Source organism: Nocardia sp. NPDC003979 (assembly GCF_053605015.1).
The window spans coordinates 113,639-311,119 of sequence record NZ_JBSGIJ010000007.1 but is presented as its reverse complement, the minus strand read 5'-3'; the positions used below and the strand labels follow the sequence as shown (position 1 = coordinate 311,119).

General features: G+C 67.5%; 200 protein-coding genes, 2 pseudogenes and 1 riboswitch (1 of these 203 running past the window's edge). Of the genes and pseudogenes, 92 read left to right on the top strand and 110 right to left on the bottom strand.

Features of this window, described 5'->3' with window-relative positions; translation table 11 throughout:
- The 4 genes and pseudogenes from ACWEVR_RS18215 to ACWEVR_RS18200 all read left to right on the top strand — a co-directional run.
- Positions 1-216, top strand: a pseudogene (locus ACWEVR_RS18215) (diiron oxygenase); the annotation flags it as partial.
- 182 nt (positions 217-398) lie between these two features.
- The gene (locus ACWEVR_RS18210) at positions 399-1,022 is read left to right on the top strand and encodes a hypothetical protein (RefSeq protein ID WP_452467885.1); all 624 of its coding nucleotides are present in this window, start codon (positions 399-401) and stop codon (positions 1,020-1,022) included.
- A gap of 83 nt (positions 1,023-1,105) precedes the next feature.
- A complete protein-coding gene (locus tag ACWEVR_RS18205; RefSeq protein WP_452467884.1) occupies positions 1,106-2,098 on the top strand; it encodes an MEDS domain-containing protein in 993 nt (330 codons plus the stop codon).
- 3 nt (positions 2,099-2,101) lie between these two features.
- On the top strand, positions 2,102-2,980 hold the full coding sequence (locus tag ACWEVR_RS18200; RefSeq protein ID WP_452467883.1) for an MEDS domain-containing protein: 879 nt from the start codon (positions 2,102-2,104) through the stop codon (positions 2,978-2,980).
- A 170-nt stretch (positions 2,981-3,150) separates the two neighbouring features.
- Here ACWEVR_RS18200 and ACWEVR_RS18195 read toward each other — a convergent pair whose 3' ends face one another.
- The 6 genes from ACWEVR_RS18195 to ACWEVR_RS18170 form a co-directional block, all read right to left on the bottom strand.
- The gene (locus tag ACWEVR_RS18195; RefSeq protein ID WP_452467882.1) at positions 3,151-3,438 is read right to left on the bottom strand and encodes a hypothetical protein; all 288 of its coding nucleotides are present in this window, start codon (positions 3,436-3,438) and stop codon (positions 3,151-3,153) included.
- 6 nt (positions 3,439-3,444) lie between these two features.
- Positions 3,445-3,681: a hypothetical protein gene (locus ACWEVR_RS18190; protein WP_452467881.1), complete on the bottom strand. Its 237-nt coding sequence runs from the start codon at positions 3,679-3,681 to the stop codon at positions 3,445-3,447.
- A 24-nt stretch (positions 3,682-3,705) separates the two neighbouring features.
- Positions 3,706-4,026, bottom strand: a complete 321-nt coding sequence (locus ACWEVR_RS18185; RefSeq protein ID WP_452467880.1) for an alpha/beta hydrolase — start codon at positions 4,024-4,026, stop codon at positions 3,706-3,708.
- A 167-nt stretch (positions 4,027-4,193) separates the two neighbouring features.
- Positions 4,194-4,574, bottom strand: a complete 381-nt coding sequence (locus ACWEVR_RS18180; RefSeq protein ID WP_452467879.1) for a VOC family protein — start codon at positions 4,572-4,574, stop codon at positions 4,194-4,196.
- A gap of 585 nt (positions 4,575-5,159) precedes the next feature.
- Positions 5,160-7,235, bottom strand: a complete 2,076-nt coding sequence (locus ACWEVR_RS18175) for an oxidoreductase (RefSeq protein WP_452467878.1) — start codon at positions 7,233-7,235, stop codon at positions 5,160-5,162.
- A 44-nt stretch (positions 7,236-7,279) separates the two neighbouring features.
- The gene (locus tag ACWEVR_RS18170; RefSeq protein WP_452467877.1) at positions 7,280-8,764 is read right to left on the bottom strand and encodes an aldehyde dehydrogenase family protein; all 1,485 of its coding nucleotides are present in this window, start codon (positions 8,762-8,764) and stop codon (positions 7,280-7,282) included.
- 101 nt (positions 8,765-8,865) lie between these two features.
- On the opposite strand from ACWEVR_RS18170, the gene ACWEVR_RS18165 reads away from it, so the two are divergent.
- Positions 8,866-9,504 carry a TetR/AcrR family transcriptional regulator gene (locus ACWEVR_RS18165; protein WP_452467876.1) on the top strand — a complete coding sequence of 213 codons (639 nt, stop codon included), beginning with the start codon at positions 8,866-8,868 and terminating at the stop codon, positions 9,502-9,504.
- Between the two features lie 232 nt (positions 9,505-9,736).
- On the top strand, positions 9,737-11,170 hold the full coding sequence (locus ACWEVR_RS18160; protein WP_452467875.1) for a purine-cytosine permease family protein: 1,434 nt from the start codon (positions 9,737-9,739) through the stop codon (positions 11,168-11,170).
- Between the two features lie 3 nt (positions 11,171-11,173).
- Here ACWEVR_RS18160 and ACWEVR_RS18155 read toward each other — a convergent pair whose 3' ends face one another.
- From ACWEVR_RS18155 to ACWEVR_RS18135, 5 genes are all read right to left on the bottom strand, one after another.
- Positions 11,174-12,091: a LysR family transcriptional regulator gene (locus ACWEVR_RS18155; RefSeq protein ID WP_452467874.1), complete on the bottom strand. Its 918-nt coding sequence runs from the start codon at positions 12,089-12,091 to the stop codon at positions 11,174-11,176.
- Positions 12,092-12,182: 91 nt separating this feature from the next.
- Positions 12,183-13,637, bottom strand: a complete 1,455-nt coding sequence (locus ACWEVR_RS18150; protein WP_452467873.1) for an aspartate ammonia-lyase — start codon at positions 13,635-13,637, stop codon at positions 12,183-12,185.
- Complete coding sequence (locus ACWEVR_RS18145; protein ID WP_452467872.1) at positions 13,634-14,806, bottom strand: M20 family metallopeptidase; 1,173 nt, start codon at positions 14,804-14,806, stop codon at positions 13,634-13,636. The genes ACWEVR_RS18150 and ACWEVR_RS18145 overlap by 4 nt, the downstream gene beginning before the upstream one ends.
- 4 nt (positions 14,807-14,810) lie before the next feature.
- The gene (locus tag ACWEVR_RS18140; protein WP_452467871.1) at positions 14,811-15,479 is read right to left on the bottom strand and encodes a DUF1028 domain-containing protein; all 669 of its coding nucleotides are present in this window, start codon (positions 15,477-15,479) and stop codon (positions 14,811-14,813) included.
- A complete protein-coding gene (locus tag ACWEVR_RS18135) occupies positions 15,476-15,910 on the bottom strand; it encodes a RidA family protein (protein ID WP_245655293.1) in 435 nt (144 codons plus the stop codon). The genes ACWEVR_RS18140 and ACWEVR_RS18135 overlap by 4 nt, the downstream gene beginning before the upstream one ends.
- Positions 15,911-16,153: 243 nt before the next feature.
- Between ACWEVR_RS18135 and ACWEVR_RS18130 the strand changes: the two genes are divergently transcribed.
- The 5 genes from ACWEVR_RS18130 to ACWEVR_RS18110 all read left to right on the top strand — a co-directional run bounded on the left by ACWEVR_RS18130 (position 16,154) and on the right by ACWEVR_RS18110 (position 20,964).
- Positions 16,154-17,404, top strand: a complete 1,251-nt coding sequence (locus tag ACWEVR_RS18130; protein WP_452467870.1) for a flavin-containing monooxygenase — start codon at positions 16,154-16,156, stop codon at positions 17,402-17,404.
- Between the two features lie 177 nt (positions 17,405-17,581).
- Positions 17,582-18,334 carry a nucleotidyltransferase domain-containing protein gene (locus ACWEVR_RS18125; RefSeq protein WP_452467869.1) on the top strand — a complete coding sequence of 251 codons (753 nt, stop codon included), beginning with the start codon at positions 17,582-17,584 and terminating at the stop codon, positions 18,332-18,334.
- A gap of 275 nt (positions 18,335-18,609) precedes the next feature.
- Positions 18,610-19,161 carry a hypothetical protein gene (locus ACWEVR_RS18120; RefSeq protein ID WP_452467868.1) on the top strand — a complete coding sequence of 184 codons (552 nt, stop codon included), beginning with the start codon at positions 18,610-18,612 and terminating at the stop codon, positions 19,159-19,161.
- Between the two features lie 98 nt (positions 19,162-19,259).
- The gene (locus ACWEVR_RS18115; RefSeq protein ID WP_452467867.1) at positions 19,260-19,778 is read left to right on the top strand and encodes a copper chaperone PCu(A)C; all 519 of its coding nucleotides are present in this window, start codon (positions 19,260-19,262) and stop codon (positions 19,776-19,778) included.
- Complete coding sequence (locus ACWEVR_RS18110) at positions 19,741-20,964, top strand: Dyp-type peroxidase (RefSeq protein WP_452467866.1); 1,224 nt, start codon at positions 19,741-19,743, stop codon at positions 20,962-20,964. Before ACWEVR_RS18115 ends, ACWEVR_RS18110 begins: the two co-directional genes overlap by 38 nt.
- A gap of 51 nt (positions 20,965-21,015) precedes the next feature.
- Here ACWEVR_RS18110 and ACWEVR_RS18105 read toward each other — a convergent pair whose 3' ends face one another.
- Positions 21,016-22,038 carry a tetratricopeptide repeat protein gene (locus ACWEVR_RS18105; protein ID WP_452467865.1) on the bottom strand — a complete coding sequence of 341 codons (1,023 nt, stop codon included), beginning with the start codon at positions 22,036-22,038 and terminating at the stop codon, positions 21,016-21,018.
- A 35-nt stretch (positions 22,039-22,073) separates the two neighbouring features.
- Positions 22,074-22,337 carry a hypothetical protein gene (locus ACWEVR_RS18100; protein ID WP_452467864.1) on the bottom strand — a complete coding sequence of 88 codons (264 nt, stop codon included), beginning with the start codon at positions 22,335-22,337 and terminating at the stop codon, positions 22,074-22,076.
- A gap of 72 nt (positions 22,338-22,409) precedes the next feature.
- Between ACWEVR_RS18100 and ACWEVR_RS18095 the strand changes: the two genes are divergently transcribed.
- A complete protein-coding gene (locus ACWEVR_RS18095) occupies positions 22,410-22,787 on the top strand; it encodes a hypothetical protein (RefSeq protein ID WP_452467863.1) in 378 nt (125 codons plus the stop codon).
- Positions 22,788-22,895: 108 nt separating this feature from the next.
- On the opposite strand, the pseudogene ACWEVR_RS18090 reads toward ACWEVR_RS18095, so the two are convergent.
- A pseudogene (locus ACWEVR_RS18090) lies at positions 22,896-23,632 on the bottom strand (AraC family transcriptional regulator).
- Between the two features lie 57 nt (positions 23,633-23,689).
- Here ACWEVR_RS18090 and ACWEVR_RS18085 point away from each other — a divergent pair.
- From ACWEVR_RS18085 to ACWEVR_RS18070, 4 genes are all read left to right on the top strand, one after another.
- Positions 23,690-24,847 carry an MFS transporter gene (locus ACWEVR_RS18085; protein WP_452467862.1) on the top strand — a complete coding sequence of 386 codons (1,158 nt, stop codon included), beginning with the start codon at positions 23,690-23,692 and terminating at the stop codon, positions 24,845-24,847.
- 137 nt (positions 24,848-24,984) lie between these two features.
- The gene (locus ACWEVR_RS18080; RefSeq protein ID WP_452467898.1) at positions 24,985-25,233 is read left to right on the top strand and encodes a DUF4189 domain-containing protein; all 249 of its coding nucleotides are present in this window, start codon (positions 24,985-24,987) and stop codon (positions 25,231-25,233) included.
- A 241-nt stretch (positions 25,234-25,474) separates the two neighbouring features.
- Positions 25,475-26,134 carry a hypothetical protein gene (locus ACWEVR_RS18075; protein ID WP_452467861.1) on the top strand — a complete coding sequence of 220 codons (660 nt, stop codon included), beginning with the start codon at positions 25,475-25,477 and terminating at the stop codon, positions 26,132-26,134.
- Between the two features lie 3 nt (positions 26,135-26,137).
- Positions 26,138-26,536, top strand: coding sequence for a hypothetical protein (locus tag ACWEVR_RS18070; RefSeq protein WP_452467860.1), 399 nt, complete (start codon positions 26,138-26,140; stop codon positions 26,534-26,536).
- A gap of 34 nt (positions 26,537-26,570) precedes the next feature.
- On the opposite strand, the gene ACWEVR_RS18065 is transcribed toward ACWEVR_RS18070, so the two are convergent.
- The 3 genes from ACWEVR_RS18065 to ACWEVR_RS18055 are packed head-to-tail and all read right to left on the bottom strand — an operon-like array spanning position 26,571 to position 31,412.
- Positions 26,571-28,811: an ABC transporter ATP-binding protein/permease gene (locus tag ACWEVR_RS18065; protein WP_452467859.1), complete on the bottom strand. Its 2,241-nt coding sequence runs from the start codon at positions 28,809-28,811 to the stop codon at positions 26,571-26,573.
- A 23-nt stretch (positions 28,812-28,834) separates the two neighbouring features.
- Complete coding sequence (locus tag ACWEVR_RS18060) at positions 28,835-29,809, bottom strand: ABC transporter permease (RefSeq protein WP_452467858.1); 975 nt, start codon at positions 29,807-29,809, stop codon at positions 28,835-28,837.
- Between the two features lie 10 nt (positions 29,810-29,819).
- A complete protein-coding gene (locus tag ACWEVR_RS18055) occupies positions 29,820-31,412 on the bottom strand; it encodes an ABC transporter substrate-binding protein (protein WP_452467857.1) in 1,593 nt (530 codons plus the stop codon).
- 17 nt (positions 31,413-31,429) lie between these two features.
- A riboswitch (cobalamin riboswitch) is annotated at positions 31,430-31,618 on the bottom strand.
- A 47-nt stretch (positions 31,619-31,665) separates the two neighbouring features.
- Here ACWEVR_RS18055 and ACWEVR_RS18050 point away from each other — a divergent pair.
- Positions 31,666-31,968, top strand: coding sequence for a hypothetical protein (locus ACWEVR_RS18050; protein WP_452467856.1), 303 nt, complete (start codon positions 31,666-31,668; stop codon positions 31,966-31,968).
- A 55-nt stretch (positions 31,969-32,023) separates the two neighbouring features.
- Here the strand turns inward: ACWEVR_RS18050 and ACWEVR_RS18045 are convergent, their stop codons facing one another.
- The gene (locus ACWEVR_RS18045; RefSeq protein WP_452467855.1) at positions 32,024-33,250 is read right to left on the bottom strand and encodes an MFS transporter; all 1,227 of its coding nucleotides are present in this window, start codon (positions 33,248-33,250) and stop codon (positions 32,024-32,026) included.
- A gap of 93 nt (positions 33,251-33,343) precedes the next feature.
- Between ACWEVR_RS18045 and ACWEVR_RS18040 the strand changes: the two genes are divergently transcribed.
- Positions 33,344-33,817, top strand: a complete 474-nt coding sequence (locus tag ACWEVR_RS18040; RefSeq protein ID WP_452467897.1) for an RrF2 family transcriptional regulator — start codon at positions 33,344-33,346, stop codon at positions 33,815-33,817.
- A 192-nt stretch (positions 33,818-34,009) separates the two neighbouring features.
- Positions 34,010-34,540, top strand: a complete 531-nt coding sequence (locus ACWEVR_RS18035) for a hypothetical protein (RefSeq protein WP_452467854.1) — start codon at positions 34,010-34,012, stop codon at positions 34,538-34,540.
- A 247-nt stretch (positions 34,541-34,787) separates the two neighbouring features.
- On the opposite strand, the gene ACWEVR_RS18030 is transcribed toward ACWEVR_RS18035, so the two are convergent.
- The 6 genes from ACWEVR_RS18030 to glpK (ACWEVR_RS18005) all read right to left on the bottom strand — a co-directional run bounded on the left by ACWEVR_RS18030 (position 34,788) and on the right by glpK (ACWEVR_RS18005) (position 40,948).
- Positions 34,788-35,441 (bottom strand): hypothetical protein, encoded by a 654-nt coding sequence (locus ACWEVR_RS18030; RefSeq protein WP_452467853.1) that lies wholly within the window; start codon positions 35,439-35,441, stop codon positions 34,788-34,790.
- A 68-nt stretch (positions 35,442-35,509) separates the two neighbouring features.
- Positions 35,510-36,007: an SRPBCC family protein gene (locus ACWEVR_RS18025; protein ID WP_452467852.1), complete on the bottom strand. Its 498-nt coding sequence runs from the start codon at positions 36,005-36,007 to the stop codon at positions 35,510-35,512.
- Positions 36,008-36,114: 107 nt separating this feature from the next.
- The gene (locus ACWEVR_RS18020; protein WP_452467851.1) at positions 36,115-37,332 is read right to left on the bottom strand and encodes an RNA polymerase sigma factor; all 1,218 of its coding nucleotides are present in this window, start codon (positions 37,330-37,332) and stop codon (positions 36,115-36,117) included.
- Positions 37,329-37,664 carry a YciI family protein gene (locus tag ACWEVR_RS18015; RefSeq protein WP_452467850.1) on the bottom strand — a complete coding sequence of 112 codons (336 nt, stop codon included), beginning with the start codon at positions 37,662-37,664 and terminating at the stop codon, positions 37,329-37,331. The genes ACWEVR_RS18020 and ACWEVR_RS18015 overlap by 4 nt, the downstream gene beginning before the upstream one ends.
- A 75-nt stretch (positions 37,665-37,739) precedes the next feature.
- Positions 37,740-39,419 (bottom strand): glycerol-3-phosphate dehydrogenase, encoded by a 1,680-nt coding sequence (gene glpD, locus ACWEVR_RS18010; protein ID WP_452467849.1) that lies wholly within the window; start codon positions 39,417-39,419, stop codon positions 37,740-37,742.
- Between the two features lie 26 nt (positions 39,420-39,445).
- The gene (gene glpK, locus ACWEVR_RS18005; RefSeq protein WP_452467848.1) at positions 39,446-40,948 is read right to left on the bottom strand and encodes a glycerol kinase GlpK; all 1,503 of its coding nucleotides are present in this window, start codon (positions 40,946-40,948) and stop codon (positions 39,446-39,448) included.
- A gap of 122 nt (positions 40,949-41,070) precedes the next feature.
- Here glpK (ACWEVR_RS18005) and ACWEVR_RS18000 point away from each other — a divergent pair, with 122 nt between their 5' ends.
- Together ACWEVR_RS18000 and glpK (ACWEVR_RS17995) are read left to right on the top strand one after the other, a co-directional pair.
- Positions 41,071-41,823, top strand: coding sequence for an IclR family transcriptional regulator (locus ACWEVR_RS18000; RefSeq protein ID WP_452467847.1), 753 nt, complete (start codon positions 41,071-41,073; stop codon positions 41,821-41,823).
- 28 nt (positions 41,824-41,851) lie between these two features.
- A complete protein-coding gene (glpK, locus tag ACWEVR_RS17995; RefSeq protein WP_452467846.1) occupies positions 41,852-43,393 on the top strand; it encodes a glycerol kinase GlpK in 1,542 nt (513 codons plus the stop codon).
- Here glpK (ACWEVR_RS17995) and ACWEVR_RS17990 read toward each other — a convergent pair.
- Together ACWEVR_RS17990 and ACWEVR_RS17985 are read right to left on the bottom strand one after the other, a co-directional pair.
- A complete protein-coding gene (locus ACWEVR_RS17990; RefSeq protein ID WP_452467845.1) occupies positions 43,314-43,814 on the bottom strand; it encodes a hypothetical protein in 501 nt (166 codons plus the stop codon). The genes glpK (ACWEVR_RS17995) and ACWEVR_RS17990 overlap by 80 nt on opposite strands.
- Positions 43,815-44,044: 230 nt before the next feature.
- On the bottom strand, positions 44,045-45,424 hold the full coding sequence (locus tag ACWEVR_RS17985) for a flavin monoamine oxidase family protein (protein ID WP_452467844.1): 1,380 nt from the start codon (positions 45,422-45,424) through the stop codon (positions 44,045-44,047).
- A 64-nt stretch (positions 45,425-45,488) separates the two neighbouring features.
- On the opposite strand from ACWEVR_RS17985, the gene ACWEVR_RS17980 reads away from it, so the two are divergent.
- Positions 45,489-46,091, top strand: a complete 603-nt coding sequence (locus ACWEVR_RS17980; RefSeq protein ID WP_452467843.1) for a TetR/AcrR family transcriptional regulator — start codon at positions 45,489-45,491, stop codon at positions 46,089-46,091.
- A 146-nt stretch (positions 46,092-46,237) separates the two neighbouring features.
- Here ACWEVR_RS17980 and ACWEVR_RS17975 read toward each other — a convergent pair whose 3' ends face one another.
- Positions 46,238-46,807, bottom strand: a complete 570-nt coding sequence (locus ACWEVR_RS17975; protein ID WP_452467842.1) for a hypothetical protein — start codon at positions 46,805-46,807, stop codon at positions 46,238-46,240.
- Positions 46,808-46,931: 124 nt separating this feature from the next.
- Between ACWEVR_RS17975 and ACWEVR_RS17970 the strand changes: the two genes are divergently transcribed.
- Positions 46,932-48,452: an MFS transporter gene (locus tag ACWEVR_RS17970; RefSeq protein WP_452467841.1), complete on the top strand. Its 1,521-nt coding sequence runs from the start codon at positions 46,932-46,934 to the stop codon at positions 48,450-48,452.
- A complete protein-coding gene (locus ACWEVR_RS17965; protein WP_067638105.1) occupies positions 48,439-49,020 on the top strand; it encodes a TetR family transcriptional regulator in 582 nt (193 codons plus the stop codon). The genes ACWEVR_RS17970 and ACWEVR_RS17965 overlap by 14 nt, the downstream gene beginning before the upstream one ends.
- A 51-nt stretch (positions 49,021-49,071) precedes the next feature.
- Here ACWEVR_RS17965 and ACWEVR_RS17960 read toward each other — a convergent pair whose 3' ends face one another.
- The 5 genes from ACWEVR_RS17960 to ACWEVR_RS17940 all read right to left on the bottom strand — a co-directional run bounded on the left by ACWEVR_RS17960 (position 49,072) and on the right by ACWEVR_RS17940 (position 53,931).
- A complete protein-coding gene (locus ACWEVR_RS17960; protein ID WP_452467840.1) occupies positions 49,072-49,923 on the bottom strand; it encodes a YybH family protein in 852 nt (283 codons plus the stop codon).
- 92 nt (positions 49,924-50,015) lie between these two features.
- Positions 50,016-50,960 carry a sigma-70 family RNA polymerase sigma factor gene (locus ACWEVR_RS17955; RefSeq protein WP_452467839.1) on the bottom strand — a complete coding sequence of 315 codons (945 nt, stop codon included), beginning with the start codon at positions 50,958-50,960 and terminating at the stop codon, positions 50,016-50,018.
- Between the two features lie 60 nt (positions 50,961-51,020).
- A complete protein-coding gene (locus ACWEVR_RS17950) occupies positions 51,021-51,644 on the bottom strand; it encodes a TetR/AcrR family transcriptional regulator (protein WP_452467838.1) in 624 nt (207 codons plus the stop codon).
- The gene (locus tag ACWEVR_RS17945; RefSeq protein ID WP_452467837.1) at positions 51,644-53,191 is read right to left on the bottom strand and encodes an MFS transporter; all 1,548 of its coding nucleotides are present in this window, start codon (positions 53,189-53,191) and stop codon (positions 51,644-51,646) included. The genes ACWEVR_RS17950 and ACWEVR_RS17945 overlap by 1 nt, the downstream gene beginning before the upstream one ends.
- 155 nt (positions 53,192-53,346) lie before the next feature.
- The gene (locus ACWEVR_RS17940; RefSeq protein WP_452467836.1) at positions 53,347-53,931 is read right to left on the bottom strand and encodes a TetR/AcrR family transcriptional regulator; all 585 of its coding nucleotides are present in this window, start codon (positions 53,929-53,931) and stop codon (positions 53,347-53,349) included.
- A 109-nt stretch (positions 53,932-54,040) separates the two neighbouring features.
- Between ACWEVR_RS17940 and ACWEVR_RS17935 the strand changes: the two genes are divergently transcribed.
- Complete coding sequence (locus tag ACWEVR_RS17935) at positions 54,041-54,967, top strand: NAD(P)-dependent oxidoreductase (RefSeq protein WP_452467835.1); 927 nt, start codon at positions 54,041-54,043, stop codon at positions 54,965-54,967.
- Here the strand turns inward: ACWEVR_RS17935 and ACWEVR_RS17930 are convergent.
- From ACWEVR_RS17930 to ACWEVR_RS17920, 3 genes are read right to left on the bottom strand one after another with little or no spacing between them, the layout of a single operon-like run.
- Positions 54,930-55,667, bottom strand: a complete 738-nt coding sequence (locus ACWEVR_RS17930; protein WP_452467834.1) for an SDR family NAD(P)-dependent oxidoreductase — start codon at positions 55,665-55,667, stop codon at positions 54,930-54,932. The genes ACWEVR_RS17935 and ACWEVR_RS17930 overlap by 38 nt on opposite strands.
- A complete protein-coding gene (locus ACWEVR_RS17925; RefSeq protein WP_452467896.1) occupies positions 55,664-56,671 on the bottom strand; it encodes a phosphotransferase family protein in 1,008 nt (335 codons plus the stop codon). Before ACWEVR_RS17925 ends, ACWEVR_RS17930 begins: the two co-directional genes overlap by 4 nt.
- A gap of 11 nt (positions 56,672-56,682) precedes the next feature.
- Entirely contained in the window at positions 56,683-57,891 is a 1,209-nt protein-coding gene (locus ACWEVR_RS17920; RefSeq protein ID WP_452467833.1) for an acyl-CoA dehydrogenase family protein, read from the bottom strand.
- Between the two features lie 129 nt (positions 57,892-58,020).
- Here ACWEVR_RS17920 and ACWEVR_RS17915 point away from each other — a divergent pair, with 129 nt between their 5' ends.
- Complete coding sequence (locus ACWEVR_RS17915; protein ID WP_452467832.1) at positions 58,021-58,893, top strand: TetR family transcriptional regulator; 873 nt, start codon at positions 58,021-58,023, stop codon at positions 58,891-58,893.
- A 69-nt stretch (positions 58,894-58,962) separates the two neighbouring features.
- Here the strand turns inward: ACWEVR_RS17915 and ACWEVR_RS17910 are convergent, their stop codons facing one another.
- The 4 genes from ACWEVR_RS17910 to ACWEVR_RS17895 all read right to left on the bottom strand — a co-directional run bounded on the left by ACWEVR_RS17910 (position 58,963) and on the right by ACWEVR_RS17895 (position 62,552).
- The gene (locus tag ACWEVR_RS17910; RefSeq protein WP_452467831.1) at positions 58,963-60,102 is read right to left on the bottom strand and encodes a serine hydrolase domain-containing protein; all 1,140 of its coding nucleotides are present in this window, start codon (positions 60,100-60,102) and stop codon (positions 58,963-58,965) included.
- A gap of 46 nt (positions 60,103-60,148) precedes the next feature.
- Entirely contained in the window at positions 60,149-60,946 is a 798-nt protein-coding gene (locus ACWEVR_RS17905; protein WP_452467830.1) for a helix-turn-helix domain-containing protein, read from the bottom strand.
- 126 nt (positions 60,947-61,072) lie between these two features.
- Positions 61,073-62,014, bottom strand: coding sequence for a phosphotransferase family protein (locus ACWEVR_RS17900; protein ID WP_452467829.1), 942 nt, complete (start codon positions 62,012-62,014; stop codon positions 61,073-61,075).
- Positions 62,015-62,102: 88 nt separating this feature from the next.
- Positions 62,103-62,552, bottom strand: a complete 450-nt coding sequence (locus tag ACWEVR_RS17895) for a MarR family winged helix-turn-helix transcriptional regulator (RefSeq protein WP_452467828.1) — start codon at positions 62,550-62,552, stop codon at positions 62,103-62,105.
- Between the two features lie 106 nt (positions 62,553-62,658).
- On the opposite strand from ACWEVR_RS17895, the gene ACWEVR_RS17890 reads away from it, so the two are divergent.
- The 5 genes from ACWEVR_RS17890 to ACWEVR_RS17870 all read left to right on the top strand — a co-directional run bounded on the left by ACWEVR_RS17890 (position 62,659) and on the right by ACWEVR_RS17870 (position 67,960).
- Positions 62,659-63,834 (top strand): MFS transporter, encoded by a 1,176-nt coding sequence (locus ACWEVR_RS17890; RefSeq protein WP_452467827.1) that lies wholly within the window; start codon positions 62,659-62,661, stop codon positions 63,832-63,834.
- 130 nt (positions 63,835-63,964) lie between these two features.
- Positions 63,965-64,846, top strand: a complete 882-nt coding sequence (locus ACWEVR_RS17885; RefSeq protein WP_452467826.1) for a DMT family transporter — start codon at positions 63,965-63,967, stop codon at positions 64,844-64,846.
- 131 nt (positions 64,847-64,977) lie between these two features.
- Entirely contained in the window at positions 64,978-66,198 is a 1,221-nt protein-coding gene (locus tag ACWEVR_RS17880; protein WP_452467825.1) for an ABC transporter substrate-binding protein, read from the top strand.
- A 160-nt stretch (positions 66,199-66,358) separates the two neighbouring features.
- Positions 66,359-66,664, top strand: coding sequence for a hypothetical protein (locus tag ACWEVR_RS17875; RefSeq protein WP_452467824.1), 306 nt, complete (start codon positions 66,359-66,361; stop codon positions 66,662-66,664).
- A gap of 633 nt (positions 66,665-67,297) precedes the next feature.
- Entirely contained in the window at positions 67,298-67,960 is a 663-nt protein-coding gene (locus ACWEVR_RS17870; RefSeq protein WP_452467823.1) for a cyclase family protein, read from the top strand.
- Here the strand turns inward: ACWEVR_RS17870 and ACWEVR_RS17865 are convergent.
- Positions 67,947-68,744, bottom strand: coding sequence for an SDR family NAD(P)-dependent oxidoreductase (locus tag ACWEVR_RS17865; protein ID WP_452467822.1), 798 nt, complete (start codon positions 68,742-68,744; stop codon positions 67,947-67,949). The two genes, ACWEVR_RS17870 and ACWEVR_RS17865, sit on opposite strands and share 14 nt — an antisense overlap.
- 38 nt (positions 68,745-68,782) lie before the next feature.
- Positions 68,783-69,352 (bottom strand): hypothetical protein, encoded by a 570-nt coding sequence (locus ACWEVR_RS17860; protein WP_452467821.1) that lies wholly within the window; start codon positions 69,350-69,352, stop codon positions 68,783-68,785.
- Positions 69,353-69,710: 358 nt separating this feature from the next.
- On the opposite strand from ACWEVR_RS17860, the gene ACWEVR_RS17855 reads away from it, so the two are divergent.
- Positions 69,711-70,064 (top strand): histone-like nucleoid-structuring protein Lsr2, encoded by a 354-nt coding sequence (locus ACWEVR_RS17855; protein WP_452467820.1) that lies wholly within the window; start codon positions 69,711-69,713, stop codon positions 70,062-70,064.
- Between the two features lie 160 nt (positions 70,065-70,224).
- On the opposite strand, the gene ACWEVR_RS17850 is transcribed toward ACWEVR_RS17855, so the two are convergent.
- Positions 70,225-70,605: a VOC family protein gene (locus ACWEVR_RS17850; RefSeq protein WP_452467819.1), complete on the bottom strand. Its 381-nt coding sequence runs from the start codon at positions 70,603-70,605 to the stop codon at positions 70,225-70,227.
- Between the two features lie 161 nt (positions 70,606-70,766).
- Here ACWEVR_RS17850 and ACWEVR_RS17845 point away from each other — a divergent pair, with 161 nt between their 5' ends.
- Positions 70,767-72,200 carry a cytochrome P450 gene (locus ACWEVR_RS17845; protein WP_452467818.1) on the top strand — a complete coding sequence of 478 codons (1,434 nt, stop codon included), beginning with the start codon at positions 70,767-70,769 and terminating at the stop codon, positions 72,198-72,200.
- A gap of 38 nt (positions 72,201-72,238) precedes the next feature.
- On the opposite strand, the gene ACWEVR_RS17840 is transcribed toward ACWEVR_RS17845, so the two are convergent.
- The 4 genes from ACWEVR_RS17840 to ACWEVR_RS17825 form a co-directional block, all read right to left on the bottom strand.
- Positions 72,239-73,552, bottom strand: coding sequence for a lipase family protein (locus ACWEVR_RS17840; RefSeq protein WP_452467817.1), 1,314 nt, complete (start codon positions 73,550-73,552; stop codon positions 72,239-72,241).
- Positions 73,553-73,784: 232 nt separating this feature from the next.
- Positions 73,785-75,437 (bottom strand): AMP-binding protein, encoded by a 1,653-nt coding sequence (locus ACWEVR_RS17835; RefSeq protein ID WP_452467816.1) that lies wholly within the window; start codon positions 75,435-75,437, stop codon positions 73,785-73,787.
- A complete protein-coding gene (locus ACWEVR_RS17830; RefSeq protein ID WP_452467815.1) occupies positions 75,427-76,431 on the bottom strand; it encodes an SDR family NAD(P)-dependent oxidoreductase in 1,005 nt (334 codons plus the stop codon). Before ACWEVR_RS17830 ends, ACWEVR_RS17835 begins: the two co-directional genes overlap by 11 nt.
- A gap of 6 nt (positions 76,432-76,437) precedes the next feature.
- Positions 76,438-77,109 carry a TetR/AcrR family transcriptional regulator gene (locus ACWEVR_RS17825; RefSeq protein ID WP_452467814.1) on the bottom strand — a complete coding sequence of 224 codons (672 nt, stop codon included), beginning with the start codon at positions 77,107-77,109 and terminating at the stop codon, positions 76,438-76,440.
- A 247-nt stretch (positions 77,110-77,356) separates the two neighbouring features.
- Between ACWEVR_RS17825 and ACWEVR_RS17820 the strand changes: the two genes are divergently transcribed.
- The 3 genes from ACWEVR_RS17820 to ACWEVR_RS17810 are packed head-to-tail and all read left to right on the top strand — an operon-like array spanning position 77,357 to position 79,776.
- Complete coding sequence (locus ACWEVR_RS17820) at positions 77,357-77,818, top strand: SRPBCC family protein (RefSeq protein ID WP_357144593.1); 462 nt, start codon at positions 77,357-77,359, stop codon at positions 77,816-77,818.
- 8 nt (positions 77,819-77,826) lie between these two features.
- Positions 77,827-78,294 (top strand): hypothetical protein, encoded by a 468-nt coding sequence (locus ACWEVR_RS17815; RefSeq protein WP_452467813.1) that lies wholly within the window; start codon positions 77,827-77,829, stop codon positions 78,292-78,294.
- A 6-nt stretch (positions 78,295-78,300) separates the two neighbouring features.
- The gene (locus tag ACWEVR_RS17810; protein ID WP_452467812.1) at positions 78,301-79,776 is read left to right on the top strand and encodes an SDR family oxidoreductase; all 1,476 of its coding nucleotides are present in this window, start codon (positions 78,301-78,303) and stop codon (positions 79,774-79,776) included.
- 36 nt (positions 79,777-79,812) lie between these two features.
- Here the strand turns inward: ACWEVR_RS17810 and ACWEVR_RS17805 are convergent, their stop codons facing one another.
- From ACWEVR_RS17805 to ACWEVR_RS17790, 4 genes are all read right to left on the bottom strand, one after another.
- Positions 79,813-80,772: a phytoene/squalene synthase family protein gene (locus tag ACWEVR_RS17805; RefSeq protein WP_452467811.1), complete on the bottom strand. Its 960-nt coding sequence runs from the start codon at positions 80,770-80,772 to the stop codon at positions 79,813-79,815.
- Positions 80,769-82,295: a phytoene desaturase family protein gene (crtI, locus tag ACWEVR_RS17800; RefSeq protein WP_452467810.1), complete on the bottom strand. Its 1,527-nt coding sequence runs from the start codon at positions 82,293-82,295 to the stop codon at positions 80,769-80,771. The genes ACWEVR_RS17805 and crtI overlap by 4 nt, the downstream gene beginning before the upstream one ends.
- Positions 82,296-82,336: 41 nt before the next feature.
- Entirely contained in the window at positions 82,337-83,272 is a 936-nt protein-coding gene (locus tag ACWEVR_RS17795) for a polyprenyl synthetase family protein (protein ID WP_452467809.1), read from the bottom strand.
- A gap of 380 nt (positions 83,273-83,652) precedes the next feature.
- Entirely contained in the window at positions 83,653-84,138 is a 486-nt protein-coding gene (locus tag ACWEVR_RS17790; protein ID WP_452467808.1) for a carboxymuconolactone decarboxylase family protein, read from the bottom strand.
- Positions 84,139-84,303: 165 nt separating this feature from the next.
- Here ACWEVR_RS17790 and ACWEVR_RS17785 point away from each other — a divergent pair, with 165 nt between their 5' ends.
- Entirely contained in the window at positions 84,304-85,212 is a 909-nt protein-coding gene (locus ACWEVR_RS17785; RefSeq protein ID WP_452467807.1) for an RNA polymerase sigma-70 factor, read from the top strand.
- A 39-nt stretch (positions 85,213-85,251) separates the two neighbouring features.
- Here the strand turns inward: ACWEVR_RS17785 and ACWEVR_RS17780 are convergent, their stop codons facing one another.
- The 4 genes from ACWEVR_RS17780 to ACWEVR_RS17765 all read right to left on the bottom strand — a co-directional run bounded on the left by ACWEVR_RS17780 (position 85,252) and on the right by ACWEVR_RS17765 (position 90,472).
- Positions 85,252-87,312, bottom strand: a complete 2,061-nt coding sequence (locus ACWEVR_RS17780) for an AMP-binding protein (protein WP_452467806.1) — start codon at positions 87,310-87,312, stop codon at positions 85,252-85,254.
- Between the two features lie 217 nt (positions 87,313-87,529).
- Positions 87,530-88,783, bottom strand: a complete 1,254-nt coding sequence (locus ACWEVR_RS17775; RefSeq protein WP_452467805.1) for a PucR family transcriptional regulator — start codon at positions 88,781-88,783, stop codon at positions 87,530-87,532.
- 93 nt (positions 88,784-88,876) lie between these two features.
- The gene (locus ACWEVR_RS17770; RefSeq protein WP_166655812.1) at positions 88,877-89,044 is read right to left on the bottom strand and encodes a hypothetical protein; all 168 of its coding nucleotides are present in this window, start codon (positions 89,042-89,044) and stop codon (positions 88,877-88,879) included.
- Between the two features lie 207 nt (positions 89,045-89,251).
- Entirely contained in the window at positions 89,252-90,472 is a 1,221-nt protein-coding gene (locus tag ACWEVR_RS17765) for a PucR family transcriptional regulator (RefSeq protein ID WP_452467804.1), read from the bottom strand.
- 160 nt (positions 90,473-90,632) lie between these two features.
- Between ACWEVR_RS17765 and ACWEVR_RS17760 the strand changes: the two genes are divergently transcribed.
- The 3 genes from ACWEVR_RS17760 to ACWEVR_RS17750 all read left to right on the top strand — a co-directional run bounded on the left by ACWEVR_RS17760 (position 90,633) and on the right by ACWEVR_RS17750 (position 95,433).
- Entirely contained in the window at positions 90,633-92,069 is a 1,437-nt protein-coding gene (locus ACWEVR_RS17760) for a class I adenylate-forming enzyme family protein (RefSeq protein ID WP_452467803.1), read from the top strand.
- A 90-nt stretch (positions 92,070-92,159) separates the two neighbouring features.
- Entirely contained in the window at positions 92,160-93,974 is a 1,815-nt protein-coding gene (locus tag ACWEVR_RS17755) for a DUF3556 domain-containing protein (RefSeq protein ID WP_452467802.1), read from the top strand.
- Positions 93,975-94,005: 31 nt separating this feature from the next.
- Entirely contained in the window at positions 94,006-95,433 is a 1,428-nt protein-coding gene (locus ACWEVR_RS17750; RefSeq protein WP_452467801.1) for a phytoene desaturase family protein, read from the top strand.
- Between the two features lie 24 nt (positions 95,434-95,457).
- On the opposite strand, the gene ACWEVR_RS17745 is transcribed toward ACWEVR_RS17750, so the two are convergent.
- Positions 95,458-96,693: a PucR family transcriptional regulator gene (locus tag ACWEVR_RS17745; protein WP_452467799.1), complete on the bottom strand. Its 1,236-nt coding sequence runs from the start codon at positions 96,691-96,693 to the stop codon at positions 95,458-95,460.
- A gap of 235 nt (positions 96,694-96,928) precedes the next feature.
- On the opposite strand from ACWEVR_RS17745, the gene ACWEVR_RS17740 reads away from it, so the two are divergent.
- Positions 96,929-98,077, top strand: a complete 1,149-nt coding sequence (locus tag ACWEVR_RS17740; RefSeq protein WP_452467798.1) for a PucR family transcriptional regulator — start codon at positions 96,929-96,931, stop codon at positions 98,075-98,077.
- A gap of 74 nt (positions 98,078-98,151) precedes the next feature.
- Here the strand turns inward: ACWEVR_RS17740 and ACWEVR_RS17735 are convergent, their stop codons facing one another.
- Complete coding sequence (locus ACWEVR_RS17735) at positions 98,152-99,003, bottom strand: helix-turn-helix transcriptional regulator (protein ID WP_452467797.1); 852 nt, start codon at positions 99,001-99,003, stop codon at positions 98,152-98,154.
- 142 nt (positions 99,004-99,145) lie between these two features.
- Here ACWEVR_RS17735 and ACWEVR_RS17730 point away from each other — a divergent pair, with 142 nt between their 5' ends.
- The gene (locus ACWEVR_RS17730; RefSeq protein ID WP_452467796.1) at positions 99,146-100,084 is read left to right on the top strand and encodes an SDR family oxidoreductase; all 939 of its coding nucleotides are present in this window, start codon (positions 99,146-99,148) and stop codon (positions 100,082-100,084) included.
- Between the two features lie 519 nt (positions 100,085-100,603).
- Here ACWEVR_RS17730 and ACWEVR_RS17725 read toward each other — a convergent pair.
- Entirely contained in the window at positions 100,604-101,398 is a 795-nt protein-coding gene (locus ACWEVR_RS17725; RefSeq protein ID WP_452467795.1) for a GTP-binding protein, read from the bottom strand.
- 74 nt (positions 101,399-101,472) lie between these two features.
- Here ACWEVR_RS17725 and ACWEVR_RS17720 point away from each other — a divergent pair, with 74 nt between their 5' ends.
- The 7 genes from ACWEVR_RS17720 (at position 101,473) to ACWEVR_RS17690 (ending at position 107,767) form a co-directional block, all read left to right on the top strand.
- On the top strand, positions 101,473-101,919 hold the full coding sequence (locus ACWEVR_RS17720; RefSeq protein ID WP_452467794.1) for a Zn-ribbon domain-containing OB-fold protein: 447 nt from the start codon (positions 101,473-101,475) through the stop codon (positions 101,917-101,919).
- Complete coding sequence (locus tag ACWEVR_RS17715) at positions 101,912-103,114, top strand: lipid-transfer protein (protein ID WP_452467793.1); 1,203 nt, start codon at positions 101,912-101,914, stop codon at positions 103,112-103,114. The genes ACWEVR_RS17720 and ACWEVR_RS17715 overlap by 8 nt, the downstream gene beginning before the upstream one ends.
- Positions 103,115-103,275: 161 nt before the next feature.
- The gene (locus ACWEVR_RS17710) at positions 103,276-105,105 is read left to right on the top strand and encodes a hypothetical protein (RefSeq protein WP_452467895.1); all 1,830 of its coding nucleotides are present in this window, start codon (positions 103,276-103,278) and stop codon (positions 105,103-105,105) included.
- 8 nt (positions 105,106-105,113) lie between these two features.
- A complete protein-coding gene (locus ACWEVR_RS17705) occupies positions 105,114-105,296 on the top strand; it encodes a hypothetical protein (protein WP_452467894.1) in 183 nt (60 codons plus the stop codon).
- A complete protein-coding gene (locus ACWEVR_RS17700; RefSeq protein ID WP_452467792.1) occupies positions 105,293-105,661 on the top strand; it encodes a hypothetical protein in 369 nt (122 codons plus the stop codon). The genes ACWEVR_RS17705 and ACWEVR_RS17700 overlap by 4 nt, the downstream gene beginning before the upstream one ends.
- The gene (locus ACWEVR_RS17695; protein WP_452467791.1) at positions 105,658-106,986 is read left to right on the top strand and encodes a hypothetical protein; all 1,329 of its coding nucleotides are present in this window, start codon (positions 105,658-105,660) and stop codon (positions 106,984-106,986) included. Before ACWEVR_RS17700 ends, ACWEVR_RS17695 begins: the two co-directional genes overlap by 4 nt.
- Positions 106,987-107,026: 40 nt before the next feature.
- Complete coding sequence (locus ACWEVR_RS17690) at positions 107,027-107,767, top strand: VWA domain-containing protein (protein ID WP_452467790.1); 741 nt, start codon at positions 107,027-107,029, stop codon at positions 107,765-107,767.
- A gap of 84 nt (positions 107,768-107,851) precedes the next feature.
- On the opposite strand, the gene ACWEVR_RS17685 is transcribed toward ACWEVR_RS17690, so the two are convergent.
- The gene (locus ACWEVR_RS17685) at positions 107,852-108,499 is read right to left on the bottom strand and encodes a TetR/AcrR family transcriptional regulator (protein WP_452467789.1); all 648 of its coding nucleotides are present in this window, start codon (positions 108,497-108,499) and stop codon (positions 107,852-107,854) included.
- Between the two features lie 202 nt (positions 108,500-108,701).
- Between ACWEVR_RS17685 and ACWEVR_RS17680 the strand changes: the two genes are divergently transcribed.
- From ACWEVR_RS17680 to ACWEVR_RS17670, 3 genes are all read left to right on the top strand, one after another.
- A complete protein-coding gene (locus ACWEVR_RS17680; RefSeq protein ID WP_452467788.1) occupies positions 108,702-110,111 on the top strand; it encodes an NAD(P)/FAD-dependent oxidoreductase in 1,410 nt (469 codons plus the stop codon).
- Positions 110,101-111,876 carry a hydroxysqualene dehydroxylase gene (locus ACWEVR_RS17675; RefSeq protein ID WP_452467787.1) on the top strand — a complete coding sequence of 592 codons (1,776 nt, stop codon included), beginning with the start codon at positions 110,101-110,103 and terminating at the stop codon, positions 111,874-111,876. Before ACWEVR_RS17680 ends, ACWEVR_RS17675 begins: the two co-directional genes overlap by 11 nt.
- Before the next feature lie 111 nt (positions 111,877-111,987).
- Positions 111,988-112,611: a TetR/AcrR family transcriptional regulator gene (locus ACWEVR_RS17670; RefSeq protein WP_452467786.1), complete on the top strand. Its 624-nt coding sequence runs from the start codon at positions 111,988-111,990 to the stop codon at positions 112,609-112,611.
- A gap of 22 nt (positions 112,612-112,633) precedes the next feature.
- Here the strand turns inward: ACWEVR_RS17670 and ACWEVR_RS17665 are convergent, their stop codons facing one another.
- The 6 genes from ACWEVR_RS17665 to ACWEVR_RS17640 form a co-directional block, all read right to left on the bottom strand.
- Positions 112,634-113,698, bottom strand: coding sequence for a lipocalin-like domain-containing protein (locus ACWEVR_RS17665; protein WP_452467785.1), 1,065 nt, complete (start codon positions 113,696-113,698; stop codon positions 112,634-112,636).
- A gap of 17 nt (positions 113,699-113,715) precedes the next feature.
- A complete protein-coding gene (locus tag ACWEVR_RS17660) occupies positions 113,716-115,005 on the bottom strand; it encodes an oxygenase MpaB family protein (RefSeq protein ID WP_452467784.1) in 1,290 nt (429 codons plus the stop codon).
- 139 nt (positions 115,006-115,144) lie between these two features.
- Positions 115,145-116,104: an ABC transporter substrate-binding protein gene (locus tag ACWEVR_RS17655; protein ID WP_452467783.1), complete on the bottom strand. Its 960-nt coding sequence runs from the start codon at positions 116,102-116,104 to the stop codon at positions 115,145-115,147.
- A gap of 26 nt (positions 116,105-116,130) precedes the next feature.
- Positions 116,131-116,889 (bottom strand): ABC transporter ATP-binding protein, encoded by a 759-nt coding sequence (locus ACWEVR_RS17650; protein WP_452467782.1) that lies wholly within the window; start codon positions 116,887-116,889, stop codon positions 116,131-116,133.
- Between the two features lies 1 nt (position 116,890).
- Positions 116,891-117,748 (bottom strand): ABC transporter permease, encoded by an 858-nt coding sequence (locus ACWEVR_RS17645; protein WP_452467781.1) that lies wholly within the window; start codon positions 117,746-117,748, stop codon positions 116,891-116,893.
- Positions 117,749-117,763: 15 nt separating this feature from the next.
- Entirely contained in the window at positions 117,764-119,053 is a 1,290-nt protein-coding gene (locus ACWEVR_RS17640) for an aryl-sulfate sulfotransferase (protein ID WP_452467780.1), read from the bottom strand.
- A gap of 157 nt (positions 119,054-119,210) precedes the next feature.
- Here ACWEVR_RS17640 and ACWEVR_RS17635 point away from each other — a divergent pair, with 157 nt between their 5' ends.
- Positions 119,211-120,266, top strand: a complete 1,056-nt coding sequence (locus ACWEVR_RS17635) for a LacI family DNA-binding transcriptional regulator (RefSeq protein WP_452467779.1) — start codon at positions 119,211-119,213, stop codon at positions 120,264-120,266.
- Here ACWEVR_RS17635 and ACWEVR_RS17630 read toward each other — a convergent pair.
- The gene (locus tag ACWEVR_RS17630) at positions 120,259-121,146 is read right to left on the bottom strand and encodes an alpha/beta fold hydrolase (RefSeq protein WP_452467778.1); all 888 of its coding nucleotides are present in this window, start codon (positions 121,144-121,146) and stop codon (positions 120,259-120,261) included. The genes ACWEVR_RS17635 and ACWEVR_RS17630 overlap by 8 nt on opposite strands.
- Positions 121,147-121,200: 54 nt before the next feature.
- On the opposite strand from ACWEVR_RS17630, the gene ACWEVR_RS17625 reads away from it, so the two are divergent.
- Positions 121,201-121,986 (top strand): helix-turn-helix domain-containing protein, encoded by a 786-nt coding sequence (locus tag ACWEVR_RS17625; protein ID WP_452467777.1) that lies wholly within the window; start codon positions 121,201-121,203, stop codon positions 121,984-121,986.
- 16 nt (positions 121,987-122,002) lie between these two features.
- Here ACWEVR_RS17625 and ACWEVR_RS17620 read toward each other — a convergent pair whose 3' ends face one another.
- The 5 genes from ACWEVR_RS17620 to ACWEVR_RS17600 all read right to left on the bottom strand — a co-directional run bounded on the left by ACWEVR_RS17620 (position 122,003) and on the right by ACWEVR_RS17600 (position 125,436).
- Positions 122,003-123,595, bottom strand: coding sequence for an MDR family MFS transporter (locus ACWEVR_RS17620; RefSeq protein ID WP_452467776.1), 1,593 nt, complete (start codon positions 123,593-123,595; stop codon positions 122,003-122,005).
- The gene (locus ACWEVR_RS17615) at positions 123,592-124,233 is read right to left on the bottom strand and encodes a TetR/AcrR family transcriptional regulator (RefSeq protein WP_452467775.1); all 642 of its coding nucleotides are present in this window, start codon (positions 124,231-124,233) and stop codon (positions 123,592-123,594) included. Before ACWEVR_RS17615 ends, ACWEVR_RS17620 begins: the two co-directional genes overlap by 4 nt.
- A 52-nt stretch (positions 124,234-124,285) precedes the next feature.
- Complete coding sequence (locus ACWEVR_RS17610; protein WP_452467774.1) at positions 124,286-124,786, bottom strand: pyridoxamine 5'-phosphate oxidase family protein; 501 nt, start codon at positions 124,784-124,786, stop codon at positions 124,286-124,288.
- Between the two features lie 74 nt (positions 124,787-124,860).
- Positions 124,861-125,043, bottom strand: coding sequence for a hypothetical protein (locus ACWEVR_RS17605; RefSeq protein WP_452467773.1), 183 nt, complete (start codon positions 125,041-125,043; stop codon positions 124,861-124,863).
- Between the two features lie 24 nt (positions 125,044-125,067).
- On the bottom strand, positions 125,068-125,436 hold the full coding sequence (locus tag ACWEVR_RS17600) for a DUF2637 domain-containing protein (RefSeq protein WP_452467772.1): 369 nt from the start codon (positions 125,434-125,436) through the stop codon (positions 125,068-125,070).
- A gap of 327 nt (positions 125,437-125,763) precedes the next feature.
- Here ACWEVR_RS17600 and ACWEVR_RS17595 point away from each other — a divergent pair, with 327 nt between their 5' ends.
- Positions 125,764-126,045 carry a hypothetical protein gene (locus ACWEVR_RS17595; RefSeq protein WP_452467771.1) on the top strand — a complete coding sequence of 94 codons (282 nt, stop codon included), beginning with the start codon at positions 125,764-125,766 and terminating at the stop codon, positions 126,043-126,045.
- A gap of 53 nt (positions 126,046-126,098) precedes the next feature.
- Here the strand turns inward: ACWEVR_RS17595 and ACWEVR_RS17590 are convergent, their stop codons facing one another.
- The 5 genes from ACWEVR_RS17590 to ACWEVR_RS17570 form a co-directional block, all read right to left on the bottom strand.
- The gene (locus ACWEVR_RS17590) at positions 126,099-127,361 is read right to left on the bottom strand and encodes an acyl-CoA dehydrogenase family protein (RefSeq protein ID WP_452467770.1); all 1,263 of its coding nucleotides are present in this window, start codon (positions 127,359-127,361) and stop codon (positions 126,099-126,101) included.
- 25 nt (positions 127,362-127,386) lie between these two features.
- On the bottom strand, positions 127,387-128,268 hold the full coding sequence (locus ACWEVR_RS17585) for an SDR family oxidoreductase (protein WP_452467769.1): 882 nt from the start codon (positions 128,266-128,268) through the stop codon (positions 127,387-127,389).
- Between the two features lie 104 nt (positions 128,269-128,372).
- Positions 128,373-129,236 carry a MaoC/PaaZ C-terminal domain-containing protein gene (locus tag ACWEVR_RS17580; protein ID WP_452467768.1) on the bottom strand — a complete coding sequence of 288 codons (864 nt, stop codon included), beginning with the start codon at positions 129,234-129,236 and terminating at the stop codon, positions 128,373-128,375.
- Between the two features lie 2 nt (positions 129,237-129,238).
- Positions 129,239-129,673 (bottom strand): type II toxin-antitoxin system Rv0910 family toxin, encoded by a 435-nt coding sequence (locus ACWEVR_RS17575; protein WP_452467767.1) that lies wholly within the window; start codon positions 129,671-129,673, stop codon positions 129,239-129,241.
- A 39-nt stretch (positions 129,674-129,712) separates the two neighbouring features.
- Entirely contained in the window at positions 129,713-130,918 is a 1,206-nt protein-coding gene (locus tag ACWEVR_RS17570; RefSeq protein ID WP_452467766.1) for a lipid-transfer protein, read from the bottom strand.
- Positions 130,919-131,079: 161 nt separating this feature from the next.
- Between ACWEVR_RS17570 and ACWEVR_RS17565 the strand changes: the two genes are divergently transcribed.
- From ACWEVR_RS17565 to ACWEVR_RS17555, 3 genes are read left to right on the top strand one after another with little or no spacing between them, the layout of a single operon-like run.
- Positions 131,080-132,084, top strand: a complete 1,005-nt coding sequence (locus ACWEVR_RS17565; RefSeq protein ID WP_452467765.1) for an AraC family transcriptional regulator — start codon at positions 131,080-131,082, stop codon at positions 132,082-132,084.
- A gap of 4 nt (positions 132,085-132,088) precedes the next feature.
- Positions 132,089-133,294: a hypothetical protein gene (locus ACWEVR_RS17560; RefSeq protein WP_452467764.1), complete on the top strand. Its 1,206-nt coding sequence runs from the start codon at positions 132,089-132,091 to the stop codon at positions 133,292-133,294.
- Positions 133,278-134,042 (top strand): hypothetical protein, encoded by a 765-nt coding sequence (locus ACWEVR_RS17555; protein ID WP_452467763.1) that lies wholly within the window; start codon positions 133,278-133,280, stop codon positions 134,040-134,042. Before ACWEVR_RS17560 ends, ACWEVR_RS17555 begins: the two co-directional genes overlap by 17 nt.
- Positions 134,043-134,072: 30 nt before the next feature.
- Here ACWEVR_RS17555 and ACWEVR_RS17550 read toward each other — a convergent pair whose 3' ends face one another.
- Positions 134,073-135,899, bottom strand: a complete 1,827-nt coding sequence (locus tag ACWEVR_RS17550) for an NAD(P)-binding domain-containing protein (protein ID WP_452467762.1) — start codon at positions 135,897-135,899, stop codon at positions 134,073-134,075.
- Between the two features lie 111 nt (positions 135,900-136,010).
- Here ACWEVR_RS17550 and ACWEVR_RS17545 point away from each other — a divergent pair, with 111 nt between their 5' ends.
- Positions 136,011-137,273, top strand: coding sequence for a transcriptional regulator (locus tag ACWEVR_RS17545; protein ID WP_452467893.1), 1,263 nt, complete (start codon positions 136,011-136,013; stop codon positions 137,271-137,273).
- Between the two features lie 106 nt (positions 137,274-137,379).
- Here the strand turns inward: ACWEVR_RS17545 and ACWEVR_RS17540 are convergent, their stop codons facing one another.
- Positions 137,380-138,030 (bottom strand): hypothetical protein, encoded by a 651-nt coding sequence (locus ACWEVR_RS17540; protein ID WP_452467761.1) that lies wholly within the window; start codon positions 138,028-138,030, stop codon positions 137,380-137,382.
- A 215-nt stretch (positions 138,031-138,245) separates the two neighbouring features.
- Positions 138,246-138,845 carry a TetR family transcriptional regulator gene (locus ACWEVR_RS17535; RefSeq protein ID WP_084456278.1) on the bottom strand — a complete coding sequence of 200 codons (600 nt, stop codon included), beginning with the start codon at positions 138,843-138,845 and terminating at the stop codon, positions 138,246-138,248.
- Positions 138,846-138,984: 139 nt separating this feature from the next.
- Between ACWEVR_RS17535 and ACWEVR_RS17530 the strand changes: the two genes are divergently transcribed.
- From ACWEVR_RS17530 to ACWEVR_RS17515, 4 genes are read left to right on the top strand one after another with little or no spacing between them, the layout of a single operon-like run.
- Positions 138,985-140,205: an alkane 1-monooxygenase gene (locus ACWEVR_RS17530; protein ID WP_452467760.1), complete on the top strand. Its 1,221-nt coding sequence runs from the start codon at positions 138,985-138,987 to the stop codon at positions 140,203-140,205.
- The gene (locus ACWEVR_RS17525) at positions 140,205-140,378 is read left to right on the top strand and encodes a rubredoxin (protein WP_067487554.1); all 174 of its coding nucleotides are present in this window, start codon (positions 140,205-140,207) and stop codon (positions 140,376-140,378) included. The genes ACWEVR_RS17530 and ACWEVR_RS17525 overlap by 1 nt, the downstream gene beginning before the upstream one ends.
- A complete protein-coding gene (locus tag ACWEVR_RS17520) occupies positions 140,375-140,557 on the top strand; it encodes a rubredoxin (RefSeq protein ID WP_357397148.1) in 183 nt (60 codons plus the stop codon). The genes ACWEVR_RS17525 and ACWEVR_RS17520 overlap by 4 nt, the downstream gene beginning before the upstream one ends.
- Positions 140,554-141,792, top strand: coding sequence for an NAD(P)/FAD-dependent oxidoreductase (locus ACWEVR_RS17515; protein ID WP_452467759.1), 1,239 nt, complete (start codon positions 140,554-140,556; stop codon positions 141,790-141,792). Before ACWEVR_RS17520 ends, ACWEVR_RS17515 begins: the two co-directional genes overlap by 4 nt.
- 95 nt (positions 141,793-141,887) lie before the next feature.
- Here the strand turns inward: ACWEVR_RS17515 and ACWEVR_RS17510 are convergent, their stop codons facing one another.
- Positions 141,888-142,220 carry a hypothetical protein gene (locus tag ACWEVR_RS17510; protein ID WP_452467758.1) on the bottom strand — a complete coding sequence of 111 codons (333 nt, stop codon included), beginning with the start codon at positions 142,218-142,220 and terminating at the stop codon, positions 141,888-141,890.
- Here ACWEVR_RS17510 and ACWEVR_RS17505 point away from each other — a divergent pair.
- Both ACWEVR_RS17505 and ACWEVR_RS17500 read left to right on the top strand, forming a co-directional pair.
- A complete protein-coding gene (locus ACWEVR_RS17505; RefSeq protein ID WP_357144775.1) occupies positions 142,213-142,539 on the top strand; it encodes a hypothetical protein in 327 nt (108 codons plus the stop codon). The two genes, ACWEVR_RS17510 and ACWEVR_RS17505, sit on opposite strands and share 8 nt — an antisense overlap.
- Before the next feature lie 364 nt (positions 142,540-142,903).
- Positions 142,904-143,413, top strand: a complete 510-nt coding sequence (locus tag ACWEVR_RS17500; RefSeq protein ID WP_452467757.1) for a MarR family winged helix-turn-helix transcriptional regulator — start codon at positions 142,904-142,906, stop codon at positions 143,411-143,413.
- A 311-nt stretch (positions 143,414-143,724) separates the two neighbouring features.
- On the opposite strand, the gene ACWEVR_RS17495 is transcribed toward ACWEVR_RS17500, so the two are convergent.
- Complete coding sequence (locus tag ACWEVR_RS17495) at positions 143,725-144,243, bottom strand: hypothetical protein (protein ID WP_452467756.1); 519 nt, start codon at positions 144,241-144,243, stop codon at positions 143,725-143,727.
- A gap of 377 nt (positions 144,244-144,620) precedes the next feature.
- Between ACWEVR_RS17495 and ACWEVR_RS17490 the strand changes: the two genes are divergently transcribed.
- Positions 144,621-145,469, top strand: a complete 849-nt coding sequence (locus tag ACWEVR_RS17490; RefSeq protein WP_452467755.1) for an LLM class flavin-dependent oxidoreductase — start codon at positions 144,621-144,623, stop codon at positions 145,467-145,469.
- Between the two features lie 490 nt (positions 145,470-145,959).
- On the opposite strand, the gene ACWEVR_RS17485 is transcribed toward ACWEVR_RS17490, so the two are convergent.
- Positions 145,960-146,172, bottom strand: coding sequence for a hypothetical protein (locus ACWEVR_RS17485; RefSeq protein WP_067487544.1), 213 nt, complete (start codon positions 146,170-146,172; stop codon positions 145,960-145,962).
- A 159-nt stretch (positions 146,173-146,331) separates the two neighbouring features.
- Here ACWEVR_RS17485 and ACWEVR_RS17480 point away from each other — a divergent pair, with 159 nt between their 5' ends.
- Positions 146,332-146,928: a nitroreductase family protein gene (locus tag ACWEVR_RS17480; RefSeq protein ID WP_452467754.1), complete on the top strand. Its 597-nt coding sequence runs from the start codon at positions 146,332-146,334 to the stop codon at positions 146,926-146,928.
- 86 nt (positions 146,929-147,014) lie between these two features.
- On the top strand, positions 147,015-147,512 hold the full coding sequence (locus ACWEVR_RS17475; protein ID WP_452467753.1) for a diadenosine tetraphosphate hydrolase: 498 nt from the start codon (positions 147,015-147,017) through the stop codon (positions 147,510-147,512).
- Positions 147,513-147,640: 128 nt separating this feature from the next.
- Here ACWEVR_RS17475 and ACWEVR_RS17470 read toward each other — a convergent pair whose 3' ends face one another.
- Together ACWEVR_RS17470 and ACWEVR_RS17465 are read right to left on the bottom strand one after the other, a co-directional pair.
- Entirely contained in the window at positions 147,641-149,176 is a 1,536-nt protein-coding gene (locus ACWEVR_RS17470; protein WP_452467752.1) for a flavin-containing monooxygenase, read from the bottom strand.
- Positions 149,173-151,026, bottom strand: a complete 1,854-nt coding sequence (locus ACWEVR_RS17465) for an acyl-CoA dehydrogenase family protein (RefSeq protein ID WP_452467751.1) — start codon at positions 151,024-151,026, stop codon at positions 149,173-149,175. The genes ACWEVR_RS17470 and ACWEVR_RS17465 overlap by 4 nt, the downstream gene beginning before the upstream one ends.
- 638 nt (positions 151,027-151,664) lie before the next feature.
- Between ACWEVR_RS17465 and ACWEVR_RS17460 the strand changes: the two genes are divergently transcribed.
- The gene (locus ACWEVR_RS17460) at positions 151,665-152,090 is read left to right on the top strand and encodes an NUDIX domain-containing protein (RefSeq protein WP_439263830.1); all 426 of its coding nucleotides are present in this window, start codon (positions 151,665-151,667) and stop codon (positions 152,088-152,090) included.
- Here ACWEVR_RS17460 and ACWEVR_RS17455 read toward each other — a convergent pair.
- Positions 152,062-152,898, bottom strand: a complete 837-nt coding sequence (locus tag ACWEVR_RS17455; RefSeq protein ID WP_452467892.1) for a class I SAM-dependent methyltransferase — start codon at positions 152,896-152,898, stop codon at positions 152,062-152,064. The two genes, ACWEVR_RS17460 and ACWEVR_RS17455, sit on opposite strands and share 29 nt — an antisense overlap.
- A 112-nt stretch (positions 152,899-153,010) precedes the next feature.
- On the opposite strand from ACWEVR_RS17455, the gene ACWEVR_RS17450 reads away from it, so the two are divergent.
- The gene (locus ACWEVR_RS17450) at positions 153,011-153,850 is read left to right on the top strand and encodes an NAD(P)H-binding protein (protein WP_452467750.1); all 840 of its coding nucleotides are present in this window, start codon (positions 153,011-153,013) and stop codon (positions 153,848-153,850) included.
- 42 nt (positions 153,851-153,892) lie between these two features.
- Here ACWEVR_RS17450 and ACWEVR_RS17445 read toward each other — a convergent pair whose 3' ends face one another.
- Together ACWEVR_RS17445 and ACWEVR_RS17440 are read right to left on the bottom strand one after the other, a co-directional pair.
- Positions 153,893-154,369 carry a MarR family winged helix-turn-helix transcriptional regulator gene (locus ACWEVR_RS17445; protein WP_452467749.1) on the bottom strand — a complete coding sequence of 159 codons (477 nt, stop codon included), beginning with the start codon at positions 154,367-154,369 and terminating at the stop codon, positions 153,893-153,895.
- Positions 154,370-154,415: 46 nt separating this feature from the next.
- On the bottom strand, positions 154,416-155,606 hold the full coding sequence (locus ACWEVR_RS17440; RefSeq protein ID WP_452467748.1) for an MFS transporter: 1,191 nt from the start codon (positions 155,604-155,606) through the stop codon (positions 154,416-154,418).
- Positions 155,607-155,864: 258 nt separating this feature from the next.
- Between ACWEVR_RS17440 and ACWEVR_RS17435 the strand changes: the two genes are divergently transcribed.
- Positions 155,865-156,662 (top strand): SAM-dependent methyltransferase, encoded by a 798-nt coding sequence (locus ACWEVR_RS17435; protein ID WP_067635394.1) that lies wholly within the window; start codon positions 155,865-155,867, stop codon positions 156,660-156,662.
- Between the two features lie 54 nt (positions 156,663-156,716).
- Here ACWEVR_RS17435 and ACWEVR_RS17430 read toward each other — a convergent pair whose 3' ends face one another.
- Positions 156,717-156,863, bottom strand: a complete 147-nt coding sequence (locus tag ACWEVR_RS17430) for a DUF1059 domain-containing protein (RefSeq protein ID WP_452467747.1) — start codon at positions 156,861-156,863, stop codon at positions 156,717-156,719.
- A gap of 101 nt (positions 156,864-156,964) precedes the next feature.
- On the opposite strand from ACWEVR_RS17430, the gene ACWEVR_RS17425 reads away from it, so the two are divergent.
- From ACWEVR_RS17425 to ACWEVR_RS17400, 6 genes are all read left to right on the top strand, one after another.
- Positions 156,965-158,440 (top strand): aldehyde dehydrogenase, encoded by a 1,476-nt coding sequence (locus ACWEVR_RS17425; RefSeq protein ID WP_452467746.1) that lies wholly within the window; start codon positions 156,965-156,967, stop codon positions 158,438-158,440.
- A 12-nt stretch (positions 158,441-158,452) separates the two neighbouring features.
- Positions 158,453-159,202 carry an SDR family oxidoreductase gene (locus ACWEVR_RS17420; protein WP_452467745.1) on the top strand — a complete coding sequence of 250 codons (750 nt, stop codon included), beginning with the start codon at positions 158,453-158,455 and terminating at the stop codon, positions 159,200-159,202.
- Positions 159,199-160,083: an NAD(P)-dependent oxidoreductase gene (locus tag ACWEVR_RS17415; RefSeq protein ID WP_452467744.1), complete on the top strand. Its 885-nt coding sequence runs from the start codon at positions 159,199-159,201 to the stop codon at positions 160,081-160,083. Before ACWEVR_RS17420 ends, ACWEVR_RS17415 begins: the two co-directional genes overlap by 4 nt.
- The gene (locus ACWEVR_RS17410; protein WP_452467743.1) at positions 160,080-160,466 is read left to right on the top strand and encodes a carboxymuconolactone decarboxylase family protein; all 387 of its coding nucleotides are present in this window, start codon (positions 160,080-160,082) and stop codon (positions 160,464-160,466) included. The genes ACWEVR_RS17415 and ACWEVR_RS17410 overlap by 4 nt, the downstream gene beginning before the upstream one ends.
- Before the next feature lie 32 nt (positions 160,467-160,498).
- Complete coding sequence (locus tag ACWEVR_RS17405) at positions 160,499-161,086, top strand: TetR/AcrR family transcriptional regulator (protein WP_067487504.1); 588 nt, start codon at positions 160,499-160,501, stop codon at positions 161,084-161,086.
- Between the two features lie 128 nt (positions 161,087-161,214).
- Positions 161,215-162,564: a cytochrome P450 gene (locus ACWEVR_RS17400; RefSeq protein ID WP_452467742.1), complete on the top strand. Its 1,350-nt coding sequence runs from the start codon at positions 161,215-161,217 to the stop codon at positions 162,562-162,564.
- Between the two features lie 56 nt (positions 162,565-162,620).
- Here the strand turns inward: ACWEVR_RS17400 and ACWEVR_RS17395 are convergent, their stop codons facing one another.
- The 3 genes from ACWEVR_RS17395 to ACWEVR_RS17385 all read right to left on the bottom strand — a co-directional run bounded on the left by ACWEVR_RS17395 (position 162,621) and on the right by ACWEVR_RS17385 (position 166,351).
- The gene (locus tag ACWEVR_RS17395; protein WP_452467741.1) at positions 162,621-163,394 is read right to left on the bottom strand and encodes an SDR family oxidoreductase; all 774 of its coding nucleotides are present in this window, start codon (positions 163,392-163,394) and stop codon (positions 162,621-162,623) included.
- 85 nt (positions 163,395-163,479) lie between these two features.
- The gene (locus ACWEVR_RS17390; RefSeq protein WP_452467740.1) at positions 163,480-164,706 is read right to left on the bottom strand and encodes a cytochrome P450; all 1,227 of its coding nucleotides are present in this window, start codon (positions 164,704-164,706) and stop codon (positions 163,480-163,482) included.
- Between the two features lie 10 nt (positions 164,707-164,716).
- A complete protein-coding gene (locus ACWEVR_RS17385) occupies positions 164,717-166,351 on the bottom strand; it encodes an acyl-CoA synthetase (RefSeq protein ID WP_452467739.1) in 1,635 nt (544 codons plus the stop codon).
- Positions 166,352-166,690: 339 nt separating this feature from the next.
- Between ACWEVR_RS17385 and ACWEVR_RS17380 the strand changes: the two genes are divergently transcribed.
- From ACWEVR_RS17380 to ACWEVR_RS17340, 9 genes are all read left to right on the top strand, one after another.
- Positions 166,691-167,425 carry an ABC transporter permease gene (locus ACWEVR_RS17380; RefSeq protein WP_312032647.1) on the top strand — a complete coding sequence of 245 codons (735 nt, stop codon included), beginning with the start codon at positions 166,691-166,693 and terminating at the stop codon, positions 167,423-167,425.
- Positions 167,425-168,288: an ABC transporter permease gene (locus ACWEVR_RS17375; protein WP_452467738.1), complete on the top strand. Its 864-nt coding sequence runs from the start codon at positions 167,425-167,427 to the stop codon at positions 168,286-168,288. The genes ACWEVR_RS17380 and ACWEVR_RS17375 overlap by 1 nt, the downstream gene beginning before the upstream one ends.
- 5 nt (positions 168,289-168,293) lie before the next feature.
- The gene (locus ACWEVR_RS17370; protein ID WP_452467891.1) at positions 168,294-169,331 is read left to right on the top strand and encodes an MlaD family protein; all 1,038 of its coding nucleotides are present in this window, start codon (positions 168,294-168,296) and stop codon (positions 169,329-169,331) included.
- Positions 169,331-170,332, top strand: a complete 1,002-nt coding sequence (locus ACWEVR_RS17365) for an MlaD family protein (protein ID WP_452467737.1) — start codon at positions 169,331-169,333, stop codon at positions 170,330-170,332. Before ACWEVR_RS17370 ends, ACWEVR_RS17365 begins: the two co-directional genes overlap by 1 nt.
- Before the next feature lie 89 nt (positions 170,333-170,421).
- Positions 170,422-171,432, top strand: coding sequence for an MlaD family protein (locus tag ACWEVR_RS17360; protein WP_452467736.1), 1,011 nt, complete (start codon positions 170,422-170,424; stop codon positions 171,430-171,432).
- On the top strand, positions 171,432-172,535 hold the full coding sequence (locus ACWEVR_RS17355) for an MlaD family protein (RefSeq protein WP_452467735.1): 1,104 nt from the start codon (positions 171,432-171,434) through the stop codon (positions 172,533-172,535). The genes ACWEVR_RS17360 and ACWEVR_RS17355 overlap by 1 nt, the downstream gene beginning before the upstream one ends.
- A 224-nt stretch (positions 172,536-172,759) precedes the next feature.
- Complete coding sequence (locus ACWEVR_RS17350) at positions 172,760-173,743, top strand: MlaD family protein (protein ID WP_452467734.1); 984 nt, start codon at positions 172,760-172,762, stop codon at positions 173,741-173,743.
- On the top strand, positions 173,740-174,693 hold the full coding sequence (locus ACWEVR_RS17345; RefSeq protein ID WP_452467733.1) for an MlaD family protein: 954 nt from the start codon (positions 173,740-173,742) through the stop codon (positions 174,691-174,693). Before ACWEVR_RS17350 ends, ACWEVR_RS17345 begins: the two co-directional genes overlap by 4 nt.
- Positions 174,694-174,714: 21 nt before the next feature.
- Positions 174,715-175,293 carry a hypothetical protein gene (locus ACWEVR_RS17340; protein WP_452467732.1) on the top strand — a complete coding sequence of 193 codons (579 nt, stop codon included), beginning with the start codon at positions 174,715-174,717 and terminating at the stop codon, positions 175,291-175,293.
- Position 175,294: 1 nt separating this feature from the next.
- Here the strand turns inward: ACWEVR_RS17340 and ACWEVR_RS17335 are convergent, their stop codons facing one another.
- The 8 genes from ACWEVR_RS17335 to ACWEVR_RS17300 all read right to left on the bottom strand — a co-directional run bounded on the left by ACWEVR_RS17335 (position 175,295) and on the right by ACWEVR_RS17300 (position 182,854).
- Complete coding sequence (locus ACWEVR_RS17335) at positions 175,295-176,503, bottom strand: cytochrome P450 (protein WP_452467890.1); 1,209 nt, start codon at positions 176,501-176,503, stop codon at positions 175,295-175,297.
- Position 176,504: 1 nt separating this feature from the next.
- Positions 176,505-177,788: a hypothetical protein gene (locus ACWEVR_RS17330; protein ID WP_452467731.1), complete on the bottom strand. Its 1,284-nt coding sequence runs from the start codon at positions 177,786-177,788 to the stop codon at positions 176,505-176,507.
- Entirely contained in the window at positions 177,782-178,333 is a 552-nt protein-coding gene (locus ACWEVR_RS17325) for a nuclear transport factor 2 family protein (protein WP_452467730.1), read from the bottom strand. The genes ACWEVR_RS17330 and ACWEVR_RS17325 overlap by 7 nt, the downstream gene beginning before the upstream one ends.
- 1 nt (position 178,334) lies before the next feature.
- Complete coding sequence (locus ACWEVR_RS17320) at positions 178,335-178,556, bottom strand: ferredoxin (RefSeq protein WP_452467729.1); 222 nt, start codon at positions 178,554-178,556, stop codon at positions 178,335-178,337.
- A gap of 135 nt (positions 178,557-178,691) precedes the next feature.
- The gene (locus ACWEVR_RS17315; RefSeq protein WP_452467728.1) at positions 178,692-179,360 is read right to left on the bottom strand and encodes a TetR family transcriptional regulator; all 669 of its coding nucleotides are present in this window, start codon (positions 179,358-179,360) and stop codon (positions 178,692-178,694) included.
- A 23-nt stretch (positions 179,361-179,383) separates the two neighbouring features.
- Positions 179,384-180,976 carry a GMC oxidoreductase gene (locus tag ACWEVR_RS17310; RefSeq protein ID WP_452467727.1) on the bottom strand — a complete coding sequence of 531 codons (1,593 nt, stop codon included), beginning with the start codon at positions 180,974-180,976 and terminating at the stop codon, positions 179,384-179,386.
- A 20-nt stretch (positions 180,977-180,996) separates the two neighbouring features.
- A complete protein-coding gene (locus ACWEVR_RS17305; RefSeq protein WP_452467726.1) occupies positions 180,997-182,325 on the bottom strand; it encodes a lipase family protein in 1,329 nt (442 codons plus the stop codon).
- 145 nt (positions 182,326-182,470) lie between these two features.
- Complete coding sequence (locus ACWEVR_RS17300; protein WP_452467725.1) at positions 182,471-182,854, bottom strand: DUF1304 domain-containing protein; 384 nt, start codon at positions 182,852-182,854, stop codon at positions 182,471-182,473.
- Positions 182,855-182,996: 142 nt separating this feature from the next.
- Between ACWEVR_RS17300 and ACWEVR_RS17295 the strand changes: the two genes are divergently transcribed.
- On the top strand, positions 182,997-183,482 hold the full coding sequence (locus ACWEVR_RS17295) for a nitroreductase family deazaflavin-dependent oxidoreductase (protein ID WP_452467724.1): 486 nt from the start codon (positions 182,997-182,999) through the stop codon (positions 183,480-183,482).
- 3 nt (positions 183,483-183,485) lie between these two features.
- Here ACWEVR_RS17295 and ACWEVR_RS17290 read toward each other — a convergent pair whose 3' ends face one another.
- On the bottom strand, positions 183,486-184,346 hold the full coding sequence (locus tag ACWEVR_RS17290; protein WP_452467723.1) for a helix-turn-helix domain-containing protein: 861 nt from the start codon (positions 184,344-184,346) through the stop codon (positions 183,486-183,488).
- A gap of 91 nt (positions 184,347-184,437) precedes the next feature.
- On the opposite strand from ACWEVR_RS17290, the gene ACWEVR_RS17285 reads away from it, so the two are divergent.
- Both ACWEVR_RS17285 and ACWEVR_RS17280 read left to right on the top strand, forming a co-directional pair.
- Positions 184,438-185,229 (top strand): SDR family oxidoreductase, encoded by a 792-nt coding sequence (locus ACWEVR_RS17285; RefSeq protein ID WP_452467722.1) that lies wholly within the window; start codon positions 184,438-184,440, stop codon positions 185,227-185,229.
- Positions 185,230-185,239: 10 nt separating this feature from the next.
- Positions 185,240-186,334 (top strand): NAD(P)H-dependent amine dehydrogenase family protein, encoded by a 1,095-nt coding sequence (locus ACWEVR_RS17280; RefSeq protein WP_452467721.1) that lies wholly within the window; start codon positions 185,240-185,242, stop codon positions 186,332-186,334.
- A gap of 19 nt (positions 186,335-186,353) precedes the next feature.
- Here the strand turns inward: ACWEVR_RS17280 and ACWEVR_RS17275 are convergent, their stop codons facing one another.
- The 3 genes from ACWEVR_RS17275 to ACWEVR_RS17265 all read right to left on the bottom strand — a co-directional run bounded on the left by ACWEVR_RS17275 (position 186,354) and on the right by ACWEVR_RS17265 (position 188,543).
- Complete coding sequence (locus tag ACWEVR_RS17275) at positions 186,354-186,671, bottom strand: DUF2795 domain-containing protein (RefSeq protein WP_452467720.1); 318 nt, start codon at positions 186,669-186,671, stop codon at positions 186,354-186,356.
- A 95-nt stretch (positions 186,672-186,766) separates the two neighbouring features.
- Positions 186,767-188,038: a glycosyltransferase 87 family protein gene (locus ACWEVR_RS17270; RefSeq protein WP_452467719.1), complete on the bottom strand. Its 1,272-nt coding sequence runs from the start codon at positions 188,036-188,038 to the stop codon at positions 186,767-186,769.
- Positions 188,039-188,114: 76 nt separating this feature from the next.
- A complete protein-coding gene (locus ACWEVR_RS17265; RefSeq protein WP_452467718.1) occupies positions 188,115-188,543 on the bottom strand; it encodes a MarR family winged helix-turn-helix transcriptional regulator in 429 nt (142 codons plus the stop codon).
- A 58-nt stretch (positions 188,544-188,601) separates the two neighbouring features.
- Between ACWEVR_RS17265 and ACWEVR_RS17260 the strand changes: the two genes are divergently transcribed.
- Together ACWEVR_RS17260 and ACWEVR_RS17255 are read left to right on the top strand one after the other, a co-directional pair.
- Complete coding sequence (locus ACWEVR_RS17260) at positions 188,602-189,621, top strand: hypothetical protein (RefSeq protein ID WP_452467717.1); 1,020 nt, start codon at positions 188,602-188,604, stop codon at positions 189,619-189,621.
- 112 nt (positions 189,622-189,733) lie between these two features.
- Positions 189,734-190,609: a tetratricopeptide repeat protein gene (locus ACWEVR_RS17255; protein WP_452467716.1), complete on the top strand. Its 876-nt coding sequence runs from the start codon at positions 189,734-189,736 to the stop codon at positions 190,607-190,609.
- Here the strand turns inward: ACWEVR_RS17255 and thpD are convergent.
- From thpD to ACWEVR_RS17230, 5 genes are all read right to left on the bottom strand, one after another.
- Positions 190,597-191,514: an ectoine hydroxylase gene (gene thpD, locus ACWEVR_RS17250; protein WP_452467715.1), complete on the bottom strand. Its 918-nt coding sequence runs from the start codon at positions 191,512-191,514 to the stop codon at positions 190,597-190,599. The two genes, ACWEVR_RS17255 and thpD, sit on opposite strands and share 13 nt — an antisense overlap.
- Positions 191,501-191,905 (bottom strand): ectoine synthase, encoded by a 405-nt coding sequence (locus ACWEVR_RS17245; RefSeq protein WP_452467714.1) that lies wholly within the window; start codon positions 191,903-191,905, stop codon positions 191,501-191,503. Before ACWEVR_RS17245 ends, thpD begins: the two co-directional genes overlap by 14 nt.
- Positions 191,902-193,170 carry a diaminobutyrate--2-oxoglutarate transaminase gene (ectB, locus tag ACWEVR_RS17240; RefSeq protein WP_452467889.1) on the bottom strand — a complete coding sequence of 423 codons (1,269 nt, stop codon included), beginning with the start codon at positions 193,168-193,170 and terminating at the stop codon, positions 191,902-191,904. Before ectB ends, ACWEVR_RS17245 begins: the two co-directional genes overlap by 4 nt.
- 5 nt (positions 193,171-193,175) lie before the next feature.
- Positions 193,176-193,700: a diaminobutyrate acetyltransferase gene (gene ectA, locus ACWEVR_RS17235; RefSeq protein ID WP_255494958.1), complete on the bottom strand. Its 525-nt coding sequence runs from the start codon at positions 193,698-193,700 to the stop codon at positions 193,176-193,178.
- 90 nt (positions 193,701-193,790) lie between these two features.
- Positions 193,791-194,504, bottom strand: coding sequence for a response regulator transcription factor (locus tag ACWEVR_RS17230; protein ID WP_452467713.1), 714 nt, complete (start codon positions 194,502-194,504; stop codon positions 193,791-193,793).
- Between the two features lie 287 nt (positions 194,505-194,791).
- Here ACWEVR_RS17230 and ACWEVR_RS17225 point away from each other — a divergent pair, with 287 nt between their 5' ends.
- A complete protein-coding gene (locus ACWEVR_RS17225; RefSeq protein WP_452467712.1) occupies positions 194,792-195,724 on the top strand; it encodes a threonine/serine dehydratase in 933 nt (310 codons plus the stop codon).
- Positions 195,725-195,730: 6 nt separating this feature from the next.
- Here ACWEVR_RS17225 and ACWEVR_RS17220 read toward each other — a convergent pair whose 3' ends face one another.
- The 3 genes in view from ACWEVR_RS17220 to ACWEVR_RS17210 are tightly spaced (at most 34 nt apart) and all read right to left on the bottom strand, a layout consistent with a single transcriptional unit that may run on beyond the window.
- On the bottom strand, positions 195,731-196,585 hold the full coding sequence (locus ACWEVR_RS17220; protein WP_452467711.1) for an SDR family oxidoreductase: 855 nt from the start codon (positions 196,583-196,585) through the stop codon (positions 195,731-195,733).
- 34 nt (positions 196,586-196,619) lie between these two features.
- Positions 196,620-197,270, bottom strand: coding sequence for an FHA domain-containing protein (locus ACWEVR_RS17215; RefSeq protein ID WP_452467710.1), 651 nt, complete (start codon positions 197,268-197,270; stop codon positions 196,620-196,622).
- 1 nt (position 197,271) lies between these two features.
- Positions 197,272-197,481, bottom strand: partial view of a VWA domain-containing protein gene (locus ACWEVR_RS17210; protein WP_452467709.1) — the final stretch only. 1,080 nt of this gene lie beyond the right edge of the window; 210 of the gene's 1,290 nt are visible here — the last part of the coding sequence; the start codon falls outside the window, past its right edge — the gene reads right to left on this strand; its stop codon occupies positions 197,272-197,274.

Sequence of the window (197,481 nt, the reverse complement as noted above, 5' to 3'; positions counted from 1 at the left end):
TTCGAGATGCCCACGGCGGTCCGCAAGGAACTGTTCTACGGCTCCAAGGAGGCCAAACAGACCTTCGCCGACTACTACGTCGACGTGCGCGCCCTCGCCGAGGAGATCGGTCTGATGAACCCGATCGCCAAGAAGGTCTGGAAGCTGCTCGGCATCGATGGTCCGTCGAGCCGCTACCGGTCCGAGCCCAAGCGCTCCGTCAAGCACACGATCTGACGCGGCCGGAAACACGGTGCGCGCGGCGTACCGACCCCCACAGTCCCCATCGCACCGCAATGAGCAGTGAAGTGAACTGGTAACTGAGCAATTCCGCATCGCACACTCGCCACCATCGCCGAAACTTCAGGAGGAGCGCGATGGTTCGCAAGGGTGAACATGCGGTGGTACTCGGTGCGAGCGTGGCGGGTCTGCTCGCCGCACGGGTGCTGTCCGACGCCTACGATCGGGTCACCGTCGTCGAACGAGATCGGCTCGACGCAACAGCCGGCGCGCGTCGGGGCGTACCGCAAGGCAAACACGTGCACGTTTTACTGCCGAGCGGATCGCGGGCATTGGAAACGCTGTTTCCCGGGTTGCTCGCCGAACTCGTCGCGCACAACACGAAAACGATCGAGGACTACACCGACTTCTACTTCTCGATCGCGGACAACCGGCTCTGCCCGCAGATGCAGCCGAACGTGACGACCTACCTGCCGACTCGGCCGCACCTGGAAGATCGGATCAGGCAGCGAGTGCTGACGATCCCGTCGGTGGGCGTCGCCGACGCGCGCGAAGCGGCACGATGCTTGTTCTGCTCGAGACGATGCGCGGAGGGGCACGGAATCATCAACTGGTTCAGTTCTGAAGCGATGGCCGGTCGCAGCGTCGATCGACAAGATCCGAAGTTTCACTGCTGGGCTCGGTGGTTGTTGGCGCAGCCACCGAGCCACCGTTTGTCCTACATGTTTGGCTGTGAAGCCGACCACGCCCGGCCAGTCGTTCCCACGCGCCGCTTCTGGTTCCTGCACGGGCGCGCGCAGTAGAGCAGCCTCGCCGGGCCCACGCAGTTCCACTCCGCTCGGAATCGCGGTCCCGGTGACCGGCCGGATACCGTAGCCTCGTCCTTATGAGTGTCCAGGCTGGAGTGGCTCCACCGCACGACCACGTCGTGAGCATTTATGACGGGCTGGAGGAACTGGCCCGCAACGTCAGCGACTTCCTCGGGCAGGGGTTGGACACCGACGGTGCGGCCGTGGTGATCGCCACACCCGCCCATCGGGAAGCCATCGCGACGCGGTTGAGCGAGCACGGCTTGGACTTGGCTGCCTTGGCCGCGGCCGGGCGCTATCGAGCCCTGGATGCCGCGCAGACCTTGGCGAGCTTCACCATCGACGGCGCACTCGATCAGGCTCGTTTCGCCGAAGTGATCGGCGAGGTCATCGCCGCTGCGAGTGCGGGTGGGCGTTCCGTGCGCGCGTTCGGTGAGATGGTGGCGCTGCTGTGGGCCGACGGCGATCCGGCCGCTGCGATCGAGCTCGAAGCGATGTGGAACGAGTTGGCTCAGAGCCATCGGTTCCTGCTCTACTGTGCCTATCCGCGTGACCTACTCGCCGGCGCCGACGATCTGATGCGCCTGCAGCAAGTGTGCGCCCATCATTCGGAGATCGTCGCTCCCGACAGTTACACCGCCGCCCAGCCCGAGCTCGGGCCGAGCGCCGACCCGGACAGCGATTCTCGAACCTATCTGCCGGTACCCAGCGCCGTCAGCGCCGCGCGCCGATTCGTCACCGGCAGGCTGGGGGAATGGCAGCACGGCCCCGCGGTCATCGACGATGCCGCCCTGGTCGTTTCCGAACTCGCCGCCAACGCGGTTGCCCACGCGCACACCGCGTTCCGGATCCGTCTGTCCCAGACCGAGGGGACGGTGAGGATCGAGGCCGAGGACCTCAGCCCGCGCCGACCGGTGATGGGTACCGACCGTGGAAGTGCGGTCGGTGGACGTGGCTTGATCCTGATCGCGGCACTGGGCAACCGATGGGGCATCGAACCGGACCCGGCAGGGCACGCCAAGAACGTGTGGTGCGAAATCCCCTCTCCTGACCCGAGGGAAGGAATCTGAGATATGTCGATCGATCTCTCCGCACCCGCGCGCGGTTCCTCGGTGGCCAGGGCGGCTGGTGCACTGATCGATAAGCGAAGCGGCGGCCGCCACGATCATGCCTGTGTGGCGTATACCACCCGTGCTGAACGCGACCGCGCCGCCGTGGAATGGCTGCTCGAGGGTGCCGCGCTCGGGCAGCGGCTGCTCGCGGTCACCGACGACGACGATGCCGGTGACCGCTTGCGAGCCGCTTTCGCCGCGGCCGATGCCGGCTACGAGCTGACCCACACCTCCCTCGGGGAGGTCTACGACTTGTCCGCGCCCATCGACGCCGAAGCCCAGCTTGCTCATTTCCGCGGCGAAGTCGCATCGGCCCTCGACGCGGGTTTCGCGGGCATTCGCGTCTTCACCGACATCACCGCCCTGAACCTCGATCCCGCACGCCGTCCCGGTCACGTCCGGTGGGAACACGTCGCGGACGCGTTCATGGCCGGCGGTAACCCGGTAGCCGCGATGTGTGCCTACGACCTCACCGCGACCGGGCAGGATCTGGGCGCGGTCATGGCCGTACACCCATTGCGCCACGGCCCCTCCCGGGTCCCCACGACGTTCGGAATGTACTGGCGAGACGGCCACCGCATCCTTGACGGGGAGATCGATCAATTCGGCATTCCCGCCCTGATCGGCGCGCTCGAGGTCTTACCGAGCGAGGGCGCCGACCTCGACGTCAGCGGTCTGGCGTTCCTGAGTGTGCGCGCCTCGGCGGTACTGGCGGGCATGGATCCGTCCCAGCGTGCACACCGGTCGATACGGCTGGTCAACGCCCATCCCGTCGTCGAGCGGGTATGGAGCGTGATGGATTTCGATCCCCGACGGTTGATCAAGCGCACCGATTCCTGAGCAGGCTTCCGCACGGATTTGTCTTCGTGGCCTAGCGGTTCGATCGCGACTTCACCACCGCCGCAACGAATCTGGTCAGGGTCGCCGACATCGCCCCGATCAGCCGACCGGCAGCTCCGTTCCCGGTGAATATCCCGCCCGATAACCTGCAGTCCCGCGCCGGCTCGGCGTCACAGCAGGTGGGTGGTGAGAAAGTCGATCTGATCGGCGAGGATCTTCTCCACCACCGGCGGGTGGTAGACGGTGAAGTGGTCGGCGTCGTAGTGGTTGAGGGTGGCGCGGGGCGCAGCGGCCGCGACTCTTCCGGCGATCGCCGAATCGATCAGATTCTCCCGGTCGCAAGCGAAGACCAGCAAAGGGCATTGCACCCGGTGCGCGTCTGAGGCGGCGTTGTAGAACAGCATGTCCAGCCCGGAGGCCGCGGTGATGCGGTTGTCGAAGTCGTATCCGGCGGGCATCACCGATCACCAGCCCTCCAGTGCGCCTGGCTGGTTGACGAAGGCCAGTTCGCCCGGACGGCCGACCAACGGCACATAATGCCTCGGGAGCCGCAAGGTGGCGCGTATCAGGTCGGAGACGACAGAAAAGGTGAGCCGCAGCAGATGGCGTAGGCCCGCACGGGAAACGACAGCGCGTCCGCTGAAGACCGGGCACTGGACGACCGCGGCACGCAGGTTCTGGTGGCGTGCGGCGGCCAGCACGTGGCTGGCGCCGAAGGAGTTGCCTCACAGTGCGATTCGGTCCGCATCGAGTTCGGGGCGGGAGCGGACGAACGCCAGTGCCGAATCGACGTCCTGGGCGTAACGGCGTTGATCGACCAGTTGCCTCGGCTCCTCACCGGATTCGCCGAGGTGGCGGAAGTCGAAGGCCAGCACGGCCGATCCCGCGTGCGCGAATGCCTGTTCGTACTGGGCGAGCATCATCGCGTGGGTGGCTCCGCCGCCGTGGACGAGCACCCCGACCGGATGTGGGCCCGCCGAGTCCGGCACGGTCAGCCAGGCCGCGCAATCGTCGCTGCCGGACGGAAAGGTGGTTCGGATTGTCATGGACGCGTACGCCGCAGTTCTACTGGTCAACGCCGCGACCGCTGTACTGGATGCCGTGTCCAGTCAATGGGTGCGATCAGGCGGCCAAGCGGACCGCTCCAGACTTCTCGACCAAGGATTCCTCCACGTCCACGTAGATCCCGACCCGCAATAGTTCCAGTCCTCTATCAGCCGACGACCAGACAGAACGGGTGACCGGCCGGATCCAGCAGCACCCGCCACCGGTCGACGCCCGGCTGGTGGTCCACCCTGACCGCGCCGAGACCCAACGCAAACTTCTCCGCCGCGTCGAGGTCCTCGACCCTGAAGTCCAGGTGTAACTGCTGCGGCACGTCCTGACCGGGCCACGAGGGGGCCCGGTATCCGGTGACCCGCTGGAAGCCCAGGTCACAACCCGAACCATCGGTCAGAGCGACGAATTCGTCGGCGTCGTAGCCGAGTTGCATGCCCGTCAGCTCTTGGTAAAACCGGGCAAGAGCCCGGGGATCAGCGCAGTCCAGAGTCACGCCTCGCAGTGTGGCTTTCGGCATCATGTACTCCTCGGTCATCGGTGTTCGCGGGCCGCGCTGCGGTCTCCGCAGGTAGTCATCCAACGCGCTGTCGTGGGTCGGCTCCACTCCTTTTCGGGCGGCGGACAACTCCAAACCAGGGATCACATACGTCTCGCCCGATCGAATCGCCGCCGAGGCGGGGATCAGTATCGGCACGCCTTCCTGATACTTCACACCCGCCCGTGGTGCTGTCACTCGGGAACGGCAACGACTCGAGACTCGATCAATAATGTCCGGCGTCGTGACAACCAGCGGACAGGTAGGTAGACAGCCGCTGCGCGCCAATAACACAGAGGGCGAACCGAATTCGGCCCGGTGGTACTACGCAGCCGTGCGATGGGCCAGAGCATCAGCAGGCCGAGGCCGCCCAGCACTCCGAAGCCGACGGTGAAGTCGCCCGTGGCATCTCGCAGCGCGCCCACCAGGAGCGGGGCCAGCGCCGCGCAGGCATAGCCGACGCAGAACGCCATCGCACTGATTCGCCCCGGCGGCGCAGATTGATCGACGACGGTGGATCCGGTTCCTCGAACGCGCGCGGGGTGGGGTCGACCGCCCTGTGGACAGCGCCGGTCGACCGACACCTCAGGCGAGTTGGGTCACCTCACGACGGAAGGGCACCTCGTCGTTGGACGGTAGCTCGGCGTCGAATTCCTCGGCGGCGCGGCGGCCCGACCAGACGGCCGCGGCGATCGTGGCGGGCGCCCAGGCGTCGCCGATGCCGCGCACCGACCGCAGCTCGCCCTGCGCGCGGAGCCCCTCGAGTTCGAGGTAGAGCTCCTCGCGTGGCAAGCGGGCGGTCACCATCACCACGGCGTCGCACTCGATTTCGCGGACTGCGCCGGCGTACACGTCCGTCACCTCGACCCCTCCGACACCGACGCGGGTCACGGCGTGGTCGGTGAGCCGGGTGACTCCGTTCTCGATGAGACGGCGCTGGATGCGGTTGACCTCGAAGGTGTTGTTCGTCCAGGCGGAAACCTGCGACTGGGTGGTGACGATCGAGACGTCGTAACCCTGCTGGGCGAGCAGTTCCGCGACGACTCCACCGAGGTAGTAGTGGTCGTCGTCGTACACGAGGACCGTCTTGCCTTCGGGGAGTCGACCCGCGAACAGGTCGTCCGGCCCGAGCACTTGCGCACCCTCGGCGATCGGCAGCGGTGTGGTGTGGAAGCGGGCGACACCGTCCGTGCGCCACGTCGCACCGGTGGCCACCAGCACGTGCTGGAAGCCGAACTCGATGATGTCGGCGGCCGTCATCGGGCTCTCGCGGAAGACCTCGACGTTCGGCAGTTCGGCGATCGCGGCCTCGCGGTACTCCTGGACGCGCCCCCACGCCGACAGGCCAGGCAGTCGCGACTCCTGGCGCACCCGACCGCCGAGCTCTCGACGTGCCTCGATGAGGGCGACGTCGTACCCGCGCACCCCGAGCGCACGGGCCGCTTCCAGACCGGAAGGCCCGGCACCGACCACCAGGACCTGGGAGTCGCTGCCCTTCGCCCGGATCCGCTCCGGGTGCCAGCCACGCCGCCACTCCTCCCCCATGCTCGGGTTCTGGGTGCAGCGAATCGGTGACATGGTGAGGTCTCCGGAGACGCAGATATTGCAGCCGATGCACTCGCGGATCAAGTTCAACCGGCCGTCACGGATCTTGTTGGGCAGGAAGGGATCGGCGATCGACGGGCGGGCCGCGCCGATCAAGTCGAGGATGCCTGCCTTGATCTGGCGCACCATCGCGTCCGGTGACGTGAAGCGCCCGACGCCGACAACCGGCTTGGTTGTCAGTTTCTTGAGACCGGCGACGAACTCCTCCTGCCTGCCCTCCGGACCGAACCGGGACGTGACCGAGTCGCCCTCCCAGCTGCCCATCGCGAAGTCCCACAGGTCGGGAAGCTCCCCGAGCTCCCGCAGTACGCCCTCGATATCCTCACGCGTGATGCCGCCGGCGATCTCCTCCTCCACGGTGATCCGGCACGCGACGGCTGCCCGGCCCGCGCACTCCTCGAGGGTGTCCTCGAGCAGCTCACGCAGCAGGCGCATCCGATTGAGCAGCGAGCCGCCGTACTCGTCGGTGCGCTGGTTGTAGCGCCGGGACAGGAAGTGGTGGACGCCGCTGTAGCCGTGAGCGCCGTACACGTAGACGATGTCGTAGCCGGCCTCGATCGAACGGCGGACCGCGTTGCGGTGCCAGCGTCGCAGGTCGGCGATGTCCGGCTTGGTCATCGCCCGCGCCTGGACCGGCGCGATCGTGTCGGGGGCCACCGGCAGATGACCGGGGCCGAGCGGGGTTTCGCGGCTGAGCTGGTTGGGCGCGTTCATACCGTTGTGCGCCAGCTCGATACCCGCCAGGCCGCCGCCCTCGTGAATCGCGTCGGCGATCCGCTTCAGCGCGGGGAGATCCTGATCGTCCCAGATCCGCAGCTCGATGAAGGGGGCGATGTCGGAGGTCGCGTGGATCTCCACCTGCTCGGTACACACCACCGACCAGCCGCCCTCGGCCTTGATCTTGCGCATCGCGGCCTGGGCACTGGGGTCGCGATAGCCCATGCCGTTGCAGTGGGGCACCTGGTAGAAGCGGTTCTTGGTGGTGAACGGCCCGATCTTGACGGGCTCGAACAGGATGTCGTACGGGGCGGCCACGGCGGGCGGCTGCTCGGTCATGGGAGATCTCCTAGGTCAGGCTGGGTGAGTGGTGCCGGCGCGGCTCAGTGGTTGATCCACACGGTCTTCAGACCGACGTACTTGTCGAGCGCATGCAGTGACAGGTCGCGGCCGAAGCCGGATCCCTTGAAGCCGCCGAACGGGGTCCACGCGCTGAAGGCGTCCACTCCGTTGACGGTGACCGTGCCTGCGTGGATCTGGTCGGTCAGGCGATGCGCGCGGGAGAGGTTGCTCGTGGCGACCGAGGCCGCCAGCCCGTAGGCCGAGTCGTTGGCCAGCGCGACGGCGTGCTCCTCGCTGTCGAAGGGCGTCACGGCGAGCACCGGGCCGAACACCTCCTCGCGAGCCAGCGCGGAAGCCGGGTCGACGTCGTCGAACACCGTGGGCTGCACGTAGCAGTCGCTGTCGCCTCGGGTGAGACGCTCGCCTCCGGTCACCAGGCGCGCGCCCGAGGCGCGGGCCCCGTCGACGAACGCCATCACCTGATCGGCCTGTTCGGTGGAGACGATCGCGCCCATACCGGCGGCCGGGTCGAGCGGATCCCCCGGCGCGTACGCCGCCGCCTCGGCCGCGACCAAGGAGACGAAGTCCTCGTGCACGGAGCGTTCGACGAGCACGCGTGAGTGGGCCGAGCACACCGCGCCCTGGTTGAACCAGATGCCGAGCGCGGTCTGCGCGGCGGTGGTGGCGAGGTCCTCGGCGTCGGCGAAGACCAGGTGCGGGCTCTTGCCCCCGCATTCGAGCCACACCTGCTTGAGGTTCGACTGGCCCGCGTACTGCAGGAACAACCGTCCCACCTGGGTGGAGCCGGTGAACGCGAGCACGTCGACGTCCGGGTGTAGACCCAATGCCCGCCCGGTGGTCTCGCCGAGGCCGGGGACCACATTGAGCACGCCTTCGGGGATTCCGGCCTCGACCGCGAGTTCGGCTATCCGCAGCGCCGAGGACGGTGACTGCTCGGCCGGTTTGAGGACCACACAGTTGCCCGCCGCCATCGCGGGCGCGGCCTTCCATGCCAGCATGTCGACCGGGTAGTTCCAGGGGATGACCGCGCCGACCACGCCCAGCGGCACCCGCCGGACGAGGCCGAGGGTCCCCGGTGGCGTCGGCGCGACCTCGTCGTTGATCTTGTCGATGGCCTCCGCGTAGTAGCGGAACAGGTTCACCGAGAAGGGCAGATCGAGATCGTGGGCATCGACGACCCGCTTGCCCATGTCGAGCGAGTCGAGGACCGCGAGTTCGGCCGAGTGCTCGGCCAGCAGATCGGCGAAGCGCAGCAGCCGCTCACGGCGGAAGGCCACACCGGCGCGGCTCCACACCCCTGTCTCGTAGGTGGAGCGGGCGGCGCGAACAGCGGCGTCGACCCCCTCCTGTCCGGCGTCGGCCACCTCGCTGAGAAGCGCGCCCGTCGCGGGGTTGCGGTTTTCGAATGCTGCCTCGCCGGTCTCCACGAAGCGGCCACCGATGAACGATCGGGTGTGGAGCGTGGCCGCGGCGGCCAGCTCGATCCAGTCCTGGTGAGTTCTCACGAGCGAACCTTTCTTTGCGCTGGACCGCAAATATGCCGTGGAACACACCCGCTGTCAATCTCGGTGTCCGGCACTGTGACGGGAGCGCTACGGTGACTCCCATGGCGCGACTCAAGGACCAGGCCGGTCGCCGCGAGCATCTGATCGCGGCGACTCTCACGACCATCGCCGGCCATGGCCTGGCCGGCGCGACGATGAAGAACATCGCCGAGGAGGCCGGCGTCTCGGCCCGTCTCATCGCGTACTACTACCCGGAGCTCGACGAGTTGATCGAGGCCGCGCACCGGGCGGCCACCGACCGCTACTACTGGTCGCGGCAACGCGACATCGAAGGCGACCACAGCCCGACCGTCAAGCTCGCACGCCTGATGTACTCGGGTCTTCCTCGCGGGAAGGACCTGCTGCTCAGTCAGGTGCTGGACGAGATCTCGGTGAGCGCGAGCCGCAGTCCGATCCACGCCACCTTGATGACGCTGCTCTTCGACCGTGAGGTCTCGCTCTACGCCTCGGTCCTCGAGGTCGGTCGGGCGCTCGGCGAGTTCGACCTGACCGACGGGTCCGACGTGATCGCGCGTAACTTCGTGGCCCTCGAGGATGCCCTCGGACTGCACTTGCTGGCGCACAATTCGTCGATGACCTTGGCGCGCGCGGAGCAGCAGCTGGCCAGCTACGCACACTCGGCGACGGGCGTCCGGATCACCCCCGTGGCTCCAGGGGAGACAAGCGTCGTCGGTTCCTGACTTTGCCCTGAACGGCAAGGAATCACCGACGGCCGAGGTTTCGTGCGGCGCCTTGCTACCCACCAACGGCGCGACGTTCTCACGGAACGAATGGCTCGAGGCGGGGGCTTCATCTGTTTTGCAGATGCCGAAGTTCAGTTTTGTGAAGTGTACAGATGGCCGATTCGTCGGGAAGATGGCGTGATCCGCACCACTTCGGAGCCGCGCGGTGATGCGCCGAGAGAGAGTGATCATGACCCACGAACCACAGGTCGCCACCACGACATTCGCGAAGTTCGAGCAGGAGCACATCCTGCCCATCCCGGAGAACAAACGCACCGGGACCCCGTGGTCACTGTTCGCCATCTGGGTGGGGCTGAACATGATGCCGTTGGCCGTGGTCACCGGCGCGGTCGCGAGCAGCGGTTACGGCCTCACCATCGGCTGGAGCATCCTCGCCATCCTGGTCGGCAATGTGATCGGGGCCGTCGGCGCCGCGCTCCACGCGTCGCAGGGACCGCACCTCGGTATTCCCCAGATGCTGCAAGCCCGCGCCCAGTTCGGGTTCCAGGGCGGCAGCCTCTTCGCGGTCATCGCGCTCATCATGTTCCTCGGCTTCTTCGCCAGCATCCTGATCGTCGCCAAAGATGCTCTCGCCGTGGTGTTTCCGGAGCTGAACGGCTCTTTGGTCATCGTCGTCTTCGCGGTCATCGGCGTCGTGCTGTGTGTGTTCGGTTATGACCTGCTGAGCAAAACGATGGTGTACATGTCCGTCCTGATCGGCGTGACGGTCGCGGTGACGATGGCGTTGCTCTGGATGAAGCCCGAAGTCACCGCAGAGCGCGCGGAGGCTGCCTTCAGCTTCGAGGGCCTGTTCGGAATGCTGGCCATCGGTATCGTCTGGCAGCTCGCCTACGCGCCGTACGTCTCGGACTACACGCGCTACCTGCCGAAGCAGACCGGGCCCAGATCGGCGTTCTGGAGCACCTATCTCGGACTCGTCGGGAGCTCCGTATTCGTCATGACCCTGGGCGTATTGCTCGGTGCGGCGAATGTCGCCAGCCCCCTCGCCGCGCTCTCCGACCATCTCGGCTGGATCGGGGTCGTCGCGCTCATCGTTTTCGCGGTCACCTCGGCTCTCATCAACAGCGTCGAGCTGTACTCCGCGGTCATGAACGCGCTGACCGTGCTGCAGTCGATGTTCAAGGTCACCGTGACGGCCGGTACCCGCGTGCTGACAACCCTGGTGTGCGGTGCGACCGCCACCCTGGTCGCACTACTGGGCCAGGGCGACTTCATGACCACGTTCGAGAGCTTCCTGTCGCTGCTGCTCTACGTCCTGATCCCGTGGTCGGCCATCAACCTGGCGGACTACTTCATCGTCCGCAAGGGCCACTACGCCGTCGCGGACCTCTACATGCGCGACGGCGGGCAGTACGGCCGATGGAATCGAGTCGGGCTGATCAGCTACGCGGTTGGCCTGGCGGCGCAGCTGCCCTTCATGGTGACACCGCTGTTCACCGGCCCGCTCGCGGCACCGCTGCACAACCTCGACCTCGCGTGGCTCGTCGGGTTCGCGGTGACCGCTGTGGTGTACCTGCTCCTGGTTCGCTTCTCGAACACCGAAGCGGCAGATGCCGCGGAGAAGTCGCAGGCGCCCCTCACCCCACCGGCCGGTACACACTGAGGTTCAGTGGTCCGCTCGGCTCCTTGCTGCGTGGATCGAGGATCGGATGAAGGCTTGGGCACGCGCCGTACGGCGCGTGCCCGCCATCGATGCCAGGACGACGTCTAGGGGCTCCACGTGATCGGTGATCTCGAGCGCGACCACCTCGGATCCGTCGTAGGTCGTATTGCTCGCCGGGCGCTGGTTGAGCACCGACCACCCCTGGCCGTTGGCGACCAGCGCCCGGACGGTCTCGAACCCCGACGTGCGATGTCGGATCACCGGCTGGAAACCAGCCGATTCCACGAGGCGCTCGAAATACCGGCCGCTGTGCGGCAGGTCCAGCAGCACCATCGGCTCATCGGCGAGATCGCGCAACCTGATCCGCTTGCGACGCCCGAGCGGATGCCCCTTCGCGACCAGGGCATACGGCGACGCGACACCGACGCGGACATGGTCGATGTCCTCCTCGAGGTCGTAGCCGTACATCAACGCCAACTCACACCGGCCACTGCGCAGGGCCTGCTTCAGTACAGCGTGCTCGTCCTCCACCACCGACACGCGAATACCGGGATGCTCCTGCTCGCAGGCCGCCAGCATTTGCGGCAACGCGAAAGGGGCGAGCGTCGAGAAGCAACCGATGGTGAGATCTCCGATCAGCGCCCGGCCCGCGGTACGTGCGACCTCGGCCAGCTCCGCGGTGTGCACAAGATAATTGCGCAGCTCCCGGTAGAACTCCTCGCCGGCCGCGGTGAGCGTGAGCCCTCGCGCGTGTTGGCGCAGCAGCAGTTGCACGCCGAGCTCCTTCTCGAGCTGGGCGACGGCGGTCGAGACAGCGGACTGGGAGACCATCAACTTCCGGGAGGCTGCCGTCATACTGCCCAGCTCGGCGGCGGCGGCGAAATAGCGCAACTGCACGAGGGTGAAACCGTAGTTCGTCACGCGGGCGTCCTTGTCCATTCCGCTACCAGGAGTCGAGGGCCGGATGGGCCCGATCAGTAGTGATGGTAGGCGAGCGCGTTCCACGGTCCGGTCAGTGCGGCGGACTGCTCTGCGAGGCGATCCGGGCGTTGTCGTCGGCCGACTCGGGAAGGAGATTGGCCAGGTGCTCGGGGCGCAGCAGTGCGTCGAGGGCCTCGGCCTCGACGCCATGGATGGCGAGCGCGAGCGTGCGTACATCCGCGACCCCGCTCAGCGCGTCCTTGGCGATCTCGGCGGAGCGCGCGTAACCCAGCAACGGCGTCAGCGCCGTGGCCAGACCGGCATTGCCTGCCGCGGCCGCGGCGAGCTTGACAGCGTCGACGCGGATGCCGTCGACGCAGTGCTCACGCAATGAGTCGAAGGCCGCGGCCGTCCACGCGAATCCCTGGAGCAGCCCGTGGCAGATGACGGGCTCGAAGGCATTGAGCTGCAACTGACCGCCCTCCGCGGCCATCGTCACCGTCAGGTCGTTCCCGATCACCCAGAAGGCGACCTGATTGACCATCTCCGGAATCACCGGGTTGACCTTGCCGGGCATGATGCTCGATCCGGCCTGGCGCGCGGGCAGTTGGAGTTCGCCGAGACCGGCCTGTGGCCCCGACGCGAGCAGACGCAGGTCGTTGCAGATCTTCGAGGCCTTGACCACGATCCGTTTGAGGACGCCGGAGACCTGGACGAACGCGCCGGTATCGCTGGTGGCCTCGACCAGGTCACCGGCCCCGGTGACCGGCCGGCCGACGATCTCGGCCAGATGCGCGACGGCTCGACGCGCGTAGTCCGGGTGCGCAGTGATGCCGGTGCCGATCGCGGTGGCTCCGAGATTGATCTCGCACAGCAGTGTGCGCGAGTCGGCCAGCCGGGCGAGTTCCTCGCGAAGAGTTACGGCGTATGCCCCGAGTTCCTGGCCCACTGTCATGGGGACGGCGTCCTGCAGCTGGGTGCGTCCGATCTTCGACACCGTGCGGAATTCTGTCGCCTTGGCCGCGAACGCATCGGCCAGGGCGGTGATGGACTCGCTCAGCCGCTCGATCATGGTCAGCAGCGCGAGTCGCACCGCGGTCGGGTAGACGTCGTTGGTCGACTGGCAGCGATTGACGTGGTCGAGTGGATGGATCTCGTGATAGCTACCGCGTGCGAGTCCGAGGATCTCCAGCGCGCGGTTGGCGATGACCTCGTTGGCGTTCATATTGGTCGAAGTACCGGCCCCGCCCTGGATCACATCGACCACGAACTGTCCGTCCATGGCCCCGATGCGTACCTCGTCCGCGGCGGCCGCGATGGCGTCGAATCGCCGATCGTCGAGCAGGCCGAGCTCGTGGTTGGCGCGGGCGGCAGCGAGTTTGACCGCCCCGAGGGCGGCGACGAGCTCGCGGTGCGCGCCGACCGGTGTGCCGCTGATCGCGAAGTTCGTCAGTGCGCGGGCGGTGTGAACACCCCAGTAGGCGGTGGCGGGCACGTCGTGCGGGCCGAGCGAATCGTGCTCGGTGCGGAAGGGGGCGGTGCTCATGGCGTGACGGTGTCCTCGGCGATGTCGAGCGCCGTCCAGGCCAGGGCCGTCGCGGCGTCGAGAATTGCCTTCTCGGCGTCACCGCCGACGCAGGCGGCAGCGAACTCGGGTTGATGGTTCAGGGCGGGAAGGGAATTGATGCCGATGTAGGGATGGATTGCGGGCACCACCTGGGAAACGTTGCCCATGTCGGTGGAGGCCCTGTTCATTCGGCGGGCAGGCGAGGCCGTGTCGAAGACGCGTCCGAGCCGTTGCGCGTTGCGGACGTAGGCGTCGAGCCCCGCCTGGTAGGTGCGGAACTCGGCGTACGGCTTGCTCTCGGCGGCGATGTCGAGAGTGGCGCCGGTGGCGATGGCCCCCGCCTCGAAGCAGCGCCATACCCGTTCCTCGGTCTCGGCGAGCTGTGCCAGGCTCTCCGCACGGACGTACCAGCGCCCCTCGGTGTGCGCGGGGATGGCGTTGGGTGCTTCGCCGCCATTGGTCATCACGCCGTGCACGCGGACTGTCGGCGGCAACTGCTGACGGAGCAGTCCGACCGCGACCTGGGCGATCGTGAACGCGTCCGCCGCGTTGACACCCTGCTCGGGGTAGGCCGCGGCGTGCGCCGCCTTGCCCCGGTAGGAGACGTGGGAGTGCGAGACCGCGAACGGTTGCGCCTCGGCGACGTCGACGGGCGCCGGGTGGGCCATCATGGCCAGGTCCAGCCCCGCGAAGGCGCCGCGCTCCAGCAATTCGATCTTGCCGCCGCCGCCCTCCTCTGCCGGGGTCCCGTAGACCTCGATGGTGAGGCCCGCCGCATCGGCGAGCGGCGCCAGCGCGCGTGCCGCGCCGACAGTGATCGCCGCGATCAGATTGTGGCCGCACGCGTGTCCGAGTCCGGGCAGCGCGTCGTACTCCGCGCACAGGCCGAGCCGGAACGGGCCGCTGCCGCAGCTGGCGAGGAAGGCGGTCTCCAGTCCCAGGTAGTTCGTGGTCACCGTGAAGCCCGCCTCGGCGAGCGCCTCGGCCACCCAGCGCGAGGAGCGGTGTTCCTCCCAGGCGGTTTCGGGGTTCGCGTGCAGCAGTTCGGAGAGTGCGATCAGACGGTCGGCGTCCGCGTCCACGGTGCCCGCGACGCTGCGACGGGCCGCACCGTCGGACCTGGACGCCGTGCTGAAGTCCTGGATCATCGGTCTACTCGTCTCCGCCGACGCCGAAGGACGGCGCCGCCGTCGGGTTCAGCCCGCGCGTCACGTAGTCGTCGCGCTGAGGAAGCCACACGTCGAGCAGGCGACCCAGGTCCTCGATCGGCTCGTCGCTCCAGTCCACCCGGAGGTCGGTGACCTGCCACGGCACTTCGCGGACGACGGCCAGTCCGGCCGAGCGGACAGGGTCGACCTCGCCGCCCGCCGCCTGACCGGCGACCAGCGCGGCGACCAGACGCTGCTCGAGCTCACCGGTCGCGGCGGCGAAACCGTCGACGACCGCGTCGACGACCTCCGGTCGGGCGAGCAGGTTACCCGCCGCGACCACACCCGGGCCGACTCGATCGGCGTGGATGCCGAGCGCACCGGCTCCGGAGAAGGCGGCGCCTGCGCCGTCGAGACCGAGAACGGTGAGCTGGCGGAAGTCGATGTGGTCGCGATCCGCCACGACACGTGCCATCGCGCCGGGCGCGTCCAGGCCCGTATCGAGCGCATCCAACAGGGCTGTGCCCAAACGGGGGTCGGTGACGTTCTGGGAGGCGGCGCCGCCGACACCGGCCCGCAGGTGGATGCAGCGCGCGGCCACCGCAGGGCTGGACGAGGTTACCGCCATGCCGATGGCGCCGTTGCCGTCGATGGCGAGCAGGGAGAAGGTCACTGTTCGGCTCCCGGGATCACGGCGATCGCGTCGACCTCGACCAGCCACTCCGGCCGGGCGAGCGCCGAGACAACCAGCCCTGTCGAGATCGGATGCACGCCTTTGGTCCAGCGCCCGATGGTGCGGTAGACGGTCTCGCGATACCGCGGGTCGACGATGTAGATCGTCAGTTTGACCAGGTGCTCCATGCGGGCGCCGGATTCGGTGAGCAGCATGTCGATATTGGCCATCGCCCGCTCGGTCTGGGCCTCGACGTCCCCGATGCCGACCGAGGCGCTGGTGTCGAGGTCCTGGCCGATCTGGCCGCGGACGTAGACGGTATTGCCCGCGACCACCGCCTGGCACAGGTCGTTGTCGAGGTTCTGCTCGGGATAGGTCTCCCGGGTGTTGAACGGACGGATGCGGGTGTGGCCGCCGGCGACGATGCTCACGTGATTCCTCACTCCTGGACAGGTGACTGGCCCCAGTCCACTGCACCCGAAGCGATATGTCCAACAGATGTTTATGAGCATCTGCATCAGCTGATCCGATAGCTAGGCCGGTCGTCCTTGCATCTACAAAACAGAACTAGAGCGACAACAACATCTGTTGGACACCGGTAAGTCCAGAGCTGAGGATTGCGGACAAGCACGGCACACCCGAACTGGTAGCCGTCGAGAGTGTGGAGGTTTGGAGTGGCGAGCGAGCAGATCGAGGTCCTCGTCGTCGGTGCCGGGCAGGCCGGCGTCGCGATGAGTGAGCACCTCAGCGACAGTGGCGTTCCGCACCTGGTGCTGGAGCGACACCGGATCGCGGAGAGGTGGCGCACCGAGCGGTGGGACTCACTCGTCGCGAACGGACCGGCCTGGCACGACCGCTTTCCCGGCCTCGAGTTCGACGACGTCAGCCCCTCGGCGTTCGCGTCCAAGGACCAGGTGGCGAAGTACTTCGAGGCCTACGCCGAGAAGATCGCGGCGCCGATCAGATGCGGCGTGGAGGTGACCTCGGTGCGGCGGCACGTCGGCAAGCGCGGATTCCGGGTCGAGACCTCCGAGGGCGTCATCGACGCACAGTTCGTTGTCGCCGCGACCGGACCGTTCCAGCGCCCGATCATCCCGCCCATCGTGCCCGAGGGAGCCGTTCCGGTGCAGATCCACTCCAGCGGCTACCGCAACCCCGCCCAGTTCTCCGAGGGCGCCGTGCTGGTCGTCGGCGCCGGGTCGTCCGGTGTGCAGATCGCCGACGAACTCCAGCGCTCCGGGCGCCAGGTATACCTCTCGGTCGGCCCACACGACCGGCCCCCACGCAGCTACCGGGGCCGCGACTTCTGCTGGTGGCTCGGGGTCCTCGGCCTCTGGGACATGGAGACGCCCGCTGCGGGCGCCGAGCACGTGACCATCGCGGTCAGCGGCGCTCGCGGCGGGCACACGGTCGACTTCCGCGAACTCGCCACGCAGGGAATCCATCTCGTCGGCAGGGCGGAGTCGTACGACGACGGCGTGTTGCGCTTCGCGCGGGACCTCGCCGACAACATCGCCGCAGGCGATGCCAACTACCTCGAGCTCCTCGACCAGGCCGATGCCTGGGCCGAACGCAACAACGCCGACCTCCCTGAGGAGCCCGAGGCACGCGTCCTCGGCCCCGACCCGGCCTCGGTCACCGATCCCATCCTGGAGCTCGACCTCGCCGCCGCCGGCATCACGTCGATCGTGTGGGCCACCGGCTTCGCCACCGACTACAGCTGGCTGAAGGTCGACGCGTTCGACGAGAACGGACGGCCCGAGCACCGCCGCGGAGTCGCCGCCGAGCCCGGCCTCTACTTCGTCGGCTTGCCCTGGCTGTCCCGTCGCGGATCCTCTTTCATCTGGGGGGTGTGGCACGACGCCCGATACGTCGCCGGGCATATCGCCACCCAGCGCAGCTACCTCGCGTACGACCGCGCCTGATATGTGTACGGGTCGGCGGTGAGCCGATCAGGACATTCGTGCGGTGGCGACCGGTGGTTGGTGATTTATAGTCGAGCCATGGCGTGATGACGACTCCGATCACATCCGATTACCTACGGCATCGTTCGAGCCTCGTGCTCCGGTGCTGTTTCGTCGACCATCCGCCATGGAGATTTCATGACCGACAAACAATTCTGCGATCTGGTCGCCGCACGCCTGGCTGCCCTGCGCACCGTGCACGCCGTCACACTCGGCGGTTCCCGCGCCACCGGCACCCACACCCCGGACAGCGACTGGGATTTCGCCGTCTACTACCGGGGGCCCTTCTCTCCCGATGACCTACGTGAGGTCGGTTGGCCCGGGACGGTCTCCGAGATCGGTGCGTGGGGTGGCGGGGTGTTCAACGGCGGCGCGTGGCTCACCATCGACGGCCGAGCCGCCGATATCCATTATCGCGATCTCGATGTCGTCGAACACCAACTCGCCGAGGCACGCCAGGGCCGGTTCCATTGGGAGCCGCTGATGTTCCACCTGGCCGGGATCCCCAGCTATCTGCTGGTCGCAGAACTGGCCCTCAACCAGGTTCTGCGCGGACAGCTCCAGCGACCGCAGTTCCCACAGGCCTTGCGCGACACCGCCCCACCGATCTGGCGCGAAAAGGCCGAACTGACATTGCGGTACGCCCGCAGCGCCTACGCCGCACGCGGCCAGGTCACCGAAGTCGCGGGTGCACTCGCCACCGCGGGCATGCAGGCCGCGCACGCCGTGCTGGCCGCACGCGGCGAGTGGGTCACCAACGAGAAGCGACTCCTGCATCGGGCGGGACTGCGTGAGCTCGACGAAATCATCGCCGGACTCCGCCCGGACGCGGAGACGCTGGACCGGATGCTGTCGCACGCACAAGAACTGCTGCTGCGTTCGGCTGAATAGCGCCGACCGCCTCACCCGACAGGTCGACCGTGCTATCGGCGGCGCTTCGCCACCGAAATCGCCGCCGATAGCGCGCGCTCGCGATGCGTCCGCACCGCCCCGCCACGCTGACGCTCCCGGCAACAACGATCACGCTGAGTGTCGACACTCAGCGTGATCGGTCTCGATCGCACCCAGTGGCGCAGACCATTACGCACGGTAAATGGCGACTGGCGTCAGAGCTGCTCACCTGCCCTCGCCACAAGAACCACTACACGTCGTCGTAGGATGGCAGGGTGCGCTCCCCCACCGATCAGACCGCGGGCATCCGGGGTGTGAGTGTGGGTGCGGCGTCCGGGGCGGTCGCGGTTCTCGCGCACGGACTCGGTGGTGCGAGCGGGGTGCCCGCGAGCTCTTCGCTTGTCCTGTTGTTCGCTGCTTGCGCCCTCGTCGGTGTCGTCGCGGGCACGTTCCCGCGCGGCGCCCACGCAGTGTCGACCATGGCGGTTCTGGCGGTGGGGCAATACGTCGGCCACACGGCGCTTTCCCTCGGCCCCGGCCACTCCCATCACGGCGTCACCGTGGCGATGGTGATCGCGCACCTGGTGGCGATCCCTTTGGGCGCGTTGGCGATCCGCGGTGCCGAAGTCGGGCTCGGGCGGGCGATCAGCAGCGTGTGTCGGCTTGTCATCGCGCTGGTCGGCGTCGTCGGTGTGCCTTCTCGCCCGACAGTTCCGGTGCCGGACGCCGAACGGGCGATCGTTCGACAACTTCTTCGTCGGCCCGTCATCAGCCTGCGCGGCCCGCCGCGGCACGGGTTACGCGCATCTCACCCCGCACCGGTATAGCGGTTCGAATCCACGCGCCGGTCCGGGTCCCCCTCTCCTGATGATCGGAGTTCGTCATGTCCTTCTCTCCGCGTACCCGCTTGCGCTCACCTCGTGTCGTGCGAGGTTTCGGCGCTGCCGTCGCCATGGCCACACTGGCCGCGCTCACCGGGGGCTGTTCCGGTGCCGAATCCGTTTCGGCGGGCACGGCGCCGAGCACCGCCCCGGTCAGCATGACCGATCAGTGGATCAAAGCCGCCGAGTCCGGCATGTCGGCGGCCTTCGGCAACCTGCGCAACACCGGTGACACTCCGGTGACGCTGGTGGCCGCGACCAGTCCCGCGTCGCAGCGGGTCGAGATCCACGAAGTCGTGCCCGACAGCACCGGCACCAAGACCATGCGACCCAAGCAAGGGGGCATCACCATCCCCGCGAACGGGGAGGTGACCTTGAAACCCGGCGCCGACCACCTGATGTTCATGGATCTGGTTCAGCCGTTGCGTACCGGCGCGCAGACCACGATCACCCTGACCTTCGCCGACGGGCAGACACTGGTCGTCACCGCACAGGTCCGTGACTTCGCGGGTGGCAAGGAAAACTATGCCCCCGGAACCGAGAGCCCGTCGCACAGTGGCTGATCCGCGACTCTCCCGGCGACGATTGCTCGGCGGAGGAGCAGCAGCGGCGGGCGTGGTCGGCGCGACGGCAGCAGGCTGGGGCGCAGCCGGCCTCACCGATCGCGAGCCAGCGCGCGACTGGGCGCTCGACACCGTGCCGTTCTACGGCAAGCACCAGGCCGGTATCGAGACCACCCCACAGCGGCACGTCGCTTTCGTCGGCTTCGACCTCGTCGCGGGCACCACTCGGGACGACATCATCGGCCTGCTCCGCATCTGGACCGACGACGCGGCTCGTCTGACGAGAGGTCTGCCCGCGCTGGCCGACACCGAACCGGAACTGGCCGCCCGGCCCGGCAAACTGACGATCACCGTCGGATTCGGGCCGGAGTTGTTCACGATCGCCGGGTTGCCACAGCGGCGACCCTCGTGGCTGCGACCGTTACCCGTCTTCCCCATCGACCGGCTCGACCCCGCCTATACCGGCGCCGATCTGCTGATACAGGTCTGCGCTGAGGAGTCGACCACCGTCGCGCACGCGGTTCGGGTGCTGTCCAAGCACGTCAAGTCGCTGGTTCGGGTGCGATGGGTGCAGCGGGGTTTCCGGGACCCACCGTCGGGTGCGACCATGCGCAACCTCATGGGACAGGTCGACGGAACGGTCACCATCGCCGCGCCCGATTTCGAGCGTTTGGTCTGGGACGACGGCACGTCGGTGCCGTGGCTGGCCGGTGGCACGTCACTGGTCCTGCGGCGCATCGCGATGGACCTCGATCGCTGGGACGAGCTCGACGTCGAGGCCAGGGAACTGACCGTCGGGCGACGACTGTCCAACGGTGCGCCGCTGACCGGTACCACCGAGTTCGACGAGCCGGACCTGACTGCCGTCGACCGCCATGGAATCCCGGTGATCCCGCCGTCCTCGCATGTGGCCCGAGCCAGACACACCAGCGACGGCGAACGGTTCCTGCGCCGCGGGTTCAACTACGACGAACCACCCGAACCCGGGCAGGTGTCGAACTCGGGGCTGTTGTTCGTCGCCTACCAGCGCGACGTCGACACCCAGTTCCTGCCGGTGCAACAACGGCTGGCCGAGGTCGACGCGCTGAACGAATGGACCACACCGATCGGCTCCGCCGTCTTCGTGATCCCACCGGGTGTCCCAGGGCCTGGGCACTACCTGGGTCAGCAGCTGTTCGACAGCTGAGCACGTCCGGCCGGACCTGCCTGGGTCCGGCCGGACCCGGACGCACATCGTTCAGCCTTGCCGACGTCGATCCTCGCGGAGACGCTCGATTGCCCGCCTGACCGATACCGCTCGATCAGCGGCCGGATCTTTTCGCTGCTCGAAGTCGATGAGCCGGTTGGCCGTGGAGTGGTTGCCCATCACCAGGCCGAGAAGTTCCAACTCGCTCGGTGAGTTGTGCGCGGAACGGCCCGAAGCTACCGACGCGGACTGCGTCGGTGCCGGCGGCGACGGAGTCCGGCCGCCGGATGCGGTGTCGACTGGCCGGTGTCGCAAACCCGCCTCGGTCGCTCTGCGGCACCATAATTCGGCTTCGTCGACATTTCCGTCCTTGCGTAGCATCGCCGCGAGACCGGCCATCGCGTCGGGATTGCCCCCGACAGCGGCCTTGCGAAACCAGAGACCGGCTTCGACGAGGTCACCGCCGTTTCGATACCTGTGCCGCCATCGCTGCAGCCAACTCTGCCGGGAAACCCGGTCCTGCAGTAGACGCGCGAGATTGTTCATCGCGGCCGCATCACCCGTGTCGGCGGCCATCTGATACCAGTACAGCGCAGTGTCGAGATCACCCTGGTCGAGCGCCGCCCTCGCTTGGGCGTCCAGCTCGGTCAATGACGGCCTGCGGCCCTGGGACTGGTCGTAGGACCGAGGGCCGAGCCTGTGAGGCCCCACGGCAGAGCCATCCGGCCGCGGCCGAGACGACATGGTCGGCGATGCCGCGGTCGTGGAACCGGTACCAGCCGCGGACCGAGTGCCCTCGCGAAAAACCGCGGCAGCACCGATACCGATGACAAGGACCACGAGGCCGACTGGCAGCATCTCGGTTGCAGACTCACGATTCGCACGCTGAGTCTCAGCTGCGTGCTCATAGCTGGTGACCCCGGCCGAGTCGTCTCCGAAACGCCAACACTGCGTGCCGGGAGTCATGACTTGCCCGTCACACGTCGGCCCGGCATCGGGGTCCTGAAGGGATGCGACACCGCCGACGGCAGTCAAGACCAGCCCGATCGGCACCGCCGCCAGCGCGATCAGCAAGCACACACCGGCTCTGAGCTGACGGAGATCGGTCGTCATCGGCTGCTCGTGCTCGGGCGGTTCGCCGTATTCACTGCCTCGTTCGGTACTGCAACAAAGGCATCCGACGACACGCTGAGGTGCTGGTGCATCGTCACTGTGCCGGGTCGTTGCTCGGTGTCCGGCAGTGCCGGAGTGACGATGGTCGCTTTGGTCTCCATGATCGCCCCCTCGCGTAGATCCTCTTCTGCCAGTTGACCATGTGCTGCGCTTCTGACCGGTTTCTTCACTGAATCCCCATATTTCTGTGCTGAAGTCATCTTGTGGGATCGGCACAGCTATGGGCGAGGGTACTTGCTGGATTCGGGAGTTCGGCCGGTGCTGGACTCGTCTTGGTCTACGGCTTTGCGTGGCTGGTGGGCGGGGCACCCGACGCGCAGGTCGCGCCGGGTGTGAACGAGCTCCTGGTCGTCAAAGCGATCACCGTCGGAATCGGGGCTGTCGTGCTGGTGGTCGGCGCGGTTATCGCGCGTCCGGCGGTGATCGTCGGTGGATGCTGGCTGTTCGTAACGGATTTCGTCCTGCTTCTCGTCTTGTATGGCGTTACCACCGATCGCCCACACACGCTCCCTGCCGAGAGCGGGTCGCCGTCGATTCCGTCCGAGATCGCATTGACCGCCCTGGTGGTCGGGGTTGTGTTCCCCTTCTTGACCATGTGGCTCGCAAACAGGACGCGACCAATGACGTGGGATCCGGTGTCGAGCAGTTGATTCGGCTTCACACCCGGGGCGCACCGGACAGCCGAGCCGCTGATGCCGGACTGAAGGTGCGCCTCAGCGCGGCGCGGTCTTGCCGGCCCGCCTGGGCTTTCGGGGGCGTCAGTGGTGCAGGTGCGTGCCAGGGGTGTGGCCGAAGGTGGTGCGGAAGACATCGATGAACGCGCTCGCGGTCGCCCACCCGCAACGATGGGCCACTGTGGTGACCGGGGTCTTGTGGGCGAGCAGGATCAGCGCGTGGTGCAGGCGGAGCTGGGTTCGCCATTGCGGGAAGGTCAGCCCAAGGTCGTTGCGGAACAGCCGGGACAAGGTGCGGTCGCCGGCGCCGACCTCGCGGCCGAGTTCGGCCAGGGTGCGGGGGTCGGCGGGGTCCGCGCGCAGGATGTCGCAGACCGCGCGCAGCACGGGGTTGGTCGGCGTAGGCAGGTGCAGGGGCTGCTGCGGGCCGGCGTGCAGCTGATCGAGCAGGACCGCACGCATCCGGGCACGTTGTGGGGTGTCGGCGCTGTCGCGGGTGTAGGCGATGATCAGTTCTCGCAGCAACGGCCCGACAGTCAGCACGGTGGGAGTGTTCAGGTGCAGCGGGTTGTCGGTGACGGGCAGGCCGACCAGGTGCAGTTCGAGTTCGCCGTAGGCGCGGTGAGCGTAACGGTGCAGGCGGGCACCCAGATCGCATGCGTACCGGGCGCGACCCAGGTTCCGGCGCTGGTGCTGATCGAGAGCACCCCGCGGCCTGCGTAAACGATCTGGTGATCGTCGTGGCGGTGGGCGTCGATCTCCTCGCCGGGGACCAGGAGCTGGGCGCGAGTCGGCGCGACGGATTGGTGGCGGATTTCCATTATTGTCTGTCAGTTTATCGGAAGCGCGTCAAAGGCCTACTCGCGCAGCATCGTTGGATGCGACGGAATACCTCAACCCTGCTGCTGTCGACCGGACACGCATGCGTCGACGTCTATCAGGGCGCGGTGGCCGCCCTCGTGCCGTTCTTCGTCGCCGAGCGCGACTACACCCACGCCGCGGCCTCGGGGATCGTGCTCGCGGCGTCGCTGCTGTCCTCGGTGGTACAGCCGTTGTTCGGTGCGTTGACCGACCGGTGGCCAATGCCGTGGCTGCTGCCGGTGGCCACCGTGGTCGGCGGTGCGGGGATCGCGGTGAGCGGGTTGAGCAGCTCCTACGCGCTGACATCGGTGTTCGTGGCGATCTCGGGGATCGGAGTGGCGGCCTACCATCCGGAGTCCGCGCGGATCGCGCGGGCGGTCGGCGGCGGCAGCCACACCCGGATGGCCTACTTCTCCACCGGCGGCAACATCGGTTTCGCGCTGGCGCCGCTACTGGTCGCTGCCACCGTATCGGTCGGCGGGCTGGACTGGACCCCGCTGCTGGTGCTGCCCGCCCTGGCCGGTGCCGCGCTGACGCTGCCGGTGCTGCGCGCCTTGGCGCAACGCCAGGCGGCCGGAGACAGGGGGTCCACCCCGCCCGGTCCCGACGACATGACCTCGTTCCTGCGACTGTCGGCAGCGGTGATCTTCCGTTCGATCGCCTTCGTCGGGCTGAGCACCTTCATCTCCCTCTATATCACCCAGCGCCTGGGCGGCAGCACCACCGCCGGCACGGTCGCGCTGTTCGTGTTCTACCTGGGCGGAGTCATCGGGTCGGTGCTGGGCGGATCGCTGGCCGAGCGCTGGGACCGGGTGCTGGTCTCACGTCGGTCCTACCTGGTGGCCGCGGCCGCGATCGCCGGTGTGGTGTGGATCCCCGGACCGGCCGTGTACGCGTTCGTCGCACTGACCTCGATCGGGCTCTACGTGCCGTTCTCCCTGCAGATCACCCTCGGCCAGGACTACCTGCCCACCCGGGTCGGCACCGCCGGCGGCGTCACCCTCGGGCTCACCGTCAGCATCGGCGGTCTGGCCGGCCCGCTGCTCGGCTCGCTCGCCGACGCCACCACCTTGCAGATCGCACTGATCCCGTTGGTGCTCATGCCGGTGCTCAGCTGGCTGCTGTTGGGCACCCTGCGCGATCCTGCCGGATTCGGCGGGCGGTGCCAGAGCTGATCCCGCTGTGACGGCCACCACCGCTACCTTTCCCAGTAGCTTTGCCACACACAAATTTTCGTCGCGGGTGATCAATCCGGTATGACGTTTCCTGTGGAGTTGGCTGTGACCGGTAGGGGCAGGGGCGCGCCCGCGCGATCGAGAACTGTGGCGGCGGGCAGGACTGCGAGGTGATGGTCACGTGGGCGAACGGCTGCGGAGCATTGGTCTGGAACGACCAAGGTTGGGTCGCCGCCGCGGCGGCAGCCAACCGCAGCGAGGCTGTGCGCAGGGCTATCGACAAGCTGGCCGAGGGCGTTCCGGTCGCACAGCTTGCCAACTTCGGGTCGTCCGATCTCAGCGGCACCAAGGTCATCGACGTGATCTGCACGGACAACGCGCGCTGATCATCGCTCAGCACTCGGGCTCGGATCCTCGCGTTGGATCCGGGCCCTGGTGTGTTGAGGGGCCAGTTCGGCTCCAGGTGGGGCAGCAGCCGAGGACCTGCGGCACCGGCGCCGATTTCTGACGTCGATCCTGGAGGATCAGGCGCATTCGTGACGGCAAATATCGACGTCGCAGTGCATCTAGTCTTGCCGCGTAGGGTGGTGATGAGCACGATCGCCGCGCGGCCCTTAGCATTCGGGCATGCGCCGCGGTGGATGGCTTCGAGTCATGGTGTGTTGTGCCGTGCTCGGCAGCAGTACGAGTGGATGCCTCGGTGCGGTGGATCGCCCGGATTTCGAGAGCCAGATGCGTTCGCGCGGCGGCGGGTTGGTGAGCGCACTGCCGCTGGAAGCGGTCGCCGCGCTCGGCCGGCGTATCGGCGCCACCGACGTCGAGGCGAATGTCATCGTCGTCTCCCCGCCGAACACCACACAGTTCCGGCTCACCTTGGTCGACCAACCCGACCAGGTCACCAGGATGATGACCACCGACCACGACTTGTCCGCGCGGACGCCCACCGTCCACTTGCGAGTCCGTCCACCGGACCGACCCCGTCAACTCGACGACTACTCGTTCACCCTCGGTGACCTCAGCGCACCCCGTCCGGTGCGCGTGTCGGCTCTCCACGATCTCGACGGCGAGAACTTCTTCGTCAGCGAGGTGCCCGGCCTGTCGCGCATCGAGGACATCGTCGACACGGCCCTCGCGCGCAGCGACCTTCCCGACGGGCAGGTCACCGTGCTGGTGGTGAGCCGTTTCGGCCCCGACATCCGAATGGTCGCCAACGTGCTGTCACCACGCGCGGAGACGGTCGTCGAATTCGACCGCACCGCCGCCTTCCTGCGGGTGCGGCGGGTCTAGACAATGCGCGCATTCATGATCGCCGCGGTGTCGACCGCCGTGGGCGCCGCCTTCCTCACCCTGGCCCTGACCGTCGGCGTGTGGCCCGGTGAAGCGAAACTTACCGCACCCCTGTTCTGTTCTGCCCCGGCCACCGATCCCCTGGTCGTCGCAGACAAGTTCTACGACGGCGAGGGAACTTCGATCAACTACACGCTCTACTGCGTAGGCGCGCGCGGTGAACTCACCGACGAGGGCTTCGCCCTGCCGCTCCTGACCCTGTTCGCCGGGCACCTGGCGATACTCGCGGTGATAGTGCTGTCGACCGCGATGATCGGCCGGTCACGCGACCGGCGCGCATCGGTCAGATCCTTACGCCCGCAGGACGGAGCGGTCGCACCAACGGGCACGAGCGCCAGCTGATTCGCATGGAAGTGATGGTCTATCGGCAGGCCCTTCACTGCGGATTCATGAGGCAATGACCCCCGGTTGCTTGCTCTTCCAGCTCATTTGCCGCATCCCTGCTCGAAAGTCCCAGCACCCGGTCGGCGAGACGGTCGATTACGGCGTCCTGATGGCTGATCACGATGAGCGCGATCCCATTTCGCAGCAGGTCTTCGAGCAGGTCGAGCACCATGTTCTGAGAATTCGGGTCGAGCGCGGTGGTGATTTCGTCGCAGATCAGGATGCGGGGTTCGGCGGCGAGGGCCCGGGCGATGGCGGCGCGCTGTTGCTGGCCGCCGGACAGCTGGTCGGGACGCCGTGTCGCCAGTTCGGAATCGAGGCCTACTCCGTCGAGCAGGCTTCGGGTCCGCGCCGAGGCGGCAGCGCTGTTCATGCCGTGTAGGTGGCGCAGCGGTCGGCTGATCTGGCCGCCGATGCGATAGGACGGGTTGAGTGAGGTCGCGGGATTCTGCGGTATCAGTTGAATGGCGCGGCGGTGCGCCGGCGGGCGCCGGTCCACGCGCGGATGCAGTGCTGTGCCGTCCAGTTCGATAATGCCGCCCACCGGCGCGTGCAGGCCGGAGAGGGCGCGTGCCAGCGTGGTCTTGCCCGCCCCGGATCTGCCTGTGATGGCGAGACATTCACCGGGGTGCAGGGTGAACGACAACCCGTCGACGACTCGCTCGGGGTTGCGGCCGCGCCGGTGTGTCATCGACAGGTTCTCGACCCTGAGTATCGGCGAGGTCGCGGTCTCGATGCGGGACACCCGCGCAACTGGTGTCGCCCTTGATGTTCCGGGGGCAGCCATCGATTCGACCCGGCCCCGGTTCAGGGTGAGCACGTGATCCACCAGCGGTTCCAGCGCCGCCGAGTCGTGGGTGATTACGAGCAGCGTGGTGGAGTTGTCGGACCGGATCCGGCGCAGTGTGCGCACCAGTCGGTCTCGGGCGTGCGCGTCGAGTCCGGTGGTCGGCTCGTCGAGAACCAGCAGCGCCGGATCACCGAGGAGCGCCATGGCCAGCAATACCCGTTGCTGCTGGCCGCCGGACAGCTCGTGCGGGAATCGGCGTCGGAATCGGCGATCATCGGGCAGGTCGACCCGCCGCAGTGCCTCCGCTACACCGTTGCCGGCCCCCAACGCGTCATACCGCCTGGCGATTTCACGCAGGGCGGTGCCGATGCGTAGCGCCGGGTTGAGCCCGGTCGCCGGGTCCTGCGGGACGTAACCGACCGTGCGGCGACCAGCGGATCGGCCGATGCCGACCGAGCCGACGGCGGTCAGTTCGGGCGGTAGCGCACCGAGCACCGCCAGCGCCAGCGTTGTCTTTCCGGCACCGGACGCTCCGACCACGGCCACGCCACTGCCGGGCGGCACATGGAGCGAAACATTCTCCAGCACAAGGGCTCCGCTCGGATTCCGGACGCAGAGACCATTCACCGCGAGCCCCGGTCCCGCTTCGGAATCCTGCGCCGGCTGATGCGCCGCGCTGGGCTGATCGGTGCCGAAGGCTCGGTCGGTGACCATATTGACCGAAACCACCAACACCATGATCAACAGCGCAGGCGCGAGCACCGACCACGGTTGCAGAGCGATCCCGGGTCGGTTCTCGGTGATCATCAACGCCCAGTCGGGCGCGGGCGGGCGTAGTCCCAACCCGAGGAATCCACTCACCGCAACCAGCGAAATGGTCGCCGACATCCGAACACCCGCGTCGGCGAGCACCACGGCCCGCAGGTTCGGCAGCACCTCGACCAGCCCCAGCCGCCACAGCGGTTCCCCGCGAGCTCGGGCGGATTCGACATAACCGGTCGACGCGAGTTCGAGCACACCAGTGCGGACGGTGCGGATGATCCAGGGCACCGATGCCAGTGCCGCGGTCACCATGATCGCCGGGGGCCCCGTCCCCATCGCGGTGGCGATCACCGCGAGCAGCAGAAACCACGGCACCACGGTGATGGCGTCGACCGGCCGCATGACCCAGTGGTCCCATTCGCGGCGCAACCCGGCGAGGAGGCCGAGGCTCAGCCCCAACGCATAGGCGACGATCAGCGCCGGCCCGGCGATCGACAGCGACGGCAGACCGCCGTGCAGCACTCGCGAGACCACATCCCGTCCGACCACATCGGTGCCGAGGAGGTGCCGCGCCGACGGCGGTTGGAACGGCGGTGCCGTCACCGCGGTCGGCGAGTAGGGCGCGAGGAGCGGACCCAGTGCCACCAGTAGCAGCACAGCGACGGTGACCACGAGCCACACGGATCGAATCCTGCCGCGGTTCCTCATCTCCGGTCTCCCATCGCTACCTGCCGCGCACGCGGGCTCACCAGCAGCGTGAGCAGATCGGCGAGCAGATAGATGCCGATCCCGACCGCCGCCAGCAGCACCGCGGCCGATTGGACGAACGGAAAATCACGGGATTCGATGGCCCGCAACAACTCCTGCGACAGACCCGGATAGGAGAACAGTGTCTCCACCACCGCGACACCGCCGATCAACCCGACCACCGAGCCCGCGAGCGGATGGATCGACGCCGATACCGCATTGGGCGCGACCTGGCGCAGCATCAGGCGCGCACCCGCGATCCCGTTGAGCCGCGCCGTCTTTATGTACGGGCCGGCCATGACCTCGGCGGTCTGCGCGCGCACCATCCGTACCGGATGCGGCGCCAACCCGATCAGCAGGCACGTCACCGGCAGGACCAGGATCTCCGGGCGGTCCCACACGCTCGCGCCGGTCGGCAGCAGCGAGACAGCGGGCAGCAGACGCAGCGACAACGACACCGTCGCCACCAGCAGGACGCCGAAGACGAACGAGGGCACCGATTCCGCCGCCAACGCACCGACGCTGATGACCCGGTCGGTCCGCGACCCCGCACGGGCACCGGCAAGGAGACCGAGCGCGAGCGACGTGGGTACGAGCAGCGTGGCGGTGATCAGCGCGAGCGCGACACTGTTGGTGGCGCGTCCGAGCAGCACATCGCCGACCGGCCGACCGGATATCAGCGAATTCCCGAAATCGCCCTGGACGAAGGCGACCAGCCAGTCCTCGAAGCGCACGAGCGCGGGCCGATCCAGCCCGAGTTGGGCACGCAGTGCCGCCAGCTGCTCGGGGGTGGGGTCGCCACCACCGGCACGTGACAGGATGACCGTGGCCGCATCGGAGTCCAGTGTCTCGAACAGCATGAAGACGACCAGCGCGACGGCGAGCAGCACTGCGAAGCCGCCGCCGATGCGCCGCGCGACGTAGACGATCACGAGCGGCGGATCACTGCTCGGCGAGCCAGGTGGTCGCGTAGTTGGCCCAGTCGTCGGTGCCGGGCACGCCGTTTCGCACTCCACCCACATAGTTCTTCGCCGCGTCGGGGCGTTTGGCGAAGCTGTGCAGGATGTAGCCGCCGTCGTTCCAGAGTTCTTCCTGCAGTTGGCGATACAGCTCGCTCCGTCGCTGCGAATCCATCGCGGCGCGGGCCTGGGCGAAGGCGGCATCCCAGCCGGGTCGTCGCCAGCCGGTGCCGTTACTGGGCGACGAACTGGTCATGGTCTGGCCGTAGAAGTAGTCGAGGCTGTAGTTCCACCAGCCGACGTGGGACAGCGGTGCCTTCCCGCTGACCTGGGAGAAGTAGGTGTCCGCGGGGACCGATTCCAGCTTGATCGTGATGCCCGCGGCTCTGGCGTGCTCAGCGAACAAGGTCGCGGCCTCGAGCATGCCGGGCATTCCGTCCGCCGTGGGCAGGGTGACCGTCAAGTTCTCTTTTCCGGCCTCGCGCAACAGTTCTCGCGCGCGCTGCGGATCGTAGGACCGCTGCGGCAGATCGCCGTGATAGAACGGTGCGCCCCTGCCGTAGATGTCGTTGCCCACCTCGGCGTAGCCGTAGTACACCGAATCGACCATGGCTTGGCGGTCCACCGCCAACCGCATGGCCTGCCGCACCCGCGGATCGTCGAAAGGCGCGGTGTCGACCCGCATCTGGAACGCACCCATCAACCCGGCGGGCGGCACCACAACCGTGGTGTTCAGATCACTGGACAGCGTCCGTGCCTGCAGGTACGAGATCTCGTGCGCCACATCGGCTTCCCCGGAAAGGAAGGCATTGATACGCGCTTCGGTCTCGGCGATCTGGATGATCTCCACTTCATCGAGCGGTACCGGTCCGTCCCAGTACCGCTCGTTACGACGCAACAGGGTTCGGTCACCCGGTGACCAGCGGGCCAACGCGAACGGACCGGTGCCCACCGGGAGCGCCGACCCGTCGATGACGCCGGTGCCCGCCTTGACGATGTAGCAGTACCAGCCCGCCAGCACCGAACCGAAGTCCGCCAGCGGAGATTTCATCGCCACCACGACACCGAGGTCACCGTCGGCACGGGTGCGCGACATATCGACCATCGAGAGATCACCGGAGGAGTTCCTCGTCGGATCGAGCATCCGCTCGAAGCTCCACAGCACATCGCGCGCGGTCAGCGGGGTTCCGTCACTGAACACCACCCCCGGGCGCAGGTCGATGCGCCACTGGCTGCCGTCCGCGTTCGGCTCCAGCGACCGCGCGAGCCGGTAGCGCAGGGTCAGATCATTGTTGTAGGCAACCAGTTTGTCCCAGACGTTCTTCGACACCGCGCCACCCGCCGAGCTACCGGCCTCGTGCGGGTCGAGGACATCCGCGCTCGCCGACCTTCCGGCGATCACCGAGCGCAAACGTCCGCCCGGCCGTGACGGTCCCAGCGACGAACCCGCCTGGCCGGCTTCCGAGCCGCAGCCCGTCATGGTCGCGCCCAGCGCAACAGCGCCGAACGCTCCCGCGCTGCCCAGCAGGAATTTCCGGCGGCCGAGCCCAGGCCGATCCGATGTGTAGTTGTTCATTGCCATCCTCGTGGGTGGATCCCGATACTTCGGGCGCAGGTATCCTGGCTCCCGGATCGACGCACCTCCGCCGGCCTTCCAACCTGGGTAGGTCGTGACCACTAATCGGCGGATTGCTCCCCGGTGACAGTTGCGGGACAGCCCCGGATTCACACCGGTGTTCCCTACGCCGGATACGACCCTACAACGCTCTCGTCTCGCACCGACACCGCTGGTCTCGGGCTTTACGCCGGATCCCGCGAGCGCCGGCCACGTGTCGCGACCATCCGGCTACTCGAGCGATGTGCGGCAATGCCCCGTCGACCCCCGATTCCGGCGGTTCCGTGCGGGAGGCCGGAACGATCACGGCACAGAGCCCGCCCAGCCCTACTGGTCGGACCTGATCACCACAGATCAGCTCACCGACTTCCCCACCGTCGCAAGACTGCTCCCCCAGTGGGCAGACATCCGCGCCGAATTCGACACCGAGACAGCGGTTGCCGACATCATCGACGGACTCGTCGCGAGCATCACCCGGAACAGTGGGAATGGCGACGACCCGAGACTCGGTCGATGATGTCCGGCGTCGTGACAACCAGCGGACAGGCAGGTGGACAGCCCTCACACCAATGTTAAAGGGGGCGAACCGAATTCGGCCCGATGGTACTGCGCAGCCGTGCGATGGGCCAGAGCATCAGCAGGCCGAGGCCGCCCAGCACTCCGAAGCCGACGGTGAAGTCGCCTGTGGCATCTCGCAGCGCGCCCACCAGGAGCGGGGCCAGCGCCGCGCAGGCATAGCCGACGAAGAACGCCATCGCACTGATTCGTCCCGCTTCTCCCGGATCCCGACCGGCCAGCACGGGAAGGGTCAGCACCAGCGTGAAGAGTCCGCCGTGCCCGATTCCGAGCACTGCGATCCAAACCCACGTCCCGACGCCCGGCGCGTACGCCAACCCGAGGAAACCGGCGGCGGTCAGCGTCATCATCAACGCCAGTCCCGCCCGGGGCCCCCGGCCTTCTCCCAGCAGCGCCGGTACAGCCAGCATCGCGACCACCTGGATCGAGATCATCACCGTCAGCATGACACCGGCGGTGGACGCGTCGAGACCGGCATCATCGTGCAGCAGGGGCGCCACCCAGGCCAGCTCGCAGTAGTAGAGCGCGGAGTTGACAGCCGAGAGGACGGTGAGTCTCCAGGCCACCCCGCTGCGCCAGGGCATGCCTTCGGTCGCGGGCCCGGCGGGGGCCGTGACATCGTCCAGGTGCAAAGCCTTCTCAGCGGCGGACCACAGTGCGATTCCTCCCAGCGCGAGCACCGCCCAGGACGCCAACGCACCCGGCCAGGAGTGCAGAGCCGCGGCCAACGGCGCGGTCGCCCCGGCCGCCACCGCGCCTCCCGAGCCGAGTCCGGCGGTGTAGATGCCGGTGACCAGTCCGGGTCGGGCGGCAAAGCGCGACTTGACCACGGCGGGCAGCAGCGTCTGTGCGATGGCGATTCCCGCGCCTACCATCGCCGCGCTGCTCAACTGCAGCCAAGTGGAAGCGCCGAACACTCGCGCACCGGTGGCCATAGCGATGATCATGAGCCCGACGAGCACACCGGCCTGCAGCCCGTAGCGCCGGCCCACGTAAGCACCGAGCGGGGCGCATACTCCCATCGCCAGCGTTGGAATGGTGGTCAACAGCGACACCCCGGTGGCCGACAGATCGAGGTCGGCGCGGATCTGGCCGACCAACGGGGAGACCGCCGCGATCGCAGGCCGCAGGTTAGCGGCCGCGACAAACAGTGCCAAGGCCGCCAGGCCCAAGGATGTGCGGTCGGAGGGCACCGGGTTGGACGGCATTTCTTTGAGCGTCATGGCTCCAGCAATCTTTCTCGGACAATAAGTATCCGAGTTGTATCACATCTCGGATAGTTAATGTCCGAGATGGGTTAGGATGGTGGCGTGAAGATGTCGAGCGGCGTGGAATGGGCCTTGCACAGCTGTGTCACGCTCGGTCAGAGCCATGAACCGGTGCCCGTTGCCCGGCTGGCGGAACTGCACGGCACCCCGCCGGCGTATACGGCCAAGCACCTCCAGGCTTTGTCGCGAGCCGGCATCGTGCGGTCCGCCATGGGCCAAGCGGGTGGCTACACCCTCACCAGACCCGCCTCGGAAATCAGCGCCCTACAGGTGGTGCAAGCTATCGATGGCGACGAACCCGCCTACCGATGCGCCGAGATCAGGCAGCGCGGACCATTGGGCATCCCCGCCGGGCAATGTGCACGACCCTGCGCGATCGCCCGTGCGATGGCTGCCGCCGAAACCGCGTGGGCACAGGCGCTCGCCCACATCTCGATCGCCGACCTGGCCGCCGACATCGACGCCGACAGCGGGGGCACAGCCCTAGCCGATGTCCGCGAATGGCTGACCACCAAGAGCTGAATCCACCAGCCCAGCGAAGCAACTCCCTCTTTTTTCCGGTGGCGCCAGCGAGTTCGCCTGCAGCACAAGGCCATGCATGTCACCGAAGCGGTCGGTACCCCAGCCTACGATCTGACAACCAGCCGGTTGCTCCGGCGCGGCTCAACGCACCCCGCTGCCCGAATCATGAAGGACACATCCAACGTGGCGATAATGGACGACGCCTTCGACAACGACGAGTCCCGGTTGCGCCGACTCCTCACCACCATCGCGCACCTGATGCTGTACGCACTCGCGGCAGTCGCTGCAGCGCGCATCGCGACCTACTTCGACTACACAGGCATCCTCGTCGAACTCACACTCCTCATAGGCAACGTCATCCTGATCATCGGACTGACGCACAACGACTTCCAACGACTGTGCGTGCAGTGCATGCAGGAAGTGCCCGCAGACGCCGGCCCTCGCGCCGAACGCCGGCAGCGACTGCTGTGGCTGCGGCACTGGGCAAGCACCACCCCTCGCCTACTCATCGTCCTGGCGATGATCAGTGTGCCGGCGTTCCTCGTCCACTCCGTCGGCCTACCGCGGGTGGTCTCACTGCCGGTCGATGCGCTCTGGGCGACCTTCATGTACTCGATCTGGTTGCATCACAGGCTGCGTCCGTGGTGCCCGTACTGCCGGGACTGGGACCAGGACGGTTCCCCCGAACCCGCGCCCGATCCGGTCAACAAGGCGACACTGTGACAGTGAAACAGCACTGCACGCCGAGACCCGGCTATCCAGATCTCCCTCTGCCGACCTGACTTCGGCGATGCCGATCGCGCTGCCCTGGGCGAGATCAAGCGCGGTGGCTACGCCCACACGCCCACGGGCCCGGTAGCGGGCAACACATTGTCGACCGGTGGCTGCCGCGCGCCGGCGTCCGCTCGTCCTCGGGACCCGGGCCCGACGTAGCCCTCAGGATCGTGGAGAGTTGCGATATCGCGTGCGGTCAGCGATCGAACATATCTTGCGGAACGAGCCTTGGCCTGAGCAATTCGTTGGCGCCAGCCATCTTGTCGGCGCGAGAATCTGTATGAGGCCAGGGGTCGGTGCCGCGCTGGTGCGATGCGACGAGTGTGGTGGTCACGAGTACGGTGGTGCACCTGATTGTCGTCGATGTCGGCTTCTCGTCGATCGCATCGTGGAGGAGAAGTGGCAGCACTTCTTCGATCAGTGGCGAGGCGAAAGTGAACTCGACGTTGCCCGGTTGATAGCTGCGGAACCCGACCAACACGACTGGCGAGTCGTCGACGCCGCGCTCGACCGGATCACCTGCGACGAATGTGGCGACCGTCTCAGCCGCGGCCCCCTGGGTTGCTCCGCTTGCAACCTCGCGCATGGGTTCCGTTATGCCGCCATCGAATCCGATCGACCAGGTGTTCCGCCGGGCAACGAACACGCGATCCGCGTCAACATTTCGGTAGTCCGCAGGCCCCAGGCGACCTCGAGACAAGAACTGTTGGCCCGCAGGCTCCTGCTCCCTGCCCTCTTGGTCGGCTTCTTGCCGACAACCGCACAAGCCCAGCGCATCAGCGCGATGATCAAGTCCGATCCCACCCCAGAACGAGCCTCCGTTCTCATAGACCAGTGGTTTCGCGCTCAACAGACCTCGGCCGGGTACCGCATCGCCGACGAAACAGTGCGGTAGCCGGCCAGTCGAGCCGCGATGGATCAGGCGTCGTACTTGGCGAACGGCAGGCCGGTGCCGGTGGTGATCAACTGCGGCAGGCTCTTGGTGATGTAGAAGTTCCAGCCGCGGGAGCATTCGTCGAAGCATTCGGAGTCCGCGGCGGTCAGGCCTTTGTGCGTGAAGTGCAGGGTCGTGCCTGTCTGGTCCGCCGTGATGTCGAAGACGACATCGGTGCCGGTCCACTCGTCGCGGTCGTCGACGAAGCTGAGGTCGGAGTCCACGACGTGCCAGACCATCCGCTTGCCCGGCACTACCTCGGTGATCCGGAACCGGCTGAACCGGATGCCGTCCTTGTTCGTCCTGGCCGTTTGGCCCGCATAGTCGACGTCGTCGGTGAAGACGAATTCGTCGCCGACGGCGGCCGTATCGCCGATGATGTTCTGGTTCCACCATCCGCGCACATCGGTGACGGCGGCGAAGACCTCTTCGGGTGTATGGCCGACCGACATCGTTGTGCTCAGGTACTCGGTGTTCGACATCTTCTTGCCTCTCTCTATCGGGTGGTTGTGTACCACCGACGAAACAGAGCACGCGGGATCGACATCGGCGCGAGAAAAAGTTCTCCGAGATTTCCGGAACGGATCTGTCAGCGTCCGCGAAGGCGTTCGGCCAGGTAGCGACGTTCGGCGTCGGTGGGGGCGAGTTCCAGCGCGGCCTCGTACGCTGCGGCGGCCTCGGTGAACCGGCCGTCGCGGCGGAGGAGATCGCCTCGGGTCGCGTGCAGCAGGTAGTAGCCGTCGAGGCGGCCGGACTCGGCGATCTCGTCGACGAGGGCCAGGCCGGCGGGGATGCCCTCGGCCATCGCCACCGCCACGGCACGGTTGAGATCGACGACCGGGGACGGCGCCAACTGCGCGAGTTCGCGGTAGAGGGCTGCGATCTGTGGCCAGTCCGTGGACGCCGCGTCGGGCGCGGTGGCGTGGCAGGCGGCGATCGCGGCCTGCACCTGATACGGGCCGGGACGACGCGCGGCCAGCGCGTCGTCGAGCGTCGCCACGCCTTCGGTGATCAGCGCGCGATCCCACCGGGACCGGTCCTGGTTCTCCAGCGTGACCAGCACGCCGTGGTCGGTGCGGTTCTCGCGGCGTGCCTCGAGCAGCAGCATCAAGGCGAGCAGGCCGCGCGCCTCGGGCTCGGTGGGCAGCAGCCGGACGAGGACCCGCGCGAGATAAATCCCCTCGGCCGCGAGCCCGCGGGTTTCGTCCTCGTCGTCGTAGCCCTGGCTGAAGATCAGATAGAGCACCGCCAGGACGGCGGGGAGTCGTTGCGGCAGCAGTTCCGGCGGTGGCACGCGGTACGGGATGCCTGCCTCGGTGATCTTGCGTTTCGCGCGGACCAAGCGTTGCGCCATCGTGGGCTCGGCCGTCAGGAACGCCTTCGCTATCTCGGCGGTGCTCAAGCCCGCCAGCGTGCGCAATGTGAGAGCGACCCTGGCCGGGAACGGCAGCGCCGGATGGCAGCAGGTGAAGATCAGCCGTAACCGCTCGTCGGGAATCCTGTCCGTCGGGGGCTCGATCGGGTCTCGTGCCAGCACGGCGAGCCGGCGCAGCTTCGCGGCCGCGGCCGTGTCCCGGCGGAGCCGGTCGGTCGCACGGTTGCGCGCCGTCGTGGTGAGCCAGGCGCCCGGACGGCTCGGCACACCATCGCGCGGCCACGTCGTCAGCGCTGCGGCGAACGCCTCCTGCGCGCAGTCCTCCGCGAGATCCCAATCTCCGGTCATCCCGATCAGGGTCGCGACAACTTGACCCCATTCGTCGCGAAACGCCGCGGCGACCGCCGCGCGAACCGCCTGTGGCGCAGTCATTCCCAGACGGGGCGGATCTCGATGCAACCCCGACTCGCGTACGGATGACGTGCTGCGATGGCGATCGCGTCATCCAGATCCGCGCAGTCGATGATGTCGATGCCGCCGATGAAGTCCTTGGTCTCCGCGAACGGCCCGTCGGACACCAGTGTTTCCCCATCGCGGTTGCGGACTGTCGTCGCATCGGCCACCGGGCGTAATCGCGCGCCACCGAGGCCGGCGCCGCGCCGCGCAACTTCGTCCTCGTACGCCCGGTACGCCGGATCGGCGGCGATCTCCTCCATGGTCGGCGAAGTCGTCTCGTCGTCGCAGATCAGCAACACGTACTTCATGCCGACATCATGCACGCAAGAAGCGCATGCCGCACCACCCCGGCGCGTTCGCCCCGGGTGCGGCGGCTTCGCCGATCAGCCGACGGCGACGAGGCGGGCGCTGTTGGCCGATTCGTCGTCGCTCGCCTGATTGGCCAGCAGTTCGGCGTGGACCCGGTCGCGGTAGCGGTCGATTTCGAGATCGGTGGTCGCGGCGTCCCAGCCGAGGAGCGGGGCGACGAGGCGGGCGACGACGGGGGCTGCGGCGAGCCCGCGGTCGGGGACCTCGATGGAGATGCGGGTGCGGCGGGTCAGCAGGTCGTCGAGATGCAGGGCGCCCTCGTGGGTGACCGCGTAGACGATCTCGGCGGCGAGGTAGCCCGGGGCGCCTGCGAGGGGTGCGCGCAGGGTGGGGTCGGCGCCGACGAGATCGAACAGGTCGGTGGCCAGGGAACCATAGCGGTCGAGCAGATGCCGCACCTGCTCGGGCGTCAGTCCTGTGCGGGTGGCCGATTCCTCTGTCGCGGCGAGCATTTCGCGATAGCCGTCCGCGCCGAGGATCGGCAGCCGCGCGGTCGGTGACGCGGGTACGTGCCGGGCGAGCCTGGTGGCGGCGGCGTCGACGACGTCTTCGGCCATCACCCGGTAGGTGGTGTATTTGCCGCCCGCGATGACGAACAGGCCGGGCACGGGTTCGGCGACGGCGTGTTCGCGGGAGAGCTTGGCGGTCTCCTTCGACGCCCCGGTCATCAACGGTCGCAGCCCGGCATAGGTGCCGACGATGTCTGCCCTGGTCAGTGGCTCGCGCAGCACCGCGTTGACGTGTTCGAGGATGTAGTCCACGTCGGCCGCGGTGGCGGTGGGGTGGTTCTTGTCCAGCGACCACGGGGTGTCGGTGGTGCCGATGATCCAGTGCTCGGCCCAGGGAATCACGAACAGCACCGACTTCTCGGTGCGCATGATCAGGCCGATGTGCAGGTCGAGGCGGTCGCGGGGCACGAGGATGTGCACGCCCTTCGACATCTGGACGTGGAACGGGAAGTCGACGCCGGTCATCGAGATCATGTCGTCGGTCCACACACCGGTTGCGCTGATCACGGTGCGCGCCCGGACCGTATGGGTGGCACCGGTTTCCAGATCGAGCACGCGTGCGCCGACGACCCGCTCACCGTCGCGTTCGAGCCCGATCACCTGGGTGCGGGTGAGGACCGTCGCGCCCTGTTCGGCGGCGGTGCGCGCGATCATCATCGTGTGCCGGGCATCGTCGACCTGGGCGTCGTAGTAGCGGATGGCGCCGGTCATGGCGTCGTCGCGCAGCGCGGGAGCCAGGTCGAGTGCGCCGGAACGGGTCAGGTGCTTGTGCATGGGCACCGTCCGGGCGCCGCCGAGGGTGTCGTAGAGGGCGATGCCCGCGCCGATGTAGGCGCGCTCCCACACCCGATGCCGTAGCGGAAACAGGAACGGCACCGGGCGCACCAGGTGCGGTGCGAGCGAATTCAGCAGCAGCCCACGCTCTTTGAGCGCCTCCCGGACCAGGGTGAAGTCCATCTGCTCGAGATAGCGCAACCCGCCGTGGATGAGTTTGGACGAGCGGCTGGAGGTGCCCGCGGCGAAATCGCGGGCCTCGACGAGGGTCACCGACAGGCCGCGCGCGGCGGCGTCGAGCGCGGCGCCCGCGCCGGTCACGCCGCCGCCGATCACCAGCACGTCGATCTCGGTGTCGCCTAGTGCCGCGATCGCCGCGGCGCGGTAGGTGGGGTCCAGGGAAACGGACACAGTGTGCTCCTTGGTGTGGTGGTGCATCAGTCGAGGTCGGCCCAGCCGAGGGTGCGTTCGACGGCTTTGAGCCAGCGGGTGTAGCCGCGTTCGCGGTCGGCGTCGGACCAGGTGGGCAACCAGCGCAGGTCTTCGTGCCAATTGGTGCGCAGTTCGTCGGTGCCCGCCCAGAAGCCGGCGGCCAGCCCGGCCGCGTAGGCGGCGCCGAGGGCCGTGGTCTCGGCGACGACAGGTCGGGAGACGGGGACACCGAGCAGGTCGGCCTGGATCTGCATGGCGAGGTTGTTCACGGTGACACCACCGTCGACCCGCAACGTGCTCAACCGTGTCCCGGCGTCACGCTGCATGGCCTCGACCACGTCACGGGTCTGGTAGGCGATGGATTCCAGTGTCGCCCGCGCCAAATGGGCGTTGTTGCTGTAGCGCGAGAGGCCGACGACGGCGCCGCGCGCGTCCGGCCGCCAGTAGGGGGCGAACAGGCCGGAGAACGCGGGCACGAAGTACACGCCGCCGGAATCGTCGACCTGGGCCGCCATGTCCTCGATCTGCGCGGCGCCCGCGATGATGCCGAGCTGGTCGCGCAACCACTGCACCGCCGAACCGGTGACCGCGATCGACCCTTCCAGCGCGTAGGCGGGCGCGTCGTCACCGAACTGGTAGGCGACGGTGGTGAGCAGCCCGTGGGTGGAATCCACGATGTCGGTGCCGGTGTTGAGCATCAGGAAATTGCCGGTGCCGTAGGTGTTCTTGGCCTCGCCGGGCCGAAAGCACACCTGGCCGACGGCCGCGGCCTGCTGGTCGCCGAGTGCGCCGGCGATCGTCACCGTCCCGCCGAAGGGGCCGTCCGGCATCGTGGTTCCGTATCCGGCCGGGTTCGACGAAGGCGCGATGGCGGGCAGCATGGCGGCCGGAATGTCGAAGACGCGCAACAGTTCCTCGTCCCAGCGCAAGGTCCGCAGATCCATCAGCATGGTGCGCGAGGCGTTGGTCGGGTCGGTGACGTGGGTGCCGCCGGTGAGGTTCCAGATCAACCAGCTGTCGATGGTGCCGAACAGGGCGTCGCCACGTTCGGCGTCGGCGCGAACCCCCTCGACATTGTCGAGGATCCAGCGCAGTTTGCCGCCGGAGAAATATGGCGCGGGACGCAAGCCCGTCCGCTTGCGGATCAGTTCGGTGTGATCGTCGTCCAGGTCGGCGATGAGGCGATCGGTGCGGGTGTCCTGCCAGACGATGGCGTTGTAGTACGGGCGGCCGGTGTGGCGGTTCCAGACCAGGGTGGTCTCGCGCTGATTCGTGACACCGACTGCGGCCAGGTCGGCGGCGGTCAGACCGGCCCGGGCGAGCGCGGTCCCGACGACGGTGCGGGTGCGCTCCCAGATCTCCGTCGGATCGTGTTCCACCCAACCGGGTTTCGGGAGGATCTGCTCGTGCTCGAGCTGATGCCGTGCGACCACGCTGCCCGCGTGATCGAAAACCATGAAGCGCGTCGAGGTCGTGCCCTGATCGATCGCGCCCACATACCGGTTCATCGTGGTCCTTCCGCGGGCTCGCCGTCGAGCCCGTTCACCGGGGTCCACGCTAGGAACGAGTCGAGCGGCGGGCCACGGTCACCGTTCGACAATGCTGAACGCCGGGCTGATAGGTTCAGACGATGCCGGGTCCGATCCAATCGATCGAACGTGCCGCGGCCGTGCTGCGGCTGCTCGCGCGTGGGTCGGGCCCGATGGGCGTCGGCGAGGTGGCGACCGCCCTCGACCTGGCCAAACCCACCGCCCACGGGATCCTGCGGACACTGCTGGGCACGGGTTTCGTCGACCAGGATCCGGTGACGGGTCGCTACCTGCTCGGACCCGCCGTGCACGAGCTCGGTTCCGACCACCTCGACGTCAACGAGTTGCGTTCACGCGCCATCCACCGCGCCGACGCACTCGCCGCGCGCACCGGCGAGTCGGTGCGCATGGCGGTTGCCCGGCCGGCCGGGGTGACGGTGGTGCACCACGTCTTCCGGCCGGACAACAGCGAGCAGGTCCTCGCCGTCGGTGAAGTGCTGCCCGCCTACGCCACCGCCCTGGGGAAAGTTCTGCTCGCCTACGAACCGGCCACCGAACGCGGTGCGCTCCAGGCGTTCACCCATCGCACCATCACCGATCCCGCCGCCTCGGCTCGTTCGATCGCCGAGGTCCGGCGTGCGGGCTGGGCGGGCGAGGTCGAGGAATACCGCACCGGCGAAGCGGGCATCGCCGCACCCATCCGCACCAGGGGCGGGCTGGTGGTCGCGGCCATCGGCATCTCCGGACCGGTCGACCGGTTGTGCGACAGCCACTCGCAGCCGCGTGCCGGACTGGTCGACCAGGTGCGTGCCGCCGCACAGGCAGTGCATCGCGACCTGACGGCGGCACGATGATCGAGCGAAACCTGCCGAAAGGCCTTCTATGACGCCACGTTTCGTCCTTGCGATCGATCAGGGCACCACCTCGAGCCGGTGCCTGGTCTTCGACCGCCACGCGCGCTTGGCCGGGCTGGCTCAGCGCGTGCACCGTCAGCACTATCCCCGCTCCGGCTGGGTGGAGCAGGACGCGCTCGAGATCTGGCGGACCGTCGAACGGATTCTGCCCGCCGCCCTGCGCGATGCCGGGATCGGGGTCGAGCAGGTGGCGGCCATCGGCATCGCCAACCAGCGCGAGACGACCGTGGTGTGGGACCGGGCGACGGGTGTACCGGTGCGTCCCGCCATCGTCTGGCAGGACATCCGCACCGAAGAGTTCGTCGAATCCCTCCGTAGTTCGCCTGCGGCACAACGCATCACCGAACTGAGCGGACTACCGTTGGCGACCTACTTCGCCGCGCCACGCCTGCGCTGGCTGCTCGACGAGGTCGAGGGGCTGCGGGCGCGCGCCGAACGCGGTGAGGTGCTGTTCGGCACCATGGAATCCTGGCTGATCTGGAACCTGACCGGCGGCGTGCACGTCACCGACGTCACCAACGCGGGCCGCACCCTGCTGATGAATCTCACCACCCGGAAATGGGACGACGAACTGTTGCGGCTGTTCGACATTCCGCGCGCCATGCTCCCCCGCATCGAACCCTCCACCGGCGACTTCGGCACCGCGGTCACCGCCGCACCGGGCGTGCGGATCGGCGCCGCACTCGGCGACCAGCACGCCGCCCTGTTCGGCCAGACCTGTTTCGCACCCGGCGAGACCGAATGCACCTACGGCACCGGCGGATTCCTCATGATGAACACCGGCTCCGAACTCATCCGCTCCGCACACGGCCTGCTCACCACCATCGGCTACCAGATCGGCGAGGAACCGGTCTACGCCTTGGAAGGCCCGATCGCGGTCACCGGCTCACTGGTCGGCTGGTTGCGCGACATCGTCGGCCTGATCACCACCGCACCCGAAATCGAAACCCTCGCAAGCACTGTCGACGACAACGGCGGCTGCTACCTGGTCCCCGCCTTCTCCGGCCTCTACGCCCCGCACTGGCGCAGCGACGCCCGCGGCCTGCTGATCGGCCTGACCTCCTACGTCACCAAGGGCCACCTGGCCCGCGCGGCACTCGAGGCCACCGCCTGGCAGACCCGCGATGTCCTCGACGCCATGAACGCCGACGCGGGCCTGCGCGCACGCTCGTTGCGGGTGGCCGGTGGGATGACCTCCAACAACCTGCTCATGCAGATCATCGCCGACGTCCTCGACATCCCCGTCACACGACCCTTGGTCACCGAAACGGTCTCCCTCGGCGCCGCCTACGCAGCGGGCCTGGCGGTCGGCTACTGGCCGGACCTGCAAGGACTACGCCGCAACTGGCGAGCAGCCGCCCAATGGGTGCCCGGTCACGACCGCTCCGCTCGCGAAGACGAATACCAGCACTGGCAACGGGCCGTCCAACTCAGCATCGGCTGGTCCCGGCCGACACGCCGCCCCCACAGAGCAGCGCAGCGGACTCAGGCCGCACCCCCGTATGAGTAACACGCATCGGGCCCGACCCGTCGGGCGTTCGCCCGTGTGGGCGAACGTGACGACGGTGGGCGCGAGGTAGCGCTCGGTGCGGTCGTGTTGTCCGCCGATGACGATGTCGGCATCGGCGCGCAGGGCGGTGTGACGGTCGAAGTGACGGTCGCTGACGATGCGGCCGTAGTTCTTGCCCGCCGATGGGTCCGCGCCCCAGAGGGCCGTGATCGCGGTCCGCAGGGCGGCGGTGAGTGCCGGGATCCGGTCGGGCGTGGTCATCACGTAGTCCGGGCCACGCAGGTCTGGCCGGCGTTCGGAAGTACTGCGGCACGAGGCGTGCGATCAGCGCCGAAGTGGCCGGGGACAGCTCGCTCGGTTCGAGCACGGCGGTGTTGCCCGCGGCGAGGGCACCGACGAGCGGATCGAGCAGCAATTGCATCGGGTGAAAACCACACCGATCTCGGTGAGTTGCGCCTCGGCGGCGGATTTGTGCAAGTCAGACCATAGCGCCGCCTCGAAGGCGGCCTCGTTATCGGTGATCATCGACCGAAGGCTGCGCAATCGACGCTCTCGTGCCTCCAGCGGGCGAGTTGCTCCGGCATCGAACAGGCGCCCGCGATCGCGCGACCACGGGCGCGACGGAGGCACCCTGGCCTGCTATGACACCGGTCATGCCGAACGGCCTGTCGATTCGGCGTCGACGGAGGCCGACCGAATCTCCTGTGCGACGCGATGGCCCGATTCGGCGGCGCCGTCGATGTATCCCGCCCAGCGGGTGGCGGTTTCGGTTCCGGCCCAGTGCAGCGGGCCGATGGCCGGTCGCAACGCGTGGCCGAATCGGGTGAGCGTGCCCGGTGTGGCGAACGCCCCGTAACAGCCGCGGCTGTATTCCTCTTCGGCCCAGTCCTTCTCGATGTAGTCGATCGGTGTGCGGGCGCGGGGGCCGAAGTAGCCGACGAGGTCGTCGAGGACCCGCGCGCGCCGGTCGGCCGGACTCAGCCGCGAGCCGGTGTCGGCGTGGCGACCTTCCAGGAAGCCGACGAGGACGCCGGGCGAGCCGTCGGGTGGAGTGTTGTCGAAGACGACGCCGAGTGGTCGTTGGTCGCTGACGGCCTGTCCGCTCCAGCCCTCGGACCGCCAGAACGGTTCGTCGTAGACCACGTTGATCTTGATCGCGCGGCCCATCGGCATGCGCTGGACGAGTTGGTCACGATCGCCCGGCAGGCCGGGGCTGAACCTGATCCGCGCGACCAGCGGTGGCGGCACCGCGACCACGGCTCGGCGGGCGCGGACGACAGTCGCACCGGTGCGGACGCGGACACCGGAGTCGTCCCAGTCGATCTCGGTCACGGGACAGCCGAGGACGACCCGGTCGCCGAGCTGTTCTGCCAGTGCCAGCGCGATGGCCTGCGTGCCACCGACCACCCGATCCTGCTGGGCCCCACCGACCACGCCGATCATGGAATCGACTCCCCCGCCCGCGCCGAGGTAGAAGCTCGCCCACAGCGCCGACATGTCCTCCGGCCCGGCGGAGAACACGGCCTCGGTGACGAGCTTGAAGAACGCTCGCCCGTCCGCTGTATGGGTGGTGTGGCGCAGCCAGGTCTCGAAGGTCTGCGCGTCCAGCGCCTCGGCGCCCTTGGCACGCCACGGTTCGGTCCGGGTCACCCGGCGCCCCAGACGGTCAAGCCGCAGTTGAGCTTGGGCGATGTCGAGCAGGGCCAGCGGGCTCAGCTTGGGGATCCGGCCGGTGAACTCCGAACGGCGGTCGCCGATTTCGGCGATGTGACGACCGGCGTTGTGGGTGGGATGAGTCCTCAGGCCCAGGTCGCGGATCAGCGCCATGGCCAGATGCTGGGTCGGGCCGACCCACTGTCCACCGACCTCGATGGGCGCACCGCCGGGGAGTTCGGCATTGAGCAAGCGCCCGCCGACCCGGTCGCGCGCTTCCAGAACCAGCACGTCATGACCGGTGCGCGACAGATCACGGGCGGCGACGAGACCGGCTATGCCCGCGCCGATGACGACGACGTCCACTGATGTGCCCATCTCGTTCCTCCAGCTTCATACTGCGCGAATCTCTCATACACGATGTATGTGGTAAACGTACCGCATGGAGTCACTACGTGACAAGCACATCGAGGACACTCGACGGACGCTCCTGAACACCGGCGCGCGACTGTTCGCCGCGCGGGACTACACCGAGCTGACCGCCGAGGAACTGGTTCGGACCGCCGGGCTGACCCGCGGCGCCCTCTACCACCACTTCGACGGCAAGAAGGGCCTGTTCGAGGCGGTCATGGACGAGCTGGAGGACCGGGCAGCGCACCATATCCGGTCGGCCATCGACGCCCACTCGAGCCCACTCGACCGAGTCGAGGCCGGCCTCGAAGCCTTTCTCGACGTGTGCACCGACCCCGAATACCGCCACATCGTGCTGCTCCAAGGCCCGATCGCACTCGGCTGGCGCCGCTGGCGCGAGATCGACCGGCGCCACCTCAACGGCCTCGTCTTCGAGGGAGCACGCAACCTGCTCGAATCCGGCGCTGTGCAGCCACATCCGCCCGAACTCCTCGCCAGCGCCTTCTACGGCGCATTGACCGAGATGTCACTGACCGTCGCCGAGGCCGAAGACACCGCGACCGGGCGTGCCGAGGCCGCCTCGCTGGCACGTGCCCTGCTCAGGGGTTTGACCATCGAGCGGCCCACCGCATAAGACGCACGGCATGTGGACTCCGTCCGAGACCGCATCGCCGGAGGCGCCGACTGCGACCGCAGCGATGGACCTACCGCCGGGTCGGCGCTGACGATCCACGCGTCGTTCCGGATCGCCGGTACAACGAGCACGCGACAATGGCTGCGCTACTGGGTGATTCGACTCAACAACCCGAGCTCCTCGGCGAGCGCACCGTCTTGGCCGAGCGCGATGAAGTCGGCCTCGATATCGGCCGGTGCCAGCCTGCCCGCCCGCACTGCCCGGTAGCGCACATACGACCAGAGGAAGACATCGAGGTTGTCGAAACGGGTGTCGCCCTCGAGCACTTCCTCCTCGTGGAACCACACCGCGACCTGCCCGTTGGTGAGCAGGACATACAGGTTGCCGCCGCCGTCGGCGCCGACGGAGAACACGTCGTCGTCAGCCAGTTCGGTGCTGTAGTCCGCATCGAGAATCCCGCAGCCGTTGGCCGCGAAGTCGAACGCGTAGGACCACTCGAAGATGTCGAGGAACTGCGGCATCCGACCGGAGCGGACCCGGCGGTCGAAGGCCTCGAGCGCAGCGGCGTCGGCCGGGGCGAGTCGTTCGAGAAACGTTTCTGCCGAACGGCTTTCGGCAGAAATCGTCACAGGTTCGGCGTCCGGAAACCAGCGGGAAAGATCAGCGTCGAGACCACGATCGGTGTAGCCGACAAGTTCGGCGAGAGTAAGCGTCACTCGGAGATTGTCCGCGACGACCCCCGCCTCATAAACCCTGCCTGTCGACCCGCCGAGCTATTATTTCGAATTTACAGTCCAGTCATACTGTACAACAATCCAGATGGTCGGTTAATCTTAAGCGGTGAGCCCAGACCTCGAAACGAAACGTGCGGGTAGGCGCGAATGGTGGGCGCTCGCCGCCCTGGTCCTGGTGGTGCTGCTGCTCACGATCGACGGCACGGTCCTGTACCTGGCTGTCCCGTCGCTGACCACCGACATCGCACCGACCGCGACGCAACTGTTGTGGATCGGCGACATCTATTCGTTCGTGCTGGCCGGCTTGCTGATCACGATGGGCAATCTGGCCGACAAGATCGGGCGCAAACGGCTGCTGCTCATCGGTGCGGCGGCATTCGGCTGTGCGTCGGTACTGGCCGCGTTCGCGCCGAACCCGGAAACGCTCATCGCCGCTCGCGCGCTACTCGGTGTCGCGGGCGCGACACTCATGCCCTCGACACTGTCGATCGTCCGTCACCTGTTCGGCGATCCACGGCAACGCACCACCGCGATCGCGATCTGGTCCGCGGGCGCCACTGCAGGTGCCGCGCTCGGGCCACTCGTCGGCGGTGCGCTGCTGGAACGGTTCTGGTGGGGCTCGGTGTTCCTGATCAACGTGCCGATCATGCTGGTCGTCCTCGTCGCGGGCGTCGTGCTGCTCCCGGAGTCGCGCGGCGACGCCGACCGGCCGGTGGACCTCGTCTCGGCGGCGCTGTCGATTGTCGCGATCGTGCCCCTGGTGTACGCGATAAAGCATTGGGTCGTAACGGGTTTCGACTGGACTGTGCTCGCGTTCGTGGCAGCGGGTGTGGTGGCAGGATGGTTGTTCGTGCGCAGGCAGTTGAATCTCGAGTACCCGCTACTCGATATCGCGCTGTTCCGCCGACCGGCATTCACGGGTGCGGTCACCTCGTCGGCATTGTCGATCTTCGCGTTCATGGGTCTGCTGTTCTTCCTCTCCCAGTATCTTCAGCTCGTGCGCGGTTACGGGCCGCTGCGGGCCGGGATGGCCGAACTTCCGGCCACGATCGCGTCGATCGTGGTGATCGCCTTCGTCGGTGTGCTCGTCACCCGATTCGGCCCGGGCCGCTCGATCGGCGCCGGTCTCGCCACTGCCGCGGTCGGCCTTCTCCTACTCGGGTTGTCCGCCACCCACTCCGGCTACTGGGGTCTGGGTGTCGCCTTGGCGGTACTCGGTCTCGGCGTGGGCGTGGCCATGACCCTGGCGGTCGACGCCGTGGTCACCGCCGTGCCCCGGGAACGCGCGGGCGCGGCGTCCTCGATCGCGGAGACCGCGTACGAACTCGGCGGGGCGCTGGGGATCGCGGTTCTCGGGTCCATCCAGTTGGCGAACTACCGGTCGCATGTGAACCTGCCTGCCGATACCGACCCGTCCCGCGCCGCTGTCGTGGAGGACTCGCTCGCCGCCACCGTCGCGACGGTCGACGACCCCGGCATCGTCGCGCTGGCCAAGGACTCCTTCGCCCACGCCATGCAGACCACATCGTTCATCGCGGCGGCGATCCTCGCCGTCGCGGCGATCCTCGCTTGGCGTGCCATCCCTTCCCACGGCACTGTGAAAGTAGCTCGACATGACGAAGTCTGACCGCACAACCACCGGCGACCGCACCGCTACCCGCGACAAGGAACGAACCCGCCGCGCCATCTTGGACGCGGCCGAGGCAGTATTCACCGAACGCGGCGCCAATGTGGCCCTGGCCGATATCGCGGTCGCGGCAGGTGTCACCAAAAGCGGTCTCATGCACCACTTTCCTCACCGCGAAGCACTCGTCAACGGAGTCACCGAGCACATCCTCACCCGCTTGCACGAAGAGGTGCGCGCCCAGATCGACCTGTCGGAGAACAGACCCGGAAAATTCACCCGGGCCTACATCCGCGCCTTCACCGGCGACAGCGAATATGTGAAACGAGTCCTCGCCCCCACCAGCCTCATCACCACCCTCGGCACCTCACCGGAGCGCGAAGCCCTCTACGAACGAGACGCCCGCATCCTTGCCGATGCCTTCGCCGCCGACGGTCTCCCCCACACCCGGCTCCTCCTGATCCGATACGCCACAGAAGGGCTCGCGGTCGCCGCCGCCAGCCCCTACCTGTCGGACGAAGACCTCGAGATCGCCCGCGCTGAACTCCTCGCGATGACCGAGGTCGAATAACTCCACCGATCGGTGGCCACCCTGCGACGCGGCAGTACCGACGCAGGGTGGTCACGCACTTCGCGGCGGCTCGTCCTCGGGTCCGAGATCCGTTGCCGCAACACCGGTTTCCGGGTCGTAGGGGTAGGACACGTGCTGGTGCACGAGCAACCACCGTCCACCACGCTTGCGGAATACCCGGGTGCCTCGCGACCACGAGTGATCGACCTGCCCATCGGCGTCCTCGGCGCTCATGTGGTTGAGGCCCCACACCACGGCGAGATCACCGCGGACCTCGACTGCCATTTCGGGGACGTCCCAGGTCACCCGCCCGGGGGCGGCGAGTCCCCGCCTGCAGACCTCGCGGACGTTGTCCGCGCCGGTGTAGTGCAGCGGTGCGTCGTGTTCGTAGGATTCGACGTCGTCCGCGATCTCCGCCATCAGGCTGTCGAGGTCCTTCTCGGCAGCCGCGGCGAACCACCGCTGATGCAGTGCGCGGATCTCGGCGATGTCGTCGGCCGGGTCGGCGGTGGTGTCGGGGAACGAATGGTGTTCGTGGGCCACCGTCCACCGGCCACCTTCCTTGCGCAGGCCGAGAGTGAGGCGCAGGCGGGTATCGGGTTCGGCCGCAAGCTCTTCCGGTGATCCACACCGAAGCAGAGCGTGTGCGTAGGCGATGTCGGAGCCGGCCGACACGTTCAGCTCGACGATGTCGAAGGCGGCGCCGCCGCCGAGCCAGGTGAAGAACGGTGGCCAGGTCTGCCGGTAGGCATCGATGCCACGGACGCCGTTCTGCGGTGGCGGTACGTCGTACATGACGATGTCGGCGGTGTGATCGGCCAGCACATGCTCGAGGTCACCGGCGCGGACGGCCGCGGCCCACTCGTTGATCAGGGTGCGGATCTGGTCTTCGTCGTGCGACATGACGGTCTCCCTTCGAGGTGCCGAGGGCGGGCCCCGGCCGTGGGAACGTCCCACTAACCGGTATGACCCAGCCGGTCGTGCCGAACTAATCGTCAGTCGGTCACGAATTCGGGGAGGGCGAAGCGGGCGAACAGTGCTGGGTCGAGGAACGACACCACATCGGTGATCGCACCGCCGCGCACTGTCAGCACATCGAGGGCCATGGCCGCGAAGACGGAACGCTCGGGGTCCCACCAGTAGGTGCCGAACGCAGTTTGGCCGTTGGCAACGGTCGGACGGAAGCGCCAGCGCCAGTGCAGCGGGCCGGTCACCAGGAATTCCCGGATCGCCGGTTGTCCGGCATACCACTCGGGCAGTGGCGGCATGGCGTAGCGGGCGTCGGTGGCGAGCAGCGCGACGATGCCGTCGACATCGGCGTTCTCCCAGGCGGTGGCGTATCGCTCGGCGAGGCGGCGCGCCTGCGGATCGTCGGGCGCCACAGACGGTTCGCGCTGATCGAGGCGGGCCCGCGCCCGTTGTAGGGCGCTGTTGGCCGATGCCACGGTCACGTCGAGCAATTCGGCGGTCTCGCTCGCGGTGAAGCCGAGGACATCGCGCAACAGCAACGCACCCCGCTGCACGCCCGGCAACTGCTGGATCACCGCGATGAACGCCAATTCGATCGACTCGCGAGCCGTATAGCGTGCCTCCGGCCCGGGCTCCCCCACCCCGATGCCGGGGTACGGTTCGAGCCATATCCGTTCGGCCGCAGGCACATCCGGCTCCGAATCCATCGGGAGTTCGCGGCGGCCGCGCTGTGCGAGCATGGTCAGGCACCGGTTGGTCGCGATCTTGTACAGCCACGGCCCGAATTTGCCGGGGTCGGTGAGGTTCGCGCGCGAGCGCCACGCGCGGAGCAGGGCCTCCTGCAGGGCGTCGTCGGCATCATGAACCGAACCGAGGAAGCGGTAGCAGTGCACGTGCAGTTCCGCGCGCAACGGGCCGACGAGGCGGTCGAACTCGGCGCGATCGGCGGCGGGACCATCGGCACTGTCCACCTCGCGATCATGGCACACCTCAGGGTTGGGTGCTTGTGCCCAGATTGTCGATGGCGCGATTCATACGGGTCTCGGAGGCGACACCCGATCGCTGTCGACCGAGCCGCTTCGCGACAGCGCCTTCCGGAGAACCGCTCGGATGTGTGCGGGGTCGGCGTCCCGATCATCGAGGAGGATGGCAGTACACAAACCGTCGGACAGCGCGACGAAAGCCTCGATCGCATCGGGGTCGTCGGTCTGTGTTCGGGCGAGCTCGGCGACTTTGTCGCGCCAGGCGCGCGCGGCTGGGCGCAGCGCCGGACGGCGCGCCGCGAGGGTCGACAGTTCCCGCTCGGCGAGAGCTCGTTCACGTCCCGGGCCGGCGGATTCCGCGATGAGTTCCGACAAGCCGTCGAGGGGATCGTCGTCGGTGTCGATGAGATCCTGGATGCGGTCTGTGTACTGCTGCGTGACGCTCGTCAAGGCGGCCACCAGCAGATCGTCCAGGGTGGCGAAGTAGTAGAGGGTCAGGCTGGTGGTGATCCCGGCTTCCTTGGCGACGGTGCGGTGGGTGACACCCGTCGCGCCGTCGCGGCGGACGATCTCCAGCGTTGCCTCGATGATCTGAGCTCGTCGCCGGTGGCCACGCGCCTTGCGTCCGTCGGCAACGTCCGGCTCGACTGCCATCGCCTTGTCGTCGTTCATCACTCGCTCCCGGATGGCGAGGCCGCCGCCTCGGTCGGCCGACCGGCGGTACCGAGGGGCTCGAGGTGCCGCAGCGTCACGAAACACACCAGGGAAGCGATCGCAATCGCGGCACCTGCTGCCATAGACGCGGTGTTGAGTCCAACGGTGAACACGGTTCGCGCATGCTCCAAAGCGTCGCCTGATATCCGGCTCGCCAACGATGACGCGCCGGCGAGGCTGTCACTGTAGGTCGCGGCCACCGCTGCCGACAACCCGGCGGGGATCTCGATGCTGCCGCGGTAGATCGCGGTGGTGAAGCTTCCCAAGAGTGCCACACCGGCTGCGATGCCGAGTTCCTGGACGGTCTCGGACAGTGCGGCCGCCGATCCTGCCTTGTCCGGCGGCGCCGCGCCGACAACGATGTCGGTGCCGAGCGCGGCGATAACTCCGAGGCCGAGATAGACAAGGGCGAAGCCCACGACGACGGTGCCGTTGCCGTCGGTGCCCGCCAGTGCCAACAACGCATACCCCGCCAGCGACAACGCCAGGGTCGCCGCCATGACCACACCGGGCGAGACACGCCGCGCCAGCAACGGTGCCCCGATGGCGCCGACGAGCATGGCAAGCGCGGGCGGACCCATCCACAAACCGGCCGTTGTCGGGGAGAAGCCGGCGACGAGCTGCAGGTATTGCGTCACCAGGAACATCGCGCCACCGAATCCGACGAGGCCGATCAAGAGCACCGACAGAGCCGCGGAGAAGGTCGAACTGGTGAACAGCTTCACGTCGAGCAGCGGTTCCGGCAGACGCAGTTGACGGCGGACGAACGCGACGGCGGCGACACCACCGACGACAGCGGCCGTCACCGCGGGGAGGTCGATACCGTGCGCGGCGGCATGCTTGATCGCGTAGACGACCGGCAGTATCGCCGCCAGTGACAGCCCGGCACTGGGCACGTCGAGCCGACCGGCAGGTGACCATCGCTCCGGAAGGAGCGTGGGCGCGGACGCCAGCACCAGCAGGGCGACCGGGACGGCGATGAGGAAGACCGCACCCCACCAGAGTGCCGCGGTCAGCACGCCACCCACGATCGGGCCCGCGGCCATCCCCAGGCCGAACGCCGTCGCCCAGACACCGATGGCCGATGCTCGCTGCCCGGGGTCGGTGAACATCGTGCTGATCAGGGAAAGGGTCGAAGGCATCAGCGTTGCCCCGGCCACTCCGAGCAGCGCACGCGCCGCGATCAACCACAAGGCCGTCGGAGCGAATGCCACCGCGACCGAGGCTGTCGCGAAAAGCGCCACTCCGATCATCAGGAGCCGGCGCCTACCGACCCGGTCCCCCAGCGTTCCCATCGTGATCAGGAGCCCGGCGATCAAGAAGCCGTAGGCATCCATGATCCACAACGTCTCGGTCGCGGAAGGATCCAGGTCAACGGCCAAACTCGGAACAACCAAGTACAGGGCCGTCACATCAAGGCCGAGCAGCATGGTCGGCAATGCCAACAGCGCGAGCCCACCCCATTCCCGCCATCCCGCGCGCCGATTTTCCTGATCACCGCTCATCGCCGAACCCCACCTAGTTGAACTAACGTACTATTTGTACGATAGTTCAAGTTACTCGCGACGACTCCGCTCGGCAACAGCTCCGTTCAAGGTCGACTACGGAACGATGGGGCGAGCACGAAAGCGACGAACCAAACCCCGTGAGCTCATGACCCTTACGGGCGGGATGCGGCGTAGGAACCGATCAAGCGGGCCAGTTGTCGACCCGTCGCCCATAGCGGTTCCTCGCTGCGGTTGACCTGCGCCGTCACTTCGGCGCCTTCCAGGGCACTGATGATGGTGGTCGCCAGTTCCCGGGCGTCGCCGACCCCGAAACCGGAACGCAGAAGCTTGTCGACGACCGCCTGCTCCCAGCCGCGCAACGCCTCGGCACACGCCTGCTGGATCTCGGAGTCGACGCCCAGGGTTTCCAGCGCCGCTGCCGTGACCGGGCAGCCGTCGGTCCAACCCGACGCGCGCAGACCTTCGGCGAGCTGCCGCGCGAAGGCTTGAACGCCCGCACCCGGCTCCTCCTCGCCGGCCAGCGCGTCGCGGAGGACCTCCGCGAACTCCCGACCGCTGTGCTCGATAGCAGCGACCGCGACCGCCTCTTTGCCACCGGGAAAGAAGTGATACACGGAACCCAGCGTCGCCTCCGCCTCCTTGGCGATCTGCTTGATGCCCGTGCCGACATAGCCCTGCCGCTGCAGCAGCCGCGCTGCGGCGATGACGATCCGGTCCCGAGTGCTGGCCTGTCCCATGCATCCACCCTACTGGATAGAGCGTTCGTTTTAGAGCCGTGGTAGGTTCAGTCTGGCTAGAACGTTCGTTTTAATCGCCTAGTGATGCGCACCGACGGAGGTCTTTTCGATGAAGAGCAAGCAGTCCGTAACCGTCATCGGACTCGGCCCCATGGGGCAGGCAATGGTCCAGGCCTTCCTCGACGAGGGACACCACGTCACCGTCTGGAACCGCACTCCGTCCCGTGCTGACGCCCTCGTCGCGCGTGGCGCCGTACTCGCGAACTCCGCCGAAGACGCCGTCACCGCCAACGAGCTGGTCGTCCTGAGCCTCACCGATTACGACGCGATGTACACCGTGCTCGAACCGGTCGCCCACGCACTGGCCGGCCGCGTCATCGTCAACCTCAGCTCCGACACCCCGGAGAAGACCCGCGCCGGAGCACGATGGGTGTCCGAACGCGGTGGGGTCCACCTCACCGGTGGCGTCAACGCCTCGCCCTCCGGTATCGGACAACCGGGGTCGTCCACCTTCTACAGCGGTTCGCACCGGGCCTTCCAGGCACACCGATCCACCCTCGAAGTCCTGACCGGCACCGACTACCGGGGTGAGGACCCCGGCCTGGCGGCACTTCTGTACCAGATCGGCATGATGATGTTCTGGACATCCGCGCTCAGTTACTGGCAGGTCGTAGCACTTGCGGACGCCAACGGGCTCACGGCAACCGACGTCCTCCCGTATGCCACCGAGACCATGACCGGACTGCCGGACTTTCTTTCCTTCTACGCCGAACGCATCGACGCCGGAGAACATCCTGGCGACGTGGACCGCCTCGCCATGGGCATGGCAAGCGTCGAGCACGTCCTGCACACCAACGCCGACGCGGGCGTCGACACCACACTCCCAGCGGCCGTAGCCGCTCTGTTCCGGCGCGGCATGAACGCGGGACACGCGGCGGACAGCTTCTCCAGCTTGGTGGAGCTGATGAAAGGGCCGAAGTCTAGTCGCGACAGCGCGGTCAGGCCCGGTAGCCGTCGGTGCCCGCGCGGGACATGACGATCGTCGGCACCACTGCGCGGGCGGACAATCGCAGCAGCGCGTCGACCATCTCGACGATGTCGTTCACGGCGAGCATCTGCTCAGGGGGAACCCGATCGTGGATCCAGGCGCTCATCTCGGTGTCGACGTAGGCGGGTGCGATGGCGGTGGCGGTGACTCCGTTCCCGGATTCTTCGGCGTTGAGCGTGGCCAGCAGTGAGATCAGCGCCGCTTTTGCCGCGCCGTAGACGGCGAGCCCGGCCTCGGCGTAGACACCGGTGATCGATGACAGCGCAATGACTTTCGCACCGCGACCGGGGTTTTCCCGGGCTCCGGCGCGCAACAGCGGCAGTGCGCCCTGGATCAGCTGGATGGGAGCGCGGACGTTGACTTCCATGGTCTTGTCGAAGCGCCGCATCGACGATTCGGCCAGCGGGCCCGCGGTACCGACACCCGCGTTCAGGATCAGTGCCGACATCGTCGCGAATCGATCCGTGTGCGTGCCGAGCACGCGCGCGACGCCCTCCTCGTCGGACATATCGGCAGCGGCAACGACCACTTCCGCCGCGCCGTCCGCACGCAGTTCCGCGGCGACTGCGTGCAGGCGGTCGACGTCGCGCGCGGTGATGGTCAGCGAATAGCCCTGCTGCGCCAGGTGTTTCGCGATGCCGAGGCCGATACCCCGGGAGGCGCCGCTGATGAGTGCGGACCTGGTCATTTCCGGTGTCCTTTCATCGCCCGCAGCCCGGCCGCCATGAATTCCGGCGTCGCCTCGGCCGCGCGTTCGGCGCCTGCTCCGGCGCCCGAGCCCTGGAGCGCGCGGTGAGTGATGCCCTCGCCGATCACGCCGAGTTTGAAGTTGGCGAGCGCGAGGTAGAACCCCCAGTCGCCCAGGTCTCGGCCGGAGGCCGTCGCGTAGGTCTGTGCGAGAGCGTCGGCGGTGGGCATCCGATCGCTGGCCCACGCGGCCGAGGAGCCGAGAACCAGGTCGAACACCGGTGAGCGGTACACACACATCAGCGCGACATCGGTGAGCGGATCCCCCAGTGTCGACATCTCCCAGTCCACGACGGCACGCACCCGGCCCGGATCGGCCGCGTCCAGAATCGTGTTGTCGATCCGGAAGTCGCCGTGCACGATCGAGGCCGCGGAGGCGTTCGGCACTGATTCCGCCAGCGCCGCGTGCAGCGCCGCGACATCGGCGAGCTCACGGGTCTTCACCCGATCCCATTGGGACGCCCACAGATTCACCTGCCGTTGGACGAAACCCGTGGGACGTCCGAACGTGCCGAGACCCACCGCGTCCGGGTCGATTTCGTGCAATCGGGCCAGCACGCGCACCAGCTCGGCCGCGCTCGCCGCCACCTGGGCGTCGGTGAGGGCGGCGAGGTCGTCCTGGTCGCGGATCACCGTTCCGTCGACGTATTCGACCACGGTCATAGGGGCGCCGAGCGCGGTGCCCTGCGCATCGAATGCGACGGTCTTCGCGACCGGCACCGCCGAGCCCTCGAGCGCCCGGGTCACGGTGAATTCGCGGGCCATGTCGTGGGCGGAGGGGGTGAGCCCGGCGACGGGCGGACGGCGCACCACCCAGGTCGACTCGTCGTCGGCGACCTCGAAGGTCAGGTTCGAGCGGCCACCGCCGATCAATGCCACCCGCAGCTCACCGCGCACCGCGACCCCACTGTCGCGCAGGAACTTCTCCAGTGCGACGACATCCATTCCGGGAAGGCTCATTTCATGTCCTGCTGTGCGCGACGGGCCGCGCTCACCGCGCGTTTGGCGATGGCCCAGCGGTGCACCTCGGACGGACCGTCGTAGATCCGGAACGGCCGGACCTCGCGGGAGAGCCGAGCCAGCGGCAGGTCGGCGGAGACGCCGAGGCCACCGCACATCTGCATGCTGCGATCGATGATCCGGAAGATCGCCTCGGCCGCATAGGTTTTCGCGATCGACGTCGCGTTCGCGGCGGGTTCGCCGAGGTCGAGTTCCCAGCATGCGCGGGTCAGCAGTGCCCGCGTAGCGGCGATGTCGATCTCGTTGTCGGCGATCATCTGCTGGATCATGCCGAGATCGCCGAGCCGCGAACCGAATCCGCGGCGCTCGGCCACCCGCGCCACGGCGACGTCGTGACCACGGCGGGCAGCTCCGAGCCAGCGCATCACGTGAGTCATGCGGGCAGGCCCCAGCCGCACCTGGGCGTATTCGAAGCCCCGGTCGACCGCCCCGAGCACAGCCGAGTCGGGGACGAGCACGTCGTCGAAGAACACCTCGCAATGGCCGCCGAGCATCGACCGGTCCAGGGTGTCGATATGGCGGCCCACTCGGATTCCCGGGGTCTCGGCCGGGGCGAGGAACATGGTCGCGCCACCGCGATCTCCGGGTTCACCCGAGGTGCGGGCCATGATGATGAGGAAGCCCGCGCCGTCGGCGCCGGTGATGAACCACTTGTGACCGTTGATCCGCCACCCGCCCTCGGCGCGCACGGCGCGGGTGGTCAGCGCGGAGGGGTCCGAGCCCGCACCGGGAGCGGGTTCGGTCATCGCGAAGGCAGAGCGGACCTCGCCGCGTGCCAGCGGAGCGAGGAACTGTTGCTTCTGCTCGGGATCGGCGATGTGGGCGAGCATGTGCACATTGCCCTCGTCGGGGGCCGCGATGTTCAGTGCCGTCGGGCCGAACAGCGAGTAGCCCGCTTCCTCGAAGATCGGTGCGCGGTTCACCATTCCCAGTCCGTGCCCGCCGTATTCGGTCGGTGCGTGCGGTGCGAACACACCGGCCTCGCGTGCGGCGTGTTGCAGATCCTTGCGCAGTGCGTCGCCGCCCGCGGCAGTGATGTCGCCGTCGTGCGCGTCCTCGAACGGCAGCACCCGATCGCGAACGAACCCGCGGGTGCGGTCGGCCAGCCGCTGCACCTCGGGCGGATAGGACAGATCGATCGCCACGAAACCACTCCTCGCTCCCAGACCGAACGATCGTTCGGCGTCGGACACTCAGCACACTGACATGTCCGTCAGTACCTGTCAACAACTGCGCTTTTCGGCCTCGTGTTATGTTCAGCTATTCTGAACACCATGTACACGCTCGACAACGGACCGACAAATCTGGGTGCGCGGCTGCGAGAAGCGAGAGTCGCGGCAGGGCTGTCGTTGCGGGAGACCGCGCGCCGCATCGGGGTCAGCCCGGCCACGCTCAGTGCCGTGGAGACCGGCAAGACGGGCGTCTCGGTACCCCGGCTCCGCCGACTGGCCACCGAACTCGGCACCACGACGCAGTGGCTGCTCGACGAGTCACGAAACCCGGTGACCACACAGCGTCCGCGCGGCGCCGTCACCGAGCCGATCACCGAGACGACCCGCGCATGGCGTGAGTTCCCGCCGCTCGACATCGATCCCGTGCTCACCGCCGCGATCGAATCCTTCGTGGAAACCGGCTACCACGGCGCGACCATGCGGTCGATCGCGCACCGGGCCGGCATGAGCGTGCCCGGCGTCTACCACCACTACCGCGACAAACAGGACCTGCTGGTGCGGGCCCTCGACCTCACCATGGACGAGCTGCACTGGCGCGTCGGCGCCGCCCGGAGCGAGGCAGCCACCGGTCGCGACCGGCTGATCCGCACAGTCGAGGCGCTCGCGCTGTTCCACACCCATCGCCGCGAACTCGCCTTCATCGGCGCCAGTGAGATGCGAAGCCTCGATCCTGCCAATCGACAGCGCATTACTCACTCCCGCAACATGATCCAATACCTGCTCGACGAAGACATCGACGCCGCCCTCGCCGAGGACAACCGCGCCACCGACCAGGCGAAAGCCGCCGGACGCGCGATCGCGACAATGTGCACCGCCCTCCCACAATGGTTCCGCCTCGACGGCCCGTCCACCCCTGAGCAGATCGCTACCGCCTACGCCGACTTCGCCCTCGGCCTACTCGGCATGAGCCGCTGAATTCCCGGTACACCTGAGCCGGATGATTCCCGGGTGTCGTGGGTCCGGTTCCGGGGAACCTGCGCACTGTCAGCGCGGTGACGGACCGGGGCGACCGCCGGTCAGTGTTCGCAGGAGAGCATCGAGAGCAGCATCGATCGCATGCGGTTGCGGGCGACCAGACGGCGCCAAAGTATTCCAGCGCTGGAGATTCAGCGCGAGGGAGGCTTGGCGGGTTCGGTCGGCGCTGGTCAGGGTGATGGCGCCGCCACCCCAGACCGAGCCGTCGTGACCCCAGAAAGTCCCACAGCCGGGAATTTCCATCCGGTGCAGTCCGAGCCCGTAGTCGACGGTCTTGCCTTCGAAGGAGATCACCGCGACGGTGCGCTGCATCCGTTCCAGCATCGCGCGGCTGATGATCTCACCGGCGAGGAGCAGATCGAAGAACCGGTTGAGGTCGGCGACGGTCGAGATCAGGGAAGCCGACGGGCCTACCCACGACATGTCGTAAACGCTGTAGTCGCGCGGCGGGTCGATCATGCCGAACCAAGATTCGTAATGCTGGGAATGCGGCCCGTCGATCTCGGGCCCCGCGGGCAGTTCGGTATGGCGCAGACCGGCACGTTCGATGACATTTCGGGTGATGAATTTCTCCGCCGAAGTCGCCGTGACCGCCTCCATCAGCCGACACAGCAGCAGGTAATTGGTGTTCGAGTACACCCCTGGCGGCTTGCCGGGGACACCGACCGCGGGTGCGGCGACGCCCAACCCGATCAGCTCGTCCCAGCTGAACTTGCTGAACCTGTTGTCGTCCAAGCTTTCCGGTGTCGTCCTCGCCAGATCGGGGAACGCGGCCAGCGACGGGTAGGCGTGTGGGAGGTATTCGGCGAGACCACTGGTGTGGTTGATCAGCATCTCGACCGTGATCGCGGCGCCGCGCTCACCCGGGACCAGATCCGGCAGATAGTGGCCGATCGGCGTATCGAGCCCGATCTCGCCGGCTTCGACCAGCTGCAGCACGGCCGCGGCGGTGAACGTCTTGGTGATGCTGCCGACACGATGTCGCATATCGGCCGTGACCGGCCGGCCGGTGGCGAGGTCGGCGACCCCGGCAGCGCCGCGCCAGATCCGCTCACCGGCACGCGCTTCGGCGAACACTCCCGGCACTCCGGCGCGATGCACGGTATCGAGTGCGGCCTGTAGTTCGTCGGGATCGAAGAAATCACTCACGGCATATGTCCTCTCGTGGTCGTCGCCTCGGCTGAGGCGAACACCACTATCGGCCGAGCGGAACCGTCGAGTATTGAGAAAATGTTCCCCACGCCCGGTGGCGGTAGCGCGCGATATCGGGCAGATACCGCGTGGCGAGCACGCCAGGTGTGCTGCCTGCGAAAATGGATACATCCCGGTGCAGATGCGCCTGATCCGCGTAGCCTCCTTCCGCTGCGACCTCGGCGGCGGACCGACGCGCCAGCAAACCGTCTACCGCACACCGGAATCGGACCAGCATCGCCGCACGTTTGGGCGTCAAGCCGATCTGCGACTCGAACCTCGACCAGAGACGTTTGCGGCTCCACCCGCACGACCGGGCGAGGTCGGCGACGCGTACCTGCCCCCGGGCGGCGAGTATGTCGTTCCAACAGGCGATCACCTCCGAGTCCGGTTCGCGGCGCAGATCACTCCGTGTCAGAAAGGATTTCGTCAGGGCAAAGCGCTCATCCCAGTCCGAGGCAGCGGACAGTTCAGCCCGCAGACGCCGAGCCGGTTCACCCCACAGTTCCTCCCACTCCTGCACGCCTCGACCCAGATCGCGCGGGCTGACACCCAAGAGCGAATAGGCGCGCACCGGCGACAAGCGAATCTCGATGCACTCGGCTCGCTCGCTACGAACACGCATCGCCTCGAGCGCAGGTCCGGCGACGAGTCCGGTCAACCTCTGCCGGCCCACGGCATCGTCGACGACGAACCCGGCATCTCCGAAACCGATCACCACGGTGACCGCCGGCGCCGCCGCGACGCGAAGGTCCAAGCCCTGTCCCTCCCCGGTACGAAACCCGAGGATCGCTGCCCCCACACCCCCACCCTCAGCCGGACCCGCGAAATCCGACCCGACACCACCGAACTCCATCGCTCCCACCCGACCAGGCTGATGAAGGCCACGACCATCAGGAATTCCGCTGGCGCGCAAGGTCATTCACTCTCATCCACGACCAGGGCACAGCCCGTTCGCGAACGGTTGCTTTCGCCAGACGTCGAGAGCGGGCGCGAGCGCGTCGGCGAGGATGGGCTGCTGGTCGACCAGGGTGAGGCAGGTGATGGCACGGACCATGCCTACCGCCTCGGCGAACTGTGCGACGCGCGGGTCGAGCGGACGTGTTCCGTTGGCCCTGGCGGCGGCGTCGTAGGCGGCGGCCCCCTCGGGGCCCATGGCGGCCAGATCCCATTCGATGGGGCCGAGGCAGGCGAGTTCGAAGTCGGCGTAGAGATGGCCGGTGCGGGTGGTGACGATATTGACCGCGGGCGCGTCGCCATGGATGGGCTGCGACGTGATGCCGGGGAACTCGGCGTCGAACGCGGTGCGCGAGGAGACCAGGGGTTCCAGCAGTGCCCATTCGCGGCGGACTCGGTCCAGGTCAGCCGGGGCGAGGAGGTCGGGGCGCTCGGCGAGCACGGTCAGGCTCGTGGTGATGGTGTGTGGTTCGGCGGCGGCGAGGAACGGCAGGTCGCCGGGATAGTCGCGCAGGGCGAGGTGCAGGTCGGCGACCCGGGCGGAGTTGTGCACGTAGTCGGGTTCGACGTCGGGGTCCTGGTCGACGTACTGCCAGAACGTCATCGAGAAGCCGTCGCGGCGTACGGGTTCGGCCGGGACCAGCGGGCTCGGCGGGATCACGGGGATTTGCCGGGTGGCCAGCCACGACACCACATCGAGTTCGATGCGCTGGCGCAGGTACTGCTCGTGGACGGGGAGGGTGACCACCGTCGGTACCCGCACCACGACCGGCGCGGGGGCGAGGTGCACCACCACGGAGAACACGTCGTGCAGGACAGCGGGGTCGGTCACGGTGAGCCCCTGTGCGCGGCCGGCGGCGACGGCGGCATCGACGGCCCGCGCGGTGCGGTCGGCCAGTTCAGCGGTACTCATGGAGGACGACATGGGCACCGATGGTGCCATGGTCGAAGGGTCCACGGCCACAAAGTAATGGCTACCAGGGACCAAAGCGTTCTCGTGCTCAGCGCGGTGCCGGAACACCGTGTAGAAAGCCCACCAGCGGCGCGAGTTCGGGGATCGCCTCGGCGTCGGCGAGTGCCTGTTCGAGGATGCGATCGTGTGTCGGGCGCGCCTTTTCGTAAGCGGCCCTTCCGGTTTCGGTGAGCTCGGTGTAGATGCCGCGGCGATCGTCGGCGCACAGCACCCGGACGAGGAAGCCCCGATCCTCGAGCCGGTTCACCAATCGCGTTGTCGCGCTCGCCGACAGCGCGGCGGCGCGAGCCAGCTGGGAGATCCGCATGTGCCAGCCGTCCTGGCGGGCCAGGGCGTCGAGCACGGTGTATTCGACGACCGAGAGTTCGTGCTCGCGCACCAGCTCGCGCTCGAGTGCGCTCTCGATGTGTCCGTGCAGCGCGGCGAGGGTGCGCCAGCCGGTCGCCCGCACCTCGACGGCGTCATCAGCAATACCCATGTGACGAGTATAGCTGGCGGTTGCAATAGAGCGCGTGTGCAACTATCGTCGCATGCAGTTAGTTGCACACGCTGGTTATCGGCTTTTGGTGAAAGGAAGCGTTCACATGCCACTTGGCCTCATCGCTCTCGCGCTCGGGGGCTTCGGCATCGGACTCACCGAGTTCGTCATCGCCGGGCTGCTCTCGCCGGTCGCCGCCGACCTCGGCGTCTCGGTGCCGACGGCCGGATATCTCATTTCCGGCTACGCGCTCGCCGTCGTCGTCGGCGCCCTCGCGCTCACGCCGGTGGTCAATCGCTGGCAACCGAAGCGGGCATTGCAGCTGCTCATGGTGCTGTTCACGGTCGGCAACGCGGCCTCGGCGCTCGCGCCCGGCTATACCGCCCTGCTCGGCGGCCGCGTCCTGGCCGCGCTCGCACACGGCGCCTTCTTCGGTATCGGCGCCGTGCTCGCCGCCTCGCTCGTGGCCCCGGAGAAGAAGGCCGGCGCCATCTCGATCATGTTCGGCGGCCTCACCATCGCCAATGTCCTCGGTGTTCCGCTGGGCACGTTCATCGGCCAGCAGTGGGGTTGGCGCGCGACCTTCGCCGTGATCACCGTCGTCGGTCTGCTAGCCCTCGCCGGGATCACCGCGCTCGTGCCCGACTCACCCGCGACTGCCGCGCGTCCGGACCTGCGGGCCGAGCTGTCGGTGTTCCGCAACACGCAGGTCTGGTATTCGCTGGTCATGACCGTGCTGGTGTTCGGTGGCATGTTCGGCGCCTTCATGTACATCGAGCCACTGCTCACCCGCGTCACCGGCTTCTCCGACGGACTGGTGCCGTGGCTGCTCGTGCTGTTCGGTGTCGGCCTGTTCCTCGGCAATCTGTTCGGCGGCCGCTGGGCCGACCGCGCGCTGACCCGCACGCTGCTCGGACTCACCCTCGCGCTCGCGACCTCACTCGCCGCCTTCGCGCTGCTGGCCGACAGCAAGATCGCGGCGCTGCTGTTGCTGCCCGCCATGGGCTTCTTCGGCTTCGGCGCGACGCCCGGCCTGCAGATGCGGGTGCTCGAGCACGCGGGCGCCGCACCGACGCTCGCATCCTCGGCGAATATCGCCGCCTTCAATGTCGGCAACTTCCTGGGCGTATGGCTGTCGGGCCTGGCGATCAGTGCCGGGTTCGGCTGGGTCTCACCGCTCTGGGTCGGTGTCGGCTTCGCGGTGACCGGGCTGGCGGTCTTGCTGGTGGCCACCAGGTCGCGGGCGGAGTCTCCGGCGGCCCCGGAACCTGTTGCGGCCTAGGCGAACTGGCGGAATATTGACGAAAGTTGTCATATCAGCCACTAGCGTAAGGCCCGGACCGCCGAAATCATAGGATGAAAATGGGTGAGCGCCGTGCTCCCCACGGGATCGGAAATGGTGGGTGAGCCGGGTGAGTAGGCGCGGGTGGGTCCTGTTCCTCGCCCTCGGAGTGATCTGGGGTGTGTCGTACGCGATGATCCGCATCGCGGTCGAGAGCATCGACCCGGTGGTCGTCGCGTTCGGCCGCACCGCGATCGGTGGCCTGCTTCTTTTACCGATCGCCCTGTACACCAACGCCTTTCGCGGCGTCCTCGCTCGCTGGCGGATGCTGCTCGCCTACACCGCCGTCGAGATCATCGGCCCGTGGGTTCTGCTCGGCTACGCCGAACAGACCCTGCACAGCTCCACCGTCGGCATCCTGCTCGCCGCGGTGCCGCTGATCGCCGTCGTTCTGGTGACGATGCTCGGCCACGACCACTTCGACGGCCGCCGCACGCTCGGCCTCGCCGTCGGCTTCGCCGGCGTCGCGGCGCTGGTCGGTCTCGACATCGACCTCACCGCACCGGCGGCGCTGGGCGCGGTGGCCGTGGTGACCATCGGCTACGCCATCGGCCCGATCATCTACGACCGCACGCTCGCCGATCTGCCCGCACTCGGCGTGGTCACGGCGTCGCTGCTGCTCGCGGCCCTGGTCTACACCCCGTTCACCGCGGTGTCCTGGCCCGAACACATCCCCGCCGATGCGGCCTGGTCGGTGCTCGGGCTCGCCGTGATCTGCACGGCCGCCGCGTTTCTCGTGTTCTTCGCGCTCATCGCCGAGGTCGGTCCAGCCCGGGCCACCGTGGTCACCTACATCAATCCGGCGGTGGCGATCGTCCTCGGCATCGCGGCACTCGGCGAGCCGTTGACGATCGGCATGGCGATCGGCTTCCCGCTCGTCATCATCGGCTCGATCATCGGCACCCGCAGCGCCACCGCGCGCGTGCGCGACGCGGTGCCCGTCCGGACCTGAACACACGAAACCACCCGATCGACACGTCGGGCTGCGCCGATTCTTCGACTCGGTATGCGATCCTTCGGCAGATACGAGCGCTCGTCTCGCACGGTTCATTCCACTCGCATCCGCCATCGACAGGAGATGTCATGGACGCAGGCCCCACCGCCCGCAGCGAGGCACCTCTCCCCCGCATCGAAGCAGGCCGACCGGTTCTGACCATCGGGGTGGTCGTCGCGCGCTCGGGCCGGCTTTCCAGCCTGGGCGACCCACTCGACTTCGCCCTCGCGGAGCTCGCCCCTCACCTGCACCGGCTGGCGCCCCGCGGCACCCGACTGCGGATCGTCGGCCGCGACAGCAAGTCGACCGCCGACGGTGCTCGCCAGGCGGTCACCGAACTCGTCCGGGACGAGCGGGCGCGCATCGTGCTCACCCTGGCCGGAACCCAGGTTCTGCCGGTGGTCGCCGACACGTGCGACAGCCTCGGCAGCGTCTGCGTTTCCAGCACCTTCCCCTGGCAGGTGTACTACTACGGCCGGGGCGATCGGCTGTTGAAGCGGGCGTTCCATTTCTGCTGGGGTCTCGACGACATCGCCGAGGTGTTCGCCGACCTCTGGGAGCGCGCGGCGCCCGACGGCCCGGCGGTCGGCTGCCTGTGGAACGACGGCCCCCAGGGCAACTGGTCGCGCCACCACGTCCACGGTTTCGCCCCCGTCGCACGAGGACGTGGTCACCGACTGGTCGACCCGACGGGCTATCACGAGCCCGCCACCGACTTCGACACCCACCTGCGCGCTTTCCGGGACAGCGGTGTCGAGCTGGTGACCAGCGCGGCCACCACCCGCGACCTCACCCTGTTCCGAAGCAGGGCAACCGACTTCGGTTGGCACCCGCGCCTGATCACCTGCTCCCGTTGGCTCGCCTACCCACCCTCCACCTGCTCCGGCGTCGAGGCAGGCCAGGACAACGTGGGCACCCTGGCCTACTGGACGCCTGTGCACCCCTACCGGTCCTCCCTCGACGGCACCATCGCCGCCGAACTCGCCGACGCCTACACCCAGCGCACCGGACGGCCGTGGTTGCAGCCCCTCGGCCTGGCCTACGCCCTGTTCGAGGTCGCCGTCCACGCGCTGCGCGCCGCCGACGATCCCACCGATCCCGACGCGATCGCAAAGGCATTGCACCGTACCGACATCCAGACCATCGCCGGCCGACTGGACTGGACCTCGGGACCGGTGCCCGGCGTCGCGGTCGTGCCGCTGGCCGGTGGACAGTGGCAGGTCACGGCCGGGCACGCATACGACCTCGCTGTGATCACCCCCGGCAGTGTCGAGGGCCTGCGGCCGACCGCGGATCTGATGGTCTGTTGAGCACGCGTGTCGCCCCTGAATGCCCAGCCCGCCGCGTTATCGTTCGATGGCATTTCGCATTTCTCCTGATGGCCCACCCGGATTCCCGGCGCGCCACGCTGTCAGCCGATCCGGGTGGACGACCGATTCGTCCTTCCACGGAACAGAACAAGGAGATCTCATGACAAGCCTTCGCATCGCCCGCACGCTCCTACCCGCGTTGGTCGTCGTGGCGGGCACGCTGCTGCTCGGCGCGCCGACAGCCGCCGCCGAATCGGTGTGGTCCTACACGTGCACCACGGTCGAGCCGAACTTCCCCGACATCGCCGGCACCGGCTGCACCGTGGGCGAGGACGCACCCACCGAAGGTCCGATCGACGGCGAATTCGTGGTGACACGCCCTGACGACGGCGCACGGTGGATCTGCAGCTCCGGCATGGTCTCCGGAGATGTCGTCGAAGGGGTTGAGTGCGACCGGAGGCGATGACCATTCCACCGGTTCGCGCCTGACGATCCGCGCGCACCAAACCAGCTGCGCTACTGATTGATTCGACTCGACAACCCAAATTCCTCGGTGCCGCCGAGCGAGCCACTCGTCGGCGGAGCCGATGACCTACACGGCCCCGACGGGCGAACGCGCCGGCTCGTTCACTGAACCGGCGCGTTCTCGATCTCCGCATATTCCCGGGAAGATGCCGAGATCTACCAGGCCGTTACCCGCAGCGGCCCGATCCAACCACGCGTCTCCCATCGATCAATGGATCGACGGTCTGCTCCGACCTAAGTGACCGAGGCCGTCCGGTCGGGCTGCGAGGCATTCCGCTGTGGGCCCCACCACCTCGGCCCGCTTGCGCACCACTCGACATGATCGGCGCGCGTGACCCGGCGGTGGGTCGACGACGGTCGGTGGCTTTTCCGGCGGTGGCCAGGTGGTCCACGCGGTGGCGGCCGCGTGCTCGGCGACAGATTTCCCCCAGTCCCACATAGTTTCGCTCCTCCCCTGAGCTACTCGGCGGGTCTCATCCAGGCTATCGGTCGAATAGCACACAACACCAACGGTTTTCGCGCGGGGACAGCACAGCGGCCGCAGCACGGTCGACGGCTCTCGTATGCTGACGTGGTGCGCCTGATCGATCTGACCCGGCCGATCCACACCGGCATGCCGGTGTTCCCGGGCGATCCGGAAGTTTTGCTGGAACCGGCGTTGCGTGCCGCCACCGACGGGGTGAACGTGCTGCGCGTGCATCTCGGGTCGCAATCCGGGACGCACGTCGACGCGCCCGCTCATCTGGACGACAGTCTGCCGACCTTGGACCAACTGCCCCTCGAGCGCTTCGTCGGACCAGCCTGGATCGTGGATGCGCGATCGGTTCCCGCCCACACCGCGATCGGACCGGCACTGTTCGACGTCGACCTGCCACCCGGCACGGTCGTGCTGATCGCCACCGGTTGGTCGTCGCGATGGGGCACCCCGGACTACTTCACCCACCCATACCTGCACCCGGAAGCCGCACAACTGCTGGTGGACAAGGGAATCCGGACCATCGGCATCGACGCGCCGAGCATCGACCCGTCCGGGACCGACGACCTGGACCTGCCCGCACACCGGATCCTGTGCGGTGCGCACGCCGTGATCGCCGAGAACCTCACCGCACTCGACGAGCTGTCGAACGCTCAGGCGGCAGGCGCATCGATCGAGGTTTCGTTGTTTCCGCTGCCGCTGCGCGGGGCCGACGGCGCACCGATCCGGGCGGTGGCCCGGGTCGGCTTCAGCTGTTCTTGAAGGGGTTCAAGGTCTTTCCGAGGAAGTAGCCCAGGCGGACGGGCAGGGGCTTCATGGCGGCGGCGGAGATCTTGTTGACGATGCCCGGGACACATACGGGCTTGCCTTTCATCACAGCGTCCCAGCCCTCGGCGACTACAGCGTCGGGCTGCTGCCAGAGGATGCGGGGCAGATGGTCGGCTTTGTCGCGCGTGCCCATGACATCGTGGAATTCGGTGCGGGTGAAGCCGGGGCACAGGGCGGTGACGTGGATGCCATGGCGTTTGAGTTCCATGTCGAGGGCCTGCGAGGTGTCGAGGACGTAGGACTTGATGCCGGTGTATAGCAAGCCGGCGCCAGGCGGGGCGAAGGCAGCGACCGACGACAGGTTGACGATGCGACCCCAGTGGCGCTTCTTCATGCCGGGGATGACCAGGTGGGCGAGTTCGGTCGGGGCGGTGACCATCAACTGGATCTCCCCGGCCAGCGCGTTCCACGGGGTGTCGGCGAACGCCGTCTTGCCCGAGAGACCGGCATTGTTGATCAGGACGTCGACGGGCAAGCCCTGCCGGTCGGCGTAGTCCACGATCGCGGCTGGTGCGGCGCTGTCGGTGAGGTCGGCGGCGAACACCTCGCAGCGCACATCATGGCGTGCGGTCAGCTGCGTGGCGAGTTCCTGGAGACGATCGGCGCGGCGGGCGACGAGCAGCAGTTGGTAACCGTTCGCGGCGAGGTGGTGGGCGAACGCCGCGCCGATGCCGGCGGACGCGCCGGTGATCAGCGCGGTGCGAGGAGTTGCGGTCATGGTTCCTTCGTTCGGAGAGGGCCGAGACGTGAGTGGTGTCAGGCGGGCGTGCCGGGCAGCTCGCGGGCGCCGGGGGTGAAGTCGTGGCGGGCTCTACCGATGTCTTTTCGATAGGAGCCGATCGGGCCGGTCAGCAGGAAGGGCTGGGGGACGCGGCGCTGGGCATCGGTGAACCCCCAGGTGCCGATACCCAGGTAGACGCCCGGCGCGGCACGCCGCACCTCGTCCACCATGTGGATCGAGCCGCAGAGCGAAGTGTAGGCGCGATAGACGAGCGTGTAGGACAGTGCGCCGTCGTAGCGGGACGGGGCCAACAGCGTGCGCATCGGGTAGCGCTGCCGGACTCGGCCGAACCTGCCGAAGGTGTTGTAACCACGCCCGCTGTTCTCGTCTACAGGCCGGAAAGCCTTGCACCGCCATGGCTCGAGTGGGTTGGCCACGGCCACCTTTCCGGTCACCACGGCGAACAGATTCGGCTGGGCCAGCAGAGCGGCGGCGTATTCGCCGTCGATTTCGGCGATCGTGGGGGCTTCCAAAGTGGTGAACAGGGCAAGCAGACCTCGGGTGTCGAGTCGGCGCAGCTCGTCGGCCATGTTGTCGGAGTCCATGTGAACCAGCCTCATCTCGCAATTTCTTGAATGCCGCTCAAGAAACGTACCGCCTTCTTGAGTGAGGTTCAAGATAGGGTGCCGAGGTGGTCGACCGACTCGAACAGTTGCACGGGCTGGTCAACACCGTGCACGCCCGGGTAGCCACCTCCCACTCCGTCGCCGCCTGGCACACCGGGTTCCATCAGCTCGCCGGCGCGCTGTTCGCCGGCAACCTCCGCGCGGCCGCCGCCCGCGAGGACGGGTCCGCCTCAACCAGACAAGTGGATCGTACGGTCCGCATGTACGACCCGCGCCGAGTGCTACTACCCTGGCCATCGCCGAACCGAACCCGAATACACAACTGACAGGAATCCATATGGCGCGCAAGGTCGTTGTCACCCTCGTCGACGACTTCGACGGCACATCCGCCGCCGAAGAAACCGTCACCTTCGGCATCGACGGACACACCTACGAGATCGACCTGTCCGAAACCAACGCCACCAAACTGCGCAACACCTTCGAACAGTGGGTTCCGTACGCCCGGCGAACCGGCCGCGCCAAAACCAGCAACACTCGCCGACACGCCACCGCGACCCCCGCCGCCCAGTCAGGTCGCCGCACCGACCTCGCGGCCATCAGGGCCTGGGCGATCGCGAACGGCCACACCGTCTCCACCCGCGGCCGCATCGCCGCCGAGATCATCGCCGCCTACGACGAAGCCTCGGCATAGGCAGGGGTGGAGAGCGCCCCCAGCCCGGATGCCCCGGCCAGTCTCGCCGAGATGCCCGGTGCCGTGTCATGACGCCGATTGCAAGTCAGCGAGCTTGTCGGCGCTGCAAACAACTCGCGCGGTGACCGAGCGCCCCTGATCGACCGCGGGTCGGCCGCAATCAGGACGTCGACTCAGCGACCCGCCATGGTGGGTCGAGCCGGTTGGCTCCGGCATAGAACAGGCAGAGCCGATGACCGTCCGGATCGTGCAGCCATGCCTCGCGCCACAGCCATGGTGTGTCGACGGGCGAACTGTCGAACACCACGCCCGCAGCACGTAGCCGAGCGCACTGGTTGTCGAGGTCGTCGGACTCGAAGTAGATGGAGATCGGCCCACCGCCGCGCAGGGATTCGACCAGCTCGATCGAAAACGTGCTGTCACCGTCAGGGCATCGGAAACGCAGGTAGTGGTCGGTTTTGACGATCAGGTGCAGCCCGAGCAGCCTATAAAACTGCTCGGACCGCCCAAGGTTCGTAGCACCGATAGTGATCTGATTCATCCGCATCCGGCCACTGTGCAACCTCAACCACAGTGCAGGTCAACCTCGGGCCGTCGGTCCGTTCGACCGGGCCCCGCCCGCGAAAACGCAACGCTCCGGGCGTCATCGACCGGAGCGTTGCGTTCGGCATTCGCCGACCCAGTTGCGCCTACACTCGCGATGTGGAACCCGACGTGTTCGCGAAATTCGTAGCGCGAGAAAGCATTCCCGGATCCGAGCTCTCCGAGAAGCTACCGCATCCCCGGTTTCGGCTGCCCCTGCTCGGTGACGTCCTGACCACCGATTTCGCGAAGCCGTGCCAGCGACTCGCCGAGCAGGCGCGGGAGTTGGGGCCGGTCTTCGAGCAGAAGTTGTTCGGTTACCCCGCGGTCATCGTCACCGGGGTCGAGGCCGTCGAGGAGGTCAACGACGAATCGCGGTGGGAGAAGCATGTCGGGCACGCGTTGATGAAACTGCGCCCACTGGCGGGTGACGGATTGTTCACCGCCTACAACTCGGAACCGAACTGGGCCAGAGCACACGCCGTTCTGGCTCCCGCCTTCACCAAATCGGCGATGGCCGACTATCACGCCGCGATCACCGGCACCGTCCGCGAATTGACCGACCTGTGGTCGACGACACCGGAGTGGATCGACGTGCCCGCGGCGACGAACAAGCTGACGTTCGAAATCATCGCGCGCGCGGGTTTCTCGCATTCCTTCGGTGCACTGGCCGATTCGAACAGCGGTTCGTTCGTCGAAGCGATGGTGCGTGAGCTCTCCTATGCCAACCGCCGCACGGATGTACTTCCGTTGTACGAGAAGGTCTTCCGTCGGGCCGACCATGCTCGGCACGAGGCCGATCTGGCGCACGCTCACGCAGTCGTCGACGACATCATCGAAGCCCGCAAACGCGATTCACACCGTCGGTATCGCGACATCCTCGATCTCATGCTCGACAGTGCCGACCCGGAAACCGGCGAGCGGTTGGACACGGTGAACATCCGGAATCAAATCCTCACCTTCCTCATCGCGGGCAGTGAGACCTCCGCCAACACCATCGCCTTCGCTCTCCATTACCTCTCGACCCGTCCCGACATCGCCGCCGGCGTCCGCGCCGAACTCGACGAGCGCTGGCCCACAGCGCAATTCCCCGATATCCGGTATGACGACGTGGCCAAGCTCCGCAGTCTGCGCCGCGTCATCGACGAGACCCTGCGACTGTGGCCGACCGGCCCCGGATACTTCCGCCGGGCCAAGCACGACACCACGCTCTGCGGCCGATACCGGTTCGCCGAGAAGGACTGGGTGCTGGTGCTGCTCCTCGGCGCCCACCGCGACCCGGCCTGGGGTCACGACGCAGATCAATTCAACCCCGACCGATTCCTGCCCGACAACATTCGCGGCCTGCCGCCCCGCGTCTACAAACCCTTCGGCACCGGCCCCCGTGCCTGCATCGGTCGCCAGTTCGCGCACCACGAAATCACCGTCACCCTCGCGGCACTTCTGCACCAGCTCGACCTGGAACCCGACCCGGAATATGACCTCGACGTGCGCGAAACCCTCACCCTCAAGCCCGCCGGTCTGCGCCTTCGAGCACGTCGTCGACGTCGTTAGGTGGCCGTCGGGCTCGCTGTCGAGTGGCTTTCGGCAGATCAGGGCAGTGCGGAGCAGTTGCTCGGGGCAGGTGCACCGGCGAGGCGCTGGGTGAGCCAGTCATGGGCGGCGAAGGTGGCGGGTAGGTATGCCAGCAGGTGTCCGATCGCGGTGCTGGGGAACAGTGGCGGTAGCCAGGCGGTGGTGTCGAGTTGCACGGTCGCGCCGTGTGCGCACCAGTCGACGGCGAGTCGGCGGACCTGAGGGTATGTCAGGACATCGTCGTTGGTGCCCGCGGCGATCAGGACCGGCGCGATGGGCTTGCGCCTGCCGATGCGCTGCTCGTCGACGATGGCCGACAGTTCCGGTGAGCTGTCGATGATCTGGGCGGGCGTGCGTCCGCCGGTGGTGTACCAGGTTGCCGGTCGCAGCATGGTGCGCAAGACGGCTTCGCCGATACAGGTGTTGGCCAGCTCGGCCATCATCTGCTTGCCGGCGGGGTTGGTCGCGGCGTCGATGATCGGGGCTGTTTCGGGATGGTCGGCGACGATTCCGTTGAGTACATAGCCAAGCAATCCCGTTCCGAAGCCGCCGATCACACCGGGGATGATCCCGTTGACGGCCGGGGCGCTGAGCATGAGATCGTGCAGGTCCGCAGGAGGAGCTCCGGCGTACGTACCGCGCAAGTCGAGTTCAGGAGCGTATTCGCCCTGCAGTTCGGCGGCGGCTGCTGCGGCACCACCACCTTGGGAGTAGCCGAAGATGCCGGTGGGGCGGGAGATTCCGGTCAGAGCTTCGGCTGCGCGGATGGAGTCGAGGACGGCGTGGGCTTCGGCGGCACGGTTGACGTAGTCGTGCACGGCGGGGGTGCCCAGGCCGTGGTAGTCGGTCATGATCACGGCCATGCCGCGCGCGAGCAGCGCGTAGGCGGTGATCATCTCGTAGCTGACCCAGATGTCGAGGGGAAAGGTGTAGTGGATGTGCTCGGCCAGTGTTTTCGATGGTGCGCACTGGTCGCCTTGGCCCTGGGTGCCCGGCGCGACCGCGATCAGCGGGCGTGGGCCCGGCCCGTGCCACGGCAGCGTGGGTTCCAAATAGGTACCGGTGACTGCGGCCGGTTCACCGTGGGTATCGGCGCTCAGGTACATGATGCGGGTGGCCTCGGCGGGTATCCGGCCTTGCTGCCCGGGGACGGCCCAGGCCAGCGTGTACGTCTCGCTGCGCAGGATCTGGCCTGGTTCGCCGTCCGGAAGGGGTGTGGGCGGGACGTAGAAGTCTCCACCCTGCGACGACCCCGAGGCCGAACCGGTGCCCGGCGCCGATGTGACAGGTCCGGCACCGATGGTCAGCGCCGTAGTGGCTGTGAGGACCACCGCAGCGAGTATCGCCGGCCATCGTCCGTCCCCGCCCATACCCAGTGTTCGCCGACCCGAGATCGTGGCTCTGGACATCGATTCCCCTTTTTTGAACTGAATTCAATTTGAATTCGATTCAGATTTCCATGTCATGGTGAGAGTGTCAACGGTCACATTGCTCGGGTGGCACACGATCGAGATGTGACCGCTCACCACGGGGATGGGGTTGTCGGTTCGAACCGGCAAGGGCTCAGGAGCCAGCCGCGGCGTGCAGTTCGGCCCGCAGGACCTTGCCGCTGGCGTTGCGGGGAATCTCGTCGAGCACGACGAACCGTTTGGGCACCTTGTAGCGCTCGAGACCCTGGCGCACATGCTGTTTGAGCGCGTCCTGCCCCGGCACGGCGGCGCCTGGCTCGAGCACGACGAACGCGTTGAGGACCTGTCCGAACTCGGCATCGGGCACACCGATCACGACCGCGTCGGTGATGTCGGGGTGGGCGGCGAGGCGGTCTTCGACCTCACCGGGGAAGACGTTCTCCCCACCGGAGACGATCATGTCGTCGGCGCGGCCATCGATGAACAGTCTCCGTTCGGGATCGAAATGCCCCATATCCCCGGTGGAGACGTGTCCGTCGATGACCTCTTTGGTCGAGATCTTCGCCGCGGGGTCAGGGGTGTAGCCGGTGTATTCCAGACCGCTGCGCACGAAGATCTCCCCGATCTCACCGATCGCCGCCTCGGTGCGGTCGGCCCGCAGGACACGCACGGACACCCCTAGCGCGGGCCGACCGATCGTGTCGGGCGCGGCGACCAGGTCGGCCGGGGTCGCGATGGTGACCATTCCCGCTTCCGTCGAGCCGTACCCGTTGGCCAGGATCGGGCCGAAGGCCTCGATCAGCTTCGAGATCGTGGTCGGCGAGATCGGTGCCGCACCGGTCACCATGATCCGCAGATGCCGTCGCACCGCGGCAGCCTCAGCCGCCCCAGCGGCGGCGAGCAACCGCTGCAACATCACCGGCACCGCGATCACCACAGTCACCTCGTGACGGGCTATGTCGGCCAGCGCGGTCGTGGCATCGAAACGCCGCCGACAGATCGCGGTCCCACCCAGTGCGAGGGGCCCCAGCAGCGACAACAGTCCGAAGCCGTGGAACATCGGCGGCGCCACCAAGACGCGGTCGGTCGAGCGCAGGCGCAAGATCGCCATCGCGGTCAGTGTCAGCGCCATGATCGCGTGCGGCTTGATCGCGCGCGGGACACCTTTCGCGAGACCGGTGGTCCCCGATGTCAGCAGGGTGAGCTTCACCGCGTGCCGGACCCGGGGCGGGCGCGGGTGGCTTCTAGCCGCGAAGTCGTCGAGTGTCGGCAACCCTGCGAGATCAGCATGGGGTTCGCGCCATGCCAGTACCCGCAAGCCCGTGAAGTTCGCCTTCTCCACAGTCACGGCGTATTCGTCGTCGTAGATCAGCACATCCGGATCGTGCCGGGCGAGGATCGCGTGCAACTGCGGAGCGGGCAGCTCGGTGTTGACGAAGATCAGCTCCGCGCCCAGCTGCGCCCCCGCGGCCATCGCCTCGGCGAACCCGCGATGGTTGCGGCAGATGATGCCCACCGATTTCGGCGGTGCCGGGCACGCTGCGAACAAAGCCGCGGCGATCGCTTCGGCACGCTGCTGCAGGCGGCGATAGGTCAGTCGACCGGTGTCGTCGATGATTGCGACCTTGTCCGGATGCCGGATCGCGGACGCCGCCAACAACATCGCCGGAGTCGGGCCGTACCGGTAGAAGCTGCGCGCCAACGCCACGGCCTTGCGCGGGCCGACCGGGGTGAGCATTCCCGATGACAGGACCGCCGGGATGGCCGAAACCCACTGACGCAGACTGTGATTCAGGTCAGCGGACATCCGTGCGCACCTGCCCGTTCCCGGAAGGGCCGGTGACCGGCGGTGCGGTGGCCTCGGTCGGCGTCGCCGGAACGTGCGGGCGCAGCCGTGACAGCGAGGCCTCGGTGTCACCGAGATTGCGGAAGATCCGCTCGACGATCACTTCCAGCGGCCATCGGAACACGGTCGCGTTGATCGCCGACGGGAATCCGTACAGCGGAGTCATCGTGCGCGGCTTCTCGACCACCGCCTTGGCCAGCACCTTCGCCGCGTCATCGGGAGTCTGACCGGGCAGCACCCGCATCCACCGGCTCGGCGCGCTCATCCGCGTGTGCAGCAACCCACCGTAGAACGTGGTCAAGGTGACCCCGTCGGCGCGCGCCTCCATCCCGACCGCACGCATCCACCAGTCGAAAGCCAGCTTCGACGACAGGTAGAACCCCCACTTGGGAGCGTTCGGGAACATGATCCCCACAGTGGAGACGTTCACGATGTGACCGCTACCGCGCGCCCGCATCCCCGGCAGCAGAGCCAGGGTGAGGCGCATCGGCCCGAGATAGTTCGCGCCGGTGGTGGCGGTGATGTCCTTGGGCCGGTCATAGGACAGGTGGATCGAACGACGCAAGGATTTGCCTGCGTTGTGGATCAGCACATCGACTTCGCCGAGGTCGTAACGCACCGATGCCGCGAACTCGGCGACCGACTGCTCGTCGGTCAGGTCCAGCCGGTACGGATAGGCCTCTCCCCCAGCAGCATTGATCTCCTCGGCCACTTCGAGCAACCGTTCCATCGAACGAGCGGCGAGCACCACCCGGGCACCAGCGGCGGCAAACCATCGCGCGGTCGCTTCGCCGACGCCGAACGACGCACCGGTGATCACGACCACCTTGCCCTCGACCTCACGACGCAACGCCGCCTGACTGCGCAACCCGCGCGGCCCGATGACCCAGGCGACCGCGCGAGCGAACGGCGTTTCGACGATCCGCGAGGGTCCGGTGGGCAGAACTTCAGACATCAGTGATCACTCCGTCGTCTTCGACATGGTGGACAGGGAACCGAGGAAGGCCACGGCTTGCGGATCGGCGAGCGCGGCATCGATCGCCCGCTGGGTCAGCTCGATATCCGGGTCGGTGCGCAGCGCGGCCAGGATCGTGCCGAACATGTTGCCGACGATCAGGTTTTTCACCTGATCGCGGCTGATCTCGCGGGTGCGCGACCAGTGCAGGACCAGACCTTCGATGAATGACACGAAACCGTTTATCGCCGCCCGCAACACCGGCGACGAGTCCGAGCCGGTCACCTCGATGAGCAGGGCTTCGGTCAACTGGGTGCGGTGCCGGTCGCGAATCTCGCGCACTTCGGCGTCGGCGACGTCGGCGAACAGCGCTTCGAACGCACGCGGCTGCTGCTCGGCCTCGTCGAGCAGCCGGTCGATGCCCCGGTTCAGGCGATCCAGCGCCGGCCCTCGCATGGCCAGCAGATCTCCCCAGAACTCCTCGGCGGCTTGCTCCAATACCGCCAGGTAGAACCCTCGCTTCCCGCCGAAGTGATAGCTGATCGATCCCGCCGCCACCCCCAGGGAGCGCGCAAGGTCGACGATGGAGACCTCTTCGTAGCGGTCGCTGCTGAACGCAGCCTTGCCTGCCGCGAGCAGCGCCGCACGCGAGGCCTCGCCCCGCCGATTGCCGACCATCACACCCCTAAGTTCTTGAATCAGATTCAGTAACTTGGAGCCTAGGCGGCCTCATCGACGTCGGTCAAGGATTTTCTGAATAGGATTCAAATCCGGCGGGTGAGAGGCGATACCGTCGCGCAACCGCCTCGCGAAAGTGGGAGCAGGCGCCCACTTTGAAGCGAATCTGCATCAATCGGTGTGAACTCGTGGTGAGCGGGCACTCGGCCGCTGACTGTACGAAATTCGATCCGAGGAGGACGAGGATATGAGCACTGTCATCGAAGCTGTCGACGTGCAGGTGCCGGTGGCGACCGCCTACAACCAGTGGACCCAGTTCGAATCGTTCCCGCAGTTCATGCACGGGGTGGACCGGATCGAACAACTCGATGACACCCATACCCGATGGACCGTCGACATCGCCGGTGCGACACGGACATTCGATGCCACCATCACCGAGCAGCATCCCGAGGAACGCATCGCCTGGAAGTCCGACGAGGGTCCTGAGCATGCCGGCGTGGTCACTTTTCACCGCATCGATGACTCGACGACCCGGGTCACCGTGCAGATGGACATCGACCCGGAGGGCTTCGTCGAGAACATCGCGGACAAAACAGGCGTGCTCGATCGCCGCATCAAGGGGGACATGCGCCGCTTCAAGGACTTCATCGAAGGCCGTGGATCGGAAACGGGAGCGTGGCGTGGCGACGTCGATCGCCCCAAGCCGTAGCTGTGGCGATGAGTACGAACGAGAGCCGGTCCGACAACGGCCGACCGGCCGACCGCCACCGGCGGCCCAGCGGTATCAGCGACGAAACTGTCGCTGCGGTCGGCAAGTTGTCGGAGGCGCTGGAGACAACGGAACGGGCGCGCGGACACCTCTACGAGTTCCACCAACTCACCGGCGGAGCCGATCTCGCGCTCGGAGAAGCGGCCGACATGCTTCGCGTGGCAGGCCACCATCGACTCGCTGATCGGCTGTCGACCGAACTGATCGGCCGCAATGTTCTGGTCGGCCGCTGGACCTTCCAGATCGTGGAAGAGTACGACGAGGGTTACTACTCGGTGTTTCGCGAGCTCGAGCGGACGGTTCGTGACCGGCTCGTGGGCGGCCGCACCCATGTCTACGAGGCCGAGATGAAGGAGGCACGACGTACTCAGGGCCTACCGGGCCACGCGGCCCGACCGGACATCACGGAAGGCTGAACGAGCATGAGGTGTGTGGTCTTCGGGGTGACCGGCTACATCGGTGGCCGGTTGGTGCCCGATTTGCTTCGGGCCGGTCATGATGTCCGGGTAGTCGCCCGAACACCGGCGAAACTGGCCGAAGTGCCGTGGCTCGATCAAGTCGAGGTGGTCGAGGGAGATGTCACCGACAGCGACCAGGTGCGCTCGGCGGTGGCCGACCAGGAGGTCGTCTATTACCTGGTGCACTCCTTGACCCGTCGTGACTTCGCCGATATCGATCGTGAAGCCGCACGGATCGTCGGGGCGGCCGCGTTGTCGGCGGGGGTCGGGCGCATCGTCTATCTCGGTGGAATCGTCCCGCCACACACCGAACTGTCTCGTCACCTGGCCTCCCGTGCCGAGGTCGGCGAGATCCTGCGTGCCTCCGGTGTTCCCACCGCGGAGTTGCGTGCGGCGGTGATCATCGGTTCCGGGTCGGCGAGTTTCGAGATGCTGCGGTATCTGTCCGAACGCCTGCCCGCGATGGTCACCCCGCGGTGGGTTCACAACAGGATTCAGCCGATCGCTGTTCGAGACGTTCTGTATTACCTGGTGCGCGCCGCGGAATTGCCGGCCGAGGTCAACCGCGCCTTCGATATCGGCGGGCCCGACGTGATGACCTACCTGACCATGATGCGCGAATACGCCGTCGTGGCCGGGCTGAATCGTCGAGTCGTGTTGCCGGTTCCGGTGCTCACGCCGTGGCTGTCCGCGCAGTGGGTCAACCTGGTGACCCCGGTGCCCCGGGCGCTGGCCGTACCCCTCATCGAGTCGCTCGTCCACGAGGTCGTCTGTGGCGAGCACGACATCGCCGCGTACATCTCGGATCCCCCGGAGGGCCTCACCCGGTACGGACGCGCCGTGGAGCTGGCGCTGACCCGCATCCGCAACTCCGAGGTGCCCACCCGTTGGTCCGATGCCAGCACCTACGGCGCACCCTCCGATCCCTTACCCACCGATCCGGACTGGTCCGGCGGCTCCCTCTATGAGGACGTCCGCGAACATCACACCTCCGCGGATCCGGACACGGTGTGGGCGGTGATCGAATCCATCGGCGGTGAGAACGGCTGGTATTCGTTCCCGCTCGCCTGGTCGCTACGCGGCTGGATCGACCGGGTGGCCGGCGGTGTCGGGCTTCGCCGCGGCCGCAAACACCCGCGGCGCCTGCACTCCGGCGAGGCGTTGGACTGGTGGCGCGTCGAATACATCGACCGACCACACCTGCTGCGCCTTCGCGCCGAGATGCGAGTCCCGGGCCTGGCGTGGCTCGAGCTCGGTGTCGAACCCGCCCCGAACGGTGGTTCCCGATACCGCCAGCGCGCGATCTTTCAACCGCACGGACTCGCCGGACACCTGTATTGGAAAGCGATCAGCCCGTTCCACAGCGCCGTCTTCGGAGGCATGGTCCGAAACATCACGAGTACTGCGGAACGCACCCCCGACAGCGCGCCGACAGGGTGAGATTTCAGCGATTTCCTTCGGCTCGACTCGATCACCTCAGCCTTCGGTGGGGGCCAGTGCCCGTGCCCGGCTACCTCGCCGCGCCCACAACGCACGAGCCAGCGCCGAACCGGCGACGCGAGTCCGGCGCGCGTTGCTCACGGTCGCCCGCGCGGTGAACACCGCGAACTCGCTCTGTTCGATCCGGTCGAGAATCTCTGAATACAAGACGGCCGCGGTGGCAACGCACGGTCGCGATACCGGGTGCAGCAACGCGATTCCGGCATCGGCGTACCGGTACCAGTCTCGGGCGACGGCGTGTTGAGCGGCCAGCGCCGACCGCACTTCGGAGTCGGTGCGCCGATTGGTCCGGCACCACTGCAAGCGGGCGCGGTCCACACCGAAAGCAGCCAGCTCGTCGGCAGGCAGATACACCCGGCCACGGTCGAGGTCTTCGGCGACGTCGCGAAGGAAGTTGGTGAGCTGGAAGGCTTTTCCCAGCGCCGCCGCATAGGGCGCGGCATCGGATCGGGGGCCGATGGTGCCGAGCACCGGCAGTACCTGCAGGCCGATCACCGCTGCCGAACCGTGGATATAGCGATCCAGCGCGGTCCGATCCGGGTAGTCGGTCACCGTCAGATCCATCCGCATCGAGTCGAGGAAATCGTCGAACAGCGAGTGCTCGATCTCGTATCTGGCGGCGGTATCGGCGAGCGCGGCAAGGATCGGGTCGTCGTGGGTACCGCGAAAACTGTCGCGCATAGTCTTGGCCACCGCGTCCAGCCGTGCCGCCGCGGAACCGGTGGCGTCGCCGGTCGGGGGTTCGTCGACGATGTCGTCCGCCCATCGGGCAAAGCCGTAGAGCGCGTGGATCGCTGGGCGCTGGGCGGGCGCGAGCAGTCGGGTGGCGAGGAAGAATGTGCGCCCGTGTCGGGCGTTGAGCTCCCGGCACCTCTGATAGGACGCGCGCAACCCCGCGTCACGGATACCGGCGGCGTCGAGTTCGGTGCGAGTCATCGTCGTCGGTCCTTGGTCGCGGTGGAAAACGAAGACCGCGAGGTGGTCACGGTGCCGGTCACGCGGTCGGCGGCGAGACGACCCGACAACAGTGCCGTCGGCACGCCGACGCCGGGAACGGTGCCACAGCCGGCCAGCACCGCATTGGTCGCTCCGCGTGGCATGTTCGCGGGACGGAACGGACCGGTTTGGGCGAAGGTATGAGCGAGGGAGAACGGGGTTCCGGCCAGCATGCCCTGCCGTTGCCAATCGGCGGGGGTGTCCACATGCACGGTCGTGGACTTCGCGACGAAGCCCGGAACCAACCGGTTCTCGACGATCGCCGCGAGTTCCTCGCTGTAAGCGGTGGCACGGCGATCCCAGTCCAGATCCTTGCCGCGATACAGGTTGGGTACCGGAGCGAGAACGGTGAACAGGTCCTGCCCGTGCGGGGCGAGGGCAGGGTCGGTCGCGGTGGGCCGGGTGACCAGCAGCGACGGGTCCGCCATCAACTCTCCCCCATCGATCAGTTCGTCGAAGGTCTGTTTCCAGGCGGCACCGAAGACGAGGTTGTGATGTGCGGTCGGCACGCCGACGGGAAAGCCGACATGCATGACGACCGCGGACGGTGCCGGACGCCAGCTGATCGGACGCCGCGGAGAGCGATCGAGCAATTCGTACGCTGTGGCCAACTCGGTTGCCAAAACGACGGCGTCGCAGGGGATTCTGCGTCCCTTTTCGGTGAATACAGCAGTGATGCGTGAACCGTTCCGTTCCAGATCGTGGACGGTTTCGTCGTAGCAGAACCGCACACCGGCATCCACGGCAGCGGCGGCCAGGGCGTCCGGTAGCGCACGCATTCCGCCGCGCGGAAAGTACACACCGCCGACGGTGTCCATGTAGGAGATCACCGCGTACAACGCCAGGGCTCGCTGTGGCGACACACCCGCGTAGAGGGACTGGAAGGTGAACACCCGCCGCAGCCGTTCGTCGGTCAGGAAAGATCCGACCGCCCGATCGAGGCGACGAAAACCGCCCAACGCGATCAACCGCGCGAACGCCGGTGTGAGAAGTGAAAGCGGAGAGTCGGCGTTCGTGGCGATGAACCGATCGAATTCGACGCGGTACAACTCGCTCAACCACGCCCGCAGTCGGCGATACCCTTCGACTTCCTCGGGCCCGGCGAAAGCCGCGACCGATTCCTCCATCGCCGCGGCGTCGCTGTGAATATCCAGCCCGCTGCCGTCGGCGAAGTGCGCGCGGTAGGCAGGGATGACCGGCAGCAAGTCCAGCCGGGAGTCGAGACTCTCCCCCACCGCGGCGAGGGTGTCGGCGACGATGTCGGGCATGGTGAGTACCGACGGCCCGGTGTCGAGCAGAAGACCGTCGATATCGCGCCGCCCGGCTCGACCGCCTGCGACCGAGTCGCGCTCCACCACGGTGACACCGCGGCCGCGTCCCGCCAAGTGCAGCGCGGCGGCCAGACCAGCCAGACCGGCCCCGACGACGACAACCTCATCGGTTCTTCCCGGTATCGTTCGCATCTGTACCTTCCAGTCGGACTTCTCGATGGCCCGCGGGCCGGTCAGGACGTACGGTCGGTGCACAACAGCGCCATTCGGTGCAGCGCGTCGGCCACCGACGGTTCGAGGTCGGCGCGGTCGAGAAGCCCACGCGCGTGTTCGACTCGGTCGCGGATCATCCGCTCGGCGCACTGCCGCGCGCCGCTGTCGACGATCACCGCCTGTGCGAAGGCGACGCCCTGCTCTTCGATCAGCTCTTCCCGCCAGAGGCCTCGCAGCCGGGCGCGGTCCGACGGCCCGGCGAGCTGATCGGCCAGTGCGATCAGCGTGGTCGCCTTGCGTTCTCGGATATCGTCACCGGAAGGCTTTCCCGTGGTCGACGGGTCGCCGAAGACGCCGAGCAGGTCGTCGCGAAGCTGGAATGCTTCTCCGACCAGTACGCCGTAGGCGCCGAGGACATCCATCACGGTGTCGTCGCAGTCGGCCATCGCCGCACCGAGTTCCAGGGGTCGGCGCACGGTGTAGTTGCCGGATTTACGGCGTGCGATGTCCATCACCGCGGTCAAGGACGGAAAGTGGTTCGCGTCGTTGGACAGGTCCGCGAGCTGACCTACTGCCAGTTCGCTGCGCATCGCGTCGTAGCGTGGCCATGCCCGATCCAACGCGGCGGTACCGACGCCACTTTCGCGCAACATGCGCTCGGCCCACACCAAGTACAGGTCGGCGAGGAGGATCGCCGCGGATTCGCCGAATCGGGCCGCCGATCCCGACAACCCCTGCTCGGTATGCCACGCGGCCAGCCGCAGATGGGTCGACTGTCGTCCCCGTCTGACACGGGACTCGTCCATCACGTCGTCTTGCACGAGCGCGAACGCGTGCAGCAGTTCCACACTTGCGGCCGCGCGCAGCGCTGGTTCGGACTCGCCGCCACCACACAGCCAACCGAGATAGACGAACACCGACCGCACGCACTTGCCACCCGACGCGAAGTCCACCATCAGCCGACCTGGCAGCGAGAACCCCGCCGGGTCCAATTCCGCCGCGCAACGCGACCGGACGAACTCATCGACGTGATCGCGGACCGATCTCTGTGTCTGCGCGAGCCACCGTTCGAACTGTGTCGAGCCGTCGTCGGTGGAGAGTCCGCGAGGTCCGGCTGCGGTCGCAGCTCGCTCTGCATTCACGCCACGATTGTGACACCGTTTTTCCAAAAATGCATCGTTTGTGCGTCGATTGATGCCGCGCCGGCTCTGCCTCGCCGTGGCACCGATCCTCGAAGACTGACCTTGCCCCCGATGACGCCGATGTTGCCGACCGCGCACTCGGTGGAAGCCCGGCCCCGGCGTGAATGATCCGGGGCCTGAGCAGGTTTCGAACTTCAGTCGGTCTCGACGTCGTACATGCCCGGCGTGTAGGAGCCGCCCTGCTGCCGCAAGATCACGCCGAGCCGATTGGCCGCGTTGATCTGGGCGACCAGCGCCACCAGCGCCGCGATCTGATCGTCGTCGTAGTGCTCGCGCACGCGATCCCAGGTCTCGTCGGTGACGCCTCGATGGGCGTCGGCGATCCGGGTGCCCTCCTCGGCCAGCGCGAGCGCGGCCCGCTCCGCCGGGGAGTACACCGAGGCTTCGCGCCACGCCGCCACCAAGTTGATCCGCACCGCGGATTCACCGGCGTGTGCCAGGTCCTTGCTGTGCACATCGGTGCACCAGCCGCAGCCGTTGATCTGGCTGACGCGCAGCGTGACCAGGTCCTGGGTCGCCTTCGGCAGCGTCGAGCGGATGACGACCATGCTCGCGTTGGCGAATCGCTTGGCGTACTTCGCACCGAGCTCGTTGTTCGTCAGGGTGAATCGGGGTTCCATGTCGTCTCCTCATGTCGTGTCCTGTGGGAACGGACATGGAGATGCCGGCGCCGCGCGTTCCGTGACGGCCCGCGCAGTATGATTCAGCCCACATGGCACCGCTGTCACGTCGCGACCGCCAGCGGCATCTGATGGGGAGACCGGACCCCACAGAGAGGAGCGAACGTGGCACCCACGTCGCCGACCGCACCCGATACCGGGCCCGCCACCGAGGTGTTCATCAGGCATCGCAACCTGCTGTTCACCGTCGCCTACGAGATGCTCGGCTCGGCCGCGGACGCCGAGGACGTGCTGCAGGAGACCTGGCTGCGCTGGGTCGGCGTGGACCTGTCCGAGGTGCTCGATCACCGCGCCTATCTGGTCCGGATCACCACGCGTGAGGCGCTCATGCGCATGCGGACGCTCGGGCGACGACGGGAGTCCTATGTGGGGCCGTGGCTGCCGGAACCGCTGCTCACCACCCCCGATGTGGCCGCCGATGTCGAATTCGCCGAAAGCGTCTCGCTGGCCATGCTTCTCGTGCTCGAGACCCTGGCGCCGACCGAACGGGCCGTGTTCGTCCTGCGTGAGGTCTTCGACCTGCCCTACGCCGAGATCGCCGCCGCCGTCGACAAGAACACGGCCACCGTCCGCCAGATCGCACATCGAGCCCGCGCCCACGTCGCGGACCGCCGCCCACGCGGCGTGGTCTCGGCAACGGATTCGCGAGCGGCGATCGATGCGTTCCGGCGCGCGATCGAAACCGGTGACCTGCAAGGCCTGCTCGACGTTCTCGCGCCCGACGTCGTATTCCTCGGCGATGGCGGCGGCGTCGTCGCGGCGGCCCTGGCACCCGTCGTCGGTGCGGCCGCCGTGGCCGAACTGCTGGCAGGCAGTCTGCCCAGGATCGGCGCCACCATGACCGTGACCGCGGTGCAGGCCAACGGTCACCCAGCCCTGGTCCTGCGTCGCGGCGACGCGATCGACACGGTCGTCGCGGTGCGCGTGGACAACGGTCGGGTCACCGGGCTCTACGCGGTGCGCAACCCGGACAAGCTGGCCCGCATCGACCAGGTTACCGCCCTGCGGCACTGAGTTCAGCGAGCCGGTTCTGCGTTCCCTCCGTCCAACCGTTCAGTCGGGGAAACCCGCGGGATCGACGAGCAGTCGCTTGAGCACTTTGCCGGTTTCCCCGCGGGGCAGTGAGTTGAGGAAAGTGACGTCGCGCGGGACCGAGAAGCGGCTGAGCCGGTTGCGGATGTAGGTGCGCACCATGCCCGAATCCAGGCTGGAGCCTTCCTGTTTGACGAGGAATGCGGCCAATCGCTGACCGAATTCACGGTCGGGTACCCCGACCACCGCGACGTCGCTGACCTGCGGCAGATACGACAGAGCCTCTTCGACCGGACGTGGGAAGACGTTCTCGCCGCCGGAGATGATCATCTCGTCGTCGCGTCCGGCCACGAACAGTCTGCCCTCCGCGTCGAGATAGCCCAGATCACCGGTGTTCAGCATGCCGTCGGCCTCCTCGGGCGGAGTGTCGTTGACGTAGCCGTCGAACAGCATGTGGTTGCCGACGAAGATCCGGCCGGTCACCCCAATCGGCACCGGCTGGTTGTCGGCGCCGAGGATCGCGATCCGGGTTCCCAGCGGCGGACGACCCGCCGTGGTCGGGGCGGCACGAAGGTCCTCGGGCGCTGCCACGCTCGCCCAGGAGACCTCGGTGGAACCGTAGAGGTTGTAGAGCACATCACCGTAGTCCGCGAGGAAGCGATCGACGGTCGCCGCGACGAGTGGAGCACCACAACTGACGACATGACGCAGACTGCTCAGGTCGTGGCGAGCGCGCACCGCGGCGGGCAGGTCGACCATGCGCTGGATCATGGTCGGCACCGCGATGAGGGTGTTCACCCGGTGTTCGGCGACCTGACGAAGGCATTCCTCGGCATCGAATCCTTGCGCGAGCACCACGGTGGCCCGCACTGCGGTGCTCAATTGCAGTGCCGAGAGTCCCCACGTGTGGAACAGCGGTGCGGGGATCATCATCGTGCTGCCCACGTGGATCGGGATTCGCGACAGGAGCGCGACCAGGGTGTCGAATCCCTTCGGATGCGGTCGTCTCGCACCCTTCGGCGTGCCGCTGGTTCCCGACGTGAGCACGATCTGACGCCCGGGCACCGTGGGGACCGGAAAAGTCGTGTTACCCATGGCGATCAGATCCTCGATGGTGATCCGGCCCGGGTCCGCGGGCAGGTCGTCGGTGACGAAGCGCGGCACGCCGTTGTGCAGATACTGCACGAGGTGCTCGAGGTCGGTGTCGACGAACAACGCCGAAAGCCGGTGACGCTGCACGATCTCTTCGATCCGCCTGCCCGACAGGCCGGCGTTCAGCAGTGCGACGTCCACACCGAGCTTGCCAGCCGAGACCATCGTCTCGACCATGCCGCAGTGGTTGGCGGCGAGCAATCCGATCGCGTCGCCCGCGCGCAATCCGACCTCGTACATGGCGCCGGCCAGCGCGGTGGTGCGCTTGTCGGTTTCGGCGAATGTGGCCGTGCTGACGGTGTCGATCAGGGCGAGCTGGTCGGGACTGTGCGCGGCGCCCGCCGCGTAACCGCCCGCCAGGTTGAAACCCCACCGGTACAAGGACCGCAGTTGTCGGGCCGAGGTCACCGGCGGCGCGACCAGTCCGGAATTCACCACCCAGCGCACGAGTTCGGACTTGCGGCGGATCGGCGCCCGGTCGCCGTTTCCCACCACCGATGTGTGCGCCCCACGCACCACATCGACGGCACGCCGCAACCCGGCCCTGATCCACCGGACGGTCTCGGCGTCGCGCGCCTCCGCCAGCGCCGGATGCAGCCGCGGCGCGGCGAAGGCGGTGACGCTCACGCTGGTTCGCTGCTGGTCACCGGCGAGCCGGATCAGCGCGAAACTGCCCGTCTCCGGGTTGTGCAGTTCGAAGCTCTCGTACCAGCGACCGATCCGCAAGGCCAGCTCGATGGTTCGCACGCCGACATCCGCGTCGCCGATGCGGACCTGCCACCTCGTGTCTCCTTCGGTGCCGGTCAGCCGCTGGCATCCTCCGATGCCGGACCACAGCCGCGGATAGCTCTGCGGTTCCAGCAGCACCTCCCACAACGCCTGCCTCGCGACGGCGAAGTCCACGGTCACATCCACGACATCACTCGACATCTCTGCGCCTCTCTCGGCCCGGCCACGCTGCCGGGAAGTGCCCACGCATCCCGGCCACTGTGCCGCGGACGGCGCCTATCGTCAGGCACTGCACCAGAAGTCATGGTCGCGCACCGGCGCGTGGCCGAACGAGGATTCTCCGGATACTTGACGGTTTACCGAAGAACACGCGCACCAGCTGTGAACACTGCCAATAGTCGGCCGATCCGAAACGGTGTCAGCTCGCGCGTGTGCCGGGGACTTCGGCGGTTTTCGTGCTGCGGTGTGCCCGGATCAGCAGGGCCGCGCGGAGATAGCACAGGCCGGTGATGTCGTTGAGGTCGAATCCGGTCATCTGGGTGATCCGCTTGAGCCGATAATCGACGGTATTTGTGTGGATGAACATTTTTCGCGCGGTGCGCGCACGTTGCATATTCGTCGCCAAATACACCTCGAGGGTTTGCATCAATTCAGGATGCGGTTCGAGGGAATCGAGGACAGAACTCAGATAGTCACGGGCGGGCCCCGGACGGGTGAGCTGATATTCGAATGCCAATTCGTGCGGGCGGTACACCTTGCTCGGCCCGCCGAGGCGGTGCACTATTTCGATGAGCTCGTGGACCTCTTCGGCAGCGCGCGGGATCTCCGTCGGCGCCGCCGTCGTCACGACCGCACGGAGCGGTACCTGGGCGGCCGCGGACAGGCGTGTCACCAGGTCGTCGAGGTCTGCTCCGGCGAACTCGGAGGCAGGCAGCAGCAGTGTGCCGCCGTCCACGCTGAGCAGCGAGAGCGCCTTGCCGTCGCATCGGTCGGCGAGTTCGGCTTGGACTCGGCGCAGCTTGCGTCGGGCGACTACTTTCGCGTTCAACCCCGGCTCGGATTCCTTTGCGTGGGGTGGAAGTTCGAGCGCCATGACGTGATACTCGGTGTCGATCTCGATGCCACATTCCCTGGCCATCGTCGCGGTGTTCTGGCCGCCGAGTAGCGCGGAGGTGAGCGTGTGCACGGCGGTATGGTGCTCGCTGACGACAGCACGCAGTTCCCGCACATACGCCGCCGACACCGCGGCGGTGATCATGTCCTGGGCGTCCATCAGGCGCCGTACCACGCCGACCATGGTGTCGTAATCATGGTTGGTGACATTGGTGATGATGAGGTCGAAGCCGAGTTTGAAGCCCTCGTACACGGCGTGGTGGATGGTGTCGATCGGAATGCCCTCGCGTGCCCAGTCGGCGGCGGCGGCCTGCACGCGCTCCACCCGGCCGGGCAGATCTCGGCCGTCGAGCATGCTGCGGGTGAGTTCCAGGCAGATTCTGGTGACGGTGGTGATATCGCCGTCGAGCGCTTCACCGGGCAGTGTGCCGCAGGGGACGACGTTTTCGATGAAATGGACGACCATCTGTCGCGAGATCGCGCGCACATCGCTCAGGGGCGTCGAGACCGGGCGGCCCGCGGCGGTCAAGAACGGTTCGACGGAGGTCGTAACAGCCATGGTGAATCCTTCCCACCCGAGTTCGTAGTTACCGGGTACGGGCAGGTGCGGGCGCCCCGACGCTCGCCCACACCCGCCGCACGGTCTGGCAGGTCAGAGGCAGAAGCTCACTTCCAGCGGCCCCAGCGGCAGCGGCAGGCAGACCTCGACCGAACCCGAAACAGGTGCGGGCGCGGCGGCGGTTGCGGTGCCCGCGCTCAGCGCGGCGGCCGACATGACGAGCGCGGCAACGGCGAGCGGGCGGCTGATTTTGGCGTTCATATGTACTTCCTCGATTGTGCTCGTGAACATCCCATCCTCGGGACATCTCGATCAGATCACGACGACTCCCGGATCTCATTCGTCCGGCCGAGGTTTTGACGTTCCCATTTGGCTCGCCGCACAATCCTCGGAGGAATCCACAACAAATGGTGACGGCCGTTTCCGCCCCACATCGGGTATGTATGCGGACGCCGCCACCACGGCGGCTCAGGCCCTCGGTAACCCCAGCTGCGCACAGGCCAGCAGCGCCACCTCGATGTCGAGTCGGTGCTCGGCGAGCGGATGCCCGAGCACCTCCTCGGCTTTGCGCACCCGATAGTGCACGGTGTTCTTGTGGACGTGCAGACGCGCGGCGGCATCGGTGTAACTGCCTCGCGCGTCGAGGAATACGCGCACCGTCTCCCGGAGCCTGGCCGCCGTCTCGTCGGTGCCCATCAATCCACCGAGCACGCGCCCCGCCCAGGCCTGGACGCGCGACACGTCGTCGGCGAGCAGCCCGGTCAGCGCCACGTCGGCGTAGGCGAGTACGCCGCGCGATCGGGCGGCCACCGCCACCGAGCGAGCCCGCTGCGCGTCGTGGAAACTCTGCCGGAAACCCGCGAGCCCCGTCGCGGGATCCCCCACGGCCATCGACAGAATCGGTGTCGCGCGCAGCTCGCGGGCCAGCCGCGCGGTGTCCAGCACGGGCCTGCCGGTCGAAGCCAGCCACACCCAGCGGGTGTGCTCGTCGATCTCGACCGTCATGGGTGAACGGGCCGACACCGCGGCCAGCACCTGGATGCCGGCTCGCAACACAGGCCCCGGGTCGGCGGTTCCCGGCGGTGTCCACAGCAACACGAACTGGTGCCAGCCGCGCAGCGACGCCGACAGCATCTGCTCCGCGGAGGCCAGATCCAGCTCCTCGGCGTCGAGCACCGCGCGGACCTGGGCAGCGCGGGCGGCGTCGGTGCGCGCGTCCCAGCGGCGTCGCTCCGTGCCGTAGATATCGATCAGCCCCTCGATGACCTGGTCGATGTAGCTGTTGACGAGCTCGGCGATGCGCGCCGCGGCGGCCAGCGCCACTTCGGTGGGCGGCGCCAACTCGGTCAGCAGCCTGATCGTTTGCTGCACGAACATGTGCTCGCCGAGGCGATAGGCCCGCAGCAGCGCCTCCAGCGACAGATCGTGCTGGGCGAAACGGCGGGCGTACTCGGCGGCGGCGGGCGGCACGGTGATGTCGCCGAGCCCGATGCCGAGGGTGAGCATGTCGATGATGGCGGTGAGGTTCGACTCGGTACTGGCGACCATGAGTCCGCGGATCTCGTCATCGTGACGGAACTCCGGGATGGTGTCGGCGAACATCGTGGTCATCGCGGGGGTGAGCCGGTCCAGATCCGCCTTGATCCGGCCCGCCACCTCGCGGACGAGAGCGTCGTATTCGGGGGCCATGGGCGCCGACACTACCCCGCGTGCACCCGCCCACCAGGCTGTTTGTACCCGTGGCACAACGGGGACTCGCAACGCTGGTCTCCCGGCCCGTAGCCGCCGCCGAGACCGGTCCCTACGGTGATTGATGTAACTCAGATCACAATCAGCCTCGTGAGGAATCATGCGACAGATCGTCGAATTACCCACCACCCGAGCGGTTTCCGCGCCGGACGCGCCGTGCCTGGCCGACGACACCACCGCGCTGACGAACGCGCAGTTCCGGGAGCGGGTGCACGGCGCCGCCTCGGTGCTGCGTCAGGCGGGCGTGCGCGCGGGTGACGTGGTCGCGGTGGTGCTGCCCAACCGCGTCGACCTCGTGGTCGTGTTGTTCGCCGCCTGGCAGCTCGGTGCGGCGGTGACACCGGTGAACCCGGGGCTGACCGACGACGACATCAGCTTTCAGATCGCCGATTCGCGAGCACTGGTGGTCGTCGGTGACCCCGGCCGAGCGGGGACCACCCTCGACGTGGCCGAACTGGCGCATTCCGCAGGCCCGGTCGCGGCCGTGGCCCCTCGCGACGGTCTGGCGCTGATCATCTACACCAGTGGTACCACCGGCCGCCCCAAGGGTGTGCTGCTCGGCCACGACAACCTTGCCGCCATGTGCGCGATGGTCATCGGCGCGCTCGGCTTGGACGACACCGACCACAGTCTGCTGATCCTGCCCCTGTTCCACGTCAACGGGATCGTGGTCAGCGTGCTGTCGCCGCTGCTGGCCGGTGGACACACCACGATTGCCGGGAAGTTCTCCGCGACCGGCTTCTTCGACCTGGTCGAGCGGGTCCGCCCGACCTACTTCTCCGGCGTGCCCGCCATCTACGCCATGCTGGTTGCCCAGCCCGCCGAGCTGTGTCCCGACACCTCCTCGCTGCGGCTGGCGATCTGCGGCGCGGCACCCATACCCGCAGAACTCGTCGCCCGGTTCGAGGACCGCTTCGGTGTTCCGGTCGTGGAGGGCTACGGGCTGTCCGAGGGCACGTGCGCCTCGACACTGAATCCGGCGTCGGGACAACGCAAGCCGGGCACGGTCGGTCTGCCGCTGCCGGGTCAGATTGTGCAGGTCGTCGACCTCGACGGCATCGCGCAGCCCGCCGGGGAACGCGGTGAAGTGGTGATCAGCGGACCGAATGTCATGCGCGGCTACCTCGGCAAGCCCGAGGAGACGGCGAAGACGGTGATCGATGGCCGGCTGCACACCGGTGATATCGGCTATTTCGACCCCGACGGCTATCTGGTCCTCGTCGACCGGATCAAGGACATGATCATCCGTGGTGGGGAGAACCTCTACCCGAAGGAGATCGAGAACGCGCTCTACACCCATCCGTCCGTGCACGAGGCGGCGGTGGTCGGAGCGCCCGATCCGGTACTCGGGGAGGTGCCGGTCGCGCACGTGGTGACCACCGGCGCCGTGACCGCCGCCGAACTCACCGAGCACTGCCGCGCGCGCCTGGCCGCGTTCAAGGTGCCCGCGGCGATCGTGCTGACCACCGAACTGCCGCGCAATCCCGTCGGCAAGATCGACAAGAACCGGCTCCGCGCGGTCGCGACGACCGTCTGAAAGCACTCCACCGGAAGGTAATTCGGAATTCGAGACAATTCCGGTCGCGGTCGCGCGCGCCCGGAACACGACAAGAAAGGCATGAGAACAATGGGGTTCAAAACAGGTGATTTTCCCCCGGTGGATACGGAGACATTTCTCGATCTGCCACTGCGCGACCGTGTGCGCACCCTGGCCCTGCACTGGGTCGAATACGGCTTCGGCACACCGAAGATGATCCACACCGTCTATGTGCTGAAACTGCTGGTGCTCTACATGTTCGGCGGTGTCCTGGTGTCGACGCTGACCTCGGGAACCGGCCCGTTCTGGGACATCGGCGCCTGGTGGGATCAGCCGATCGTCTACCAGAAGCTGGTGGTGTGGACTGTCCTGCTCGAGGCGATCGGCGTGGCCGGGTCCTGGGGTCCGCTGGCGGGCAAATTCAAGCCGATGACCGGTGGCGTGCTGTTCTTCGCCCGGCCGGGGACCATTCGGCTACGACCGTGGCGGCGGGTGCCGTTCACCGCGGGCAACACCCGCACACCCCTGGATGTCGCGCTGTACCTCGGCTTCCTCGCGACCCTCGGGCTCGCGCTGCTGTCGCCGGGACGTACATCGCAGTCGCTGCTGGAACGCCTGCCCGACAACACTTCCGGGCTGATCAGCCCCGCGCTGCTCATCGTCGCGATCGCGCTGTACATCCTGTGCGGGCTGCGGGACAAGACGATCTTCCTGGCCGCGCGTGGTGAGCAATATCTGCCCGCGCTGGTGTTCTTCGCCCTGCTGCCGTTCACCGACATGATCATCGCCGCCAAGCTGCTGATCGTGATCGTGTGGGTCGGTGCCGGTGCGTCGAAGTTCGGCAAGCACTTCGCCAATGTCGTGCCGCCGATGGTGTCCAACAGCCCTTCCGTGCCGTTCCGATCGGTCAAGCGAGCCCACTACCGCGACTTCCCGCACGACATCCGCCCCTCCAGGCTTGCGGCGTTCATGGCGCACGTCGGCGGCACAACCGTCGAGGTGGTCACCCCGATCGTGCTGCTGTTCTCCACCAACCACTGGCTCACCCTGGCCGGCGTGGCGATGATGGTCGTGTTCCACCTGTTCATCACCTCCACCTTTCCGCTGGCGGTGCCGCTGGAATGGAACATCCTGTTCGCCTATCTGACGGTGTTCCTGTTCCTCGGCTACCCGAACGGCGAAGGATACGCGGTGTTCGACATGTCGTCGCCGTGGCTGACCCTGGCGATCGTCGTGGGGCTGGCGTTCTTCCCGATCGTCGGGAACCTGCGCCCGGACCTGGTGTCGTTCCTGCCGTCGATGCGTCAGTACGCGGGCAACTGGGCCTCGGCGCTGTGGGCCTTCGCGCCCGGAGCGGAGCAGAAGCTGAACACCATCGAGCACCGGCCCACGCTCAACCAGCTCGAACAGCTCCGGGCCATGGGTTACGAGCCTGCCGTCGCCGAGATCACGATGCAGCAGACCATCGGCTGGCGCTCCATGCACAGTCAGGGCCGCGGCCTGTTCTCCTTGCTGTACAAGCACATTCCCGATATCGACCGCTGGACCGTGCGCGAAGCCGAGTTCGCCTGCAACTCGCTGATCGGCTTCAACTTCGGCGACGGGCACCTGCACAATCTCGACCTGATCGAGGCGATCCAGCAACGGGTCGGGTTCGCGCCCGGAGAATGGATCGTGGTCTGGGTCGAATCGCAGCCCGTCCACAAACCCACCCAGGAGTACATGGTGATCGACGCTGCCGTCGGCGTGATCGAGCGGGGCACCTGGCTGGTCGCCGACGCGGTCGAGGCACTGCCCTGGCTGCCCGGTGGTCCCATCCCCCATCAGGTGACCTGGCGACGCGAAGACGTCGACACCCCGGTCGTGTCGCACCGACCGGACACCACCGTCCAGCCCGCCGAATAGCCCGGAAACCGCAGACAGACAGGACGAGTCGATGAAGACGGCGACCGTGGTCGGCAGCGGCCCCAACGGGCTGGCGGCGGCGATCACCCTGGCCCGGGCGGGCCTGGAAGTGACAGTGCTGGAAGCGGCCGACACCGTCGGCGGCGGCACCCGCTCCCACGAGGCGATCGTGCCCGGCCTGCTGCACGACCACTGCTCGGCCATCCATCCGATGGCCGTCGGCTCGCCCTTCCTGCGTACCATCGACGTGGAACGGTACGGATTGCGGTGGGCGCACGCCGAATTGGACTGCGTGCACCCCCTCGACGACGGCAGCGCGGGGGTGCTGCACCGCTCGGTCTCCGACACTGCCGTTGGGTTGGGCGCCGACGAGCAACTATGGCGGAGGCTGTTCGAGGGCCCGGTGGCCGGCTACGACCACACCAGCGCGGACATCATGCGGCCACTGCTACGCATCCCGCGGCATCCGATCCGGCTGGCCCGCTTCGGGATTCCCGCGACGCTGCCCGCCACGTTCCTGGCACGGGCCTTCCGCACCGAGCAGGGTCGGGCGCTGTTCGGCGGTATCGCCGCGCACGCCTTCCACCCGCTGCACCGGCCGCTGAGTGCCAGTATCGGTCTCGGGATCCTTACCGCGGGCCACCGATACGGGTGGGCGGTGGCGGTCGGGGGCTCTCAGCGCATCGCCGACGCCATGGTCGCGGTCCTCGGTGACCACGGCGGCAAGATCGAAACCGGTGTCCGGGTGTGCTCGACGGCGGACCTCCCGCCTTCGGATATCACGATCTGGGATCTCGCGCCGACCGCGGTCGCCGAGATCCTGGGCGACCGGCTGCCCGCCCGTGTCGCCCGCGCCTACCGCCGATTCCGTTATGGGCCGGGCGCTTTCAAAGTGGACTTCGCTGCCGAGGGCGGTATCCCGTGGACCGCGCCCGCCGCGCGACGGGCGGGCACGGTGCATCTGGGTGGCGACTTCGCCGAGATCGCCGTGGCCGAACGCGACATCCACGCGGGCCGGATGCCCCAGCGTCCCTTCGTCCTGGTCGGTCAGCAGTATCTGGCCGACCCCGGCCGCTCGGTCGGTGACATCCACCCCGTGTGGACCTACGCACACGTGCCCAACGGCTACACCGGTGACGCCACCGAGGCGATCATCGCCCAGCTCGAACGCTTCGCCCCCGGCTTCCGCGACCGGGTGATCGGCATGTCGGTCCACAGCACGACCGAATTCGCCGCGGGCAACCCGAATTTCGTCGGCGGCAACATCATGACCGGCGCCAAGGACATCCCGCAGCTGGTCTTCGGCCCGCGAAAGACCCTCCAGCCCTACGACATCGGCGTCCCGGGCCACTACCTGTGCTCGGCGGCGACGCCACCGGGCCCGGGCGCCCACGGCATGTGTGGCGCGAACGCCGCCCAGCGAGCGCTGCAGAACGCGCACTCCTCACGGTGGCGATGATCAGGGGCGTACGCGGGAAGTAGCTCAATACACCGCGCGTCGGACCGAGTCGAGTCGGTGCACGGTGAGGGCGGCCGCGAGCATGCGGGATTCCCGGGGGACGGTGGGGTCGAGGCCGGTGAGTTCGGCGATGCGGTGCAGTCGGTAGGTGAAGGTGTTGGGATGGACGTGGAGGCGGCGCGAGGCTGTTTTGCGGTCGGCACCGTAGTGCAGATGGGCTTCCAGCGCGTCGAGCAGGTGCGGGCTCGCCAACAACGGAATCACGCGTTGCGCCAATCTCGCTCGCGCGGGGCCCGGGCGCGTGAGCTGATACTCCAGCAGCAGATCGTCGAGCCGGTAGCAGCCACCCGGTCTGCCGCGCAGGCGCGCCAATTCGGTCAGTTCGATGGCGTCTTCGGCGGCGGCCGGAATATCCGCACGGCTGATGGCGGGGAGTTCGGCCAGATACACGGTGACACCGAATTGCTCCGACAGTCGTGCGGCGAGTCGGTCGAACCGCTGGGCTTCGAGGGTGCCGGTCTCGGAGCTGTCGCTCACCAACGCGATGCCACTCTTCCCGTCGAAAGTGGCGGGGGTGGTGGTACCGGTGATGTCGTCGAGTGCGTGCTGTAGCACCCGGATCCTGCGCCGGGCCACCAGATTCGCGGCGCTGCCGGACAGCGACGGTTCGTTCAGGTGTATCGCCAAGACGGTGTAGTGATCGGCGAGAACAGTATCCGCGCGTGCCGCGAGTTCCTCGGCGGGCAGGCCACGAACCAGTGCCGAACACAGTTCGCGACGCGCCTCCCGCTCGGCGTGATAGATCGACCGCTCGACCTCGGTATACGCCTCCACTACCGTCAGATTGATATCGCGGAGCAGATCCAGAAGCCTGCCGAATGCCACCAGGAACTGGTCCATCTCGTCCGGTTCGACCAACGCCGATGCCTCGGCGAGCAACGACTTCGCCGACGCGTGGATCGCGGCGATGAGCATTCGCAGCGGCAGCCGGTCCTCGGCGTGCCGTTCGGCGACGGGTCCGACGAATACCGCCACCTCGGCCTGACTGAAGTCACGGCCTGCGGCGAGGGCCTCCAAAACCGCACGGCCACAGGTCAGGATCGTCGGCAGCACCTCCGCGGTGAAGTGGTCGGCGGGTAGGTCGGCGGGCGTGGTCGCACCGAGACCTTCCGCGAGCATGCGCTCGGAGATCTGCGGCCATCGAGCGAGCATGCGGGCGGTCAGAGCGGGTCGCACGGAAACAGGCTTTTCGACGAGCATGCCCCGATTGTGTTCCGAAGACAGGCCGACGGTGGTAGGTCCGGTCGAATACACCCAAACCCTGGCGTCCGCACCAATTTCGTCGCCGCCATCTCGGCGCACGAGGCAACGAACGTCGCCGACTACAACGTGTTACCGCTCGTTATCGTCGCTCAGTGGAGTGACGGCGCAGTCGTGTGCACGTCAAACTTTCGTGACCCTACTCGCGGAGATGCGGCTTATACCAACGATGATCATGTTCGACACCAGTGCCATACCCCTCGCGCCACCCGCGCAGATCTCGCGGGCGACGCAGCGGATCGTCGACGGAGTTCTGCACGCGATTCGCCCGCACAGTGCGCACGGCGATGTCCTGCGTGACGAAATACACGCCGTTGTCAGGCAGTGCCTCGAATTGGTGAGCGGTGCGCGCGAACACGATGTACCCGCGGCACTCCGCCCCGCTGCCGCACGGTGGGCGACCACCGGTGTTCCCATCGAAACCGTCCACCGGCTCGTGCGGACAGGATTCCGCGTTCACCTCGACGACCACATCTCGAATCCGCCGTACCGAAAGAACCTCGGCGATGTCGCCAAGATCATGGAGGCAATGCAGACGGTCGACGCGACGATCTACCGGGTCTATCTCGAGGTCGATCGGTTCGTCTCCGATCACCACGGTCGGCAGTCAGTCGCCCGTGCCCTGCTGAGCGGGCGAAACGCATCCGCGGTCGCCCGTGAACACGGAGTACCGCTCACCGAGCGGTACATCGTCTTGTCGGTGGCCGCCCACTCGTCCGGGCATGGAGCCCTTTCCCCCGGCAATTTCGTCGAGATGCTGGAAAATACTCTCGCACAACCCGTTTCCGCACTACACAGCACGCTCGGTGGCACCGTCTTGATTCACGGCACGCCGGATACCGAGACAATTCGGCACATGCTCACGCGGACATCGCTGATCGTGAGCGCGATCGAGGCAGCGCGTGACGACATTCCGGCGGCCACCGAAATCGGCCACGAATTGCTCGACGTCGTGCGCAGACTCCGCAAACGACCGGGCCTCTACCACTTCGACGATCTCGCGGTCGAATATCAGCTGACTCGCCCCGGCCCCGGCCGCGATCGCCTCGAAGCCGCGCTCGATGCGGTTGCGCTGGATCCCGAGCTGGTGGCTACGCTGCGGGTCCATCTGAACAACGGACTGCATCGTCGGCTCACCGCACGCGAGATGCACATCCACGAGAACACCGTCGACTATCGGCTTCGCCGGATCTACCGACTCGCCGGACTCGACCCTCGCAGCCCGGAGCTCATCACGAGACTGAGAGCAGCCCTGACCGTGCGCGAGTACATGCAGGCCGCACGTTCCCACCGCGCGGACGAAGCTGACGGACCAGGCTCCTGATCTGCACCGAGGGGTGCCCCGGCGTGGTGGTTCCATCGCCGCCGAAGATCTGGTTCGGAGGAGCTATCTCGGATTCAGCGCGCCTCGAGAGGCGTGGTCGCACCTATGACGGACAGCAGCTGAAGTTTCTCGTAGCTTTCGCTTCCTGGTACCGCTGTGTAGACGAGCAATAGATTCGATTGGTCTGGGTCCAGAAGGATTTGACAGTTCAGTTCCAGTGGTCCGACGGTCGGGTGTAGGTATCGCTTGACCGCTCGTGGTTTGATGCCGACCTCGTGGTGTTTCCACAGGGTGCGGAACTGCTCGCTTTCGGTGGTGAGCAACTCCGCGAGGTGGGCAGCTTTGGACGTCGGCCCGCGAAGGGCGAGCACTCCCCGAAGACCCGAGGCATACATTCTCGACAAGAACTCGTGGTCCTCGGCAGGATATAGGGCACGGGCCGTTGGATCGGTGAACCATCTGTATCCGATGCTGCGCGACGGTCCGGTGTATCGAGTCAGGTCGCCTACGAGCGCGACACCGAGCGGGGTCTGGCGCAACGTTTCACCGAGTTCGGTGACGATCTCGGCCGGAGTGTCGTCGGTCAGTCTGTCGAAGATCCGCATCATGCCCGGACTGATGAACTCGCTGTCGCCGTCTCGGCTCGGCGGCTGGTGCCCGGCTAGGCGGAAGAGATGGTCGCGCTCGTCCCGCGACAAGTGCAGGCCCTGCGCGATGGATGCGATCATCTGCTCGGAAGGCTGCGGGCCGCTTGCTCTTTCGAGACGCGCGAAATAGTCCGGGGACATGTGGCACAGCGTCGCGACCTCTTCACGCCGCAACCCACGAGTTCGACGACGACTGCCACGCGGGAGACCGACATCTTCGGGCTGCAATGCCTGCCGTCGGCCAAGGAGGAACTCCGCGAGTCCCGCTCGATCGATCATCTGTACATCCTCCCCCTTCTCCACCCGGACGCGGTCTCTCAGCCACTGATCGTCGAGTCCTGGATAAGTTCCCCAGCGAGCGGAAGGCTCGTCCTGAGGTACCGAAACGGTGCATAACGCAGGTCGACATCAGGAGTAGCCCATGGTGCGCGAAAACTACGACATCGCGATCCCCGACCTTTCCGGTATACGAGCGGTCGTGACGGGAGGAAGCGATGGCATCGGACTCGGTATCGCGACGATGCTCGCCGGCGCGGGCGCCGAAGTCGTCCTGCCCGTCCGCAATCGCCGCAAAGGCGAAGCGGCCATTGCGAAGATCCGCGAGCAGCACCCTGAGGCGATACTTGTTCTGCGCGATCTGGACCTGTCTTCGCTGGCGTCGATCGCGGCGCTCGGCGAGCAGTTGCGTGCCGACGGTTCACCGATCCATCTCCTGGTGAACAACGCGGGCGTCATGACCCCGCCCGAGCGGCAGGCCACCACCGATGGATTCGAGCTGCAGTTCGGCACCAACCACCTCGGCCATTTCGCATTCACCGGCCACCTCCTGCCACTCCTACGCGCCGGTCACGCGCGGGTGACCACGCAATCGAGCGTCGCGGCCCGCAATGCCGAGATCAACTGGGCAGACCTGAACTGGGAACGGAAATACGACGGAATGCGGTCCTACCGACAATCCAAGCTTGCTTCTGGGCTGTTCGGGCTCGAACTCAGTCGCCTCAGCCGCGCGAAAGGTTGGGGAATCACCAGCAATATCTCTCATCCCGGTGTCGCACCGACAAGCCTGCTCGCAGCACGTCCGGAAATCGGACGGACCGGCGACACCATGCAGGTACGGATCATCCGTTGGCTTTCGGCGCACGGAATCCTCGCGGGAACCGTGGACAGCGCGAAACTTCCCGCGCTCATGGCCGCGGTCACTCCTGAGTCCAGAGACGGTGGTTTCTACGGTCCACAATGGCCGGGCCGAGTCGGCGGCCCGCCCGGAGCGCAGAAGCTGTGGAAACCACTGCGGGACGCTGACAGCGCCTCGCGACTGTGGAAGATCTCGGAGGATCTGACCGGTGTTACGTACGGGTGAGCGGTTTGCGAGAATTGCCCCGTCTGCGTCATACACTGCTGGAATACCGCATCTCCGCAAGCGTGTCCCCCACTAGCTATGGAGGGTTTTCATGCGTGCTGTTTCCGTTCTCGCGACAATGCTCGGGTCCACCGCCCTATCGCTCGCGCTCGTGGTCACCCCAGCCGAAGCAGAATCCACCGCAGGTACCGACGCGCTGGTGTCCTTCGAATTCGGCCCGGGCAATACCCGCACCGAGTGCCACAGCGGCCGGTTCCCTTGTGAACCGACAGAATTCAAATGCGACAACGACCGGTGCGTTCAGAAACAATGGCTGTGCGACGGTGACGACGACTGCGGTGACGGGAGCGACGAACGCAACTGCCAGTAGCGCCCGAGTTCGCGGACAGTCCGGGAACCGCCGGTTCACCTCGGCGCGAGCTCGGCGGGAGGCGTATGTCGGCCGGAAAACGATCCGGCGTGGCCTGCGCACTGCGCGAAGCGAGTGCTCGACGGCCTCCGACGTCGCGGCCACGCTGTTCAGTAGTCGAGGACGTGTTCGGGCTGGCAGACGTACATGGGTGACGGCAGGTAGCGGACGACGGCGTCCAGGAGTGCGGCGATGTCGTCGCTGGCGCAGGGTGCGTCGCACAGGATGGGAACGACGTCGCCGCGCCGGGTGCTCCGCCGGATGCGGTTGTGCAGGTTTGAGACAGTGAGGAAGTCCGACATCGCGGGGTCCGATTCGGTGAGCGTCTCGACGAGCGCGCGGCACCAGCGCCCGGCTGACTCCCGATGGTGTCCGACAGTCCCGAGCACCGCAGAGGAGACCAGATCGATGACACCGTCGAAGCCGCCTCCAGCGCCGACCGGGACCTGTAGTGCCAACGGCGCTGCCCCGCGAGTGTCGGCGATCGTCCGAACACCGCGGTCGAAGTCGGCGGTGGGTTCGTCGAGCTCGGTTACCAGGCAGAGCCGGGCGACCTGATGGTCGTCGGCGACTCGCAACATGGTTTCCAGCCGTGGAGTGCTGTGTGCGGCGGCGCTCACGACCACGACGAGCCCGTCGGCGACACGGATGGAGCGTTCCAGGTCGGCGATGAGCGCCTCGTTCGACGGCGCGGTGATGCGAATCGTGTGCTCGCCACCGTCCGTCGACCAGCGGACGGTGTTCTCCGTGTCGCCGAAGCACCGGCGCAGGCGGTGGGTCAGCCGGGCTGCTCCGACGGGATCGCCGACGATCGTGACGTTGCGGATCGACTGCGGGTCAATAGCTTTGGTGCCCATCGCGTTGCGGTACTCCAGATCGACGTCGTCGCATCCTCGACGCGCCAACCGTACCTCCGCCCGAGCGGCGCCGGATCGGAATTCCGCCCCAAAATAGAACGTGTTCCTATACCGTCGGCCACGTGCAGAAAGAACAACGCCCCGCCGTGGCTGACTGGTTCACTGCGGACGACGGCCAGGTACGCCTCAAAGGCACCCGCTGCAACGACTGCGGCACGCCGTACTTCCCGAAGAACACGCTCGCCTGCCGCAATCCGCAGTGCACAGGTACCCACGACGGCTCCGAGCTCGTCGAGTACCTGTTCTCCACGCGCGGGCGGATCTGGTCGTACGCCGACGCTCGGTACAAGCCGCCCGCGCCCTACGTCTCGGCCGATCCGTTCGTGCCCTACGTCGTCGCGGCGGTGGAGCTCGAGGTCGAGCAGATGGTGATTCTCGGGCAGGTCGAGCGGGGTCTCACCGTGGACGACCTGGCCGTCGGCATGCCGGTCGAATTGACCGTCGGCACGCTGTACGAGGACGACGACGCCGAGCACACGGTGTGGATGTGGAGGCCGGTCAATGACTGACACCAACGATCGCGACATCGCCGTTCTCGGCGCGGGCATGCACCCGTGGGGCAAGTGGGGCCGCAATTTCGTCGAATACGGCCTGGTGGCGGCGCGTGCCGCGCTGGCCGATGCCGGGTTGGACCACCGCGACGTCGGCTACATCGCAGGCGCCGACACCATCCGCAACGGTTACCCCGGCTTCGTCTCGGGCGCGACGTTCGCGCAGGCGCTCGGTTGGTCGGGTGCGCGGATCTCGAGCAGCTACGCCGCGTGCGCCTCGGGCGCCCAGGCCATCGCCAACGCGCGTGCGCAGATCCTGGCCGGACTGTGCGAGGTCGCGCTGGTAATCGGCGCGGACACCACCCCGAAGGGGTTCTTCCAGCCGGTCAGCGGTGAACGCCGCGACGACCCGGACTGGTTGCGCTTCCATCTGCTCGGTGCAACCAACCCCATCTATTTCGCCCTGTACGCCCGCCGCCGGATGGCGCTGCACGGTGCCACCCTCGACGACTTCGCCGCCGTCAAGGCGAAGAACTCCAGGCACGGCTCGAACAACCCGAACGCCCGCTACCGCAAGGAGGTCTCGGTCGAGGAGATCTCCGCCTCGGCGATCGTCTCGGACCCACTGCGGTTGCTCGACATCTGCGCGACCAGCGACGGCGGCGCCGCCCTGGTGCTCACATCGATGGACTACGCCCGCCGCCACGGCATCACCGATCCGGTCCGGATCTCCGCACTGTCGACGGTCACACCGACATTCCCCAAGACCGTGCTCGATCTGCCGGACTTCTCGACGGACTCGGCCGTGGCCGTCGAGCCGCCCTCGCGCACCTTCCGGTCGGCCATCGCGCACGCCGCCTACGAGGAGGCCGGTATCGGTCCCGAAGACCTGTCCCTCGCGGAGGTCTACGACCTGTCCACCGCGCTGGAACTGGACTGGTACGAGGACATCGGGCTCTGCGAGACCGGCGAAGCGGAGACCCTGCTGCGTAGCGGCGCAACGACATTGGGCGGTCGGGTACCGGTGAATCCCAGTGGGGGCCTGGCCTGCTTCGGCGAAGCCATCCCCGCTCAGGCCATCGCCCAGATCTGCGAACTCACCTGGCAACTGCGCGGTCGGGCCGAGGGCCGCCAGGTGGACAACGCCCGTGCGGGCATCGCCGTGAACCAGGGCCTCTTCGGCCACGGATCGGCGATCATCGCGACGCGCTGACCCACGGCGTCGTTCCCCGCGCGCAGGATCGGATCCGCGACCTGCGCGCGTGGGGTATCGGCGCCGCGCGGATTTCGGGATACTGTTCGTTACCCCATCGACCGGGCGCTTCGACACATCGGAGGACTGCCGTGTCCACAGCGATATCCGCTCCGTCGACGATGCCGATCGCGCAGGGCACCGAAGGCGGTGGCGCCGCCCTCGATCAGGTCGCGCTCATGACCGGTGCGGCCGCGGTGATCGGCGCGGTGCTGCTGTGGGTGGCCTACCTGCACCGGACCCGGCGCATCACCTGGCTGCAACGGCTGGCCGACTTCAGCGGTCGCATCATGAACCGGCCCGGCTGGGTGGCGCTCCCGATCGCGATGTTCCTCGCGACCATCCTGACGGCGTTTCTCGGCTTCATCTGGGATGTGAGCCTGCACGTCGGCAAGGGCCGCGACGCCGGACCGCTGGCGAACCCGGCGCACTACTTCATCCTGGTCGGCCTGTTCTTCCTCTTCATGGCGGGCATGCTTGCTGTCATCCTGCCGCTCGACGAGAAGCCGGGCCGGGCCGCGGTGAAGATCACCCGTGACTGGTACGCCCCCGTGGGCGGCATCCTGATCGCCGGTGCCGGTTTGTACGCGCTGATCGGTTTCCCGCTCGACGACATCTGGCATCGGCTGTTCGGCCAGGACGTCACGCTCTGGGGGCCGACCCACCTGATGCTCATCGGTGGTGCGGGTCTGTCGCTGATCGGCGTGCTGCTGCTCGAACTCGAAGGCCGATACAACCGGCCCGACCCCGCGCGCGTCGACGGCCGGGTGTTGTGGGCGGTTCAGGCGTTCGCTTTCGGCGGCCTGGTGATCGGGCTGTCGGTGTTCGGCGTCGAATTCGACTTCGGTGTGCAGCAGTTCCGGCTGGTGCTGCAACCGATGCTGATCGTCTTCGCCGCGACGATCGCCCTGATCTCGGCGCGCCTCACGCTCGGCCCGCTCAGCACGTTGCTGCTCGTGGCCTTCGCCTTCGGCGTGCGCTGGGTCGTGGCGGTCCTGGTCGGCACCGGATTCGAGGCGCCGCGCAATGTGTTTCCGCTCTACCTCGGTGCCGCGGTCGTGGTGGAACTGCTGGCTCTCCTGCCGTTGATCCGCCGACCGCTCTGGTGGGGCGCGCTGGCCGGGCTCGGGGTGGCGACGGTTGGCATCTGGCTGGAATCGCTGTGGATCGAGCGGATGTTCGTCAATCCCTGGGTCACCGGGATGTGGCCCGAACTGCTGGCGATGGCGGTGCCGGTCGGTGTGGCCGGCGGTGTGATCGGCGCGATGCTCGGCACCGTCTTGCGTGGCGAGCCACTTCCCAGGCCCGCGGTGCGGCGCGGATTGGTGGTCGGCGCAGTGGTGATCGCTGCCGCGGCGACCACGAACGGGTTGATCATCCGCGTGCCGGAGAACGCGTCGGCGACGGTCGTGCTCACCGACGCCGAGCCCGTGCGGGGCGGGCGAATGGTCACCGCCGACATCCGGCTGGCCCCCACCGATCTGGTCGGCGCCGATCCGGAATGGGTGGAGATCCTGGCCTGGCAGGGCGGTACCGGCGACGACAGTCCCGGCCACGGCCTGGTCGTGGACAAACTGCGTCGCGTCGCCGACGACCACTTCGTCTCCACCTGCCCGGTGCCCGTGCACGGCACCTGGAAAACAGTGCTGCGCCTGCAGGACGGGCGCATGCAATCCGCGCTGCCCCTCTTCATGCCGCTCGATCCCGGCATCGGCGCCGCGGAGGTGGCCGCGCCCGCGAGCTTCACACGGCCGTTCGTCGAGGAGATCTCGGTGCTGCAGCGCGAGCGGTCCTTCGACCATCCGTCCTGGTTGATCGGCCTTGCCGGCCTGGTGGTGCTGGCGTGCAGCCTGGCCTTGATCGCGGCGATGGCGTGGGGCGCGGCTCGTGTCAACGACCGCTACCTGGCGGCGGGCAGCACACCGGATCAGAAGGCAACGGTCGACGCGTGATTCGCGAGGTGAACGTCGACATTCTCGCCGATCACTCCCTTCTGCTGGCGATTCCGGCCTTCCTGCCCGCAGTCGCGTTGGTCGGGCTGGTGTTGTTCATCGCGATGCGCGATCGGCGCGCGGAGAAGCACGAAAACGAGGGCGCCGAAACCGAATCCGCGCGGACCGACCGCAGTGAGGAGAATCCGTGAGCACTCGTCGACTCCGGCTCGGTCTTGTGACGGTCTGCGCGGGTGCACTGCTGATGAGCTGCTCGTCAGGCGAGCCGACCGTCGAGCCGGTGGCGACAGCACGCACCATCGACATCCGGATAGCCGACGGTGGAGTGTCTCCGGTCAATACGCGCACCGAAGCCGAGGTGGGGCAACGCATCGTGTTGCGGGTCGACAGTGATGCCACCGACGAACTGCACGTCCACTCCGCTCCCGCGCACACTTTTCCCGTCGTCGCGGCCGTTGGCCAGGAGTTCGATTTCACCGTGGCGGTTCCGGGCCAGGTGGACATCGAACTCCACCGGCTCGGACGGACGGTGACGACGCTGCTGGTCCGGCGGTGAGCCTCCTCGCCCACGGCCTCAACGGCGCCGCGGACCTGCCGATTCCGCTCAGCTACGCCTTGGTCGGTGCGGCGTGGGCGCTGACCTTCTCGTTCGCGCTGCTGTTCGTGGCCTGGCGTCAGCCGCGACTCGACCCGCAGTCACCGGGATTGCCGCTGCCCACGCCGGTGCGCCGGCTGATCGACGCGCCCGTGGCTCGCGGCGTAGCTTCCACGGTCGGCGTTGCGTGCACCGCGTGCGTGCTCGTCATCGCGGTGTTCGGTTCCTCCGATCCGGCCCGGAATCCGGTGCCCGGAGTGCTGTATATCGGGGTCTGGGTCGGGGTGATGGTGGCGTCGCTGCTGATCGGACCGGTCTGGAAGGTCATCTCCCCGGTCAGAGCGATCCACCGATTCGGGTGTCGACTGCTGCGGCGCACGCCGGAACACGGAATTCTCCGTTATCGCGAGGAATGGGGCCACCTTCCCGCCGCTGTCGGCCTGTTCTCGTTCGTGTGGCTGGAATTGGCTTGGCGCACACCGGGTTCAGTGACCTCTGTACTGACCTGGCTGATCGGCTATCTGGTCGTCACCTCGATCGGCCTCGTCCTGTTCGGCACCGTGTGGGCTGAGCGAGCCGACCCGCTCGAGGTGTACAGCACGCTGCTGGCGCACCTGAGTCCGTTCGGCCGCGACCACGCGGGACAACCGGTACTGCGGATGCCGCTGAACAATCTCGCGGGGACCCCCGGGCTCGCCGGATCGGTCGCGGTCGCCGCGACATTGCTCGGATCCACCGCCTTCGACAGCTTCTCCACGTTCCCGTGGTGGCGCGAACTGGTCGACGACCTGGCTCCGGTCGTCGACGCGACGCTGGTACGCACGGCCGGCCTACTGGTCTTCATCGGGGTCGTGGGCGGACTGTTCTCCCTCGCCGCGCGCGCCACCGGCGGTGTCTCCCCCGCCGATCGCGCACTGCTCCCCCGACGACTGGCGCTCAGCCTCACTCCCATCGTCGCGGGCTACCTGATCGCCCACTACCTCACGTTTCTCGTCGAGAAGGGGCAGGCGACGGTGCTGCTGTTCGCGGACCCGCTCGACCGCGGCTGGAACCTCGCGGGCCTGGCCGATCGAGATGTGGCCTACGTGCTGTCGAACCATCCGGGTGTGCTCGCCACCTGCAAGGTGCTCGCGGTGCTGACCGGCCATGTCCTCGGCGTCGCCGCCGCACACGACCGCTGTCTGGTCCTGCTCCCGCCTCGTCACCGGTTGACCGGTCAGCTGGCCTTGATGCTGACCATGGTCGCCTTCACCTTCACCGGGTTGTACCTGCTGTTCGGGGGATAGTAATCGTTTGGACTACGACGTCCGCTGGTAGCTTGGCCCTGTGCGCCAAGGGCATTCGAAGCTGTCGGTAGCGGCCTGCCTGTTGGCCGCGGTAGTCGGTCTCACTTCCGCCTGCGCGAACACGATCTCCGGACACGCACAACCGAAACTCGGGCTCGCGGTCTGCGACGCGGTGGTGATGTTCGTGCTCGACACCTCGCTGTCGATGGAGGCCGGCGATGTGGCGCCTACCCGGCTCGCCGTCGCGACGACCGCGGCGAAGGAGTACGCGGATCGGCTGCCGCCGCGCACGCAACTCGGCCTGATCACTTTCGCCGGCACCGCATCGGTGCAGGTGAGCGCATCAACCGACCGCACCCTCTTCAAACGCGCGATCGATGCCGTTCAGCTGGCCGAACGCACCGCCACCGGCGAAGCGATCTTCACCGCGCTCGCCGCGCTCGGTGCGCTGCAGGCGGTCGCGTCGCTCCAAGGCCCGCGCCGGATCGTCCTGCTCTCCGACGGCAAACAGACCGTGCCCGCCGATCTCGACGATTCCCGCGGTGCCTTCACCGCCGCCCGCGAAGCGAGGCGGCAGTACGCCGGGATCTCGGCTGTTTCGCTCGGAACCAGCGGTGGAACGATCGAGGTTCCCGAGGCGAACGGCCGCAGCCTGGTCCCGGTGCCCACCGATCCGGACTCGCTGCGCGAGATCGGCAGACTGTCCGGCGGCGATTTCCATTCCGTGACAACACTCGCCGAACTGAACGCGGTGCTGACCGGTCTGACCTGCGCCCCCTGACCACGTGCCCAGCGAGAAGTGGTGACCATGCTCAGCCGACATTCGGACCCGAGGAATGTGACACGCAGGCTTTCGTCGGCGGGGTCAGGCGGTCGTCTGTGCGTCGCCGTAGACGACGAGCCAGATGGCGCGGCCGAGTGATGCGGCCAGCTCCTCGTCGGTGATGCCGGTTTCCGAGGCGAAAGCGACAGTTAGTGTCCGTTCGACCATCGAGGTGAGAACCAGGGCGGTCGACTGCGGGTCGAGTCGGGGCGCTACGCGGCCTGCCGCGCGCTCGGTGTCGAGGCGGGTACACACCAGTTCGGCGAAGCCGGCAACCCTCGTCCGCCAGTAGCGCGCCACCGCGCGGTCGTAGGCCGACACCTCGCTCAGGGCGAGCAACAGGTAGCGGTGTGCACGGAAGCCGCTGATCATCGCGGCGATCGCCGTGACGACACCGGCCTGCTCGTCGGTGTGCTCTGCGCGCCACCACGTTTCGGCGGCCGCGAAGAGATCGGCGGTGGCCAGTTCGGCCATCCGGACCAGCAGGCTGCTCTTGTCCGGAAAGTAGCGGTAGAAGGTCGACCGGGCCGCGCCGGTCGCGGCCGCGATCCGCTGCACGGCGAGCTCGGTGTACGGCGTGCCGTCGGCGAGCAGGTCCTCCACCGCGCGCAGTACCCGGCGCTCGAACTCCACCCGCCGGTCGTCGGAGGATTTGCGGGCCGATCGCGGGACGCGCGTCAGCGAGGGCATCGGCGCCCTGGATCCCGCTCGGCGCCGCGCTCGTGTGCTGGGGGCATGCCCTCATTGTGCCTGCCGCGCCGCGTGTGTCGCTCCCGGGAGCGGTACACCGTCGGCAAAGATGTTGTGGCCGTGCGGTATTGACTCGGGGTGTGACGCAGCTCATCATTTTATCGGACATACTGTCCGAGACTCGATGACCGAGGCGGCTCACATGACCCCTTCCCCCGTCCCCAGCATCGAGTCCGCCGATGTCGTCGTGGTCGGTGCGCGCTGCGCCGGCTCCGCGACAGCGCTCACCTTGGCCGCGGCCGGTCGACGAGTGATCGTCCTGGATTCCGCTCCCCTGCCCTCGGATACGTTGTCCACGCATCTGCTCTGGCCCGCGGGCATGGCCGAACTCCAGCGACTGGGCGTCCTTCCCGAGGTGGCCGCGCTCGGCGCGCCCCAGCTGACCCACGCCTACGCCGAAGGCGCGGGATTCGGTATCGGGTCGGCGTTCCAGCCGGTCGACGGCATCGACTACGCGATGTGCGTGCGGCGGACCGGACTCGACGGAGCGCTCGTGCGGGCGGTGATCGCGGCGGGCGCCGACGTGCGGCCGAGATGCCGGGTGGAATCAGTGATCTTCGACGGAAACCGCTGTGCCGGTGTGCGATACAGCGACAGCGCCGGCGCCGTCACCGAGATCAGGGCGGCGCTGGTAGTCGGTGCGGACGGGCGGCGCAGCACCGTCGCCCGCGCGGTCGGGGCGGAGGAGCCGTTCCTGACGGTACCCAGCGGCCGTGACTGCTATTTCGCCTATTGGCGTGACTCACCCGATGCCGCACGCCACATCGCGGCGCAGTGGCGCGTCGGGGCGGATCTGGGCACCGCGTTCCCCTGTGACGACGGCCTCGTACTGAGCCTGGTGCAACCGCCACGCGCCGAGGGCAGGCTCGGCCCGGGCGTGGCCGAACACCGCTATTCCTCGGCGGTTCAACGGATTCCGGGGCTGCTCGACCGGCTACGCGGTTGCGAACGAGTCGGGTGGGTCCGATCGGCCGTCGGCATCGCCTCGTACTTCCGCCGTTCCGCGGGCCCCGGCTGGGCGCTGCCCGGCGACGCGGGTCATTTCAAGGATCCCGTCACCGCGCAGGGGATCCGTGACGCACTGCACTACGGTCGGCGGCTGGCCGAAGCCGTCACCGACGTCCTCGACGACCCGGCCGATCTGGATGCGGCACTGGCACAGTGGGAGCGCACGCGCGTGATCGAGTGCCGCGACATCTTCCACTGGACCAACCGGCTCGCCCGCGGCGAGGCCATGCGGCCCTTGGAGATCGAGCTCTACCGCAGCGCCGAGGTGGATAGCGAGCTGGCCGAGATCACCACCGGCATCTTCTCGCGCACACGCAAACCCGCCGATCTCTACACCCCGGCTCGCGCGTTGCGGCTCGGCTGGGACGCGCTGCGCCATCAACGCGATCAGGTGCCCGCCGTCCTCGCCGACATGGCGCGCGAGATCCGCGACGCGGTCGCCGAACGACAGCTGACGCGAACCACCTTGCGCGGCACTCCCCCTCGGGTGTCGACGCCCACCCTGCTCACCTCTGCGACACCCGGAGCTCAGCATGTCCGATAGCCCGTTCACCTGCACCCGCCGCACAGCCCTGCTAGCCGGGCTGGCCGTCGGTGCCGCGCTGGCCGTCCCGGCACCCACGGTGGGCGCCGCCCCCGGCCCACGCTCGCCGCTGCTCCGAACGACGGGCAGAACCGTCGCGATCTTCGGTGGCGGGATGGCGGGCCTGAGCGCGGCGCACGAACTGGCCGAACGCGGCTACGACGTGACCGTCTACGAACCCGCTCATCTGGGCGGCAAAGCCCGCAGCCTCGGCGTTCCCGGCACGGCCGGCCCGGGCAGGCAGGATCTGCCCGGCGAGCACGGCTTCCGCTTCTTTCCCGGCTGTTACCGCAATGTCCCCGACACGATGAGCCGAATCCCGTTCCCGGGCAACGCGAACGGCGTGCTCGACAACCTCGTGCGGGTCGAGGGCACGGTCGCCGGTTTCGAGAACACCGCGCCGATCTTCCTTCCTGTCGAACCGGGCGGCCTCACCCAGCTGACCCCGCAGGTGATCCAGAACAGCATCATCGGTTCGCTGCGGTTCATTCCCGAGCTGCCCGCCCACGAACTGGCCTTCTTCGCCAAACAGATGGCCATGTGGTTCACCTCGAGCACGGAACGTCGCTTCGGGCAGTGGGAGTACGTCACCTGGGAACAGATCATGCGGGCCGAGGGCAAGTCGGCCGCCTATCGCAAGTACCTGGTCAGCGCGCTGACCCGGATCACCGTGGCCGCCAAACCGCAGACCAGTTCGGCGCGCACGATCGGCACCATCGGCGAGGCACTCGTTTTGGCAGGCACTGGGCTCGTTCCAGAGTTCTCCGGCGGGGTGGACCGGATCCTCAACCGGCCGACCAACGCCGCGTGGATCGATCCGTGGGTGGCGTATCTGCGTTCCCTCGGAGTCCGGTTCGTCCTGGGCCGGGCCGTGACCTCGTTGCGGCTGGCCGGCGGCCGGATCGAGTCGGCCACGGTGACCGGTGGCGGGGGCACGACCACGGTGACTGCGGATCACTACATTTGCGCCGTTCCCGTCGACCGGGTCGTCGACCTGCTGAGCCCGGCGATCCTCGACGCCGACCCACGTTTGGCGGGGATGCGCGAGCTGGTCACGGACTGGATGGTCGGCATCCAGTACTTCCTGCGCCGCCCCACCGACATCCCCGAGGGCCACATCGCCGCACTCGGGTCACCGTGGGCGATCACCGCGCTGCGCCAGGCACCGATGTGGGTGGGAGATTTCGCCGCGACCTACGGCGACGGGTCCGTCGTGGAATGCCTGTCGGTCGACATCTCCGACTGGGACACCCCTGGGATCCTCTACGGGCGCACCGCCAAGGAGTGCGGTGCCGAGGAGATCGCGGCGGAGGTGTGGGCGCAGCTCACGACCTGGCTCAACACCGGCACCGGCTGGTTGCGCGACGAGGACATCCACTCCTGGCACCTCGATCCCGGCATCACCTGGTCCGGGAACGGCATTCACAACGAGACGCCGCTCTTGGTCAATACGGTCGGGTCCTACGACAACCGGCCCGACGCGCACTGCGCGATTCCGAACCTCTACTTCGGCGGCGACCACATCCGCAGCCATATCGACCTGGCGACGATGGAGGGGGCCAACGAATCCGGGCGCGCCGCGGCCAATGCGGTCCTCGACTCGGCCGACGATCCGGGCAGCCGGGCGACCCGCTTCCCGCTGGTCGACCTGCCCGTCTTCGCCGGTGCCAAAGCCGTCGACGCCGACCGCTTCCGAGCCGGACTGCCGCACCTGCTCGACAGCTGATTCGGTCAGCGCGCCCGCACCATCGGCACGTGGCAGGCCGGCTCCGTGAAACACTGTCCGGTGACCGCGGACCGAACGGTAGACCGCCCGCGATGCCGAGAGGAGACGGCCATGACCGACGAGCCCGGGAATTCCCGACCGCCGGCGCCGGTGTCCAAACGCAAAGCGGCGGCCCGGGGAGCGGCCCGCAGGCTCGGTGTCGAGGACTGGACGAACGCGGCGTTGCGGGTGTTGCTGCGCGACGGCGTCGGCGCCGTCACCATCGCCAAGGTCTGCGAGGAACTCGGGGTAACCAAAGGCAGCTTCTACTGGCACTTCGACGGCATCGATCAACTGCTCGAGACGACAGCGCAGTTCTGGTGTGCCGATCACAACGACGCCGCCCGCGGCTTCCACGACCTCGACGAACTGCCCGTCGAGCAACGCCTGGAACGCATGGGCGCGCTGCTCACCGAGGAGCGGGTCTGGCAGGTCGAGCTCGCGGTCCGCGACTGGGCACGCACCAACGCGAAGGTGGCCGAGGCGGTGAAGGCGCTGGATCAACGGATCTTCCACACCCTGTCCAAAGCCCTGATCGAGCTGGGGTTCTCGCCCGAACAGTCGGAGATGCGGGCCGGGCTGATGTGCTTCGCGGGCATCGGTTTCGTGCACGGCAATCAGAACCTGCCGGTGCCCACCGCGGATCAGCGTCGGGAGTTCTTCCGGTTCATCACCAGTGCCGGGCCGCGGTGCTGATCCCGCATTTCCGCGGCGGCGCTCAGGTCAGCGCGACCAGTTCGTGCAGCGTCGTTCCGTCCCGCTGTGCGGTGCCGTTGTCGGTGTGCACGCTCAGCTCGAAGGTCGACTCGAACCGGAAGTAGCCCGGGTGCCCGACGAGCCGGTGTACGAGCGGTTTGACCAGTGGTGAACGCACGACCGGCAGATCGTCGAGCAGATCGTGGGCGTGGATGACCCGGGTGATGTCCAGGCGCAGTTCGAGTCGCCCGGGTACCCGCAGTTCGACCCATTCGGGGTAGGTGCGGCCCGCGGTGGCGTCGAAGCGGGCGGGGCCCTCGGTGAGTACTGTCTCGCCGGTGGACAGCACGATGTCGGCGTGGTCGGCCAGCATCAACGGGTTGATCTCGTGGCCGCCCTTGCGCTGCTGGGTGAGCACCGAGGCGAACAGCAGCGAGTAGTCCCCCACGTACAACCGGCCCCAGTGCCAGCGCTCGATGGTCTTCTTCATGTCACCGACGCCCCAGTTGTGGTCGTGGTAGCCACGTCCGGTGACCTCGTGCCGTGCGCCGTCGAGCTCGATGGCCCCGGTCACTCGCGCGCGGGGCGCGGCGACCATCCAGCCGAAGGAATCCCTACCGCCGAAACGGGTTTCGCCCTTGCCGGGCATCCAGCCGGGGACCTCGTTGTGGAACCGCAGGTCGAAGACCAAGCCGTCCTCCGCCATCCGAAGATGGTGGGTGGGCAGACCGTCGTCGTGCGATTCGGTGCGGGCGGTGTTGTCACCGATACGTACATCGCAGGCATCCGGTGAGAACGCGGCCGCCGAGTGCGGATACCGCCGCGACACCTGACGGCGGGTGCCGTCGGGCGCGTAGACGATCATCTCCACCCAGGGTCGCGACAGCGGCAGGTCCTCGGGGCGACGTTTGATCAGGAAGCCGATCACCACGTGGCCGGTGTCGAGGTGCGCGTCGAAATACCAGTGTTCGAAGGCGAGCCTGCTCGCGGCGGGATGAAAAGCGTTGTGGTGCGGCTCGATCGGCGTCAGCTCGCCGTCGCCGCGGCCGGGCCCGTTCCATACTTCGACGATGTCGGTGGCAGTCATGATCGCTTTCCGTCGGTTCATCGGCGCAGGGCCCCGCCGGCGTCGAAGGCGGCTTCGCGGCCCCGCATCTGGGCCCGGTACCAGTTCTCGCGATGGGCGAGCACAAGTTTCTCGTGTACCCGCGCGAACGGCGGGCAGAACCGGCGCACGAGCTCCGTCACGGTGATCAGCGGGAAGCGCACGATCGGGACGAGGATCCACGGAAACGCCGGTGGCATGGTGTAGTGCCGACGCGTACCGGGGGCCATGTACATCGCGGCGTACACCGAGTTGATCCGGAAGTTGTACATCTCGCGTAGCCGGACCAGGCCGCGATGACCGTCGCGGGGCGCGAACGCCGCCGGATACGACTCGATCAGTTCGGTCCCGTGCTGTCCGGCGTCGTAGGACCGCGACGCGATGGTCATCGCCAGCACGCGCAGTGCGTCGAGAACCGTGTCGGGGTACCAGCGCAGCCGGACCCCGAGCAGGTGGCCCATGTACTTCTGGAAGTGCAGCAGCGCACGGATTTCCGACGGTGTCGTCTGGTAGCCGAGCGCCCACAGACCGAGCCCGGGCGTCACGCTGCCCGCCAGCAGGGTCAGCATCTGGTAGGTCTGGCTGATCGGCAGCCCCCAGCGTTCGATGTCCCACTCGGGATGACCGGCGACCTTCGCCCGCACCGACACGTGCATGACCCGCACCTTCAGCGCGGTGGCCCGGCCCGCCGAACCGGCGGTGAGCAGCGCGCCTCGCTCGGAGACGTCCATCCAGAACCGGCAGGTCTCGAGGAACCGGCGCAGCGCGCTGTCGCCCGCGTACCCACCGGCCAGCGACAGCGGCGTGGCGACCGCCGCCTCGGTGTACATCTCGAGTGTCTCGGCCCCGGCGAAACCGAACAGCATGGTGCCCCAGCGCCGCCAGATCGCGGCACCCTGCTCGACGAGTTCGGGCACCACCCAGTCGGGCACCGTCTCGAATTCGGCGAACAGTTCACGCATCGATTCCGGTGCCTCCGGGACCGCGTCGATGCCCTCGCGCAGGGCTTGCTCGAGCATCCGGCGCCCGGCTTTCGGCCCGATCTCGCCGTGCATCACCTCCGCGACGAATCGCTCGGCCACCGGGTCACCGGCGAACAGGTCTTCGCACAGGGCGATCGCCTGCTCGTCGGTCGGGAACAGCCGCTGCCTGGTCACGGCCGTGAAGACGCGTTCGAGGCGCCGCACCCGCAGTGTGTCGCGCGCCTCCCAGTAGCGAAATGCGCTGGGACACTTCGCCGTTGCTCCGGCGTGAAGGTTTTCGACCTGACCTTCGACGGATTCGGCCACACCGGGCCTCCTGACATGAGCATCCACCCGCTGACTGCGATCGTCGTCGACAATACTATGTCGAATAGTTTTCCGTACCCGAAAGTATGGAATCGAGGGTCGGTGGTGGCGGCAGCGGCCCAGTCCGCGGAGCGTTCTATCAGGTCACCGGGAGGAAGCGGTTGTCGATCACGGTCGCGTAATCCGGCAGCGGGGTGCCCGCCGGGATCTTGCCTTGACTTTCGGCCCACCGCCCCAGCTCCGTGAGCTTGCCCGGAAGGGTCGGCGGCAGTTGCAGGGTGAAATCGAATTGCGGGAGCACACCGCGCAGGAGGTCGGGTCGCAGCTGAGTGGCGGCCGAGACCGCCTCGACGGCGGGCTCGGCGAGTGTCTTCAGTTGCTCGCCCGCCTCCGACAGCGCCGCGAAGAACGCGGTCATGGCCTCGGCCTTGCGGGCGATCGCCTCCTGAGTCGCGAGGTAGAGGCTGTGCTGGTGATAGCTACCACCCGTCAGCTCGACGGCATCGGCGCCGAGCGCGGCCACCACCTGGGCCTGATACGGCTGGAAGATCGACACCGCGTCCACGTCGTGCCCGCTCGCAGCAGTGACCGTCGCCGACGGCGCGACCTGCACGAGGTTCGCCGTGATGTTGTTGTGCGACAGCGTATTCGCGGCGAAGTACGCGGCACTCGTGCCCAACGGCGTTCCGATGGACTTGCCCGCCAGATCCGCCACGTCGTCGATGCCCGCGCTGCGGCGGGCGATGATGCGCGAACCTTCCCAGCGTGAACCGTCGCCGACGATCCGCAGCGACGGCGAGCGGGTGAGCACAGCGGAGGTCGGCACGTCGGCGGCCGTGGCGATGTCGACCTGTCCGGCCGCGACCGCCTGCAGCGCTTCCACTCCGGAGGGGAAGTTGACGACTTCGACTGTCACATTGTGCTTGTCGAACAGCCCGACCCGGTCGGCGACGGGTATCTGCGCCCAAGACGGGTCGACGACGAATCCGACGGTCAGCTTGGTGGGATCGTCGCTGTCCGCGTCCGCGCAGGCGGTGACGGTCGCGAAGGCGAGAACGGTGAGCGCCGCGGCGACGATGCGGCGAGGAGAGATCTTCACGATGGTGTTTCCTAGCTCGAAGGGGGTCAGGCGATGGCGTGGTCGATGCCGAGTTCGTGGTGCAAGAGCTTGCGGAGCCTGCTGTAGCCGGGTTGCTCGGCCAGCGCGTCGGAAGGACGCGGCCGGGTCAGTGGGTTGGCGATCCGGTCGACGATGAGACCGTCGCGAAGCACACCGACGGTGTCGGACAGCCGGATCGCTTCATCGATGTCGTGGGTGACGAAGACGACGGTGCGGTGGTATCTGGTCCACAGGTCGATGAGCAGGTCCTGCATCCGCAGCCGGGTCAGCGCGTCGAGTGCGGCGAAGGGCTCGTCCATCAGCATCACCGTCGGCTCACCGGCGAGCATCCGGGCGATGTTCACCCGCTGCCGCATGCCGCCGGACAGTTCGCTGGGCCGGCGTGCGCCCGTGCCCGCTGGTAGCTCGACCACCTCGAGGAGTTCGGCGACCCGTCGCGGGCGTTCGCGCGCCCGGACACCGCGGGCGCGCAGGGTGAACTCGACGTTGTCGGCCACCGACATCCACGGAAACAGCACATCACGCTGAAAGGCCATGCCGCGGCGCGGATCCGGCGCCAGCACGGGAACGTCGTTGTCGGTCACCTGCCCGGAGGTGGGGGTGATGAGACCGGCCAGGCAGTGCAACAGTGTCGACTTGCCGCTGCCGGATGCGCCGACCAGCACAGTGAACGAGCCGTCGGGGATCGACATGGTGACCCCGCCGAGTGTCGGTGCCGATTGCCCGGGATAGTGCACGACCAGGTCTTGGATGTGAATTGCCATGTCAGTGCTCCTTTTCCGACCACTTCGTCAGGGGCGTCGTGACCGAGGCGATCGCCAGATCGCAGGCGGCGCCGATGATGCCGAGCACGATCAGGCAGGCAATCACCCGGTCTGCCTGGGAGAACATCTGTGACTGATAGATCCGATAGCCGATTCCGGCGGTGGTGCCGGTCATTTCGGCGACGACGATGAGTACGAACGACATCGCCGCACCGACACGCAGCCCGGAGACGATGTCGGGAGCCGCCTCGGGCAGCACGATCCGCAGCAGGGTCTGGCGCCTGCCCGCGCCGAGGCAGCGGGCGGCCTGCAGGTAGTCGTGTGGCGTGCCCGACAGGCCGGTGTGGCTGTTGATCCAGACCGGCACGAAGACACCGAGCGCGATGACCAGCGCTTTGCTGTCCTCGCCGAGCCCGAACCACAGGATGGCCAGCGGAACGAGTCCGATGGTCGGGACCGGAGCGAGCAACCGCAGCACCGGCTGGAGCAGTCGGCGCCCGATCGCGGTGTTCGCCGTCAGCACGGCGGCGGCGATACCCGCGAGCGCACCGAGCACGAATCCCGTTGCGGCACGGCGTGCACTGGCGACGATGTCCTCGGCCAGCAGGCCGTCGACCCACATGCCGTACCCGGCTCGCCAGATCTCGGGCAGCGCGGGGAACAGCTCCGCGGGGAACTGCCCGCTCGCCGCGACCAGGCTCCACGCCGCTGCGGCCAGTCCCAGCCCGGCGACCGTCCATACCAGTGCCTTCGAACGCACGATCCACGTCGGCGTGCCGGGCCTGAGCCCGCGTCGTGGCCGGGCTCCGAACGTCGCGGGCGGATCCGGTGCGGTGGTGGTTCCCACGCTGATCGTCATCTCGTCGTCCTTCCTTCAGCTGTGGGTCGACGTGGGTTCGGGCACCCAGTCGAAGGGAACCGACTGCGCCCGGTAGACCAGCGGGGTCAGGGTGAGTCGGTCGACCCCGGGGACGCGGGGTTCGCGGACCTCGGGCTCACCGGCGACGCCGTAGCCCTCGTAGGGACTGTGGTATTCCCAGACCACCGCACCGTCCGAGGTCACCTGGAAGATCCGGCCGCGCATGCCCTCGGTGATGAGGGTGTTGCCGTTGGGTAGCCGCTGGGCGTTGCTCACGAAGGAACTGAAGAACGTCCACGACGGGCGCTGGGAGTCCTCGGCGGTGTACTGCCAGACGATCTGCTCGGTCGCCGGATCGATCTCGAGCACCCGGGAACCCGCGTAGATGCCGAGCGGAGCCGGCGGATAACCGGCGCCACCCTGGTTGTCGAAGACCAGGATGTTGCCCGCGCCGGGTAGGCCGGGCGCGATCATGTGTGGGTTGTGCTGGCCCGAGATCTGATCGAGCGGGCGCGGCACCTTGTGGACGTTGATGCGCTGATGCTGGGCGCCCGGAACAGCGTCGAAGTACGGGCCCAGCTTCCAGGCGATCGAGCCGGAGGCCTTGTCGATCAGCGCGACGATATTGGCCTTGCGGAAACTCACGAGAATGTTGTCGGGCTGGAACACCGTGTCGGGGTCATCGGCGTGCCAGGCGTTGGGGCCAAGCGATTTCGCGCTGTTCATCTCCAGGTAGCCCCACGGGTCTTCGGGGTCACGGGCCGCGGTGGCGCGCAGGGCTTCCCAGCCGTGTTCACTGAAGCCGAGCTCGTGCAGGTGATCACCGGCGAGCCACTGCCAGACGATGGCGCCCCCGGGGTCGACTTCGAAAAGTCCCTGGTCGCCTACGGTCATCTCACCGAGGTCGGGGACCACCCGTGGCACGGTCACCAGGAGCAGGCGATTGCCGTTGGGCAGCAGTTCCCAATCGTGGTTCTGACGTGCCGCGCCGCCGGGGGCCTGCGTGCCCCATTCCCACACGGTCTCACCGGTCCACGTGAGTTGACCGACCGTGCCATTGGCGTAGATGCCGCCACGGGCGTCACCGCTCTCGCTGAGCTGGACGCCGATGTCACCGATCCGGCCCCCGTTGAGTGCCGGGTCGATGACGCGGGGAGGGACCCCGGCGAACGGCCACTCCCGCACGACGGTGCCTGCGAGATCGATGAGGCGGGTGATCGAGTCGGCTCCGGTGAACAGGATGTAGCTGTCGTGGGTGTTGCCGGGTTCGTGATGGGTGACTCCGCTGAGTCGTACGTAGGACATGTCGTCTACTTCACCTGTCGTTTGTTGCGGCGGAGGGTCGCGCCGGTAACGTGTCTAATCGATTAGCGTAGGAAGAAATACGGCGCTGGACAGGGTAGAAATCGGGATGAGTGAAACCAGGACGAACTCGGGCGCGGCCCGCGATACTGGAGCGAATGTGACGACCAAACGGCCAACCCTCGCCGATGTCGCGACACTCGCAGGCGTCTCGACCGCCGCGGTGAGCTACGTCCTCAACGACGGTCCCCGCCCGGTGTCCGACGCATTGCGCGCCAAGGTTCTCGCAGCCGCCGACGAACTGCGCTACCGCCCCGACCGCAACGCCAGGGCGCTACGACGGCCACGCAAGTGGCGCCAACTCGGCCTGCTCGTCCCCGACCTCACGTTGCCGCTGTATGCCGCGCTGGCCGGGCGGCTCGAAATCGAGGCGCGCGCTCGCGATCACCTGACGATGATCGGTAATACCGGCTACGACCCCGACCGGGAACTGGAGTTCACGGCGGCGTTCACCGATGTCGGCATCGACGGCCTGATCGTGGTCGGCGCGGTCAACACCCCCGAGATCGGCAAAGTCTGTCGCCGCGCTCGCGTACCCGTCGCCTGGGTGCACAACCGCAGGGGAACCGTCGACACCCCGACGCCTCTCGTCCGCGCCGATCATGTCGCCGCGGGCAGACTCGCCACCACACATCTCATCGAGGTCCATGGTTGTCGTGACATCGCCTTCGTCGGCGGCTTCACCGCCACCGACGTGGAATACGGCGACCGGGAAACCGTCGCCGAGCGGTACGAGGGCTTCGCCTCGATCATCGACGGGGGCACCGTGATCCGCACAGATCTCACCCCGGAGGGGGCCTATCGGGCAGTCGCTGCACACCTGCGGACAGTGCACAGACCGCAAGCTCTGGTTGTCGGCACGAACGGCCAGGCAGCGGCCGCGATGCGTGCTGTCACCGATGTGGGCCTGCGTGTTCCCGGCGACCTTCGCATCGTCGGCTTCGACGGTGGCGTGGCCCAGCAGTTCGGGCAGATCACCCTCACCTCGGTGATGCAGCCGATAGACGTCATCGCCGCCCGCGCGATCGGTGATGTTCTCGATCCGGCCGAGCCCGATCCGGCGACGTGGGCGCCGATGCCGGTCACCCTCCACCACGGCGAGTCCTGCGGCTGCCCGTCCGACACCGATTCACCCCGGAGCCCGACCACTAGTTGACGGGAGTCGCGCGATCCTTCGCTCGCCCATGGCCTTCGACGGGGCGGCGCAACCATGCCCGCAATGCCTCGGTGACTTCGGCGGGACGCTGTTCCATGATGAAATGGCCGCCGTCGATCCGGACGAGAGTCGCGTGCGGGATGTGTGCGGCGAGGTCTTCGGCACAGCGAAACGGGATCGCCGGGTCCTGGTCGCCCCAGATCACGGAGGTGGGGCAGCGGATGGCGCCGAGTCCGGCCGCGAGTTCCGGGCGCACCCGGACGCTGTAGCCCGCCCAGAAATGGGCGTACCAGCGGCGCCCTTCGCGGGTGTCCAGGAAATCGAGGTAACCGGACAGGCGTTGGGTGTCGAACGAGCCGTTGCGGACGAACTGTGCCAATCCCAGGCGGTGGACGAGTCCGATCGTTCGTGCCGTGAGGAGCGGGCGAAACATCGGGCGTCGCGCCGCGGCGGACAACAGCCCGAACAGTTGGTAGTACGGCGTGGTGAAGGTGCGGTGAGCCCGGGAATTGAGGATAGCGAAACGCTGGACCCGGTCGGGGTATCGCTGCACGAACCCGAGTCCGAGGAAACCGCCGTAGTCGTGACAGGCCAGATCGACGCGGTCGAGGCCGAGTGCGTCGAACAGTCGCGCGATCCGGTCGACCTCGGTGTCGTAGTCGCAGCTCAACCGCAGGTCACGAGCCGAAGCACCCCAGCCTTGCCAGTCGGGCGCGATCACCCGGCGCGATCGGGACAGCGGCCCGATCTGATGCCGCCACGCGGCGTGGCTCTCCGGCCAGCCGTGCAGCACAACCAGCGGATCTCCCTGTCCCACATCGGCATAGGCCAGGCGCGCGCCGTCGACGCCGACCTCGTTCAGTTCGAAGGTTGTCGTCATCTCTGCTCCACATCTCGCACGGTGGTGACGATCGGTGGATGTATGGTCGCGTGCATGGCGTTGCCCGCACTTCCAGAAACGTGCGCTGCCGAGCCTGCGGCCGCCACCGCACCGGCACGGCTGTGGCTGCGTCTCGGACACGCGGTCTATATCGGTCCCGGTATGGCGCTGGGGCCGCATTCCACCGCCGTGGCGAGTCTCGGCGTCGGTTTGGACGGACCGTTCCGGGTCCGCGCCGCGGGCGTTCCCGATGTCACCGCCCGCAGCTTCCTGTTCCGTGCCCGGGTCACCCACCACATTCTCGACACAGACGGGCGAAGACTGTTCTGCTTCTTCGACCCGACCTCGTCCCGGATGACCCGTTGTCTCGGCGGAATGTCGCGCGACATCGGCGGTTTCAGCGCCGATCAGCGCAACGAAGCCGCCCTGATCGACCTGGGCAACTCCCCCGACCCGGATATCGACCGAGTACTCGATCTGGCCAGCGTCCCGGTCCCGACGATCGGCGATCCACGCATCGCCGCGGTGGCCGCGCAGATCCGCGCCGACCCGACCCAGCAGCAACGCGCGGCCGAAAAGGCCATGGCCGCAGGCCTTTCCACCTCGTACTTCCTGCGCACCTTCGCCGAGCAGACCGGCACGAGCTTCCGCCGCTACGTCCAATGGGCGCGAATGCTGCGAGTGGCGAAGTCATTCACCGAGGGCCACGACCTGACCCGAGCCGCCACCGACGCGGGCTTCGCCTCACCCTCGCACCTCAGTGACACCTTCCGGGCCATGTTCGGCATGACTCCCACCGCCTTCACCGCCCTCGGCGCCGAACTGCACATCGACGACTGATGCACGGCCCGGACGCTCAGCCCTCCTTGACCAGGTCCGGCTCCTCCTCGGCCATCACGGCTTCGCCGCGCGCGACCATGCCTGCCTCGTCGGACAGCGTCAGGTGCGGGATGAACAACGCGAGCGCGAACGCGAGGATCGCACCGGGGATCAGGTACCAGAAGCCGGGTACCAGCGCGTCGACGTAGGCGCCGACGATCGCGTCGTGCAGCTTGTCCGGCAGGTTCTTGACCACCGAGGGGATCAGCGCGCTCGGGTCGATGTTCGCCGCCGCCGCTTCCTGCCAGTTCGCCTGGAACGCGCCGGTGAGATTCTCGGTCAGCCTGCCGGTGAAGATGGAACCGAAGATCGCGATACCGAGCGCGCCACCCATCTCCCGGAAGTAGTTGTTGGCACTGGTCGCCGTGCCGATCTGGTCGGGAGCGACCGCGTTCTGCACCACGAGCACGATGATCTGCATGATCAGGCCGAGGCCCGCGCCCATGACGAACAGCATGGCCGAGACCACCCACATCGAGGTGTTCGCGTCCAGCCGGGTCAGCCACAGCATGTCGATGGCGATGAGGGCGGCGCCGATGGGCGGATACACCCGGTAGCGACCGGTCTTGGTGATCACGTTCATCGAGGTGATGAGCGTGAGCATCATGCCGATCATCATCGGGATCAGCAGCAGGCCCGACACCGACGCGGAAGTACCGCTGGCCATCTGCAGGTAGGTGGGGATGAAACCGATCGCCGCGAACATCACCAGGCCGACCAGGAATCCGATCACCGAGGTGAGCACGAAGGTGCGGTTGCGGAACAGCCACAGCGGCAGCATGGGTTCCTCGGCACGCGACTCGACGAAGACGAACGCCGCGACCACGACGACGAACGCCGCGATCATCGACAGCATCACCGTCGAACCCCACTCGTACTGCTTGCCGCCCCAGTCGGTGATCAGGATCAGCAGGGTGGTCGCGGCCGACATCAACACGATGCCCAGGTAGTCGGGCCGGAACTTGGGGCGGTGGCTGGGGATGCTCAGGTAGCGGAAGGCGATGAACAGCGCGGCGATGCCGATCGGCACATTGATCCAGAAGCACCAGCGCCAGTCGAGGTGGTCGGCGAACAGACCGCCGAGCAGCGGCCCGGCGACCGAGGTGATGCCGAAGACAGCGCCCATCGGCGCCATGTACTTGCCGCGGTCCTTGGCAGGCACCACGTCGGCGATGATGGCCTGCGCCAGGATCATCAGACCGCCGCCGCCGACGCCCTGCAGGCCGCGGAAGGCGATGAACTCCCAGAATCCCGTCGACGCGGCGGCACCGACGGAGGCGGCGGTGAAGACGGTGATCGCGAACAGGAACAGCCGGCGCCTGCCGAACATGTCGCCGAGTTTTCCGTAGATCGGCATCACGATGGTGGTGGCGAGCAGATACGAGGTGGCGGTCCAGGCCATGTGGGAGACCCCACCGAGTTCGCCGACGATGGTCGGCATCGCGGTGCCGACGATCATCTGGTCGAGGCTGGCCAGGAACATACCCGCGATCAGCGCGGAGAAGATCAGCCAGATCCGCTTCTGCGTGAGGACGATCGGGGTCGGCGGCGAGTCGGCCGTCGTGGTCATCGGTGCGTCTCCCTTGTCGTGCCGTCCGGCCGGTCGAACAGCCGGGCGGCCATGGCGCAGTGCTCGTGCAGCGCTGCGGCGAACGACCCGTGCGGATCCGCGGCCAGCGACATCGCCGCCCGCGTGGTGATGGTCGTCATGATTCCCGCGGTGAGCGAGGCGAATTCGGGCTCGACCTCGGCACCGAGCCGCGCCGAAAGGAGTTCGGCGGTGGCGGCTTCCAAACGGGCGCCGGAGGCGATGAAGGCGGCGAGCACTCTCGGCTCGGCGGTGATCAGCTCGGTGACCAGCGAGATACCTTCGCGCACTTCGTTTTCGGGCTGGAATCCGGCGGCGTGCAGCCAGGTGAGGTCCTCGATGAGCACCCCGGTCGGACCGCCGGCGACGAACTCCTGCCGCGCTTCGGGTGTGCCGATGTCGCCGATCGGGCCGACCACCGCGTCGAGCTTGGTGTCGTAGTAGTTGAAGAAGGTGCGCGGCGAGACGCCGACCGCCTTGGCGATGTCGTCGACATTGGTCGCGTCCAGCCCGTGCTCGACCGCCAATCGCCGCGCGGCAAGGCACAGTTCGATCAGGGTCCGCTGCTTCTTCTGTTCACGCAGACCGATCGAGGGCTGCCTGGCCGGCTCGGAAGACATGCCGCCAAGTTAGCACAAACTGCAATTTTTCAGAAACTGCAACTACATGAGCTCAGGCCTCGGCGGTACGACCCGACAGCGGCATCGCGGGCAGGCCGAGCTTGCGGTGGTCCCAGGACCTGACCCTGGTCTGGTCGACCCGGATCACGATGCGCTTGTTCATCATCTGTTCCACGAACGGATGGACCTCGGGGCTGTACGGGCCGACGTAGCGTTCGTAGATGTCGACGGCGGCTCGCCAGTACTCCTCGTCCTGTATGTCCTCGATCAGGTGGGCGGTGCCCTCGATCGATACACCACGCAGCTGGTCGTAGGTCTCGCCCGCTTCGGCCATGCAGGCGATGGTCGGATCGCGGCGCAGGTTCACCGCCTTCTGCGACTTGGACTTGGTCTCGAAGTAGACGACACCGTCGATGTGGCCGAACCACATGGCGGTGAGGTGTGGTTTTCCGGACCGGTCGAGGGTGGCCAGCGTGAGCACCCTCGTGCTGTCGAGAAACTCCGCGATTTCCAGCGCATTCATCCGCACCACAGCTCGCTGATCGATTCCCACTACTGGCCACCTTCCGGTCCTGGTCACTTTCCGCCGACCCTACTCAGCCGAGCAGCGCACCGCGGTCGCTCTGCCTAGGTGCGGGTTTTCGGGGTCGCGGGTGGGGTCCGTGCCTCGTTGCGGTGCTGGTCCCACCAGGAGGCGCTTTCCTGCTGGGCGGTCTCCTGGTCCTTGGACGGCGCCGGTGTACTCGGTATGCCGAGGACTCTGAGCCGCCAGTCGTCCTGCGGGATGGCGGCCACGATGCGCACGGGCACGACCGCCGTGAGCAGCAGGCAGTTTCAGACGCAGACCATCAGACAGATCGGGGGAACCGACACCACGATCGCGGTCGCGAGGGTCCCCATCTGGATCGGATCGCGCGAGATGGACACGACGTTGCCGCAGATGCTGGCCGCCACGGTGACGAGGAGCAGCAACTCGTAGAACCGGACGAGGGACGTGGCCTTCTCGTCACGGATGCCGACCAGCGTGATGAAAGTGCAGGCGACCAGCGCGACCGTCAGACCGACGACGAGCGGCCACAACCACGTCAGGTGCTCCGGAACCCCCGCCACCGCCGCGAGAGTCGAGGTGAAGGTGAAGGAGGCGATCGCCGCGGCGACAACCAGTACCGCCCCTAAACCGACCAGTAGCTTCGGCACCGTCACTGGAACAGGACGAGGGAAACGGTCCGAGTGGTCCATCGGGCTCCATTCTACGGGCTTTTGACCGCCAAATACGCAGGCTCTCAACAGAGTACGGGCACGCGGCGGGCCGCGCCGCGAGCGGACCGAGCGGACACCGTAAAGTCCCGTCACACACGATTCGCAACAATATTTCGGCGCGCGGCACCGGATCCGGCGATCGGCGCGAAGCAGGGTCAAGCCGTGGGTTTCGGGGTACCGGCCCTGGGAGAATTGTGGAACTCTTCCGCTTCACGCGGTCCCGATCGAACACCGGGACCGACTACACCGATGCGAAGGACCACCGAACCCATGCGAATCGCAGGACTGACCGCCCTCGCGGCGGGCGCACTGATCCTCCCGGCCACCTTGGCTCCCGCGGCCTCAGCGGAGGTGGAGGACATCACCATCTACGCCTGGGGCAACAGCGAAATGCCCGTCGCCTGCGACTATGTGGGTTGGCGCCCGCCGGCCAAGGGCACGTACACGATCGTGGCGACCCAGGGCTCCTCCACCAAGACCCTCGTCGTCGAGGTCACCGGCGACCCCCAGCTGGGCAGCGGCTCGGCGGGGCTGCCCAGCGGTTCCAGCTGACCGATCGGCCGACTCGCTGACCGCCCGATGCCGGCGGTCAGCGAGCGCACGGCTCACTGCCCGAGCAAGCCCTTGGCGACGTGGGTCACCTGGATCTCGTTGCTCCCCGCGTAGATCATCAGCGACTTCGCGTCACGGGCCAGCTGCTCGACCCGGTACTCGGCCATGTAACCGTTGCCGCCGAACAACTGCACCGCTTCCATCGCGACATCGGTGGCGGCCCTGGTGGAATACAGCTTCATCGCCGAGGCCTGTGCCAGCGTCGGCATCTTGCCCGCCGCCGAGCTCTCCAACGCCCGGAACACCATGTTCTCGACGTTCAGGCGCGCGATCTCCATTTCGGCCAGCTTCAACTGGACCAGCTGGAAGCGGCCGATCTCCTGCCCCCACAGCTTGCGCGACTTGGCGTATTCGATGCACAGCCGGTGGCATTCGTTGATGATGCCCATCGACAAGATCGCGCAGCTGACCCGTTCGACGATGAAACTGGCCCGGGCGCTTTCCCGGCCGTCACCGCCCTGGTGATCCTCGGTCTCACCGAGCAGCCGGTCCTTGCTCAGCCGCACATTGTCGAAGAACAACTCACCGGTGGGCGAGGAATGCATGCCCATCTTCTTGAACGGTTTGCCCTGAGTGAACCCCTCCATGCCCTTGTCCAGCACGAAGGTGAGCACCTTGCGGTCGCGCTTGTCGCCGCCGTCGCCTTCGTCGAGCTTGGCGTAGACGACCACGGTGTCGGCGAACGGGCCGTTGGTGATGAAGGTCTTCTGCCCGTTGAGGATGTAGTCCTCACCATCGCGACGGACGTAGGTTTTCATGCCGCCGAACGCGTCGGAACCGGAGTCGGGCTCGGTGATCGCCCACGCCGCCACCTTCTTCAGGGTGACGATGTCTTTGAGCCACCGCTGCTTCTGCGCGAGCGTGCCGCGTGCGGCGATGGTCGCCGCCCCGAGCCCGAGGCTGACACCGACCGCCGCGACGCTGCCCAGGGTGACGCCGGTCAGTTCGCTGACGAGTACCGCGGCCATACTGCCCTGCGCCGCAAGCGGGTTCGACGCGGCCTTCTTGTCCGGCTTCTCCGGCGCGGGCTCCCCCGCCGCGATCCGGTCGGCCCTGGCCTGTTCCTTCGCCAGCATCTTGTCGACAGCCTCACCGGCCATCACATCGAGCCCGAACTGGCTGAACAGTGTGCGCATGATGTCGTACGGCGGCAGCTCGCCGTGTTCGAGTTCGTCGATGTGGGGACGAACTTCCTTGTCGATGAACGCGCGCACGGATTCGCGGATCATCTCGTCGGTCTCGGACCATTCGAACATCGTTGTTGACTCCAGGATTCGTGGTTCAGGGCAGCCGGGCGGCGATGTCGTCGATCGACCATGCCTCGTCGGTCTCGATGGTCTTGACGTCGTGCCAGCCGGCGAGTTCGCTGATCGCGCCGCCCTGCACCGCGAACACCTTGCCGGTGATCGGGCACTTCTCGCCTGCCAGGTAGGCGACCAGCGGTGAGATGTTGGCCGGGCTGAAAGCGTCGAAGCTGCCCTCGGCTTCGGCCTCGGCCGCCTCGGCCGCCATCAGCGCGCCCATTCCCGGGGTGGCCAGGGTCAGGCGGGTGCGGGCGATCGGGGCGATCGCGTTGGCCCGCACGCCGTAGCGCTCGAGCTCGTCGGCAGCGACCAGGGTCAGCGCCGCGATCGCGGCCTTGGCGGAACCGTAGTTGGCCTGGCCCGCGTTGGGCACGGTCACACCCGACGCCGAGGCGGTGTTGATGATCGCCGCGTTGGGTCGACGGCCTGCCTTGGCCTCGGCCTTCCAGTACGCCGAGGCGTGGTGGATGACCGCGAAATGACCCTTGAGATGCACCGCGACCACGGCGTCCCAGTCCGACTCCGACAGGCTGGGGATGAAGCCGTCGCGGAGAATGCCTGCGTTGTTGACGACCACGTCGAGGCCACCGAATGCCGAGATCGCTTGCGCGACCAGGGCTTCAGCACCCGCCCAGGTGGCGACGTCATCGGTGTTGGCCACCGCCCGGCCGCCCGCGGCGACGATCTCGTTCGCCACTTCCTGCGCCGGGCCCACATCGACACCGTCACCGCTGTTGCTGCCGCCCAGGTCGTTGACGACGACCGCGGCACCCTCGCGGGCGAACAGCAGCGCGTGCTCACGTCCGATACCGCGACCGGCACCGGTGATCACCGCGACCCGTCCTTCCAGGGCACCCATGCTTACTCCTTCGTTTCACAGTCTTGGTCGGTCGCCACGGATGTGGGTCCGACAGCCGGCGGAGACCTGCCCGCGCACGCGCTTCGGCGTGGGCGGGTCATGGGTCAGTCCGTGATTTCGGCGATGCCGTTGCTCAACACCACATCGGTCCCTCGCACGGTCTCGAACGCGTACGTGGTGACACCGTTGTCGGTGCCCGCGTTCCAGATTCGCGTCTCGAGGTCGTCACCGGGGAAGACGAACTTGGAGAAACGCACGGCCAAGCGCTTCACCCGCGAAACATCGGAATCGGCGACTTCGGCGAGGACACCCCACCCGGCCATCGCCATCGTGCACAGACCGTGCGCGATGATGCCGGGCAGACCGGCGTCCTTGGCGACTTCCTCGTCCAGATGCAGCGGTACCGGGTCACCCGAGGCGGGCGCGTACCGGAACGTCTGGTCGTCGTCGACGTGGTGGGCGGTCTTCGCCTGCGGCGAGGACTGTTTGAGCTCGGTATAGGGCTCGATCACCGGGATCGCCTCGCCGACTCTGTCGCCGGCGTCGACCCCGCGGAAGAATCCGGACAGGTACTGCTCGTTGACCAGGTCACCGCTCACCTCGTCCTTGCAGGTGAGGTGGATGTAGACCAGCGAGCCGGTGGACTTGGTCTCCCAGCCGATCACCCGCCCGCGCGAGACCAGTCGGTCACCGGGCTTGATCGGGCGGTGGAAGTGGAAGTCCTGCTCGCCATGGGTGATCCGGCCGAAGATGTCCATCGGCACCACGTCGACGGCGGGTGCCATCAGCGCGTCGAAGGCCGGGACGATGGCGAACACCGGCGAGCCCACGTCACCGCGGCGATGCGCGGGGATCGGGTCGTTGGTCGCGGCCGCGTACTCGGCCAGCCGCTCCCTGGTGACCTCGAACCGCTCTTCGTCCGACCACAGGTTCAGACCGTCGCGGTCGAACTCGGAGACGTCGCCCATGGTCAGGCTCCGGCGGCGAGGGCGGCGAGCTTGTCCAGCGAGGTCTGCAGCTGCTTGGTGCCGTCCTTTTCGACGGCCTTGCCGAGGGCGCCTTTGATCAGCGAACCCTCGAATTCCCCTGCGACCTGGACCTCGGTCTTGTCGCCGTCGGGCGTCAGGTCGAAGGAGAAGGTGGCCTTCACCCCGGCCATCCCGGTTCCCGTCATGACCAGCTTGGTCGGGGCGACCTCGCCGACGACCCACTCCATCTTGTTGGCCATGCCGAGCATGAAGATCTTGGCGGTCAGCGTCGTGCCCTCGGTCAGGGTGGCCGGCGGTTCGACCATCCAGCGCTCGTGGATGGTGAACCAGTCGCCCCAGGTGGACGGGTCGGTGATCACACCCATCAGCTTCTCGGCGGGGGCGTTGAGGGTGGCGGTCTTCTCGATGTGACCCATGAGTGTTCTCCTGCGAATGGTGGTGTGGTGGAAGGCCGGTCAGCGGTCGGCGCGCTGGTATGCGGTGACGACCGCGGCGCCGCCCAAGCCGATGTTGTGCTGCAGGGCAGCGGTCACGTTGTCGACCTGACGCGCATCGGCGGTGCCGCGCAGCTGCCAGGTGAGTTCGGCGCACTGCGCCAGTCCGGTGGCGCCGAGCGGGTGTCCCTTCGAGATCAGGCCGCCGGAGGGGTTCACGACCCACTTGCCGCCGTAGGTGGTCTGGTTGTCGTCGAGCAGCCGACCGGCCTCGCCCGGCGCGCACATGCCGAGGGCTTCGTAGAGCAGCAGCTCGTTCGCCGAGAAGCAGTCGTGCAGTTCGATGACCTGGAAGTCCTCGGCACCGAGACCGGCCTGCTTGTACACCTCGGCCGCGGCGGCGACATTCATGTCGTAGCCGATGATGTTCTTGGCGGTGCCGTCGAAGGTCGAGGCGAAGTCGGTGGTCATGGCTTGACCCACGATTTCGACCGCACGGTCGGCGAGGTCGTGTTCGGTCACGAAATCTTCGCTCGCCAGGATCGCCGCGCCGGAACCGTCGGAGGTCGGCGAGCATTGGAGCTTGGTGAGCGGGTCGTAGATCATTCGCGCATCGAGGATCTGGTCGATGGTGTATTCGTCACGGAATTGCGAATACGGGTTGTTCACCGAGTGCTTGTGGTTCTTGTAACCGATTTTCGCGAAATGCTCGGCGGTAGTGCCGTATTCCTTCATGTGCTCGCGGCCCGCGGCGCCGAACATCCAGGGCGCGGGTGGAAAGAGCACCTCGGAGATTTCGGCCAATGCCTGCATGTGTTTGGCCATCGGCTGCTCGCGGTCGTCGAAGGTGGTGCCGAGCGAGCCGGGCTGCATCTTCTCGAAACCGAGCGCGAGCGTGCAGTCGGCCAGGCCGCCGCGGATCGCCTGCGCCGCCAGATACAGCGCGGTCGACCCGGTCGAGCAGTTGTTGTTCACATTGACCACCGGGATACCGGTCATGCCGAGTTCGTAGACCGCCCGCTGCCCCGACGTCGACTCGCCGTACACATAGCCGACGTAGGCCTGCTGCACCTCGGTATAGGAAATGCCCGCGTCGGTGAGGGCTTTGGTGCCCGATTCCCGCGCCATATCCGGGTAGTCCCAGATGCTGCCGTCTTCGTTGAATCGCCGACCCGGCTTCTCGAATTTCGTCATACCGACACCGACGACGAATACCCGTTGCGTCACAGGACAGTCCTCTCCATAGATCAGCCGTGCGGCTGTCACCTATGACGCTAGGAGTTCGATTGCCACCCGACGAGGACCGCAGCGGGCCGTTCGGGGGACCGAAACGATCATCGCCGCTGCGGTACCGTACGAATCGCCTCGCCCGACGTCGAAGGAGCCAAGTGGCGCAGACGATTCCGATGCGGTTCTTCCGAGCGACAGTCGAGTCGATGGTGAAACGCGGCCTCGATGTGGGACGCGCGCTGCGCGGAGCGGGACTCGACTGGCGGCTCTACGCCGAAGACCGTGCCCGGATGACACCGGAGCAGACGACCGGGGTGATCCGCGCCCTCTGGGAGCAGACCGACGACGAACTGCTGGGCTTGGGTCCCCGACCGGTTGCACGCGGCACCTTGCGACTGGCCGGACTCACCGTCATCCACACCCGGGATCTGCGCGGCGCGCTCGGCCGCATGTTCGAACTGTCCTCCGTGACCACCGGCATCCGCTGGGAGATGCGGGCCGACGACGCCGGCCGCGCCACGATCGGCATCGCCGACCCCGACGTGCGCCTCGATCCGTTCGTCGCGTTCGCGATGACCGGTGGGGTGCACCGGTTCGCCGGCTGGCTGATCGGAGCGCCGATCACGTTGCTTTCCGTGGATTTCCCGTTCGATGCCGAGCACCTGGCCGACGAGTACACGACGATTTTCGGAGTCCGGCCGACCTTCCGCGCATCGCGGTTGGCGATGTCGTTCGACGCGGCGTTGCTGCCCATGCCGGTGGTGCGCGACGAAGCCGACCTCAAACGGTTCCTCCGTGACTCCCCCGGTGTGCTGTTCTACGCGCAGGAGCAGGCCACGACCACCGCGGCCCGGGTGCGCGCGATCATGGAGCGCAACCGGAACGGTCCCTGGCTCGGCGCCGACGAACTCGCCCGCCGTCTATCGATCAGCGCGCCGCACCTGCGTCGGCTGCTGCGCGGCGAAGGCACCAGCCAGCGGCGGATCCAGGAGGAGATCCTTCGCGACCGCGCCGTCGAAGCACTGGTGCACGGAGACGAGCCGATCGCGGATCTCGCCGCCCGCCTGGGCTATTCGGAGGCCAGTGCCTTCCGCCGGGCGTTTCACCGGTGGACCGGTAGCGCGCCGAGCCACTACCGCTCCACCCGAATCAGGAAGCCGTGATCGTATGACGCACACCGAGACGGAAGCACGCTTGGACGACACGGGCAACGTCTTGATCGCACCGACGGAATCGCGCGACACCGTGATCCCGGACTTCTTCGGGACCACGATCACCCCGGCGGATCTCGCCGCCGGTTCGACGGATCTCACCCAGAAGACCGTCTACTTGTGTGGCGATATGGCTGCAATCAATGAGCATCAGCTGAGTTCGGCCGCACGGGTTTTCGTTGTCCGGAAGCTGTCACACGGCCACGACGACCTGCCGGCTGTCATCGACCCCGGTCGTGTCCCGGTTCGTGTGCATCGCGTCGGCGTGTACTACCGCCGCTTCTTCGCCCTCGAAGACGACCACTTCGGGCGAATCAGCGCCGAGCACACCTTCCAGTCCCTGACCGAGTCCACCAAGCCGGGTTCGGCCCACCGCAGCGGTATCTACCTGACACCTGTCACGCGAAGAGGTGACGAACTGCATTTCCGGCTGCTGCGCTGCTCGACGAATCTCTCGGGGCCGACCGAGGGCTTCGGCCCGACCGACACGAGCATCGTCGACGCGCTGAACAACGAGGCCGCCACCGTGTTCCGTGGCCACGCGCCGCTCAATCACGTTCTCGCCCAGATCTATCACAACACCCCGGCCACGGCCGGGCGCAAACAGTCCAAGGCCAAGATCTCGGCCCATGCCGACAAGACCAAGGACATGCCCGTCGACGGCGTCATGGCCTTCTGCACCTTCTACGACGGACTCGACATGCTGGCGCCCATGGCCGCCGACCCCTTCGACTACGGCGTGCGGAATACCAGCGGTCTGACCGAACTCCGCTTCCGCCTGAAGGATTCGGCCGACGCACGCGACGGGGTCCCCGTGCGATTCGATCTGACCCTGTATCCCGGCTCCGTGTTCTTCATGCCGCTGTCGACCAACCGTCTCTACACCCACGAGATCCGGCCCCCGGCGCCGGACGTCGGATCGCTGCCGACCCGGCTGGGCTATGTGGTGCGCTGCTCGAACGCCGAGGCCGTACACAGGGACGGCCAGACCTTCCTGAAGCGAGCCGGTGGCTTGGTGAAGCTGGAGCCGCCCACTCCAGAAGGCGTCGACGAATTGCGCGGGCTCTACGCAGAAGAGAACAGAACCACGTCCTTCATCGACTACGGCGACCAGTTTCCATTCAGCATGAACGCAGGAGACTACGATGCTCCGCGGATCTGACATCTCCGACGAAATAGCTTCGTACGTTTTGCCTTTCGAGCGCAACCTGTTCGCGGAGCTTTCCGGTTCGGCTCTCCTGGAGGAAACGGGAAACGGCCGGCGCGGCGCGACTCTCACCGACCCCGATGCGGCGGGTCGCGTGCCGCTCGTCCGGACAACCACCCGCTACGCCCGCCCGACGCAGCGCTTCCAGCCGGTACATCACCACCTGGCACAGCAGATACAGATTCGAGCGGGAATCGCGGTCGGTTTCGACAACGCGCTCATCGAGAGCTATACGAACGCCTACGCCACCATGGGCAGCCATTCCGATCAAGCACTCGACCTCGCCGATCAGTCCTTCATCGCCGTCTTCTCCTGCTATCGCCACCCCGAGGCACCGCCGCGGACGCTGATCTTCGAACGGAAGGGGACCGAGGAGAATTTCGCGATCCCCCTCGCGCACCACAGCGTCGTCGTGTTCTCCGTCGCCGCGAATCGGCGGTTCAAGCACAAGATCGTGCTCGAGCCGTCCGCACGGTCGGTCGAAAACCAGTGGCTCGGCGTGACTTTCCGGAAATCGAAGACTTTCGTCCGGTTCCGAGAGGGCCGGCCATACCTGCCGCAGGGTCCCCTTCTCACCTCGGCCGACGACGATCAGCGACGAGAGTTCTACCGCCTGCGACGACGTGAGAACAACGAAACAGACTTCGTCTACCCGCCGCTGACCTACACCGTCAGCGAAAGCGACCTCATCCCACCGGCCTGAGGCACCGACTGCTCCCCGCGTCGAGGACGGTCAGCTCAGGTGATGCACCTCCTGCAGTCCGTAGACCGGGGTCGGCACCCCTTCGAACCGGGCCTTCAACTGCAGGGCCAGGTACAGCGAATAGTGGCGGGATTGGTGCAGGTTGCCGCCGTGGAACCACAAGCCGGGCTGCTTGGTCGGTTTCCACATATTGCGCAGCTCCCCTTCCCAGGGGCCGGGGTCCTTGGTGGTGCCCGAGCCGTAACCCCAGCATTTGCCCACCGCGTCGGCGACGTCCTGGCCGATGAGGTCGGCCGCCCAGCCGTTCATCGACCCGTAGCCGGTCGCGTAGACGACGAGATCGGCTGGCAGTTCGGTGCCGTCGTCGAGGATCACGCTGTCCTCGGTGAGTTCACGAACCTGCCCGTGCGCCAAACGGATATCGCCGTCGGCGACGAGTTCGGCCGCGCCGACGTCGATGTAGTAGCCCGAGCCTCGGCGCAGGTATTTCATGAACAATCCGGAGCCGTCGTCGCCCCAGTCGAGTTCGAACCCGGCGCGTTCCAGGCGCGCGTAGAAGTCGGCGTCGCGCTCACGGATCGCGGCGTAGACGGGGATCTGGAAGTCGGGCATGATCCGGTACGGCAGCGACGCGAAGGTGAGATCGGCTTTCTGCGTGGTCATTCCGGCAGCCAGGGCTCGCTCGGAGTACAGGTCGCCGAGGCCGAGTTCCATCAGCGAATCCGACTTCACGATGTGGGTGGAGGACCGCTGCACCATGGTGACGTCGGCACCCGCCTCCCACAGGGCGCCACAGATGTCGTGGGCGGAGTTGTTGGCCCCGATCACCACGGCACGTCTGCCCGCGTAGCGGTCCGGCCCGGGGTGCAGGCTGGAGTGGTGCTGGTCGCCCCGAAAGCGGTCCATCCCCGGGAAATTCGGGATGTTCGGTTTGCCCGACATCCCGGTGGCGAGCACCAGGTGGTGTGGGCGCAGCACGAGCGGGTCGCCGTCGCGTTCCACCTCGACCACCCAGGTTTCGCTGGCGGTGTCGTAGCGAGCCGAGGTGCAGGTGGTCTTGGACCAGTACGGCACCTCCATCACCTTGGTGTACATCTCGAGCCAGTCGCCGATCTTGTCCTTCGGCGCGAACACCGGCCAGTTGTCGGGGAACGGCAGATACGGCAGGTGGTCGTACCAGACCGGATCGTGCAGGCACAGCGACTTGTACCGCTTGCGCCACTGGTCACCGGGCCGGTCGTGCTTGTCGACGACGAGTGCGGGCACGCTGAGCTGGCGCAGCCGCGCGCCGAGGGCGATGCCACCCTGTCCCCCACCGACGACGAGCACGAACGGCTGCCGGGTGTAGCCGAGTTCGTGCTGTTCGCGTTCGCGTTGCTCGGACCAGGTCACCCGGGCGCGGTCGGCGCCGTGACGCACACCCCGTGGCCGTCGCGGGCCCTTGTTCTCCTCGAAACCCTTCAGCTCCTGCATGGTGGTGAGCAGCGTCCAGGCGCCTTCGTCGGTGAGCCGCAGGTGCCCGACACCGCGTCCGGCCCCGGTCTCGAACCCGATCCATGCACTGATCACCCCGTCGGCCTCGGTCGGCGTCTCGGTGGTGTGGAATCCGGACGGGTCGGTGTCGGCGAGCTGGGCGCGCAGCATGTCGGCGACGCCCGCCCGGCCTTCGACGGTCTTGATGTTCCAGGTGAACGCGATCAGGTCGCGCCAGAAGCTGTCGGTGGCGAACATGCTCGCCGCCGTGTCGACATCGCGCGCGGCCAGGGCCGCTTCGAACGCCGTGAGCCAGGCGTCCACCCGCTGCTGGGGTCCGGCTACGTCCGATCCGTCGACGACGGGATCGAGTGTCTGGGTCATCGAATCCTCCTCCACAATCTGTGACATGAAGCACACGTCATGCGGGGCGGGTGGCACAATCGTTGCAGCGCGTTGCAGCGCTGGCAGACAGCACCGATGAAGGGCGCAGGCGTGGGCGATTTCGGCGCGTTCGAACCCGGCACCGACCTCTCCGGGTACGCGCGTGAGCTGATCCGCATGCACGACGCCGTGATCGCCGGTGGGCGTTCGCCGCTGCGGCCTCGTCCGCTCGTGGCCCGGTCGTGGTCGCGGGTGCTGGCGGCGGGTCTGGTGCCCGACCAGCCGAGGGCGCGCTCGATGCTGGCCGTCGACGATGTCGAACGTCGGCGCCGCGAATCCTCGCTCACCGCGGTGATCGAGGACCTCACGCAGGCGCTGTCCGACCTCACCGACACCGCTTCCCAACTGATGCTGGTGGTCGCCGACGCCGAGGGTGTGATCCTCTGGCGGCACGGTTCGGCGAAGGTGCGCCACCGGGCCGACACCCTCGGCTTCCGCGAGGGCGCGCGCTGGACCGAGGACGCGGTCGGCACGAACGCGATCGGCACCGCGCTGGCCGAGGCCAATCCGGTCCAGTTGTTCTCCGGTGAGCACTTCGAGCAGTTCCAGCACCCCTGGTTCTGCACGGCGGCCCCGATCCACGACCCACGCACCGGCACCCTGCTCGGGATCGTCGACATCAGCGGTCCCGCACTGGCCCTGCATCCGGCTGTCACCGCGCTCGTGCGCACCGGCGTGCGGCTCGCCGAAGCGCAACTGTGGCGTCACCACGAGACCCGGCTCGACCGGCTGCGTTCGGTGGCGGGCCCTGCCCTGGCCGGGTTGTCCGGCCCCGCGCTGGTCGTCGACGACAACGGCTGGGTCGCCCAGGCCGTCGGTGTGGGCGCCACGCACCGGGTGGCCGTGCCGGGACCCGACCGCCCGATCACCGTCCCCGGGCTCGGACTGTGCACCGCCGAACAACTCGCCGACGGATGGCTGATCCGCCCGGACTCCGGCTCCCGGCTCACCCGATTGGAACTGGACCTGTCCGGTCCGCCGACCCTGCGCGCACTCGGTGGCGAATCCGCCTGGTGCTGTGCACTGTCGGCGCGCCATGCCGAGATCCTGCTGCTGTTGCACCTGCACGGCCGGCAGGGCATGACGGTCGGACGGCTCAGCGAAGCGCTGTTCGGCGATGCGGACCACGCCGTCGCGGTCCGGGCCGAGATTTCCCGATTGCGGCGGACCCTCGGTTCGGTGGTGGCGAGCCGACCCTATCGGATCGCCGAATCTGCCAGCATCACAGTTTCTTTCGGCTCGGCCGAGCGCCTCGCCGACTGCGATTTCGTCCGGCACAGTGCGGGACCGGGCCTGCGCAAACTCTGCCGGTGACTTCGCGGTCGATGTTGTGCTCGACAATCAGCGCCGGGATTGCATTCACGCATCCCGGCGCCGACAGCACGGCTGAGCCGACAGTCGGGGCAGCCGCGGTGCCAGATCAACTGACCGTTGCGGTGATCTTGATCGCCGGTGTGACCTTGTACTCGGTGGCGAAGGTGATCGTCTCACCCTGCGTCAGGAGTCCCTGACACGTCGGCGTCCCCTCGGCCGTGGCCAACTTCACCACGGCCGTGGTCGCTTTGAGGGTGGAGGTGGCGTTCGTGTACGTCATCGCGGTGTGATGAGTCCAGAACCCACAGGAGTATCCGACGGCCGTACGGAAGATCAGATTGATCGAATTGAAGAGGTCGCCGTTGACGATCGAGGTGGTTCCCGTGGCCGCGTTGTAAGACTTACCGGTGAAGTTCGAGGCGCCTGCCGCCGCGGTGAACGCCCCTTGCCACGCCGTGCCGTCAGGGCTGGTGCAGGTGATCGGCGGAACCATGCTTGTGATCGCGCCCAGTCCTGACGTCGTTCGGGTACCTGCGGGCAGGGATCCCGAAGCGGACAGGCTCGGGCAGGTGAACAGCGTTACGCCGCTCTTGTTCTTGACGACCAGCGGTCCCGACACCGCCGAGAAGGCGCCGTTGCTGTTGGGGTTGACGACTGTCCAGGTGGTGGTTGCCGCGTGCGCGGGCGCCGAGAGCGCGGCGCTCGCGAGCAAGGGTGCGGCCACGGTGATCGCCGCCAGAAGGTGGCTGGTGCGCATTCCGAACATAGTGGTCTCGATTCATCAAGCCAGACAACGCATCAGGCGACCGACTGGATCGTCGTGCCGCGAGACGCACTGGGCATAACGGCCCAGCCAGGTGACCGTATCAACGAAACTTGTTGCTCAGCACAAGATTTGAACTAATTCTTTTTCAAACCAATCAGTCAGGAATTATTGCTCCACAGCAGCACGCCCGCAGCACGGCGTTCGACTCAGGACGGGAACACACCGGCCAGCACAGCACCGATCTGCGCCACCGCACGGTCGACACTGCCGGTCGGCTGGAACAGGTGACTCAGGGTGAGCCGGACCATGATCTCGACGATCGTGGTGATCTCCTCGTCGGACAGCTGAGGCAGTCGGTAGTAGTCGCGCACCGTGATCGTGAGCGCGTCGACCGCCCGGACGAGCACCGGTTGCGCGTCGCTCACCAGGGCGGGCAGCAGGGCGGTGTCGGCGTCCTGGCGAGCGGAGAGGACGGCCTTGATCAGCGTGTTGTCACCGGCGGTACGCAGGGTGTACTCGGCAGCGGCGGTGATCCCGGCGAGTGGGTCGGCCGGATGCTCGGCCAGCGTGTCGGCCACGCCGCTCAGGTAGATGCCGGTCTCGCGCTCGATGAGGGCATCCGCCAATGCCTGCTTGGTGCCGATCTCCTTGTAGAGGACCGGCCTACTGATGCCGACTTCCTTTGCGATGCGCGACATGTTCACCGCGCCCCAACCTTCGGAAACGACCATGGTGCGGGCGGCGTCGAGCATGCGGTCGCGCAACAGCTGACGCATCTCAGACTGGAAGTTCGGCGATTCGGCCACCCAGTCATCGTACATGTGGCTCGAAGTGGCATCTTCGTTGACAACTGCTGCATAGGTGTATTTACTGAGAACACATCGGCATCAGTTGTAAACACGCTCGACAACCCCCGGGATATGTCTCGGTGATCAGGAGAACGAGATGACGACATCGCGAAACCACGAAGAACCGGCCACGGCCCGGCAATGGCGCGATTCCAAGCGCTACCTGTGGTTGTTCGGGCTCGTCGCCCCCAGCGCGGCCGTGCTGGCCGCGGCGCTGGTCTGGGCGTTCAACCAGCTGGGCTGGCAGGTGGTGGCGCCGGTGTGGTGGTGGCTCGGCCCGATCCTGGTGTACGTCCTGCTGCCGACCCTCGACCGCTTCTTCGGGCCCGACGGTGCGAACCCGCCGGAAGAGGTGATGGCACAGCTGGAGAACGACAGGTACTACCGCTACTGCACCTACGCCTACATTCCGCTGCAGCTGTTCAGCCTGGTCTTCGCCTGCTACCTCTGGACCGCCGACAACCTGTCCTGGCTCGGGATCGACGGCGGTCTCGGCCTGGCCTCGAAGATCGGGTTGGCCTTCACCATCGGGGCGATGGGCGGCGTCGGGATCAATACCGCGCACGAACTCGGCCACAAGAAGGACGAACTCGAGCGCTGGCTGTCGAAGATCACGCTGGCCCAGACCTTCTACGGGCACTTCTACATCGAGCACAACCGCGGCCACCACGTGCGTGTCGCGACGCCGGAGGACCCGGCAAGTGCCCGCTTCGGCGAATCGTTCTGGAGCTTCCTGCCGCGCAGTGTGTGGGGCAGCCTGAAGTCCGCGTGGGAACTGGAGGCCACCCGCCTGCGCCGGCTCGACAAGAGCCCGTTCTCGCCGCACAACGACGTGCTCAACGCGTGGGCGATGTCGGTGGTGCTGTGGGTGGCACTGGTCGCTGTGTTCGGCCCCGCGATCCTGCCGTTCCTGGTGATCCAGGCCGTCTACGGGTTCTCCCTGCTGGAGACGGTGAACTACCTCGAGCACTACGGTCTGCTGCGGAGCAGGACCGCCTCGGGTCGCTACGAGCGATGCACGCCCGAGCACAGCTGGAACTCCGACCACATCGTCACCAACATCTTCCTCTACCACCTGCAACGCCACAGCGACCACCACGCCAATCCCACCCGGCGCTATCAGATCCTGCGCCATATGGACGGCGCGCCCGAACTGCCCAGTGGCTACGCGAGCCTGATCGGCCTGGCCTACCTGACCCCCTTGTGGCGCCAGGTGATGGACCATCGCGTGCTCGCGCACTACAACGGCGACATCACCCGGGTGAATATCCAGCCGAGCAAGCGCGCCAAGATCCTCGCGCAGTACGGAGCGATCTGATGGCCGCCTACCTCTGCCCCGTGTGCGACTACGTCTATGACGAGCGATTCGGTGCTCCCCGTGAAGGTTTCGCGGCGGGCACCGCCTGGTCGCTGATTCCCGACCAGTGGTGCTGTCCCGACTGTGGCGTCCGCGAGAAGGTCGATTTCGAACCGAAGGAACTCCGACGATGAAGGACTACAAGCTGTTCCAGTGCGTCCAATGCGGATTCGAGTACGACGAGGCACTCGGCTGGCCGGAGGACGGGATCGAACCCGGCACCCGATGGGACGACATTCCCGACGACTGGTCCTGCCCCGACTGCGGTGCGGCCAAGGCCGACTTCGACATGCGTGAGGTGAGTCGCGGATGAGCGGGCGGATCGTGATCGTCGGCGCCGGTGTCGCCGGTGCCACCGCGGCACACACCTTGCGCCGCGAGGGGTATGCCGGCGAGATCGTGCTCCTCAGCGCCGAACCGACGCTGCCCTATCGTCGGCCCGCGGTCTCGAAGGAACTCCTGGCGGGCACCGCCTCGGCGGAACGTACCCTGCTGAAGCCCCCGAAGTTCTGGGCCGACAATGTCATCGATCTTCGGCCGGCGACCAGGGTCGACGCGATCGACATCGACCGCGCGTCGGTGCGATTGAGCACGGGTGGAGACCTCGGCTACGACAGCTTGCTACTCGCGACCGGTGCGCGGGCACGCCACGTCGACACCACGTCCACCCGCGTGCACACCTTGCGGACGCTGGCCGACATCACGGGCCTGCGAGCGGCGATCGACGCCGGCGGGTCGCTGCTGATCATCGGCGGCGGGCTGATCGGCTGCGAGGTGGCCGCCACCGCCCGCGGCCTCGGCGCCGATGTGACGCTGTTGCACGCGGGCCCCGCGCTGCTCGACCGGGTGGTGCCGCGGTCGGTGGCGGACCTGCTGCGCGACATCCATCAGGAGCACGGCGTCGTCGTCGAAACAGAGGTCAGTACAACGCATCTCGGTGACACAGCCCACGGCGTGACGGCCACGGCGGCCGACGGGCGCAGCTGGTCGGCCGGGGCCGCTCTGGTCGCCGTCGGAGCGGCGCCCGACACCGCCTTGGCCGAAGCCGCCGGCCTGGCCGTCGACGAGGGCATCGTCATCGATCAGCACTACCGCACATCGGCACCGGGAGTGTTCGCCGCGGGCGATGCGACCACCGCCTTCAACTCCCACCGCGGCGAGTTCGAGAGCGGCCGGCAGTGGAACTCGGCGATGTCCGCGGGGGCCGCCGCGGCCAGGGCCATTCTGGGCCGGCCCGCCGTCCCTGTCGAAATCCCCTGGGGCTGGACCGATCAGCACGGGCTCTCCCTGCAATTCGCCGGCTGGGTCCACCCGCACGACGACCTCGTCGTCGAAGGCACCTTGGAATCCCGGGACTTCCTCGCCGTGGCCGTGCGCGACGGTCTACCCGTCGGCGCCGTCGCGATGGCCAGGCCTCGGGAACTCCGCGCGGCGCGGGCGGCCATCGGCGCCGGCGCCCCCTGGCCGCCCAGTTCATTCCGCAGTTCCGAAATAAGTGGAAACCTTTCCACAATTAACTATTCGGAGAAAACAACTAATAGCGGATAACGATATTCCGGGGTGTATCGATTCGCGATTTCAGCCACGGAAAGAAGATGGCGAGCTATATTTTTAAAACACCCACTTTGCAGTTGGGCATACCGTCACACCACTGCTCGACATTTCCTGGAGATCGCCATGATATCGACCACTTCCCTGTTTCGTGCAGGCTTTATCGCTCCGGTGGCCGTCGCTACCGTCTTTTGTTCGGCCGCACCCGTCAACGCGGCGCCGGTCAGCGTGAACTGGGCCTGCCGGGGCACCGTCCTCGGCATCAGCCAGACCTCGAACATGAACACGACGGTCACCGGTACGGCCCCGGGCTCGGCGGCATCGGGATCCGCCGTGGCCATCACCATCACACCTGGTGCGTCGTCGGTGCCGAGTTCGGCTTCCGGCTTCACGGTGAACAACATCAGCAACCTGAAGATGACCATTCCCACCCCGGCGAACTCGACTCTGGTCTCGGCTACCGCCTCCGGAGGTAGCGTGGCGGGCACTGTCGCGACGTCCGGTGGGAACGTCGTGCTCACCATTCCCGGGCCGATCGCCGGCGGCACCAGCTTCACCCCGCCTGCGGTGACCATCAATGTCACCGCGGGTGCCGCGGGAACGTCGATCACCAGCAAGTACGCGGGAACCAGCTACACCAGTCCCGGTATGACCATGACCACCAACGTGTCATTCGTCGGCAACGTAGCGACTTCGTGCTATCCGAACCCGTCCCCGACCCTGACCACAACCACCGTCACCTAGGCCCATGGACAGGGGCTACGGCACGGTGACCCGCGCCCGCGCCGACGATCCGTGGTGAAGATGTCCGGACCGGGTCGCGCGAGCGGCCCGGTCCGGTCCTGGTGAGAACCATAAACAGCACTATCGACAATGGTTGCCCCACTTAGGGTTTGGTGCGAGGTAACCATTTCGACCGAAAAGTCCGATGGGCGTATCGCACCCGCCGTCATGTCGTACGCTGCATGTCCGACACAGCCACGGCTCACTTCGGCGGCCGCGGTGGTGCCGCTCTCGTGATGTTCGATCGACAGGAGCCACCATGCCCCCTTCGAACGCCCGGCGGCGATCTTTCCGCCCGTAGGGATCCTCTGATCGGTGACTGCTGATGGGAAAGCTCGTGTGCCCCACTACTAGCGAACCCGCCCGGATCTCGGTCGAGCTCAAAAGGGCGCTGGAGTTCTATCACGGATCCGTCGAGGATCTGCTTCGCGAATTGATCAGAGTGCTCGGCGTGAACGAGACCGATCGACGCGCACTCGAAATCGTGCTGCTCGAGGACGAGAAATCCACCACTCCGGGAAGGCTGGCCGAACGGCTCGGCCTCACCGCGGCAGGCGTCACGATCATGCTCAACCGGCTGGAGAAACAGGGTTATATCGTCCGCTCGCTACATCCGACCGATCGTCGTCGGGTGATAGTGATGGCCACCGAACTCGCGGCCCATCGGGTACGGGAAATCGTCGTACCCATGATCGTCGAGAGTTACAAGATGTTGCTGAGCTATTACAACACCGCCGAACTCGAAATAATCGCGGACTTTCTGACCCGCGCGGGCGAACTGCAACAGATACACCGGCAACGGTTACGCGAGGTACATCCCTACTCGAAACCCTGAAATGGGCCGCGACGTCCGCATTGTTGCCACCGGTTCGCACGGTGGGCATACCTCGAGGGAGAACGCAGGATGGAATCCGTCGACCACAGCGAAATCGAACCCGGGACTCGGGCTCTGCGTCGATACGGGCGGCACGCCTCGGCGGCACCCGCCGATCGGTACCGGCGGCGGATGTCACGTACAGGCGTCGCGGCCGCGGTCATCGGCACGGGAATCGGGATATCGCTGATAGTGCCGGCGGATTCGAGCCCGCCGATACCGGCGAACAACGCGGCGACGTTCTCGGGCGAACCGTCCGTACAGACTCCCGGCTACTGCGCCGTCGACGACAGTCCCGCTGTGGTCGGTTCCGGCGCGGCAGCCGACGCACCGAGTGAGATCGCCGTTCCTGATGTCGCCTCGGATGCCGGCCCGGCTACCGATGCCGGATTCGACACACCCGACACCGAAATGCCGAGCACTGCCCCCGCACCGGAAACGACGACCATCGTGACCACCGATCCCTTGCCCGCGGACTCACTGGATACCTCGGTCAGCGTGAGTTTGTCTGCAACGGCGAGCTTTTCGGTACAGGCCACGCCGCCGCCACCAGATCCGGGTATCGAGTCGGTCCCGGAATCCACCGTGCCCGTCACCGCGATTCCCTCGGATACCTCGACAGTCAGGCCGAGCACCGTGACGGTAACGGCTGATCCCCCGACCGTCACATCCACAACCACCGCCACACCGACCACCACGACATCAGCGCCGCCCCGCACGACAATCGCACCGACCTCGACCACCACCGCGCCACCGGCGACCACAACGACGCGGCCCCCTCCCGCGACCACGACACCGACTGCGACCAAGCGCCCGCGCCCGACTCCATCGCTCGCGCGCCCACCGTCCACGTCTTCAACAGCGACGGCAACCAGGTAGACGCCTCGCAGACCACCGCGCGAACCCGAGTCGGGCGAGCTACGCCGCGCGCACGATGGAGACGGTGATCCGCGTCAGTTCACCGCGTACGGGTAGGCGTCGGAACGGTCCTGGAACGCGAGGCCGGTGCCTGGTCCGTCTTGCGGGTTTCGGGGCGAGCGTCGTATCGTGGCCGCAATCCGATCGGTGCTCTCCAGGAATACAGTCGCAGTGTGGGAGCCCCGCCTCATCTGAGGAGGCGTGGAGTGGGCGGCGTGATGACGCACACCCATCTCCCGTGGAGGATTCCATGCATATCGGTCTCGGCCTTCCCATCGCCGATCCCAGCACGCTGCCCGAATGGGCCGTCCGTGCCGAAGCCGCAGGCTTCGCCACCCTCGGCCTGCTCGACCGGCTGGTCTACGACAATCCCGAACCGCTGGTCACCCTGGCGGTGCTCGCCGGCCGCACCACTCGTATCCGCTTGCAGACCGAGGTGCTCATCGCACCGCTGCGTGAGCCCGCGCTGCTCGCGAAACAGGTCGCGACGCTCGATCGGATATCCGGTGGTCGCTTCGTGCTCGGCCTCGGTATCGGCGGTCGCGACGACGATCACGAGGCGAGCGCCACCGATATCCGCGGCCGCGGCCGCCGGATGGACGAACAGCTCGGCCTCATGCGCCGGTTGTGGTCCGGTGACCGATTCAGTGACAGCTGCGGGCCCATCGGTCCGTCACCGACCAGACCGACGGGCCCGGAACTGCTGTTCGGCGGCTTCCAGCCCGCCGCGATCGACCGCGTCGGCCGCTGGGGTGGCGGGTTCCTCCCCGCTGCCGCGCCGTCCTGGGCAGGCAGACTCTTCGATTCGGCTCGCGAATCCTGGAGCAGCCACGGCCGTTACGGCTCGCCACGCCTCGTCGCCCAGCTCAACGTAGTCCTCGGTCCGCAGCCAGTGGCCGACCAGGCCCGCGCCGCCGTCCTCGACTACTACGAGTTCAGCGGCCGTGCCGGCTACATGGCCGACGGCATGCTCACCACTGCGGACCGAATCGGTTCCGCCATCAGGCAATTCGAGGACCTCGGCGCCGACGAAGTCATGCTGTATTGCTACGGCACCGATCCCGATCAGATCGACCGTCTCGCCGACGCCGTGCTCTGACGGCAGTGCCGGGCGCCGTGAAGCCTCCGGGTTCACGGCGCTCGGACACCCTCGATGCTCTGCCGGACGGATACCATGCGACAGCATGTGTACCTATGCGTTCGTGCACTACAAGCTGCACTGGGTATGCGTCCCGTGCCGGTTGTCGTTCAAACGTCACCCGTCCAAAGACGGTGTGCCGCATCGTTGCCCGCGGTGTACCCGGCCGATGTCGTGCGGGGGGCGTGATTTCGCCGCTCCTGCGCGCCGTGATGTCGACGGATGGTCGGTGGTCGGCGCCGTGGTCGGCGAAGGACTGCGGTACGAGGGTTTCGAGCCGTGCGGGTGCGGGCGTGAACCGAAATTCCGGCCGCGCACTCGTGCCCAGGTGCGGGCACGAAAGGCCTTCGCCGCTCGATACGGGCTTGCACTGAGTGAAGCGCTCGGCCGCCGAGAACTATGACGGCCGCGCGACTCGCTCGGGCATGGCCGACGCGAGCCGAGAAGGAATCTAGCGTTGCGGGTCGTCGTCGGACCGGTGGTGCGCTGGAGCGAGGAAGGTCGGGAACTGGTGGCCGGTGGTGGTCGGCGTCGCCGCCGTGGGTTCGTTGTGGTGCGGGGTACTGAACAACGGCACAGCGTTAGAAGACACGGCGAGTTCTACCTCGTCGGTGCGGGCGGGTTCGGGAGGGCGGCCGGACGTGCGCGGGTGTAGGTCGGTCATGGATTCCCCCTGGGAGTGGCTTCGAGCCGTGGTGACACCGAGCATAGCGACGACCTCCGACAACCCCTGTATGGTCGCATGCCCGTCCGGCTTCCCTCGGTTCAGGACGGTCGGACAGTCCGAACCCCAGGTGTGCCCGGGAAGGTCGGGCCCGCTCGAGTGGTTGCCTTTCGTGTGACCGTCCACGCCTCCGCCCTGCACCCTTTCGTCCTCGAGCGCTTCAGCCCCAAGGGTTTCCGCCGTGATCACACGCTGTCGTCGGCCGAGGTCAGCTCGCTGTTCGAAGCTGCCCGGCACACGCCCTCGGCAGGGAATTCGCAACCGTGGCGGTTCATCGCCGGTGTGCGCGGGGACGCTGTTCATCGGCGGCTCGCCGGATTCCTCGCGCGAAGCTCCGCGGCGTGGGCGCCGGATGCGAGCCTCCTCGTCGCCAACCTCGTACAGCGACGGGTGGAGGACACCGACTTCGAGTACTCCGAGTTCGCCGACTACGACCTCGGACAGGCCGTGGCGCACCTGACCTTTCAGGCACATGAACTCGGCCTCCAGGTGCATCAGTTCCGGGCATTCGACCGGGACGGACTGCACCACGAGTTCGCGTTGCCCGATCATTGGGAGATCGCGACGATGGCGGCCGTCGGACTGCCGGTCGGTGACGCCACTGGTACGGACCGTCGGCGTAGACCGCTGGACGACATCATGTGGACGGTCGCGAACATTGTTTCGCAGCAAGCACAATCTTCCACTACGGGCTGACGCCGAGAGAACTACCGTGGAACTCCGCATCTACACGGGCCGCGTCGCTCGATACTGTCGGCGCGCACCGGGAACGGAGATATCGCATGGCGGAGATCTCGGCCGACAGTGCGCCGATCGACTACTCGAAGGATCCGATCGGTGCCGCCCGGCAAGGGACCAACCCGGCCGTCATCGGACGGATGCGGAGCGGATGGGCGGTCATCGGTAGCACGCAGCACCTCCCGGGGTACTGCGTACTCATCCATGACGGGGACGCCGACCAGCTCACCGAGCTGCCGAGAAGTGATCGAGTCGCCTTCATGCACGACATGGTGATACTCGGCGAAGCCGTCGAACGTGCGTGTCGCGCCGCGGATCCGGGATTCCTTCGGATCAACTACGAAGTCCTCGGCAACTTCTGGCCGCATCTGCACGGTCACATTCACGCGCGCTACCACTGGGAACCGGAGCACCTCAGGGTCGGACCGGTCGCACGCTACGGATCCGAACGCGAAGCGCCGGAGCATCGGCTCGGCCCCCGGCATGATCCGTTGCGGGCCGCCATTTCGACTGCTCTCCAGGAAATCCTCGCCGAGGAATGACCGGACCCGACAGGGAGACCGCGCCGCCGCCGGGTCTCATCAGCGACGCCCTCGAGGAGGATGCGATCTCCCCGAGGGCGTGCGGTGCGATCAGCTCCACCCGGTGCTGATTACGTGAATCGAGGCCACTATCCCGTTCGGCACGGTTCGTCGTGTGGACGTGGTTGCGGGGCGCCCGAGAGCCCTCCCCGTGCGTTCGGCACCGTGAACGAGAGGGCCGGGTTGTTTCCGGCGAGCGCCTTTCCGAAAGCGGCTACCGTGCCCGGCCAGGCATTGGTGACGGTGCCGTCGGCCGTTTTCCACCAGGTGGTTGCCTTGCCGTCGCGCCAGACGGTGCGGGCGAGCGCGTCGTCGAGGTGGTCCAGGTAGGTCGCCATCGCCTGTTCGGTAACCTCGATCGGTTCGCGCAGCCGGGCGCTGAGTGCCAGGCAGCGCATGATGTAGCGGACCTGGTGCTGTTTGACGGCGGGGTTGCTGTTGGTCGGGGTGAACGAGTGCGGCCCCGCGATCAGATAGAGATTGGGAAAGCCGGGAACGGCCAGTCCGTAGAAGGCGGTCGGGCGGCCCTCGGTCCGCCACCGGTCGTGCAGCTCGACACCACCCCGGCCACGGACCCGGACGCCGTCGAGGAACTCCCGGGCGCGGAAGCCGGTGGCCAGGACGATGAGGTCGGCGCGGCGTTCGATGCCGTCGACGGTGCGGATACCGTCCGGAACGATCCGGTCGATCGGGTCGACGACGAGTTCTACGTGGGGCTCGGTGAGCGCGCGGTAGTACCCGCTGTCGATGAGGATGCGCTTCTCCCCGATCCGATGGTCCGGGGTGAGCTTTCGGCGCAGCTCCGGGTCCCGCACCTGTCGGCGAAGATGTTCCCGCGCAACCAATTCCAGCGATTTGGCCGACCACCCGGCACGAGTGGTCGGGGCCAGCACCAGGTCGGCGGCGCGGTACAGTCCGGCGCGGTACAAGCCGTGCAGGCCGGGTATATGGGTCAGTGCCCACCGCGACCTCGTTCCGAACGATGCGGCGGGCTTGGGCAGTACCCACGACGGGCTCCGCTGGTAGACGGTGACCGACGAAGCGGTGCGAGCAAGCTCCGGAATCATCTGTGCCGCCGAGGATCCGGTACCTACCACGGCGATGTGTCCGGTGAGGTCGGCCGAATGATCCCAGCGCGCGGAGTGGAACATCGGGCCACCGAAGGTGTCGGCTCCGCGCAGCTGTGCGACAGCGGGCCGGTGCAGCTGGCCGACCGCCCACACCACCGCTCTGGTGCGGATCTGGTCTCCCGCCGACGTGGTCAGCGACCAGGTGCGGTCGGCGTCGCGGTAATCGGCGCCCACCACGGCGGTGTCGCAGCGCAGATGAGGACGCAGCCCGTGCCGGTCGGTGACCGCACCCAGGTAGGACAGGATCGCTTGCGCGTCGGGGTAGCGCACCCGGGTGTCACGGTAGGGGTCGAAGGCGAGCGAGTACAGGTGTGCGGGCACGTCGCAGGAACAGCCCGGGTAGGTGTTCTCCCGCCACACACCGCCGACCTCGGGCCCTTCCTCGAGGATCAGGAAGTTCCGCACGCCTGCCTCTCGGAGTTCCCATGCCATGGTGAGCCCACCGAATCCGGCCCCTACGACGACGACCTCGTATTCGACACTGTGTCCGGTCATGCCCGCACCTGCCCGGTGCTCGAGCGCAGCACCTCGCCGAACGGCGCACTCTTCCCGCCCGCCCAGGTCTCCCACCACCGCAGGTAGTCCGGCGACGCCATCGGCGCGTCGAAGGGCTCGAGTTCGATATCGAAGCCGTCGACCAGAACATTCAGGTGCGCACCGAGATAGTCGATGCCACAACGCAATTCCTCGTGCACGCGGTGGGCGTGCCGGGGCGTCAGCTGCCCGTGGGCAGCGAACCAGCTGCCGTGCGCGCGGATTCGCTCCAGCGCGTACACAACACAGGCGGACTCGAGCAGGTGGCGGGCCGAAGCGTCGCCGGCGGTGACACAGGCCTGGAACAACGCGGTGGCGGCGAGCCTTTCGCTGGTGGCGGCGGCGAGCTCGACGGCGGCGGTATCGCCGTCGACCGCGGTGCTCGCGACGGCGATGTCACCACGGCGCAGTGCGGCGGCGAGCGCCGATTCCCGCTCGGCGAGCATGCGGATGTACCAGGGCAGCAGGTCCGGCGTGGCGGGCAGCGTCAGGGCGGCCTCCGCGCGGGCGATGAGGTGTCCGGCCTGCTTCCAGAGCAGCTGGGACTCGCCCTCGGCGGTGATGATGCCTTCGGTGTTGCCGATCCAGTCGATGATCCAGTTGGTACGCAGCGATCCCTGCGCCGCACTGCGCTGACGGCAGGTCAGCAGCACGTCGAGAGCGGTGTAGGCCAGCAACGGTTTGGCCAGCATCGACCACAGCACGGGGAACGGTTCGGCGGTGGCCACACGCAGGTCCTGGATGCGGCGGCCGAGGACGCTGGTGGCGTAGGTCGAGGCCAGTGCGAAGACCAGATCACGGCGAACCGTTCCCCGGTCGGCCATCGAGGTCCGGCTACCCGGGCGGCGCTGACCGGCGTAGTTCACCGTCACCGCCAACGCCGCACGCGCACCGGCGCCCGCCGCGCCTGCCAAGTCGAGCCTGCCCTCCCCCAACGCCGTGATCGCGCGGTGGAAGCGTTGCCGCACCGGGACTTTCGATTCGATTCCAGCAGCGCCGAGCACCGCCCACCGGCCGCCGAGCAGTGCGTCGGCCGGGACGAACACCGCGTCGAACCGGATCAGGGCGTGATCCATCGGCGCCCAGCCCTTGTCGGGCAGCGGCGCGACAATCAGACCGGGCACGAGGCCCTGCCCGGTACGCAACCTCAGCAGGAAAGGCAGCACGCCTTCGTCGCGACCGTCGGCGATCAGGCGGGCGGTGACCACACCCGTCTTGCGAGCGGTCGGATCAGCCATGTTCGGCATGAACTTCCAGCTCGCGGTGTCGGGCGAGTCGAGCCAGAACCCACCACGGGCGCCGTCCCAGGTGGCAGTGGTCTGCTGGTCGGCGCCGTTGGTGCCACCGAGCTCGGTCAGCAGCAGCAGGCCGATCGCCTCCCCGGTGTCGAGCTCGGCGAGGAGTTCCCGCTGGTAGGCCGAACCGTTGCCGAGTGCGGTGATCGCTCCGATCGCCAAGTCGAGATGGCCGGTGAGCACGGGCAACAGGTGCGGGGCGTACACAGCCGCCCACTCGCACAGCGCACCGCGCAACCGGGGGTCGGCGGCGATGGCCGTCGCCGATCCACCGAGGGCCGCGATCGTCGCGCGCAGCAGATCCGGTGCCAGCGCGGCCTCGGCCGAGGAGGTGAGTCCCGATCGTGGCCGGTCGTTCAGGGCGATGGTGACAGCGCGCACCCGGCGGTGCGTCGCACGCGAATCGCCGAGAATCGCCGTTCGCAACGACTCGACCGTCGGGTCGGCCGGTGCCGTGAGCGGCCGATGGGCCGAATCCGGGCACACGGGAACAACAGGAACATCTAGTGTGGTCACAGCAGCGCTCTCCCAGTGTCTGCGTTGCTCCGCGCGGCGGTGGCGACCGCCACGCAGAGCTCTTTCGGGTGTCTCCCCGTGCTCGCGGGGAGGCACCCGATCCGATGTCCGGGGAGAATCCGCACCAGCACAACGGCGCGGCCCCGGTCCTGTACACGAACGACCGACCGCACCGGCGGCCCACGGACGCACGGAATGCCCTTCGGGGCAGTAGAATTGAGCACACCCATACCTCGGACTCCTTCATGACTCCGGACACAGCCGAACACTGATCGCCTGCCTCCGGGTCCGGAGTTTGCTCTCCGTCCGGCGCGCGCAACCGCAATCATCCAGCAATCGCTACCCTGGATCAGGTGTGTCGCGGTCGAGTCGGGGTGTCGTCCCGATCAGCGGCGGCGTGGGGGTTGACCGGCGGGAATGATGACGCGTCAGCGAATGCGGGCGTGCGCGATCGACCTTCGGCCGTGAACCGGCTCGTCCGATGGGCACCCGAATACCACTGACCGACGACCCGTCAATGGACGTGCATTCCCGAACCGCTCAGCGCCCGCGGGAAATACGATCGTGCTCGGTCGCGTCCACCGGGGTGCGGTGCCGGGAGCTGTTGGGAGACAAGCGTGGTCGAACGGTTTCGGAGCGTGGTGGATGTGCATCTGGTCTTGGTGCGCGACGGGAAGTTGCTGTGGTCGCGGCGGTCGAACACCGGATTCGCCGATGGGCAGCTGGGATTGGTGGCTGGACACCTCGAGGAGGGCGAGGACGTGGTCGAGACGGCCATTCGGGAGGCCGAGGAGGAAGTGGGGATCCGGCTACGCCCCGAGGATCTGACGTGCGTGCACGTCATGCAGCACCGATACGGAAATCAGCCGCACAGAGTGGGGTTCTTCTTCCGCGCCGAACGGTGGGACGACGACGTGGTCAACCGCGAACCGCACAAGTGCTCCGAGCTGACATGGCGGGAGATGAGCGAGATTCCCGGCGACGCGATCGCCTATCAGGTGGCGGCGATGCGCCGGATCGCCGACGGTGAGAGTTTCAGCGTGTACGCGACGGACGGGCGATGAGCTGGAACATGCGGGCGAAGTGGGGGTACGGCGCCCGGTTGGCCAAGGCCAGCTCCAGGCGTTCCAGATCGGCGTAGAAGTCGGGGTGTGATTTACGGGCGTCGTCGGTGATGAGGTCGCAGACGACGCGGATTCCGCTGTGGGCCAGCACGTCCAGGCCCGCGCCGCGCAGGTCGCCTGCGATGTCGTCGGCGTAGCAGGCTCGCGCTTCGGTGTCGTAGGTGACGGTGACACGGGTCGGGGCATCGAGCAGGCGCAGCGCCTCGGTGAGATCCCGGGAACGGACTGCGGTGAGAAGCGGGTCCGCGGCCGCGTTGGGAGCGATGACGGACAGCAGACCCGTGGGCGCGAGCTGGGCCGCGAGGGCAGATATCGGTGATTCGGGTAGGTATTGGATCACGTTGTGGCACAGCACTATATCGAACGTTGCGTGCCCGAACTCGGTCGCCAGGTCGTCGATGGCGACCGGTGCGGTGGTGATGTGGTCGGCGAGTCCGCGGTCGGCGGCGAGCGCCACGGCCGAGGCAAGGGATGGCCGTGAGATGTCGGCGACGGTCACCCGGTGACCGAGAGCGGCCAGCTCTACGGCATCCAGCCCGTTGCCCCCACCGACATCGAGGACCGCGAGGCTGCGCCCGGCCGGGAGATGAGTGGCGAGGTTCGCGGCGGCTATGCGGTATCGGAGCCTGCCCCAGGGGGTCGACTGCCATCGTTCGAATGCGTCCAGTTTGCGATCGAAACCCGCGTCGTCCATCGACTCCCCCGTGTCCGTTCGCCCCAGATCAGCCCTTCCCTCGGTGACGAGCATCACGGCGAAGTAGTTTGATTTCCGTATTACATTTCTCCCCAGGCAGTTACTATGACTTTCATATCATATGCGTTCGGTACTTGTTGGTGCCGAAAGGGAAGGGAAGTAGATCATGTTCGTCGTCATCGGAGCCACCGGGATCGTGGGCCGTGAAGTCATCTCCCACTTGGTAGCGGCAGGCGCACCCGTCACGGCAGTCACCCGGGATCGTGATGCCGTCCTACCGAGTGGAGTTGTTGTCGCACAGGGTGATCCAGCGGGTCCGCATATCCCGGCCGACGTATGGAAGGGCGCGGAGGCGGTGCTGTTGAGCTCGCGTGGCGCCCTCGACTCCGCGACCGCGATCCTCGCCGCGGCAGCGGATCACGGGGTCGAGCGGGTCGTGGTCGTCTCCGCGGCGACCGTCGAGTTCCCCGCGGGGGAACCGCGCTTCATGGCGGGGTTCCGAGCCCTCGAGGCCGCCGCCCAGAGTTCGGGCATGGCGTGGACCGCCTTGCGCTGCAGCGATTTCGCCGCCAACACCCTGGCGTGGGCGCCGCAGCTACGCGCCGGTGACGTGGTGCGCGGTGCGTATCGGGATGCGGCCACCTCGCCGATCCACGAACGCGACATCGCCGCCGTCGCGGTGCGCGCGCTGACCGAGGACGGACACGGCAATCGCTCCTATGTCCTCACCGGTCCCCGATCACTGACCCAACCCGACAAGGTCCGCATTCTCGGCGAGGTGACCGGTCGCGACCTCTCGTTCCTCGAACTCACCCCCGAGCAGGTGCGGGCCGCGATGACGGCACAGGGACTCCCCGAGGACATCCCGGCCCGGCTGCTCGGCTCGCTCGCGGACTACGCCCGCGTTCCCGGCCCGACGACCGCCACGGTCGCCGACCTTCTGGGCCGTCCCGCACAAGACTTCGCCACCTGGGTCACCGACCATGCGGCAGCCTTCACCCGCTGACCGCAGGGCTTGCCGATGACATCGAATTCCAGCGACACCCGTTCAGCGGGCGAGTTCCTCGGCGGATTGCTTCCCGGCACCACCGGTGCGCCGGAGGAAATCGGCGATCACCATGAGCTGGTCGTCGGTGTAGTCGGCGCACAGCGCGTCCATCCGGTTGTTCATGCCGGAAAACACCTCGTAGAGTGCCGAATTGCGTTCGCGCACAGCACGGACGGTGACCGCCCTGCGGTCGGCGGACTCCGGGTCGCGTTCGCGCACGATCCATCCGCCGTTCTGCAACCGGTCGAGAATCCCGGTCAGCGTGGCTGGGTGCAGCCCGGCCCGGCGTGAGAGTTCCTTCGGCGACATCGGCCCGTGCCGATTGATCAGGTCGAGACAGGTGAAGTCCACCTCCCGCAGCTCCACCCGGCCACCGAAGCGCCGATTGAGCAGGGACAGTTCGATATTCAAGTCACGCAGGGCGTCTTTGACCGCCACCGTGAGCTTGCGTCGCCGAGTCGCTTCGTCCGCCGCCATCCGCGCTCTCTTCTCCTACCCACCGAACGACCATACGAGTTTCATATTATACGAGCGGCGATCGTGCTGTGCTGATCGCGGCGGTGGCGATGGCTGCCGCCGCGATCAGGGCGGTCGCCTGCCACCCGAACCACTCGACCGCCGCGGCACCGAAGGCGGTCCCGAGGCTGCCGCCGACGAAGTAGACCAGCATGTACGCGCTGTTGAAGCGTGCCGGTGCGCCGGGTTCGATCGCCAGGACCGTGCTCTGGTTGGCGACCTGGGCAGCGAAGAGCCCGGCGTCGAAGGCCGCCAGGCAGACCAGCGTCACGAGTGTGTTCGCGAGGCCGAAACCCATGACGACGGTGGCGGCTCCGGCGAGGGCGAGACCTGCGAGGATCACCGGGCGAGCGCCGTCGCGGTCGGTCCGTGTGCCCGCGATCCGGGTGGCCAGGATGCCCGAGAGACCCGCCAGCGCGTAGAGGCCGATCCGTTCGGCCGAGTAGGAGTACGGGGGCTCCGAGAGTGCCACGGCGATGCCCGCCCAGATCGCGCAGAAGGCGAAGAACCACAGGAATCCACGCACAGCGGCAACGCGAAGCGTCGCGTGGTGGACGAACAATCCGGGTAGGGAACGCAAGGTCGAGAAGTAGCCGCGCCCGGCGGTGCCGGTCACGGCGGGCAGCGCGGTGAGGCAGCAGACAGCGAGCAGGGCGCAGCCGGCCGCGAAGACGAGCAGCATCGCGCGCCAGCCGATCTCGTCCGCGAGCCACCCGCCCACGATCCGGCCTGCGAGGATGCCGACGGAGATGCCCGCGGTCACCACCCCCAGGACCGTCGCGCGCCGGTGTGGGTGCGCCAACCGGCCGGCGACGGAGCTCAGCCCGGCCCCGACCGCCGAGCAGGCGCCGACCAGACCGATCATCGGAGCCAGCACGGTGGCGCTGCCCGCGGCCGCACTTGCCGCGAGCGCACAGGCGAGGACCGCGAACTGAGCGGCCAGGACGCGGCCCGGAGCGAAGCGGTCGACCAGCGGCACCAGCAGGCCGAGTCCGAGCATGTAGCCGATCGGCCCGCAGGCCAGGGCGAATCCGACAGCGGTGATCTGGGTGCCGAGCGAATCCGCCACGTCCGCGATCGCAGGCTGCATCGGATAGATCGTCGATGTACCGACGGCTGCCGCGAGTGCCATGAACAGGATCAGGGGACGGTGGAGCCGGTCGGTGGCCGGGGTCTCCGCGTAGGTATCAGGGGTCACTCGACCGACCGTAGGGAGCCGCGAATCGGGTCACCGGCGGGAATTCGACCTGACCGTTCCTGTCCGGGACCCCCTTGTCGGGCGCGAGATCCGCAGTGCGAGGACCGGTTTCGATCGGCCCGAACAGGTGAACCACGAATCTGCTCGAACACGGCGTCAATCTTGTACTGTCGCAACCAGATCAGATGCTGTCCCGCGCCGGCGGTGTGGACCGGCGGGCCGGCTAAGTCACAGTCGATTCGCAGAGGAACGAGACCCATGGCCGACGTAGACACCCCACAGATCAGGACCGACATCCCGCATTCGGCGCGGATCTGGAACTACTGGATGGGGGGCAAAGACCACTATGACATCGACAAGATCGCCGGTGACGCGGGCTTGGCCGTCGACCCGGACATCTCGACCATGGCGGTGCAGTCGCGGCAGTTCCTGATCCGGGCGGTCCGGTTCCTGGCCCGCGAGCGCGGCATCCGGCAGTTCCTCGACATCGGCACCGGTCTGCCGACCATGCAGAACACCCACGAGGTCGCCCAGGGCGTCACCCCCGACGCCCGCGTGGTGTACGTCGACAACGATCCGCTGGTGCTCACCCACGCGCGGGCGCTGCTCACCAGCACCACCCCCGAGGGTGTCACCACCTACATCGACGCCGACTTCCACGAGCCCGAGAAGATCGTCGCCGACGCACGCAACGTGCTGAACTTCAACGAGCCCATCGCGGTGATGTTCATGGGCGTGCTCGGCCACGCCAAGACCTACGAGGACCTGCTCCGCATCGTCGGCACCGTGCTGGCGGCGGTCCCGTCGGGCAGCTACCTCATCATGTGGGACGGCACCGACGACAGCCAGGCCTATGTGACGCTGTGCGAGAACTACACCGGCACCGGCGGCACCCCCTACATTCCGCGCACGCAGGCCCAGATCCAGGCGGTGTTCGACGGCCTCGAGTTCGTGGAGCCCGGCTTCACCTCGATCACCCAGTGGCGGCCCGAGGATGCCCAGGTGGGCGAGGTCCAGCCGATCTCCGCGTACGGCGGGGTCGCCCGCAAACCCTGACCCGACCCACGACAGCGGGCCCGCACCGGTACACGGTGCGGGCCCGCTGTCGTGTCAGTAGGCGAACAACAGGATCTCCTCGCGGGTGTAGTCGTGGTCGGGATGGTTCGCCACCAGGTGCGCGTTCGCGTGCTCGACCAGGTCGTCCTCGTCGGTGCCGACGATGAGGTCTCCACAGGGGCATCGCAGTCTGGTCTTCAAGGCATTTCCTCTCGCGGGCAACGGTTCCGGCCGATGCGCCCTTGCTCACCGACCGCATGGTGAAATACAGTCTAGACACCTGTCCAGACAGTGAGGGAGACATGGTGCCGAGCAATTTGCGTCCCGAGGACGGCTGCACGCTGCTGATCGACGGAAAACTGAGCCAGGGATCGGGCGGGGTGTTCGCGACCGGCAACCCCGCCACCGGCGAGCGCCTCGGCTGGGCGGCCGACGCCACGACCGAGGACATGCGCGCGGCCGTCACCGCGGCCCGCACCGCCTTCGACACCACCGGATGGTCGACCGATCCGGCGTTCCGGGCGCGCTGCCTGCGCCAATTGCGCGAGGCCATGCGCGAGCACATCGAGGAACTGCGCGAGATCACCATCGAGGAGGCGGGCGCGCCCCGGATGCTCACGGCGGGACCTCATCTGGAAGGGCCGGTGAACGATCTCGGCTACTTCGCGGATCTCGCCGAATCCTATTCCTGGCGCACCGAGATGCCGATCGCCGAACCGATGGGGATGCGTACCCGCAGGGAACTGCGCCGCGAGGCGGTGGGCGTCGTCGGGGCGATCACGCCGTGGAACTTCCCCCATCAGATCAACCTGGCCAAGATCGGGCCCGCGCTCGCGGCGGGCAATACCGTGGTGCTCAAACCGGCCCCCGATACCCCGTGGTGCGGTGCGGCACTGGGGATTCTGGCCGCCGAACACACCGATATCCCCGCGGGTGTGTTCAATGTGGTGACCGGCTCCGATCACCGGCTCGGCGCGCAGCTCGCCGAGGATCCCGACGTGGATCTGGTGTCGTTCACCGGTTCCACGCGCACCGGGAAGTCGGTGATGGCCGCGGCGGCGGCCACGGTGAAGAAGGTCTTCCTCGAGCTCGGCGGCAAGTCCGCGTTCGTCGTCCTCGACGACGCCGATATCGCGGCGGCCTGTGCGATGGCCGCCTTCTCGGTGTGTGTGCACGCCGGTCAGGGTTGCGCGCTGTCCACCCGATTGCTGGTACCGCGCAACGCTTACGAGGCGGCTCTCGAAGCCACAGCCAAGACCATGGCCGGCATCCGCGCGGGCGACCCGGACGATCGGCGCACCGTGTGCGGTCCGCTCATCTCCGAGCGACAGCGCGAACGCGTGGAGGGCTACATCTCGCTGGCCCGAAGCGAGGGCGGTGAGGTCGTCGTCGGCGGCGGTCGCCCGACCGGCCGCGACGCCGGCTACTTCGTCGAGCCGACCCTGATCGCCGGGCTGACGAACGAGTCCCGGGTGGCCAGGGAGGAGATCTTCGGACCTGTGCTGGTGATCCTGCCGCACGACGGCGACGACGACGCCATCCGCATCGCCAACGACTCCCCCTACGGCCTCTCGGGCTCGGTGTGGGGCACCGATCCCGCCCGCGTCGACAAGGTCGTCTCCGCCATCCGCACCGGGACCCTCGGTGTGAACGGCGGCACCTGGTACTCGGTCGACGCGCCCTTCGGCGGCTACAAGCAGTCCGGCATCGGACGCGAGATGGGCGTCGCCGGTTTCGAGGAATACCTCGAAACCAAACTCGTGGCCTACCCGGCCTGAAGGAGAACAGACATGACACGTTTCACCGACCGGACCGCGATCGTCACCGGCGCGGCACAGGGTATCGGCGCGGCCTACGCCAAGGCACTCGCCGCCGAGGGCGCCCGCGTGGTGGTGGCCGACATCAATGCCGAGGCGGGCGAATCGGTCGCCAAGGAGATCACCGCGGCCGGCGGTGTCGCCGCTTTCCGCGAGGTCGATGTCGCCGACCCGGATTCCGCGGCCGCGCTCGCCGCGTTCACCGTCGAGAAGTTCGGCGGCATCGACCACCTGGTGAACAACGCGGCCATCTACGGAACCATGAAGCTGAACCTGCTGCTCACGGTGCCGTGGGACTACTACAAGCACTTCATGAGCGTGAACTTCGACGGCGCGCTGAACGTGACCCGCGCGGTCTGGCCGACGATGCGCGCCAGTGGTGGATCCATCGTGAACCAGTCCTCCACCGCCGCGTGGACCTATTCGAGCTTCTACGGGCTGGCCAAGGTCGGCGTGAACGGTCTCACCCAGCAACTGGCCCACGAGCTGGGCAGCTCCGGCATCCGGATCAACGCCATCGCCCCCGGCCCCATCGATACCGAGGCGACCAAGACGATCACGCCGGAGGTCATCGTCGATGACATGGTCAAGCGGTTGCCGCTCAAGCGGATGGGTACACCGCAGGATCTCGTCGGCGCCTGCTTGTACCTGCTCTCCGATGACGCCGCCTGGGTGACCGGGCAGATCTTCAATGTCGACGGCGGACAGGTGATCCGCTCATGACCACCGAGAGCACGCCGCGTCTCGGCTACATCGGACTGGGCAATATGGGTGCGCCCATGGCGCGCAGGCTCGTCGACTGGCCGGGCGGCCTGGTGGTGTGCGACGCGCGGGCCGCTGCCACCGAGAAGTTCGCCGCCGCGGGTGTCGCGGTGGCGGCGACACCGGCCGAGGTCGCCGCCCGCGCGGCGGTGATCTCGGTGACTGTCCTCGACGACGCCCAGGTCCGCGATGTGCTGACCGGTCCGCAGGGAATTCTGTCGACGGCCGCCGCGGGCACGGTGGTCGCCGTGCATTCGACCATCGCCGACAGCACGGCGATCGAATTGGCCGAGAAATGCGCGCGCCACGAGGTGGAGCTGGTCGACGCGCCGGTCAGCGGTGGTGCGCCCGGCGCGAAACAGGGACGCCTCGCGGTGATGGTCGGCGGCAGCGAAACCGCCTTCGAGGCGGTGCGGTCCCCGTTCGCCCGCTTCGCCGATCTCGTGGTGCACGCCGGCCCGGTGGGTGCGGGTACGCGGATGAAGCTCGCCCGCAATCTGGTGCACTTCGTCGCCTTCGCCGCCGCCGCCGAGGCCTCGCGCCTGGCCGAGTCGGCCGGGCTCGACATCCGCCGCCTCGGGGAGGTGGTTCGCCATTCCGACGCCGTCACCGGCGGACCGGGTGCGATCCTGTGGCGTGAGAGCACCGCTCGCCTCTCCGACGGCGATCCGTGGCTGCCGATCATGTCGCACGTACGCGACCTGGGCGAGAAGGATCTCACGCTGGCCCTGGACCTCGGCGCCCGTCTCGGCGTCGAATTACCGCTCGCCCGAATGGGTTTCGAGCATCTCGCCGAAGGCCTCGGCCTTCGGGTCCCCACATCCGACAGGAGCAGCACATGACCGACGACGCCCGCGCCCGCGGCCTGGCCCGCATGAAAGAGGTCTACGGCTGGCAACCGCCGGAGATCGACGGCGCGTTCTTCGCCACCACCGTCGATCACCTCTTCGCCGAGATCTGGTCGCGCCCGGGACTCACCGACCGCGACCGTCGGCTGCTGCTGCTCGGCGCGCTCGCCGCCCAGGGCCGCATGGAAACCGCCGAAATCCAGATCCACGCCGCCCTGCACAACAAAGAGCTCACCGAGGAACAGCTCCGCGAAATCGCCCTGTTCCTGTGCCACTATGTCGGCTGGCCCAACGGGACCCGGCTCGATACCGCGATCAGCACCGTTTCCGAACGGGCACGCGGGGGCAGCGAACCGCGCATGCGCAGGCCCAAATAGGTATCCCATGTACCTGCGACTAATATGGAATCGTGTCCGAAAACCATTCTGATCCCGCGATTCTCGAGGCCACGCGCAGGCGCCTGACCGAGAAACAGGCCGATACGGTCGACCGGCTCACCCGCGCCGCCGTCGACGTCATCACCGAGCAGGGTTATTCCGGACTCACCGTGCGCCAGGTGGCCGCCGCCGCGGGCGTGGGAACCGCGACCGCCTACACCTATTTCTCGTCGAAGGAACACCTCGTCGCGGAGGTGTTCTGGCGTCGCCTGCTGCAGACGCCGCAGCTCGAACACGACGACGACAAGTCGGCGGCCGAGCGGGTCGTCGAGACGCTGCGGCAGGTGTCGCTGATGGTCGGCGGGGAGAACGAGCTGGCGGGTGCCGTGACCAGCGCCCTGCTCGGCCAGGACCCCGACGTGTCGCATCTGCGGGTGCGGATCGGCCTGGAGATCCGGCAGCGGATCGCGCGGGCGCTGGGTCCCGACCACGATCCGGATGTGCTCGAGGCGTTCGAATTGCTCTACGCGGGCGCGCTGGTGCGTGCCGGGATGGGATACGGGACCTACGACGAAATGGCGGACCGGATCGAGAAATCGGTCTATCTGATCCTGAAATAGTCTCCGCGACAACAGAAGCCGTCATCCGGGTAACCGGGTGGCGGCTTTTTCGCGCATTGCGCCACGCCCGAGAACTGTAGTACCGTCTGGACACGTGTCTATATGACCCAGAGATTGAGAGGTCTTCGATGACGCTTCTGAAACCGCGACGGGTCTCCGGCGGCGAACACGAGCACGGTCACCTCGAGGAACTGCGTTCCGATCCGATCGCCCTCATGCGCCGGGTGCGCGAGGAATGTGGCGACGTCGGCGTTTTCGAATTGGCCGGGCGCGACGTGGTGTTGCTCTCGGGCGCCGAGGCCAATGAATTCTTCTTCCGCGCCGGCGACGAGGACCTCGACCAGGAGGCGGCGTATCCCTTCATGAAGCCGATCTTCGGCGAGGGCGTCGTCTTCGACGCCAGCCCGGAGCGGCGCAAGGAGATGCTGCACAATCAGGCGTTGCGCGCCGACTACATGCGCGGCCACGCGGCGACGATTTCGCACGAGGTGGACCGGATGATCGCGGACTGGGGCGATTCCGGCGAAATAGATCTGCTCGGCTTCTTCGCCGAGCTCACCATCTACACATCCTCGGCCTGCCTCATCGGCACCAAATTCCGCAATGAACTCGACAGCCGTTTCGCCGAGCTCTATCACGATCTCGAGCGCGGCACCGACGCGCTGGCCTATGTCGATCCGTATATGCCGATCGAGAGCTTCCGTAAACGCGACGAATCACGGCGCCGACTCGTCGAATTGGTCGGTGAGATCATGGAGCGCCGCATCGCCGCGCCTCCCCAGGGCAAGGAGGAACGCGATCTGCTCGACGTGCTGGTGTCGGTGCGCGACGAACAAGGCGCACCGCGCTTCTCGGCGTCGGTGGTCACCGGCATCTTCATCTCGATGATGTTCGCCGGTCACCACACCACCTCGGGGACCTCGGCGTGGACGATGATCGAACTGCTGCGCCACCCCGACACGCTCGCCGCCGTGGTCGGGGAGCTCGACAGCCTCTTCGCCGACGAAACCGAGGTGAGTTTCCGTGCGCTGCGCCAGATTCCGCAGTTGGAAGCGGCGTTGAAGGAGACGCTGCGGCTCCATCCGCCGCTCATCATCCTGATGCGGGTGGCCAGGGACGAGTTCGAGGTGTGTGGGCACCGCATCGCCCCGGGTGACCTGGTGGCGGCCACCCCGGCGGTGTCCAACCGGCTGCCCGAATGCTTCCCCGATCCCGACGCCTTCGATCCCGGCCGCTATATCGACCCCGAACAGGCCGATATCGTCAACCGCTGGACCTGGATCCCGTTCGGCGCGGGCAGGCATCGCTGCGTCGGTGCCGCGTTCGCCCTCATGCAGATGAAGGCGATCTTCTCGATCCTGTTGCGCGACTGGGAGTTCGAGATGGCCCAGCCGTCGGAAAGCTATCGCAACGATCACTCCAAGATGGTCGTGCAGCTGCAGCAGCCGTGTCGGGTGCGCTACCGCAGGCGCCGCTGACGTCACACGCGTAAGCCGCCCCGAAAGGTCCGGGGCGGCTTTCGACGTCTGGCGAGTCAGCGCAGCGGCGACTCGGGCTGGACCTCGCTGACGATCACATGGGCACCGCGTGGCGTGGACACCACGGCGGTGACGGCGTCGGCCAGGTCGGCGGCGCGCAGCATGTAGGGGTGGCGTGCGAAGCCCCAGCGTGACCAGTCCTTCAGCAGCGGCTCGATGTCCTCGACGGTCGCGTCGGTGCCCATCTCGGTAGCGGTGGGACCGGGGCGGACCAGCGACACGCGAACGCCGGTGCCCTCCAGCTCCATCCGCATCTGGGTGGCCAGGGTTTCGATGCCCGCTTTGGCGGCGCTGTAGGCGCCGGTGCGCGGACGTGGCGTCACCGAGCAGTCCGAGCCGATGAGCACCACGTCGCCGCGCCGCCGTTCGATCATGCCGGGCACGAGCAGGCGCAGCAGGCGCTGCGGGCCTGCCAGGTGCACGTCGAGCTGGCGGACGAAGTCGGCCGAGGACAGCTCGTGCACGCACCCGAATTTCACCACCCCGGCGGCCGAAACCAGGATCTCGATGTCGCCGAGTTCACGCTGCGCGGCGCCGACGAACTCCTCGACCGAGTCGTTGTCGGTGACATCGAGCCGGTGGGCGAACGCGGTGCCGCCCTTCTCCCGGATGGCCGCCGCGACGGCCTCGCACTCGGCCTCGCGTCGCGCGCCGAGAGCGACCGGATGACCCAGTTCGGCAAGGGCTTTCGCGGTGGCGGCGCCGATGCCGGACGACCCGCCGGTGACCACGGCGGGTCGCACCGGTGGGTGGGGTTCGAAACGTGGCATGGCCACACCTTCCTTCCGTCCAGACGGTACCTGGACACCTGTCTGGACATTACTACGAATCGGTCGTGCCGACCGGCGATCCGCCTCACTCGTAGGTGACCTGCCAGTGTTTGATCCCGTTGACGAAGCTCGACCGCAGCCTGGTCGGCTCGGCGACCTGCCGCAGCCGGGGCATGGCGTCGGCGATGGCCCCGAAGATCAGTTCCAGTTGCAGCCGCGCCAAATTCGCGCCTACGCAGTAGTGCGGGCCGGTGCCGCCGAAACCCAAGTGTGGGTTGGGGTCTCGCAGGATGTCGAAGGTGAAGGGGTTGCCGAAGGCCGATTCGTCGAAATTGGCCGAGCTGTAGAACATCGCCACCCGCTGACCGGCGCCGATCGGCCGACCGCTCAGTTCGGTGTCCTCGGTGGCCGTGCGCTGGAACGCGATCACCGGAGTCGCCCAGCGGACGATCTCGTCGGCGGCGGTGCGTGGGCGCTGCGCGCGGAAGAGTTCCCACTGCTCCGGATGATCCACGAAGGCCTTCATGCCGTGGGTGGTGGCATTGCGGGTGGTCTCGTTGCCCGCGACGGTCAGCAGGATCATGAAGAACCCGAATTCGTCGGGTGTCAGTGAGCCGCCGTCGATATCGGCGGTGACCAGTTTCGACACCAGGTCGTCGGCGGGGTCGAGGCGTCGCGATTCGGCCAGCTGCCAGGCGTAGCCGAGCAGATCCGCGGTGGCGCCGATGGGGTCACCGTATTCGGGGTCGTCGAAATTGAGCATCTGGTTGGACCAGTCGAACAGGCGCAGCCGATCCGGTTGCGGGATGCCGAACAGTTCGGCGATGGCCTGCAGCGGCAGCTCGCGCGCCACCTGGTGGACGAAGTCGCCGCCGCCGGTCGCACGGGCGGCGTGCACGATGGCCTCGGCGCGTTCGGCCAGCGCGGCGCGCAGCGCCTCGACCGCGCGTGGGGTGAACCCTCGCGAGATGATGCGGCGCACGGCCGAGTGCTTGGGTGGATCCATGTTGAGGAGCATGGATTTCGTCGCTTCGAAGGTGTCGGCGGTGACGGTGCCGGGGAAGCGGATCACCGAACCCTTGGTGCTCGCGGAGAACAAGGTGGGGTTGCGGGAGATCGTTCGCACGTCCTCGTGACGGCTCACGACCCAGAATCCGCCGTCGTCGTGGGGCACGCACATGTCGTCGGACTGCGCGTTCCACCACACCGGGGCGGCCTTGCGCAACATCGCGAATTCCTCGACGGGCGTGCGCTGTGCCCAGAGTCCCGGGTCGGAGAAGTCGAGGCCTGCGGGCAGGGTGAGTGGGGGCATCGGGATCTCCTCACATCCGCGTCGCGACGCCGCGCGCCCACCGGTAGTCGGCCTTGCCGGTGGGTGAGCGCAGGATTTCGCGACAGCGCAGAATGGCTTTGGGCAGTTTGTAGCGGGCGATGTGCTTGGCGCATTCGTCGAGCAGCTCGGCATCGGTGACGGTCTCGTCGTCCATCTGCACGAGGGCGACGACCTCACTGCCCCACCGCTGTGACGGTCTGCCGACCACGACCACGTCGAGCACGCTCGCGTGGGCGGCGACCGCGCGTTCGACCTCTTCGACGAAGATCTTCTCGCCGCCGGAGTTGATCGTCAGGTTGTCGCGGCCGAGCAGTTCGATCCGGCCGTCGCCCAGCACCCTCGCGCGATCACCCGCGATGGACCAGCGCACACCGTCGACGACCGGGAAGGTGCGCCTTGTCTTCTCCTCGTCGCCCAGATAGCCCAGCGGGATGCGGCCCTTGCGCGCCAGCCAGCCCGAGGCGCCCGGTTCGTCGAGCAGCCGGGTGAGGTCCTCGTCGATCACGGCGGTGTCGGTGTCGGCGGGGACGAAGCTGCTCGCTGCGGTTCGGGCGTCGGCGTCGTAGACCTGGGTCATCTGGATGCCGGACTCCGAGGAGCCCACCGAGTCGACGACGAGTACGGGTTTGCCGAAGGCCGCGATCAATCGCTGTCGCACGGCCGGGGTGAGCGGGGCGCCCGCGTTGTGCACGGCGGCCAGCGACGGCAGGTCGTAGTGGCGCCGCTCGAGTTCGGCGACGATCGGTCGCGCCATGGCGTCACCGACGAGCGGAAGGGCGATCACGTTCTCCGCGGCCACGGCCGTGAGGACCGATGCGGCATCGAAGCGGTCGACGACGGTGGGCAGCACCAGGGTCCCGCCGTTGGTGACGCACTGGAACAGCAACCACTGTGCGGCGCCGTGCATGAACGGGGCGGCGACGACCAAGCGGTAGGCGCCGCCGGTGAGCGTGGCCGAATCGGCCAGTTCCGCATAGGAATCCAGTTGCACGCCGGTGCCGAAGCGGGTGCCGCCCATGGCGGCGAGGTAGATGTCGTCCTGACGCCACAGCACACCCTTGGGCATCCCGGTGGTGCCGCCGGTGTAGAGCAGGTACAGATCGTCGCCGTCGGGTTCCGGCAGCTCGCCCTCGGTGGTGGCGACGGCGGTCTCGTAGTCGATCGCGCCCGGCAACAGGTCGTTGCCGCTGCCGTCGGCGACCTGGATCAGGAGCGGCGGGTCGGTCAGCGTGGGCAGTACCGCGGCCACCCGTGGGGCGAATTCGGCGTGGTACACCAGCACTCGCGCCCGGGCGTCGCGGAGCAGGTACAGCAATTCCTCTTCGACGTAGCGATAGTTGATATTGAAAGGCACCGCGCGCGCCCGGTAGGCACCGATCAAGATCTCCGGGTACTCGGTGCCGTTGCGTAAATAGACGCCCAAATGGTCCTGCCCGGACAAATGCGGTGCGGTCCGCTCGATCTCGGCACCGATCCCCCGCGCGGCCAGGAATTTCGCGAATCCCGTTACCCTGCGGTCGGTTTCGGCATAGGACATCCGGCGGTCACCGTGCACGATGAATTCGCGCTCCGGAATCGCCGCCGCCACGGTCGCGAATACGTTCGACAAACTGAAACCAACCATGCAGTGCCTCGCAACTCGATACCGGTTCGCTATTTCTGAATTTCTGTCCGGACAGGTGTCCATGATACGGAGAATCGCTCTCATTCGGAGTGATTCGCGATTACGACCTTCCGCCGAAGCCGGGTGTAGTACCGTCCAGACTGGTGTCCAGGCAATTGAACGGGCATTCGAACACCGAGGGGGTGTGCATTGTTCGGGCGGACCACATCGCGAGCCGGGCACGGCCATTCCACCGACGCCGAGCCACTCGCGCAGCCGCGCACCGCGGGCGCGGTGCTGCGCCGCAACTTCGCCGACACCGTGCTGTCGGCGCTGACCACTTTCGGCCGCGCGCTGCGCATGGGCACCTCGGCCGTGCGGATCGGCGCGAACGATGCCGTGCGCCTGCGGTTTCCGGTGCACGAGGCCTTGGAGCAGGCCTGGTTCCTGGTGAAGGTGACCGCGATTCCGGCCGTGCTGATGGCCGTGCCGTTCGGGGTGATCCTGTCCACTCAGGTCGGCAATATCGTCTCCCAGCTGGGCGCCGACTCGATGATCGGTGCCGCGGGCGGGCTGGGGGTGATCAAACAAGGCGCGCCGATGGCGGCGGGCATTCTGCTCGGCGGGGCGGGCGCCGCCGCGATCGCCGCCGACCTCGGTGCGCGGACCGTGCGCGAGGAGGTCGACGCCATGCGCGTGATGGGCGTGGATCCGGTGCAGCGCCTGGTCGTTCCGCGCATCGCCGCCATGATGCTGATCGCGCCGCTGCTCGACGTGCTCATCATCGTCGTCGGGATCGCCGCCGGATACGGCGTGGCGGTCACGGCCCTCGACGTGACGCCGGGCAGTTATTGGGACTCCTTCGGCGCGTTCACCACCTCGCTGGATGTGTGGGTGTCGCTGGTGAAGTCGCTGATGTTCGGGTTCCTCGTGGTGGTGATCGCCTGTCAGCGCGGGCTGGAGGCACGGGGTGGACCACGCGGGGTGGCCGACGGTGTCAACGCGGCGGTAGTGATGTCGGTCGCGGCGATCACTGTGCTCAATACCGTTGTCACCCAGGTGGTCACGGTGTTCGTACCACTGCGGGCGGCCTGATGACCGCGAGCCCGTATCTGCCGTTCGGAGTGCGCTGGATCGGCCGGCTGCGTCGCCGCATCGGCCCGGTGCGCCCCGTGGAGTCGCTCGGGTTCGTGATCGGGTTCTGCTGGCAGGTGCTCTCGTCGGTGCCGTACACCCTCGCGCACTACCGGCGCCAGACACTCACCGCGATCACCGATATGACCTGGGGGCGCGGCTCGGTGATCGCCGGCGGCGGGGTGGTGCCGCTGATGTTGCTGATGGGCGCGGCGATGGGTGCCTCCATCGGTATCGAGGCCCATCACGCGCTGGACGCGTTGGCACTCGGTCAGCTCAGCGGGCTCATCTCCGCGTTCGGGGTGACCCGGGAGCTGGCACCGATCGCAGCCGGGGTGGGTTTCGCCGCCCAGGCGGGCTGCCGGATGACGGCGGAGATCGGGTCGATGCGGATCTCGGAGGAGATCGACGCGCTCGAATCGATGGGGATCCGGTCGGTGCCGTTCGTGGTCACCACCCGGGTGGTGGCCGGGATCGTCGCGGTGGCACCGGCTTTCGTGGTGGCCCTGATCCTGAGCTATCTGTCGTGTCAGCTGATCGTCACATCGATCCACGATGTGCCGACCGGCACCTACGACCACTACTTCGACCAGTTCGTCCTCGGCTGGGATGTGTTCGCCGCGACCGTGAAGGTGGTGGTGTTCGCCGTCGCGGTGGTCCTGATCCATTGTTACCAGGGCTATTTCGCGGTCGGCGGACCCGAAGGTGTCGGTATCGGTTCGGGGCGGGCCATCCGCGCCAGCCTGGTGGCGATCATCGCGCTCGACATGGTGGCCACCGTCGTCCTGTGGGGCTGGCGCTCCCCGATCACGTTCACGGGGTGACGCGCATGCCTCCGTACGCACTTCCCGGGACCGAGGTGGGGCCGTTGCGTGCCCGCGTCCTCGGTGTCTGCGCGCTCCTGGTCGCGCTGGCGAGCGTGCTGGCCTGGCAGGTGTGGCCGGAATCTCTTGCCGCCGAGCAGATCCGGGTGACGTTGCGAACCGAGCGGGTCGGTGCGGGCATCGCCCCCGGCACCGATGTCCGTCTCGACGGAGTGCGGGTCGGGACGGTCGAGGCCATCGCACCGGCCGGGCGGGGGCGCGAACACCTCACCCTGGTGCTCGACCGGCCGCAGCTGTTCGGGCTCACCGACACCGTCGAGGTCGAGTTCGCGCCCGGCAATCTGTTCGGCATCAGCGCGCTGAATCTCGTGGCGCGGCCCGGTGGCACCGAGCTCGGGAACGGTTCCTCGGTCGACCTCGACGACGGCCGCGTCCGCGACGCCACGCTGGCGGCGCTGCTGCGCTCCACCGGCGGACTCGTCGAGCAGGTACTCACCCCGAAACTGGCCGCACTGCTGCACACCGTCGCCGGTGACCTGCGTGCCTTCACCCCGCTGCTGGAAGCCCTCGGCGCCACCCTGCGCGCCTACGCCGACACCCGCGAATTGCCGCCCTCGGAGCTGGCGAGTTCCTTCGGTTCGGTGCTGGCCGGTATGCCGCCGATGCTGACCGGTGCCGTCGACGTGCTCGAGGCCGCCTACACCAACGAGTACCTGCGCTCACCGGCGAACATCGCGCGGTTCGGGCAGTTCTGGGGCGATATGCAATACCAGCTCCTGCCCGCCGTCACCGCGCTGATGACCACCGCGCGAACACATTTCGGCGGCATGATGCCGATGGCCACGCTGCTGCTCGACGAGGTGACCGCGACCATGGGTCCACCGGGACGATCGACGGAACAGCTCGCCACCCTGCTCGAACGCCTCGGCGCCGCGTTCCGTGACACCCCCGACGGCCCCGTGCTCCGGGTCTCGGTCGAACTCGACACCGTGCCGGGTCTCGCCGGGCCGCTGGCCGCGCTGCTGCCGAGCGGAGGTCGCTGATGAGGACTCGCGGGCTCGCCGTGCGGGTGGCGATCGCACTGACGCTCACCGCCGTCGCACTGGCCGGGATCTTCCGGTTGATCGAGCGACCGGTGCGCGGTGACACCGAGTCCTTCACCGCGCTGTTCACCGATGCCAACGGGTTGCGCACGGGTGACGACGTGCGGTTGCACGGTGTCGCGGTGGGCAAGGTGTCGGGAATCGAGCTCGACGGCGCACTGGCCCGCGTCCGGTTCACCGTGCTGCGCGCGCACCCGGTCGACACGGCCGCCACCATCGCCGTCCGGTACCAGAACCTCACCGGCTTCCGCTATCTGGAGATCGTCGCACCGCAGCGGCCGAGTACACCGCGCGCGCCCGAGCAGGTGTTCGGGACCGCCGAAACCGTTCCTTCGTTCGACATCACCACGCTGTTCAAGGGTTTGCAGCCGGTACTCGCGCACCTGTCCACCGAGGAGATCAACCGGTTCACCACCAGCCTGCTCGCCGTGATCCAAGGGGACGGCGCCGGTCTCGGTCCCGCCCTCGACGCGGTCGACACCCTGAGCCGCTACGCCTCCGACCGGCAGGTCGTGCTGTCGACGCTGGTGCGTAATCTGGCGCTGATCGCGGAGCGTCTGGGCGGTAAGTCCGCGCAGGCGGTACGGATGCTGACCAATCTGACCGGGTTGTTCACCGCCATCGCCGAGAAGCTGCCCGGGCTCGTCGACTTCTCCATCGCCATTCCCCCTGTGCTGCAACCGATCCGGTCGATGCTGAACGTCGCGGGCATCACCGGCGACGAAGGCAGCGACCTGGACCTGGTGTTACGCAACGCTTTTCCGGATCCACAGGTGGCGGCCGAGGTGTTCGCCGGGCTGCCGGGATTGATCCAGACGATGGCCGCCACGGTGCCCGTGAGCGGTCGGACCGGGACCTGCACCCATGGGGTCGCGGTCGCGCCCGAACCACTGCGGGTGCTCGTCGACGGGCAGGGGGTGACACTGTGCCGCACCCGATGACACGACTTCGCGCCATGTTCGACCGCAGGGACTTGCACACACGGGCGCGCGGCGGCGCGGGTGCTGATCGACGGGTAAGGGGTGGCGCTGTGCCGCGCTTTCGGGCCTTGCTCGGCCATCGGGCGGATGGACGGGCCGGTGACCTGCGCTGGGGATCGGCGGGGTTGTGCGGTGCCGTACTGCTCATGATCGCGCTCGGCGTGGTCGCGGTTGTCGGGACGGAGGCCGAGCGGGTGTACCACGCCGAGTTGGCCGACGCGGGTGCGCTGCGTGCGGGCGACGACGTGCGGGTAGCGGGGATCAGCGTGGGCAGGGTGCGGGGATTGACGCTGCTGGCGGACCGGGTGCGGATGGAGTTCACCGTGCGCGAAGACGTGGCCGTCGGCGATCAGACGATCATGGAGATCCGCATGCTGACCGTGGTCGGCGGCTACTACGTCGCGTTGCGACCGGCGGGCTCCACTCCCCTCGGCTCGGCGACGATCCCCCGGGAGCGGGTGATCCTGCCCTATAACCTGACCGAGGTCTTCCAGGACGCGGTACGCCCTGTGCGCGAGATCGACGGCGCGGTGCTGCGGCAGAACCTCGCCGCGCTGTCCACCTCGTTCGACGGCAGCCCCGACGCGTTCCGGTCGGCGCTGAAGGCCGCCGGTGATCTCGTCGCGGTGCTGAACGCCCAGAACGCCGATATCTCGCGCGCACTCGCCTTCGCCGACGAGTACCTCACCGCGTTGAACGGAAGTTCGCAGGTACTCGCCCAATTGGTGCGCAACCTGCACACCTTGGAGACGCTGGTGCAGACCAACAAAGCCATCGTGAGCCAGGCCCTCGGCGACCTCTCCGATGTGCTGCGCAAGGCATCCCCGCTCGGGCGGGCGTGGGACCGCGACCTGCGCGCACGCGCCCAACCGCTCGCCGACGCCGTCACCGGCTTGGAAACCCTTGGTACGCACCTGGGTTCGCTCTTCGAGGCACTGGTGGCGCTGGAACAGCGATTGACGCCGCTGCTCGCCGGTGGTGACGGGGTGAGCATCGACCACTCCGCTGTGACGATCGTGCCGGACCGTATCTGTGTGCCGGTGCCGGGAGGTGGGTGCTGATGGTGACACGCCTGCTCGGTTCGCGCGGCTTCATGTCAACGGCGGTGGTGCTTGTCGTCGTCCTCGCGGGCGCGGTGGCACTCCAACTGTCACGGCCCGCGCCGCCGGTGCGCACCTATTGCGCGGACATGCCCGACAGCATCGGGCTCTACCTGGGCAGCTCCGTCACGGTGCTCGGCATCCCGGTCGGTGAGGTCACCGGCATCGAGCCACACGGCGCCTCGGCTCGCGTGCGGTTCACCGTGCGCGCCGATCGCCGGCTGCCCCCGGATGTGGGCGCGGTGACCGTGAGCGACACCCTGGTGGCCGATCGCCATCTCGCTCTCGTCGGCGACGAACCGGCTGCCGGTGGCTGGGAGCCCGGCACGTGCATCACCAGAACACTGACGCCGCTGAGTCTTTCGGAGACCTTCGACGCGCTCGCCGGACTGGCCGACGAACTGAACGCCGCCGACGATCCCGCGCAGCGCACGGCCCTCGGCTCGGGCCTGTCGGCGCTCGACCAGGCGACCGCGGGCACCGGCGACGACATCAACGCGCTCCTGCACCAGCTCGGCCGGGCGCTGGCCGCCCCCGATGCCGCGATCGGGCACCTCGGCAGTCTCATCGACGCCCTCACCGAGCTGGTACGGCACGCCCGCAACGGGTGGGACACCGTGCGGGCGATGACGATCGAGCTGCCACGGACGTTCGACGACATCGTGACCATCGCCTTCCCACCGATCATCGACATCGTCACCTACCTGATCCAGGTCCTGCCCCAGCTCAACGACGTGATGATGATGATCGGCACCCCGGCGGTCCGTGCGCTCGACAAGATCGCCGACCTGCCCGCACTGCTGACGGCGGGATTCGGTTCCCTTGCCGAAGTCCTCGAGCTCACCCCCGCTCTCACGTCGGGCTTCACCGCGAGCATCGATCCGGACAGCGGACGGCCCACCATCGGATATGCGCCTCCGAGACTGGCTGTGCCCCAGGCTGATTCCCCACAGCTGTGTGCCGCGATCCAGGGATTGACCGGTCAGCCATGTGTGCTCGGGCCGGGCGGATCTGTCACCGTTCCCCCACTCGCGTCTCTGCTCGCGGCGGTGAGTGCGCGATGATGCCGACGGCGATAAGCCCTGCGCGGCAAAGGGAAGTACTACGCTCCCCCGGCCGGGCACAACGCCTTCTCCACGGCCTCGGCCACGTGGCCCCGAAGATCGTCTGCCTTCGGACCCCCGTCGATCACCCCGACGCGACTCGCCGAACCCGCTCTACACCTACGACATGTCCTGTGCGTACCCAGCTTTCACTCAGGTGGCGCTGCCGGTTCCGGCACCTGTTTGTGATCATCGTCGTGGCCTGCGCCGTGCTCGGATGCGGAACAACTTTGCCCGGCACCGGCGAAGCCACCTATCGCCTGCGCATCGAATTCGCCAGCGTCCTCAACCTGCCGCAAGGTGCAAAGGTGATCGCCGACGGTGTCCGGGTCGGCAGGCTGATCGCGGTCACCCTGAGTGAGAACGGTTATGCCACCGCAGAAGTCGAGATCCACGATGCGGTTCGGCTGCCGGTGGGCACTACGGCGGAACTGCGTCAGAACACCCCGCTCGGCGACGTCCACATCGCACTCACCGAACCGACCACCCCCGCCGCGGGCACGTTGGAGCCGGGCGCGACGATACCGCTGGCCGACACCGCCCGCGCCCCGGCCATCGAGGACATTCTCGCCACCCTGTCGGTGTTCATCGGCACCGGCGCGGTCACCGATCTGCAGGACATCGTCACCACGATGAACGGGGTCCTGCCCGCCGATCCGCGCGACACCGCCCGCCTCTCCGAAACACTCGGCACGGACCTGTCGGACCTGGCCGATCACCTCGACTCGGTCGACGCGATCCTCGACGGTCTCGGTGCCACCCTCGAGGACGGGGTTCTCCACAATGCCCCGGTGCTGGCCGAGCTGCTCACGCCCTACGGCGTCACCCAGACCACCGATGCGATCAACGCCCAGATCGGTGTCATCTTCGTGCTCACCGCGCTCGGCCCGGTCGCGCCGAGCGCCGCCTGGCTCGGGCCGCTGCTCGGTTCGCTCGACGCCACGACCGCCGCGGTGGTGCCGATGCTGTTCGGCAGCAGACCCTTGGACACCTCGTCGCCGTCGAACCTGAAGACGCTCGTCGACCTGATCCACACCAAGGTGCTGCCGTTCGCACACCGCGGGCCGAAGGTCGACGTGGTCCAGATCGGGGTCACGGGGGCGATGAGTACCGACGAGCAGACCGTGCGAATCGTCGACCTGCTGCGGATGATCGGAGCCGTCCGATGAATACCCGTGCCGCACTGTCGCTCTCGGCCATCGCGGCCGTGCTGGTTCTCGGCGTCGCGTACATGACGTTCGGGGTACTGAATATCGACCCACGTCGCGACTATCTGGCCGTCGAGCTGGAACTGAGCACCTCGGGTGGGCTCGGTCCCGGCGCGCCGGTGCTGCTCAACGGGATCGCGGTGGGCCGGGCCGAGTCGGTGCGCAAGCAGGCGAGCGGGGTGCTCGTCGCCTTGCGGATCGACGAGCGGTACCCGATTCCGGTGTCGAGCCGGATCCGTGTGGAACAGCTTTCGGCACTCGGCGAGCCCTACATCGGTTTCGACCCCGTCGACGACGCGGGGCCGTATCTCACCGACGGGCAACGTATTCCGGCGCATCGCGTGCCCGCGCCGATGACCATCACCACCCTGTCCACCCGGCTGATCGATCTGCTCGATCAGATCCGCCCCGAGGTGATGGCCGGCCTGGTCGACACCTTCGACCGCGCCCTCGCCGACACCGAGGCGACCATGCAGACCCTGCGCCGCTCCACCACGCTGCTGGCGGCGACGCTGCTCAGCCGCACCGATCGGCTGCGTCAGCTGTTCGCCGACCTGCAATTCCTCGGCGCCGATATCGACTGGATGGGACCGTCGCTGAGCACAGCGGGCCCGCTGTTCGGCGAGTTCGGCATCACCCTCAGCGCCATCGTGCAGTCCGGATCGGCGCTGGTCGAGAGCCGCCCGGTCGCCGACTATTTCTCCGGGAGCGGGGTGCTGGTGTTCGTGCGCGAACTCGACGCGCTGCTCGCGAAGATCGGGCCGAGCGCCGCGGCCTTGGGCCCGATGCTGCAACCGGTGGTGCGCGACGCCGTGGCCACCGCACCCGATCTCGATCTCGGCGCCCTGCTCGACCAGGCCCTGCACGGCCTCGGCGACGACACGCTGCATCTGCGCATCGGCATCAAATAGGCACGAAAGGACCGGCACCCCATGACCGTTGACCTCGAGACCCGCCCCCACACGCCCGCCGCCGGCGAACCCCAGCCACGCACTCTCTCGATCCGGCTGTCGAGCGTGCTCACCGGGTGCGCCGTCGCGGCGCTCGTGGTGGCGACGGCCACCTTCGGCATGCTGTATCTGTCGGCGCGCACCACCATCGCCGACCACGACCGGCACGCCGCCGAGGATCGCCGGGTCGAACAGGTCGCCCTCGACTACGCGCTCGGGGCCTCGACCATCGACTACCGGGACGCCAAGGCGTGGCTGGCCCGACTGAAAACCGGTACCACACCCCAGCTTTCGGGCAAGTTCGACGCGACAGCGCCGCAACTCGAGCAGATCCTGCTGCCGCTGCAGTGGACCTCGACGGCGACACCCTTGTCGGCGGGCGTCGTGTCCGAGTCGGGCGGGGTGTACAAGGTGAACGCCTATCTCACCGTCAACTCCACCAGCGTGCAGAATCCCACCGGCACCCTCACCACCGTGGCCTATTCGCTCACGGTCGACCGCAACGCGGACTGGCGGATCGCCGATGTCGGTGGGCTGCAGAACGCCCTGCCGCTGAAGTGACCTACCTCGCCCGCACCGACATCGGCAGCGTGGCGAAGCCGCGCACGCTCACCGAGTGCACCCGTTCGGCAGCGGCGGTGTCGATCTCGTAGCCGCGGATGGAGGCGGCGATCTGCCCGAGGCCGATGTTGGCCTCCATCCGCGCCAGGTGCGCACCGAGGCAGAAGTGCACGCCGAGACCGAAACTCAGCAGGGTCTGGGAGCTGTCGCGGCCGATACGGTACTCGGCGGCGTCGTCGAAGACGTCCTCGTCGCGGTTGGCCGAACCGAGCAGCAACAGCACCCGCTCCCCCGCCGCGATGGTGTGCTCACCGAATTCGACATCCGTGAGGACACGGCGCACCAGGATCTGGGTCGAATTGTCGTAGCGCAGCGTCTCTTCGGTCCAGTCCGGCACGAGCGAAGGGTCGGCCAGTGGCTTGGCGACCTCGTCGGGGAACCGCGAACCCCAGTACATGGCGTTGCCGAGCAGTTTGGTCGTCGTCTCGTTGCCCGCGACGACCATCAGGATCAGGAAGCCGATGATCTCGGCGTCGGACAGGCGGGTGGTGCCCGCGTCGCCGTCGGTGATCTCGGCGTCCATCAGTACCGACACCAGGTCCTCACCGGGGTTCTTGCGGCGCCCTTCGAGCAGGTCGCGGTAGTAACCGGTGAGTTCGAGATAGGCCATGATGGCGCCCTGCGGCACGTCGAGCACGCCTTCCTCCCGGTGCAACAGCAGATCCGACTGGGTGCGCAGATGGGCGCGGTCCGATTCGGGGACGCCGAGCATCTCCGAGACCACGTCCATCGGCAGCAGCCCGGCGAAATCACGGATGTAGTCGAACTCGCCCAGTTGCAGGCACCGATCCCAGTGGCTACGGGTGAGTTCGGCGATCCGTTCGCTCAGGTCCGCGAGCCTGCGCGGGGTGAAACCCGTGGACACCAGTTTGCGGATGCGCGCGTGCTTGGGGTCGTCCATCGCCAGGAACGACATGGACCGGTGCGCTTCCGGCCCGTAGGCGGTGGGGTCGAGCGAGACGCCCCAGCTGTTGGACAGGCGGGCGCTGTCGCGCAGGGCTGCCCGCACATCGCGGTGTCGCGACAGCGCCCAGAAGTCCATCGACGCGTTGCGATACACCGGCGCCTCCGCCCGCAGCCGGGCGTAGGTGGGGTACGGGTTCTCGTGGAAGGCGTAGTCGTACGGGTCGAACGGGATCGAGGTCTCCATGTCAACGGTCACTGCGCACTCCACTCGAATCTACGACGGTCAACGGCAACGGGATTCCGCGATCGGCGAAGGTGAAGGCGGCCCCGGTGCTGATCCTGGTCAGCGCCACCTCCACCGCCTCGGCGGCCGGTTCCTCGGCACGCACGACCTCGACGACGAGTTCGGTGTCGGTCGCCTTCGAGGTGTGACAGGTGTAGTGCGGGTCGACACCACGCACCAGCGCGTCGAGCGGCGCGAGATGGTCCGGGTCGAGCAGGGCGGGCCACACACCGTCGGTGATCGCACCGCACCCGCGCTCGAGCACCAGACGCACTCCGGCACCGGAGGTTTCGACTCTCGCGCCCACGTACTGCCGCGGATTGAGCGCCGGATGCAGGTCGAGCACGGCCGCCAGCGACTCCGGGTCACCACCCAGGCCCAAGGCCGATCCGATCCGCTCCGCGGCCACCCCCGCCACACCGGCGAACTGCTTGCGGCCGATCTCCGCCGCACGCTGCGCGTCGACCCGTTCGCGGATGGCGATGAGGAAACCGGCGACCAGCAGGTGCTGTTGCAGCGCGACCTCCTCGGCGATGCGGATCAGCGCCGACCGGGAGAAATCACCGAACCGCAGATCGCTCAGCAGCGGGCCACGGTAGTCGGCGGTGCCGTCGTCGGCCGGGTCGATCGGCGACAATGCCACCGTCGCCGCGACGGACCCGGCCACCAGCCCCGCATTGCGTGGAATCGGCGGCGGTTCGTTGGCCGGGTCGATACTCACCCGCCACGCGCACACGGGCTTGCGGTCCGCGGGCGCACGCGGTGGGCGGTGGATCGGGCGGACCTGGGCGTGCGGATTGGTGGCCAGGGCGGTCGCGTCGAAGGTCGGATCCTCGATGTCGTGACACATGGCCCGCACGAACTGGTCGCCGAGCGGTTCCACATCGGCGAGCGCACCACAGTGGTCGAGCCAGAACTCGCCGTGATCGTGATCCTCGACGCGGAAGCGGAAGTCGAGAAACTGTGGCGGGGCGCCGATATCGAGTTGCAGGCCTTTGAAGATCGTCTCGACTCCGTCACCGGTGAAGCCGAGCGCGGCCTGCATCCGCCGGGTGTAGACGGGACTGGCGACCTGCCACTCGTCGATGGCGACCTCGGTCATGCCCTCACGACCGAACGCGCCGATCGTGTGCGGCATGCCCGACCGGTCGATCAGGTGACCGCACAGCAGCAGTTCCGGGACGAGCGTGGCCAGTTGCGCGCGCGACAGCCCGGCGTAGGACTGTCGCGAATTCGGTGTCACCACAGCGGAACCGGCGCTTTCCCGATCGGATACCACCCCGGCAGCGGCTGCTCGGTCGTCGCCTTCTTGATGCGGGTGAGCATGCCGGGGGTCATCGCCTTGTTCGTCATCATCTCCATGAACAAGGCGCCGACATTGCCGTAGTCGAAGAAGTCGCGCTGCCAGGACCATCGGAAGTCGCCGCCGTACCGGAACCAGCTGCCACCGATGCCCTGCACCTGGTAGTTGCTGCCGTCGGGGCGGGTCGCGCTCGAGGTCTGCTTCCAGAAACCGACGACGTCACCGGTCTTCTCGTCGATCACCACGTGCTGATACGGGTAGGTCCAGCCCTCGAGGCCGTCCATCTCCTGGCCGACCGCGATCTCGCGGATCTGCTCGCGACCCACCGCCATGAACTCGTGGTTCGGTCCGTAGTTCCAGCCGTAGGTGGCGTCCTCGGTGTACATGTCGGCCAGCGGCCGCCAGTCGCCCTCGGCCTCACAGCGCTTGTTCGCATCCAGCCAGCGCTGGACCATCTCTTCCAGTTCGCCACGCGAAAAACCGGTCATGTCATTCTCCTTCGTCGGCCGTGCTGTCGTCGACGATCGACAGCGCCCGCGTGGGGCAGTAGGTCACCGCGTCGGCGACGGCCGCGTGCTGGGCACTCGACGGCCGTTCGACGAGGATTTCGACCTTCCCGCGTTTGGGCACCGTGAACACCTCCGGCGCTTCCTCCTGGCACGCGGCGTGCCCCTGACACAGATCCAGATCAACGACGATGCGTCTGCTCATCTCGTCGCCCGCCTTCCCCTGTCGCCCAGGTGTTCTCGCCTTCGAGACACCGAGCTGGACACCTGTCTGGACAGTATCATCGACACGCGCGGACAGCAATGGCCCATCGGTGGATGTGGAGCGTGTGGGGGTGGGTTACGACTCGTCGTTCGGGGCGCCCGGCGAGTAGGGCGAACCGAAACCGGAGTTCCACGCGAAGTCACCGCTGTCGGCGGTGGTCACCCGGAGGGCGGCGGCGGCCAACGGCGTGTTGTCACCGGTGAGCCGGGTGATGGTGCGCTCGAGGGCGGGCACGATGTCGGCGATATCGAGGTCGCCGTGCGCGAAGCGGGCGAGCAGGGCAAAGACCATGTTCGACAGGACGAGCGCGAGATCGGCGGCATAGTCCTTGTCGAGGGTGGCGAACATGGGGGCGACCACGGGCAGGATGGCGGCGAAGCCCTGGTTGTCGAGGCGCTGGCCGCCGGGTCCCGACCTGGCGTGATGGTAGGCGGCCAGCATCCGTGGATGACGCTCCCACGGCTCGAAGACGTAGCGGATCACCCGGATGAGCACCTCGGCCAGCGACTCCCCCTGGCGCGGCGGCTCGAGTTCGGTGTAGGTGTTGGTGGCCATCCACTGCGCGACGGCGGCGAGGACCAGCTCGTCGCGAGTGGCGTGGAGCTTGTAGACGGTGCTCAGCGACGCGTGGGCGAGCCGGGCGACGGTGCGCAACTGCACCGCCTCGTACCCTTCGGTCTCGAGCAGCGCGAGGGTCACCTCGGTGATCCTGCGCGCCGGATCGCCTTCGCCCCTTCGTGCCACCCGGACAGGGTAGTGCACGGAGCTCAGATGCGAGTCCCGATGTCTTCGGCGACCACGGTGTCCATGGCCCGTTCGGCCACGGCGGCGATGGTCATGGACGGATTGCACGCGGCGGCGCTGCCCGGCAGCAGCGCGCCGTCGAGTACGTAGAGCCCCGGCTGGTCGTGTACGCGGCCGTTCAGGTCGCACACCGCGCCCATATTGGCACCGCCGAGCGGGTGCCAGGTGGAGGGGAACAGGGTGTTGGTGTCGAGCAGCGTGGCGCCGGGGCCCGCGATGCGCGCGACCGTCGGTCCGATGTGATTGTCCTGGATGGTCCGGTCGCCGTCGGCGGGCCAGCGCAGCACGGCTTCGTCGCGTGCGGCGTCGTAGGTGAAGGCGCCACGGCTGTCGCTCACGCCGTAGCCGACGAGCATCGTGCTGCCCGCATCGAAGGACACGGGCGGGATGGACGCCTGGATCACCGTGTGCGCGGTGTGCGGGTCGTGCCAGTTCTTGCTGCCGTAGACCACCGGACCACCCTGTGGCGCACCGAAATTCGCGGCCGGATCGCGCCAGACGTAGATGCGGTCGGCATTGGTTCCCCAGCCTCGGCCGAGGTCGTCGGGCAGATCCGGGATCAGCCCCTTGGCGCCGGCACGGACGAGCAGACGGGTGGTGTTGAGGCTGCCTGCCGCCATGATGAGCGCGCCGGTGGTGAGGATCTTGTGCTCGACGACGGCGCCGGTGGTGTCGAGCCGTTGCACGTGCACGACCCAGCGGCCGTCGGCCGCGCGCTCGACGTCGGTGACCTCGTGCAGGGTTTCCACCCGGCAGTTGCCGGTGGCCTCCGCGGCGGCGATGTAGGTGACGTCGACGGAGTGCTTGCCGCCGTTGTTCACTCCCATCGCGCCGTCGCCGTTGGTGTAGGAGGCCTTCATCTCCCCGCGCAGTTCGGCGAGGGCGAAGTTCCAGTCGATGGGCATCGGGATCTTCGACAGCGGCAGTCCGGCCTGGCGCACCCGTTCGGCGAAGATTCTCGCGACGCGGTAGTTCTCGGTGTTCACCAACTCGTCGGGCGCCTCGGCGAGGCCGAGCATCGCCGCCACCCTCGGGTAGTGGATCCGGTTCATCCTCGCCCAATCCAGCTCCTGCGGGAAATGCGCCTCGAACACGTCCTGGGCCGGCTGCAGCGACATGCCCTGGTAGACCAGCGAACCGCCACCGACACCGGCGGCGCACAGCGCGGTCATGTTCTCACCGGGCACCGCCTCCACCAACCCGGCATAGGGCTCGACGAGCAGGGGTTGCCCGAACAGGTTCGGGTTCGATCGGCACCACAGCATCCGCTTGTCCGGCGCGGACGCGCGCGGGAAGGTTTCGGCGTTCGGGCCGGTGGGCCAGCGTAGCCCGCGTTCGAGCACGGTGACCGGCACGCCCGCCTGCGCCAGCCGCAGTGCGCTGACGCCGCCACCGAATCCGGAGCCGATGACGACGACCCGATGGTCCTCACGAGTCGAGGGAATGGTGCCGGTGCGCGCTGGAATCGGCGCGGCGAGGCCCGGGCGGGCCCCGAGCAGCATGCCGCCCAGCGCCGCCCCGGCCGCGAGCATGCTGCGGCGAGAGAATGTATTCACGGGGATTTCCTCGCAAGAAGTCAGTCGAAGGTGCAGCCGGTGACCGGCTTGTCCGCGAGGCGATCGAGCAGATAGGTGATCGCGTTGTCGGGGCCGAAACCGTCGATCATCTCGGGGCCGAAATGGTTCGGAATGGTGGTCCCGGGCAGGATCGGCGGCAGCTCGTTGGTGCGGAAGGTGACCGTCGCACCCTTGGCGCACCAGGTCTCGGCGAGCGCGCGGGCCTGGCCGTAGGGGACGGTGTCGTCGTTGAGCCCGCTGGTGATGAGTACCGGCGTGGCCGGGGTCATCGAGCCGACCCGGAGCTCTTCCAGAGCCGCTGCGGCTTCGGGCATTTCGGCCAGGTGCTCGGTCAGCGTGCGGCCGTCCTTGGTCAGCGTCGAGGTCTTCAGGAACGGGTGGCGGGTGATGAGGTCGGCGATGCACGAGTCGCTCAGGGTGGCGAGCATGTCGCGGCCCGACGGGCTGATGACCCGGTCGACGGCCTGGTTCAGCTCGGGATAGCGGGCGACCATGCCGTTCACGGCGAAGCCGATGGCACCGCTGATCAGGGCGCCGTCGATCTTGGCGAGGATCGCGGACAGGTCGGCGACGGGCCCACCCGCCCAGGTGCCCTTCACCGTGAGTTCCGGTGCGTAGTCCGGCGCCATCTCCGCGGCGGCCGCGGTCGAACCGCCGCCCTGCGAGTAGCCCCACAGCACCACCGGAGTCTCCGGGCCGACACCCGCCAGGCGATGTGCCGCGCGTGCGCCGTCGAGCACCGCGTGGGCACTCTCGATGCGATTGGCGTAGGTGTGGATGCCCGGGGTACCGAGTCCGATGTAGTCGGTGACGAGCACGCGCGCGCCGAGCCGGCTCCACACCGCCGAGGACGGCAGTTCCTGGTTCGCCGACAGGCCGAGCGCCGGATCGGTGTGCACGCTCAGGCCGGTGGAGAACGCCTGCGACATGGCGCACCGGTCGGCTTGGCCCGAGGTGCCGGGTGCGATGACGACGGTCGGGCGTGGGCCGGCACCGAGCCAGGGGCCGGTCGGTTCGAGGTAGGTACCCGACACCGCGACGGGCGACCCGTCCTGCAGGCGTGAGGTGTACATGACGTGCTGGGCAACACCCGGCCAGCCGTTTTCCGTGGGCGGGGTGGCGAGCAGGGTCATCGGGGCGGTTTTGACGATGGCGCCGGGTTCCTGCGGGATATGCGCGGGCGGGCTGTAGAACGAGCCCACCGGCTCGGCCGACGAGGCATCGGTCTGGGAGACCATGACGGTCGCCGCCATCGCACAGGCAACGGCTGCGCCCAGGACGACACGGCCTGTCTTCGGCCGTCGTCGCCCGATACCCTGCTGATCCATCGAGAACCTTTCCTTCCACCGCCCGGCGACGTCGCCGGAGTGATTCACGACGCAGGTGAAAGGAACCATGAGGCCCGTCACACCTGCGCCGCCGGGAAGAGTAACACTGTTACTACTCAAGCGGAAGGTGCGGCTACCGACGAGTTCAGAAGCCGGCGATCACCAGCGCGAGGCAGCCGATCAGCGGCGGGACCAACTGGATCAGGGCCGGGCGCGCCTTGCTCGGCGAGGACGCGATCAGCACGACACCCGCCGCGACCATCGAACCGGCTCCCGCGAGCACGAGCGCGAGCCCGATGCCCTTGTCGCCGAAGGCCGTGAACCCCATTCCGGTGGCCGCGACAACGGCCAGGAAGAGGTTGTAGAAGCCCTGATTGAAGGCCATCTCCTTGGTGGACTCGGCCTCGGCGGCCGACATCCCGAAGGTCCGCCGGGTGCTCGCCGCCGTCCACCGCAGCGACTCCATCACGAAGATGTAGGCGTGCAAGAGCACCGCCACCCCGGTGAAGATCAAACCGATCGCGGTCATCGTCGCACCTCTCGCCGCCGTCCGGACCTACCGGGCTTCCGTGGTGATTATTCACCGGCCACCGCCGCGAATCCCTTGCCGACTCGCGGCGGGGCACGAGAAACAGACCATACAATCGAGCCGCACTATGTATGGTTGGTTAGTGACCACACCGCCGCGACCGCGTCAGCTCGATCATCCCGTGCTGCCCAAGATCTTCCGGATCGTCGGCCGCGCGCAGGTGGCGATCTACCGGCGCACCGGTGGGCGCATCGGCGGCACCTGGCGCATCGGCGCGGGTTTCCGCAAGCCGGTACCCACCCTGTTGCTCGAGCATCGCGGCCGTAAGTCGGGCAAGCAGTTCACTGTTCCACTGCTCTACCTGGTCGACGGCGCCGATATCGTGGTCGTCGCTTCCCAGGGTGGGTTGGCGAATCATCCGCAGTGGTACCGGAACCTGTGCGTCCACCCGGACACGCACGTGCAGATCGGGCGTGAGCGCCGGGCCGTGCGGGCGGTGGTCGCCGATGACGAGCAGCGGGCTCGGCTGTGGCCGGCGCTGGTCGACCTGTACGCCGATTTCGACACCTATCAGGCGTGGACCGAACGCCGGATACCGGTGGTGATCCTGACGCCTCGGGCCGGGTGAGAACTACCGACCCAGCACGACCGACATCGCTTGGGCCCCTGCGGTAATCGCCTCGACATAAACCATCCGCTCGGCGCGGCCGACGGCCGGGCGCAGCGGGCCGAGCTGCAGTTCGTAGGGTGCGGCGCCGCCGGCGAACACCGGGGCCGACAGATAACTCACGGGCAGCGGATCGTCGCCGGTGAATTCGGTGTCGCGATACGGGCGGGCGGTGAGACGGGCCAGCTGGCGCAGGACGCGGGCGCGCAGGTCGGGTTGCAGGAGTTCCGCGCCGAGGGCGCCGAGCAGGTCGGCGAGCACGTCGACAACGCCCGCGTCGTCGGAGTCGGGACGGAAGAGCGCGCACCCGTTGGCCCGCACGAATTCCAGCAGTGCCGCGGCCTCGCCGGGAGCGGTCTTCGACCACGCGGCACGCTCGGCCGCCGCGCGCCACGGCATCACGGCCGCGCCCGCGGGATAGGCCAGCGGAATCGATTGACCCACAGCGAGTCCCGGCACCACACGGGCATCGGGTGCGTACTCCTTCGCGACGACAGTCAGGGTGGCGCGGTCGATCCTGCTCAGCGTCACCCCGCAGCCCGCCGCGACCGCGAGCGCGCGCAGTTCGGCCCGCACGGCCGCCTCGGGCAGCTCCGATTCCGCCGGGGCCAGGGCAGCCAGGGCCGGGCCGGGACGGAAGCGGCGTTCCCCGTCCCGGCGCACCCATCCGGCCGCGGCGAGTTCGGTGAGGACGGCGGTGACCGTGGCGCGCGCCAGCGACAGTGCCGTCGCGACCTCCGAGGCCGTGAGCGGCTTGCCCGCGCTCGCGAGCAACTCCATCACCTCGACGACCCGCCGGGTCGGCGGCGATGCCGACTGCGCCATGACAACCCCTTGTCCGCGGGGTCGCCCCGCCCTACACTGCTTCGACTATTCGCCACAGATTAGTCGAATATTCGACGCCTGAGGGGCTTTCATGATTCTCGATCACTTCCGGCTCGACGACCGCGTCGCCGTCGTCACCGGGGCAGGACGCGGACTCGGGGCCGCGATCGCCGTCGGATTCGCCGAGGCGGGCGCCGATGTGGTGATCGCAGCGCGGACCGAGTCGGATCTGCGTGCGGTCGCCGAGCACGTGGCGGCCACCGGCCGACGAGCGGAGGTCGTGGTCGCCGACCTCGCCGACCCGACGGCCGCCGCCGGGCTCGCCGAGGTGGCGGTCGAGCGGTTCGGGCGCCTCGACGTCGTCGTCAACAATGTCGGTGGGGCACTGCCGAAACCATTGCTGGACACCACTCCCGAGGACCTGGCCGAGGCCTTCACCTTCAATGTCGGCACCGCGCACGCCCTGGTGCGGGCCGCGGTGCCGAAGATGCTCGCCACGGCCGAGGGCGGTTCGATCATCAACATCACCTCGACCATGGGCCGGTTGCCCGGGCGCGCGTTCGCCGCGTACGCGACGGCCAAGGCGGCGCTTGCCCACTACACGCGCACCGCCGCGGCCGATCTGAGCCCTCGGGTGCGGGTCAACGCCATCGCACCCGGTTCGATCCTCACCTCGGCGCTGGCGGTCGTCGCGGGCAACGAGCAGATGCGCGGCCAGATGGAACAGGCGACGCCACTGCGGCGCCTCGGCGAGCCCACCGATATCGCCGCGGCGGCGGTGTATCTCGCCTCGCCCGCCGGGTCGTTTCTCACCGGCAAGGTGCTCGAGGTCGACGGCGGCCTGATCGCGCCCAATCTGACGATTCCGCTTCCCGATCTGTGAGGACCACATCATGACTGTTCGCGTAATCCACTGGGGTACCGGCAATGTCGGAAGGCACGCGTTGGCGGGCGTGCTCGCCGACCCGCGGTTCGAGCTGATCGGGGTCCATGTTTCCGGACCTGACAAGGTCGGCCTCGACGCGGCCGAACTGGCAGGACTCGCCACCCCGTCCGGCGTGCCGGCCACCACCGGCATCGAGGAGGTGCTGGCTCGCCGTCCCGACTGTGTCGTCTACACCGCGATGACCGACAACCGGCTACCCGAGGCGCTCGAAGACCTGCGCAGGCTGCTCGCCGCGGGCATCGATGTGGTGGCCAGCGCACCGGTGTTCCTGCAGTACCCGTGGGGTGTGCTTCCGGCGGAGCTGCTCGATCCCATCGAACAGGCTGCGGCACAGGGTGATTCGTCGCTGTTCGTGAACGGGATCGATCCCGGCTTCGCCAATGATCTGCTCCCCCTCGCCCTGCTCGGCACCTGCCGGTACGTCGAGCAGGTGCGCTGCCTCGAGATCGTCGACTACTCGACCTACGACAATCCGGCGGTCATGTTCGACATCATGGGGTTCGGCAAGCCGATGACCGAGACGCCGCTGTTGTTGCAGCCGGGGGTCCTGTCGCTGGCCTGGGGCAGCGTCGTGCGTCAGCTCGCGGCCGGGCTCGGCATCGAACTCGACGCCGTCACCCAGGAGTACCAGCGGTTGCCCGCCCCGGAGACCTTCGACATCGACTCCGGCACCATCGAGGCGGGTACGGCGGCGGCACTGCGGTTCGAAGTGCGCGGCATGGTGGGTGATCGCGCCGTCACGGTGCTCGAGCACGTCACCCGGTTGCGTGCCGATCTCGCACCCGACTGGCCGCAGCCCGCCCGGACCGGCGGTTCCTATCGGGTGGAGGTCACCGGTGAGCCGAACTACACCCTCGACCTGGCCATGTTCAGCGACCACGGCGACCACAACCACGCCAGCCTCGTCGGCACCGCGATGCGCCTGGTCAACGCCATCCCCGCCGTCGTCGCCGCACCACCGGGCATCCGCACCACGCTCGACCTCCCGCTGGTGACGGGAACCGGGCTGGCGGATACATCGCGGATCCCGGCCGCGAAATAGCCCTGGCCGAGAAGGCCCGTCAGCTGTCCCGGTTCTCCCCCAGTTCCGCCACGATCGGGTTCGGCGGTACCTCGCGGTCCCGCTCGGCGACACCGGGGTGCGCGTGATCGCGGCTCTGCGCCATTCGCTGCGCCTCGGTTCGTCCGTCGTCAAGGGTCACCGACTGCAGGACCTCGGTCATGTTGGCGTAGGCCACCGGCGGGATGGCGCGCAGGGCGCGCACCGTGTCCTCGTCGGCCTTCGCGTCGGTCGCGCACCGCACCAGGTCGTCCTTGTTCGCCGGGAAATCCACCTCCGACAACGCTCGCTCGACCCGTTGCACATCGGTAATCACCATCACGGAACCTTTCCGGGCGCCGAAGCGACCTGCGTCAGTTTCCTCGAACGGCTGCCGAAATACCCGGGCGGACCGGCCTCAAACAGGGCGGGTCCTCAGGCGGCGGGGATGACTTCCGGACGGGCGGGCTCCACCGCGACGGACTTGCGGTCCGCGCGTCTGCCGGTGACGAGGAACAGCACAACCAGCGCCACCGCCAACCACACATAGGTATCGCCGATGAGGTGCTGATCCCAGGTCCACGACGTTTCCCGGTGTTCACCGTCGGGCAGGAAACTGTGCGGCGCGATGACGAAGACGGCGGCGACCACGACGGCCGTGGCGTACCAGCCGCGCGCGCTCGCGGCGGGCAGGGTGCGGGCGTGGCAGACGATGGCGAGCAGCGCGGGTGCGATCCACACCCAGTGGTGCGACCACGAGATCGGCGACAGCAGCAGGGTGAAGACGGCGTTGAGGGCAAGGGCGATCGCGGGAGCGTCGGCGGCCTTACGCATGGCGACCACGACCAGGGCGAGCAGCAGGGCGCCGAAGAACAACCACAGGGCGTCGAACGGCAGGCCCGTGACGTGCAGGCGGGCCAACACCGCCTGAATCGACTGGTTCGTGTGGAAGGCCGAACCGCTCAGCCCCGAGACATTCCCGAGGCCGCCGAACCAGTAGCGCACGGACTCCGTCGGCAGGATCGCGAACGAGGCGAGCGTGGCGATCGCGCCGGTCGCGGCCGCGGTGGCGGCGGCCTTGTAGTCCTTGCGGACGAGGAAGAACAGCACGAACGCGGCGGGCGTGAGCTTGACCGCGGCCGCCAGGCCGATGAGCATGCCGCGCGGGTAGCGGGTCTTGGGCAGCAGGCAGTCGGTGGCGACCAGGACCATGAGCAGCAGGTTCACCTGCCCGAAGTCGATGGTGGCCCGCACCGGTTCGAGCAGCATCGCGACCGGTAGCGCACAGGCGGTGACCAGGACGGCGACCTGCTTGCGCTCGGGGTTGTAGCGGCGGGCGACCAGGTACAGGGTCCAGGCCAGCGCGGCGACCGACACCGCGACGTAGAGGGTTTTGGCCGCACCCCACGGCAGCAACGCGAACGGCGCGAGCGCGATCGCCGCGAACGGCGGATAGATGAACGGCAGTCCGATCCCGACGCTCGTCTTGGGGAGCTGGCCGTACATGTCGGCACCGTCGCGCATGGCCTCGATCCCGAGGCGATACACCTGCAGGTCGATGAAGGCGCCGGAGTACGGTTCGAACGGCCACAGCGGGGTGCGCATGCACACCACCGCGACGACACCGAGCAACACCGGCACCAGCCACCAGGCTCGATTGATCGGGCGTGGGGTCGGTTGCGCGGGGTGGGTGGTGTCACTACTCATCCGCGGCGACTATACCGACCCAGCGCCCGAGTCGGGGCACCGACCTTCGGCGGCAGTGACGTGCACTACACCCCGTTCAGCCTTGGTTGTAGCGGACGAGCAGGCGGGCAAGGGTGCGGACATCCTCGTCGGACCAGTCGGCGAACCGGGCGGTGAAGGCGGCTCGGCGGGTGCGTTCGGCCTTGCGTGCGGCAGCGCGGCCCTCGGGGGTGGCGCGCAGGATGTGGTTGCGCCGGTTGGCGGGGTCGATTTCGCGTTCGAGGTAGCCGAGCTGCTCGAGCGCTCCGACCTGTCTGCTGACGGTCGACTTGTCGAGCAGGAACTGTGCGGCCACGTCGGCGGCCTGGCAGCCGTCGCGTTCGAGGACCAGGTCCAGGATGCTGTAGGCGACCAGGCTCAATTCCGGGTGCAGTTCGGCGGCGCGGCCGCGGGCGCGGCGAGAGAAGGCGGTCAGCTCCCGCTGGATGACATCGACGGCGTCGTCCCTTGCCTCTGACTCAGTCATGGTTGTAGGATACAACAATCATAGTTGTATTTACCAACCTTCTTGGAGACTTCCCTCGATGACCGTCACCCAGCTGCGGCACCTCGCCGGCCACCTGCTCACCCCCCTGCTGATGTGTCTCGGCATGGCCCTGGCCTATCTCGGCGCCTTCCATCAGCCCACGCCGAACCATCTGGCGCTGGCCGTCGTCGGTGATTCCCCGCAGGCGGTGGAGCTCGCCCAGACGATGCAGAACCGGGGTGGGTCGGGTGTCGACGTCATCACCGTGCCCACCCGCGAGGCCGCGAGGGACCTGCTGCACGAGCGCGACCTCGTCGGCGCCTACGTGCCCGATGCCGCGCGCCCCGAACTGCTCGTGGCCACCGCCGGTTCGGACACCAGTGCGATGGCCGCCGAGGTGGCGTTCCGGTCGGTCGCCGACCACCAGGGCGTGCCGCTGGTGGTCACGGACGTGACGAGCAAGGCCGAGGGCGATCCGACCGGGCAGGGGCTGTTCTTCCTGCTGGTGGCGTTGAGTGTCGGCTCCTACGGCAGTGTCGCGGTGATCGGCGCCGCGGGCGCGATGCTGCGGATGCGGGTGCGCGCGGCGATCGGCGTGGTGACGGCCCTGGTGGTGAGCCTGATCGGTGTCGTGGTGGCCGGCCCGGTGTTCGGGGTGATCGACAGCGACTTCGCGAGCGTGTTCGGCATCGCCTGGCTGTATTCCGCGGGCATCATCCTGATCGGTATCGGGCTGCACACCTTCCTGAAGCGCTGGACCACGCTCGCCCTGATCACCCTGTTCGTGATGCTCAACTTCACTACCTCCGGCGGTGTCTACCGGCCGGAACTGCAGAACGGGTTCTTCGGTGCGCTGCATTCGTTCTGGAACGGTGCCGATTTCGTCGAAGGTCTGCGCAGCCTGCTGTACTTCGACGGTGGCGCCGGTTTCAGCGCACGCCTCGGCGGGTTGTTCGTGTGGCTGGTGATCGGCGTGCTGCTCGCCGCCGTCGCGGGGCAGTACGAGGCGCGGCATGCCCCCGAGCCGGTCAGCGAGCGTGCGGTCGAGGAGGAGATCGGCGAATCCGTCGCCGTCTGAATGCCGGCATTCCGTGTGTCATGAATCAGCCCGCGTTCGGGGTGGGACGCGGGTACGGTGTAGCGCGCGACCGATGCAGGGGGTACTACGTCGGAAAGGGTGGGCTGCACCGATGAATCGTCCTGGCGCACAGCGCCCCGGTGACGTGCCGCTCGAGCACCGCTACACCGGGGCCGATCCCATCGACTGGTGCGGTGCCGACGTGTACCCGATGTACACCGAGGCGCTACCGACCGGGACGACCGCGCTACGGCTGCGCGCCCTATCGGTGATGCCACCCGCCGACGTGTCTGGTCTCGGTCTGGGGCTCACCGTCACCGACGGCCACGTGAATCTGGGCGGGCGAACCCTAGGCGGCGTGGACATCTGGTCCGACGCGCTCGCGGCGGGCATCGACATCACCGTCACCGCCGAGGCGCCCGAGGCCCTGTTCACCCTCACGCCGGTCTGGGTGGCCGGTGCGGGCCCGCAGCAGTCGTGGACCGGCAACTACGGCATGGTCGTCGACCTGCTGCCCGACGGTGCGTCGACGCTGTGGTGCAGCACCGGCCCGGGTACCCCCGACTTCAACGAACTCGTCGTCGAACTCACCCGCGCCGACGCGGATCCCGCACCGACCGATCAGCTACCGCGGGTGGTGGGCGCCCAGCCACTCGTGCGGGCCGAGCCGCCCCTGTACGCCAAGCCGACCGCGCGTGTCCAGCCGGTCCTCGCCGCCGAACCGACCGCGCAGCCATACGCGGAGCAGAATGTCGGACGCGCGCTGCACGACCTGGGCTCGGCCATGTTCGCACGGGGAGAACACGACTCGGCTCGTGTGCTCTGGGCCCAAGCCGCCGAGGCCGGAAACAGCGCCGCCGCCTACGACCTCGGCCTGCTCGCCCTGCACGTCGGCGATATCGGCGCCGCCCGCACCTGGTGGCAGGCCGCGGCCCACGAGGATCCCCGGGCCGCGGCCTGCCTGGCCGAGCTGCCTCAGCGCACCTGATCCACCAGGTGCCGCTCGGCGGATAACGACCGCACGGGCGTGAAATCACGTGCGGCGATGTGCTCCGGCCTGCGCTGCGGTGCCGCGAACGGCTCGACCAGGGCGTTCTCGACACTGTTGAACACCAGGAAGATGTTCGACCTGGCATACGGCGTGATGTTGTTCGACGACCCGTGCATCAGGTTGGAATCGAACAGCAGCGCCGAGCCGGCCTTGCCGGTGAACTGGGTGATGCCGTAGCGCGCGGCGAGGAAGGTGATGTCGTCGTTGGTCGGGATGCCGATGCGCTGCTCGCGCAACGACTCCCGGTAATGACCCTCCGGTGTCTCACCCAGGCACGGCACGAACGTGCGATGCGAACCCGGCATCACCATCAGCGACCCGTTGAACGGGTAGTTGTCGGTCAACGCGATCGACAGACTCACCGCGCGCGGGGTCGGCATCCCGTCCTCGGCGTGCCAGGTCTCGAAATCGGAATGCCACCCGAATCCGCTGCCACCGAAGCCGGGCATGTAGTTCACCCGGCTCTGGTGCAGATACACCTCGGAGCCGAGGATCTGCTCGGCGAGCCCGACGACGCGCGACTCGGCGAGCAGTTCCGCGATCGGCTTACTCAAGCGGTGCACCTGGAACACCGAACGGACCTGTCCGGCAACGGGTTCCACGATCACACGCTCGTCGCCGTAGAGCACCGGGTCGGCCGCCAGATGCCCTATCTCGGCCCCGAAGGCCGCCACCTCGTCCGCACTGAGCAGATCCGGGATCGTCGCGAAACCGTTCGCGTCGAAACCGGCCAGCTCCGGTGTACTCACCTGCCCCCACACCGTCGGATCGGTGCGCTCGATGTGGGGGGCGGGCTCGGACAACCGCGTGGGGTAGCGGTCGGACCGATCAGACACTGGCATCCTCCTCTTCGACAATCAGCGGGTACACCCCGTTCTCGTCGTGTACCTCGCGGCCGGTGACCGGCGGATTGAACACACACAACATCCGCAGCGTGGTGCGGGCGGTGACCTGATGACGTTCGTGACCGTTCAGCAGGTACATCGAGCCGGGGCCGAGCGGGTACACGGTCTGGTCCTCGAGGTCGAGCAGTTCACCCTCGCCCTCGACCAGCCACACCGCCTCCACGTGGTTCTGGTAGTGGAACCGGTGCACGGTCCCGGCCTCGATCGTGGTCTCGTGGAACGAGAACCCGACCTTGTCGCCGGCGAGCACGATCCGTTTGCTTCGCCACCCCGGCCCGGCCACATCGCGGTCGGTTCCGGTGATCTCGGCGGTGGTGCGCACGATCATGCGGCACCGCCACACACGGTATCGATGCTGTCGGACAGGATCGACAGACCGCGATCGAGCTCGTCGCTGCGCAAGGTCAACGGCGGCAACAACTTCACGACCTCGTCCATCGAACCGGAGGTCTCCACCAGCAGCCCCTGCTCGAACGCGGTGCGGCACACCTTGCCCGCCTGCGACGGGTCGTCGAACACGATGCCGTGCACCATGCCGCGACCGCGCGTGGTGATGCCCTCGTGCCGCTCGGTCACGGCCGAGAGCGTGCGGCCGATGTACTCACCATTGGCGGCGGTGAGCCGCGCCAGCTTGTCGTCGGACCAGTACTCGCGCAGCGCGGCGGTGGCCGTGACGAAGGCGGGGTTGTTGCCGCGGAAGGTGCCGTTGTGCTCACCGGGAGCCCACTGGTCGTGCTCGGGCTTGAGCAGCACCAACGCCATCGGCAGGCCGTAGCCACCGATCGACTTGGACAGGGTGACGATGTCGGGGGTGATGCCCGCGATCTCGAAGGAGAAGAACGGGCCGGTGCGGCCGCAGCCCATCTGCACGTCGTCGACGATGAGCAGGATGTCGCGCGCGGCGCACAGGCCGGCCAGGTGGCGCAGCCACTCGGCGCGGGCCAGGTTCACACCGCCCTCGCCCTGCACGGTCTCCACGATCACCGCGGCGGGGCGGTCGAAACCCGAGGAGCTGTCGTCGAGCACCCGCTGCATCCAGCCGAAGTCCTCGATGGTGTTGTCGAAGTAGCCGTCGTAGGGCATCGGGGTGGCGTGCTCGAGCGGCACACCGGCGCCGGCCCGCTTGGCCGCGTTGCCGGTGACCGACAGCGCGCCGAGCGTCATGCCGTGGAAGGCGTTGGTGAAGCTCAGGATCGTCTTGCGGCCGGTGACCTTGCGGGCCAGCTTCAGCGCCGCCTCGACCGCATTGGCACCGGTGGGGCCGGGGAACTGCACCTTGTAGTCGAGCCCGCGCGGGGTGAGCAGGGTTTCGCGGATGGTCTCGAGCAGTTCACGCTTGGCCACGGTCGACATGTCGAGACCGTGGGTGATGCCGTTGCTGGAGATGTACTCGATCAGCGCCTTCTTGAGCACCGGGTTGTTGTGGCCGTAGTTCAGCGCGCCTGCGCCCGCGAAGAAGTCGAGATAGTCGCGGCCCTGCTCATCGCGGATCCAGGCACCTTCGGCGGTGGTGAACACGGCGGGCCAGTCGCGGCAGTAGCCACGCACATTCGATTCCATCGCTTCGAAAATGCTGGTGTCGGTGGTCGTGATCATGATCATGCCTCCTGGCGCTGAGCGGGCGAAATAATGTAGAGGTGCTCGGCTTCGTGGGAATCCGGAAAATGATGTGCTTCGAATAGTTCTTCGGTACGCAATTGCGCGCCGCGTTCGCGGGCCACCGCGGAGAACAACGCCTGGGAAGCGGAATTATCGGGGGAGATCGTCGTTTCCAGGGTGTTGATCCCGGCGGGTGCCACGGAATCGAGCAGGGCGTGCAGGAGTTTCGCGGCCAGACCCCGGCCGCGGAATTCGGCGTCGACGGCGATCTGCCAGACGAAAAGCGTGTCCGGCGCATCGGGACGAACATACCCGATCACGAATCCCACTGCCTGCCCGCCACATTCGACGACCATGGAGGTCGCCTCGAAATCCCGACACCACAGCAGATAGGCGTAGCTCGTATTCACGTCGAGTACGCGGGAATCGCGCGCGATGCGCCACAATTGGGCACCGTCACCCAATCTCGGGTGTCTGAGAATAATTTCCGAACCTCGAGCCGCCGCGGTATCGGTCGGCTCCATGGACATAGTCGGACTCGGCATACATTCCACCTTGACTAAGAGACTTTACGGTCTTTGTGTCGAGCTCTTTGCGGTTGTATGACGAATCGTTTACTGCGGCTGGATATCCAGCCGGTAACCCAGCCCGCGCACAGTCACCACGATGCGCGGATCCGAGGCGTCACGCTCGATCTTGGTGCGCAACCGGCGCACGTGGACGTCGACGATGCGTTCGTCACCGAAAAAGCCTTGATCCCAGACTCTTTCGAGCAGCACCGCGCGGCTGAGCACGCGGCCGGGAGTCTCGGCGAGTTCGCACAGCAACCGGAACTCGGTGACCGTGAGGTGCAGTTCCTCGCTGCCACGGCGCACCGCGCCCGCGTCGGCGGCGAGGACAAGGGGACGCACCGGGTCGTCGTCGAGGACCACTTCGGGAGTGGCCTCACGTTCGGCGGCGATCCTGGCGCGGCGGCGCAGGGCGCGCATCCGGGCGGTGATCTCCTTGATCTCGAACGGCTTGCTGACGAAGTCGTCGGCACCGGCTTCCAGGGCCGCGACCACGTCGTGGGTGTCGTACCTGGTGCTGATCACGATGATCGGCACGTCGTGGTCGCGGCGGATCTCGCGGATGCAGTCGAAGCCGTCGGTGGCTCCGCGCATCAGGTCGACGATCATCAGATCGGGCGGCCCGTCGTTGCGCAGCCGGTCGAGGGCATCCTCGGGGACACCCGCCTCGGCCACGGCGTAGCCCTCGTCTTCCATCGCGCGGCGCAGATCGCCCCGCATCTGCACATCGTCGTCGACGATCATCAAGTTGGCGGTCATCCTCGCACCTCGCTGCCGCCCGGCGCGACCGTGACCGCCGATGCGGCTGTGTTCTGCCAATGCTCGCTCATGTGCACTTCCTTTGCTGACACGCTCGTGCGTGCGCCGGTACACCTGGGGAATTCGCGTCCCCAGTCCGACACGACATCCCGCTTTCGAGCTTGTTACCAATCCGTTACTTACCCAGAGCTCTCGTCGCGTAAACCCGCCGTAACAATTCGTGCCCGATTTGCACGGTTTCAAAGGTCCGTCGGGGTGCCGTGCGCGGTGGCATAGTCGACGGGGTGATGCCCACTTTCGACGACATCGAGGCCGCCGCCGCGCGGATCGAGGGCCGGGTTCGCCCGGTGACGGTTGCACCCGCTGGACCTGGGGATTCCCCGCTCTGGTTCGCACTGGAGTTCTTGCAGTTCACCGGGACTTTCAAGGCGCGTGGCGCGCAGAACTTCCTGCGCGCTGCCGGGGAGTTGCCCGCCGCGGGTGTGACGATCGCCTCAGGCGGCAACGCGGGACTCGCGTGCGCGTGGTCGGCGCGGGAAGCGGGGGTGCCGGCGACCGTGTTTCTGCCCGAATCGGCGCCGCCGGTCAAAATCCGTCGACTTCGTGACTTGGGCGCCGATGTACGACTGATCGGTCCCGAGTACAAGCAGGCACTGGCCGCGTGCCAGGAGTTCGCGGCCGACACCGGGGCGCTGTTCTCGCACGCCTACGATCACCCGCTCATCGCGGCGGGCGCGGGCACGCTCATGCGCGAGATCCAGCAGCGCGTGCCCGATCTGGACACGGTGGTCGTCGCGGTGGGCGGCGGCGGACTGTTCACCGGAACCGCGATCGCCGCACAGCATTTCGGCATCCGCACCGTCGCGGTGGAACCGGTGGGCTGCCGCTCGCTGAATGCCGCGCTCGAAGCGGGCCGTCCGGTGCAGGTGAGCGTCGACTCGATCGCCGCCGATTCGCTCGGCGCACCGAACGTGTCGGAGATGGCGCTGGCCGCCGCCAAGCACCCCGACGTGGTGTCGGTGCTGGTCGAGGACGAGGCGATTCGCGCCGCGCGCCGACAGCTCTGGGACGAACACCGGATCGCCGTGGAGAACGGTGCCGCGACCGCGCTGGCGGCGCTGCGCGACACCGGTTCCGGTGCGGCCTACCGGCCCGCCGAGGGCGAGCGGGTCTGCGTCATCCTGTGCGGTGCCAACACCGACCCGTCGGACCTGGTGTGAGCGTGCTCAGCGCACCAGTTCGTTCTTGGTGGCGTAGTTGGTCATCGCGGCGTTGAGGCCGCGCATGGCCAGCGTGTAGCCGTACGGGACGTAGCGCTGGCCCCAGTGGGCGAGGTGGATGTCGCGGGAGGTGTAGACCCAGTAACGGTTGCGTTCCACACCGCGGATCACCGCCTCGGCGGCCTGTTCCGGCGTGACGGCATGGCGCAGGAACAGGCCGATGGCCTTGCGCAGCGCGGCGTTGTCGCGGTCGACGCCCGCGATGTCGACGCTGTCGACCATCGGGGTGGCCATCGCCCCGGGAAGCACCAGGCTGACGCCGATCTTGTGCCTGCGTAGGTCGAACCGCAGCACCTCCGACACACCGCGTAGCCCGAACTTCGTGGCGCTGTAGGGCGCGTGCCACGGCAACCCGAACAGTCCGGCCGCCGAGGACACGTTCACCAGATGACCGCCACGCCGCGCGGCGATCATCGGTGGCAGGAACTCCTCGATGACGTGGATCGGGCCCATGAGGTTGATGTCGATGGTGCGCCGCCACTGCTGATGGGTGAGTTTGTCGACGGTGCCCCAGGTGGCGATGCCCGCCACGTTCATCACGATGTCGACGTGCCCGACGGCCTCGAAGGTGTGCGCGGCCAGCCCGACGACGGCCGAATGGTCGCTCACATCGGCGGGATGGGCCAGGTGCACGGTGGCACCGGCGGCGCGCAGTTCCTCGGCGGTGGTGGCCAGCGTGTCGGCGGTGATGTCGGTGAGCACCAGCGACGCGCCCTTGGCGGCGGCCGCGAAGGCGGTTGCCCGGCCGAGACCGCTGGCGGCGCCGGTGATCAAACAGGTTTTCCCGTCGAACTTCGTCATGGCCCCGACCCTACGGTTCGCTCGATGTTCCCGTCTACGACAGGGTATCGATGGTTATGGTCGTCCAGCCGCCGACGTGCAGGCGGCTACCCGCCCGCAACGGCACCGGAACCTGTGGCGACAGCGGTGTCTCGGTGCCGTCGAGGCTGGTCCCGTTGGTCGAACCGAGGTCGGTGACGGTGAGCGAACCGTCGGTCCCGACGCGCAACAGGGCGTGCGCACGCGACACACCCGGGTCGGCCGGGGCGATACCGAGGTCGATCTCGGGCACGATGCCCTGCGAGGCCGAGCGTTTGCCGATCAGGAACTCGCTGCCGCGCAACTCGATCCGGCGTTCGGGGTAGAAACCGGGGAAGGCCACCCGGTCGGCGTCGGGACCTTTGCGGGCCTGCACCCGGTCGTAGAACTCGCGGTCGGCGAAGACCCTGGCCACCCAGACGATTTCGCGCGCATCGGCGGTACCGCGCAGCTCGGCGGCGGGTGAGTCCGTGCGCGGTGGTGGCGGCGCGGGCAGGGCCGAGTCGTATCCGCAGTTCTCGCAGAAGCGACCGCTGGTCGGCACCGAACACGCGGGGCACAGGCGCAGATCGGCCGGATCGGCTGCCGGGACACCGGTGAGCGCCGACCCGCACACATCGCAGTAGTCGGTGGCCTGCGTCTGGTGACCGTCCGCGCACACCGCCATGTCAGGAACCCTCCGACCGCAATCGGGTGGTCTTGGTCGAGCGGATGTCGAGCGCGAGTTCGTCGGCGGCCGCGACCTGACCGCGCAGCTTCACCGTTCCGTCCTTCTCGTCGACCTCGACGACGGTGCGAAGCAGCTTGGCGGTCGACTCGTGTCCCGAGGCGGCGGCCAGTTCCACCGCGCGGCGCAATTTCGCTGTGGCCGTGGACAA

What these genes read in the sequence shown, in the direction of transcription:
- ACWEVR_RS18205 (WP_452467884.1), top strand. Translation starts at nt 1,106, where the DNA reads ATGAGTGTCCAGGCTGGAGTGGCTCCACCGCACGACCACGTCGTGAGC.
- ACWEVR_RS18200 (WP_452467883.1), top strand. Translation starts at nt 2,102, where the DNA reads ATGTCGATCGATCTCTCCGCACCCGCGCGCGGTTCCTCGGTGGCCAGG.
- ACWEVR_RS18195 (WP_452467882.1), bottom strand. Translation starts at nt 3,438, where the DNA reads ATGCCCGCCGGATACGACTTCGACAACCGCATCACCGCGGCCTCCGGG.
- ACWEVR_RS18185 (WP_452467880.1), bottom strand. Translation starts at nt 4,026, where the DNA reads ATGACAATCCGAACCACCTTTCCGTCCGGCAGCGACGATTGCGCGGCC.
- ACWEVR_RS18180 (WP_452467879.1), bottom strand. Translation starts at nt 4,574, where the DNA reads ATGACCGAGGAGTACATGATGCCGAAAGCCACACTGCGAGGCGTGACT.
- ACWEVR_RS18175 (WP_452467878.1), bottom strand. Translation starts at nt 7,235, where the DNA reads ATGACCGAGCAGCCGCCCGCCGTGGCCGCCCCGTACGACATCCTGTTC.
- ACWEVR_RS18165 (WP_452467876.1), top strand. Translation starts at nt 8,866, where the DNA reads ATGGCGCGACTCAAGGACCAGGCCGGTCGCCGCGAGCATCTGATCGCG.
- ACWEVR_RS18160 (WP_452467875.1), top strand. Translation starts at nt 9,737, where the DNA reads ATGACCCACGAACCACAGGTCGCCACCACGACATTCGCGAAGTTCGAG.
- ACWEVR_RS18150 (WP_452467873.1), bottom strand. Translation starts at nt 13,637, where the DNA reads ATGAGCACCGCCCCCTTCCGCACCGAGCACGATTCGCTCGGCCCGCAC.
- ACWEVR_RS18145 (WP_452467872.1), bottom strand. Translation starts at nt 14,806, where the DNA reads ATGATCCAGGACTTCAGCACGGCGTCCAGGTCCGACGGTGCGGCCCGT.
- ACWEVR_RS18125 (WP_452467869.1), top strand. Translation starts at nt 17,582, where the DNA reads ATGACCGACAAACAATTCTGCGATCTGGTCGCCGCACGCCTGGCTGCC.
- ACWEVR_RS18110 (WP_452467866.1), top strand. Translation starts at nt 19,741, where the DNA reads ATGCCCCCGGAACCGAGAGCCCGTCGCACAGTGGCTGATCCGCGACTC.
- ACWEVR_RS18100 (WP_452467864.1), bottom strand. Translation starts at nt 22,337, where the DNA reads ATGACTTCAGCACAGAAATATGGGGATTCAGTGAAGAAACCGGTCAGA.
- ACWEVR_RS18085 (WP_452467862.1), top strand. Translation starts at nt 23,690, where the DNA reads ATGCGACGGAATACCTCAACCCTGCTGCTGTCGACCGGACACGCATGC.
- ACWEVR_RS18075 (WP_452467861.1), top strand. Translation starts at nt 25,475, where the DNA reads ATGCGCCGCGGTGGATGGCTTCGAGTCATGGTGTGTTGTGCCGTGCTC.
- ACWEVR_RS18070 (WP_452467860.1), top strand. Translation starts at nt 26,138, where the DNA reads ATGCGCGCATTCATGATCGCCGCGGTGTCGACCGCCGTGGGCGCCGCC.
- ACWEVR_RS18055 (WP_452467857.1), bottom strand. Translation starts at nt 31,412, where the DNA reads ATGAACAACTACACATCGGATCGGCCTGGGCTCGGCCGCCGGAAATTC.
- ACWEVR_RS18045 (WP_452467855.1), bottom strand. Translation starts at nt 33,250, where the DNA reads ATGACGCTCAAAGAAATGCCGTCCAACCCGGTGCCCTCCGACCGCACA.
- ACWEVR_RS18040 (WP_452467897.1), top strand. Translation starts at nt 33,344, where the DNA reads ATGTCGAGCGGCGTGGAATGGGCCTTGCACAGCTGTGTCACGCTCGGT.
- ACWEVR_RS18035 (WP_452467854.1), top strand. Translation starts at nt 34,010, where the DNA reads ATGGACGACGCCTTCGACAACGACGAGTCCCGGTTGCGCCGACTCCTC.
- ACWEVR_RS18025 (WP_452467852.1), bottom strand. Translation starts at nt 36,007, where the DNA reads ATGTCGAACACCGAGTACCTGAGCACAACGATGTCGGTCGGCCATACA.
- ACWEVR_RS18020 (WP_452467851.1), bottom strand. Translation starts at nt 37,332, where the DNA reads ATGACTGCGCCACAGGCGGTTCGCGCGGCGGTCGCCGCGGCGTTTCGC.
- ACWEVR_RS18015 (WP_452467850.1), bottom strand. Translation starts at nt 37,664, where the DNA reads ATGAAGTACGTGTTGCTGATCTGCGACGACGAGACGACTTCGCCGACC.
- glpK (WP_452467848.1), bottom strand. Translation starts at nt 40,948, where the DNA reads ATGAACCGGTATGTGGGCGCGATCGATCAGGGCACGACCTCGACGCGC.
- ACWEVR_RS18000 (WP_452467847.1), top strand. Translation starts at nt 41,071, where the DNA reads ATGCCGGGTCCGATCCAATCGATCGAACGTGCCGCGGCCGTGCTGCGG.
- glpK (WP_452467846.1), top strand. Translation starts at nt 41,852, where the DNA reads ATGACGCCACGTTTCGTCCTTGCGATCGATCAGGGCACCACCTCGAGC.
- ACWEVR_RS17990 (WP_452467845.1), bottom strand. Translation starts at nt 43,814, where the DNA reads ATGCAATTGCTGCTCGATCCGCTCGTCGGTGCCCTCGCCGCGGGCAAC.
- ACWEVR_RS17985 (WP_452467844.1), bottom strand. Translation starts at nt 45,424, where the DNA reads ATGGGCACATCAGTGGACGTCGTCGTCATCGGCGCGGGCATAGCCGGT.
- ACWEVR_RS17980 (WP_452467843.1), top strand. Translation starts at nt 45,489, where the DNA reads ATGGAGTCACTACGTGACAAGCACATCGAGGACACTCGACGGACGCTC.
- ACWEVR_RS17965 (WP_067638105.1), top strand. Translation starts at nt 48,439, where the DNA reads ATGACGAAGTCTGACCGCACAACCACCGGCGACCGCACCGCTACCCGC.
- ACWEVR_RS17960 (WP_452467840.1), bottom strand. Translation starts at nt 49,923, where the DNA reads ATGTCGCACGACGAAGACCAGATCCGCACCCTGATCAACGAGTGGGCC.
- ACWEVR_RS17950 (WP_452467838.1), bottom strand. Translation starts at nt 51,644, where the DNA reads ATGAACGACGACAAGGCGATGGCAGTCGAGCCGGACGTTGCCGACGGA.
- ACWEVR_RS17945 (WP_452467837.1), bottom strand. Translation starts at nt 53,191, where the DNA reads ATGAGCGGTGATCAGGAAAATCGGCGCGCGGGATGGCGGGAATGGGGT.
- ACWEVR_RS17940 (WP_452467836.1), bottom strand. Translation starts at nt 53,931, where the DNA reads ATGGGACAGGCCAGCACTCGGGACCGGATCGTCATCGCCGCAGCGCGG.
- ACWEVR_RS17935 (WP_452467835.1), top strand. Translation starts at nt 54,041, where the DNA reads ATGAAGAGCAAGCAGTCCGTAACCGTCATCGGACTCGGCCCCATGGGG.
- ACWEVR_RS17930 (WP_452467834.1), bottom strand. Translation starts at nt 55,667, where the DNA reads ATGACCAGGTCCGCACTCATCAGCGGCGCCTCCCGGGGTATCGGCCTC.
- ACWEVR_RS17925 (WP_452467896.1), bottom strand. Translation starts at nt 56,671, where the DNA reads ATGGATGTCGTCGCACTGGAGAAGTTCCTGCGCGACAGTGGGGTCGCG.
- ACWEVR_RS17915 (WP_452467832.1), top strand. Translation starts at nt 58,021, where the DNA reads ATGTACACGCTCGACAACGGACCGACAAATCTGGGTGCGCGGCTGCGA.
- ACWEVR_RS17900 (WP_452467829.1), bottom strand. Translation starts at nt 62,014, where the DNA reads ATGAGTACCGCTGAACTGGCCGACCGCACCGCGCGGGCCGTCGATGCC.
- ACWEVR_RS17895 (WP_452467828.1), bottom strand. Translation starts at nt 62,552, where the DNA reads ATGGGTATTGCTGATGACGCCGTCGAGGTGCGGGCGACCGGCTGGCGC.
- ACWEVR_RS17890 (WP_452467827.1), top strand. Translation starts at nt 62,659, where the DNA reads ATGCCACTTGGCCTCATCGCTCTCGCGCTCGGGGGCTTCGGCATCGGA.
- ACWEVR_RS17880 (WP_452467825.1), top strand. Translation starts at nt 64,978, where the DNA reads ATGGACGCAGGCCCCACCGCCCGCAGCGAGGCACCTCTCCCCCGCATC.
- ACWEVR_RS17875 (WP_452467824.1), top strand. Translation starts at nt 66,359, where the DNA reads ATGACAAGCCTTCGCATCGCCCGCACGCTCCTACCCGCGTTGGTCGTC.
- ACWEVR_RS17865 (WP_452467822.1), bottom strand. Translation starts at nt 68,744, where the DNA reads ATGACCGCAACTCCTCGCACCGCGCTGATCACCGGCGCGTCCGCCGGC.
- ACWEVR_RS17860 (WP_452467821.1), bottom strand. Translation starts at nt 69,352, where the DNA reads ATGGACTCCGACAACATGGCCGACGAGCTGCGCCGACTCGACACCCGA.
- ACWEVR_RS17855 (WP_452467820.1), top strand. Translation starts at nt 69,711, where the DNA reads ATGGCGCGCAAGGTCGTTGTCACCCTCGTCGACGACTTCGACGGCACA.
- ACWEVR_RS17850 (WP_452467819.1), bottom strand. Translation starts at nt 70,605, where the DNA reads ATGAATCAGATCACTATCGGTGCTACGAACCTTGGGCGGTCCGAGCAG.
- ACWEVR_RS17835 (WP_452467816.1), bottom strand. Translation starts at nt 75,437, where the DNA reads ATGTCCGCTGACCTGAATCACAGTCTGCGTCAGTGGGTTTCGGCCATC.
- ACWEVR_RS17830 (WP_452467815.1), bottom strand. Translation starts at nt 76,431, where the DNA reads ATGTCTGAAGTTCTGCCCACCGGACCCTCGCGGATCGTCGAAACGCCG.
- ACWEVR_RS17825 (WP_452467814.1), bottom strand. Translation starts at nt 77,109, where the DNA reads ATGGTCGGCAATCGGCGGGGCGAGGCCTCGCGTGCGGCGCTGCTCGCG.
- ACWEVR_RS17820 (WP_357144593.1), top strand. Translation starts at nt 77,357, where the DNA reads ATGAGCACTGTCATCGAAGCTGTCGACGTGCAGGTGCCGGTGGCGACC.
- ACWEVR_RS17815 (WP_452467813.1), top strand. Translation starts at nt 77,827, where the DNA reads ATGAGTACGAACGAGAGCCGGTCCGACAACGGCCGACCGGCCGACCGC.
- ACWEVR_RS17810 (WP_452467812.1), top strand. Translation starts at nt 78,301, where the DNA reads ATGAGGTGTGTGGTCTTCGGGGTGACCGGCTACATCGGTGGCCGGTTG.
- ACWEVR_RS17805 (WP_452467811.1), bottom strand. Translation starts at nt 80,772, where the DNA reads ATGACTCGCACCGAACTCGACGCCGCCGGTATCCGTGACGCGGGGTTG.
- crtI (WP_452467810.1), bottom strand. Translation starts at nt 82,295, where the DNA reads ATGCGAACGATACCGGGAAGAACCGATGAGGTTGTCGTCGTCGGGGCC.
- ACWEVR_RS17795 (WP_452467809.1), bottom strand. Translation starts at nt 83,272, where the DNA reads ATGGTGGACTTCGCGTCGGGTGGCAAGTGCGTGCGGTCGGTGTTCGTC.
- ACWEVR_RS17790 (WP_452467808.1), bottom strand. Translation starts at nt 84,138, where the DNA reads ATGGAACCCCGATTCACCCTGACGAACAACGAGCTCGGTGCGAAGTAC.
- ACWEVR_RS17780 (WP_452467806.1), bottom strand. Translation starts at nt 87,312, where the DNA reads ATGTCGAGTGATGTCGTGGATGTGACCGTGGACTTCGCCGTCGCGAGG.
- ACWEVR_RS17775 (WP_452467805.1), bottom strand. Translation starts at nt 88,783, where the DNA reads ATGGCTGTTACGACCTCCGTCGAACCGTTCTTGACCGCCGCGGGCCGC.
- ACWEVR_RS17770 (WP_166655812.1), bottom strand. Translation starts at nt 89,044, where the DNA reads ATGAACGCCAAAATCAGCCGCCCGCTCGCCGTTGCCGCGCTCGTCATG.
- ACWEVR_RS17765 (WP_452467804.1), bottom strand. Translation starts at nt 90,472, where the DNA reads ATGGCCCCCGAATACGACGCTCTCGTCCGCGAGGTGGCGGGCCGGATC.
- ACWEVR_RS17760 (WP_452467803.1), top strand. Translation starts at nt 90,633, where the DNA reads ATGCGACAGATCGTCGAATTACCCACCACCCGAGCGGTTTCCGCGCCG.
- ACWEVR_RS17755 (WP_452467802.1), top strand. Translation starts at nt 92,160, where the DNA reads ATGGGGTTCAAAACAGGTGATTTTCCCCCGGTGGATACGGAGACATTT.
- ACWEVR_RS17750 (WP_452467801.1), top strand. Translation starts at nt 94,006, where the DNA reads ATGAAGACGGCGACCGTGGTCGGCAGCGGCCCCAACGGGCTGGCGGCG.
- ACWEVR_RS17745 (WP_452467799.1), bottom strand. Translation starts at nt 96,693, where the DNA reads ATGCTCGTCGAAAAGCCTGTTTCCGTGCGACCCGCTCTGACCGCCCGC.
- ACWEVR_RS17740 (WP_452467798.1), top strand. Translation starts at nt 96,929, where the DNA reads ATGTTCGACACCAGTGCCATACCCCTCGCGCCACCCGCGCAGATCTCG.
- ACWEVR_RS17735 (WP_452467797.1), bottom strand. Translation starts at nt 99,003, where the DNA reads ATGATCGATCGAGCGGGACTCGCGGAGTTCCTCCTTGGCCGACGGCAG.
- ACWEVR_RS17730 (WP_452467796.1), top strand. Translation starts at nt 99,146, where the DNA reads ATGGTGCGCGAAAACTACGACATCGCGATCCCCGACCTTTCCGGTATA.
- ACWEVR_RS17715 (WP_452467793.1), top strand. Translation starts at nt 101,912, where the DNA reads ATGACTGACACCAACGATCGCGACATCGCCGTTCTCGGCGCGGGCATG.
- ACWEVR_RS17710 (WP_452467895.1), top strand. Translation starts at nt 103,276, where the DNA reads ATGCCGATCGCGCAGGGCACCGAAGGCGGTGGCGCCGCCCTCGATCAG.
- ACWEVR_RS17685 (WP_452467789.1), bottom strand. Translation starts at nt 108,499, where the DNA reads ATGCCCTCGCTGACGCGCGTCCCGCGATCGGCCCGCAAATCCTCCGAC.
- ACWEVR_RS17680 (WP_452467788.1), top strand. Translation starts at nt 108,702, where the DNA reads ATGACCCCTTCCCCCGTCCCCAGCATCGAGTCCGCCGATGTCGTCGTG.
- ACWEVR_RS17675 (WP_452467787.1), top strand. Translation starts at nt 110,101, where the DNA reads ATGTCCGATAGCCCGTTCACCTGCACCCGCCGCACAGCCCTGCTAGCC.
- ACWEVR_RS17670 (WP_452467786.1), top strand. Translation starts at nt 111,988, where the DNA reads ATGACCGACGAGCCCGGGAATTCCCGACCGCCGGCGCCGGTGTCCAAA.
- ACWEVR_RS17665 (WP_452467785.1), bottom strand. Translation starts at nt 113,698, where the DNA reads ATGACTGCCACCGACATCGTCGAAGTATGGAACGGGCCCGGCCGCGGC.
- ACWEVR_RS17650 (WP_452467782.1), bottom strand. Translation starts at nt 116,889, where the DNA reads ATGGCAATTCACATCCAAGACCTGGTCGTGCACTATCCCGGGCAATCG.
- ACWEVR_RS17645 (WP_452467781.1), bottom strand. Translation starts at nt 117,748, where the DNA reads ATGACGATCAGCGTGGGAACCACCACCGCACCGGATCCGCCCGCGACG.
- ACWEVR_RS17640 (WP_452467780.1), bottom strand. Translation starts at nt 119,053, where the DNA reads ATGTCCTACGTACGACTCAGCGGAGTCACCCATCACGAACCCGGCAAC.
- ACWEVR_RS17630 (WP_452467778.1), bottom strand. Translation starts at nt 121,146, where the DNA reads ATGACGACAACCTTCGAACTGAACGAGGTCGGCGTCGACGGCGCGCGC.
- ACWEVR_RS17625 (WP_452467777.1), top strand. Translation starts at nt 121,201, where the DNA reads ATGGCGTTGCCCGCACTTCCAGAAACGTGCGCTGCCGAGCCTGCGGCC.
- ACWEVR_RS17620 (WP_452467776.1), bottom strand. Translation starts at nt 123,595, where the DNA reads ATGACCACGACGGCCGACTCGCCGCCGACCCCGATCGTCCTCACGCAG.
- ACWEVR_RS17615 (WP_452467775.1), bottom strand. Translation starts at nt 124,233, where the DNA reads ATGTCTTCCGAGCCGGCCAGGCAGCCCTCGATCGGTCTGCGTGAACAG.
- ACWEVR_RS17595 (WP_452467771.1), top strand. Translation starts at nt 125,764, where the DNA reads ATGCGAATCGCAGGACTGACCGCCCTCGCGGCGGGCGCACTGATCCTC.
- ACWEVR_RS17590 (WP_452467770.1), bottom strand. Translation starts at nt 127,361, where the DNA reads ATGTTCGAATGGTCCGAGACCGACGAGATGATCCGCGAATCCGTGCGC.
- ACWEVR_RS17585 (WP_452467769.1), bottom strand. Translation starts at nt 128,268, where the DNA reads ATGGGTGCCCTGGAAGGACGGGTCGCGGTGATCACCGGTGCCGGTCGC.
- ACWEVR_RS17580 (WP_452467768.1), bottom strand. Translation starts at nt 129,236, where the DNA reads ATGGGCGACGTCTCCGAGTTCGACCGCGACGGTCTGAACCTGTGGTCG.
- ACWEVR_RS17575 (WP_452467767.1), bottom strand. Translation starts at nt 129,673, where the DNA reads ATGGGTCACATCGAGAAGACCGCCACCCTCAACGCCCCCGCCGAGAAG.
- ACWEVR_RS17560 (WP_452467764.1), top strand. Translation starts at nt 132,089, where the DNA reads ATGACGCACACCGAGACGGAAGCACGCTTGGACGACACGGGCAACGTC.
- ACWEVR_RS17555 (WP_452467763.1), top strand. Translation starts at nt 133,278, where the DNA reads ATGCTCCGCGGATCTGACATCTCCGACGAAATAGCTTCGTACGTTTTG.
- ACWEVR_RS17550 (WP_452467762.1), bottom strand. Translation starts at nt 135,899, where the DNA reads ATGACCCAGACACTCGATCCCGTCGTCGACGGATCGGACGTAGCCGGA.
- ACWEVR_RS17540 (WP_452467761.1), bottom strand. Translation starts at nt 138,030, where the DNA reads ATGCGCACCAGCCACCTTCTGGCGGCGATCACCGTGGCCGCACCCTTG.
- ACWEVR_RS17530 (WP_452467760.1), top strand. Translation starts at nt 138,985, where the DNA reads ATGACGACATCGCGAAACCACGAAGAACCGGCCACGGCCCGGCAATGG.
- ACWEVR_RS17525 (WP_067487554.1), top strand. Translation starts at nt 140,205, where the DNA reads ATGGCCGCCTACCTCTGCCCCGTGTGCGACTACGTCTATGACGAGCGA.
- ACWEVR_RS17520 (WP_357397148.1), top strand. Translation starts at nt 140,375, where the DNA reads ATGAAGGACTACAAGCTGTTCCAGTGCGTCCAATGCGGATTCGAGTAC.
- ACWEVR_RS17515 (WP_452467759.1), top strand. Translation starts at nt 140,554, where the DNA reads ATGAGCGGGCGGATCGTGATCGTCGGCGCCGGTGTCGCCGGTGCCACC.
- ACWEVR_RS17505 (WP_357144775.1), top strand. Translation starts at nt 142,213, where the DNA reads ATGACCATTCCCACCCCGGCGAACTCGACTCTGGTCTCGGCTACCGCC.
- ACWEVR_RS17510 (WP_452467758.1), bottom strand. Translation starts at nt 142,220, where the DNA reads ATGGTCATCTTCAGGTTGCTGATGTTGTTCACCGTGAAGCCGGAAGCC.
- ACWEVR_RS17500 (WP_452467757.1), top strand. Translation starts at nt 142,904, where the DNA reads ATGGGAAAGCTCGTGTGCCCCACTACTAGCGAACCCGCCCGGATCTCG.
- ACWEVR_RS17490 (WP_452467755.1), top strand. Translation starts at nt 144,621, where the DNA reads ATGCATATCGGTCTCGGCCTTCCCATCGCCGATCCCAGCACGCTGCCC.
- ACWEVR_RS17485 (WP_067487544.1), bottom strand. Translation starts at nt 146,172, where the DNA reads ATGACCGACCTACACCCGCGCACGTCCGGCCGCCCTCCCGAACCCGCC.
- ACWEVR_RS17475 (WP_452467753.1), top strand. Translation starts at nt 147,015, where the DNA reads ATGGCGGAGATCTCGGCCGACAGTGCGCCGATCGACTACTCGAAGGAT.
- ACWEVR_RS17470 (WP_452467752.1), bottom strand. Translation starts at nt 149,176, where the DNA reads ATGACCGGACACAGTGTCGAATACGAGGTCGTCGTCGTAGGGGCCGGA.
- ACWEVR_RS17455 (WP_452467892.1), bottom strand. Translation starts at nt 152,898, where the DNA reads ATGCTCGTCACCGAGGGAAGGGCTGATCTGGGGCGAACGGACACGGGG.
- ACWEVR_RS17450 (WP_452467750.1), top strand. Translation starts at nt 153,011, where the DNA reads ATGTTCGTCGTCATCGGAGCCACCGGGATCGTGGGCCGTGAAGTCATC.
- ACWEVR_RS17445 (WP_452467749.1), bottom strand. Translation starts at nt 154,369, where the DNA reads ATGGCGGCGGACGAAGCGACTCGGCGACGCAAGCTCACGGTGGCGGTC.
- ACWEVR_RS17435 (WP_067635394.1), top strand. Translation starts at nt 155,865, where the DNA reads ATGGCCGACGTAGACACCCCACAGATCAGGACCGACATCCCGCATTCG.
- ACWEVR_RS17425 (WP_452467746.1), top strand. Translation starts at nt 156,965, where the DNA reads ATGGTGCCGAGCAATTTGCGTCCCGAGGACGGCTGCACGCTGCTGATC.
- ACWEVR_RS17420 (WP_452467745.1), top strand. Translation starts at nt 158,453, where the DNA reads ATGACACGTTTCACCGACCGGACCGCGATCGTCACCGGCGCGGCACAG.
- ACWEVR_RS17415 (WP_452467744.1), top strand. Translation starts at nt 159,199, where the DNA reads ATGACCACCGAGAGCACGCCGCGTCTCGGCTACATCGGACTGGGCAAT.
- ACWEVR_RS17410 (WP_452467743.1), top strand. Translation starts at nt 160,080, where the DNA reads ATGACCGACGACGCCCGCGCCCGCGGCCTGGCCCGCATGAAAGAGGTC.
- ACWEVR_RS17400 (WP_452467742.1), top strand. Translation starts at nt 161,215, where the DNA reads ATGACGCTTCTGAAACCGCGACGGGTCTCCGGCGGCGAACACGAGCAC.
- ACWEVR_RS17395 (WP_452467741.1), bottom strand. Translation starts at nt 163,394, where the DNA reads ATGCCACGTTTCGAACCCCACCCACCGGTGCGACCCGCCGTGGTCACC.
- ACWEVR_RS17390 (WP_452467740.1), bottom strand. Translation starts at nt 164,706, where the DNA reads ATGCCCCCACTCACCCTGCCCGCAGGCCTCGACTTCTCCGACCCGGGA.
- ACWEVR_RS17385 (WP_452467739.1), bottom strand. Translation starts at nt 166,351, where the DNA reads ATGGTTGGTTTCAGTTTGTCGAACGTATTCGCGACCGTGGCGGCGGCG.
- ACWEVR_RS17380 (WP_312032647.1), top strand. Translation starts at nt 166,691, where the DNA reads ATGGGCACCTCGGCCGTGCGGATCGGCGCGAACGATGCCGTGCGCCTG.
- ACWEVR_RS17375 (WP_452467738.1), top strand. Translation starts at nt 167,425, where the DNA reads ATGACCGCGAGCCCGTATCTGCCGTTCGGAGTGCGCTGGATCGGCCGG.
- ACWEVR_RS17370 (WP_452467891.1), top strand. Translation starts at nt 168,294, where the DNA reads ATGCCTCCGTACGCACTTCCCGGGACCGAGGTGGGGCCGTTGCGTGCC.
- ACWEVR_RS17365 (WP_452467737.1), top strand. Translation starts at nt 169,331, where the DNA reads ATGAGGACTCGCGGGCTCGCCGTGCGGGTGGCGATCGCACTGACGCTC.
- ACWEVR_RS17355 (WP_452467735.1), top strand. Translation starts at nt 171,432, where the DNA reads ATGGTGACACGCCTGCTCGGTTCGCGCGGCTTCATGTCAACGGCGGTG.
- ACWEVR_RS17345 (WP_452467733.1), top strand. Translation starts at nt 173,740, where the DNA reads ATGAATACCCGTGCCGCACTGTCGCTCTCGGCCATCGCGGCCGTGCTG.
- ACWEVR_RS17340 (WP_452467732.1), top strand. Translation starts at nt 174,715, where the DNA reads ATGACCGTTGACCTCGAGACCCGCCCCCACACGCCCGCCGCCGGCGAA.
- ACWEVR_RS17335 (WP_452467890.1), bottom strand. Translation starts at nt 176,503, where the DNA reads ATGGAGACCTCGATCCCGTTCGACCCGTACGACTACGCCTTCCACGAG.
- ACWEVR_RS17325 (WP_452467730.1), bottom strand. Translation starts at nt 178,333, where the DNA reads ATGACCGGTTTTTCGCGTGGCGAACTGGAAGAGATGGTCCAGCGCTGG.
- ACWEVR_RS17320 (WP_452467729.1), bottom strand. Translation starts at nt 178,556, where the DNA reads ATGAGCAGACGCATCGTCGTTGATCTGGATCTGTGTCAGGGGCACGCC.
- ACWEVR_RS17305 (WP_452467726.1), bottom strand. Translation starts at nt 182,325, where the DNA reads ATGGATCAGCAGGGTATCGGGCGACGACGGCCGAAGACAGGCCGTGTC.
- ACWEVR_RS17300 (WP_452467725.1), bottom strand. Translation starts at nt 182,854, where the DNA reads ATGACCGCGATCGGTTTGATCTTCACCGGGGTGGCGGTGCTCTTGCAC.
- ACWEVR_RS17290 (WP_452467723.1), bottom strand. Translation starts at nt 184,346, where the DNA reads ATGGCGCAGTCGGCATCGCCGCCGACCCGGCGGGTCGTCGAGGTGATG.
- ACWEVR_RS17285 (WP_452467722.1), top strand. Translation starts at nt 184,438, where the DNA reads ATGATTCTCGATCACTTCCGGCTCGACGACCGCGTCGCCGTCGTCACC.
- ACWEVR_RS17280 (WP_452467721.1), top strand. Translation starts at nt 185,240, where the DNA reads ATGACTGTTCGCGTAATCCACTGGGGTACCGGCAATGTCGGAAGGCAC.
- ACWEVR_RS17275 (WP_452467720.1), bottom strand. Translation starts at nt 186,671, where the DNA reads ATGGTGATTACCGATGTGCAACGGGTCGAGCGAGCGTTGTCGGAGGTG.
- ACWEVR_RS17270 (WP_452467719.1), bottom strand. Translation starts at nt 188,038, where the DNA reads ATGAGTAGTGACACCACCCACCCCGCGCAACCGACCCCACGCCCGATC.
- ACWEVR_RS17265 (WP_452467718.1), bottom strand. Translation starts at nt 188,543, where the DNA reads ATGACTGAGTCAGAGGCAAGGGACGACGCCGTCGATGTCATCCAGCGG.
- ACWEVR_RS17260 (WP_452467717.1), top strand. Translation starts at nt 188,602, where the DNA reads ATGACCGTCACCCAGCTGCGGCACCTCGCCGGCCACCTGCTCACCCCC.
- ACWEVR_RS17255 (WP_452467716.1), top strand. Translation starts at nt 189,734, where the DNA reads ATGAATCGTCCTGGCGCACAGCGCCCCGGTGACGTGCCGCTCGAGCAC.
- thpD (WP_452467715.1), bottom strand. Translation starts at nt 191,514, where the DNA reads ATGCCAGTGTCTGATCGGTCCGACCGCTACCCCACGCGGTTGTCCGAG.
- ACWEVR_RS17245 (WP_452467714.1), bottom strand. Translation starts at nt 191,905, where the DNA reads ATGATCGTGCGCACCACCGCCGAGATCACCGGAACCGACCGCGATGTG.
- ectA (WP_255494958.1), bottom strand. Translation starts at nt 193,700, where the DNA reads ATGGAGCCGACCGATACCGCGGCGGCTCGAGGTTCGGAAATTATTCTC.
- ACWEVR_RS17230 (WP_452467713.1), bottom strand. Translation starts at nt 194,504, where the DNA reads ATGACCGCCAACTTGATGATCGTCGACGACGATGTGCAGATGCGGGGC.
- ACWEVR_RS17225 (WP_452467712.1), top strand. Translation starts at nt 194,792, where the DNA reads ATGCCCACTTTCGACGACATCGAGGCCGCCGCCGCGCGGATCGAGGGC.
- ACWEVR_RS17220 (WP_452467711.1), bottom strand. Translation starts at nt 196,585, where the DNA reads ATGACGAAGTTCGACGGGAAAACCTGTTTGATCACCGGCGCCGCCAGC.
- ACWEVR_RS17215 (WP_452467710.1), bottom strand. Translation starts at nt 197,270, where the DNA reads ATGGCGGTGTGCGCGGACGGTCACCAGACGCAGGCCACCGACTACTGC.